Here is a 230,686-nt window from a genome sequence, read left to right as displayed (position 1 = left end):
GTTCTATGGGCTTGGCTCCGGATAACCTGACATTTTCCCCCGGATATGCTGTATATGTAATCTTTCCATCTTCATAGCCTGAATCCTCCGGTCCAAAAACCAGGGAATCATAGATATAATAAGTCCCCTCTCTAAGATATACCTTAGCACCGCCTTCCGGCAGGCTGCCTTCGGCAATCACTGCTCTAACTGCTTCTTTTGCCCTTTGTATTGTCTTAAAGGGAGCCGCTTTACTGCCAGTATTACTATCATTGCCGTTATTATCAACATAAAAACGAATAAAGGCAGCCGAAGTCGACGGCAGTGTAAGGTCACTTGCAGCATATCCGGTCAAACTCATTGATGTCACCAAAAACAATGTAAGTATGATGCCAAAAGCTTTTTTAAACTTTTTCAATTAAATCCCTCCTAAATTTTATTTATTTAATAAAGGACGTCCCATTATTAACCCTCAAATTGAAAAACTTATGGAGAATTCATTCTAATCAGTATTATTTTATTTTCTATGGATAATCAATATTTATTTGCCTGTTATCTTCTATTTTTTAGAACAATAGTACATATGACTTATATTTATTTTATATTATTTCGTGATTTTGTTTACATTTATTTCTCTTATATGTATAAAATTATATATTTTAAACAATTTTTCCACAACAATATATATTTAACTTTATAGGAGTATTTTAACCTGTTAACAGAACATAAAAGAGCAGTCCATCACCCGTTCTTATACTTTCTTTAAGACCCATTCCCAAATTTGCAGATAATACTTATATAGCTGGTCACTGCAAACCTGGCAAGTTCTTTCAGAAAGTATAGAACAGAATACAGACTGCTCTCAGTTAATTTCATCGGTTATTTCAACAATTTTGTAATTTTTTACTTTATTAAAGTAATTCTTTATACACCTTTAATACATTTTTATAGAAGATAGCTTCTATCTCAGTATAGGAAAGTCCTGCTTTTTTCAAGGCTTCTGCAAGAAGGGGCATACAGGAACCATCCCTTAGCTCGGCATGCCCCGGGATGCCATCGAAATCCGAACCCAAGCCGATACATTCGTATCCGCCTACATTTCTAATATGTAATATATGTTTTACAATAGCAGAAATTGTTCCGGCATTTTCATCCTCCCCAAGAAAAACCGGGTAAAAATTCATTCCTGTAACGCCGCCTCTGCTGGCTAACTTATAAATCATGTCATCGGTTAAATTCCTTACATGGGGACAGATGCTTCTGGCATTGGAATGGCTTGCCACAAATGGTTTTGTTGTGTGCTCAAGAACCTGATAAAAGCCTGCGTCTGACAAATGGGATACATCGATAATCATTCCCATACTTTCCATCTCCTGCACAAATTCTACTCCGAAATCTGTTAGTCCGTTTACTGTATTAGGCTTATGCCAATCAACCTTGCCGTCCTGTACAGTAATATTGGGATAACCAATACCATTCTCATGATTCCAGGTTAGTGTCAGCATTCTTACTCCCAATCGGTAGAAGTTCCTCAGATGGGCAAGGCTTCCTCTGGTTACTCCTCCCTCTTCTATGGTTAACATAGCCGACATCTTTCCATTTTTTCTGTTTTCTTCAATATCATTATAACAAAAGACCGGCGCTATCACATCTTCATTCAGTTTCATTTGTCCGTAATAGAGATCAATTAACTCCAAACAATAGAAAAGGGCATCCTCCCGCTCTTTCAGATTGACGAACATCGCAAAATTCTGCAGAAGGTAATCTCCTTTTTTCATCTTCTCTATATCAAGATGCAGTTCACTTTTTGCCAGCGTATCAGCTCTTCCTTCTTTTATTCTTGCAAATAATTCTGATATGGTATCACAATGCATATCTATTATTTTCATCCATTCCTCTTTCCGGGCAGTTATCCCTTTTATTCTTGCATATACTCTATTACACTTATTAAATCATATTATTCAACCTTTTCACATGCTTTCTTTTAAATAATAATTTCTCTCAGATACCGAAAACACTGGAGTATTTACAGAACATGATCATCTATTGATCTATAATTATGAGAATATACTTCCAACCTCTATTAACCGCATAGCAAGGTCCTCCCTGTATAAGGGGTCCTCTGCGTTAAGGCTGTTAATCACCACACCGTCACTGCCCTTTCTGGCTGTAGAGTGAATATACCTATCTTCTCCCAGATACATTGCCACATGTCCGCCAAAAAACAGTAAATCCCCAGGTTTTTTTTGATCCGGCGGTATGGGTTTGATCGGATATCCTTCTTTGATGGAGGCATCACGGTATATCGTTATTCCATTCATTTGATAAGCCATAAAGGTAAGCCCCGAACAATCTAATCCCAGTGGGCTTTTCCCGCCCCAACGATACTGACAACCCATATACGAAAGTGCTGTCTGTATGATATCATACCTCAATTTATCTTCCATTTCCAGTGAATAATCCACTTTATACCTTCCCAATAAACTAATTTTGATATATCCGATTACACCATTCACCAACCTTACCTGTACATATCCTTGCGAATCTGCCTCTCCCAGTACTGAAATTAAGGCACCTCTGCACAGGGTTATCAGAATCTCACCTCTGACGGAGGGAACAGCAACTATATCTGCAAAAGAATTCACTACAACCATTTTATAAGAATCCTCCCATTCCCTTACCTTGCATTCGTCCTGTATCAGATTGCAATTTAACGCGAACCCCTCATAGCCATAATCGGTTCTGATATAACTAAATCCATTTTTCACTTCACTAAGAATAATAACCTTTTCCCCATAGAAATCTTCGTCTGTGAGTTCACCTCTTCTGTCAGGGTCTTTTCTTAAAGGGGCAATGGCTGTATTTATAATAGCGGTATTGTTAATGGCTGTATCCACTTTATATACACTCCTATACATATCTGCTGTTTCATCATATTCCTGCAGCATCTTAATCATTCGCGAAAGTAGTTTACTGTTGAAATTAGGTCCAAACTGCAATATCAATATGGTAAAGATCTATACAGACGAACTTAACGGCTTCATCAGTGTTATACCACTGATGAGGCCGTTGAGAAATTAATTTAGCTTGAACTCAAATTAATCGTACATAAATTTAGTAGGATTCCGATATTATACTTTAACAAAATCACGAATGACCGATTTTCCGCTACTGATCTTATTTACTAAAGGAATAAGAAGTAAACATAGAAATAATAAATAGAGAACTATAACAAATGTTAATCTCCAATCTATAAGAAGAGTTAATATCTTTACTTCTCTATACAAGATTAAAAATAGGAAAGCTGACCCTATAAGAACACCTCCTATTATACCAGCGAACAGGTATAATAATATTTGAATACTAATTATTTTTTTTAATCTTCTTGTTGAAACACCTTGTATTCTTAATATACAATATTCTCTTTTCCTTGATAGAATAATACTTCTGATTGATGTAAACCATCCAAGACCAGCAACAACAACTAATGCTCCTGTTACAACTTCAAACATTGCATACCTTTGATTTATAGCCTTATTACTATTGGCAACCATCTCATTGTAGTTTGACCATACAATATTGGGGTATTTTATTTTTAAGTCCTGTAATAGATTATTTGCTATTTCTAAGTTTCCGGAAATATATATACAATTCATTCCCATCATATCCTGCAAGAAATCATTAAGCTGTATATCTACATAAGCATCTCTATAATATAATTTCTCTCTTGATACTATTGAACTTACCCCCAATTTATGTTTAGTAGGCTTCTCTAGAAAACCTAATCTAAAACCATTCTGATCATATTTATACTTACCAGGTGTTATTACATCAATATAATCCCCAACTTTTACCCCTAGTTTCTTTGCTAACTCTTTGCTTATAATTAATCTGTTTTTATCCTGAATCTTATTTTTTATAATACCTTGTCCTTCCATAGCAGCAAGATCAGCCATTAAATAGGATATTGGCTGCCCCCCTATTGTCATTTTATCACCATTAGTTAAAACAATAGAGACTTTTAAGTCTTTCCCATTCTTCATATTCTCATATATTTGCATAGTTTCTGAATAGCTTAAAAATGAACTGCTTGAAACTACAATATCTGTTAGATATTGATTTTTCAAATAATTACTATTGTTAGCTTTTATAATATTGCTTAAACTGGAACCAACGAAAGAAAGAACAATTATCATCATGATCGTTAAAATAATCGTTATATTTTCTTTCATCTTTGCAGATATCATTTTAATAGCAATATACAAATCTCTATCAATAAACTTTATAAAATGATTTAAATTTTTTCTCTTTATTTTTTGCTTTTTTGTTTTTATTTTCCCTATCTTAGCTATTTCATTTTGTTGAATCGCTACGATAGGTAATACTTTTGCACTTTTTAACATTGAGAATACCAATACAAATAATATTATGACTATAATTAGCACAGTCAGCCCTAAGGAGTATAATAAGTAGAATTTGACTTTACTATCAATAAAATCCATCTTACTAAAAACCTTGCTATAAATAGTTTTATTCATTAAATATGTAATGAAGTAACCCAAAATCCCCGCTAAAACACTTAAAAATATTGCAACATAAGCAAATATTTCAACGATTTGTTTAGGTTTACCTCCAATAGCACGTAATATTGCCATGTCATGGTGATATTTATACAGAAAGCCTCTGAATATGCTAATGAGAAATAGTGAAACAACTATTACCACTGATAAAATTAAAGCTATTATGAAAATAGTAAAAGACTCTATAGATTTTTTATAGAAAGGATCTTTTTCGACTATATTAGGCTTAAGCTCTGAATCTATTCGTAATATTTCATTTGATAATTGATTAATTTCCACTCCTTTCTTTGCTTTTATCATTAAAAAATTAGCTTGTGAACTTTCTCCAGTTAATTTAGCAAGAGTATCTAATGACATTATTGCCATGGCCACTCTAGTATTTGATAATGTGCCATTTTTTATAATTTCTTTAACCTGGATATTAACTCCTGAAATTTTAAAGCTATCACCTGCTTTACATTGTAAAATGTCTGCTAACACAGTATTTATAACTATTACATTATCATTTAATGAGATATTATAATGATATCTGCTCTTCATCATATCATTATCTTCTACACCTAAGGCATACACATTATTACTTTTAATTTTTAGTTGATCACTTGTTCTGCCTTGCGCAGTTTTATTCACTCCATTTATCGTTTTTATATCATTAACAATCTCTTGAGATATATCCTGATAATTTTCATATGTAAGCAGCATATCAAAATCACCATATTCTTTATGTAAATTTTCGGTATAGGATTTATTAATACTAACTGAAAAATTAGCCATTGATAAGATTAGTATTAAAGCAATACATATGCTAACAATACAAGAAAATGTTAGAGTTTTGCTGTTTATTATGAAACGCCTACTTATGTAACTTAAATTTCTCATATATTAATTTACCACACTTTCCAATTCTAATTATCTAGTAACAAGATTGCGAAATAAATTTATAATTTCATCAATATCTGTATCAGTATTATTCGTTTGATATTCATTTTTTAATATCCCATCATGAAAAAACAAGACTCTATCTGCATATGATGCAACCATGGGATCATGGGTAACAATAATAGTACTTTGCTTAAGTTCATTATTCATTTTAATAAATAAACTCATTATGTCTTTTGCTGTATTATAATCTAAGTTACCAGTAGGCTCATCTGCTAATAGTATTTTAGGATTAGTTATGATTGCTCTTGCAATTGCTACTCTTTGTTGTTGCCCTCCTGAAAGTTCACATGGTCTATTGTGTTCTTTTCCGATTAAATCTACCATTTCTAATTTTTCTGTTACCATTTTATGAATTAAGGAATCTTCCACGCCATCTAAAATAAGTGGCAGAGAAATGTTTTCAATAACTGTTAAATCGTTTATCAAATTGAATTGTTGAAATACAAATCCTATATATTTGCTTCGGATTTGCGTCGAATATGGTTCTTTGCAATAGTTTTTCTCATAAATATTATTCAAATATATTTTTCCTTCATCGGGAACATCCAACGCACCAAGTATATGTAATAAAGTACTTTTACCTGAACCACTACTCCCCATTATGGCTAGAATTTCACCTTTATGAAGTGTTAAACTTACATTTTTAAGAGCTTCTATTATCTCATCTCCATTGGCATATTTTTTTGATATACCCTCTACTCTCAATACTTCCGACATTAAATTCTCTCCTTTATTCAGCATTATCGGAACTCAGATAATTTCTTTTAATTCACTATTGTTTACTTGATACTTACTAGCCTGCATAGTATAGAGTGTTTTGTATAACCCATTTTTTATCATCAATTCTTTGTGAGATCCCATTTCAACTATTTTTCCAGCATCCATAACTATTATTTTGTTACAAAATTGTGTAACTCCAAGTCGATGTGATACTATTATACTAGTCTTATCTTTTGCTATATTATTAAATTGCTCGAAAATTTTCACTTCTGAGATAGGGTCAAGAGATGATGTTGGTTCATCAAAAATTATTACTTCTGCATCACTTATCATGGATCTTGCAATTGCAATCTTTTGCCATTCACCACCTGATAACTCAAATCCTCCCTTGTACTGAACGGACAAAACATCATCCAATTTAAAAGATAAATAATCAGATAATCCTGTTTCTTTTATTAACTCCTTTAGTTTAAGGTCATTATGTAATTCATTAATATTTCCAAATGCTATGTTCTCCCTAAGGCTTAAATCATATTTCATAAAATCCTGCATAATACAAGAAAACTTTTTATAATAACTATGTTTATTATATGTGTTATTTAAATCATTATTATTTACGATTATTTTACCTTCATAATTAGTATATAATCCCATTATAATATTTATTAATGTTGTTTTTCCTGATCCGTTATAACCTACTATTGCAATCTTATCTCCTTTATTTATTTCAAAAGAAATATTTTCTAATGCATATTTTTCTGCTTGCGGATATTTAAACTTAATATTTTCTAATTTAATAGAAAGGATTTCATCAATATCAATTTTGGTGTTAATAATTGGTGGTTCCTCAAAATCTTCATTTATAACTTCTAGTAAAGCATCTAAATAAATTCCCATTTCATACAGTGTTCCACTATTCTCTGATATAGAAGCTAAAGAAGATTGGAATAATGTCATTGCTGTTAATAATGATACATAATCTCCGATTGTAATACTAGAATATGAAATTAAACTTATTAAATATATCGATACTAAAGATATACATAATTGAATTACGAATTTCCCAATAAATGACATATAATTTTCTTTAATTAATATATCCATTTCCTTTTTTCTTAATTTATTTTTCTGATTACGCCATACATCTAATAAATACTTTGAAATATTAAAAATACGTATTTCTTTTATTGCATTTTTTTTAGTAAATAAGTAAGAAAGATATTGATTTTTCCTTGCATATTCTAAAATACTTGTACGAATTTTATATCTATATTTTTTAATAACAATTATTCCAATCCCACTTGGTATAGATGATAAAAGAAGTGATAACGGTAAATACCAGCTTATTGAGAATAATACCAAGAAAACTGATAATAAAGATACAATACTTGACATAATTCCTATTACTAATTTTATTATATCAAAGCTATTCATTTGTATAGCCTGACTTGCCATTAGTATTTTATTGTAAATATTATTAGATTCAAATTTTTCAATAGGATATTTCAAAATTGTATTATAAAGCTTCTCTTCCATTATACTAGATAATAAAGATTTAGAGTTTTGATATAAATACTCGGATAAACTAGTTATTATTTCTAATAATACATTTACTGCTGCCATTATTATTAAAATAATTATAGCACTTTTAAAATAATTATCTTTATATGCTGTAATATGGGATATATTATTAATTAATTTTTTATTCATAATTACATTTATTGAAGGTATTATACCAATAAATATAGATAGTAAAATCCATACATAAGTTGATACTCTATTATTATTTATCATTATTTTTAAAATATTATAACTACCTGAATTTACTTTTTTACCCCAAAAATTAATTTTCATTTTCAATCAACTCCCTGATATAACCATATGAAGCAATTCCTTTATTCTTGACAATATCTCCTTTTAATTTTAAAACTAAAGGAAATAAAGTTATTTTCAATGTTTCTTTAATTGTCTTTTCAGGTAATACATATAAATTACAGATATTATATTTTTCTTTTATTTCTTTTATTATATCGTCTGAACCATATGTAACATATTTAATATTTTCTTGTTCTAAGCCTCTATAAGTAATTTCTTTAATAACCTCTCGACAAGTTGTACATTTTGTATCAAAGAAAAATAGTATTGAATTATCATAATTAATATTATCCTTAATAATATTAGGTATACTTTGATTAATTTGAGGTCCAATAAAGTTTAAGGATTTTTTCCGACTAATATATATAACTATATAATTTGTCATAAACTGACTCAGAAAAATAAATACTAAAATACAAAACAACTCAATATTCATAGTTGCCACCTCCTATTCTACACTTTCAATAGTACTTCTAATCATTAATCCATTTATCACCATGCTTAAACTTATAAATAATATATACATAAAATTAAGGTTATTAAAGATAAAAATGTTATATTTTAATGCAGCTATAGAGCCAAAAAGTATAATTAACCAATATGAATAATGTATAAGTCCTCCTAATCCTAATTTTGACTTAATTAATTTTCCATAACAACAACATTCTTTACTTTCACCACCTTTATATGTTTTTAAATTTAGCGCAATAAAAAACAGTAAATATCCTAATATAAAACAATAGCTTATCATATTGTTATACAAAATTAAGATGATGCTTTGACTTATTTCAAACAATGGCATAAGTATTGAAATGGCAGGTGCTATTTTTTCTGGGAAAACATTAAGTTTGAAGATAGTGTTTTTTGTATATTTAAAGTACGCAATTTTAAGTCCACCTGATAAAAACAGCGAAATTGCTAGTGATAAATCAAAAATATTATTCATAAGTTATTTATATGATATATTCATTTGCATATAATCATATTTTCCTTTCTTTAATTTTTAATTTATAATATATTTGGAGATATGAGTTTTATATTTAAATCTAGACTAGTTTAAGGGGATATCTACATTGAGGGGGGGTTGATTTGTTTTTAGTTCCTAAAATTTATATTAACCTTTTATATTATTAATAGTAAAATAAATATATATATGATTCCAATATTATATAGTATAGGTAATAGACTAACTTCATGTGGCAAATTAACTATGTAACATGAACAAGTATTAGCCATTTTTTTATTGTAATTATTAATCATAGAATATAAATAAATTATTTGATTAACAATTCCTAAAATACAAATTAAAGTAATAATTTCATTAAAAAACATTCCTAAAATAATACTCATTTCTAAAGTTAATAAAAATAATGCTATTTTTTTGTGATTTTTTTCACCAAAATTTATATAATAATCTGTAATCGCTAAATAATACGGAACTATATCTCTCAGTTTTCCTCTTAAATTTTTAGCAAAAATGATTACTATAATAATTCGTAAAAAAATTTGTAGTAATATTATTAACATTCCTTTAACCCCTAAATTATTAATTATGTGGATCTATAAGCTCATAATATCCGTTTTTACCATTACTTATTATTACTGGGAGCATATTAATATTATATTCACAAATAAAATTAGGTTTATATTTTTCTGCATTTTTGTACTCCTCAACATTTATAAGTAATCCTTTTAGTTTATCATCTCCATAATATTTCAATAACTTCATAAATAGTTCAATCTCAAATTTTTGCATTTCAGATATCATAACGAAATAATTCATATCTTCTTCTAAAACAATTTGTAAATTTTCAACATTAATCATATTCTTCATAACATTAATTCTTAAAGAAAGTTTCTTATAATTATAAGTAGTAAAAATAATGCATATTGTGAATATAAATAAAACATAAATTATCATATTTTTCTCCATATATATAAAAGTACTACAGAAAGCCCTTTCTTTTTTATTTAATTAGGTTTAATAATAAACTAACAATCGCTAGATCCGTTACATCTACTTTCCATTCTACAACCCCTTGTATATGTTGTTGTACAAATATTATTAATGCAGCTTTCATCAATATCAAAAAATTTAACATATACACTTTGTAAGTAAGAGCCTGTCTTATCAAGCGTTAAATTTTCCAACCCAAATCCACAATTACCTTTTATTACATTTTTTGAATTTCCATACTTTGCTATATAAGGTGTTACAAATTTCATTATTAAAAATCCCTAACTTTCTGTAGTAACTTTTATTCAATTTAATAAAAAACTATTTCTCCATAAATATTCTGAATTTTATTCAACCATAATTCTAAAGTTATTAAAATGAAAATATTATCATTAAATGTTTGTCCAGATCTGAATTCTAATAACAACTGAATCCATTCTTCTTTAGATAATTTCACAAAGTTTAACTTCGTAATAATTCCTTCTTTTAAGATATTAAATATCTCTCCCCAATTTTCTCTAAGACCTTTTTGACTCAATTCAACATGCTGAGTCTTATTAATTTTATCCATAATTTCAGGAGGAATATCTTTTCTAAAAGCCTCTCTTAATATGTATTTAGGTGTTCCATTATGTAAACGCATATTTCCTGGTAAGTAGTACAAGTATTCTACTATTTTTCGGTTTACAAATGGATGTATACATTCAATTTGGTATCTTGGTGCCAATTCCAAATCTCCAAAATTTCTAGTTATAGATGATATAATTTGAATAATTATATCTTTACCATTAAATTTTTTTGCATTTTTTATTTTTTCATGAAATGCTTTACTTATCTTATAATCAATCTCGGGAATATATAAATTATCCATTTTAGCTTTTACAAGATATTGTTTGACTACAAACCAAAAACTTACATTTTGACTAAAAGCAAAAGTATTTATAGCTTTTATAATATTAAAACCATTTTTTAAACTTAAATTATCTAATAAATATAAGATTGTTCCAGTTAGTATATGATCTGAAAAAAAACCATCAACCATATAATTTTTTCCATCAATTAAAGCTTTTTCAAATAACTCTTCAGAAAATTTTTTGTTTAATATATTAATATGTGGCTCCGATGTATAAAAAAAGCTATTTGGAAAACCTTCTAACAATCCGCTTTGGTCACTATATACATATTTAATTTTATCATCTACTTTATACATTTCTGCTAATTTTTCTATATACTTTCTCTCATCACAACTTTTAACCTCATCAAATACTGCACTGTAAGCTACTATTTTTTTGGGGGCTAAAATGGAAAATAAAACTGATGAATCTACACCACCACTTAAAGCTAAACTTGTTTTATCTATATCCCTTATCATTGTATATGTGCTTTGGTATAACAAATTTTTAAATTCATCTAACATATTAAATTCATATTTACCTGGATTAGAATTTTCTAAATTCCAATAAATCAGTTTTTGCAAATTTTTATTTAAATAATTATATGTTATTAGTTCAGACATTCTAACCCGATAGATATTCTCATAAGGTGTTTCTTCAAAATCACATATACCATTATACTGAAGAAAATTTGATAAGTAGCGTTTACTAATTCTTGTTTCATTATAAAAATCATTTAATAGAAAAAGATTATTTGATAAAGCTATACCCTCATTATTTATATAATAAAATAATTGTTTTAAACCAAATTGATCCCTGATAAGTTTAATTTCATTTTTATTATTATCTATGATTAGAAATGAAAATCTACCATATAGATAATCTAAAAATTTATCTCCATATTTTTTGTAAAGAATTTTTAGAATTGTAGTTTCTGATTTTTCCTCGATTTGTTCTTTTTGTAGTATTTCCTCGATATTATCTAATTCAATATCACCAATTATTATTATATCTTCCTCCTCATCAATATTAATTTTCTTACTATTATTTGTTAAAAACTCTGTGTAGTAAAATTTATCATTATAATATATGTTAGTAATACCATTACTTTTTTTTTCATAATATGATTCCAGTTTGCTACTTATATCTAATTTATATTTTATATTGTTCAAAGAAAAATAACTAAAAAACCATTTCATCTTCCACTCCTTTATATTAAATTATCAGAATCGAAAATTATTGTATATCTAATAATATTTTCATTTAATTCAAAAACTGCTTTATCTCCTTGTTTCCACACTAACCAAGCATGTGAACAAAAGGGGAATTTTTGTACCCCAATAACAATTTTAACAGGTAATCTAAATTTTCTTCTTAATATCCTATACTGCAATATAGCTTTATGTAAACATTTAGCTTTGCCAGGATATATAAGACATATTCTGTCAACGATTCTAATTTCATTAACAATTTTTCTCTTAATTATTTCTAATTCAGACTTATTATATTGTCTTAATTTTAACTGTTCATATTTACAACATTCACTTTCGATAAGTTCTTTAAAACTTTTTTTTTAATTCTTTGATCAATAATACTTATTTGAATAAAGTAACTTATAGCCTTAAATGTTTTCATCTATTTCTATCAGCCTTTCTTTATTTAAGTCATTAATTAACTGGTATATGCTTTCAATTAATTCTGTTTCATTCTCATATTCATAGTTTCCTTTTACTTTTTCCACCAGTTCATTTACTGAACTACAATTATCAATATGTTCCCATATAAAATATGACGTATCTTGTAATCCATAAAATTCACCAGTAATAATATTAAACAAAACTACTTCATCATTAAGATAGCTTTCTTCTATTCCCTTTGCTTTCTTTATCATACTCCTCCATACCATCCGCTATTTTACGAATTGAATCACATATATAATATATTTCATCATCCAAAACAAATGGCGATAATGAAACTCTAATCCACCCTTTTTTATTAATTTTTTCTTCATTTTTTATTATATTTTGGCATATAATGTTCGATTCTTCTGATGATATATTTAATAAATGATGACCATATATGCTTGCACAACAACAACCTCCCCGTACTTGAATTCCATATTTCTGATCTAGTATTTTAACTCCTTCAATATATGATACATTAATAAAATTAAACGAAATTATTGGAAGTCTATTTTCTATATTACTGTCATATATTACAATATTTCTAATTTTTTTCATTTCACTTAACATCTTTTTTGTAATATCTATTTCTCTAGATACAATATTATCCACACCAATCTTTTCCTTTAGCTTGATTGCTAATCCTGCTTTAATTACTGGTAGTATTGGTGGTGTTCCTGCCTCTTCTCTTTCTTCAATGTTATCTTTATACAATATCTCCCCCCAAGGATTAATCCATTTAACAGTTCCACCTCCTACTTGTGTTGGAACCTTTAATTTATATAAATCTTTTGAGATAATTAATATACCTGGGCCTCCAACACCTCCAACAAATTTATGGGTTGAAAAAACTAATGCATCGATTCTCAATTTTTCAATGTTTAATACGTCATATGGAGCAATGGTAGTATAATCTACACAAACAATTCCACTGAATAATTTCATTAAATTACATAGGGGGAGTAAATCCACTTTAACTCCATTAACATTAGAACATGCACAAAAAAAACCAATAAGAACATTTTCATTTTTAAAATATTTCTTCAATTTAATCTCCATATCATTTAAATCAATTTGACCATTTTCCTTTAGTTTTAATATAACGCAATTTATATTGTTATTTTTCCATGTAATAAAATTAGAATTATGTTCATATGGAGTTAGAAAAATGATTATATTTTTAGAATTTTTATATTGATTTATTAATATCATTTGTAATCTGTTTATTGCAGAAGTCATCCCATGTCCACAAGCAATAACCGCATAATTATCATTTGCTCCAAAATGTATTCGTATAATATTTTTTGACTGATTATATGCTAGTTCTGTTTTATAAGATATATAATTTCCTTCTGAATGAAAATTGCTGTATAATGGTCCATAATTATCTATAATTTCCATTTCTATATCATGATATAATCTTCCACTTGCTGCCCAATCTGCATATATAATTTTTTTCCCATATTCATTAAATTGAGGTTTATAGCCGTCACCAATAATGTTCATTTTAAATTTATCAAAGTAATTTTTCATCTTTCCCCCATATTTAAGCCTATTATTGAAAACTATTATTAATATTTTTTATATTTGCTTTTTCTCACTTCCTTTTGTAATAACTCATAATTCTATTTATATTTTGGGTTTATTTACTTTATAATACAAATAATACCAAAAACTATTATATTAGTCAATGGACATATATGTCCATTGACTAATATAATAGTTCTAATACTGTTAATGGTGCATGAACAGTTTCATCTGAATCTTTTTTATCAAAGTCTCTATTTATTCTGTGACAGAAGATGTGGTTGGTTAAAGGTATACTAATCTGATAAGTAGAAGGATTCATTCTCTTGTATTAAACATTGGAGAATGAAATTTCAAATAGCCCTTCTTGGCAAATGTTACATCATAAAGCATCGTAACGATCACAAACTCAAACAAATTAATATAATAGTTACTTTCAGAAAATTTCTGATTCCATTCGTTTTGTATTGAAAAGCTGCATATGACTAATGGAATTCACAACTCAGAACAAGAAAATGAACGGCGAAAATATAATCGTTCTTTTAAAGATATTCCTAACTTAATATTATACTGTACTGTAACTTCCCTTAACATTTATATGGAAAGTCATTTGACAATTATATCCACCGGTGTTATATTCGTTAGTATATTTATACATAGATTGTACTTACCGAAAGGAGAACTTATGAGTTATATACCTACACCGGAACAAGCTTATGAAATCTTAAAAGATTACAATAAGGACGACTTTCATTTGAAGCACGGCAGGATTGTAGCCGGCGTGATGGAGTATTTCGCCAAAGAATATGACCCTGAAAACACCGCTTACTGGAAGAGTGTCGGCATGCTCCATGATCTGGATTTTGAACTTTATCCAAACGAGCATTGCATAAAATCACAGGAAATTATGAAGGAACTTACTATAGACGAGAGTATCATACATGCTACCGCAAGCCATGGATATCTGCTCACTGTAGATATAAAGCCTGAACATTATATGGAAAAGGTTCTATATGCAGTGGACGAGCTCACCGGACTTATCGGTGCCGTAGCACTTATGAGACCTTCAAGAAGTGTTTCCGACCTGGAAGTTAAGTCCGTTATGAAGAAATATAAGACTGCAAATTTTGCTGCCGGCTGCAGCCGCGAGGTAATCAACCGAGGAGCGGAAATGATGGAAATAGAGCTGACAGAATTAATTGATAAAACCATACTTGCTATGAGGAGCTTAATTCCTGAAATGGATATATAGTGCTTAGTGAAAACTAAAATATTTATCAAACCACACACTAATAAAGCAGGGAAGTCATTATCCCTAACAGCTCTCTGTTGGATAATACTTCCCTGCTTTTTGTATATCTAAATGTAATAAACTTCACTAAGGTGAAAAGGCTCTGTAAAACCGGCTCTCTTTCTCTTCACAATACTTTCTATTGAAACTGCAATGTAACCATAAAGGAGATGTCTTCTTCGTTCAGCTGGTACTTTTCAGAAAGTGCAGGTCCGCAGGAATTAGAGCCGATACCACTCATCTTATAATCCAGGCAAAGGACTGTCTCGTCTACCTTTTCAAGCTCATAATTGTGTGCCTTTACCGTAAGTTCTTCCTGTGTGTAGTTACTAGCCTGGAAGGAGAACGGCACCTTCCCTGTCACATGGATAGGTGTTCCAAGAGAAGAGTACAAGGTTAAATCCTCGCAGCCATAATGACTGGAATTCTCCTGAGGTTTAATCGTATCCACATACATATCTGAAACCTTTTGTGTGAATCTTCCGTGCCAAGTGGAGCGGCGTTTATCTACATAGCTCTCTCCCGGCCCATAACCCAAATAGTTTACCTTATCATAATGCTTCGGAAGGAATAAACGCAGACCAAAGCGAGGCAGGAAAGGAAGTTCCTTATTTCTCTTCCCATTCATCTGTACCGTTATGGTGCCATCTGCTCCTATAAACCAGGTTACTTCCAGGTCTAGGATGTGCTGAATCTGAATAGCAGTTATAGCCAGTCTGCAATAAATGGCTGTTACACCGTTCTCCTTGGATACTTTTGTTTCATACACCCTGGGAAATGCTCTGTCATAACGGGCCTCCTGCCAGGTGTTGCGTATATTCCGGTCATTGTCTGTAGGCGCTCTCCAGATATTAAATTCCAACGGCCTCTCTAATATGGACTGGTTATTTATTACCAGGCTTACAAAACTGCCATGGAGTCTGTCAAAACAATACTTAAAGGTCTCGCCTGTTATAATAATTGTAGTCAGATTCTCCTCAATGCACACAGAATCAACAGTTTTCTCTGCTATCTTATCTGATTCCCCTGCTGCTACAAAAGGGATATCCCTTTCTTTGAGGAACAGCTGGTCAAAACCAAGCTCATGTCCTGTAGCTGTAAGAAGTCTTTCAGACTGCTGAAGATACCTTAACTTAACGCTAACTCCTGACTCACTGCTCTTATGCTGTAAGTATTCTGTACTAAAGGGTACTTTTACAACAGTTTTTTCATGTGGGGCTAAATCTAACGTTCCGAGGTCACAGGTTTCGACTACTTCACCGTCTATAAGGAGCTCAGCTTCTATTTTTAAATAATCTTTTAGATTGGTAAAATCCAGTTTATTCGTAAGTTCTACTGAAAGCCAATTTTCATTAACAGCTTCTCGGCCTCCAAACTCCTCTTTGCTTACCAGTGCTGCTCGTACCGGGCGGATTACATTCTTATATTCTGCCAGCGCAGGATGTGGTATGCGGTCAGGAGATACCATACCATCCACACAGAAATTTCCGTCATGAGGATACTCTCCGGAATCTCCGCCGTAATGGAAGACTTTACGTCCGTCTGTCGTAATTCCACGGTAAATGGCGTGGTCACACCACTCCCATACGAAACCGCCTACAAAACGTTCTTCTCCATAGATACAATCAAAATAATCTTCAATATCTCCAGGTCCGTTACCCATAGCATGAACAAATTCGCAAAGCATATAGGGCTTTGGATTAGAAGCCAGGTATTCTTTTATACTGGGAATGGAGGCATACATATTACTGACGATATCTAACATGGACATGTCATTAATATGCCCGCCGGTTTGGCTGACACTTCCTTCATAATGTAATAACCTGGTTGGATCATATTCTTTTATCCAACGGCCTGTATCTTCAAAAGCTTTGCTGTAGCCGGCTTCATTTCCCATGGACCAGATAACAACACTGGCATTGTTCTTATCCCTGATAACGTTTCTCTGATTACGGTCTAAGATAGCCTTAGCAAACATCTCTCTCTGAACCAGATCACCATAAGTCTCCCAGCCACCACCATAAAAACAGGTAGCGCCATGGGCTTCCAGATCACTCTCTCCCACCACATAAAAACCATATTCACTGCAAAGCTGTGTAAACCAAGGTGCATTGGGATAATGACTGGTACGTATCGCGTTAATATTAGCCTCTTTCATGAGTCTTAAATCTTTTAACGCCTGTTCTTTACTGATGGTATAACCGGTAACAGGGTCGCTGTCATGGCGGTTCACCCCTTTAAACTTCACCTTAACACCATTAATGTGTATTACATCCTTAATTATTTCAATCGTACGGATACCTACCTTTTGGTAAATCACTTCATCGGCAGTACTGATAGTTAAGGTATATAAATAAGGTGTTTCCGCACTCCATAGCCTGGGTTCCGGTACATTTATTACAATTTTTGAACCTTCTGCCTTTTGTTCTGCTATAAGTTTACCCTCTGTATCTTTCAGGCTGCAGGTAACTGGCACTTCTTCACCGCTGAACTCAAAATTCACCTGAATTTCCGCTTTGGTATAATTTTTTGTAAGCTGGGGCTTTATGAAAAAGTCACGGATATGATTTACAGGACGGCTGATAAGATATACGTCACGGAATATACCTGTCATTCGAAATTTATCCTGGTCCTCCAAATAACTTCCATCACACCATTTTAGCACCACAACTGTAATATCATTTACTCCTGCCTTCAAATAGGAGGTGATATCAAATTCACTGGTAGAGTGGGATACCTGGCTGTAGCCTGCCAAAGTTTTATTTATATATACATAAAAGCAGGAATCTACTCCTTCAAAATTCAGATAATGCTGTAGCTTTTCCTTGCCTTGTCCAATCTCAAAAGTGCGGTGATAAACACAGGCAGGATTATCTAAAGGAACAAAGGGAGGATCATAGGGAAATGGAAAATTGATATTCGTGTATTGATGACGGTCATATCCATGCATCTGTATACAGCTTGGTACCGGAATGGAATCATAATCTTTGTAGGAATAATCCTCTTTCGTAAAATCTTCTACCACAAAAGGATTATCAAAAAAACGGAAATCCCAATCTCCATTTAATAATTGTATCCGTGAACTATTTTGAATTTCACCCGGAGCAAAGGGAATATAGTAGCTGCGATTTTCTTCACAGCCGGTATGAAGAACAGATGGGTCTTCGTAATAGGGAGGCAGTTTTAAATCTGACTTTAACATATGTATTCCTTTCATCAGCATAAAATTTATTTTCTTTTTTTGTTATACCAAAATATCATCCACATTTCCATACATAAAGTTGATATCTATATGCACAAAGTTTTCATTTTCATTTTGACAATCACTATTATGTATTATAAAATATTAGCAGGATACTTATATAGTAAAGATAGCTGTTTATGTTCATTTTTATTACAGACATTTCCCTATACCATGAAGCGTTTATTTTTTAGAAAGAGGATTCTATGCTTACAGTAGTAGGTTATTATGATTGGCAGTCCGATGAAAAATCTGTATCGGACCAGGAGTTTTTTGTTCATTGCTGTGGCAGATACCGTCTGATCCATACAGAAAAATTCCAGACAGAAAGACCTTCCGGAGCCGCCAATTACCAGCTTATTTATCTGGCAGACGGGAAGGCTCACTTTAAGATAAATGGGAAAATTCATATTTTAGAAAAGGGCAGCTGTGTACTTTTTCATCCCGGAGAGCCTCAGTTCTATTATTATTATCTGGAGGAACACCCGGATATCTACTGGGTTCATTTTTCCTGTAATAAGAGTAATCCGTTCTTATCTCAGACCGGGTGGGGAAAGGAAAATATCTATCAGGTAGGGGTTCATGGCAGCTATACCCATCTCTTCGACGGAATAATTCAGGAACTGCAGTTAAAGCAGCCTCTCTGCGAGGAACAGCTTAAGCTGATGATGCAGCAATTACTGCTAAGAATGGGCAGAAACCGCATAAAGGCAGACAAAGTCTTTGAGAATTATAACAGAGAAGTCGAAGAAGCTCTTCGTATCTTTCATCATTCTTCCGAGCAGGATTTTACCATCAAGAAGTTTACGAAAGAGCGGGGTCTTAATTATTATCGCTTTATTGACACCTTTACCAAGCAGGTAGGCATTTCTCCCCGGCAGTATATCATCAATATCAGAATGAGTACTGCCAAGGAATTATTAGCCAATCCTCTCTTTCAAGTCTCCGAGGTAGCGCAGCTTACGGGCTACGATAACCCCCTTTATTTTAGCAGGCTCTTTAAAAAAGTCTGGGGAATCTCACCTACGGAATTTCGAATGCAACACGGCAAAGGCTAGACATAATAAACCAGATTTGTATTATTTCTTATCATACCCTATTACCGTCCAGATACCGGTGCTATCCTGTCTTACAAGCTGTTTTAGATATACTTTTGATACCGGTGACTTTTTATTATCCACTTCTACAATAATAGAGCTTCCGGTATTCTTTATAATCTTAAAATCCTTATAGGGAATCGGATATTCTCCTTTAATCCCATCCGGCTGAATTAATAGGCTGGTAAATACCTGGGCTACAAAGGCAGGATCTAACTTCCAGGGCTGATGGCCCGCATCTACCTGTTTTTGTGTCTGCTCTTCTGACTTCATATCATAATCTACCTTAACCTGAGGTGTACTTAAACTTTCTTTTGAAAGGACAGCTTTTTCTCCGGTTAAGCCTTTGATAAAAACATTGATTTCATCCATAGAACCGTTTCCAATTACCTGGTATTCTCTTTTGTTCTGCTGCCAGGTGATGCTGGTAATAGTGTTTTGATCCCCAAAACTTTCTGCTGCCAGGCCATTGGTAATACCGACACTATTGCTATTTGCTTCTATATCTGTCTTTGCTGCATTGGTTAGGATTTCTGCCCTCATGGAACCAATTACACCGTTGACAGCTCCACTGTTCTTTGCAGCCAGATCAACTTCTCTTTCAATAACAGCGACCTTATTCTCCTGCCCTTCTAGTCCATAATACACCTTAATGGCCTTATCTTCTGCATTGGCTGAGATTTCTGTCAGCTTATAGGAAGTGGCTGAGACCATGGGAAGTTCCATTTCGAGGCCTGATAGTTCCTCTGCCTCTTCCATCGTGGCACATATCTGCCAATTCTCCTCTCTATTCACAACATACCCCTTTAAATCTCCATAGCTTAAATATTCAGTCGGAATGCTTTTTGTATATTCAATATCGCTATAACTTACCTCATAGGCAACACCATTTACCAAGGCAGTTTGTTTCTTAAGAGGTATACCTGTTTTTTCATTTATCCAGATAGAATAGGTATCACCTCCTTTTGGAGTAACTTTATAAAGTACTGCCTGCTGCCCGCTGATAGATGTTTTCGACTCTTCTGTTACCTTTGCAGCTGTCTTTAATTGCTGTACCTCTTTTCCGATTTCAAAGGTAAAGGTGTAATTATCCGGAAAGGCTGTATACAGGCTGATATAGTTATCCTCCGGTTTTAACTGCCATTTTTCCTGGTTGTTATTGGCAGTAATTAATCCCTCCTCTAAGCCCTGTAATTCCTTCACGTAATATCTGCCTTCCTTATCAGCCCAGACCTCTCTCACTGCCTGTATGCTACGTTCACCTTCTCCGTTTATAGAGGTAATAGTCAATACACCATGGTATGCATTAGCTTTTTCATAGGCTTGCTCCATAGCATAAACAGGATTCCCTCCGGTCAGATATGAATCTTTTAGATAAAACACTCCCAGAAATACAGCTGCTGCCGCTGCCACCCCCCAAAAGACAGGAGCAAATCTTCTTTTTTTTACGGCGATTTCTTTGCGGCCGGTTATACCAGCCATATTTTTTCCCTCTTCTCCTTTATAAGCCTTCCACATATTCTCCGATAACTGCTTTTCAAACCCTTCCTGGGGATATACCGGCTCTTTTAACTTTTTCAAAGCTCTGATTGTATTGGTCAGTTCTTTTACATTCTCATCGTCCAATCCTTCCTTGCCGGGTACCTGCTCCTGATTTAATCTATCAATATAATCTGAAATAAACTTTTCCTTTTTCATTATAACTCCTTTCACGAGTATAGACTTCCAATCAATTATTTTTATAACTCCCACGCGTATGACTTCAATATCTCAGCCAGTTTCTCCAAGGCCCGAAGCTGTATCACTCTTACATGACTTTCTTTTTTCTTAAGTATCGCAGCGGTTTCTTTTACAGAGTAGCCTTTTAATATTCTAAGTTCTACTACACGCCTTTGATCTTCCTTCAACTTCTCCAAAGCTTCCTTTAAAGTCTGTCTTTGTTCAGTAATTTTTGTAAAATCTTCTTCCCTTCCTGTTAAATCAAGTTCTTCTATATCAACACTTACCGGTCCCTTTTTCTGCTTTCTCCACTCATCTCTGATTAGATTCAAAGCAATAGCTTTAAGGTAAGCGCTGTAATTTTCAATTAACGCATATTCATTTTTTAAATATATCATTGCCTTTACATAGGTTTCCTGGGTTATATCTTCTGCTTCTTCCCTGTTACCGACCTTGTAATAGATAAACTGGTATACCTCTCGCCAGGTATCCATGCACAGCTTTTCTATCCATTTCTTCAATTCTTCCTCTGTACCAGAAAGATCCCTAACGTGCTTTGAATTTTCCATTTCATCCTCCCTGTATTACTTTTTCATAAGTATAGACGAAAAAGACATACAAAACGTTACACCTTCTTCACGTTTTGTATGTCTTTATTTTACCCCTTTCGTGAGCATCAAATCTTCGGCTTGACATTCCTGTCTTTCCAACTTGCTGCAAGATTGGGCCGAGGATTTCCCCGGTACAATCTTGTGTAGGAATTATTCTTTTCAATAATTCCTACTACTCTCCTGTTCCTTCAATGGAATCTCCAGTATCTTCATCGGTATTATGAGGTGTTATATTAGAGTTTTCTTTATTTTTTTCAAAATCTACAGCTGCCGGGTCCTTTATATTAGTAATTCGTTTCCATTCCTTGGAATCTGCAACTTTAGAGGTTTCCGAGCGGTTACGGTATAAGAACCTGACAAGCTCATAGCAATCTACCCAGATTTCATTATTCCCTTCTTTCTGGGATTCGTCAAAAATCAGCTGTAAACCAAAATGAAGGTGAGGCGTGTCGATATTATTGACATTCTCCGTAGTACTGTAGCCGGTCCTGCCGAGATAACCGATAACATCACCGGCCTGAACAATGCTTCCTGCTGCCAGCTCCTTATTATAGGGATAATTCTTTCTAAGGTGAGCGTAATAATAGTAGCGTTTACCATCAAAGCTCCTGATACCGATGCGCCAGCCGCCGTACCGGTTCCAGCCAAGGGCTTCTACATATCCGGATTCCACTGCAATAACCGGTGTTCCTACCTGCCCCATCATGTCATGTCCTAAATGCTTTCTTTTATAGCCGTAGGTTCTGGATACTCCGAAATCATCAAAATCACTATATGGAAAATACTTTGCTAGTGGCAGATAAGCCTTTAATCCATATTTCTTCACCCACGTTGTTTTCTGTGGATCATTAGGGTCCGGGACTTCCTCTTCGTATTCACCAACCATACCACCAAGAACAGCTGAATAAGCTTCCAGATAGTAAGAATAGTATTTTAAATCAGCTGTCAGGGCTGCCATGGTAGTCTCGCCGCTCTCTAATTTTTCTGCAAGGCCGGTAAGGTCTTTCTCTTTATATCTGGAGAAATCACCTCCATAACGGGTGCCAAGATAAGCTAGGAGCTCTACCCAATTTAACTTAACAGCTTGTGATTGAGATGCAACATCCAAATCGCAGGCCTTTCCCATAGCCTCAGAACAGACATCAAAGTCCACCCATTTTATGTATTTCTTTTCTGCCTCTCCCCCGGAACTTGCCGTAAGAAAACGCGGCAGAAAGGTCTCCTTCATAAATTGTTTAATACCGCCACTGTTATTGCTGCCAAACATTATAATGCAGATAGCCGCTAATACCAGCACAGCCTCTATAATTATCCCACGCCTTAATCTTTTCATAAAAAGAAAGCCCTCATCCATAAACTGTAGTAACATTTTATGTCATGAGGGAATTTCTTAGCACTGATTATCCAATTTTCTATCTTAGGTATGCATGTTTTACCCATCCGCCTTTTGCAAAGCGCAGGCCAAAACAGATTCCTCTGAACAGCCAGTCAATGGTCATAGCAACCCATACTCCCAATACCCCCATTTTAAGACCATTCACAAGGAAATAGCTGAACCCGATTCTCCACACCCACATGGAGATAATAGAGATGGTCATAGTAGTTTTCACATCATTGGCAGCCCTTAAGGCATTTGGCAGGGCAAAGGATAAAGGCCAGATGATGCAGCAACAGATGCAATGATAGATAATGAGTGTCAGCGTGGCCTTTTCAGAGGGACCGGACAGAGCGAAAATATCAACAATCGGTTTTCTTAGCAGAAAGATACCGATATTTAACACACCTAGTATTAAATAACAGAGCTGCATCAGCTTTACCGTATATTTCTTAGCCTGAGCAATGTCCTCTGCTCCGACACACCGTCCCACTACCGTAATCATTGCCAGCCCCATGGCACTGCCTGGTATTAAAGCAAAGCCTGCAATAGTACCGGCTACACCATTTGCCGCTATCGCCACTGCTCCAAGACTTGTAATCAACCCTTGCACCAGAATCTTTCCAATCTGAAAGATGCTGTTTTCCAGCCCGTTGGGTACACCGATATTTAATATCCGCTTAATCATCGTGAAATCAATCCCTGCATGCAGGATATTACTCACATGGATAGCATTCTTCTTGCTCTTAATTAGAAGATAAATAATAATTGCAGAAGCCGCTCTTGCCACCAGAGTGGGAATTGCAACCCCTTCCACCCCCATATGCAGTAAAAATACCATAATAAAAATACCGGTTACATTAATAAGATTCATCACGATGGAAACATACATGGATATTTTGGAGTTTCCCATAGCCCGAAATAAAGCTGCACAAGAATTATAAACCGCAAGAAAAGGAAAGGAAAAGGCTGTAATAATAAAGTAGGTGGTTGCGCTTCTCATAATATCTTTTCCCGGGTCTCCGTATATTGCTCTTAGGATATGTGCATTTCCAATTAAGGATATTCCCATAATGATAAGAGCAAAGAACAGGGTTGTAATAATAAGCTGTCCGCCGGCTTTACTGGCATTGTCTTCTTCCTTCTTACCCAAATACTGTGAAGAAACCACCGCTCCTCCCGTTGCTAGGGAAGAAAACAAGGTTATCAAAAGAACATTTAAGGTATCCACTAGAGATACTCCTGCTATACCCGCCTCCCCGGCTGCCCTGGATACCATCATAACATCCACCAGCCCAACGGATACTGCAAGAAACTGTTCGGCAATCAGAGGCAGAATCAGTTGAAAAAGCTGCTTTCTGGTAAATAACATAATAAATAACCCTTCCTTGGTAAATTCTATGTAAACCGAGTGTTAACAACAGTTAATCTCCATTATGAAGCTCCAAAAATAAAATTACAATATGATATCCCGCCAAAATTCATGTAGTATCTTATTCAGTTCAGCTATATGGCTGATATTAGATACTTGGGGGCGGACGATGACTTCTGAGTCCATTCAGGCATTTTCTTGTTCAGAGTTCCGTTCTCCACTAAAATGCCAGAAGTATTCCTAGAAGGTTAAATTACACCGAACTCGCTTAATTTGTATTGGATGCGTAGCACTGTGAGCTCAAACAGCGGTGTAATTTAACCTAGTCATAACTCCTGCCATTTAAGTGTCAAATGGAACTCTTCAATATAAAATGCCTGAATAGACTCAGAAATCATCTGTATTTTTGCCGTCGAATTCTACTTGTATGTATAAATCTTATAACCTTATCTAAAGGGGCTAGTGTTATGCCTTTTTAACAAAGGAAGCTTTTTGATAGCTTTTAAAAAGTACACTGTAAATTAATAATTATTTTTATAGAATATATTTTAAATATTTTTAATTTGGTTGAGTGAAAAGGTAACTTCATGATTTCCTGCACACTTTGATTTTGCAGGACTAAAATCACGTTTCACCAGTTTACGAGTTAATCAAATAGCGTTATAATGCATTTATAGAGGTCTGTTTCCATGAGTGCAAGCATGGCAAACAGGCATCTGGATTATCGTGCAAGACTAAATTCCACATACCTTTTTCGTGTAGGATTAAATTCGGCTGTGGATTCCGTCTTGTCTATATGGTTATTTTTTGAGTAATGATGGCATCAGTGAGACCTCATCAGCAGGAATTTCCTTAAGTTTGAGGAGCTTATGAAGTTTATATTCAAAAGAAGTTGAGACAGCCTGAACGGAGTGCAACCATTCAGGCTGTCTCTTGCTTCACTATTGATGTGGTTCATAAGTTTTATGGCATCTCCTTGTGTAAAAGGATCAAGACTGATACCCTTTGGAATCACATAACGTATGTATTCATGATTCTTTTCTAACATGCCCTTTTGCCATGAACTGTTGGGATTACAGTAATAAACTCCATTTCCACAACAGAGGTCTCTGGATGTTCTTTCAAATATTTCTGGAAATCTTCATAGGTGCGTCCTATGCGGAATTTTTTTGCAGCAAGGCTAATCCGTGTACCTGTTTTGCGAGGTTTGCATTTATAGCGAACTCGACGCCTTAAATCAATGTTTCTGGCTGAAAAGATTCCTTTATCAATGTAATTATAAAGCGTTCTTCTGCTGCAAGGAATTTCATGACCATGAAAAGCATAAATATGAGCCAGAGATTGCCCTTGTTTTAAAAGAGGGGAAATCAGTTCATCCAATAAAGCGATATCAACGGGATCTTGGTTGATACCAGTACGGCAGGAAACCAGAAGCTCCTGGGATGATTGATCAGCATGCTGAGCAGAATAAAAAGCCAGTTGTTTCAAACAGCGCTTCGTTTTTTGACAGTGATTACACACATAAGGAGCCTTTTGTATCTGAGGGCAGTGAGGGATCAGATAATCTGGGCATTCCAAGGTACATCTTGGGATGCGCCTCTGGACATCATAGCAGCTCTTACAAAGTTTCACACAGTCTTTTTTGTCACAGAGGAAGCGCATCTGGCATTCCTTAAAGCGGGCACACTGAAGTGGTTTCTCCTGATTTTTTTTTGGAGGAAAGTACCGATATTTTTTTACTTCCTTGGCAACAGTACTGGGATGTTTGTCGATGGTTCTAGCAATAGCGGCAAAGGACAGGCCATCATTTAAGCCCTTCTCAATTTTTATTCTTTGTGTGGTAGAAAGGTGTTTCTGGTCAAACATTTTTATATTAGACATAAGTTTGTCCTCCTATGCATTGGGAGGAATCCACTAACCAAGACTACCATACCATACTTTGTGCAAGGCTAAAATCGTCAATGATGAATTTACCCTTGCAATCAAGAATTTAACTATTCATTTTACAAAATTTTTTAAATTTCCTATTGACATTAACGCTACGTTAAGGTTTATGATGATTTCAGAGTTGTTAACAGCCCTTCGCCAGCAAAAAAGATAGAATATACAATACAGTCTTTTGTTCTTATTCAATACACCTGAAGGTCTGTTATCTTACTCACAAAGCGCGCGCAAAAACTATGAACTATATACTATGAATAGAATCAGCTTCAGGTTCCAGCTTTCTTATATTTGCCTTTAGCTGAAGGAGGACTTATGGAATACAGTATTCTAAAATTAAGCAAGACTGCCGGCGTCAGTACAAGAACTTTGCGGTATTATGACAGCATTGGACTTCTAAAGCCCTTAAGAATTAACTCGTCAGGTTACCGCATTTATGGTGAAAAGGAAGTTTCCCTTCTTCAGCAGATATTATTCTATAAAGAGCTGGGCTTTGGTCTTGAAGATATTCATACCATACTTTCACAGCCGGATTTCGATAATCTGAAGGCTTTAAGGGAGCATCGCGAAAAACTGCTGGAAGAAAGAACAAGACTGGATTTATTAATTACAACCGTTGACAAAACAATTGATAACGAATCAGGGAGGAATACCATGAGTGATAAAGAAAAATTTGAAGGTTTTAAGAAAGATCTTGTAAAAACAAATGAAGAGAAATACGGAAAAGAAATCCGTGAAAAATACGGCGATAAAGTTGTGGAAGAATCTAATAAGAGAATGCTAAATCTATCAAAGGAAGAATATGAACGCTGGGAGAATCTAAGTAAGCAGGTTTTGCTCACCTTACAAGAAGCTTTCGCTACCAAAGACCCGGGAAGTGAAAAAGCTCAGGAAGCAGCTCGCCTTCACAAAGAATGGCTTACTCTCAGCTGGGGTAACGCTGTCTCTTACACTCCGCAAGCACATGCCGGCCTGGCAGATATGTATGTGGCAGATGAACGCTTTAAAGCTTACTATGACAAGGAACAGGAAGGCCTGGCAGAATTCCTTAGAGATGCCATCCATCTCTTTACCGGAATCCAGAAGGCATAGTAAATTAATGTTCAGAAATACTTGATATACGGCTCTTGTAATACAACAAAATACTTCAGTCATAAAATACTAAGCTTACGCTTATAAAGAAGGATTCCTTTCGCCTGATTAAACTTTGGTGAAAGGAATCCTTCATCTTTGCTGCTAATCCGATAATGCCCATTCATTGGCTATCCAGGGATAAGCATAGAAAAAACAAAGGTTGCATTAATTACTTTGTAACCTTTATTGTAATATATTTTGTTAAACCATTCGCTTGTGCCTTTATTTTTACAGTACCTGTCTTCTTTGCAGTTACCACTCCTGTTTTACTTACAGTGGCTACCTTACTGTTCGCAGAAGAATAAGTAATTCTCTTAGACGCTCCAATAAGCATTTTGGGCTTTATGGTATATTTCTTACCTGTCTTTAAACTTACATTATATTTCTCAAAGGTCAGAGAAATTGATTGAACTGTCAGATTATAATATATTGATAATGCAGGATTATCCTTAGAAGTCGCTGTAATAACAGTCACACCGGGTTTAATGCCGGTTACCTTACCAGCCTGGGATACTGTGGCTACTTTGGTATTAGAAGATTTCCACAGGAACTTGTTATTTACCTGCAATTCCGGCAATACCACTGGTTTTACTGTCACAGAGGAATTCATGTACATATACTGGTGCAGGTTATCAAAATAAGTATACTGAACTTTATCCGACCCCTTATCTATCAACATGCAGTCAAAGTTATAAATACTTGGGGAACTTCCATTACCCTTAGCAACTTTAATATAATAAGTGCCTTCTTCCCAATTGAAACTAACCGGTTTCAGCAGCATATAAGGCTTATAAATCTCCTGATGATTACTGTCATAAATTACGAAAGTACCATAGGAGAAGGAACTACCTTGACTGTTGTCCCCTTTATTGTAGTTAGCAGGCATTACTACAAAAGTCTGATTTTTCCCGACTTCAACAGAATAAAAGTCTACCTCATCGTCCTCGGAAATAACCCCTGTAACTGTACCTCCGGTTAATTTCATAGCCTGCTCAAAGGTTTGATTTGGCTCTACTTCTGTATTATTCGCAGGTTGAAAGCTTGCTTTTATTGCATACTCTCCGTTAGGACTTGCTCCTGCCACCGTGTAATAGTAGGTACCGGCTTCAAAGACAGCATCCAGTTTATCATATTCACCGGAATCGAGATACTTGTAATAATCCTTACTGTAAGTAGTTTTAAAATAAACTTTAGAAAGGTCTTCCTTCATAAAGGAACATTCCACCTTATAGTTCGGTCTAACCTCAACTTTTAAGCGTCCGGCTTTAGGTAAAACAATCTTATAATAGCTGGTTGTCTGTTCCTGCGTTGCCGGAACGTTAAGCCAATCTTTGTTAAGCTCAAGGGAAATTGGAACAATGGCATTATCTGCCTTTATGGGAGTAACACTGCCGGCTGTAAAACAAATTATAAGTAAAGTAATTATAATTCTTTTAATATACTTCTGTTTTTTCATAACTTCATCTCCTATCAAAAACCAATCCATAAGGTTACCATTACCTGCAACTTCATATTATTTACAAACTGTGGCAAAGCAATGGCAAAGAAATTAGGAAATCATTAAGGCTCCTCGGCCATTAGCGCATACAGCGTCACCCACTTATTTGCTTTCCCTATCTTTCCTGCTTTAAAAGATGGATTTGTTTTCGTTTTTCCCAGTACATATCTGCCGTCTTCCAATCTCTTTGAATGAAGATATTCGTAGGCAATCTTGCAACTATTATCAGTACTCCTACCCAATATATGAATTGCGTAGAGCAGATTCTGAATTCCTGTCTTTATGGCATCTGGCGGATAATAGGTATCTTCCATTCCCTCTACCACTACTCTTTGAGGATTATCTGTCCGAAAGACCAGGTTTCGCTTTAGAAAGTAATGCACCAGCTCCTCTTCACAGGGTATTTTCATTTCTTTTAGCTTCATTTCTGCTATTAAAAGGAGGTAATTGGCGGTTATTCTGGCACAACTTTTATGAGGCAGCTTGGGATCATTTATTTTTTTATTTTTACTGATACAGCCAAATCCGCCATCTTCCTTTATTTTATCAAGGGCAGAATATATTTCAGTTTTAACCTCATCCCACTCTTCATATCCTAATTTCACAAGATTTCGCAGTAAGAGAGCCTCCCCGCACATAGGGTGAAAACCGGTGTCATCGATTAATCTTCTGACATCCTCATCAATCGCAAGCTCTTCTCTGGTCAGTCCCCACTCCGCAAAGGAAGTCAGCGCATCGTATCTTGGCCAGACTTTCTCTTCTTTTAATAAGTTCATTGCATTTTTAAAGATAGGCGCCATAAAAAGTGCAGCTTTTGCCTGCCGCACTTCCACACTCTCTTTCGGATATTTTAAGTACTCCGTCAGCGTCCTGTATCTTACTTCCGGATTCTCCTCTTCCAAAAGCCACTCTATTATTTCATCTCTAACAGCTTCTTTTTGTATTCCTTCCGTATTCATAAGTTAGCTCCTTTTCTACATAAGATTCTGAAGATATAATACACTTCTAAAGTTGACAGCCCTATGTCATATTTGCTCTACCCGTTATATTTTCATTTTCAAAGTAGAATTGGAGCAGCTATTAATCCTGCTGTTCTTGTTCTTTTTTATTGTAATAATTATTAGTGGTATTGCCGCAGTCATTTCCAAGACCAAACTTAACTGGAGATAATAAAAATCCCAGTATAATTCCGCTTAACAAACAAATTACACTGATAAAAAAAACTGTTGGTTTTCTCAAGCAAATCACCATACCTTTCTAGAAATCCATAATTAATTTACAATTCAGTTTTATTCCTTATTCTTAATGTTAATATATAAGGTACACCATAATACCTAAAGCAGCTACCTTCATATTATGAAAGTTACAAGAAAAATCCCCCTGCAAAATATCCTATTCAAGATATTTTGTCAGAGGGAATTTCCAAATCCCTACTATTAAGTTAATCTATTTCTTGTTATTTTGCAAGTATTATTCAGCCCTTGTTTAAGCGGTCTCTTCAAACTGTGAATTATAGAGACTTGCATAGAAGCCGCCCTGCTTTAAGAGCTCATCATGGCTGCCCTGTTCTACAATGTCACCATCCCTCATTACAAGAATAAGGTCAGCATCACGGATGGTTGATAATCTGTGAGCGATAACAAAGCTGGTTCTTCCCTTCATCAGGTTATCCATCGCCTTCTGAATTCTTACTTCTGTTCTGGTATCAACGGAGCTGGTAGCTTCATCAAGGATAAGAATCTTAGGATCTGCCAGAATAGCTCTTGCAATGGTTAACAACTGTTTCTGACCTTGGGATACATTGCTGGCTTCTTCATTTAATTCCATCTGATAGCCTCCGGGAAGTGTCTGAATAAAGTGATGAGCATGAGCTGCCTTAGCTGCTGCAATAACTTCTTCATCCGTAGCATCTGCTTTACCGTAACGGATGTTTTCCATAATAGAACCGTTAAAGAGCCAGGTATCTTGTAATACCATACCAAACATCTGACGAAGTTCGCCGCGGTTAAAGTCCTTGATGTTATGCCCGTCAATTAAGATTTCACCGGAATTTACATCATAGAAGCGCATTAAGAGTTTAACCATAGTAGTCTTTCCGGCTCCGGTAGGTCCGACAATGGCAATCTTTTGTCCGGGTTCTATCTTTGCGGAGAAATCATTGATAATAATCTTATCAGGGTTATAACCAAAGTGTACATGATTAAATTCAACTCTGCTGTCTACCGTCTCCGTATTTACCGGATTCACTGCGAATTGGTCTTCTTCTTCTTCGTTTAGGAATTCAAATACTCTTTCTGCAGCCGCAGCTGTCTGCTGAAGCTGGGTAGATATCTGTGCAATCTGTGCAATAGGCTGGTTAAAACTTCTTACATACTGTATAAAAGACTGGATATCACCAACCTCGATGGTCTTCTTAATTACAAGATAACCACCTAAGATAGATACTGCTACATATCCGAGGTTTCCTACAAAAGTCATAATAGGCATCATCATACCGGATAAGAACTGAGACTTCCAGGCAGAATTATAAAGAGTGCCATTAGCCTTTTCAAATTCTTCAATAACCTGGCCTTCCCCATTAAATGCCTTTACGATGTTATGACCGGAATATACTTCCTCTACCTGGCCATTTACATGACCCAGATATTCCTGTTGAGACTTAAAATACTTCTGGGATTTCTTCATCATTAGAGCAATCAATAAAGAAGAAATCGGAAGTGTCAGTATTGCAACCAGAGTCATTCTGCCGCTGATAGATATCATCATGATAGTAATACCGATAATTTGGGTTACTGCTGTAATAACCTGGGTAATACTCTGGTTTAAGCTCTGTCCTAAGGTATCGACATCATTGGTTACTCTTGATAACACTTCACCGACTGTCTTTGTTTCAAAGTAATTCATTGGCATGCGGTTTATCTTCTGAGAAATTTCTTTTCTCATTCTGTAAGTTATCTTCTGAGTAACACCGGACATGATGTACCCCTGAACAAAGGAGAAGAAAGCACTTACCACATATAGACATAGAAGTATTAGAAGTGTCCTTCCTATCTTGTCAAAATCGATACTTCCTGTTCCCTGTAATTTTCCCATCAGCCCTGAAAAGATATCTGTGGTAACATGACCCAGAATCTTTGGCCCTACAATGAAAAATATTGTACTACCGATTGCAAATAATATCGCTATGATAATGCTGATTTTATAGGAAGATATATACTTAATTAACTTTGATATGGAGCCTTTGAAATCCTTTGCTTTCTCTGTAGGTCCATGAAACCCCGGGCCACCGCCCATAGGTCCTCTGGAAGCCCTAGCAGGGCGTGCTGTCTGTACATTTTTTTCATCACTCATATGCCAATTCCTCCTTTGACAACTGTGATAATGCAATCTGGTTATAAACATCACAGTTCTTTAACAGTTCTTTATGAGTGCCTCTTCCGACAATCTTGCCTTCATCCAATACAATAATCTGATCTGCATGAAGAATCGTCGAAATTCTTTGCGCCACAATAATAATTGTCCTATTCTTTATTTCTTCATTCAGAGCTTTACGGAGTGCCACATCTGTCTTATAATCCAAAGCGGAAAAACTGTCATCAAATATATAGATTTCCGGGTCCTTTGCAATGGCTCTTGCAATGGACAGTCTTTGCTTTTGTCCACCGGATACATTACCGCCGCCCTGGGAAATCTGGGTTTGGTATTTCTCTGTCTTTTCTTCGATAAAATCGGTAGCCTGAGCAATACGGGCAGCCTTCTTTATCTCATCTTCATTTGCATTTTGCTTACCGTATTTGATATTGGATTCGATGGTTCCTGTAAAAAGTACACCCTTTTGAGGTACGAAACCAATCTTATCACGTAATTCATGCTGGGTTATATCTCTAATATCAACACCATCAACTAAAATACTTCCGCCGGTTACATCATAGAATCTCGGAATTAAATGCACCAGTGTGGATTTACCGCTTCCGGTACTTCCGATAATAGCTGTTGTCTTACCTGGTTCTGCTGTAAAGCTGATGTCATCTAATACATTATCATCTGCATTGGAATACTTAAAGTTAACAGATTTAAATTCCACATAACCTTTTTTATCCGGTGCAAATGACTTGGATACGGAAGGATCATGAATTGTTACCTTTGAATTAAGTACCTCCCATATACGTCCTGCTGCAACACTTGCTCTTGGAAGCATAATGGATATCATTGAGAACATCAGGAAGGACATGATTATCTGCATGGTATACTGTAAGAATGCCATCAGATCACCAACCTGCATCTCTCCGTTATTAACACCATGAGCACCGGTCCAGATGATGAGAACGGATACACCGTTAAATACAAGCATCATAAGGGGCATCATGAACGTCATAGCTCTATTTACGAAAAGGTTCGTCTTTGTTAAGTTAACATTTGCAACGTCAAATCTGGCTTCTTCCGGTTTTTCCTTATGAAAAGCACGAATTACAGAGAGTCCTGTCAGTATTTCTCTGGTCACGAGATTTATACGGTCGATTAATTTCTGTATAGCCTTAAATTTCGGCATCGCTACGATAAACAAGGTACCGATAATTATGATTATAATAATGACTGCCAGAGCAATAATCCAAGTCATAGATACATTGGTATTAAGTACTTTTACAATGCCTCCGATGGCAAGAATCGGTGAATAGAACACGATTCGAATCAGGAATACCAGCATTCCCTGGATCTGCTGGATATCATTCGTACTTCTTGTAATGAGTGAAGCGGTAGAAAAATGGTCAAATTCTGCATTCGAAAAGCTGACAACCTTTCTGAATACCTGGCCTCTTGCCTCACGTCCCAGTTTTGCAGCCATTCTGGAAGCAAAAAAGCCTACCAATACGGTGGATATCATGGCTATAAGAGCTAACCCAAGCATTTTTAATCCGGTTAATAGAATAAAGTTGGTCTGTATTTTGTCTGTATCCATTCCCAGCGCTTTGTACTGATATTTTACAATTGCTGCCGCACTCTGGTTCTTTAAGGAATCCTGTATACCATTTATTTTATCTGTAATAGGTTCCAGTATTTTAGCTGACTGCTCTTTGGGTAATGAAATTATCATTGCCACTAAAGGAGCACTTTGAAGTTCAGCCGGAACCATCTTAGCAACTGCATCCTTTAACTTCGCAGTAGTGTCACTTTCCATTGACAAAGAGCCGACAATTAACATGGGATCAGCCAATATCTGATTCAGACTGTCTTTTTGCTCCTTGTCTAAGTCCTTTAATACATAGATATTTTCCTTCTCAAGAGCAGGATATTTATCAAGATAGTCCTTGTAATCTTCCGCGGATACGGAATCCTTGGTAACTAAGGTATAGGAATCTAAAACTTGCTGCTGGTCCTTATCCTCAACAAAGTACAGGACTGCTTTCATATAGTTTTCCTCTATTGCCTCAGGAACTGCACTCTTTATTCCCCCTCCCTGAATACCCACATCTACAATTTCTGATGTGTAGGTTGGAAGAGTCAAATCACAGTAAGCCTGTAGTCCTAAAAGAGCAATGACTACCAGCATAATTGGCCATGAGGATTTTAACAGCTTAAATAATTTTAACATAGCTGCTCCTTTCTGATATGTTTTCTGTCGCATTCGGGATTAAGAGGCATCGTCCTCTCTTGCTTCTTTTAAGACCTGGTTCATGGCTTCATACAGCCTTCCAAGCATAAGAATCAGAGTTTTGGTGTCGTCTTCCCCCATTTTCTTTACTGTCTTATCCGTAAATTCATGTAGTTGTCTTGTAGAATCCTGGATAATATTTTTTCCGGTTTCCGTCAGAACGATATAAACAACCCTGCGGTCCCTGGTATCAGTTATTCTTTCAATATAATTTTTCTCTTCAAGACCTTTTAACATTTTAGATGTGGCAGACTTGGTAGAATGAACCATCTTACAGAGCTCGCTTACACGGATACCAGGTTCACCCTCTTTCCTTATATCCTCATTCTTCACATCCTGCCCCCCATGCTTACAGACACCGTGGTTAATGGCTCCTAACATCATAAACTCCCCCGGATAAAGTGTTCTGTTGTTATGCAGCTTCCCCATAAGCTTGCGTACATTATTAAAAGAAGTAAAAAGCTCTTGTATCATCGTTCCTTCCTGATTACTGTCGTCCCGTATATCTGCCATTATCATTCTTTCCTCCTTAAGAACTTCCATTATCAAGCTCTTATTCTGTGTCAAAAGTTATTTAGTTGAATTGCTCAACTATTGAGATGTTCAACGATTATTATAGTTCTTTTTTAGATGAAGTCAATACAGCTTTTAAAAAATAGCAGATTCCATAATTAAAATTCTTCACAACGATAATTTGCTCTCATAATGCACAAAATCCAGTTAGAGTATGCCACTAATGGATAGGAATATAACCTGACAAGGAAGGGATTACCAACAGAATATAGCTTCCTGTCTGGTAATCCCTCTATTTTTCACGAAATTAATCTTTAAACTTTGAAAGTTCTATAACTACAGACCACTCAACCAAATAAAATCATAACCCTAACGAACGTTTTATTACAGTTACTGTCTCTCCGGCGTCTTTTGCATAACCATCTGCACCGATTTCATCCGCATAGCTCTGGGTAATTACCGCTCCTCCGATGATAACTTTGGCTTTCAACCCTGCTTCCTTCTTCATGGCAATCACCTTTTTCATCTCAAGCATGGTAGTTGTCATAAGAGCAGATAAAGCAATAATATCCGCATCATGTTCCTTTGCTGTTTCAATAATTTTATCAGAAGAAACATCTTTCCCAAGATCGATTACATCAAAACCATAGTTTTTAAGCATCAGAACTACCAGGTTTTTACCAATATCATGAACATCTCCTGACACTGTTGCAATGACCACAGTTGCAAGCTTTTTCTTTTTTTCTTCCCCTTCCTGCAGCAGGGGTTCCAGATAATCAATGGCTGTTTTCATAGTCTCTGCCGAGGATATGAGCTGCGGAAGAAAATAGATCTGCTTATCAAATAGTTTTCCTACTTCATTAATAGCGGGTATTAATAGTTCATCCAAAACAAATGAAGGTCTTACACCTTCAGTTATAGCTTCCTTAACAAGACTTATAACATCCCGTTTCTTCCCCTTTATTACGGCTTCATAGACCTGCTGAAAAGCTTTTGTTTTTAGGGCTTCCGGTAAATTCTCTATATCTGACTTTTTGTTTATGGCTTCTTTCTCTAAGGTCTCTCCAGACTTTTCAGAATTACCGGTTCCCTTGACTGAATTTTCCTTTCGGGTGATTACTGCCCCAGGCCTTTCAGTTACCCTATTGATATAGCGAATATCAGCGTCTTCCTTAGCAGATAAGAGATCTGCAGCAAAAGCAGTGTTCATTAACAATTCCTGAGAGGGGTTCGCAATAGCCATGGTTAGCCCTTCCTTTATTGCCAGTGCCAGAAAGGTACTGTTAACAAACTGCCGTTCCGGTAAACCAAAAGATATATTAGAAAGGCCGATTACGGTAGCCAGACCCAGTTCCTCTCTGCAATACCGGATTGTTTCAAGAGTCTGTAAAGCTGCTGCTTTATTAGCACCTACCGTATTTACAAGACCGTCAACTACTATATCTTCTCTTTCCAGCCCGTTTTCTTCTGCTGCCTGTAATATGGTATGGATGATTTCCTTCTTTTCCTCTATATTCTTTGGAAGTCCTTTATCCGATAGGGGCAGGAGTATAAACATAGCCCCATATTTTTTAGCAATGGGCAGAAGCTTTTCAATCTTCTCTTTTTCCAGGGAGATCGAATTAATAAGTGCTCGTCCGGGATAGATACGAAGAGCTGCTTCAATTACCTTTACATGACTGGAATCTATACACAGCGGCAGATTAGAAAAGCCGGTAATTTCAAATACCGCATTTACCATGGTTTCTTTTTCATCAATCCCGTTCATGCCCATATTTACATCCAGGATATCCGCACCGTCCTCTTCCTGTTTTCTTGCGAAGTCAGTAACCAGCTTAAAATCCCCCTGGCGCAGTTCTTCCTGCAATGCTTTCTTCCCTGTAGGATTAATCCTCTCTCCGATTATCAGGAACTTGCCTCCATCCGGTATCTTTAGTGCTCGGCGTTCCGTAGTCAGTATCCGCTCTCTTTCAGGGGTATTGGAGGGTGGAGTTAGATCCCGGACAGCATTATGAAGCGTACTTAGATGAATTGGAGTAGTTCCGCAGCAGCCTCCTATAATTCCCGCACCGGCTTCTACAAGCTTGACTGTCTCTCTTGTAAATTCCTCGCTGTCCATGGTAAATACCGTCTCATCATTTATTAACTGCGGCAGTCCTGCATTGGGCTTTGCAATGACAGGTACTGTAGCATAACGTTTCATTTCCTTTACTATCTCAACCATTCCTTCCGGACCGGTAGAACAATTGACACCCACGGCATCCACCCCCATCTTCTGAAGGACTGTAATGGCTGTTATGGGGTCAGTTCCGTAAAGGGTTTTATTATTTTCATTAAAAGTCAAGGTAATCATAACCGGAAGCTCACAGGTCTCCTTTACTGCTAATAGGGCTGCTCTGCATTCTTGAAGGCTCATCATAGTTTCTATGACAAAAAGATCCACTCCTGCCAGCAGCAGGTAGGCAATCTGCTCCTTATAAACCTCTACCAATTCTTCAAACCTAAGAGTCCCAACCGGATAAAGCTGCTGCCCTGTCATAGTAAGGTCTCCCGCTATATAAACTTTTTTAGGTTCTTTCATTTCTGCCGCCGCTTCCGCAACAGCCTGTTTGGATAACTTTACAAGTTCCTGGTTCATTCTTGCTATCTTGTCAGCCAACCCATATTCTGTCAGCTTAATCCGGTTTCCGGTAAAGGTAGGTGCATAGAGGATATCCGTACCGGCTTTAATATATTCCTTTTGAAGCTTAATCAGTACTTGCGGATTCTCTAGCATCCATTCTTCCGGGCAGACTCCTGTGGGCATTCCCGCTTTCTGCATATTACTGCCGGTTGCTCCATCCAACAGGACTATTTTTTGCTTCGTAAGTTCTCTGAATTTAACCTTTGTCATAACAACCCTCCATGCTTTTTATTTTCCTACCAGCCAAAGCTTTGCTTTCTCGTAATCATTTATAAACGTATAGACAAATCCTGTCTCCTGCTCATTTAGCTGTAATTCTGTTTTAATCACATTTTTGATTTTCCGGTTTATTCCGATAAATACAACCTTTCGCAGTTTTTTTAAGTCTTTAAAGCATCTTGTTATTTCCACTGCCATATCCTTATCAATCTCAGTCTGGTTCATATTAATTCCTACAAGTCCAGTTGCAGAAGGTCTTTTTATTGCTTCCAAATCTCTGTGAAACTTCTCCATGACAAGTTCCTTTTTGTCATAGAGGGCATCCAATTGGCAGAACCATATCTCTCCTCCCATATAAGCCATGGAAAAGGATTCCCTGACAATGACATTATTCTGTGCATCCCTCATATTTCGCACCTTCCCCTCTTACTGAACTTTAATTTTTTCCATCAGGCTAACCCGGTTAAAGGGAAGCATAAAATAATAACCGTCTGCAAAACTGCTTAAATCTTTAATAATACAGCTGGCTATATCTGCCCCAACCCATTCTGCCTCTTCCTTGCTCATATCAGGACGATACTTCTCAATTACCCAATCCGGCACATGAATACCGGAGATTTCATTTTTAATAAAATTAGCATTCCGGTAACTTACTAAAGGCATAATTCCGCATAAAATTTTCGTATCTACCTTTGACCTGATTACTTCCAGCCTTCTGATATCTTCTTCTGAAAATACAGGCTGGGTCAAAAAGTACTTAGCCCCCGCTTCTATTTTTCTCTCTATCCGTTCTATTACCTTCTCTATAGGACCTCTGCCGTAGTTTAATGCTCCTCCGTAATAGATCGGTTCTCCTGAAAAATGCTCCCGGTTCATTTCCTTTACATAGTTCATAAGCTGTATAGAATTATAGTCAAAGACACCGGTTGTGGATTGTCTGTGTTCACTTGGGATAGGATCCCCTGTCACCACCAGGAGATTACGTATCCCATTAAGATAAGCGCCGAGAATCATCGAGCGCATGGCAATCATATTTTTATCCCTGCAGCAAATATGAGGCATGACAGGAAGCCCTGTTTCATTATGAAGTTTTAAGGCCATAAGAACGGAATCCACACGACTTCTTCCCATAGGGGAATCCGCCATAGTAATCATATCCGTACCGGTATCCTTTAATTTAAGTGCACAGGCTATTACTGCTTCATCGCTGGCATCAAAAGGCGGGTCAAGCTCAACTGCAACTACCTTCTTCTTTTCCTGAAAGTTCTGATAAAACTCATTCGTCCTTACTTCTATACCGGCTTCTTTTATCCCTGCCAACACCTTCCTGTCACCTCGAAAAGTATCATCCAGCAAAAGCTTTTCCGCCATATTTTCAATAAAATCCGGAGTCGTGCCACAGCACCCTCCCACTGCATCAACACCAAGATTGCATATTCTTTGAATATTATCTCTGAAATATCCTTCATTATCCATAAAGATTAAGCGGTTTCGAAATTGCTCGGGATATCCGGCATTTGGCATTGCAAAGATGAACTTCCCAACGGGCAGGGTAAGCTTTTTTAATATCTGATACATGTGACCGGAGCCTATTCCACAATTAAAGCCACCGGCTTCGATTTCCTTCGTTTCTTCAATGGTTTCCAGAATGGACCTGGCACTGATTCCCTTTGATGTAAATCCATTCTTATTAAGGCAAAAATCCGTTATGATAAAAGCTTCCGGTTTTTTCTCTTTAATATATTTCACCAAATTCTTTAGATAATAGAAATCGGAAAAGGTCTCAAAAAGAAACACTTCTCCCCCCTCTTCCAGAAAGACATCACAGATATCCTGGTATTCCGCAAGGATATCTTCCTCCGGTTTTGTCCCATTTTCCGGAATTGGGCCTATATTACAGGCCACATAGACCTGCCTGTTCCCTTTGAAAGCTTTCGTATTCCCTGGGAAAGATTCCTCTTTTAATACTTCTTCTACCGCCCTTTTCGCAAGCTGATAGGCTTTTTTTATCAAAAGTTCCTGCTCTTCTTTCGTCTGCCCTAAGGTCTGTCTGTTGGCGGCAAAGGTATTTGTACGTATTAGGGCTGCCCCTGCTTTCATGTATGCTTTATGAATGTTAACAATGGTTTCTTCTTCTGTAATATTACCGAACTCCGATACGGCATTGTCATTATTTAAAAGCCTGGAATAATAAGTACCCATGGCACCATCTGTAATTAATTTATGTTCTTTCAAATACTCTCTTAAATCCATGGCTAAACCGCTCCTCTTTTGAACCGATAATTCAGTCTGTCTATACCATACTGACGGCATATTTATTCATTTTATTTTCACCTGATTTATTTCTTCTATCATAATCAGAAATGGCAAAATTGTCTACTAGAAATATCATTATTAAAAAAAACGTATTACAGTAAAATTAATTACTGTAATACGCTCATTGCATGGCCGTATCTTTATACGATTAATCTGCATAAGGCAGATAATGCTCTGCCTTAGACTGAAATTCCTTAAGTGAGAGCACTTTACCTGAATCATCAAATTTAATAAGGGATATCCCATCAAATCCGTCTCTGGAATTTTCATAGATACATTCAAAATACCATTCTACTACCATAGTATCTTCCTGATGAATAAACTGTTTAATATCCCAGACAATAACCTCTCCCTTAAGATGCCAATCCAAAAACCATTTATTTATCTGTTCTAATCCATAATACACCGGACCATAGCATTCCGTATAAGTAATGGTGGAAGAAAACAGAGTTGTCAGACAGGAGGGATTATTATTTATCCATGCATTAAAGTATTCTTTTATCCTTATTTCACGATTTATATAAATATTTTCCATACTTTCCATTACAGCTGCCTTACAAATTCTAGGTATCTGGTCCCCTGGAATTTTAATTTTCCGCTGTCCCCTTCAGCCAGCATCCCGTAAACATCTCCCCTTATAGAAAACTCCATACGATCTCCGCTTTCTACTTCGAAGGTTGCATAGTACCAGGTACTGCTACTGCTAGTATTTATACCATCATCTATGGTATCCATATGCGTCGTTGTATCCGTTCTTTTGGCAACTACCTTAGCATCCACAGATAGCACCGGTGACTGACTATTCTTAATTCCTTGTTTAGCCATAGTTATGACTGTAAAAATAATACCTATAATTACGATAGCAAATATTAAAAAAATAAAAATACTGCCAAAGCCGAACATGAAATTATTACCATATCCGCCCCCGAAATGATAATTCGCATTCATCCGCTAATCCACCCCATTTCTGCAATATTAAAACATTCTGCTTTATTATATCAACGGAATGGTCCGAATGTCAAATTATTCTATATTTCATAATATTTATTCGATTTTTCTCACTTAAATATCCTATCAAGAAATTCTAAATGAACATCTTGCATTCATTAATATTATTCTCTTCAAATTTTAAAAGCCGTTGTCCCAGCTGTATGATATTTTCATGAGCTCCCTGATACTTACGGTTATTCTTAATAATATCAATAACTCCCATAGTACTGCCCTGTATCAACATTTCAGAAATGTGAGAAGCTGATTTATCTGTAAGTGTCTTAACATTAATCATAATATAAGCTGATACTTTCTGAAACAAGCTGATGTCCTTTTCTTCCTGTCCGTTTTCTTTTAGAAGCCTTTCTGCTTCCTTTTCGATTGCCTCATATTCTTTGTATTGAGAATTCAATACCTCTAGAAACTCCTTCTCTTTTACGATTTCCAGAAGCTGCCCTATGGTATCTGTTCCCATTTTCGCATTCTGATAAATATAGTTCAAATACTCTGCATTTGCATCCATAGTAAATCCCATGTCCTTTCCTATACCCGCCGTAAAAGCTGCAGGTACAAATCCATCTATTAAAACTTAAAATATATTTTAATATCTGTTAAATTCCATGGTTTTATTCTTATGATTAATATATAAACTACCTTACTCGATACACCTCAAGTTCGCGCCGAGGATTTCGCAGGCGCGTACTTGACTATGAATTATGCCTTCTAATAATTCATATTATCCGCTAAACGGTATCCGACTCCCATTTCCGTAAGAATATACCGGGGTTCACCGGGATTTTTCTCAATCTTTCTGCGGATATTCGCCATATTCACTCTAAGAGTACGGCTTTCATTGGCGTATGGTCCCCAGATTTCTTTTATGATATAATCATGGGTCAATACCTTTCCGGGATGCTTTAGGAGCAGTGCCATAATCTTATATTCGATGGGTGTTAGATGAACACGCTCCCCGGCCATAGAAACAATTCTTTTATCAAAATCGATTTCCAATTCTCCGACCTTAACAATTGTTTCCTGTCTTTCTTCTCCTTCTCCTCGTTGAACACCATGCCGCAGTGCAGTCCGAATCCGTGCAAGAAGCTCAGAGGTACCAAAGGGTTTTACAATATAATCGTCTGCTTCCATATCAAGTGCTTCTACTTTTTCCCGTTCATAGCCTCTGGCTGAAACCACCACCACCGGAACCTTTGACCATGTACGTATATTTTTCAGAACTTCAAGGCCATCCATATCCGGCAGTCCCAAATCCAGCAGTATCAGATCAGGAATATGTGAGGCATTCATCTGTATAGCCTCCTTGCCTCCGGTACATCTGATTACCTTATAACCGTTAGCATTTAAAACCGCAGACATGAAATTACCTATGGTCTCATCATCTTCAACTATTAAGATTAAAGGTTCCATATTCCTTCACTCCTTTCTTATCTAATCCTTATGATTGAATGCCTTCTTCAAGCGGGAGATAGAATCGGAAAGCAGCTCCTCCTTCACTGCGGTTTTCTGCTTCCATTCTGCCATTATGGGCTTTGATAATCGACATGCAGATAGAGAGCCCGATGCCCAAGCCTCTGGAAGAATCCAACGGCTTCTCACTGCCAGGTATAAAGCTCTCAAAGAGGTAAGGAATATCCTCTTTGGGAATACCCCTTCCGTTATCCAATACCTCAAACAATGCCAGTTCCTGCTGTTTTCTCAGATGTATTTCAATGAGTTCCTCTTCATTTGAATGCTTGATGGCATTTTCCAAAAGATTGATGATTACCTGAGCAATTAAGGTGCCGTCCATTGGTATCTCCAGAAGTTCATCCGGTACTTTCACCAAGATATTTCTTCCCGGATACCGTATTCGGATTCTGCTTACTGCTTCCGCAATTACTTCCTCTCCGGCTTCCAGCGTCTTCGTTACGTTCATGCTGCCTTCTTTTATGCGGGTGACAGACAGCAGGTTCTCCACCATACGAATCAGCCATTGGGAATCTTCCTTGATATTAACCACCAACTGATGGTTAACCTTTGGATTTAGAGTCCCCTCATTCTCCAATATTGCTGAACTAGCTCCTAAAATACCGGTAAGCGGTGTACGCAGGTCGTGGGATATCGCTCTTAATAGATTGCTGCGCATTTTCTCCTTCTCTGTCTCCACCAATATGTTTCTCTGCTCATCACTTAACCTCTGCCGTTCCAGTGCCATAGCAACAAGAGGTGAAATCATTCTTAGGAACAGCCTGTTGTTATGATCCAGAATTCCTCCTTTACAGGAAAGACCGATTACTGCCAGTGCATTTCCCTGAATCAGGATTGGCTGGTAAAAAGCTCCGGCTCCCATTAGAGTATCTGTTCCGGCTCCGGCTCTTTTTTTATTTAAAAATACCCAATGAGCTACCGCCTTTTCATCTTCTGAGTTCAGGAAGGAAGCGTCCTCTTCCTCTTTTGATTGTAAAAAGCTTCCCGTCATTTCTGCATTCTCATTTATTGTATACAGTATAACAGACCTGTCAAAAAGTTTCACTGCATAATCGAGGACCAGCGCTACAATATTCTCCCTTCCTCTTGTTGCCAGAAGCTTTTTATTAATTTCATACATTACTTCCGTCCGATGTTCCCTCTCAACCGCCAGCCTTGCCTGGGTCTTGATTCTTACCGTCAAAGCACTTGTAATCAATGCTACCAGCAGCATGATAGAAAAGGTCAGGGGATACCCATTGCCAATCGCATTAAAAGTAAAGTAAGGTTCTGTAAAAAAGAAATTAAAGAGCAGCACGCTTACCACTGAGGCAAGCACCCCATAAAAATATCCTTCTGTGATTCTGGAAATAATCAAAACCGATAAGATAAATACCATTATAACATTTTGCTCTCCAAAATTAAATTTCTGAAGCCCTTCACATAGTAAGAGAGCGCTTAGCAGGATTCCGGTCATTTTAAACATATCACTTTTTTTAACAATAATAGAAGGTTTTAATAAGCTTTTGCTGCTTTTTGGGTTAAATCTTTTTTTGATAGCACTGTCCGGTATAATATGAATCTCTACGTTAGGAAGAAGGGATATCAGCCGGTCCTCAAAATCCATCTCAAAAAGACTGCTGATGGTCTTTTTGTTTCTGCTCTTTCCCACTACTATGTTGGTAATGCCGGATAACCTGGCATATTCTGCAATAGTCTGTGCAATATCATGCCCTATGAGAGTATTTACCTCCGCTCCCAGTTTCTCCGCCAGTTCTACATTTTCCCTGAGTCCCTGTTTCTGCTCTTTACACGACTCCTCTTCTTCTACATATACTGCTGTCCAATGGGAATGAAAGGCTTCTGCTGCCCTGGCCGTCCAGCGAAGACACTTTGCAGAGGAAGGAGAAGCTCCTATGCAGACCAGGAACTTAGTATTTGCTGCCTTTTCTTGCATCATCCACTCATTCTGGTTCTCATTGCTGATGCGCTCCGTAGCTTTTCGAAGTGCAATTTCCCGCAGTACCCGCAGATTTTCGATGGTGAAGAAATTGTTAAGAGCAGTCTTAGCCCGTTCTTCCCGGTAGACCTTGCCTTCCTTTAAGCGGTGCAATAGCTCCTCCGGTTCTATATCAATTACCTTTACCATATCTGCCCGGTCGAATAGGTAGTCGGGCACTGTTTCCCTGACACTTACCTTCGTGACATCTTCGACCACATTGTTCAGACTTTCAAGATGCTGTACATTTACTGTTGTATATACATCAATTCCGGCATTTAATAGCTCCTCTACATCCTGATAACGCTTCCGGTTCCTGGAGCCGCCGGCATTGGTATGAGCCAGCTCATCCACCAGTATCAGCCCCGGCTTCCTTCGCAGAGCTTCATCCAGGTCGAATTCCTTTAGTTCTATTCCCTTATAGGATATGGTCCTTGGAGAAAGCACCGGCAGCCCTTCCAAAAACCGAAGTGTTTCCGGACGTTCATGGGGTTCTACATACCCAACCAGAACATCCTCCCCCAATTGAAAGCGTTCCTTTGCTTCATCCAGCATAGCATAGGTCTTTCCTACTCCTGCGGCATATCCAAAGAAGATCTTTAATTTTCCGCTTTCACTATATTCCTCATCCTTTATTTTCTCTAATAACATTTCGGGACTCGGCCGGTAATCCTGATTATCCATACCAATAACCATACCTTTCTAAAAGTTTCGTGTGAAAATCATATGATTTGGGTCGAAAGGCCAGTTTTCAAAAGGGGACGGCAAATTGTACAAAACAGAAAGACTCATGCTTCGATTCCAAGGCATAAGAAATCCTAATTCTCTGAATATTTTGTGTTTGACATATTAGCACAAAATCTTCTGAGAAAAGGATTTCTAATGCCTTTCCATAGGCGCATTCGTTCTTTTTGCTTTGTACAATTTGCCTGTGCTTCCTATTGATGCAAGGCTTTTGGCGCTCAAATAATTATAAATTTTAAACGAATCATCCTAACTGGCGATACTCTCTAAACTATTTCATTTCATTTTATTATACCACATAAAGAAAGTGGATATCTTTAAAAGAAATATTACAACCTTCAAATTTGTTGGTACTTTATTTTAGGATTTTTGCTGTTTTCTCTTGAATTTCTTACAGCAATCCATCCAATGCCAAATTCACCTTTAATACATTTACAGCTTTCTCACCAAAGATACCAAGAAAAGCACCTGTTGTATACTTATCGATTAGTTTCTTTACATCCTCAACCTTTATACCTCTCACCTGTGCAATTCTCTCTGCCTGATAATCCGCTGCTGCAGGTGATATATTAGGGTCAACACCGCTGGCAGAAGCCATTACCAGATCAGAAGGGATATCTCTTCTATTGTCCGGATCTAAGTTGTGCCACCAGTCTATTCTTTTTTCTATAATTTCCTTCTGTTCTGTACTGGTGGGTGAAAGGTTGCTGGTACCAAGAGGCCTGCCTATCAGATATTTTGCCTCTGTAAATTCCTGTGCAATAAGTGCAGAGCCGTATTCCTTCCTGCTGCCATCCTTTAAAGTAACCGTAATAATACTTCCCTCTGCTTTCGCAGGGAAGAAAATCCCCGCAATTCCGGTTACCGCTGCGGTATAAAGTACTCCGCACAGAACTGTCATCAGAAGAAGACTCACAATTGCCGGTCTTAAAACTCCTTTACTGCTTTTCATAATTATATACCTCCATTATACAAGACCAAAAGCGGTCAGTAACAAATCAATCACTTTAATTGCGATAAACGGTGCTATAATACCACCAAGACCATAGATAAAAAGATTTCTCTGCAGGAGCTTTCCTGCCGGCAGCTCTCTGTATTTAACGCCTCTTAAAGCCAGTGGTATTAAAGCTATAATAATAAGGGCATTGTAAATGATGGCAGAGAGTATGGCGCTGTATGTGCTGGTCAAACCCATAAAATTCAGTACGGATAACTGAGGGTATATTGTAAAGAACAATACGGGTATAATAGCAAAATATTTGGCAACGTCATTGGCAACAGAAAAGGTAGTAAGGGAACCTCTGGTCATTAGCAGCTGCTTTCCGATACGCACAATATCAATTAACTTGGTAGGATTGGAATCCAAATCCACCATATTTCCGGCTTCCTTCGCAGCCTGAGTGCCGGAGTTCATGGCAACTGCAACATCTGCCTGGGCAAGAGCAGGAGCATCGTTAGTACCGTCACCTGTCATGGCAACTAAGTGCCCCTTTGTCTGGTAATCACGGATTAGGGTAAGCTTAGCCTCCGGTGTGGCCTCCGCTAAAAAGTCGTCCACCCCTGCTTCCGCAGCAATTGCTGCCGCAGTCATGGGATTATCTCCGGTAATCATAATAGTCTTGATTCCCATCTTACGCAGGTCTTCGAAGCGCTCTTTCACCCCGTTCTTCACGATATCCTTTAGATAAATTACACCCAGAACTTTCCCGTTCTTTGCCACTACCAAAGGTGTTCCTCCGGCTTTTGCAATCTCTTTGACGATTCTGTCACATTCCTCTGTATAGGTACCGCCTTTTCCGGTTACATAATCCTTTACAGCTTCCGCAGCTCCTTTTCTGACTTCATTTCCCTGGTAGTCAATACCGCTCATACGGGTCTTGGCAGTAAATTCGATAAAGGTTGCCTGTAATTTAGATAAATCTCTTCCCCTTATGCCAAACTTTTCTTTCGCCAGCACCACAATGCTTCGTCCCTCTGCTGTTTCATCGGCTATGGAAGATAACTGAGCTGCATCGGCAAGTTCTTCTTCCGTTACTCCTTTTACCGGGAGAAATTCACAGGCTTGGCGGTTACCAAGGGTTATGGTACCGGTCTTATCCAGAAGTAATACGTCTACATCACCTGCAGCTTCAATTGCCCTTCCGCTCATAGCAAGTACATTTGCCTGGTTTAAACGGCTCATACCGGCAATACCGATGGAAGACAACAGCGCTCCAATTGTAGTGGGGGCAAGGCATACCAATAAGGCAATAATATTCGTAATGGATACAGGAGCACCGCTGCCCGCCTGCTTACTGGCAAAATTCGTAAAGGGCAGGAGCATGGCGGTAACCACCAGGAATATAATAGTCAAGGCTACCAGTAGAATCTGAAGGGCTATTTCATTGGGAGTCTTCTTTCTGGCGGCACCTTCCACCATGGCAATCATTTTATCCAGAAAGCTTTCTCCCGCTTCCGCAGTAACACGGATAATCAGCCAGTCAGATACCAGTGTAGTACCTCCTGTAACAGCGCTTCTGTCACCTCCGGATTCTCTGATTACCGGTGCAGATTCACCGGTTATAGCACTCTCATCTACAGAAGCGGCACCATCTATAACTTCTCCGTCCATAGGAATCTGCTCGCCAGCACTGACATAAACCAAGTCACCTTTTTTCAGACTGTTTGACAACACTTCCGTATATTTGCTGATATCTGTTTCTGATAGTAACTTCTTTGCCTTAACATCCTTTCTGGCACTTCTTAAAGACTGAGCCTGGGCACGACCTCTGCCTTCTGCAATTGCTTCTGCAAAGTTGGCAAAAAGGCAGGTAAACCATAGTATAACTGATATGGTAAAGGTGTAGCCTGCACTCTCATCCCTAATTCCTGCAAAGGAAAGGAAAAAGAGCAATGTGGTAAATACTGCTCCAATATATACAACCAACATGACCGGATTATGCACCTGAACTCTGGGGTCAAGTTTCTTAAAAGATTGAGCCAAGGCATCCAAAATAATATTTTTATCAAAACTCTTCTCTTTCATATCAATAATTCCCTCCCTTAACGCGTTGTGAAGTAATCAGCTATAGGTCCAAGAGCAAGGGCAGGCAGGAAGCTTAACGCGGTAACAATCAGTATTACTCCGATTAAAAGCCCTGCAAACATACCATTACTGGTGGAAAGCGTTCCTTCACTGGCTGCAACAGACTTCTTACCAGCCATATTACCACCGAGGAAAATTACCGCTATCAATGGGATAAACCTTCCTAGAAGCATAATAATTCCCCCTGTGATATTTGTAAAAGGTGTATTAGCGGTAAAGCCTCCAAAAGCACTTCCGTTGTTATTACCCATCGAAGAGAAAGCATAGAGAATTTCTGAAAATCCATGGGCACCTGAGTTCGTAAGCCATCCACTTACGGCGGGTATCAATACGGCTGCCCCCGTTCCTAAAAGGGATACCAGCGGAGGTACCAGAATTAGCAGGCAAACCATCTTCATATCATAAGGGGCTACTTTTTTACCCAGATATTCCGGTGTTCTGCCTACCATCAATCCGGCTATAAATACCGCCAGTAATACATAGGCTAGGATTCCATATAACCCACTGCCGATACCCCCGAATACGATTTCTCCAAGCTGCATCAGGAACAAGGGCATTAACCCGCCAAGGGGAGTAAAACTATCATGCATGGAGTTGACGGAACCATTGGAGGCCGCTGTTGTACCAACCGCCCAAAGGGAAGACATTCCCACTCCATGTATTACTTCTTTTCCCTCCATATTGCCGGAAGAACTAACACCTGCATAAGAAGGTGCGGTATACTGCTCGCTTAACCCCGTAAAGAAAAGTGCTGCCGCAAATAAAATCACCGTTACTACATATAAAGTTCTGCCTTGTTTCTTATCTTTTACTGCCTTTCCAAAACTTACAAGAAGAGCTGCCGGTATTAAAAGAATAGAAAGCAGCTGTATCAAATTAGAAAACGAAGTCGGATTCTCAAAAGGATATGCTGAGTTCATTCCAAAGAAGCCGCCTCCATTGGTTCCAAGCTGCTTAATAGCAACCTGACTGGCCGCCGGTCCCATTGGCAGAACCTGAGATACACCGTCTTGTAATGTAGTAACTTCTTTGTAGGAAGAAAAATTCTGCACCACCCCCTGGGATACCAGAAGAACTGCCACTATAAGGGAAAGGGGAAGCAGTATATATATCACGGACCTTGTAATATCAGCCCAAAAGTTTCCGATAGTTTTCTTTTCCTTATAGAGAAAGCCTCTTATCAGTGCATAAAGTACTGCCATTCCCACACTGGCAGATAAGAAATTCTGCACAGTCAGTCCTAAAAACTGTGACAGGTAGGAAAGGGAAGCCTCTCCGGAATAGGCCTGCCAATTGGTATTGGTAACAAAACTTGCTGCCGTGTTAAAGGCTAAATCCAGGCTTAATCCTTTCATTCCTTCCCTGTTTAAGGGCAGGATTCCTTGCAGCAGCAATAGGAGCATCAGAAAGAGAAATCCTGCTGCACTAAAAAGGATTACGGAAATAGCATATCTCTTAGCGCTCATCTCTTCTTCCGCTTGTACCCCCATCAGTTTATAAAACCCATTTTCAACAGGCTTTAACAATCTTGTTAAAAATACCTTTTCACCACTCATTACCTTATTCATATAAATTCCAAGAGGCAGGGAAAGCCCAATCAATAGAATCAGATACAAACCCTCCTGTATTATCATCCTACTCATAGATTCTCACCTCGAAATAAGACATAAAAAAGGTATACCAGCAAACTTAACCCGGTTATACCCGCCAGAACTATCACCGTTCCCATTCTTCTCACTCCCATCTTTTTCATAGCAAACAACTCTTATTTTGAATTGCTTTGTATTCTCCAGCCAAAATTTCCTTTGCTGTACTTAAGATAATAGCAAATATCATATTAAAGTGGTGTTCAGATACCCGACTGGGATGTTAAGAAAGTATAAAGATATGAAAGAGTTTGAACACAAAAAAAAGAGAGACTGAAAGTCTCTCCCTTCTAAAATTTATTTTCTTTGATTTTGAGGGCCGATACCCTCCCTGACTACATTGTGAGTCTGATTCTGATTTTCCGGTTTTTCCTTATGGGTGGTCTGGTTAAAGGTTTCTTTTACCTTCCGCTGCTCTTCCTGTTCTGATTCCTTTTTCATAGAGATACCTCCAAAATATAATTTTTATCAGTATCTACCGTAAAGGGCTAATTATTCATTCAGCTTGTTTTAACACCTTTGTTCACATAACTTTAAATAAACATTCAAACGGAGGACATATATGAACAGTATACTATGTATATCGCTAATATCAAGGTTCCCCACCTTGCTTACATAGAACTTTTTTCATATCAGGCCAGCCGGTAATCCGGTTGGCCTCCTCCTTTATAAAGAAACATTCCGTGTACTATGCGTATATAACAGTATTTTCTAGAAATAATCCGAGAAGTAAGGCGTCTGCTGCTCAATGGCGTCCTCTAACATATCCACTGTCTCCGGGCTGCAGGTGATGCGTCCGATTTTCTGTAGATAATCCGGTCTTTTGTAGCCTAAAAGCATGGTAGTCATACTCTGAATATCTATCTTATCAGCACTCTTCTCCGAGGTACGTACAACCACGCCTTTTCCTCCTGCCGTTATCCGCAGGGTAAAAGTCCCCTGGTTCCAGGAAAGCAGCGGATCATCCAATGTAAAGGTCCACTCCCTGTCGGCGGTATCAGGCTTAAAAGGATACTCAGCTACAAACATTTCCAAGTCCACTATCCGTGCCATAAAATAAGGAGATATAGTTTCCTTAATGTCTGCATCTTCCAGGAGAAAGGCCAGGGGTTCATCGGTATGAATATTGCCTACAACCTTTGAAATCATGGAAAAGTGTGCACTGATAAAATTCCAGAGACCGCTTCTTGCTTCTTCATTAAGAAATATCATATCCTTGATGTGAAAGACTTCATCAGAGATCCAGTAAAGGACATACCCGTCGGGCTGCCCCTCTTCATTATAATAAATAGCCGCCATCAAATCATCAGTGTCCCAAAGCCAGTACTCGTTCCAAGCCAATTCATTCCGCAGCATAGCCCCATGGGTCTGCATGGCAAAACGTTCATAGGCTGCTTTCACCTGGTCACTGTCCACCGTAACACGCTCAATCTCACCGGATACCCGCTTATTCTTAGGCAGCTGATAATCATTAATCTCAAAGGTAATCACATCCGATATGATTTCCCAGCCCTTTCTGCGGTAATAAGGTATAGAATAGGGAAATAGGTAGGATATGGACTGCTTGCGCCCCCTCATATTTTCAAGTGCCTGGCACAAAAGCTTATGCATCAGCCCTTGTGAAGAATATTCCGGGTAAGTACCTACCCCAGTAAGCCCACCCATATCGAAGGTCCGGTCAAAGATACGTACCTGAAAAGGGTATACCGCTACCTGAGATATTAATTTGTCGCCATCAAACCAGCCAAGAACATCCGCCTGTTCCAGTACGGGAGATTTCGCCCGGATAATCTCATCCTCCTCCCATCCACTCTGATGCAGCTCCCTGTCGGTTACCTGAAACACATACCGTAACAGCTGGTTATACTGTTCCAGGTGCTCCAGGCCTACTTTCTTCATTTTCAATTGCTTTCTTCTGCTCATACTTGGCTCCCATCCTCGTGTTTTATCACGCTTATGAAATCAAAGGAGTGATCTATTTATGTCTTGCCCTAATCTCATTCCCCTGACTTTGATTAGTTGATTCTTACCTGAATTTCTGTTAAAAATTCTTCTGTCTTCATCGTTTCCCGGTTATCAATAACATAAAGTTCAAAAGGTTCCCCCACAATTTCATACCCTTTTCCCACTGCATAGTGAAGGAGTTTTCGGATGCAATCTGTACTTTTAAGATATTCCCCTCTGTAGTAGCAGGAGAGATATCGTCCCTCCGGTATCAGGAAGTCGTATTGGTCTGCCGTTGGTTCCAGAATAAAAAACACATTGTGGTATCCTCCGGCAACTCCTTCTTCGATGCCCTCTATGTCTACAGTAGCCCCAATAGCCTGATTGCCGAAATCGCGTATCTTCCCTTCATGCTTTCTATGAAGCTTCTTTACAGCAAAATCCATCTCTTCATCCCGGGTTATGTGTTCATTCAATCGGACGCAGGGTCTTCCTTTTAGATTTTTAACTACGTAGATATCTGTTTTTATTTCATCCGCTTCCTTCAGGGCATTCATACGTTCCTTGATTAGCTGTTTTCGAAGTTTTAGGTGCTTAACCTGCTCTGTGATGTACTCTTCTTCTTCCTGCAGCAGGGCTAGAGTGTTATCAATACTCTGGTGCTCAAGATAATCCTTGATTTGTTTCATGGAGAAGTCCAATTTACGCAAGTCAAAGATTATATTCAGTTTATAGATATCTTTCAGGCTATAGAGCCTATAATCATTCAGATCCCTCTTAGGCTTTAGAATTCCCAGTTTCTCATAGTAGCGCAAAGAGTCCACTCCAATACCATAAAGCTTGGATATTTCATTAATTTTATAATAATCCTTCATAATCAGGACTCCTTTCAGATAGAACATGCAGATTACATCTCACCGTAAGCTGTTAAATACAGAGCTATGTACGGAATTGGTTTTTCAATAATAAGCAGGAAGCTATCTGTATAGTATACTCATTTTTCAGTAAAATTAAGTACTTGACATTGGTATTATACCAGAGTTTAAACTAAAATGGTAGAATTAGAAAGGTAAGAAAATTATGATTTTTTCAAATGACAAAACAAAATCCATAAACATTAAAAGATATGCAATTATTATTCTAGGTACAGCAATCTCCTCTTTTGGAATATATAACATTCATCGGCAGACTCATATAACAGAAGGTGGTGTATTAGGTCTGATACTTCTTCTGAACAATTGGACCGGTGTATCTCCTGCAATCTTAACACCTCTTCTGGATATCATCTGTTATGCATTTGCCTTCCGGTATTTAGGATGGGACTTTATCAAGATTTCTCTTCTCTCAACCTTGAGTCTGGCTGGATTTTTTAAACTTTGGGAGATGTTTCCCCCCGTACTTCCCAATCTTTCAGCTTATCCCCTGGCAGCTGCTTTAGCCGGAGGTCTTTTTGTAGGTATCGGAGTAGGGCTTATTATCGGACAGGGTGCCTCCAGTGGCGGAGATGATGCCTTAGCGTTAATTCTCTCTAAGCTTACCCATTGCCGTATTTCCCATGTATATCTTGCTACGGATATTACAGTATTGCTTTTATCTCTGTCCTATATTCCGCTTAACCGGATTGCCTATTCACTGGTAACAGTGACTGTCTCCTCCTTACTTATTGAACAGGTTCAAAAACTAAGTCAAAAAACCAGAGCAAAGACAAATCTGCAATTTGTTCCTGAGGAATGATTGGCTTTTGGCTATCACTCTCAGTAAAAATAAGTACCGCAAACCTCAATAAATCAGTGTTTGCGGTACTTATTTTTTTCTGCCTTCTATTACTTAGGAATTCCTGTTATCAATTTTTTTGTTTTAGCAGTAATTTATACTTCATTTTTTAATACCCACACGCTCTTAATCTGATTCTCAAGCTGACTGTAAGTCCACTCCTGATTACTGCGGTACAGGCAAAAAGGATCATTAACTTTGAAGCCTTTTTCGTTATAATCGTATATTACGATAAAATGCCCGGCTAGTGTGAAATCTCCCCGGCCCATGGAACAGATCAGAAAACCACCCTCATCAAGACTTTTCTCCATCTGTTCCTTATCTGCCGGAAGCTGTTCAGAATTGATTCCGAATTGGGCAGCTCCTTCCGTCATCAAAGACCATTTGGTTCCGGTTCCTTGCAGATAGTATCCGTTATTCATGGAGAAATCAGCTACATTATCCGGAGTTGCTTCCTTGTTATGTGTTAACCCCACTATAACCATAGAAAGTGCCGTTGGTCCGCATCCACTTACAGCCAATACACTTTTCTCTCCATACCGAAAAGCTCCCCATCGTTTATCCCACTGCAAAAAGAGAGGACATTTCTCATCTAATTCTTTCTTTGAAATATTCCCTTTCCCGGAACCTTCTAGCAAGTCTGGATAATTTGCAACAAAGGAAGCCATTTCAGGATTGTTTGCCAGATCTTTCAACAGTTCATAAGGATAATCCTCCAGTTGACTTAAAATTGTATCATACCTTTCATCCCCTGACTGAGATTCCAGTTTCTGCATTACTTCCTCTTCTGAATAATCCTCTGGGGTTTCAACGGTAATTTCTCCCTCTTTGGTATTCATCATCTTTCTGGCTATCTGTACCGGACTTTCTGCTTTCCTCTCACTGTCCCCGCTGGCCAGAACGTCTGTACTCCGGCTGGATACACTGTCTATCGTTGGCTTCATTTTCCCTGAGCCCACCATATAACCTGCAAGGTATGCAAACACAATGGCCAAAAATGTCAATATTATACGGCGGCGTTGTTTCTGCTTTCTCCGCTGCTGCCTCATTCTTTTTTCACTCGTACTTTGATTATCCATTCTATTTCAACCTGTCCCTTTTTCTGATAAGAATCTGCATTTATTGATATTTTTCATTATATTACATCAGTCAGATCTTCTCAACGAAACATTTTCTTAATTATATATTAAGAACTTTAGAATCTCTCTGTCCGGCAGGTTTATGTCATTACTACATATGGCTTATAGTTTTTTGTTCACTTCAATACTAGGCTCCCATTCTGTTATAATTTCAATTACATAATTCATAGTCACAAGAATGAAATGCTTTAAATCTAAGTAATCAAATAATCCGTTACAAGCAGATTTAACAAACTTATCAAATTCGCCACCTTTAATTTTATATATAATATTTGAAAAAAAACCACAATCGCCATTATTTTAGTACCCTTTATATCTCCTAAAAAAATCAATAATGGATAAGCTTTTTAGATTTTCGATAATCTCTTTATCCTTTTCCCACCAAGTATCTCCTATGTATTTCTCACTATCAGCATAATGCCAAGGAACAATTAATGAATATACCTCTTCTTTTTTTACTGCCATATGATATAAATATATATTCTCTGTTAAATGAACTGCAAATTCATCATCGACTGAATACATAATTTTGAATAATTCATTATCTTCACCTGATTCATGTGCTAATTGATATAATCTATATATATCTGTTTCCTCTAAATTTGAATTATTTATATCTTCGCTATATAGTCTCTTGATCACATCACTTCTATCATAATCTAATAATAACTCTTGTAATGACTTATATTCTTTTTCTTTGCATATTTCAATAAAAGCTGAATTGGCATACCCGATTGGCAATATTTTATTCCTTACAACTATTTTTTTCATGTTTAATATCTCCTCAACTTAAAGGTATTCTATAAGCATTACTCTATTTGGCTCAGTTTATAAATAATCCTGGATGATATCAACCCATCAATCATTTTCAAAGATATCAGTATATAATCCTAACGCTTCTATTTCGGGAATTATATTTTCTAAAGAACGACTACAATTAACTCCCATTAGAAAATCATAACATATAAAAATCCTTAACCGCCTTGGATAGAATACTTTTGCTCCAATGTCTTCTCTTAAAAGTAATTTAATAAATGCATCTACATCTTTGCGTTCTAGCTTTTTTATTCTCTCTGCTTTATCATACATATTAATCATTTCTGAGGAATATAAGGTCTCACGTTTTTTTATCATATCCGCAAATACTTCCTTTGAAAAACTCCTTCGTACATCATGAACATATATATAATCAAGTTCCAAATAATTCAATATTAATTTAACTGTTTTTATGTATTTATTTTCCGTCTCAATATAATCAGTAACTGTTAATATCTTATTATCAAAAGATTTTCCAATATCAGATATTGCTGTCCAATCTTCTTTTCGATAAGTCCAATTACTATCTCGAAAAATAGGATTATATTTAGAAATATTATATTTATACATTAATCAACTATCCTTTTCATATTCGTGTCAAATGTTCCTAGTCTTCAGAAATTTTAATTATCTATCATGCCTTTTGAACACTTGAATATGATTTTCCGTAAATAATTCCGTAAACTTTTCATAATCTTCCCTAACATCTTCTATAGAGAACTTCAATGGTGCCTCCAAAATCCTCTCCAACTCATCCTCTAACGCCTCTACCTCTTCGGAATTCTCCAGAACCATCCTCGTATTTATGGCTTTATTAAGAGATAACCCATGGTAAAACTTTTCTATCTCCAAATCTTCCGGAGATATGTCATAATCCGCTAATCCATCACCCATTTTTCTTCCGGTTATAAACTCACCGGACTGATAAATGCCGAAGATAAAAATATCATCATCAAAATTGCTTGTGTAAATGACCGGGTTGTTTATTTTTTTAGAAAGTTGCTTTGCTCTCTCCTCTACCATTTCGAAGGAAAGATCTCCATCATAAATTGAAAGGACATCTTTTGACTGGACAATAAGTATATTCGATGGCGAGGAAAATTTCTCCACTAGGAGCCTTTTCTCTGGGTCCTCAATTTTCTTTAAAATCTCCTCTAACATCACATTCGCGGTTTTGTTATTATTACAAAAATCCTTTAAGCTTAAAAGATTCTTATCCTGCCCACCGCCATAAACATGCATACTTGCGTATTTTTGTCCCATTTATTTGCACTCTCCTTTCATAACAATTAGATTTCACCAATAGCTTGAACTTCCCAATCAGTATATAGACAGTTTTTACTTTTCTTTCTGTTAACAATATTCGTTATAAAATAAATCAAATTATCATCTGCCAAATATGCCGACACGATAAGTCCCTCCGTTGCATATTCCCATTGAATTTTCCCTTCCGGTGTAAATATTTGAATCCATGATTTATCTTTCGGGTAATTACTTTCATAACAAACCTGCATAATCCTACCATCATTTCCTATGATAGGTGCCTGTAATTTTGTACCCTTTATTTCTACATTCCATAACTCATTTCCATCAGCATCAAGACAAGACAATAAATTTGGAGTCCTATTTAAGCATAGCTTACCATCTTTGCCCAGTGAAGGTGACACATGAATGCTGGTTCTTTCTGGCTTATAAGTCCACTTTAACTCACTATTAGGACTAATTGCGTGTAGGGCTGCACCGTAGCATATATACATTGTACCATCCTCTTTCATATTTATAAATTCTGAACCATGTGCTCCTCCGCTTGACTTCTCCCAGAGCATTTCACCATCTTTATGAAAAGCACACAAAGAACATGATACATTCAGCCCTACATATATAACTTCATTCTTAGTTATCACCGGATCACACCAATTGATTTAAAGGAATGCTCCCACTTCAATATCCCATCTTTTGACAAACATATATATATTACCGTCTTTATCTAATATTGGCCTTCTTTCTATGCTGTAGTCAATATGATATTGCCATATTATATTTCCTTCAGGACTTAAGCAAAACAACTGATGTCCCCTTGAATCCGAGGCACCTAATGTGTAAATATATATGATTCCGTCTGCTCCAATTACAGGTATGCCAAGCAGCTTATTACATGAAAATATTTCATTTATAGTCCCATTATCGCTAATTTCAAGAAGTTTACCATCTCTGGCAAATAAATCATTACTACATTCAGACACTATAATGGATTTCTTACCGGTTATTGCAAAAGACCCTCCGATACGCGTGCCTCCCAGAAATGCATTCTTTCTGCCGGTTTTCCATATTAATGCAGGCTTATCCGGTATTTTAAAACAGGACTGCCTTGTCCAATTTGAAGCTGTAGGCTGAGGTGCCTCCTCATCATATAACCCCTGTTCAAAGCCGCCAATACCTTCGCTATTCCTAAATATACGTTTTTTATTATCCATATGACCTCTCTTATTACTATTATCCTCCCTGTTATTGCTAAATATATAAATCAACGTCTGACTCAGCCTTTATTAAATGAGTAAAATCAATAACAGAAGAATTCAGAAATATTGCAAGTTTCTCACAATTTTCATCCTTGATAACTGTATCATAACGCCCTGTCTGGCTAAAATAAAGATGTTTCTAATTTTTTCCATAGAAGACAGGTACACCTCTGGGTGAACCTGCCTTTTTACAGTTATCAAAAATTAATATATGTATCAAAATCAAACGTAGCTCCTATTATAGCGGCAAAATTAATAATTTCTGAATCTAAATATATTGCTGGTACTGCATTATTTTCAATTTTTATAACTATTTCAATACAATATTTTAAATTATATTTTTCCCTTAAACTAACTAATTGATTTGATTTTTCCAGGAAAATAGATTTGATTTTCTTAATTTGAGTACTTATATCCAATGTTTCTTCATATCCAGTACTAAATATCCATTCTGTACAATCGTATTTCCTCCCAGTTTGGAGGATATCATCTCCAGACTTCCAATATCTACTAGGTTTTATTAAAAGAATATCTGTTATTTCTTGAATATTATAATTATCTCCAATAATCCTAAAATCGACTAATACATTTGTATTATCCATAATTATTTAATGAATTCTCCAGTAGGAATTCCTTCTCCTTCCCCTTCTTTTTTAATATAATTAATTCACCAGTAGGGGGTAGCCATCGTTCCCTTATACATGATTTCTCCTTCATTAGTCATATATACTCCATTAGTTCAGCCTAGGCTGTAGTACCAATTTTCTGTGTAAATATGGTTTGTGTGGGATTACTTAGGAATGCAAGTGAGATAACCAAAATAAGATGTCCAAATTTTTCATAGTTTACTAAACCTCCTATAATTTCATATAAATTATTGTTACATATATTTACAGATTAGTATATAACTTTTAACTATTTCAATAGTAATTTATTCCTATATTATTCCATTATAATATTCTAAAGTAAGAAAGATCCAATATTGTTATATAAGCATTTTTTCATAAAAAATGCAGCTGTTTTCATCAGCAAGCTCAATCTGCTTACCTGAAAACAACTGCAATATGTCTCATTTCTATATATTTACTGGCTAACTGTTATTTGGCCGAAACCCCATGCTTTAACAGAAAATCCGTCCAAATCTTATAATAAGCCGCCTTAAGATGGATATTGTCAAAGGTATATTTCGCCGGTATTCCACCGGTGTTATCCGTAATTGCTTCATTCACATCAATATAGAAGATTTTTTTACCATCAGCAAGTCCTTTCAAATGGTTGTTCCTGTCTTTGATATTCTTATTATTAAAGATAGGGTCCGTATCAGACTTTTCCTTGGTTACATTCATAATAGCTTCTACAAAGATAATGGCCTCCGGTTGCAGTTCATGTATCCGTTCAACAACCTCTTTATAAGCCTTGGTAAAGGATTTTGCTGTGCCGGTTCCCATCTCATTGATGCCAAGCATGATATAGATTTTCTGAAACCTCTTCTTTTTCAGAGCTTCCTCTATGGTCATTTTTTTACCATCAACCTCGGCTACTTTCTTATCAAATACATCATAAATGGTAAGACCAACATCTGCAAAGAAGGTAGGATTCTTCCAGCCGGAATAATCAGAGAGTCCTACTGTTCTGGAATCACCGATAAATAATGCATTATCAAAATAACTTTTTTTCACCGCAACAAACTCATAGGAAGAGTTACTGTCTGGATCTGCTGCCTTATCCGGGTCCTTATCGCCTTTTGTCTTACCGGTATCCTTTGAACCACTTCCAGATGATTGATTATCGTTCTCCTTTGTGCCATCCTGTCCGTCTTTTCCTGAACCATCTTTACCGGGATTTTGTGAGCCCTTACCAGTCCCATTCTCACCAGAGCCTTCTGAACCATCACTGGGATCCTTTGTGCCGGAATCTTGTGTGCTGCCCTCAGTATCTATACTTGTGCTGCCATTCGTACCATTGCCGGTATCTTTTGTACCACCGCCTGTATCCCCTTTACCGGTACTATCCGCACCCTTTTCATTTCCACTCTTACCAGAGTCCTTTGAACCCTCCACAGGTATACTGCCGCTTGTCTCTCCCGAATCACTCCCGGAAGGATTGCTATTTGTTCCCTCCACGGCATCTTCTGTGTTGTCCTTATCCGGAGTATTCGCAGTTGAATCCCCTTTTGAATCTCCCTCTCCTGCGGCAACATCTACCGTCTCGTTTTCTTTAGCCTTTCCCCAGGGGTAATTCCCATCCTTGATTCCTTCAAATACCACTGATAATCTGGGATGTTTAAATATATCCACCGAATAATCCGCATAAACGGAATTCTTCCCCAGATAAGCTGCCAGGGTAAGGATTACGGCACTTATAATTAACAACATCATAAAGGGATACTTCCCTAAGTTCCTAATGAATTTCATTTCCTTCTCCGTTTCTATACTTCTCTCAATCCTTAAGAGTCTGGGTAAATTATCAGATTATAACCAACTCCTGCCAGATAAATTCCTGTGAAGCAGCTCTGCCAAACAATCCATATCTTATATCTTACATCCTACAGTTACTAACAAATAAATTCTTAGCATACCCGCTTGGGTTAAAATTGAAAATATAAAAATGGATTATTAATACCATTTGCAAGCTGGTAGATACAATACCAAAAGACAAAGAATAATATGACAGTGCTGAAAAAATTGTGCTTGTGTTTTTCAAACCATCTTTGTCCATAAGGAAAGCAAAAGAAGATTCCAACTAAGAACAACCACTTATACTGTCCCAAGTATTTGACAAAGTCCCCGTTATTTACATTCACTCCGGAAACCAGGTGAAACATTCTTCCAAGATAGGTTCCCATATCCTCAAAATTATTGATAGCAAAAAGCATCCAGGTAACGGGTATCACAAAGAGCATATACAGTCTTGCCAGTACTCTCGATTTATCCAGGTAAGGCTTCATCCACAGCTTTTCCAAAAGAATGAGCAGAAACAATGATAATCCCCAAAGGATGTAATTCCAGCTGGCACCATGCCACAGGCCAGTAAATAACCATACTATCAGCAGGTTAAGAATAAGACGTCCTGTACCTTTTCTGTTACCCCCGAGAGGAATATAGATATAGTCCTTAAACCATCTTCCAAGTGTTATGTGCCATCTGCGCCAAAACTCCGTTATGGATTTTGACATGTAAGGATGTATAAAGTTAAGGGGTAATTCAAACCCAAGCATTTTTCCTATACCAATTGCCATCAGCGTATAACCATGAAAATCGAAGTAAAGCTGCAGGGTATATCCAAAGGCTCCAAGCCAGGCAAGGGGTGTTGAAATGCTTATAAATCCAATCGTCTGGATATCATTCCATAGGATTGCGATGCGGTCCGCCAGCAAAACTTTCATAGCAAGACCTATGGTAAATACCTTTAAACCTTCTTCCACCTTAAAGGAAGGAATTCTGCGGTAAGTAAGCTGTTCTCTGATTTCTTTATAAGGAGTAATCGGACCCGATACCAGCTTTGGAAACATAAAAAGGTAGATAGTAAGATGGTAAAGAGAGGGTTCCTCTTCTATCTCCCCTCGATAAACATCTACCAGATAGGATACTGCTTGAAAGGTATAGAAACTGATTCCAAGAGGAAGTCCCATTCTTAAGTTAGAAAGATGTATGTGGGGAGAAAATATATGTAAAAGACCATTGATATTTTCAATTGTAAAGTTGACGTATTTAAAGAAAAACAGCATGCCAAAATTGTAGATTAATGCTGCAATCAGCCATGCTTTTTTCTTTGATGGCACCGCCTCGTGCCTTATATTCTTTGCTGAGATATAATTGACTATAGCTGCTAATATAAGTAATATAAGATACTTATAATCACCTAAGGTATAGAAAATAACACTCCCGATAAGAAGAACGATATTCCGGAATCTTGCAGGTACCAGATAATATATGATTAAGAATATCGGTAAGAAACGAAATATAAACTCCAAACTGCTAAAAACCAATGCTTTGTCCTCCCTCACGCCATGCTAAGCTTACCTGTTACCAATATGTGAGTACGCTGCTGCTTCATGTTTTTTTCACACAACACTGCAAGTCCAAGTTCTCTGGTATCAGTATAAGCTTATTGCTGTCAAGAGAGGATTATACACTATTTTTCACAGAATACCATTAATATAGTTTTAATTAGTTTTACATTTTCATAAACAAATTTCTCTAAAATTTAATATATACATTTATCCCCAAAAATTATGGGATTTATCGGCTTTTAAGCCATATTCTCACATAGTCTCAACCTTTGACAGCTCCGTCTGCTATTCCTTTTAAAATCTGCTTTTGAAAAATAGCATAAAAAATAATTACCGGTATTGCCGCCAAAATAAGCGCGCTTAAAATTGCTGTCCAATCGCTGCTGTATTGTCCGAATAAGGTATTCGTCGATAATAAAAGACTATACTTTTTGTTGTCCGAAATATTAATCAAAGGTAATAAGAAATCATTCCAGATCCAAAGAACATTGGTAATACATATGGTTGCAGTAATAGGCTTTAGCATGGGAAATACAATATGAGAAAACGTCTTTAGATTGTTACACCCGTCAATAGCAGCCGCCTCCTCCAGATCTATGGGTATTCCTTTTACAAAACCATGATAGAGAAAGATTGCCATACTGACGCCCAGACCGGCATAAACAAAGGAAAGCCCGATAAGGGAATTCTTAATATGAAAAGCCAGAACAACCCGGTATAAAGGTATCATAATGGAACTAAAAGGTATCAGCATGGAAAAGATAAATAAGCTAAAGATAGCAGATGACAGCTTTGTCTTCGTACGGCACAGCTTCCAGCCTGCCAAAGCTGAAAACAGTATAATTAGAGTTACACTAAGAAAAGATAGGAGAACCGTATTGCCAAAGCTTCGGAGGTAATGCATCTTTTCAATGGTTCTTATGTAGTTTTTTAAATCAATTGACTTTGGTAAGGACATTACATTGGTCAGCAGTTCCCCATTGGTCTTAAAGGAATTTACCAACGCCATAATAAGCGGAAAGAGCCAGAAGAGCGCTGCTACTATCAACAGCAGATATATGATAAAATGAGAGATTTTTTTGCTTACCATATCAGAGTTCCTGTTCCTTTCCCTTCATAACCCATAACTGTATAATGGTAATCAGAAGTATAATGAGAAAAAGCACTGTTGATTTTGCCGTTGCATAACCATATCGTATATTTCCGGAGAATGCCTCTTCATAGATATTAATCGCAACAGACTGTGTCATTCTTCCAGGTCCACCGCCCGTCAGTGAGTATATAACATCAAAGACCTGAAAAGCTGTATTCAGTGTCCAGAAGATGCAAATCGTCAATGCCGGCTGAATCATGGGAAAGATAATCTTCCAAAAGCGCTGCCAGGTATTAGCGCCATCCAGGCTGGCTGACTCTTTTAAATCCTCCGGCACTCCTTGCAGACCTGCCATGTAGATAATCATCAGGTACCCTGCAGATCCCCATACGGCAACAATGATTATGGCAATGAAGGCATATTTGGGGTCCCCAATCCAGGATTTATCCAGGAACTTAATTCCCCAGTTATCTGCCAGATAGTACAGAACCTTTGTAAAAATAAAGGACCACATGTAGCCTCCGATAATCATACTAATCATATTTGGCATGTAAAAGAGCGTCCGAAAGATTCCTTTGGCCTTTGTTCTGCTCTCAATGGTAACAGCAAGCAAAAGAGCGGTAACATTGGCTGCTATCAGCATTACAACCACATATTTTGTTGTAAATAAAAGTGATTTCCAGTAATCCTCATCCTTAAGTACATCCTTGAAATTATCTATCCCTACAAAATGGTAGCTCTTATATAAACCGTTCCAATCCGTCAGAGCATAAAACATGCCTGCAATGGCCGGATACAGCTTAAAAATAATATATACAATCAAAGCCGGTGCTACAAAGAGCATTAATGTTAAGTTTTCCCGTTTCTTACTATGCATTTTGTCACTCCCTATTCTGATAAAAGAGGGGGCTGTTTACCACAGCCCCTTGCTTCCTTTATTGATTGAAACTGTTTGCCTGCTTAAAAGCTTCATCCAGTTTCTTGATAATATCTTCTTTTGTAACTGCGCCGACACAATATTCCTGCAGTAATTTTCCCTGTTCATCGGTAACGGAAGATGGAAGTACCAGATCCTGGTATGCGCGTCCTTCTTCTACATACTTGGAAGCTTCTGCAACCCAGGAAGAAGCCTCAAAGGTATGAACTGTGGCTAAAGGATTAAAGGAGCAGGCTTTAAAGAGTGCGGAAGAATCCTTATCATCCAGCACATAATTAGCAAATTCAAGGGCTACATCCAGATTCTTGCTCTTCGGGTATACCCCTAGGGTAGTTGAAGTAGAAAGATTTACAAGGGTACAATCTTTGTTATTATTTACAGGAAGAGGAAATACGCCCATCTTCATATCAGGATTCGTGGTCATAATTGTCTGAGCTGCCCAGGTTCCCTGAACATACATTGCTGCCTTTCCGTTTGCAAAATCTGCACTTCCGGCTTCGCTGCCTTCTTCCATAGGTCTTTGTGTACCATTTTTAAGAATAACATCGATTGGATCGAAGATATCCTTGATTTCTTCATAAGAAGCTTGATCCTTGTACATTCTCTCCAGCCAATCTTTTGCTTCTCCGGATACTTTTCCTCCGATGGTAAGTGCGGTCATAAGCTGGGGCACCCACTGTTCTTGGAAAGCCAGCATAAAAGGGGTATACCCTTTATCCTTTAATATCTTGCAGATATTCTTTAAGTCATCCAGTGTATCCGGAGCTTTCAGTCCGCATTTGTCAAAGATATCTTTATTGTATAATACTCCCCAAGCCTGACTTTCAATGGGTACTGCCAGTACTTTACCATCTACGCTTACGGTATTTCTTACATTCTCATAAATCTTACCGGTAAGAGGCTGGTCTGTCAGGTCTGTCAGATTACCGGCTTTGTTATATACGGCGATATTATTGCTGTGCAGTGTGTAAAGATCCGGTGCATCATCTCCTGAGATTCTAGCCTGCAATACGCTCTCATACTGATCAGAGCTTGGCATCTCAAGATTGACTTTAACTTTTATACCCTTTTCTTCCATCTTTGCCTCAAACTGCTTGCAATAAGTCTCCCACTGGTCCATATACTGCGGAAAACTCATCATTACATTTAATTCTACTTCTTTTACAGGCTCCTTTTCTTTCTCCGGAGATTTTGTTGCCTCCTGTGTTGTTTGTGCCCCGGTAGGTTCGTTCTTCGTCTCATTCTTTGCACAAGCACTCAAAGATACCACAAGACTTACTGCCATTCCCAAAGCCAAGAACTTTTTCGTTAATTTCATAAATCATCCTCCTCACTGAATAATAATATACTTTATGCTCCTTCATTATAGGGTAACGGGCAATAAATAGCATTTTACATTTCCGTTTAAGTTTATTGTATATTATTATCTTCCTTTATTTCTTTGGGAGTTTTGCCATAGAATTTCTTAAAAGTCTTATAAAAATGTGCCTGGTCCACATACCCAAGCCTTTCTCCAATCTCTTTTATGGGAATCTTATAGGTAACTAAAAGTTCTTTGGCCCGCTCCATCCGAAGCGCCGTAACATACTCTGAAAATCCCTTTCCCACAGCGGTCTTAAACACCTTGCTTAAGTACTCCTTGCTGATGAAAAAGGTTGCCGCCGCCTGTTCCAGGGTAATGCCTTCTGTATAATGTTCCTTGACATACTCTGTGATTTGCTTAATGTCAATACGGTTTCTCGCATGTATTAACTCTTGAATTCTGGTATAGGCGGTGTAATATAAGTCTGATAAAAAGCCATACATCTCATCAAAGGAACATTCTTTACTAAACACAAAGACCGTACTTTTCCCTTCGAATATTTCCGCTGCATCATACTGTCTTTCCATAATAAACTGCTGCAGGGTGCCAAGCATGGAATAATAAACACATATCATGGTTCCTTTCGGAACTGTTCCGGCTTCGTTCTTTACAATTAGTTCATAGATGTCATTCAACAAATTCCTCATAACCTGCATATCATTGGTGAGCATGGCATCTGCGAGACAATCCCTTAATTTATAATAACTGCCGGCCCAGGCAGTGTCCAAAAAACTTCCCACCAGATTCTCTTCTCTTATATCCTTTTTCTCCCGCAGAGTATGTACACATTTCCTTAGCAGCTGGTTTAATTCCTCCTGCTTTATGGGTTTTAGAAGATAATCCAGGGCACCAAGCTTTAAGGCAGTGCGGACAAATTCATAATTGTCATAGCCGCTGACAAAGATAACACAGGCTTCATTGCCTTCTTTTCGTAACGCAGCAATCAAATCCAGCCCGTTTAAAAGCGGCATATTTACATCCACCAGGATAATCTCCGGCTTCATATGATGTATCAGCTCCAGACCATATTCCCCGTCGGAGGCTTCTCCTACAATTCGTATACCGAATTCCTCCCAGTATCCCAGCTGCCTGATAACCTTTCTGGTCCAGGTCTCATCATCAATAATCACTGCTTTCGCCAATGTCATTCTTATTCTCCTTTATTGCCTTCGTCAGTACACAGACTGATGTTCCTTCTCCCGGCCGGCTTTCAATGGTTACTCCGTATTTAGCTTCTGCATATCTTAACCTTATCCGTGAATGAACATTTCCAAGTCCAATATGAGAGCTTGTTTTAAGTGCATTACCTGCGTCTTTTCCCAATATATCTTTAATTTGTCCCAACCGCTCTTTTGATAGCCCTATGCCGTTATCACTGATTTGGAGCAGCAAATCATTCTCTTTTGTCAACGTGGCCTTTAACTGAATCCTCCAAGCCCCTGCTTTATTGATAAGCCCATGTTCCAGGCTGTTCTCCAAGATCGGCTGTAGAATAAGCTTTGGAACTACATATTCCAGAAGTTCCTTTTTCACCTGTACTTCAAATTCAATCCGGTTATCAAATCTTTCATTCTGAATATTCAAATACTCCTGTAAGTAGCGGATTTCTTCCCTAAGACACACCATCTCTCTCGTAAAGTTCAGGGAATAACGCATAATATCACTTAAGGAAGTGGTCATATCATAGATTTTTGTCACATTCTTTTCCAGTGCAATTCCTCCGATAGTTTGCAGGGTATTATGCATGAAATGCGGATTAATCTGTGCCTGCAGTGCCCTTACCTGTGCCTCTCTTTTTTCTATCTTACTCTGATACTCCTGCTTAATCAGCCTTTGATTACGTTCCATCATCAGATTAAAGCTATTTTGAAGCACGCCGATTTCATCCTTTCTATCAGCTGGCATCTCTTCCGAATAGCTGTTAATCATTGCCGTCTGCATCTTCTCTGCAAGAGCAATAATGGGCTTACTGAAAATGCCTGAATATAATACGGACCCGGCTATGGAGATAATAACCGCAATGCCGGCAATAATGAGTCCTGCCATCAGCATTTGCCTCATGGCATTTGTGATAACAAAACCCGGTACCGCAAATAGAATTACCAGCTTACCCCTGTTAACGCTTCGATAGAACCAGAAATTATCTTTATAATAGAATTCCTGTTCTTTACCCGCCCGAAATCTTTTCATAATATCTGCAAAATCGAAGGTTTTTATCTTAGAATCGCTCTTGCTGTAATCAGCTTCTATCAATTCTCCTTCATCGTTAAAAAGCATAACCGATTCATCTTCTGTTGTTTTGATGTTCTCCAGAATGTCCTGAATCTCATAGGGTCTTATCTTCATGGTTATGAGCGCCACCGGTACGTTTTCATAAAAGTCGTAAACCTGATGGGCAATCACAATTTCTTTTCCATCCCGTTTAAACACGATGTTCGTTTGCAGGGATTTGTCCCTTTCTTCCCAGAATTTCAGTTTCTCTTCCGCTTCTTCCATATCCGCTTTGGAACGTTTCGCCACCAATACTTGTTTTGTCTTTAGATTATACAACTCAATAGAATTGATGTTGCTGTCCATACTTATCACGGTATTCATGGCTGAAATCAGCTGCAGTTTTGAAGTATAATCCAGATTTTTTCCGGTCTTGCACCAATCCATAATAATGCTTTTGGTTTCCTTATTGACTTCAAAGCTATAAAATTGATTCACATAGTCCTTTGTCTCAAGACCTAAACGGTCCTGGAGCCAGCCGGTACTCATCTTTCTGTTATAAATCAACTGGTTTTTTAACGTATTTCTGGAAATCTGCACTGTGATTGCTGTGGTTGAACCTACTAAAAGCAGCGAAAAGGCCAGAATTGCCAATAAAATCTTTTTACGGATAGATAAATTACGATACCTTCCCTTCATCTTAAGCCCCCTTATTACTCCGTTTACATTTAAGCAGTACCCCTCGGCAGGTACTGCCTGACTTTTCATACCTGTCATATTATATAAATTATAACATGAATTACAGCTATTTTATATTTTGCAATTTGAATATATTTAGTTTTATTTATTGTACTTTTTTAAGGTTATTGGTTTTTGCATCTCCTGCCGTCTGTTCTAACTATTTATGATTCGCTTTTCGTTAGTGCTGTTTCTCTGCTGCTTTTATGTGCTTTTATGTGCTTTTGTCTGCTTTCTCTGCTTTGTCTGCTTTCTTTGCGTTCTCTGCTTTCTTTGCGTTCTCTGCTTTTCTCTTCTTTTGCTCCGTACTTTTTCTGAAATACCGCATATGATGTAGTTAAATAGATTAATTTGTCTTTTTCCGGAAAGGAGGATTTAAAATGGATGAAGAATTTCTGCAAGGGCTTACCGGGCGCATCGTTACTACCTTCAGTCCAGCCTACAACCTAGACAGACAGGGCTATAATCATGGAGTTCAGAATTTTCCTCTTATTATTAATTACTGTTCTTCTGTTCAAGACGTCGTAAATGCAGTCCGCTGGTCCACTGCCCGACAGATACCTCTTCGTATTCGAAGCGGCGGTCATAATTATGAGGGATATTCCAATGGGAACTGTGTTCTGGTAATTGATGTAAGCGAGATGAAGAGTATCACCCTGGAAGAAGAGAGTAATACTGTCCGGGTTCAAAGCGGTGTAACCAACGGGCAGCTCTACAACTATATTTCCCCTTATGGTTATCCCTTTCCCGGCGGTACCTGTCCAACGGTGGGCTTGAGCGGTTATGCCTCAGGCGGTGGCTGGGGACTCTCTTGCCGTAATTTCGGACTTGGATGTGACAGCCTGCTTGAGATAGAGCTAGTAAATTACAAGGGAGAGCTGCTATACGCCAATCCTGTTTGTAACACAGACCTCTTCTGGGCTTGTCAGGGGGCAGGGGGCGGTAATTTCGGGATCATAACCGCAATGACCTTTAAACTTCCTGCGCCTGTAAATAATGTAACGTTAATAGAAATCGATTATCTGCATGTAAGGCCGCAAGAGCAGGAAGAATTTCTTTCAGTCTGGCAGAACTGGCTTGAAACAGCTGACAACAGGATAACACTCATAAGTCGGATATATCAATCTGAGGAAGATGGCTTTGCTATGCTGATAAGGGGAATCTTTTATGGAGAACCGGAAGAAGCAAGGACAATTTTAGCTCCATTTCTTATATTGCCCCAGGCCGCTGTCAATCTCGAATACGTTACCTTTTTGGAAGCAGTAACAATCCTTGGCAGTTCTTACCCGCCCTTTGAAAAGTTTGATGCGGTCAGCCGATTTGCCCTAAGAAAATATTCTTCCTCCGAAATAGCTTATCTGGCCAGCCTAATCAGAACTCCAGCTGAAGGTTCTGTATTTACCGGTTTATCCCTGTATGCACTGGGTGGCAAAGTATCTGAAACCGAAAGCCAGGATACCGCCTTTTTTTACCGAAATGCCAGATATATCTTATGGCTTGAAACAGTATGGGAAGAAGACAGGTATGCTTGTCCGAATATGGATTGGATTGCCTGCCGCTTTCCTGTATTCGCCTCCCTGACGACAGGTTCTTATGTTAATTTCCCTTACTGTGGCCTTCCTCAATATCTAAGAGAGTACTATGGTGACAATGCTGAACGACTTGAGGCTGTCAAAAGGGAATACGATCCATATAATATTTTTACTTTCCCTCAGGGATTACAGCAGAGTAATTCCGGTTTCGGGCCGTCACCTCATCCTGCTGTTGAATACTCAGACGATGCTTATTCTACCGCCACGGGTAATCATAGAAACTTCCGTTATGTGAATAATTAATAGAACCCCTTTTTTAGCTTTTGAAATCAGTTGTCAAGATTTTGTTCATATGGTAAAATAATAGTGCAAAACGAATGAAACATTCATGCATATAACATATTATGAACAGGTGATAATCATATGGCAAGAGTAACAATTAAAAGCATAGCACAAGACCTTGGTCTATCCAGAAATACCATATCCCTGGCCTTTAAGGGTGATCCGAAAGTATCTCCTGAGACACGCCAAAAAATCATTGAGCATGCTTCCTCCCTGGGGTATATGAAGCTGTCCCCCGAAACAGACATTCCGATAAATGAAAGCAATCATATTCGTATTCTGGTCATCCGAAGAGTCGATCAGACTGCTTATTGGGACCGCGTCATTAATGGTGTTTCGGAAGAATCCGCCAAATACAAATGCATTATTAATATATCTGTTGTCACACAGGAAAATATTGATGCAATGCAATTGCCCATTGGTTATTCAGAGGATATTGATGCTTGCCTGTTCCTTCATAAATTCGGAGATGCCTATTCCCGTAAAATCCTTGGCAATAATAAAATCGGAATCTTTCTGGACAGCAAGTATTATACCTATCTGGAACCTGTTCTTGGTGACGTTGTAAAAAGTGAGGGCAGGCGCAGCGTTATGCAATTGACCCAGTCTCTGATTAAACAGGGCATGAAAAAAATCGCTTATCTTTGTCCCTATTATATTAATTCAGAGACTTTTAATGAGCGATACGAGGGCTATTGTGCTGCTATGAACGCTGCCGGACTTCCTATTCTACCTGAGTATGTGGTAACCTCCTCTCCCTATCAGGATAAGAGCATATCCTTTCGTGCGGCATTAGATCAATTACCGGATTTACCGGAAGCAATTGTATGTGCAAATGATGAATCAGCATCAAAATTTGCTACTATTTTAATGCAGAGAGGTGTTCGGATTCCTGAGGATGTAGCAATAACCGGATACGACAACGATGAATACGATGCCTTTACTCCGTTTTTTACAACGGTGGATTGTAATGCCTATCATTTAGGCAAGCGTATGGTACAGCAATTAATCTGGCGGATGAGCCATCCTGACTCTCCTCCTGAAACCATCACCGTTTCCAGTACACCTATTTACCGCAGATCGTCACAAAAATACGTAAAATAAAATCCTCTTCTTAAGCAGTTTTTATTTACTGTTTAAGAAGAGGATTTTTTATACCTATATGCCTGCAAAGAATAGCGAATCAAGAGAAGGGGTTAGCTCCATAAACGGTCATGGGCAAAAGTGGTATCCCATTCCTTTGTTGATTCCCATATGCCGGGAATTTTATCATTGTCAATATGTTCCTTGATAACGTCGTCATCAAGCTCTTCAATTCCCAGTCCCGGATAATCGGGAACCTTAATAAAACCATTATCCACAATTGGTTTAAAAGGGCATTTTACCAGATCTTCCCACCATGGAATATCATTGGAATGGAATTCTAGCGCAAGCACATTTTCAGTTGCCGCCACGCTGTGTACAGCTGCCATGCACGCAACGGGTGTTTCCGCCATGTGTACTACCATCCCCACTCCATATTCCTGTGCCAAATCCCCAATCTTCTTATTCTCTAAGATACCGCCTGAGGTAAGCACATCCGGATGAATAAGGGAAACACCTCCGGCCTCCAAAAGGGGCTTAAAGTTTTCTTTCAGATAAATATCCTCACCGGTAGCAATAGGAACATTTACAGCTCTTCTTAAGATAGCATATTGATCTGTGTAATGCCAGGGAAGGGCATCCTCCATCCATGCGATATTATATTTTTCAAGCATTCTTCCAAGCTTAATACACTCTGTAAGTCCCACATGCCCGATATGGTCTACCGCAAGAGGAATATCGTAGCCTACCACACTTCTTGCCTCACTCACATAATTTTCCAGCCATTCCATCCCTTTTTGGGTTATCTGTATTCCAGTTCTACAGTGTTCCACACAGGTAACCTCTTTCGCAGCATGTGCTTTTAATCTGGTATCCATATCACCTGCCATATGCTCATGCTTTTCTCCTGCTGCGACAAGCTCCTCAAGAAAACCAAGGGGGCCGTTTAGCGTGCCGGGAATATCATAAAGCAAATCTATTCCGAGATCCATCTTTAAAATAGTAAAACCTTTATCCCTGCGGGCCTTAAGTGCCTCACCCATCTTTTTCCCATCCGGCTTGCCAGAAACATCCGTATCACAGTAAAGGCGAACCTTATCCCTGAATTTACCTCCTAACAATTGGTAGACAGGAACACCATATGCTTTACCTGCAAGATCCCATAAAGCAACCTCTATACCGGATACACCGCCGCCTTGTCTGGATTGCCCGCCAAACTGCTTGATTTTACGAAAGATTCTGTCAACATTGCAGGGATTTTCACCGATCAGTCGGCTCTTTAATAATGCGGCATATCTTTTATCCGCAAAGTCCCTAACTTCTCCATAGCCAACCAATCCCTGATTGGTATATACCTTTACCAGTATACACTGCATTGGTGCGCCCCATATATCCGCAAAACGTATGTCTGTAATTTTTAAATCAGAAGGGGAGGATGCGGTACGCACATTATTCAATATTTCTCTTTCATCATTCATATTTGTCACCTCTGTTTATTGTTAAATTATCGGAAACCATTTCAACGAAAGATCCTGTTTCAATCTATCCGCCTCCCATTAATAATAATTTTCCGATGTCCGCACAATAGCATGCACTTTATAGTGCATTATTCTATTTTTATGTATTTTGCAATATAAATGTATTATACTCCGTTTACACGTTTATGTCAATTAACCGATTCATTATTTTATTTTTCTTTGTGATTTTTGATATTAATGTAGTGCATTTATTGACAATAATAACTTTTTTACATTATTAATTGTATTTTATATTGATTTAATAATGCATATGCATTATTATTACTTTATATTTTAATATAAATTACTTGGAGGTAGCTATGCATTTTAATAACAAAGAAGATATCATTCAATTGACCTCTCTATGGAAAGGCGAACGCTTTTCGGATGGACGCCCAAGAGTTTCGGATGAGATGATCGAAGAACTCAAGAAGTTAACACAGGAACAGATTTGGGAACCGCTTTGGGAATTGGGTTACAAAAACCAGTTTGAATCCCATCTATATCAGATACATAATGACAACCGTAAATTGATAGGACGGGCAGTAACAGCAGCTTATATGCCGGCTAGACCTGATTTATTTGAATTAGCGGAAGAAATCGGACATTCCGAAGGAAGACGGGGCACCCATAACCTATGGGTAGTGGATAAACTGGTAGAGGGAGATGTCGCTGTCATTGATATGTATGACAAAATATATGAAGGAACCTTTATGGGAGGTAATCTTTCAACAGCAGTTGCGAATAACACGAAAACCGGCGGCGCTGTTATCTGGGGAGGTATCCGGGATATTGAGCAGATTCAGAAAATTGACAACCTTCAGATTTACTATCGTGGCAATGACCCCACTCCCATTAAGGATTTTGTCATAACAGGATATAATACACCTGTAAAAATCGGTGCGGCAGTCTGCCTTCCCGGAGATATTGTATATGGTTATAAGGGCGGTATTATGTTCGTACCCGCACATTTAGTTGCCTATATTATTGGCGAAGCAAAAAAGCCCCATGTAAAAGACATTTTTGGCTTTGATATGTTAGAAAAGAAAAAGTATACAACAGCGGATATCGACCAACCAATATGGCCAATTCACATGCTGGATGAATTAATGGATTTTATACGTACTGATTCTCGTGCAGAACACTATCGTGATTTAGACTGGTCCAATGAATATAGTAAATCCCGTGAAAAATACGAAAGCAGCAATGCAAACAGCTAAGTTTTCAGCGAAATTTCATAATATATAGCGGACAGCATAAAAATTCCGTCAGCCAATTAATTGACTGACGGAAGAAAATATATTGTTTTTCATTGTCCTATTTTGTCAGGTAGCACACCAAACCAACTGGCGCTTGAACTTAATTCATCTGTATTCCCTCGAATTCATATATTTTTTGAAGAGTCTTCAGATGCTGTGTTTTCGTATCCGAGGATTCTGCGAACATATACCATTCAATTAATCTATACCCGAACATTATAAGAATTATTTCGCGGATACAAGGATCCGTAATATGAGAAAGGTCTGCATATTCCGAAAAACCTTTATAATAAGCCGGAATACATCTATGGTAGTAGTCCACCATATGTTCAACATCGGCTTCGTCTGCAATCAGGCTAGCCAGATCCTCGCCCAGATAGCCCCAGCCGGCGGTATCCCAATCTATAATACGAATTTTATCATCTGAATAAAATATATTCGCCACCCAAAAATCTCTGTGGCAAAGTACTTTAGGCAGCTTTTCAATGCGGCTGAAGATTTCATCTGCATTCTCATCAAGGTCAATAAGCATTTTGCATAAGTGCCTCGGAATATCACAGTCATCGGAACGTATGTAATTGTAAACCACTTCCCATGACCTATAATGCAGATAATAATTTTTCGCATAATCAACAGAGCTGAGGTTATTCAAGTTCCGGAAAAAAGTTGGCTGCTCGGCATACAACCTGCCTTGAAATCGCCCTAATTCCTCCGCCGCCCGCTCATACATTTCACCGGTTAGGTCAAGACCGGATATTCCATCGATATACTCCATCCAGATCTGTATTTCCTCATCCTTGATTTCTAGAAAATAACATTCCGGCCATCGAAAGGAATCGGTAAAAACCTTACCGAGCTCTGACCTATAGAGGTCATATTCCCGGCGCCATGAATCCGGATCTCCGTAACGTTCCCATTTCTTCTGAATTTTTAGAACTACCTTATACGGCTGCTTTAAGCCATCAGCCGCTTCAGCTATGCCAGTAACAAGCCAAACCTCTCCCAAGGTTCCACCTTGCAATTGTTTGGTTTGGTAGCTGGCATCTATTATATTCTTACCTGACATTTTACTTAAGACCTGGGTCAGTGTTTCTTTCTTTAACTGTCTTTCGTTATATCTATTCATTCTTATAATCTCCTTTTTTCTTAAAATGCCGGTTATGCTCGGCTATAGATTTCTGCAATACGCGTTTCGATTTTAGAGAGGAAGCTTTCTCCTCCGTGCATTAAGCAATGACCCTTTTAAGGTTGCTGCCCCTTCCCCGAATTGGCAAATAACCTTATACAGATTTCGGTGAACCTCCATAACTCTTGCCGGAATCAACCCCATCTTATCTGCTTCAATTCTTTCCTTATATCCATAATCTTGTAAATTAATCATTCCTATCTCCTTTTTGTTTTTCCTCATTTCCTATAAAGACTGCTTCATTCATAAAAACCAAGTGTAAAATTCTTCTGAATATGGATACATCCCAAAAGGCGCAAAAAACCGCAGACAGGCAGCCTTAAAAAGCTACAAATCTGCGGTTTTGAGTGATATAAAATCACATAAAAATAACACACCTAAGGTGTGCTACAGAATTTATAGTATTCACGAAAGGTTACTTTTAGGCAGCATAAAGAACTAAGACAAGTGTATCCTATATCGATATGCCCATATTCAGTTTATAAATCAATCACCTTACATACTGCCATTTTTAGTCAACCCCTTTCGAGAGTAAAATTTATCCTATTGGATTAGGTTTAGTATAAAGGAAATTATCGTCTTTGTCAATCTTATCATAGTCATTATTGCAATAAAAATCCGCTGTTCTTAGTTGTCATCCAGATGGAACATATTGTATAATAAAGGAACAATCAGAACCTCATTCGATAGAAGGAGATTACTGTTATGGATTGGAAAAAAGAGAGTGAAGTATTTAATCAAGCCGCTGATTATTATGACAAATTCAGACCAACTTATCCCAAAGATATTATCCAATCGTTTATTGATCAGGCTAAATTAACCAGGGGAGCAAGGCTACTTGAAGTAGGCGCCGGCAGCGGAAAAGCAACAGAGTTATTTACCAATAAAGGCTTTGAAATTCTTTGTATTGATCCCGGAGCTGATTTAGTACATATCGGCAATTCAAGATTTAAAAACGAGAATTTTAAGTTTGAGACAGCTCGTTTTGAGGAATTCAATACCGTACCAAATTCTTATGATGCTATTTTCTCTGCTCAGGCATTTCACTGGATTCCTCAGCCTATCGGTTATCAAAAGTGTGCTCTTGCCCTGAAAGACAGAGGATACTTAGCATTGTTCTGGAATATGTACATTACTTATGACAATGATTTGGATAACGAACTGTTAGCCATATCTGATACCTATGGAGGTTTTGCCGATTTTCTTTCCGAGGAAGCTTGTGAAAAACGAATTGCTTCCGTTACTGCAGAAATTGAGGGGAGTGGATTGTTCTTAAAGCCAAAAGTCATACGCTCACGCTGGAAACAAAAGTATACAGCAGACGAGTATTATGGATTTGCTCTAACAGGCAATCGATTTCTTCAAAAATCAGAGAAAGAAAAGCAAATGGCTTATCATGAACTGATTAAATTGGCTGATAAACATAATGGATACATTGAGCGTCCTTATTTGTGTGTTCTTTACTTGGCAGAAAAGATGTAACCAATTATCAATGGTGCAACCAAGCACTAAATTTTTTTATTTGTAATAAATTACCTCTTTACAATAGAACATGTGTTTGCTATACTTATTTTTAGCAAACACATGTTCTATTTAATTATGTGAGGTAATGAGATGGAAAAGGTGATATTTCATATTGATGTAAATTCTGCTTTCTTGAGTTGGGAAGCGGTCTATCGCTTAAAGACTCTGGGCGGTTCAAAAGATTTGCGTGAGGTACCTTCTGCTATTGCAGGAGATAAACAGGTACGTCACGGTATTATTTTAGCCAAATCTTTACCCGCAAAAAAATTTCATATTCAAACCGGTGAAATGGTAGGAACAGCATTAAAGAAATGTCCTGACTTACTCCTTATTCCACCTCATTATGATTTATATGAACATGCTTCCCGTGCATTTATCGAAGTGTTACAGGATTTTTCTCCCTGCGTCGAGCAATATTCTGTAGACGAAGCCTTTTGTGATATGACCGGCACGGTAGAACTTTACGGCCCTCCGATGGTAACCGCTAATCTGATTAAGGATACAATTTATAAAAACCTTGGGTTCACTGTCAATGTTGGGGTTTCCAGCAATAAAATGCTGGCCAAAATGGCAGGTGATTTTAAAAAACCTAATCTTGCTCATTCCTTATTTCCGAATGAGTTGAAAGCTAAGATGTGGCACTTGCCTGTCAGTGAATTATTCTTTGTAGGCAGAGCAACTACCAAGAAGCTCTTCTCTCTTGGCATCCATACAATCGGCGAACTGGCAGCTACAGACCCGGCTATCTTAAGGTCACATCTAAAAACCCAGGGAGAGATTATATGGGCATTTGCAAATGGCTATGATTTTTCTTCGGTCGTATCCGAGGCACCACGACAAAAGGGTTATGGAAATAGTATAACCATAGCGTTTGATATTACTGACAAGGAGGTAGCTTATCAGGTATTTCTCTCACTTTCAGAAACGGTTGCCGCACGCCTTCGGGCTGACAAGTTAGAAATCTCCGTTGTGGCAATCAGCTTGGTGGATTGTGATTTCAACCGTTACTCCCACCAATGTAATCTGAACAGCACTACGAATATAACGGAAGAAATATGGAGAGCTGCGTGTAAACTTTTTAATCAGTTATGGTCAGGAGTCCCATTACGAAATTTAGGGATACACACCAGTAAAGTAACGGAGTCTATGGGATTACGGCAAATGAATCTTTTTGATCTCAATATGAACTATGAAAGAATGCATAAATTAGATGTTGCCATTGATTCCATCAGAGATTCTTATGGCGATGATGCCATATTCAGAGCTTCCTTCTTAAACAGCTCTCTATACCATATGGCAGGTGGAATCAGTAAAGAAAAGAGATTTGCAAATTATGAAGGAGTGACAATAGAATGAACATACCTGTGGATGTAGTTGCCATCTTTAATACTGTAGGAGAGATTAAGCCTACTTTTATTCGTCTGGAAAATGAAGACCATACTTTGGGTACTTACAAGATAGCAAATGTTCTGTTTTCAAAAGAAGAAAAGTATGCCGGCATCTATAATATTGTGTATATCTGCGATGTTCAGGTAGAGGAAAAATTAAAGCAGATTAAAATCGCCTACAATCTGCAGCACCACAAATGGTTCCTTTATAACCATTAGGATAAGAAATAATGGGCTGTTGCAAAATAGCTAATTTACTCTTTTGAAAGGACAGGGTGTATTATTATACTCCCTGTCCGGTTTTAGAGCTTATTATAGCTATTTTGCAACACAGCCCCTTAGATTCCAGTCATCCCATAGAAGATGTTTTTTGGGTTGTAAATCACAGGGTGCGAGATTATCTATACAATTTATACTCGATTTCTATAATCGATTCTTCGTTTACTCCAATCATTTCCACTGATATGGTATCAATGGTTGTTTCATAAATTTCCTTATCACTTCCCAAACTTTCAATAATACTATCTGTTTTTTCCCTTGATGGGGGCCTGCCAACTGTCATATGAGGCTCGTAAGGATAATCTGCTTTGTATTTTTCCAATATCCCCTGATATAGACTGTCATGAATACCTGTAATTACTTCTTTTCCCTCTGTTATATTTAAGAACAGATAATCTTCATAGACATCAGACTGCTTTGAAAATCCGCTCATTCTTAATGTAAATGGCTTTATGTCCTTTAAAGAGACCGACAGCCATTCAATAATTTCAACATTGCCAAGTTCGCTCTCAAAAGGAAATACCAAGGTTATATGGGGCAAGACCTTATCTGCCAAAGGGTCATATTTTTTTCGTATGTCGTTAATGACCCCAATATTATGAAACCTTGGAAATATCATTATCGTTCGCTTTTTTTTCATTTCCTCCACCAACTTGCTATTTTAATAATACGCTTGATTATTAACCTCTCGTTTATTCTTAAAGCTACTTCCAACCATAGGTTATCAGTAATCCCTGTATATTCAAGAATGTCTTATCCTTTTTACTTTTTAAATACTCCGCTAACTGAGACTGCATGCTAATATAATCTTCTGCCTGGGATTTGTCCATTCCTCTGTTCATAAAATGCTCAATAATATTTTCCCTCTTTTGAATATCAAAGGATTTATCCAGCCCACGAATATCAATAAAGTCCTGTACCATCTGTTCATAATCCGCTCTATCTGGATTTACAAAGAAAGCCCTGTCATTTATTCGAATATCAACATCATGGAGACCCAACTGCCGCATATAAAAGGGCAGCCTCATACCAATAGCGTAATCTCTGCCTTCACATTGCAATTCCTTCCTCCAGATCTTATGGAAATCAAACCCCGTACAAAGATATTCATAGTCCATATCTTCTATGTAGAGCCCGGTATTTTCAAACTCTCTGTTCACATCTACCGCTATGATGAGACCACCTTTTCTAACGGTATCTTTCATCTTTTTCAACACTTCCACCGGTCTGTTCATATGCCTTAATCCAGCTTGGATGATAGCAATGTCATATTTCTTTTCTGTGTCAAAGGAATAGATATCTGACACAATAAATTCTGCACTGCAACCAGAATCCTTGAATTTTAACTTTGCTTTTTCTGCGAAATACTCATTGTCAATACCGGTATAAGTGCTTCCCATTGGCAGAAGAGAAAGCAGCTGGTGCCCTAAATACCCCTCTCCGCAGCGAAACTCAATCACATCAACGGAGGTTTCCACTTTCCAGACCATCTTGATTAAAAATTCCATATAGTCGCCATTCCAGAAGTATTTTCTATTTTTATATAGAGTCTTTTCCTTGCCATTTGAAGTATCACGGTTATCCGTGCCGCTTGGTATATATTCCTGCCGATGCAAGGGCTTTAACCCCAATAATTCATCTACTGAGATATGGAAATACTCTGCTATGTCAGGCAGCAGCGTAATATCCGGCATTGTTATACCGTTCTCCCATTTGCTGACGGATTGAAAGGATACACCTAAAACCTCCGCCAATTCCTGCTGCCCTACTCCTTTTTCTCTTCTTAATTCTGCTATTCTAAGCTTTACAGCTGTCATAATATCCTCCTTGTCAACCATTTCATATCTATATGTTAACAAAAGTATACGATAAATCCTATAACGCAACCTGCGAATCAACTCACCTATTAGTTGCATAATAGGATATTTAAAGCTTGCGTGCCTTGATTATAAAGGATAAGGGAAAGTTCTTAGCTTTATATGGTGTATAGTAACCTTCCTGAAAGGGGGCAGACATTTCCATTACTTGTCGGTCAGTTTCCTCTACCAGGCGCTCAACCAGAAATCCCGCCTCGGCAAGACTGTTTATGTAGGTGGAGAGCTTACGATTCTTAATAGTTACCGGATTACCTCTCTGGGCATAAGAAAAATCTTCTTCCATGAGATAGCTCTCTTTGAACATCAGAGAATTGTCATTAGCCTCCAAGCAGTGCATCAGCGGATGATCCCAGGAAAAGATAAAAACACCATCCTTTTTAAGATATGATGCTACATTATGAAAGGTTGTCTCCAAATCCACTGTCCAGCCGATAGCATAAATAGAATATACTACATCGAAGTATTCTGCCGGGAGTCCGCAACTTACCTCCATCGGAGAATTAAAAAGCTTTGCTTCATAGTTATTATCACATAAAAACTGCCGTGCAATATCAATCTGTTTTGATGACAAATCCAGTCCCCAGAGCTCGGATGCTCCCTTGTCGCCGCACCATTTCAGGGAATGTCCACTGCCGCAGCCGATATCAAGTACCTTTTTCTCACTAAGGTCAGGAAATAGACCCAGTTCTTCTTCTGTCGGGATAAGACATCCATATTCAGGTAAAGCTGTTGACCCACTCCAACTGTCGGCCATCGTATCCCAGCTTTGTTTGTTCTGTATCAATATATTCTCATTCATAATGACTCCCATCTGTGCACCCTTAGCATTCAATTTTCATCTTTCCCTATTCCAGTACCAACGGGTAATTCCATTATCTCTGTAAATGCAAATGAACTCTTCAAAAAGGCACTGCAATAGACCTTTTCAGCATTAGAAATCATATTTGAAATTCGAGCTGCATACAAAGGGTATGTTATCATACGTTTGGCATCTTCTATACAAAACCACCCAGTTTCTATACTTTCATCACTGGTTAAAAGCTCACCGGATTCATATTTACAGCAAAAATCAATATTAACAATATCAGCTTCCATATTTTTATATAAACCAATTATTCCTGTTATTGAAACATTGATACCGCTTTCTTCTTTCACCTCACGGATCAGAGCCTCTGTCAGACTTTCCCCCGGTTCTACCATCCCACCTGGAAATTCCCAACCACGCAAGGGGCTTTTTATAAGTAATACTTCCTCTTTCTCATTTGTTACAAATCCTCCAACTGCTACAAAATGATTTTTCTCCATAATTTTTATCCTTTATGATTGATACTATATCTATGTTGACTAACTAATATGCACTTTCCATACATGGAATAAGCCATTGGTCATCGGTATTTTTGCTCCAATCCCATGCCTTTGTTATCTCCATCTCTCTCCTCCTTTATTGTTTCTTTCCTTTATATCTATTTGTCACCTTTTTAATTCTTAATCTCATAATAGATATAGAATTGCTAAGTTATAGTTGCTCTTACATATTATACCACTTTCCTTAGTGGTTTTAGAGGCTTTGTTAAAAGAAATAATTAATAACCAACCACTCCATTGATTGTATTTCAAAAACATAAAGCCCGAGAGATTCCTTTTCCATAAAAAAAGCTCCCATGGTTTTTCATGAGAGCCAGATAATAATTTCATTGCACTGTCTATATTACAATTAAATCTTTATTATTCAGCAAACTCAACTTCGATACCTGCAGGAGCTGCGTTCTTAATTTCAACATTCTTTCACTGTTCTTAAATATTACTTTTTTCAAATCGCCGTAATCTGGCTTATCAGTTACCCAACAAAAATAAATAATCATGAATTTAAGATACTATCCCAATCTATTTCACACTGAAGATTTTTATATTTGTAATCTGCACCCAATTGCTCATACTCAGGACCTACTCCAAGAGAGCGCATATTTGCTGCTTTTGCTGCTATTATTCCAGCTTTTGAGTCTTCTATGACAAGACATTGTACCGGCAGTAGACCTAATTTTTTTGCTGCAACTAGAAAAACCTCAGGATCTGGTTTTGATTTCGAAATATCTAGTCCACAGCTAATTTGATCAATATATGATTTTAGTCCGGTTTTTTCCAGAATAAGTGGTGTATTTTTACTAACGGAGCCTATTCCTATCAGCAGACCTTTTTTTCTTAGCATGATTAAGGTTTCTTTTACCCCTGCAAGTACCGCATCATCGGTTAATCGCTGTAAAAGTTCTATGTAAAAATTATTTTTTTGATCTGCAAAAGTTAACTTTTCTTCATCAGAGTATCTTTTATTACCCTTCTCTAATACTATCTCTAACGAGTCCATTCTGCTTACGCCTTTTTGTCTTGCATTATCTTCTTTCGTAAATCCCATAATGCCCAGATCCATAGCAAGCTTTTTCCATGCCTGATAATGAAGCTCGTCCGTTGAGACCAATACTCCATCCAAGTCGAAAATTATTCCCTTAATCATATTTGTCACCATTCCTGTCATCTAATCTTCTGAATAAACAAGAAGGAGGCTGTCATACACCTCCCACCTGTTAAGTCATTAGTATCGTAATATAATATCCCGAAAACAATACCTTAAATTTAATTGTTTCGCTTTACTATTTTACAATGAATCTAATTTTTATTACTGTATATCTCCTACAATCATAACAGCATAATCTGTTCACTTTGACTTAGCTTTCGCAACACCTGTTTTCTTATCAATAACAACTGATTTTTTGTATTAGTCCAAACGATAGGATCAGATTCGGATACTTTAGCACTAAATGTGAACTTACTTCCCAATTTCTTAGAATTGGGTTACTTTGTTACAGTAACAGAATTACCCTTTACAGTAATATCTGTTTTAACTTTTTTAACCTTACCATTATAAAGTTTCAAGGTTGTTGTAATAACTGTCTTACCTGCACAAACTGCTGTTATTTTACCCCTCTTATCTACAGTCGCTACTTTTTTATTGGAGGAGGAATAGGATACAGTTACTGCGCCTAAAGCACTCTGTGAGGTTTTATCTTTTAGGTCATTAACTAATTGTAATGTTAACGGTAATTCAATTTTGACACTGGTGGATTTTTTCTTACCAAGAGTTAAGTTTACCTGTAAAGGAGTTACCTTAATCTGATTTGTAAGGCTGACATACATATCCTTAGGCGCTTCTTTGGTAAGTGCTACATAATCGGAACAGTGCAGAATATCAACCGTAATGTAACCTTTTGCATCTACAGTATATTTTGAACTATAAGGTAATTCTTCCAGCTTACCCGTATTCTCATTAACATGGTAGAAATAAATCTTATTTCCCGCTTTTACACCCTCCATGTTGCCAACATAAGCTTTCACACTTGCCTGCGCAGGAAGTACCCCGCTATAAGCAAAGTTCATTACAATACCACTACCATCCGTTACATTTTTAAGCGCTGCGTTCTCATTTAATGCGCTAATATCTAGTGTTAAGTTAACATCTTTCATCTTATTCTGAGACTGTTTTAGTTGATCTTTATCAAAGCTCCAAGTATAAACTACCAAATCACTCTCATCTTTCACAGTAACAGATAAGGTCTTTCCAGCTTTCGCAGCATCAGTTAAAACCTCTGCTTCCAATATTATACTTGTATCTGCTTTACTATTCGGACGCTTTACTGCTACGTTTACTACGGAATCTTTTGATTCAGTAATCTTTTTCACAATACTGTCAGTCGGTAAAGTGTAGGAACCGTCTTTTAAGTCAGCATCCTCTAATACTATATTCTCAATGCTTCCGCTTATGTTTTCGTTCTGCGTACTTTCGCTTGGTGTACTTCCCCCTGGTGTGCTTCCCCCTGGTGTACTTCCCCCTGGTGTGCTTCCCCCTGGTGTGCTTCCCCCTGGCGTGCTTCCGCCTGGTGTACTTCCTCCCGGTGTACTTCCTCCTGGTGTACTTCCCCCTGGTGTGCTTCCTCCCGGTGTACTTCCTCCTGGTGTACTTCCTCCCGGTGTTTCCCCACCAGGTGTTACCACTACTGGCTTGATACCGGTAGCATCAAAGCCATTTGCAATGTTCCAAAGCTGACGAGCTGCCCCTTCTTCGTATGCTGCAAGACGAATCATCGTACCATTGTTGGTCAAACCATCCACTACTTCCAGAACCATATCATACTGTCTATTGCTAAGCCTATAGAAATCTCCTACCTTTTCAATCTTCCATTGCTGGGTAAGAGAATTTGGATCATTTGTCTGCTGGCAGGTAAAGTAATTCGTAGTATCTGCTACATCCAGCATATGTCCACTATAGGAACTCATAAGCTTCCAGTATCCATTTCCCTGATCTAACAGCTCCCACATCTGATTGATATTGCCTAAATAACTCCACTCATTTACAAGCGCACCGGGATCTCTGGAATAACCTGCCACATCCGCTGCCTTACCACTTGTCTTTGACTTCATTACATATACAGTACCAGATACCAGACCAGGATCCTTAAGAGAGGTCTTGGCACTGCTATACTTGTCAATTGTCAGGCTGTCAATATTTAAAAAACCGGAGTCATCAGCGTCACGCACAATTTTAATAGTATTGTCTCCTGCATTCAAATGTACATCAAAAGTTGTTTCTGCCCATTCATCCAAGTCTTTGGTTAGAGGGAATGCAATCTGATTGATTTTGTTTCCATTTACATACAAGCTCATGGTCATGTTATTTTCTTGAACACCTGAATATCTTACAGTGGCTGTATGCGTACCTGTGTATGGTACATTAACCGTAAATTCGATTCCCTCACTAACATTTTCAAAATCACCTACATATCCGGTTCCTTCATACCAAAGCTGATCATCATGTTTACCTACTTTAATGGAAGCATTATTTGCCTGATAAGCTTCATAAGCTTCATATGTGGTAACTTGTGGATCGGTGTTGTCCAGACTAATAACTCCCTGACCGCCTTCTGTGCCCAGTACGATGGTATTATTGCCTTCGTTCAATTCCCTTCTTTGTAGATGGATGTTGTCCAGGTTAATATCTCCCTGACCGGCTCCTTCTCTAACCAGTTTGATGATATTATTGCCTTCGTTCAGATCCATAGCAGCAACCTTCTCACCCCAGCTATTCCAAGAACCAGTGTCTGCAAAGGTAAGTGCTTCTTTGAACACACCATTGACGTACAGATTCATATTTCTTGTTTCGCCGATAAACCCAAGCGCGTACTTCATAGCTACATCATAGGTATCAGTTTTTAATACGTCTACACTAAATTCTATTGCTCCATCCTGCCACAGACCAGCTACAAAACCAGTACCCGTATATCCGGTATGGTCTATTGCAACACTTGCACCACCGGACAGTTTTGCCTTTTCTGCTTCATATGTGGTAACTTGTAGATGGATGTTGTCCAGGTTAATATCTCCCTGACCAACTCCTTCTCTGGCCAGTTTGATGGTATTGTTGCCTTCGCTCAGATCCATAGCAACAACCTTCTTACCCCAGCTATCCCAAGAGCCAGTGTCTGTAAAGGTAATTTTTTCTTTGAACGCACCATTGATGTACAGATTCATACTTCTTGTTTCGCCGATAAACCCAAGCGCGTACTTCAGAGCTACATCATAGGTACCAGCAGTTTCCGCGTCTACATTAAATTCTACTGCTCCATCCTGCCACAGACCACCTACAAAACCAGTACCCGTATATCCGGTATGGTCTGTTGCAACAATTGCACTACCGGTCAGGGTTGCCTGTTCAGCCTCGTAGGTGCTGGGAACTGCTACTGCTTTTTTTTCTATAATAGTAGCATTCTCTGCCTGATAGGACCACGGAATTCTCCTCTGTAGATGAATGTTGTCCAGGTTAATATCTCCTTGACCTGCTCCAACTCTAGCCAATTTTATGGTATTAATGCCTTCTTTCAGATCCATAGCAACTACCTTTTCACTCCACTTAGCCCAACTGTCAGTGCCTGTAAAGGTAACCGGTCCTTTTGATTCACCATTGATATACAGGTTCATATTTCTTGTTTCGCCGGCAAACCCTAGTGCATACTTCATTGATACATCATAAGTAGCAGCTGTTTCCACATCTACATTAAATTCTACTGCTCCATCCTGCCACAGACCGCCTACAAAACCAGTACCGGTAAATCCGGTATGGTCTGTTGCTAAACTTGCACCACCGGTCAAATTTGCCTGTTCTGCTTCATAGGTATTAGTAACTGCTTCCGTTACTGTAATATAGTCAATATTAACATTGCCCAAAGATGTATCGTCATATTTATATTCAATCGTATTTACACCCTGCTTTAGGTTTAAGTTATCGTAACGATCCTGCCAATCTGACCAACTGGTTCCATAGAAACAGTCAGCAGTCTTTACTCTTACTCCATTTACATAGATAGAAAGAGATTTATTGATCTTTTCACCGTAAAATCCGTTGCAATAACGAAGGTCAACGGAATAGTTCCCTGTATTAGGAGCCGTTACTTTAAATGCAACACCAGTTCCCTTCGTATATAGATTATCTACGTAACCAGTTCCATTATATCCTGCATGCTCTGTACTAACCTTAGTACCACCGGACAAAGTTGCATCTTCTGCCTCATAAAGTGTAGTTTTCTTAATAGTAAGAGTATCCAGAATAAGTTCGCTGGAAACTGGAGCTGTCAAGCGAATTTTATTGTTTCCTTTCTGAAGTGTTATATTATATGTTTTAAAAATGTCCAGATCTACTGTATTGTCCCCATTGGACTCAAAGCTCAGTGTTCTTTCCGGACTGTCATTTACTGTCAACTGCATGTTAGTAGCTGAGCCGACATTGTTATAGCGGAAATCCAGAGAGTACATACCAGCGCTTTCGGCTTCTACGTCAAACTCTACATATCCACCGGCTTCATTAAACTTAACATTACCGGAGCCTGAGCTTCTGGCACTGTCACTAATGATTCTCTTCTCTACACCTACGCAGGTAGCATCTTCTGCTTCCAGCACTTCACTCTTTTCTTCACCGGACGGTCTGTCGAAAACAGTTCCCGGATTAGAAGGTACACCTACATTAACAAAATCATTATCGGTCCAGCTAACCGGAGTAGCTCTTACCCAACGATTGGATCCTGTCTGTCCACCTACCGGGCCTGCATGATGAATCAGCCAATCCTCAGTTCCATCTTCGGACTTTACAAAAAGAGGTGATCCCGGTCCATACGCACTGTTCTCCGGCGACTTCTGCATCAGTGGTACAGGAAGCTTCTGCCAGGAATCCGGATTTAATAAATCAGAATTTAAGTCTGCGTAGGATACAGCTACACCATAGTTATCATTCATAAAGCTGCTTGCAGAGTATGCAAAGTACACCTTGCCATCTTTTTCTACTACCGCAGCGCCTTCATTAATATTGTCTCCATACTTTTCCCAGTCATAAGTTGGTCTAGCCAGTGTACACTCTGTTCCTTTTGACAGTTCTCCTGTTGAATCTGCTACGGTACCATTATCTAATGTCCATGGATTCAGCATTTTTACGATGGTTGGACACTCATCAAACTTGGTTCTGGTATATTCAATGGCCGATCCGCTGACTGTACCCAAATACTTATCTTCATAGTAAAAATACTTGGTATAGGTATAATAGGTCTCTCCTCCCATGGTAATAACACCACAGGGAAGTCCATAGCCTTCTGCATTCATAAGTCCGGCTTTCTCGGTAGCTTGCCCATTTTCATCCTTATTGGACCAGCTGCCCTTTAATACCCAGTTGCCTTCAAATGGATCAGGTGAGTCATTTTCCAGTACATAGGTACTTGGATGTCCATAGCCGAAGTCTGTCTCCGGACCGGATGCAAAATAGATATACCACTTGCCAGCCAAACGATAGATGTATGGTCCCCATACATACCCAAAGTTCTCAGGCTTCTTCCATACAAGTCTGCTCTTTGCAGTGGATATTCCAAGGACTGTCTCTGCTCTCTTCAAATAAATATTATTATCTGTAGCAAAGCCGCAATAATAAAAACCATCAGCATCTCTTGTGATTGTTGGATCTGCACCTCTCATAAGAGGGTTTCGATACTGACTTTCCACTTCTGCATGTGCGGTCTGTAATGGTAGTGAGGTAGTCACCATTGCTACCAACAGCATTAACAATAATAATTTTTTTCCCATAATTTACCTCCATTTTTTGTTAATGAGTGCTTGCATTCCTTATCAGAACGCAAACCTCAGTGTGAAATGTTCTTTATTTCACACTTTTTACCTTTCTCCTTTAATATATTTTGTATCCCTCATGTGTCACTACTACCCTCTTCTTTTCCCCATGCCACATAAGAGGAAACTCCAACTGTTCCCATTCTTTCGGCAAGTGTGGTTCAAGTACCACGTCCTCTTCCCACATTGCACTATTAAGTCCTGCAAAACCATATACAATTAACTGCCACAAGCCGCCACAATTTGCAATATGTATACCCTCTTCGGCTCCCCGCTTCTCAGGGGACATATCAATATCTATCACCTTATTAAGAAAGCTTTCTGCTTCTGTAATCCTTCCCATGTGCGCTGCCAGAATACCGTGAACCGCTGCGGAAAGAGAGGAATCATGAGTGGTAATCGGTTCGTAATAATCATAATTTGCTTCTAGCTGCTGCTTCGTAAATTCCTTAGGAAACAGCATCATCATTTCCAGTACATCTGCCTGCTTTAATGCCTTTGAGCGATAATTTTTTTCCTGAGAAATAAATTCTCCAAAACATCTGGAACGGTCCGTCCAGATCGCATCAAAATCCAAATCAGCATAAGAAGAAAAATCATCAGACTGCATGATAAGTTCATCTGTTTCCTTGTAGGGAAGCCTTAAGCACTCTTTTATTGCCTCCCACTCTGCAAGTTTATCCTTCTCCGCTTGATCAAACTCCCTACAATACTTAAGGGTTTTTTCCAAAGAAAACTTTACCATTCGATTGGTAAATGCATTATTCATAGTCATTGGAAGATATTCATCTGGGCCCATAACACCTAAAAGTTCATACTGTCCGTTAATCTCATCCACACGTCCGGCCCAGTACTTTGCTGTTTCCTTCATGATTTCCAGGCCGCATTCTTCTATAAAAGCCACATCGCCAGTAGCTTTTACATAATGCTCCATGGCATATATGATATCTGCGGTTACATGAATCTCGTGATCTGCATACTGCCAGCACGCACATTCCTCCGTGCCAGTCACAGAAGATTCCCAGGCATAGCGCGCACCTTCATAGCCATAGGCTTTTGCATTTTCCTTTGCTCCTGGAAGCGTTAGGTAGCGGAACTTCACCAGGTTTCTTGCTGCCTTTGGATTGCTATGGATAAAGAACGGCAGCATATTCATCTCTGTATCCCAGAAGTATCTGCCACAGTACCCTTCTCCAGCATGACCCTTGGCGCATATAGCTACTCTTGGATCATCTTCATTATCCGCTCTCATCAAATGGTAAATAGACATTCGAATGGCCAGCTGTGCTCGATTGTCCCCTATGATTTTTACATCTGCCGCTTCCCATTTCTCTGCCCATTTAAGTCTGTGTCTTTTAAGAGCCTTATCCACATTAAAGGTTCTGATATCAACATCTGCTACCTTTAGTTCCGGAATTTCTCCGTCCCGATCTGTACTGACATGGATCACTTTCGTTATGGTAAGCTGTTCCCCTTCCTGTATCACTTGTTCTCCTTCCTGATCTAAGTAGGAGCACATGGTAACGATGTTTCCACCATTGGTTTCTGTAATTACACGGGTTATACCCTCTTGTTTTTCTTTTATTACTTTTATAAAATGATTAAATCCATTGGTTCTGACACCGGTGTTAATGTCACCTGTTACATTTAGGTTGGCATTTCCTGATTCTGCTTTTATTGTTAGCATCTGCACGGCAATATGTTTATCTGCCATGGAAATGAATCGTTTAAAAGTAAGTGCCAGTTCATTTCCCTTCTTTGTCTTCCAGATAAATGACCTGGTAATTACACCATCCCGAAGATCCAGATACCTTTCATACTTCTCAATCTGACAATTTTCCATGTCCAGCACTTCTCCATCCACATTTACCCTTAAGTCAAACAAGTAAGGAAGATTGATGGTTTCTGTTTTCAAATAAGGATGGGGTCCCACTATACCGGGAATATAGGTTCCCCATTTGGATTTTTGTTTTTTATGCTTTTCTAAAGTAACATTAGCAGGCTTTCTATCATACTCTTCATCCTGCAATGCTCCCGATATTCCTTCTTCATAGCTACCCCGCACATGAAGATAACCATTCCCCTGGGTCATTAAGCCTTCATAATACTTTACCATATCCCCATTGTAGGAATTTTCATATAGACACCAATTCGTATTCATTTTAACTCCGTTCCTGTGTATATTTCTTTCAACCTTCCCGCCATGTGTCGCTTTTGCGGCATCTCAAATAATCGAGGCCATTATCCCTTCACTGATCCGGCAGCCAAGCCTGAAATTACCTGTTTTTGAAGTAATATAAATGTAATGATACTAGGTATGACAACTACTACCGTTGCTGCAAACATGGCACCGTAATCGCTGGCAAAGGCACTCTTAAAATAGTAAAGTGCAATTGGAAGCGTTCTTTTTCCGGTATCCCCTGTTAAAGTAAGAGCTAGCTGGAATTCATTCCAGCACAGTAAAAACTGAATAACACCTGCCGTAGCAAATGCCGGTCTTGTAAGCGGCAGAACAATCTGCACAAAGGTTCGGAAAAATCCGGAGCCATCAATATAAGCCGCCTCTTCCAAGGTATACGGAATGGTCTTTATGTAACTCATCATGACATAAAAGGTAGTCGGCATACCAAGGGCTGTGTATATAAGAATCAGTCCGGTTCGCGTATTGTAAAGACCTGTAGCATTCAATATGATATATAACGGCTGCAAAAGTGCTGCTCCAGGAATAATCAGTCCTATGGAAAACAGAAGCATTACCAAGCCCTTTAACTTAAAGGAGTTTCTTATTACTACATAAGCTGCCATGGAGCATACAATAAGATTCAATGCTGTTCCTACGATGGAAATAAAAATACTGTTCTTATAAAAGGTTATAAGAGGCGCCAGCTTAAAAGCTGTCACATAATTGCTAAAGTGAAAACCGGAAGGAAACAAAAGCGTTCCGGATAAAATCTCACTATTGGTTTTAAAGGAAGAAAACAACACCCACGCAAAGGGCACTATGGAGATGACCACTATGACCGTCAGCAATAGGGCTGTAAGTATTTTTCTTATTGTTCTAAACATAATGTCACCCTTTCTATTCTTTTGCGTCCATATTGAACATTTTGCGAATACTCTTAAGCACAATCATGCCTAGAATTACCAGTAAAACACCTTGCGCATTTGCCAGTCCATAATCGTTACTGGTAAATACAGTCTTATACAGATACATAGGCATATTCATGGTTCTACTTCCCGGTCCACCGTTGGTGGTCATCATGATAATGTCCAGCTTCTGCAGCATACTGGTAGATGCCAGAACGACAGAGGTTCCGATTATATTTTTCATAAGAGGTAAAATCACATATATATCTGTCTGAAAAGACGAGGCCCCATCGATCTTTGCTGCTTCATATACATCTTCCGAAACAGATGACATCTCAGCCATGACTAAAACTGTAACAAGTCCTGCGTATGGAAGCCATGTCATGGTAACTGCAAAAAATGCAGACTTTGGATCCATAAACCAGTTTTGAATAAAGCCTTCTCCCGTTATTTTCGTAATTAATGAATTAACAAGTCCATACTGGGGATTCATCACACATAAGAACAACATCCCCAGTGCTGCACTTGAAATAACATTTGGTATAAAGTAAATTGTTCTTATTGCACTGCTATACCATTTCTTTTTTGCTAAAACAATCGCTACGGTAGTTCCAATAAGTACATGAAAAGTTGCCTGAAGAAAAATCCAGACAATCGTATTTTTTAAGCCGTCCATAAATGTTTTGTCTTCTGTAAATAGATATGTAAAATTCTTTAATCCAACAAATGATATATCCTTACCAATGGACCAATCTGTAACTGATGTTCCAAATAATACTGCAATAGGCCCAAGGAATACAAAGCTGAATAATAAGATTCCCGGAAGCAGAAATAGTATTATCCATTTCTTATTTTTTGTCATCGTATACCTCCATGCAACCACTTCCTGGCTGCTCAAATCATGGAAGAACAAGTCGTTTGCATAAGTGTGCAAACATCGCGGTTCTTCCCTTGTGAATTGCTTTTTCATTCACATTATTCTAAATTCTGTAAAAATAGGCAAAAATATAGCCCAAGCATAAATATGAAGCTCTGTTAAGTTCTTATTTATGCTTGCGCAATTGGTTAAATCAATTTATTTCTTGCTCTGTTCTGCTACCTTTGTAAGTTTATCTGCAAACTCCTTAGGAGTAATTTCATCATATGCAAGTTCTGGATATCTAACAGCGGTTTCATCTACGATAGCAGTGAATGCTGTATTGTCGATATTTTGAAATGTGTACTTTGCACTACCGGATAGATTGATTAGGTCTGTAAGAATAGGATTGGCGGCTTTGTATTCATCAGACAGCTTTACGTTGTCTGTCAGAGGAAGAACACCAGCTTTCTCAAGGAATACGCTCTGGGCATACTCACCGGTCTTGAACTTAAGGAATTCAAGAGCACCCTTTTGTTCTTCTTTAGATTTTCCATTTGTACAAAGAATATATCCAACCTCAAACTGTGAAACTAATCCATCTTCTGGATAAAGCGCTACACCAACCTTATCGCCAAAACCAGGTATAGACTTGGTTTCATCTGTAAAATCAGGACACATCCAAGGTCCGTTAGCGATCATAGCTACATTACCCTGTTCGAAGTTGTTTGCTGCATTTGCATAAAGTGCACCTACTGCATCCGGAGTAGTGTACTCCTTCAGGCATGTTTGAATCATCTCAAGAGCCTTGATTACTGAACTGTTACTATAGTTTGTAGGATAGCTGGTATTCATGAAAGCATTTCCCTCTGCACCATCTGTACCAATCATTGCAGCCAACCAAAGGTTTGTGGTCCATGCATTTTCACCAGTCATCAGAGCCAGTGGTGTAAATCCAGCTTTTTTTAACTTTGCATTGTTGCTCATGAACTCATCCCAAGTCTTAGCCGGTGTGACGCCTGCTTTTTCAAACATTTCTTTGTTATAGAAATATCCGATATTCTGTCGCTGATTGGAAACAGAGTAAACGCTTCCGTCCTCTTCCATATTGTAGTTCATAGCATCTTCACCTACAAACTTCATCCACTCTGCATCTTCATCTAAAAATGGCTTAATATTTACAGCCTGTCCATTATCGATAGCCAGCTCTCTGATACCATTCTTACCAATAAGTACGTCTGGTAAGGTCTTAGAAGAAGCTAAAACCTTCATCTTATCAACGAATGCGTTATCACTTGGAAGCTCTTCAACTACTACTTTGTACTTGCCTTCATACTTCTTATTGAAAGCACTGATTACTTCTGCTTCAGCAGCTGCAGAGGTATGAGCACCAACCATAAAAGTTGCATAAGAAATTTCTACCGGTTCAGAGCTTGTTTCCTCTGTCTTACCCCCTGCATTACTGGTACTTGTATCTTTGTCTGCCTTGTTACCACATGCTGTCAATGACATGACCATGGTAAGGGCCAACAGTAAAACAATTGCTTTTGATAAACTTTTTTTCATAAGCACCCTCCTAAATAAATGATTTATTGTTTAACACATGATCATAATACCGTATCTGCCATTGATTCAAAATAGACTCCTTTTTCTTCCTGTTATAGAAAATTGACCACTTCTTGTAGTAACTATTTATTTTTTATTTTACTTGTGTGTTTTTTACCTTTATATAAATATTTTGATATATTATAAGGGCTTTCACTAAATTTATTGGAAGTTAATGGATTGATTCTCCATAACTGATTTTATATCCCTTATTGTCCCTGCCTGAAATCAGTTGGACTCTTTCCTGTATATTTCATAAAAATATTAGTAAAATAAGGCGCATCCTTGAACCCTACTGCCTGTGCTATCTCATAAATCTTCATACTAGTCCCTGACAGGAGTTCTTTTGCCTTACCCACTCGATACATAGCAATCTTTTCTGTAACCGTATAGCCAGTTAATTTTCTATAAGCACGGCTTACATAGCTGTTGTTCAAATATAATTCATTGCAAATATACTGAAGATTAAGTTCCTCCCTGTAATGTTTTCTTATACATTCTTCCACCTTATTTACCAACTCATTTTTAAAATTCTGTTTACCAATGCACAGTGCTCTGACTCTTTCAATGGTATCCTTTCCTATATGGATTAACCGAAAGATAGTTTTTGCATTCTGAATCTTTTCATAAACTTCCTTTTCCATCTCATTAAAGTCCTGATCTACATCCAGATGATACCTAACTGCCTTATGTATTATGGAGCTACAGATCATCAGCATATACAGCTGACACTGTTCAACGGTACAACCGGTATCAGCCAGCATTTCAAACCCTTCCTTAAGCTTACCTGGTGCCTCCTGGTTTTCCTCATCAAAGGTAAGCTCTAACAGTATATTGGTGTATCTGTCCACATCAAAGGCTGTGATAGCACCCGGTAGAGGCTGCGAAGTGTACACTTTAATTGCAGTTCCCCTAGTTGTTATCTTAGCCAACGCCTGTCTTGCTTCTTCATATGCATTTTTAAGCTGCTTTACATCTTTTACTTCTGAGCTGATTCCAAGTTTAATATCAATCCTCATGAATTCTTCTATCATGATAATTATATTGTTAAAATAATCTACGATGGTATTTAGACCGATAGTGCTATTCTTTTTGTAACTTACAGGAATAATCAAATAGGAATCGGAAACGGGTATAATGTTGTAACTACAGTCTTTTAAAGAGATTCGAAGAATGTTATTAAGAAGTTCAGGCATATCTTGATTTCCCTCTTTCTTATCAAAATAGGTAATATCGCAAGCACAAAGAACATAATTATTCTCATCAAGTTTACCTTCCAATATCTCCTTATCTGAAATCTGCCCTGTCATAATAAGACGCTGAAACACTTTAACATAATCAAAGCTACCGAGCCCCTCTGCTCTGCCTGATTCTCTCGTGTCTCGTTCCTTTACAAGCATGTCTATGGTTTTATTGATTGCTAAGGGCAGTTCTTCTATAAATTCATTTTTTACAATGAAGTCAGACACATTATACTTAATTGCTTGCTTCGCCAGTGCAAAATCAGAATATGCTGTTAAGATAATTACCTTAGCTGGATACTTCTCGCTTATTTTTTTACTCAACTCAATTCCATCCATATTAGGCATTTTAATATCAGTCACAACGATATCCACTGTATTACTTTCCATATACGCAAGTGCAGTACTCCCGCTGCTGCAGGAGTGTACCACTTCGCACCCCAGTTCTCTCCAATTAATTAAATGAATAATACCTTCTCTGATATTACGTTCATCATCAACTATCATTACTTTTATCATACTCTGTCTCCACAATCTTCTTCGGTATATGTATTTCTATATCTGTTCCTTCCTTTTCCTTGCTATGAATGATCAGACCATATTGTTCACCATAAATCAACTTCAATCTTTGATTGGTATTGTTAAGCCCCATTTTATCACGGCGGATACTTCCGTCGTTTTCCAATCCTACCTTTTCAGAAACCACCTGAGCTGCATTAAAACCGGCTCCATTATCTATGACATGAATCAATATTTCTTCTTTCTCCTTTGAAACAACATAATCCAGGGTCACACGGACCATGGCTCCTTCTGACATATTCTCGATACCATGTACAATAGCATTCTCCACCATTGATTCAATAATCAGCCTGGGAACTTCGCAACCCAGTATAGAATCATCCGATACATCAATGCTATAATTAAGGCGATCATCAAATCGTTCCTTTTGAAGCCAGAGATAATACTCTACATACTTAAGTTCCTCCTTAATTGACACGATGGCACGGGCATCTTTATAGATACCTGCCCGTAACAATCCAGATAACGATGAAATCATCTTATAAATCTTTTCATCTCCGGACATTTTTGCCTTTATCTGTATGGTTAGTAAAATATTAAACAGAAAGTGAGGATTCATTTGATGTTGTAAAAACTTAATTTCCATCTCATCCAGCAATATTTTGGACTCATAGGAACTCTTGACCAAACGTTTAACCCCATTGGTTAAAAGAACAAAAATTACCACGATAAAGGCTGCAAAAAGTACAGATATTGCAAGGAAGGATTTCATTCCCAAAAATGTATGCATTACTAACTCCTGCTTTGGATAAAGATAGATAAAGTTGTATTCTTTGTTTATTGCTCGTTTTGTTACAATATAGCTGGTTCTATTCATCACAAGCTCTCTTTTTTCTTTGGAATTAGACAAACCGAGTAACTCCTTTGGCACTTTTTTGCCCATCCATTCTCTATCATTCGCAGAATAAATCATACCCTTTTTGTCTGTCATAAATACCAATGAACCATCATAGGTGGCCAGGCTACTCAATCTGTCACCAAAACACCTTTCATTGGTAGCCCCTATAATGTATAGCTCATTCTCACTTTTAAAATCTGATTTGATACGAAGTGTGGTATAGATTGTATTATCTTCTTTCGTGGGAGGAATCTCTACCGTATAATCCTCTTTATCCCTAATCTGCTTGTATATCTTCCCGGAAGAGGTAATAATCTGCTTGGTGCTAAAAGGCTTTGTATAAGTAAAAGCAATCAATTTATCATTTTCATAAATAACAAAGTAATCAAAGAGATCAAAGTTCCATACATTATTGTCTGTAAGAATCTTCTGCATTTCCTGGTTCAGGTTCTCTATATTCAGGTAACCCTTCTTGCCTCCCCTTGAGAAAAAAGTCTCATCATTTCGCCAGCCTTCTATTGAATTACTGCCTGACAGTGAAAAAGTCGTTCCTCTGATCAGCTCATGGGTCTGTTTAAGACTGTCAATGTTCACGTCAACCATAATATCGATATATTCATTGTTATCCTTTAAAATATTTCTATAGGTCCCGTAACTCACATACATTCCATATAGCAGAAACGCTACCATCAATATCATGCTGAACTTAATAATCAGACTATTTTCTTTCATCCTTTATCCCTTTCGCCTCTTCGATTCTAGACGCAACATCCTTTATTTCTTTTTGATCCATAAGATATCCCAACGTAATCCAGGAATCCATATATTCGTGAGGCTTCAGATACATCAGTTCTCCATCAATAGCCTTCTGTTTGATTGAATTTGGTCTGGTCTTACATGGTTCAATGGCATACATCGGCTTTCCTATGGCTCTTTTGGCTATCAAGGTTCTTGGAAATACATCCAAAGGTCTTACAAGAACAGCTGCCATAGTGTATCCATCATCCACCAGCATCTCTGCTGTTATATGATGGGTATTTGGTAGAGGAAGCATCGCAAGGCCGCTTACTTCTTCCGGTACATATTGATAACATCTGATTGGATCCAGTGACATGCTGTAGTCGTTTATTTTCTTTGGATCTTCCTCGAACGGAGCCGAATCACGCAGAAGCATATGTTCTGTTTTTACAGGAAGCACATATCTACCGCCTTTTGATACAAAAGCTCCTGCCGGTTGTATATGAAAACCATCATCAATGTGCTGCCTGTCATCTGTAAGGTTGATCGTTCTTTCATAACGAGTCAAAAAAGTGGAATTCCGCTTTGTTACGATACGGATTTCCTTTCTATACACTGGTTTTTTTTCATATCCCCGAATTGTCACATTACCCAAAACCTCTATTTCTTCTATCGATTCATTCACATAAATAGTGCTTGGATCTGCCGCAGAGTAAGCCCCGGTTCCATGGACGGTTCTAACCTCATCCGGTGTTCCAAATAGCTCTGGTCCAATGGTAGCAACACTGGCCACAAATCCTTTATCCCAGGCTCCCTGTTCTTTTAAATCAACGCTATCGGGATGAAGCAGTTCCCCCTCCGGAGTCTCCCAGGATACCTTCTCTCCATTTATGTAAATATCACCAATATCCATGCCTCTCTCCGGGAGTACTGTAAAAGACATACAACCATTATCAATGGTCAATACGTGAAGCTTTCTGCCATACTTATCTGTTAATTCATTCATATTTTACCTCCATAATTTCGCCCTGCTATCTCTTTTATCCTCCTACTCATAGATAGGATATCTGAAACGCAATATGCATGAAATAGGTGGCATTTCCTTTGTCATGTAAAATATTGACCTTACATGTCTCCGCATTAAATATATCTGTTATAGCTTATAGAATTTTGACTTTTGTTGTAAGATTTTATCCTTTGAACAAATCAGAAAATAAGAGGACTCTCGTCCTCTTCTCTATCAATCACTTAAACTTATCAATCTTTATACCCATACTTATCTCATAAATATAGCACCATTATATAACATTTGTTCCAAAAATCAAACTTTAGATCTTTCAGATTTGTGTTAAGTGCCAATTTGAAAAATCCCATTGTTCCCATAAAGAAAAGGCATCCCGAAGGATGGCTTGTGGCTTGTACAAGTCTTGCAGACAAAAAAAAGAGGACTTCCCAAACCGTACTACGACTTGAGAAGCCCTCTAAAATTAAGCATTTTATTAGAATTTACCTGCATCAGCAGCTTCCTGGATGGCAACTGCTACTGCTACTGTGGCTCCAACCATAGGGTTGTTACCCATTCCGATTAAGCCCATCATTTCTACGTGAGCAGGAACGGAAGATGAACCTGCGAACTGAGCGTCAGAGTGCATTCTTCCCATAGTATCTGTCATACCGTAGGAAGCAGGACCTGCTGCCATGTTATCAGGATGAAGAGTTCTTCCTGTACCGCCGCCGGAAGCTACGGAGAAGTACTTCTTGCCCTGTTCAACACATTCCTTCTTGTAAGTACCTGCTACAGGATGCTGGAATCTGGTAGGATTGGTGGAGTTACCTGTGATGGAAACGTCTACGCCTTCTTTGTGCATAATAGCAACACCTTCTGTTACGTCGTTAGCTCCATAGCAGTTAACCTTTGCTCTGTCTCCGTTAGAGTAGGATTTGCGGTATACTTCCTTTACTTCTCCGGTATAGTAATCCATCTGTGTCTCAACGAATGTAAATCCGTTAATTCTGGAGATGATCTGTGCTGCATCTTTTCCAAGACCGTTTAAGATAACTCTTAAAGGCTGTTTTCTTACTTTGTTAGCGGAGAGTGCGATTCCGATAGCACCTTCAGCTGCTGCGAAAGACTCATGACCTGCAAGGAAGGCGAAACATTCTGTGCCTTCTTCTAATAACATCTTTCCTAAATTACCATGTCCTAAACCAACTTTTCTCTGGTCAGCAACAGAACCAGGGATACAGAAAGCCTGAAGTCCTTCACCGATTGCAGCGGCAGCATCTGCTGCTTTTCTGCAGTCTTTTTTAATAGCAATTGCAGCGCCTACAATATAAGCCCAGCAGGCATTTTCAAAACAAATATTCTGAATACCTTTTACCTGGCTGTATACATCAAGACCGGCTGCTTTTGTAATCTGCTCTGCTTCTTCGATAGAAGCTATTCCATAGCTGTTTAATACAGCGTTTATTTTATCTATTCTTCTTTCATATGATTCAAATAAAGCCATTTTATGTATCCTCCTTCGGTTATTATTCTTTTCTGGGATCGATGATCTTCACTGCATCCGCAACACGTCCATACTGTCCTTTGGACTTCTCATAAGCGGTAGTCGGGTCTTCACCCTTTTTAATGAAGTCAGTCATTTTGCCCAGGTTTACGAACTGATAACCGATAATCTGGTCTTCTTCATCAAGAGCAATTCCGGTAACATAACCTTCTGCCATTTCAAGGTAACGGGGACCTTTCTTTAAGGTTCCGTACATTGTACCAACCTGGCTTCTTAAGCCTTTACCTAAGTCTTCAAGTCCTGCTCCGATAGGAAGTCCCTCTTCAGAGAAAGCACTCTGGGTTCTACCGTAAGCGATCTGTAAGAAAAGCTCTCTCATAGCAGTATTGATAGCATCACATACAAGGTCTGTGTTCAGTGCTTCCAGAACAGTTCTTCCGGGAAGGATTTCTGCTGCCATAGCTGCGGAGTGAGTCATACCGGAACATCCGATTGTCTCAACTAATGCCTCCTGGATAATACCGTCCTTTACGTTTAAGGTTAACTTACAGGCTCCCTGCTGAGGTGCACACCAGCCAACACCGTGTGTTAAGCCGGAAATATCTTTTACTTCCTTGGCTTGTACCCATTTTGCTTCTTCCGGGATAGGTGCTGCCCCGTGGTTAACGCCTTGCGCAACCGGACACATCATTTCTACTTCATGTGAATAAATCATGTCAAGACTCCTTTCAATGTACATCAATAATTGCATTATAAATCGTTATTATTTTAACACCGCACTTATTTTCTCATAAAAAGTCAAATTAGTCCATAGTTTTTGATAAAAAATTATTAACTTGGGTTCTTCACTTTTACTGATACATAGGGATTGTCTTTTATTGTAAAACGCCAGAGATACTCCTTTGCTTCACCGGCATAATCTATATTAATCCGTTTTGAAGCTTCTATTACAATATCTGTCTTTTGCTCCGGTTCTTCCACATATAAAATATCCTCACACAAGTCTGTTCCATAGCTGTCTTTTCCGATTGCCATTGCCTGACAGAGCTTACCGGGCCCGCTAAGAAGAGCCTTCCGTTTATCCGTATTTCTTCTTCGTTCCATAAGGGAAATTCCGTCCAGAGGTTCCAGGGCACGAAGAAGAACCACCTCCGGTACGTTTTCTTCATTTGCTACAATATTCATACAGTAATACATGCCATAAATCATATAGATATAAGCATAGCCGCCTTCCTTATACTGAATATTACATCTGCCGTCTTTCTTTCCCTTATAGGAATGGGCCGCTGCATCAACTACTCCCATATAGCTTTCTGTCTCTACAATAATCCCCTTGGTAACACCCTCCGGTGTCTGGTGAACCAGTACCTTACCCAGAAGAGCCTTTGCCAGGGATAAACCATCCTGCCGGTAAAATTCTCTTGGTAATTTCATCTTAAACCTCCATGTATATGTCAATATCTGATACTGCTAAAATATTAGTTTTATAATAAACCTACAAATAAGTTATTGTTATTAAGTATAGGAGATGCTAGGATAATTTTCAATATACATAATAAGCTGCACCTCCATAAGCTCTCTTCACAACAATTAGGATGAAGAGGCAGCTTATGGAACTGCAGCTAAGTTTAGCATAACCGAAAACGTTTTTATTATTACTAGGATAATAGAAGTTCCCTTAATTCTTCAATCTGTCGAACAGGTTTTTGGCATTTTTTATTCTCGCAGAGATAATATGCATCACTTTCTTCCAGCGGATAATCCTCTATAAAAGGTATCAATTCAGCTAACATCTTCGCATTGTCCTTATTCTTTACAATTACTGTCAAATCAGGTGTGTAAATTTCCCGAAGAAAACACTGAAGTTCTTTTGTATCCTTACCAGCAGAAACATATACAAGCTCTTTAGAGGGATTAATTTCTGAAAGCATCACGGACAAAGCAGCACAGTGAGAAAGAGGATACTGGATAACTCCTGAAAGGTAATTTAACTGCAGTTGATAGGCTTTCATTAAAGATGCATCTCCGGTAAGCAGTGCAAGTTTTTGTAATACCCATGCTGCTATTGAATTACCGGAGGGCATGGCATTATCTTCTGCCGTCTTTGGACGAAACAACAGACTCTCGGCATCCTTTGCATACAGGTAAAAGCCTCCTTCCACCCAGTCAAAAAACAACTCCAGCAGCACGTTTGTATAGCATACAGCCTCCTTTAGATACTCAGCTCTAAAACTTCCTTCGTAAAGCGAAATCAAAGCCATGCAGTAAAATGCATAATCCTCCAAGTGCCCTTCTCCCTTACTGGAACCATCCCTGTATAATACTTTGAGCCTTCCCTTCTCCGTCAAATATTTCTGTATAAATTCTACTCCCTTTACTGCCTCCTCCAAATACTCCTCTTTTCCTATTACCCTATAGGCATTAGCATAAGCAGCAATCATTAGGCTGCTCCAGGAAGTCAGTATTTTATCATCCTTATGAAGTTTCATTCTTGATAAACGATACTCATACATTTGCTGTCCCAATCTGTCAATTCGTTCATCCTTGATACTTTGAAACTCATCAAAGTTTATTGCTTTTATGCGATTTGGAATATTGGCACCTTCAAAGTTTCCTTTTGAAGTAATGTCAAAATATTCATTAAAATACTTTCCATCCTCTTCACCAAGTACTTTGATTGCTTCGTGGTGTTCGAACACATAGTATTTACCCTCTTCTCCTTCACTGTCTGCATCCTGTGCACAGTAGAAGCCTCCTTCTCTGTCAGTAAGCTCCCTCTTCACATATTCCATTATCCGCTCAGCAATATCCCTGTAAGGCTCTATCCTTGTATATTGATAGCATTCCAGATAGGCACTGGTCAACAGGGCATTGTCATAGAGCATCTTCTCAAAATGTGGTACCAGATAAATAGCATCTGTGGAATATCTTGAAAAACCAAACCCGATGTGATCAAATATTCCTCCCCGGTAAAGTGCCAGAAGCGTCTTCTCTGCTATCTCGAGGGTTTCCTTATCCTTAAAATAGTAAGAGTATTTTAATAAAAAAGTCAGATTATGGGGTGTCGGAAACTTAGGTGCTCTGCCAAAACCGGCATTTTCCTTATCAAAATATCTTTTTAAATAAGAACCTCCTGTTTGCACCAGCTCCTGCAAGCCGATTGCTCCTTTCCGATTCTCATTTTCCTTTAATGCCCTTGTAATATCCTCAGAAGATTTTATCAGTTCGTCCCTGGAACCTTCCCACGCTGCTTTTATGGCGTGAAGCAAATCCAATAATCCCGGCCTCTGATAGAGGGAATGCTTTGGAAAATAGGTTCCGGCATAAAAGGGTTTCTGATCCGGTGACATGAAAATACTAAGTGGCCAGCCTCCGTCACCTGTCATATTTACGCACACAGACATATACACGCTGTCAATATCCGGACGTTCTTCTCTGTCCACTTTGATAGAAACAAAGTTCGCATTTAAATATTCCGCGACCTCATTATCCTCAAAGGACTCATGTGCCATTACATGGCACCAGTGACAAGTAGAGTAGCCGATACTTAAGAAAATCGGCTTATTTTCCGCTTTCGCTTTCGTAAATGCCTCATCACCCCATGGATACCATTTGACAGGATTATAGACGTGTTGTAACAGATAGGGGGATTTTTCATCAATTAATTTATTTGGAATTCTGGTAGTACCTTGACCTTTATTCGTTACATGTTCGGTTGTATTCATATGGACGCTCCTTATTGCATATTCGTTCGTTATAACAAGATAAACTTATTTAATTATTATGCCAATAAAGAGTGGAATTTATAAGATGTGATATACAATAACGTTGAAATTGTAAAATGTAATAGACTACCCTAAAAATTTCTGTTTTACCAATTGATCTTCTTTATTTAAATGGTTTTCACTTATATAAGCTAATAAGATCCTTCACAAGTATTTCTTCATTTGTAAATTGAATTTTATTATTACTTAAAAATCCATCCAATGATTGAATTGTTTTTTCCATAATAGAAATTTTCCATTTTCTGCTTAAATCTTTTTTAAAACTAATATAAATTTCATTTTTTAATGGTTCATATACGATTGTACACCGAGTATCCTCCCGACTCGTTTTACTTAAAACTTCAAAGGCTTCATTTATTCCAAAGCTATGAATATTATTATGAATATATTCATGAGCACAAATATATCTATCAGCACCTATACCATTTACTTTATTATAATCTGCTTCCTTAAAATCCCCATTCGGAAAATTAGTCATAATAATAAAATCATTATGAATAGGACTTACTATATTTGTATCATTTCCTTCTTCCAGTATAAATGCATCACCACTTTTATCAGCGATAATAGTATGTAGCCCTAAGTCTGGGAACAATGGATTTCTAGGATACGAAATTACTCTTTTACTTATTTCAAAAAATTCAGATGTTTTTCTTGTTTTCTTTAGCACCTCATCAAAAATATCAAAAGCAAACCAATCATTTTCGTTACAACTTGATTTAAAACCTGAACTATATTCTACTGCTTGAGTACAGATAAAAAGACCGTCACTATTAACACCAGCGATATCAATGTATTTATTTTCCATTAAGCCTGAAAAATGAAAAATATTTTTATCATTATAACTATTGATTTTCAGTTTTAAATCAATATCTTCAGCATCGAAATTCATACCATAAATAGCCTTTTCTTGACTGTATACTGCAAAACTAGTACACATTTTGAAACCTCCTTTTAATATATAATTTCGCTATAATATGTTAGAGAATTTTTGAGATCATTAACTCATTTACCATTGGCTTCACCACTTTCTTAAACTTCCATCCATATGATATCACCAGACATATCGATGGTTCAACCTCAACATTTTTCATAATCAAAAATGCGCCACTCGTTTTACAAAATTTTAAATTTAAATTAACTTAAGTATTGACTCTCTCGTTACGTAATGGTTTAGGCTTGAATAAAAAGGAGGAAAAATGAAAACGGTTAAAGAAATGTCTGAAATCACAGGAGTTAGTATAAGAACATTGCGGTATTATGATGAAATCGGATTATTAAAACCAACACAATTAACAGAAGCTGGTTATCGACTCTATGATAACAAATCCTTAGAGAAACTGCAGCAAATCATGTTCTTTAGAGAATTAGAGATACCATTAACCGATATTAGTAAAATTATGGATAATCCTGATTATGATAAAGAACAAGCCTTATTAACACAAAAGTCTCTTCTAGAAAGTAAAAGAAATCGCTTAAACGGAATTATTGAGCTGATAACAGATGTAATGAAAGGAGTAAATACAATGAGTTTTGAAGCCTTTAGCGATAATGATGTACAGAAAATGTTAGACCATACACTGGAAAATATGTCAGAAGAAATCCTTGCAGAACAAGTAAAAAAATATGGAAGTTTAGAAAAGTACCGTGAATATCTGACTCTTGGTTTTCAAAATGAACATGCAGTAGCAGATGTATTAAAATGGTATGGGAGTAAAGAAAAAGCTGTAGAAGCTGTCCTTCAATCAATTCCAAATAAAGAAGAACAAACACAACAACAGGCAAAAAATGTAGAAAACTACAAGCAACTTATGCAGGCTAAAGAAACAGGAAATGTTGCTTTAGAAAAAGAAGCCATTGCAAATTTATCAGAACTTTACAAGAATATGTTTAATTTGGATAACGCAAGAGCTATACTATTGGATTTGGCAAAAGAATATACCGAATATGATAAACTTGCAGAAGCAACTGATAATCAGTTTGGAGAAGGATGTGCCGAATATACAGCCCAAGCAATCTACCGGTATTATGGTAAACTCTAAATGAAGTATTTCTGTCATAATGTTTATGAAGAGAAACATGTAATAGCCTCTCATATCTCTCCTGTAAATTGCTTTATTGGCAGTATACAGGGGAGAGCTTCTTGTATTATCTAGTGCACTGTTTTGTCTGCCTCATCTAATTTAAGTTCGATATCATCCTTCAACTGGTCATACTTTTCAAGGCTCATAACTCCCATAGTACAATAACCTTTTTTACTAATTTGTTATACCCAGATTTTAAATAAAAGAAACCTCACAAAACAAAGTGAGGTTCAGAATTCAGAACTTATTATTTTCAAGGTATAATTAGCCCTCATAAGGTTTCGAATTTGAATCAATCCACTCAATAATAAAATTGAATCTTTCTTTCGTCAGTCCATGACCGCCCTGATATCTCTTGTGGTACAGATTATGTAAGGCATTAAGCTCTGAATAAGCTGAGCTTGCTTTTTCAACTATATAGGAGGCATCTAAAGAATATTTATCATCATCTGCGGAAACTATAAGCAGTCGTCTAGGTGCAATACAAGACACCAAATCAAATATATCATATTTGCTATAAAAGTTTGGTATTACACTCGCCATTTCAATCCCCACATCGTTCATCATACGTTTTTTATAAGTACAGGCACTGCCGCTCGCACAACTAAAAGCTATACGTTCATCTAAAGCAGAAAGAAATAAAACCGTATTCCCACCATATGAATGTCCAAGTGTGCCAATCCTTTTGTTGTCAACATAAGTAAGATTAGTAAGTAATGTTATCCCATTCATAGCATCATCTAGTACTTTTTTCATCAAATAATCGCCTTTTATTATTCGATAGCACATTTCATTATAATACTGCCAAAAATCACCATCATCTGAAAGAGGTTCTATTCCATGAGTATTTTTACGTCTTTCTTCAAAGCATATTGAGTCAGGAGCCAACACCACAAATCCTCTTTTTGCCAACTCAGGTCCAAAAGCTTGAAAAGGATTTCCAGTTAACCCGCAAACCTCACTCTTTCCCAAATGATATTCCCTGTTGTGCTGGTGATTGATGAGAATAGCAGGATTATTATCAAGTGTATTCGGAAGCAATAGAAAAGCAATAACTTTGTCTCCGTAAGAATCATACTCAATTAATTGTCTTGTATATCCCTCCTCCTTCGTAGAATCCAGTAGTCTATACTCACTATGAGATATGGTCTTAGGATTTATAATTCCAATTGCTTCAGCTATCTCATTTCTTAAATTTACTAAATTTTCCATGTTACTCACCTCACTTGATAGAAATACTTTTCACATATTATACCATTTAGCACAATAATCTCAAGAATATATCTTTTTGTGTGTAGAATTTGATTAACGCTTGCTTAGCACCAGCGTCAGGTGCGTCTACTGTACAATCTTTATTAATGCTATTAAGACCACCATTTAGCATTAAATTTACACCAATCTATAAACAAAACAGCAAGCCTTTTACGTTTTCCTTAATTTTCATATCTTTCACTTGAGTTTTCCGTTTATTCAAATTATAATATACGGGTCTAATCTGCAACACCTATGACTTATGCCTCTCAACAGTTTATACTATACTACTACGAAAGAAAAATGGAGGTTTACAAATGAAAAAAAATAAGACCCAGAAACTGATGCTAAAAGATAAACTTCTTAAAAATGTACGGGGGATATTAATTTGCACTATAATAGCCTTATCTTTGCTTGCAGGAATTGCTTTGCAGATATCTTATGATAGCAGCGCTTTTGAAAAAAGGCAAAACTTTGACACCGAAATAAAAACCGCGGTGGACAGTCTCATCAGTGCTCTTACTGTTAATTACCAACGGTATGAGAACGGAGAGATTACAAAGGAAGAAGCACTGGCCTCTTCAGAAGAAATTGTCCGAAACACTCGCTACAACAATGGTAACGGATACTTTTGGGCAGATACGGCTGATGGTTTATGTGTTGTACATATGAATCCGGATTATGAAGGCACCAATCGTCTGGATGCTGTAGATAAAAAAGGTACCTACTATATAAGAAATGTAATTAAAGCCGCCGACAATGGTACGAATTTTTCGGAGTTCTACTTTACGAAGCCAAATGTCAACGGAATATTTAAGAAAAGGGCTTATACCGCCAAGTTTGAGCCTTACGGCTGGTATATCAGTACCGGAAATTACTACGATGATATTAATAAAGCCATCCTTACCTTACGTTTCAAGCAGTCTATCTCCGATATTATCCTGATACTGGTCAGCATATTAAGCGTGTTGATAGGCACCAAGCAACTTAATAAAGTTATTTCAAAAATCACTGAACCCCTTACAACCGTAACAAAGCGCTTACATATGCTCTCACAGGGTGATGTCTATTCTCCTGGTTCCGAAAATATCACAGAAACCGATGAAACTGGTATTCTTGCAAATGCTGAAAATAATCTTATTAAACAGCTTCAGATAATTGTGGAAGATATTACAGTAAACCTCAGCAAAATCTCCTCCGGAGATTTAAGAATCAGTACAGACAAAGCTTACACCGGTGATTTCATCCCCATCCAAAAATCCATAAAAGATATTACCAGCTACTTAAATGAAGTCCTTCTGTCCATCAATCAGGCTTCTAATCAAGTAAGGGGAGGCGCCAGTCAGGTATCCGATATGTCTCGAACATTGGCAGACGGTGCCACAGAGCAGGCAGGTGTTATAGAGGAACTGTCAGCCTCTCTTGATGAAGTCTCCTATCATGTTGAGAAAAACACGGTAAGTGTAGATAAAGCCTCTGATTATATTCGACAGATTAACGATAAATCCAGAGAAGGCAATGAGAAAATGCAAAGCTTATTAGCTGCCATGGAGAATATCGAACGTACCTCCAAGGAAATAGGAAGTATTAACAGAACCATAGGAGCAATTGCAGCAAGAACCAATCTATTGGCTTTAAATGCCTCCATTGAGTCCGCACGTTTAGGAAACGAAGGTAAAGGTTTCGCAGTAGTGGCTGAAGAAATGCGCCAATTGGCCGGACAGTCTGCAGCTGCTGTAAATGATACCGAGACTCTCATTGAGACTGCTCTTGCTGCAGTTGCCAATGGCTCGCAAAATACTGCTGATACCGCAGAACAATTAGTGAAAATAACCGATATGATCAACGAATTCAAGGATATTATGAGGGAGATAGACTCCGAGAGCAGGCAGCAAAATAATGAGTTAAAAGAGATTACCCAGGGTATCGGCCAGATATCCGGTATAATTCAAAACAATGTAGCTGCTGCGGAAGAGTGTTCTGCCTTCAGCGAAGATCTTAATACCCAGGCAGTTTTACTATTTGAAAACATTGATAAATTTACTTTAATTGAAAATATGTAATCTTTGAAAAGCTCCTATTTTCACTTCATACATTCTCTGTGGCAAAAGTCCAAATAGCGGTGTAAGTAAAATAGGAGCTTTATTAATTATTTCTTAGATAATTTCTGCAATCGTTTTGATAACCTCAGTGTCACCTGCAAGTGACTGGACTGTAGCTGAAATCTCCTGGGTAGCAGAAGCCTGGGCTAAAGATATATTTGATATCTCCTGGGTCTTATTTAACAGCACCTTTATCTTTTCTTGTATAGAAGACAGAATCTGTTTTGTGTCAACCACTGCCTTGGCACTATTCTCTGCCATTTTTCTGATTTCATTGGCAACCACGGCGAAGCCTTTGCCATTTTCTCCTGCCCTTGCTGCTTCTATGGAAGCATTTAATCCAAGAATTCGGGAGGTATTAGCGGTCTGGTTAATAAATCCTAAAATCGTATTCGTCTTCTCAATCAGCTCTGTTATATCTGTTGTCTGTTTAACGATATCTGAAATATTCTCCGACAATACACTGGATGAAGCAGCAATCTCTTCTGAGGTGGCAGATAATTCCTCTGTGGATGAGGAAAGTTCTTCCATTACTTCCTTAAGAGCATTTTGGGAATCCATACTTAGGGCAACTGTGAGTGTTCCGATAATATTTCCTGTTGTATTTCTAATTGGAACACTGGATGATTTGAATTCAACTCCATATATTTCCTTTGGTATTCTTCCGATACTCTGTTCTCCCGTCCTTAATACCAAAGGGATATTCCCCTTATCTGAAAATGGTTTTCCTTCCAGACCTGTTACCATATCGCTAATGCCAATGGAATAGTGAGTAAATTTTTCCCTGTCTGTTAATGCTACACTGTTTTGAACGAATAAAGCCTGATGAAAAAGAGAGGCAAATTCCCCAAATAAGTTAATATACTGCTCGTCACTTAAAACTACTTTTTCTGTTGTACTGTCATAAGTCATATAGTTATCTCCCGTTAATTATCAAATTTTTAAACTTAGGAGTATAATACTATAAATGAAATAAATTATCAATAACAAAAATAATAATTATTATTGTTATTGAATTTTCTATTCTTCCATTAGCATCTTCTTGCATTCCTGCAACTCTTTCTCTGCCTCTCTTGAGAGTTCCGGATATTGCGGATCAATTTCTTTCAGAATCTTTACTAAAACCTCTGAAATGAGAGTTCTGGCAAACCACTTCTTATCAGAAGGAATCACATACCATGGGCAATTCTCTGTTGCTGTTGCATTTATTGCTTTTTCATAAGCCTCCTGATACTCCTCCCAGTATCCACGTTCCAGTATGTCACCTTTTGAGAATTTCCAATTCTTTGATTTGTCTTCTATTCGATCCATAAACCGCTTTTTTTGTTCCTCACCAGAGATATGCAAAAAGAATTTGATAACTGTAATACCGTTTTCCCACAGATATTCTTCAAAATCTGCAATCTGCCGGTATCTCCTTTCTATAATATCCTCATATTTACATCTGTCCGGCAGGCTCTGAACCTGATACAATTTATGCACTTTGGCTATTAAAACATCTTCATAATATGAACGGTTAAAGATAGCTATTTTCCCTTTCTGCGGCACAACCTTATGAGCCCTCCAGAGATAATCGTGCATCAGCTCTTCTGTCGAGGGCTGTTTAAAGTTATACACATCAACTCCTTGGGGATTTAAACCAGAAAATATATGTTTGACTGCTCCATCTTTACCGGCAGCATCCATTGCCTGAAATATAATTAATATACCGTTTTTCCCTTCAGCATATAACTTATCCTGATATTCTTCCATTAATTCCAGGTTTTTTTCGATTACTTCAAGTGCATCCTCTTTCCCTGAGAAATCTCCCTTATCGGAAGTGTCAAAGCTTCTAATATCAAAATTCTTTTCACCTGTAAATTTGTACTTTTTAACGTTCATCGTCTTTTCTCCTTCCTTTACTGTGGCTGCCGTATATGAATTATCTGCTTTTCCTGTTATGATATCATTCTATCAATTACTTTTTATTATACATATCTCATACTGAGAGTACTATAATCTAATAAAAAGAAGCCGCCATAAGGACACTGATATTTTACCCGGTCCCTGGCAGCTTTCGTTAATTCTTTCGATATATAATTCTTTTAATACTGTCATAAGAAAGATGAAATTCTTCCATCAGCTCACTGATAGGGGTACCTTCCATTTTTCGCTGCCTGATTTTTGCATTCCGCTGCTCTAATTCTTCTTTTGTGGCAGTTCTGCTGCCCCATTTACAGCGTTCTTCCTTTGGCTGGGGAATATAGATCAAACCGCCGCCAAAGTATTTTTGTATCTCTTCCAGAATATTCTCCGGTAATATCTCTTTCCCATTTACATATGACATGCCTTTCACTCCTTCTGATAAATTCCACCAGAGTGCAGCACATTTCATATTGATGCGATTCAATAATCGCTCTATGCAAGGAATCGCAACTACATGTTCTGCGCTGCATAGAGCTTTTTGGGTGATTGATTGGATTTCTTAATCAGTAACAAAAAGTTTAACATATCTGCCTCGTTTCTAAAACAAATGTAAATATCAGCTTATATTCTCCCAACTCGCCCTCATGTTTGGGCTGAGGATTTCGCAGGCACAAACATGTCTGTGAATTATTGTCTTTTAATAATTCACATCAGCACTGGCCGGGATTGTCTATGGAACAATAATTGGCTGCATGAACAAAGTCACCTTTTTTCTGGGGTAGTTCTGCAAAATCGCTGATATCAAAGGTCTTTTTGCCATTCTCTAACACAAAGAAAGGAATTCCGATACCGCCTCTTTCTTTCACTTCCAAGAACATTTCTTCCTTATCACGAAAGCTGAGAAATTCTTTTAAGGTAGCCGTATCTGCGGTTATATTCTTATATACAAGTTCAATATCCTTACAATCTGCCAGATCCTTCTTTGCCTGAACACAGTCCGAGCAGATTTCCGTTCCATACATCGTTATCTTCATATCCATTCCTCCTTGTCAATCTAGATATCCCTATTGTAAACCTTATTCCCGGATCATGTCAATCTGTCCTTTCTCAGGACCCGGACGAAAGCCTATACTTTCATAAAGATGAATGGCATAAGTATTGCATTCATCTGCTGTAAGAAAAGCTCTGGTGGCACCAAAGGCTTTACAATATCCCAAGGCTTTTCCGATAAGTCTTCTAGCAATTCCCTGATTCTGATATTCCGGTATAACCGTCACTTCTCTTATCCAGGCAATTGGTCCTTTCTTACTCTGAAGGCCATATATACCGGTACACACAAGGCCTGCAATCTTGTTCTTTCCCCTCCGCTCTACCAGCACCGCTTTATTTACCGGTTCCTCATTTGAGGTATTATTAAGCCATTCCTTTATCCATTCCTCTGTCTGTCCGGTAAAACCACGGCTTTGTCCTTTGCAGGCAAGTGTGGTATCGGAAGCTTCCTTACTTTCATTTTCCTTTAAGAATTCTTCTTCAAGCTCACAAGCCTCTATAACAGGAATATCTATCAGTGAATCCAGAAAGTAATCCTTCCAGACATCTCGTACTATAAAACCTTCTTCCTCAAAAGAATTCACCCACTCATCCGGTATGAATTCAATTAAGCCCCGGCTGTCTTTCCCTAAAGTATCAAGTACCTGCTTTGCTTCATTGGCTGCCCAATGGTAATGGATACAATCAGCTTCCCGGTGAAAGCCGCTAATTAAGATTATATTGTCCGATTCTTTCTTAATTTCATACCCCGCAATATCCTCATAATCTGTATATTCCAAAGAATTGTATGTAAATCCTGCTACCTTATCCTTTATTCTTAAAAAATCTGCCTCTGTCATATGGATACTACCTCTCTTTAATCCAGTTATATTTTCCAATATTATAACAGAATAGCTTCACTCTAAAAATAGCAAGTATATTTATAATTGTTTTTTGACAGTATCCCCTATAGCCCTAAGAAGGCTCTTGTCATCTTCTTTTGTGTCCTGAGATAATTCCCAGATCATAATACCTCCTGCATGCTCCAATGCCCATTTCGTCTTTTCCCTTATAGTAGGTATGCCATTATAATAATCTTCAACCTCACCATTCCGGAAAACATCTTTATTATAGCCGTCAGAGTCCCGGCTTAGTATGTCACTGTACGCAGACCAGGAAGGCCTTGCATAGAAGGGTACGCCAAGCACTACTTTCTCCTTTGGCATCTTTCTGGTGTCTATCCAGTACTTCGCACTGTTCACTGCAAATTCATAGGAAGAATGACGAATTCCGTCTCCCCCGTCATATGCCATAACATGAACCCAATCCAGAATACCTAATACGGTATCCGTCTGTGCAAAAGTATCTGGTATAGCTTCCCCTTCTGCTGTAACACCGCTTAATACGGCTGCTGTTAAGAGCAGCTGATTCTTATCAACCTCACCTTTTAGATACAGCATCAGTTCCTCATACTGTTTTCTACTGCTGCCTTCCATCCTTGGATGCTCCCAATCAATGTCAACTCCGTCAAAACCGTACTGTTTTGCCATATCAATGATAGCGTTTCCAAGCTTCGTAACTTTTTCATGGGTATCGGTGGCTTCCATAAAAGTGGCTTCAAGGGGGATATCCTGATAGGACCAGCCTCCGACCACCAATAACACCTTTACTCCTTCTTTATGTGCCTGTTTAATAATCTTCTCAGCCGTATCAGGATTGTTAAGCGGTAACAGCGATCCGTTAACCGTCGGTATAGCAAAGGAATAGTTAATATGGGTAAGATTATCATACTGTATCCTGTCTGTTTTCTCCGGTTCCCAGCTTGGATAATATCCTGCTACCTTAAAGTTTGTTCCCGACTTTTCTGCTTTTATATTCATTTTTGGCTCCCATCTGCGTGCTTTAGCACGCGTACAAAATCAGGGGGAGTGAAAGATTTATCTTTCACTCTTCCCCTCCATGCAGCTAAAATATTATAATTTTCAATCAAATACCCTTTCTACTTTCCATGTTTTGAGTGTATTTGTAAAGCTTCCATCTTGGTATTTTTTGTTATAACTGGTACACTTACCTACCGTTTCTGTCCCCGGTACTCTCCGGGTGTACAACCGCATTGCAGCTTAAACATTCGATTAAAATAGCAGATATTATTAAAACCGGACTCATAGGCTGCTTGATTCACAGTCACGGCATCATTTTTCAGTAAATACTTTGCTTTCTGCAGTCTTGCCTGAACCAGCTCCTTCTTAGGCGTGCTGTGAAAAAAGTCCTCATAATATTTATATAGCTGGCTTTTCCCAATATTAAGTATACGGCACATCTGCTCCACACTCCAGGGCTGCTCGCAGTTTCCCAGTACCTGCTGCCTAAGGCTTAGAAGTTCGGGGTAGATACCTTTTCTTTGCTCATCAGGTATTACTTCCCTTAGCCGACCTCTATGCAGCAGTACAAAAAGTTCCCGCACATACAAATCCAGCATATCTTCTGATTTTGACAAGCCATTAATAAATTCCTGATATATCTTCTTTAACAGCCAGTTAAGATCCTCCGTATTATCCGGATAGAAAATATGATTCTTTTTGATTTCATATCCCCTGATATCTTCCGGCTTACAATAGAAATGCACATAACTGTTAAAAAACTCATTCTCTGCTTGATAATGCTGGTATTTTCCCGGTGAATACAAGATACAGGCTCCGGGCTTTACTTTTACCGGATTATGATTTTGAAAATAAAATGTCATAGGTGACAGAATAAGCAGAAACAGGTAGCTTTCTGAGCCGTAGGGACGCAAAATTGTATCCCGGTCAGGATTATGGGTATGATATCCGCAGTACTCCACTGTTATCATTTTGTTTACCTCACTCAATTTGTTCACATAATAAATTAATATAACTTAAGCTTATTCATAACCGGAAGAAAAGTCAATACTATAAGAAGATAATTAATATGAATTCTTTTTGAAAATGTTATACTTTAAGCATCTTAATGAAAAAATTCATTATCAGGAGGAACGTAATAAGAGATGAAAAAGTCAACTATAAGCATTGATAAGCATTTTGTGGTAGGGGATGTTGATAAACGTATCTATGGTTCATTTATCGAACATCTTGGACGTGCTGTATATGAAGGTATTTATCAACCGGGAAGCCCTTTCGCCGATGAACAGGATCTGCGTAAGGATGTAGTTAAACTCATTAAGGAGTTAAATGTTCCCGTTGTACGCTATCCTGGCGGAAACTTTGTATCCGGTTATCACTGGGAAGATGGGGTTGGGCCTAAGGCTGAACGCCCTGAGAAGATAGATCTTGCCTGGAATGTGATTGAGACCAACCAGTTCGGCTTAAATGAATTCATGGACTGGACCAAAAAGGCTGATACTACTGCCATGATGGCTGTCAATCTTGGAACCCGCGGCGCAGAAGATGCAAAAAACATTGTGGAATACTGTAATTTAGACTGCGGAAGTTATTACAGCAATTTAAGAAAGAAACACGGATACGAAAAACCTCACGATATCAAACTGTGGTGCTTAGGCAATGAAATGGATGGTCCCTGGCAGATGGGACATAAAACTGCTTCCGAATATGGCCGTACTGCTGCTGAAGCCGGACGAATCATGAAAATGGTGGATCCTTCCATCGAATTAGTTGCCTGCGGCAGTTCTTCTCTAACTATGGATACCTTTGGTACCTGGGAAGATACGGTGCTATCCGAATGCTATGACCAGGTAGATTATCTTTCTCTTCATCAATATTATGGCAACCAGGCTAATAATACTCCTGATTTTCTTGCTAATACCGTTGCTATGGATAAGTTTATCAGTTCGGTAATCTCTATCTGCGATGCAGTAAAAGCGAAAAAACGCAAGAACAAATCCATTCACCTTTCTTTTGATGAATGGAATGTATGGTATCATTCTCATGAACAGGATCAGAAACTGGAGCGTTGGGTAAAAGCCCCTCATCAGTTGGAAGATATTTATAATTTTGAAGATGCCCTTTTAGTTGCAGGTATGATGATTACAATGCTTCGTCATGCTGACCGTGTAAAGGTTGCGTGTCTTGCCCAGCTTGTAAATGTTATCGCACCAATTATGACTTCGGACACCGGAGCTTGGAAGCAGACTATTTATCATCCATTTGCACTTATCAGTAACTACGGCCGAGGTACTGTTCTGAACACGATTGTAGATACCCCTATCTATGAGAGTACCCACGGTGATGCACCCTATCTGGACTGCGTATGCCTTATGAATGAGGAGGAGGACACTGTAACTTTATTTGCTGTAAATAAAGATTTAGAATCACCTATGGAAATCACCTGCGACCTTCGCCAGTTCTCAGGTTATCGTGTGAAAGACCATGTAATGTTAACCCATTCCGACTTAAAGGCTATCAATACGGAAGAACATCCTGAGAATGTAGCTCCTGTAAAGGCTGATGGCGCTAAGATTGAAAATGGTGTTCTTACTGCAGTATTATGCGATAAGAGCTTCCATGTAATTACCCTTGGAAAATAATACATTTCTCCCTATTTAAACAAAAGGGACTGTTGCCGATGAGCAGCAGTCCCTTTTGTTTTCATACTATAATTACACTTATGTCCTTAACTTCTGTAATTTATATTTTCTCAAATACCAGCGGGCAGCCGGGAAGGGATTCGTAATATAATTTTTCACCCTTACTTACTATGGTTTCGTTCCCATTCTTCCATTTACCTCTTGGTATATAAACTTCTCTTCCAGCACAACCTTTTTGATAAATCGGAGCTACTAAAAGTCTGTCTCCAATCATAAATTGATCTATTACTTTTTCAACCGATTCCTCCGGATATTCATAGCTCATATATCTTATTACAGGTTCTCCTGTCACTGCAGCCAAATCAGTAAAGTGACATATTATATCAAGGTACTGCTTTCTATATTCAAGACTCTTTAAGATTCGTTTAAAATTCTCTTCGCTTAGAACTCTAAAAGGAGCCGCTGAGAACTGTATCGCCGGCATGAGACATGCTATCTCACAATGTCTGATGAATAGTTCCTGGTCCAGATTATTTTTTGCAGCCTCCTGGAAATTCACATATTCTCCTCCGCCGATCATATCAGGGCAGCCAAAGGGATGTCCTGTAAGCCCCTGCAATAATATATCCGGAATCAAGGAAGCAATTCCATTATCCCCCCAGGAATGGTCCTTATCACAAAGTCTCTGCAATAATCCGTAACCTCCTGCACCAAAAGAAACACGAAATTCGTTGAATTCAAACTGTTCGCCATATCTTGCCCACAGATTAGAATGTTCATCCGGACTCAGCTTTTCATATGTCACGTTATCTTCTCTATAATAAAGGCTGTCCCCTCCGTCAAATTTGAAACCATTCACTCCAATTTCCTGTAATTCGTGTAACTGCTCACTTAACCAATCCTGTGCCATCGGATTTGACATATCAAGAACTGCCGAATATCCATTCCACCATTTTGCTATGTAAGCTTCTCCGTCCGGTCTCTTTATCAGAATATCCCTTTTCACCGCTTCACGGTATGCAACGGTGTCCGGGGTTATGTACGGGCACATCCAAACCATAACTTCAAACCCCATTTCATGCAGGCTATCTATCATTTCTTTGGCATCCGGAAATTTACCACTATGAAATTTCCAGTCCCCATAATACTCTGCCCAGCCGTCGTCAATCATCAGCACCCCTGCCGGCATGCCGGAATCCAGAATACTTTTTGCATACTCCAAAATATCTTTTTGATTTTGATAGAAGGTAAACTCTATCCAGGTGTTATAAATAACCTTGTTAAAAAGGGCTTTTGATGGCGTTATCTGATGAAACGGAAAATACTCTTTCATAGCAGAAAGGTATGCAGATTTCAAGTTACCAAAACCAGCTTTTAAAATTACATCGTCTGGAAATTCCATCTCACCTTTCTGAAAAGTAATTTGAAATCCGGACTTTCTCCAAAGAAACCGCCCTTTGCTGGATACCAAAAATGGCATGGCCTGATTAGGTGTTTCATTGCTTCTGAAATCTAAGACACATTCACTTTCCGCATCAAATGGCATTTTTAAGCCATATTTTACACAAGTTCCATACCAGTATTCATTCTCTAATATTCTTTCTTTCATACATTCCTCCTTAGCATAAGTCGGCACTAATGCTATATGGTTCTACAATATTGGGTCTTTTATATGTTAAATACTTCTATGGAAGCATTTAAACTCAAAGCATGACTATTTAGTTCATCAAATGCCGAATGCATATCCTCGGCATGGACCAATTGTTTTTCCGTTACACGGTTCACCACCTCCGAGGATGCGGCAATTTCCTGCATAATTGCAGACATACTCTCCAGAGCGTTTAAAACAATCTGCTTGCTGGATTCAATAATACTAATCTTATTTTGTATCGTATTGACTTTATTGATGAACGCATATAAGTCTTTGTTCATTCTCTGTAAGCAATCTAATGCATTGTTTACAGCTGCTTCCTGATGCTCTACTATCTCCTTTGCAGTAAATGAACTCTCTACGACTTTATTTATGCGGTATTGTACATCACCGATCATCTTTTCAATCTCCTTTGAAGCTTCCATGGATTGATTAGAAAGATTGTGTATCTCATCCGCTACAACTGTAAAACCTCTGCCTGCCACTCCTGCCCTTGCGGCCTCAATAGACGCATTGAAGGAGAGGAGATTCGTCTGTTCTGCTATGTAATTTAAAACTTCCAGAACTTTTCTTATGGCTGCTGTTGTCTTATCAAGTTCTTCTACCTCACCAATTACTTTGTTAGTAATTTGATTTGTATCCCTTGCTTTATCTTTTAGTTCACCGAACTTTAGAATATTTTGGTCTATATTATTATTTGTATCTATTATCAGTCCATTGACTTCTTTTGTTATAATATATATCTGTCCAATCTCATCCGACAGGTCATCCATCTGCTTTAAACATTCGGAGGATTCTCCGGCCTGTTGCTGCATCGCCTGTTTAATCTCCGAAATTGATTTTGCTATACTGTCGGTTTCTTTCATAAAATGCTTGGTGGTATCTTCGACTCTATTTGAAGTATTTTCTACTTTTCTGCCGATATTTCTTATATTTTCGATGAGCTTTCTATTATTTTCTATCATATCTGACATACTGTGCACCAAATCCTGAAATTCATCACGCCTGTCAGTCGTAATTGTTACTGTCAGATCACCTTTTGCCGCTTTGCCCAACTTATTTATGATTGCGGAAATGGTACCGCCAATCCCCTTAGAAATAATAATGGTAATAAACACTGCAATGACAGATGCGATTACTACAACGAGAAAAGTAATAAGTCTGATGCTCATAACTTGCTTTAATATTTCACTTTTTGGTATGAGTGCCGTCACAATAGCTCCCGTTGTTCCGATTCTTGCACTGCAAAACAAATACTCATTTCCTTTAAAAGCTGTAAAATAGCAGCCTTCAAGATTTTTATCCACTTCGGCTTTCATGAAATTATTGATTGCATTGTCCTTGTCGCCGGAAGTCGGATATATCTGATTTTTTCCATCTGCTGTTATAAAGCCATAAAAGCTGTCTTTCCCAAACTTTAACTTACCTAAGGTATCCTCCATAGCACTGGAGCTTATATCTATTACAATCAATCCGTCAAAATCCACAAAGGCTCTCATATAGCGCAGAGAATACTCAGATGATTTAAGAGCCAATGAATCATCCAGCTCTTTCAGACTGCTTAACCAAATTTCAGTTTTGGGGTTAGCTTTGATTAGAGAACCTTCCCTGGTGTCCATTAATTTCTCGTATAAATCACCCTGTTCTCTCCCATTCGTTTTTTCAGCTGTGCTGATACTTTGCGCATTAGGCGTTATTAAGTGGATATTCTCTATAAAACTGTCTGCCATCCTCTTTGATAATAATTCTGTTTTAAAATTCTTATATACCTCTAAATAATCCGGGGAGTTCTTTTTATACCTGCCTCTTAAATACTTCGCCAGTTCATTATCAGACAAATACTGAACAGATAGGTCTCTTGATGATTGCAGTCCAAAATCGATGTAATCACTTGTCATTCCCAACATCTGGCTTACATTTGTTTTATAGTTATTAATCATGTTATTCGATGCAACTTTATACGATATTACTCCAAGGATTATGACAAATGATATTGGAAGCATAAATGCTACGATTAGTTTATATCGGATTTTATTAAAGATACTGCCGGTTTTATTCTTTTCTTTGTGTTTCATCCCGCCCTGTATCAGTTCTTTGCCTCCCTTTTTTATTGTGAAACCCTTAGCCGGTTTTCCAATCAACATATCACCCCTTTACCCTCTTATCCTATGGTTAATTACCGGCACAGTAAATAAACCATGCTATAAGAAGACCACCTAATATAAAACAGTAAATCTGATTTTGTTTTACATTTAGGTGGTCAGTTATAAACATATCAACTATTACTTACTCATCCTATACCTATTAATACTCAGCTCATACCTTTTAATTATAACTTACTCAGCTTATACCTATTAATTATAATTTACTCAGCTCATATCAATAAATCATTGCTTACTCATCTTATACTTATTAATCAATCAAAACTGACATATTCTGCAGCTCTTTCATTAAGCCGGGTTATTTATTTTTATTTGCAATGAACTCATCAAATTGCTTTTGAACCTCTGCAATATATTTATCAATTCCTGCAGCCTTTAATTTCTTAATGGCGGCATCATAATTTGAATCAAAGTCCACAAATCCGTTTCTGATAGGAGCCAGGTCCTTCTGGCATACTTCATATACGGCAGTTTCAATCTCTTTTACATTTTCATTATTAAATACAAAGCCAATGGCATTGGATAACTTAGCGTCATCATCCCAATGCTGATATTGGTCAATGTACTCCTGGTCAGCATCCGGTGTGAAAACCGTATAATTCTTATTACGGAACATCCACTCATAGAAGAAGTCATTGGTTACCAATCTGTTAATTCTTCCGTCTACCATTTCATAATCTTTTCCTTCAACTCCGTATAATGCAAATAAGTAATTAGCCTGAGAGGAATAGATCCAATTAATAAACTTCATAGCACCTTCCGGGTTAGGAGCTGTATTGGGAATGCAAAGAACTTCTCCGCCGGTTGCTGTGATGTAACGTGGCTTATCATCTGCTAACAAGTAATTCTTTAATTTTGCATCCGGTGCATTTGCTTTTACAGCGCTGGAGATTTCAGTGTCTTTTCCGAAAGAACCTTCGGTCCAGATGTATAAACCTGTCTGCATACGATTTGTTCTTTCATTGTAATTGGTTGATAATTCATCTGAATAGAGTCCTGCGTTATACATACTTCTGTTGAATTTAGCAACATCCTTAAAGGCATCTGTTTCATAATAGCTGTAGACTTTTCCGGTATCCTCACCATACACAGCAGTTTCTTCTTTTGCCACAAAGGTATACTGTTCAGGCTGGAAATATCTTGTAAGAGGCTTAAAGATGATGTCTCCAGGTCCTTTTAATTCCGGATGCTTTTCCTTCACTTTCGTTGCATAGCTAACTAAATCATCGGGGGTATTCAGATCTGTCATTCCTACTTCGTCCATTAAATCCTGGCGAACAGTTACAAATTGATACATACCGGAGGAGGATGCATAAGAGGAGGGAATACCATATATCTGTCCGTTTACTTTTGCTCCCTGAATATGGGTTTCCGGAATTACTTTCTGAATATCCTGACCATATTTCGTAATCAAATCGTCAAGAGGCATTGCCTGCTTTTCATTAACTATCTGTGAGAGATTGGGAAGTCCATCCCAATATAAGTCAATCGGTTCATTGGCAGCAAGCATGATATCCTTTTGTTCCCAGTAGGAATCCCAGGGAACATATATCATCTTAACCTTCAAATTCAGATCGGCTAACATTTTATCAGCAAATTCATTTTCCAAAAATGAAGTCATACGGTCAGCTTCATCTCCAGGATATAGAATTGTTAAAGTACTCGGTTTTCCCGAGGAACTATCTTTTGAACCTTTATCTTCACTGCTTGTCTTGTTTGCCCCATTGCTTGTTTGTGCGCTGTTTTTGCCGCATGCTCCCAATACCCCCATAATCAGAGTGAGCACTAAAACAATCGCTAATAATTTTTGTTTCCTCATAAAATCCTCCTTAAAATAATTTTTATGTTAAGCGAAAATGCTTCCCATCTAAACATGCATTGCCTATTCTTTCACCGCTCCTGTCATAATACCGTTAATGAAGAACTTCTGTACAAACGGGTATAAAAATATAATAGGTCCGATAGTGATGATAGTAACCGCCATTTTAACGGTTTCTGCCGGCAGCGTGATATTGGCGGCTGCGCCGGAAGGAACAACTCCTGAACTGATTGCATTTACATTGGATAAAATATTGTATAAATAATATTGTAAAGGAAAGAGTTTCTTATCATTGATAAACATCAGGGAATTCCACCAGTCATTCCAATACTGCAGAGCATACATTAAGCCCACTGTTAATATTCCCGTCTTACTTAAAGGCAGTGCAATCTTGTAATAAATCTTAAAATAATTGGCTCCGTCTATTTTGGCTGCCTCATAGAGAGACGGCGGGATGTAAGAAAAGTAAGTTCGCAGTAAAAACATATTCCAAACACTAAAGATAGAAGGCAGAATCAATGCCAGAATACTGTTTCTTAGATGATAGTAATTAACGCATACAATGTACCATGGAATTAGCCCTGCGGAAAAAATAATCGTAAAATTACAGAGAAAAGCTATGATATTCCTGTATTTCAGCTTCTTTATGGAGATGGCAAAGGATATCATCGTGGTTATCAACAAAGCTCCTATAGTACCAACAGCCGTTACAAAAATCGTAATCCCATAGGATTTCAGAATTTTACTGCCGCTGTGAGCAAAGATATAAAGATATGTATTGAAAGTAAAGCCCTGGGGAAAAATCGAATACCCATGTATTGCCACATCATTTTCCGAGGAAAATGAAACACTTAAAGTAAGGATTAATGGATAAAGGCAGATTACTGCAAATAGACCCATAAAAAGATAAGCTGAAATTGTTAATAATCTGTCGCTAAATGATTTTTGTATCTTCATGTCAGAACAATCCCTCTCCATCATTTATTTTTTTGGCGAATTTATTTGCTAAAGTAACAAGTATTAATCCCATAACTGACTGGTACAGACCAATCGCTGTAGAATAGGAGAAACCTAAGGTCTTCATGGAGGAATATACATAGGTATCAATAACCGTAACCGCATCCGCCAAGCTTGCATTATTACCTACGATACCGTAGATCATTCCAAAGTCACCGTAAAAAATACGTCCGACACTCAATAAAATCAGTACAACTGCAGTTGGTTTCAACATTGGCAGCGTAAGGTAGAGAATTCTTTGGAATTTATTTGCCCCATCAATTTCAGCTGCTTCAAATAAAGATGCATCAAAGCCTGCCATAGCTGCCATATAGATAATAGAATTATATCCGCTCCATTTCCATACGTTTGCAAAGATAATAATTGGTTTCCAATATTTTGGAGTCGCATACCAGCTTATTGCATCGAACCCCAGGGCCTCGCGCACTTTGTTTACCATTCCGACATCCCTGGCAAAGAACCCGTATACAATTGCACCAACCACTACCCATGACAGGAAATACGGGAAAAACATAGCACTCTGTGTAACCTTCTTAAATAACTTTCCCTTTACTTCATTAAAAAAGACAGCAATACTGATCGGTACGACCAGCCCAAACAGGATACAGAAGATATTAATAATTAATGTGTTATAGGTAACTCTCCTTGCCATGCTGTTTCCAATAAAGAAATATTTAAAATTATGAAGCCCCACAAACTTACTTCCAAATATACCGTCAACAACGTTGTAATCAGTAAAGGCCATCCAAATACCGGCAAAGGGAATATAACAAAAGAGCAATAACACCAATAATGCAGGTAAACACATTAAATATAAGATCCTATTCTCTTTCATTTCCCTGAAAAAACCATTTTTCTTTTTAACCTCGTTGTCTTTTACTCGCATTCTAATCACCACTCTTCTTTTTTAATTTCCTCTTTTAGCTTGTTAATAACTGTGTACTTCTTAACCTTTATCCCTTCCGCAACATATGGATCTTCTGCAGATACCCCCCCCGTTGTCTTGATCCCTTTACTGCTAATCCCATTTTTTGTCCTTTCTGATTTAGTCGGTATAGTTATGGTTCGTTTTATTATTATATCATCAAACGGAATAATATCTCCTTTCCATTTTTGTACAACATATTAACTGTTTACCAAATAATAATAGCACAGTGAAATCATCATTCATACGAATTATTGTTAGGCAAATAAGACATTTTGTTGTATTATTTCACAGTATATCTTTTATTAAAAAATGTAAATATGTGCAATTTAATAATTGTCTGCAGATTGCTGCAGTGAAATGGCATAATTCTCATACAACAAATAGACATATCATTATTGAAATATTTGTTTTGTCCAGTTATAATAATAAATAACCTGTACATTAACCACCAAAGAAAGGTCTTGTCTATGAAAGCGAAACATTGTCAGATACTATCGGATGACGGCACAATCATTAGTAAATACGACTCTTATTTAAAGGCAGTATATACAGATGACACCATGAAGGAATATCATTTTTATGACAATACCAACTCCCCTGAGTTATATGTGTACTACTGCGGTATCTCTTCCTGTCATCCGGGCCATACCTGGGGACCTGCAATACGTGAACATTTTGTTATTCACTATATTTTATCCGGTGAAGGTACCTTAAAGCTGAAGGATAAAACCTACACCTTAAAGGAGAATGAAGGCTTTTTAATAAGCCCTAATGATGTGTCCACCTATTCAGCAAGTTATGATAATCCCTGGGAATATGTCTGGGTTGGATTTCATGGCTTGAATGCTTATAATTACCTGCAGCTTGCAGAACTCTCCTCGGACAAACCTACTTTTAAGTTCACCAGAGGTGACCAGCTTAAAAATTGTCTGCTGGAAATGGTTAAGGTTAACAACGAATATACTCACAGCACTGTACTGCGTATACAATCTCTGCTATATTCTCTTTTTGCAGAGTTAGTGGAAAATTCACAGCAAAATAATCCGGTAAGCTTACATACCACGAAAAACCAGTACATTCGTAAAGCAATTGATTATATACAGACAAATTATATGGATCATATAACCGTAGCCGACCTTGCGGGTTATGTGGGCTTAGACCGCAGTTATTTTACAACAATCTTTAAGGAATGCTTAAATATTCCTCCTCAGACTTATCTGACTCAGTTTAAAATAAATAAGGCTTGTAACCTATTAAAAGATGAATCCTTTTCTGTTTCAGAAATTGCTGTTATGTCAGGTTATAATGATCCGGTGGTATTTCAAAAAGCGTTTAAAAACACCATCGGAATTTCACCTTCGAAATATAGAAAGCAAAACTCTTAAACTACCGCACAAAGAAAAGCTCTATGGAGTTTGAATTAACACATTTGCCCATTGGCTGTCATGTTATGCATGGCTAACAGTGCATTGTGTAATTCATATTCCATAGAGCTTTATTTAACAGCCTTACTAAGGCAGCTTCCAAAAATCCCCCCTTGCGTTGCAGGGATATCTCTTATTTTAACGTATAGCTTGAAAGTGCTCCGGAAGCCGGAAGCTTGCTTACCGTACTCCAACTGCTGTTTACATCCTTAAAACCTATACTGAAGGTATTGCTTAGATTGCTGATGGCAGACTTGGCAATCCTTACTTCATATACAGAAGAATTACTTGAAATAGTTACATTGGCGGTGCCAAGGTCGTTCCAACTCCAGGTACTGCTGTTATCGGGATGACTATATAATTTTCCTAATTCAAACAGGTAATCACAGCCGGAACTGCTCCATGCACTGTCCTGATAACCGGTGGAGGAATTGTTGTCACTGTTAATATAGAACTGGCTATTTGTGCCAAGACCGCTTCCTTGTGCGCAAATATAGATATAATTTGAATCATTCGTCACTTTAAGGCTGGTTGCTGACTGTCCTGTAGCTGTTGAAAGACTTGATATATTACTCCAGTCCGAGGCATTTCCATCAACTGTGATAGAGCCTGGTACAGGTGTCGGCGTCGGTGTAGGTGTTGATGTTCCACCCACCGTAAAGCTTCCAAGATCCAACCATCCGTCCGTATTTTGTCCGGCATTGGCAAAGCCAAGCTTATTCCCATTGGACAGAGGATTTACAACTTTTATACACATATTATAGGTACCGTTTGATAAACCGGGGGCTGATACCGTATATTCAAAGGTTTTTGCAGACTTGTCTGCCGGTATGGTATTCAGATCCCAAGTCGTTGTCCAGCTCTTAACAAGGCTTCCGTTTTGCTTTATGCCAACCTGCACCGGCCACATAGTATGGTCATAATAAAATGGAGCGATTCCGATATTCTTGATGTTGACTCCCAGATAGAGCGGAGCGGAGGCTGCTAAATTATCATAGTATGCCGTCGTTACCTGCAAGTCATAACCAAGTTGCTTTGCAGCTGTTTTCGCGTTTGTTAAGGTTGTTCCGGTATAATTTTTCATCTGTTCACATATCAGCCAGGTAGGATGTGCTTCACTAATACAAGCTGCCCAGGTTTGATTTGTTGAACCCTGCCAGGTAGTACCGGAAAAGAAGGAGCCCTGGTCCGGAGGATATATTTCACCGCCGATAGAATTCGTCATCCATTTATTCTGCTGATTCAAATTAATTAATTTCTGATCAAAACTCCAGGTCTGCCCTCCATTTGCAGCGGATAACGTTGCATTTCCAAAAGAATCATCATGGTATCCAATATTTGCGCTGGCATTGGGCACGCCTGACTTTGGTTCTCTCACACAGAGCTGAGTTTTATTAAAGTAGGAATCAAAGGTAGTCAGAACCTCCGTATATACGGTGCTGGAAATATTCCAGTTGGGCTTACCGTCAGAAGTATCCTCATCATAAGGCCAGTTATGCCATTCCCCCCAAAAACCTAAGAGTCCTAATGTAATATATCCGATACGCGAATCTCCGTCATATTTTGTACCGAAAGCTTTAATAAAGTTCTGCATTGAGGTCCTAAAGGTCTGATTTTCATAATCAGGGCAATAACCTGCGCCGCCTAAATTCGAAGGCTCATCATAGTAGCGCATGGTAAGACCGCCATCAATCAAAAACTGAGGAACACCGGTAGATAATCCCGGATAGTCATAGTAGAAACGGAATACAGCCTGATGGCCGCGTCCTGCAATGGCATTCAGTCTGCTCTCCAGCGCCGACCAGTTAAAAGTATTCATCCCGGTCTGAACATCTCTTACCGGAATATAGAACCACTCCATGCTATGGGGAAATGTTGTTGTGCTGAAATCAAAGGGTAAAAACCCCCTCAGAGGATTGTTATCAAAGGATGTTCCCGGGCTTATAGTATGTGCGGTATGTCCTGTCGTACTGGCTGAAACGGTATTAGCAGAATTATTCATCATGCAAGCTCCTACTATTAGTGTTGCTGTTAATACAAATGCTATTATTTTTTTTGTAATCATCATAGACCCCCTTCATTATACTTGATTTTTTGCGATGAATCTCGGAAATTCAACTTTCAGACAGAAATACTCTCCTTAGAAAGCGCTTCTGCTTTACCCCAACCTCCAATCCTACTATATTAAATACCACTGTTGAAACCAGCGTTGAATGGTATTATATTCCACATTATATACTTTTACTTTTTATATAAAAGGCTGCAATGTTGTTTGTTTCTGTTCATTTGTTTAATTCCTTCCAATTCTCTCAATCTATAATATCTATTTCCTGATTGCAGAAAATGTGGTACAACAAAGAGACCCAGTGGTTTCCCACCGAGTCTCTATCATCCCTTTATGAACCTTTAGAGGCACAGCTTATTGTTACCAGCCTACCCTTATAATAAGTCCCTTCGGGTCACCTACTTCCAGGTAAGACGCCTGCCCGTTCACATCGTCATAGCAGAAGCCATAAGCTAAACCATCGATACTATGATTGTGCCAGAATTTTGCATAGTAGTTGGCAGGTGCCGCCTGATAATATTTGCTTACATTGTTCCAATCAGAGGTATTTCCGTACACATGTCTGTTAAGTGCGGCACAAACAGAGGCATCACTGGCTCCTCCGATACCCAGTAAAATATCTCTGGTCGATATGCTGGAATAACCGGAGAAATAATTGGCGTAAGTTCCCCCAGTATTAAACGGGCCGCTGATAGGGCAAACAATACGATAAGGTGCTTGAAGTGTAGCCAAGGACTTAAATTCTGTCGGAACTTCATTTTGGAACTTCGTAAATAAACCGGCACGGGTTTCGGATTCCAGCTCTCCTACTGTCCTGTCATAGTTTCCGGCTTTATTAACCAGTCTGTGCTGAACCGGGAAACCAAACTGATCTACTCTTGTAGTATTCCCATGGTATCCGGCGGCATCTACTGTGAATTCAACAAAGTCAAAATATACATCTTTGTTGGGATCTGTAGGATTATTTATATCCGGGCCTGCAAAACCATCATTGTAGGTCTTGATGTAGCAAGGTGAACCTACACTTAAGAACATTCTCCCTGAAGTTATCTTCGGCAGATTCACCCAGGAAGTTTCGCTTACTTTATGATAGATGTTTGCATAATTAATACCGTTTTTGGTCAAATGTCCGGCTGCATCGTTAAGACTTGTGGAAATTGCTATAAGATTACCGGACAGGTCCAAATAGCTCCATGCACCGTTAGCAGGATTAATATCGATAACGCCCCAGTAAATATTACTGTCAGCATAAGCACCATTTGTTCCATTCATAACCTTAACACTAACGCCTCCATTTCCAGGAGTCGGTATAGATGAGGCTGCTATAGAATAAATAGAACCCTGGGTTGATCCGCCGGAGGTGTTTGCAATTGTAAAGGACCACTTCTGAGCATCCGTTCCGTTATCCGTATACTGTTGAACCACCGCACCATCGTTTGTCTGAGAGCTGCGTACATCCATAGCCAGTCCGCTGACCTTTGAGATTACCTTATAGTAGCCGCCTCCAACGTCAACGATACTCCATCTCTGAGCACTGCTGCCATTATCCGTCCACTGCTGTAATTGAACGCTATTACTTAAGGAACTGTTAGGCACATCCAGAACCAGCCCGCTGTGCATAGCAGTGATCTTATAATAGCCATCCGACTGTTTCTCAACCTTAAACTGTTGGTTGGTGGTATCATAATTCGTCCATTGCTCTAATTTGGCTCCGGCTGCTGTAGACTTATCGGTAATGTCCAGCACTTTACCGCTTACCTTACTAGTTATCTTATAAACGCTTCCGCTGTTGATACCGCCAGCCTGTCCCGTGTATGTAAAAGTAGATGTGTCATAGGCCGGGGTGCCATTGTTATAAGTGAAGGAGTATACAATTACTGCATTTGCGGCAGAATCAACTGTTTGTTCGTATCTTGCATTTGCCGAATTATAGGTCATTCTTAAGTTTTGCTGTGGACCGGAATTAACGCTGTAATGGACATCCACCCAAGTAGTGCTCACTGTAGATTTGAACCATATGACGGCATTATTACCCGAAACATTTACTCCCTGTGTATAGTCTGCAGCTAAGACTTTAGCAGGAAGCAGCATTGACAGTATTAATAATAAAACCAAACTACACCTTAATAATTTCTTACTCATAGCTATCCCTCCTTGTCAATTATTTAAACTTCTAGCAACATCAACTGTACTATTTTGGGTTTTGTTTACTTTGAATCTTTTTCATTCCTCCCTTCACCTTCTTTTGTAAATTTCCTACAAAACCTGTCCCCTACAATTACACTTTCTCTTCTTTTACATATTTTGTAAATATGTAATTCTTGTGATTTCTTGTATATTCTTGGCATGTTGTTAAAATAAAAAAACTTCACTACAATTTCCTGTATCGTTCAAACAGAGTGAAGTTCAAAGGATACTTTTAAGAAAATGCAATGAAGTTCTTTTATTGATTAAGACTCTCTTTAGCCGGCCCGGCGCAGAGATTTTAACAAAGCCTTGAGGATTACAATTACCACAAAGCAAACTACTCCGGTCAATACAATTGTACCGCCGGGTTTCAGTTTCCAATAGTAGGATAATGTCAGTCCGCAAACCGTAAAGAATACGGCAAAAATCATAGAGGAGGCAAGGGTCATCTTATAACTTCTTCCTATCTGCATACCACAGGCTACCGGGATTACCAATAAAGAGGATACAACCAAAGCTCCTACTGTTCTGGAGGCAATGGATATGGTAAGCGCTGTCAGCATGGTAAAGATAAAGTTCACCAATCTTACCGGTACTCCTGCTATCCTGGCTGCCCTTTCATCAAATCCAATATAGAAAAGTTCTTTATAGAGAAGAAGAAAAGCAGCTAAGACACACACACTTATGATGACAACCATCCGCAGTTCCATATCGCTTATAGCAACAATACTACCGAACAAAAAGCTGTTAAAATTCCCGCTGCTTTTGGTAAAGCCAGAAAGCACACCAGCCAGACCAATTCCTGTTGACATAATAATCGCAATTGCCATTTCCGAATATCTTGGTATTTTCCTTTGAATAAATTCTATACTCAGGGCAGCTGCTATACAGGTACCGGTTGCTCCCAGAATCGGATTGATTCCAAGCAGAATACCAATTGCTACACCTGCCAGAGAAGTATGGGATAGAGCATCCCCTATCATTGATTTTCTCTGCAATACAATAGTCATACCGATACAGGGTGCTATCACTGCTAAGAGAATTCCTACAAGAAATGCCCTTTGCATAAAAGGATACTGTAAAATACTCATAGCTTCACCCCATTTCCAACGACTTCACCTATCTTCCCATCTTCCAGCTGCAGAATTCTGTTTATTCCTGCACATTCCTCCAAATGTCCGTGGGTAACCATAAGTATCGTCAGTTTTTCGCTCTTATGCAGTTCACCCAGAATCTCATAGAGCTGCCTGACGGACTTCATGTCAATCCCGGTTGTTGGTTCATCTAATATCAGGAGTTCAGGTTTTATTACCAGTGCTCTGGCGAGCATAACCCGCTGCTGCTGACCTCCTGAAAGCTCTCCGATCAAGGTTTTCGCATATTCCGACATCTTAAGCTTTTCCAAAGCTTCGTAAACCTGGTGTTTATGACTTTTCGAAGGGAAACGAAACAAACCAATCTGCTTATATAGATTTGCCGTCACGATTTCTTCCACCGTAGCCGGAAAATTCTGATTGGCATAAGTACCGTTCTGGGCAACATAACCCACTTTTCCGCTTCGGATAACCTTATCATTATCTTCTCCCAACAGTCTGATTCTGCCGCGAAGCGGTTTTAATTCTGCTAAAAGCAGCCTTAAAAGAGTGCTCTTACCCGTTCCGTTTTCACCGGTAAGGGCGATAAAATCCCCACCTTCTATTACAGCGGAAGCTTCTTTTAAGATAAGTTCTTTTCCGTATGCAAAGTCCACATTCTGTATTTCTATTGCCTGCATTCCAACCTCTTTCGTGAGTATCTTTCAGGCTTTTTAAAGCGTCTGAAAAATATTCCTGAATCTATATTTAATGTGAATGAAATATCCCAATAATTCAAAACCCAAAATACTGCAAATCCTCAAAAAGAAGGTGCTGCTGCAACTGAAACGAAATAATACGTTTCTGCAAACAACCCCTTCCTGCGGTTTCTATTTTAAAGCTTCTGCCAGACTTGTAAGATTCGTTTCCATCACTGAGAAATAATCTCCGCCAGCTTTTATATCATCCTCGGACAATCCTTCCAGAGGGTTTAAGACGTCTGTTTTTACTCCTACTTCTTTCGCAATGGTCTCAGCTACCTTCGGGCTGACCAATTCTTCAAAAAAGATAACCTTGACCTTATTGTCCTTTGCAAATTGAATGGTTTCTTCCATCTTAGACGGGTCCGGTTCCGAATCCGGGGACAGGCCTTCAATCCCTACCTGATTCAGTCCATAAGCATTGCATAAATAACCAAAGGCCTCATGTGCTACTATGATATCTTTATTTTCAAGGGCTGTCAAGGTTTCCTTATATTTTTTGTCAAGGGCGTCTAATTTAGCAGCGTAGGTCTCATAATTCTCACTGTAATTAGCTTCATTATTCGGATCAGCCTTAATAAAAGCTTCCTTGATATTGTTCATCTCTGATTTTGCATTTTCCGGATTCAGCCATACATGGGGGTCATAAGTACCTTCTTCTTCACTATGACCTTTCTGCAAGGTAATACCGGAAGAAGCTTCGGTTATCACCAGTTCTTTGTTGCTAAGACTGTCTAACACCGTATCTACCCAATGTTCCATCCCTGCACCGTTATAAATAAATACCTGTGCTTTCTCCAGATTCGTAATATCCGAAGCTGCCGGTTCCCAGTCGTGAGGCTCAATTCCTGCCGGTACCATATTAATAACGCTTACTTTGTCGCCGCCAATCTTTTCAGCAAAGTCATACATGGCGTAGAAACTTGTGACAACCTTCAGCTTATCTCCTGTATCTGAGTTCTTAGCATCACCGGATGCCTCTCCTCCCGTTTCAGCGGAAGATACCTGGGGTTCCTTGTTATTTTCATTCTTATTGCCACAGCCGGCAGTTAAAACCGCGATAAGCATAATGGCTGTAAACAGGCAGATAATTCTCTTCATAATAATAACCATTTCCTTTCCATAACCCGCTGTTAGCTGGCAGGTTCAAACACCTATGTGAAATACCAGTTCCTTTATCTTATAGTTTAACCATATTATGTAAATTCATTTCGTTATTTGGTTTCTTTGTGAAGCGTATATTTTTTCAAACGAGGACAATATTTCATAACTTCTATACGTTCGGGATGCTTCTGCTTATTCTTCGTGGTTACATAATTACGGTCATGGCACTCTGTGCATTCCAGTACTATTTTCACTCTCATGTCGGTTTCCTTTCCAAAAGCAAATCATTTGCATTTGCATTTACTGAACCTATCATACCACAATAATTGTATTTGTCAATCCCCAAATATTTTTAATAATAGCTGTAATAAACATACTCTTCTTTCGGTGCCTTTGTTTTGGTAATAACCACATCCTTTAACATGGGGACAATATTACCCTTGTATTTATATTCACCAATTGTTCCGGTAACCGTAATCCATTGATTTTCTTTTAATTTACCGCTTAGGCCGGTCTCCGTAATCAATCCGTATCCTATCAAATCCAGGGCACAGCAGGTCATAATATATCTTCCGGCCAGCAGTTGATTGTCTTTTAAATCTTCCATGGTAAGTACTTGTGCGGTGAATTGATAGCGCTTCCCCTTAAAATCCTTCAGGAAATCAAAAAGTTCAAAATACCAGCAGCCAAACTCATCATCGCTGATTAGAATTGCACCGTCTTCTGTCTTCTTCTTATATTTGAGAGACCTGTCCTTCTCCGCTGCATCCTCTACTTCCTCATATGAAGAATTACCATCAGATGTCAGGTCACCGGCAGAATCTAAAACGCTCCCTGCAGAATCCTCGGAGCTGTTACCGGAGGTATCCCAGGAATTATTGGATTTTTCATTCCTTCCTGCTGGCTCATCTCCTTCTATGGCACCGCCTGCCTGATTTTCGTTCAAATTACTTTCTTGTGCTTTACTGCTTTGTGCAATTGCAATATTGCCATTCCCTCCTTCCATAGCTGGAAACAGCAGTGCAAATACAACGGGCAGCAAGTAAAGAAAATAAGGCTTTATATCGGGATTATGCCTTCCTTTTTGAAGTTCTCCTACTGTAGTAAGTGCAAATACCAAAAGAGCTGCTACTGCAAACCAAATGCCGTACAGGTATCTGGGATGCACGTAATAATAGACTTTGCCGGAAAGCAGCTCATATAGTAAAAGCGTAGCCAGGGCAATAAATACTATTAGTTTCATATATATTTCCAGATTCTTATTTCCTCTCATATGAATAACCATATCCTTTCCAATACGATTCCTGTCTGTGCTAATACTTTTCCACTAAATAATTCATTTCGGTGTTTTACAAAAGAAGAAACATCAGCAGGGTATAGGTTAAAAAACCAACCACTGCCGTTAACAGGCACAGCTGAAACAGAAACTTTTTCGTAAGTACCTCAGAGAGAATAATGATGTTCTTAAAGTCCAGCATTGGTCCAAGTACCATAAAAGAAAGTACGGCGGGTAATGCAAACTGTCCGTAAAAACTTCTTCCGATAAAGGCATTGGAGGTAGAACAGGTGGACATAAAGACAGCTGCCCCAAGCATAATGAAAAACTGCAGCAGTGCACTGGAACTAATAAACATCTTGATCGTCTGGGGCAAAAAGGTCAGACATAGGGACGAAATAAATGCGCCAAAGATAACATAACGAAACACACGGAAGAATTCTTCCCGCGCTCCCTTTATAACTGATAAGAACTTTCCTCTCTTACTGCTTTCATAAACCATATCAACGCTCATTTTAGTCAGCCCTGCATCCGGCCGTATAACATCCTTCGTGGGTATTCGTAAGAGCAGCAGGATAACTCCCACGGTTATACCAATAATGACTCCTGCAAAAATTCTCGCAAGAACTATCCTCCTATTATCCGGAAAGGCATAACACACAGATAGGATTACGACCGGATTAACAGAGGCTGAAGCCAGCCAAAAGGCAATTACCTGAGGCAGCGGCAGATTCTTCTTTAATAAACCTGATACGAAAGGTGCCAGGCCGCAGTCACATACCGGAAAGAAAAAACCTGCCAATCCTGCTGCCAGAAAGGATTTCCAGTTATTTTTACCAAGTTGTCTGCTTAGGAATCCTACCGGTACAAGCAATTGTAAGTAGGAGGATAAAAATGCGCCTAGCAGCAGAAAAGGTATCGCTTGAATTAAAATACTGAGAAAAGAAACAGAAATCTTATTTGTGTAATCATAGGCATAAGAAAGATATTTAGTTGGCAGAAAACATAATCCAACCAATACCGCCAACAGTATAATCATCCCCGGAGTTACTGTTTTTTTGAAATCCTCATAGGGTGTAAAGATTCGCAGAAACCTTTTATCCTCAGCAGGGCTGTTTAAAAATACTGTTTTAATTTTTTTATTTAACGCTTTTATCTTATTTTTTATTTCTTTTTTCTCATTTTCTATTTGATTTTCATAGCGGTTAACAACCACATAATCACTATTCTCTATCTGTGGCCTTAAAAGTCCTCCCATATTGCTGTAATAAGTATGAAAAGTAGCTGCTTCACTGACAAATACGATATTTCTTATACGGCAATCACCTTTTAATTTATTCCCCAGAATATACTGCATATCCCATGTTCCGTTGTATTCTATCAATATGTAATCCGAAGTACCGCCTTCGCAAATCTTCGCAAGGTATTCACCGGTAAGTATCTGCCGGTCTTCCACCGGTATAAGGGTAACATTATACTTCTCCAGGATTTCTTTCTCGTATTCTTCCACTCCCTCCTCACAAAGAAGCAGAATCATTCTTTCGTAGTCTTTTGTCACACCGCTCTTTATCATTTGCTTGATAAACGTAGTTTTTCCGCTTTCTAAAAACCCAGTTACTACATCAATATCGATTGCCATAACCACTCCTTATCCTAAATTTCAAATAACTGCTTTAAACGGTCCTCATTAACCTTACTGCCAATAATACAGATTCTTCCGATATAATCCGGCACCCATTCTCTTATAGTGATTTCTCCAGGAACATAGTCAAATTGCAGCCATTGATGATTATCGGCTTCCAGGATACCCTTGCCACGAAGGATTTGCATGTCCTCTGCCTCCAGCTTATGAAGAATATCTTTTAGTTTCTCTCGGCTGAATACTCTGGAAGTTTCAACTCCCCACACCGAAAATACCTCTTCCGCACAGGTGCTTCTTCCCACTTTCTCAATGCAGGTGCCGGTTACCTTGGCAGGATTTAACCTGATAGTCCTCTTTTCCCTCTGAAGGTCCTCCTCCAGGCTGCTTCTATGTTCTTCCCTTGCAATCTTAAGAATTGCCATACCAGAAAGGCTCTCCCAGTCTGTCGTGATAATAGCAGCTTCCCTATTGTAGTGCCTGATATCTTCCAGAATACCATCTAGTTTCTCTCGGTTTCCTATTGCTGTCCGGCTTAGTATGATTGTTTTTGCGAATTTCAGCTGGTCCTTATAGAACTCAGGAAAATTCTTAAGATACATCTTATACTTACCTGCATCTACCACGGTGATGCATAAATCAAGTTCTACAATCCCCTCTCTAAAAAAAGGGCTACAGCCTTTTATGACATCGGACAGTTTACTGACACCTGAAGGCTCAATCAGGATTCGGTCCGGCTTATATTGCTTTAATACCTCCTTTAGTCCCTGTGTAAAATCTCCTGCTATACTACAGCAGATGCAGCCTGCATTCAGCTCGGTAATCTGCAGATCGTAACTCTTCATAATCTTTCCGTCAATACCGACCGTTCCAAATTCATTCTCAATTAAAGCTATTTTCTCACCCTTAAAGGCCTCTTCCAAAAACTTTTTTATCAGAGTTGTCTTCCCTGCACCTAGAAATCCAGAAAATATATCTATCTTAACAGCCATAAACTTCAATGCCTCCTGGTTGTACTACAAGATTGCAAGAGGATTTCTTAGCTGCAAGCTTGTTTACAGTATATTTTTTAAAATTACGCATAATTGCAAATGCAACACATTTGCTTTTAATATACCTCTATTCTATTACCTTGTCAACGAATTAATACCTGATTATCCTCTGCTTATCGTAGATTTCCCTAGATTGATTCCTGCATATCCTGTACTATTCTTTATTGTGCTTGACATTTCATGACAGGTAAACTATGATTTTATTTAGTAAATCAGTAAAAACTTGAATTGATAAAAGGGAGAGGTGCATTGTGAACAACAATATACTAAAATCTGCCGATTTAAAACAGACAAAAAAAAGGAATTTGATTCTTTCTGTGTTGGAAGCTGCTCCAACCGCTCTTACGGTGGAGGAGATTGCAGAGATAGCGTCAAAAGATATAAAGATGAACTTATCTACCATCTACCGCGCTTTAAATGCACTGGTCGATAAGAATATTGTTATTAAGACTTTGTATCAGGATGGGAAGACTTACTTTGAAATCAACAATCACAAACACAGGCATTCCCTTATCTGTTCCATGTGCAATAAGAAAGTAAATATTGATATCTGCCCTCTTGAGCCCATTGAAGAGAATCTGGCTGAGAAAACCGGTTATACCATTACCGGTCATAACTTAGAGATCTATGGAATATGCCCGGATTGTATCAAACATTTACCTTCAGATGAGGATGAAAAGTAACAAAAACACTTAATACGGGAGGAGTACCAAAATGTTCTCTTCGAAACACAGGCTGTCTGTCCGCTGTATACTGGTATTTTTATTTTGTACAGCCCTTTTATTGATAGAATTGAATAACCCTGGTATCGACTCCGATTCTGCTTATGGACCAGTAACTTCTGCAGGTTCATTTTCCAACAATCTTTCCCGCAGCAAAAAGGCAGATGCAATAAATGAAGCAGCCGAGCCGTCGGGAGGAATCTCAGCTCAGGTTTCTGATGTCCTTACATCCTCTTCTTTGTACTTTAGGGTATTACCCTTAAAATATATCTTTTTAAAGACCGTCCTCTTATATATACCCCTTATACTATGGACTTTATTAACTGTCCTGTTACAAGGGGGCTATACTGCCAGGACGTATCTGATAGAATTCATACATAATTCGGATGGTGCGAAAGGAGAACCAGCAAGCATTTAAATGGCCTATTGAAAATTGAATAAGAAAAGGGGATAAACCTATGAAGCCAGGAAAGAAAATGCTTGCTGCTATCTTTATCACTATAGCAGTTTTTATTTATATTGCAGTTTTTGGAATCGGAAGCGCTGTCAAAGGTGTTTTTGACATGCGTTACGGTATTGATATCCGCGGAGGTGTGGAAGCTGTTTTTGAACCTCAGGGACTTAACCGGAAGCCTACCGCAAAGGAACTGGAGTCTGCCAGAGAGGTCATTGAAACCAGGCTGGACAACCAGAATATATCAGACCGTGAAGTAACGGTGGATAAAACTGCAGGTTATATTATTGTACAGTTTCCCTGGAAATCCGGGGAGACCAGCTTTAAACCCGAGGATGCCATTGCAGAACTGGGGGAAATGGCAGAACTCACCTTTCAGGATCCTAATGGAAAAGTACTGATTCAAGGAAAGGATGTGGAAAGTGCGACGCCGGAGACGAATGTTTCAGGTGTCACAAGAGAATTCTTAGTATCCTTAAAATTCAATTCCAAGGGAGCGAAGGAATTCGAGGATGCTACCGGTAAACTTATCGGACAGAGGATGAGCATTTACATGGATAAGAATCTTATCTCCAGCCCCACCGTAGAAACAAAGATATCAGGCGGCCAGGCTGTTATTACAAACCTTGCAAGTTATGATGAAGCAAAGGAGCTGGCCGCTAAGATTAATGCGGGAGCACTTCCCTTCTCACTGGAAACCACCAACTTTTTGACCATAAGTCCGACGCTTGGCAGCAATGCGTTGAATATTATGGTAGCTGCCGGAATTATTGCATTCTTTGTTGTATGCACCTTTATGATAATCATGTACAAATTACCCGGTATTGCTGCCTGTATTATATTGGTATTACAGATGTTACTGCAGATGCTTGCTATCTCTATTCCTCAGTACACACTGACACTGCCGGGCATTGCCGGAATTATACTTACCCTTGGTATGGCGGTGGATGCCAATATTATCATTTCGGAACGTATTTCGGATGAATTAAGAAAAGGAATGCCTGTCAGAGGAGCCATTGTATACGGCTATAAACATGCTTTCTCCTCTGTTTTGGATGGAAATGTTACAACCGCTATTGTTGCCGTCATCCTGATGATCTTTGGATCCGGTTCCATGTTAAGCTTTGGCTATACCCTCCTGATCGGCATGATTGTAAATATCTTAGTGGGCGTGACTCTGTCAAAGCACCTCCTGTTGTCCCTGGTCGAATATGACAAGTGGCGTGACCGGAAATGGTTCCGTATCAGAAAAGAGAAAAAGACAATTCCCTTTTACCAGAAAAAATATATATTTGCCATTATTTCAGGTGTAATTATACTCTCCGGTATCATTGGCTGCTTCGCAAAGGGTGTAAAATTAGATACTCAGTTTACCGGAGGTGCTGTTTTGACCTATTCCGTATCAGGAAGTGCCGATACCGGTAAAATCCAGGAGTCCATTCAAAAAGAAACCAACAGACCGGTTACGGTACAGATTAAGGAAGAAAATCTCACCGGCCTTAAGCGGTTATCCGTAACTCTTGCAGGAAACGCCGGAATGTCCCCGGATGACCAGAAAGCTATCACAAACGCCATTAATGGTACCTCCGATAAGCTTAATGCAAAACTGTCCCAAACTTTTGTTGTGGAACCCTATATAGGAGCAAAAGCACTTAAGAATGCAGGTCTTGCTATTGTTCTCTCCTCTGCCTTTATCTTGGTTTATGTATGGATAAGATTCTCCGCACTATCGGGTCTGCCTGCCGGAGTAACAGCATTGATTGCTTTAATACATGACGCCTTTGTGGTCTTTTTTGCCTTTGTACTATTTGGAATTCCACTAAATGATGCCTTTGTGGCAGTAGTTCTGACAGTAATCGGATATTCCATGAACGATACCATCGTAATTTATGACAGAATCCGTGAGAACCGTAAAAAATCTGTTAAAACATCAGTAGTGGAATTGGTTAATGAAAGCACGACACAGACCCTTGGCAGGTCTATCAATACCTCCTCTACTACCGGTATTTGTGTCCTTATCATATTGATTGCCTCATTGGTATTCCATATTGACTCAATCATGGAGTTCTCACTGCCTATGTTTTTTGGTATCGTTACCGGCTGCTACTCTTCCATCTGTGTAGCAGGCACTCTTTGGGCAATGTGGGAGAAACGAAAAGAAAAAGAAACAGATAACATCTCTGCTCCTTCGTTAGCCAAAAACAGGAAATAATTCGTATTAAACCATAATGATATGCTCTCTCTTAATAAACAAATTTTATCATTTGTTTAAGAGGGGGCATATCATTTTTAAGAACAATTTTTTCAATGCTTCTGCCGCTTTTATGGAATTAAGCGGATAAATTGGGGAAGACAATCTTAATATACCGCTCACTTCCATAAGCGGATTATATATTTTATGGAGTGAAATCGAAAGCAGTTATAATTGACAGAGAAATTTCACAAGCTTATAATACAAAGATGTGTAAAAACCTTAAAGGAGATTAAATAATGTCATTTTCTACCATTCTCTACCACGAAATCAGAAAAGTTTCAGATTTCGACCCTTCCCGCCCTTCTCCCATTGAGGTGGAACAGGACTATAACGATGCCCTTCCCTCTGTATTATTTGTAACCTTCGAGAGCTTTAAGGAGCAGATGAAATATCTTAAAGAGCAGGAATTTCATACCCTATCCTTAAAGGAAGTCAGGGATTATTATTACGAAGGTAAATCTCTTCCCGAAAAAAGTATCCTTATCACCTTTGACGACTGTTACCAGGCTTTAAAGTATTATGCTTACCCTATTCTTAAGGAATATGGTTTCCACGCTGCTGTCTTTACCGTAACGGGCTGGTTGAAGAAGGAACCGGAAGTATTTCAGACTGACAAGTCCCTTTGCCTTGCGGCAAAGGAACTGACTGCAATGGAGGATGTCTTTGAGTATGCAAACCACACCCACCATTTCCATACCAGAAGTGACCTTAAGACGAGCCGAATCATGACTGAGTCAGACGAGGCTTTTGCCGCTGACCTGGCAGTTTGCAGCAGTTACACATATATCTCTGCAAAGGATGCTTTTGCTTATCCATTTGGATTATTCGAAGAAAGGAATGTAAGCTTGCTTTACAGGGAAGACTTTAAGTTAGCCTTTACCTGCATTAACGGAAAGAATGATAAAACTACTCCTCCCCTTCTGCTAAAGCGCAACGTCATTCCCTATTCTGCCGATTTGGAGGCCTTTAAAGCTATAGCAGTAAACTAGATAAGGTAATAAACGATATAAACACTTCTACAAAACAAAAGTAAAATAAGAAACAGAAAGAGGTTCCTATGAAAATATTTAGAAGACAAGCTCTATTAACCATGCTCCTGTCAATACTTCTGACATCATCCCTATTACTGACCGCCTGCCAGAGTACCAAAAACGGGGATGAAAGCAAAAACGCAGCTCCTTCCGGTACCAATACCGATTCCACCGATACTAAAGCCACCGAAAAACCTTCAGAGAACACTGCGACTCCAACCCCTGAAGCTCTGGGTTCTCTGACCTTTGGTATCCTGCCGGCAGAATCTGCTATTCCGATAATTTTAGCAAAAGAAAAAGGGTTTTTTGAAGCAGAAGGTCTTTCTGTGACAATTCAATCCTTCTCTGCTCCTACTGACCGTAACGTAGCCGTTCAGGCAAAGGAATTAGATGGGGTTATCGGTGATGTTATGACAGAGGCTGCTTTTTATGAGAATGGCCTGAAGCTTAAGATTACTTCCGATATCAATGAGGACTTTAAGATTCTTTCCTCACCTGGTTCCGGTATTACTGATATGAAAGGTTTAAAAGGCAAAAAAGTCAGCCTTGTAAAAAACTTTATTCTGGAATATATTATGGATAAATTTGCAGAAGAAAATGATTTTACTTATGATATCGTTGAAATTCCTTCCTTCTCCGGCCGTTCCGAAGCACTTATGTCAAATCAGATAGACGGTGTGGTATTTACCGAACCCCAGGCAAGTATGCTGGTAGCACAGGGAGCTCATCTTCTTGGAAGTTCCAAGGAAGCCGGTATTAAAGGCGGTACTCTCTTATTTACAGAAGAAGCTATCTCTGAAAAACCTGATAGCATCAGAGCTTTCTATAGGGCTTACAACAAAGCAGTGGAATATATGAATACTACAAAATCTTCAGAATTTGTTTCCATCCTAACTAATTATCAGTTTCCGGAGGCAATCGGCACCTATCTCGATAATTTAAAGAAAGCCTATCAACCGGCAGGAGTCATTAAGCAGGAACAATTTGATGATATTATTAAATGGTCAAAAAATAAAGGACAGATTACAAAAGAATATACCTATGAGGATTTAACTGATTTTTCATTCCTTCCTCAATAACTCTGTTTATCAGACCAGGGTACAAAGGTTTTCTCCAGAAAGTCCAATAAGATAAAAAGCAGAATTCCAAGAAGTCCAAGTGCTAAGATTCCACAGAACATTTCTTTGTAATTCATCTTCGTCCAGGCACTAAGGATAAAGTAACCTATTCCATACTTTGTAGCATAGTTTTCTGCAAAGAATAAGGAAGCTAGGGATATACCAAGGCTAATACGAAGGCTTGAAAAGATATAAGGCAATATGGCAGGCATTATCAGATAACGCAGGGTATCAGAAAGCGTTGCCTGATAGCCTGCCATTGCTTTGTAATAAAGCTTTGGTATCTGATCAGCACCGTCTCTGATTGAAAGTATAATCTGAAACACAATAATCCATATAACAAGCAGAATCTTTGATAAATTCCCAAGACCGAACAGCAGCATAAATACCGGTAAAAATGCTACCTTTGGGATTGGGTAGATAAAATATACAAAAGGGGAAAATAGCTTTCTTAACCGGCTAGAAGTACTTAAGGCAATGCCTGCCGGTATCCCTAAACATAAAGATATCAGAATTGCAGCACCTACCCTTAACAGACTTCCGGCCAAATGATAACCAAGTTTTCCCCATACTTTAGGCAGGTATAAAAAAGTCAGATAAGGTGAGGGAATTGTATGGTTCTTTAAGGTAAGGTACAAAATTTCCCAGAGCAGTAAGAAACTAAGCAGTCCCCATAATAATTCCATGACTCTGCTTTTTCGTTGTTTTGACTTTTCTTTTTGCTGTTTTGATTTTTCTTTTTGCTGTTTTGACTTTTCTTGTCGTCGTTTATTACTGTTCTCATTTTTATTTTCGGACATTTTGTCTGCGGATTCTCTCATCATTACTGTATCCTCAATTCTTACCATCTCCAACTTATTTTATCGTAAGCTCTGGCATCTATCTCATAGTTTAAGATTCTAATTTCTATCTTCTTACTCCTGTCATCCAGTGTTAGTCTTCTAACTTCGTTTCTGTCCTTGGCATCAAAATACGCTGCTGCTTCATCTATCCCTTTTCCTCTAAGAGTTCTTTAAACCGGATACACTGTTCATAAAAGGCAAGACTCTTCCGGCCTTCCTTCCGATAGTAACAGGGATTATCAAGTTCATACAGGGAGCCTCCATTTTGTAATATTAGAATCTTTTCTCCTAACAGCAGAGCTTCCTCCATGTCATGAGTAACAAATAGAAGGGTGGCTCCCAGCTTTTCCTGTTGCTTTCGGATAAGCTCCTGGATACTTTCCTTGGTTATAGAATCAAGTGAAGAGGTAGGTTCATCCATTAATAACAGATCCGGCTGACCGATTAACCCTCTGGCAAGTGCTGTTCTTTGCCTTTCCCCGCCGCTTAATTGATCCGGATATTTATCTTTCAATTCCAGAAGTCCAAGCTCAGCTAACAGGCTGTCTACTTTTTCCGGTATATTAGGCTTCTTCGTAATGTCATTTTTGTTCGATAGCTTTAGAGCCATGGAAACTGCCTGTCCCACTGTCTGCCAGGGGAATAGGGCAAGTTCCTGAAACATGAATGATGTTTCTTTTCTGGTACCGATTATTTTCTTAGAATTTATCTGGATACTGCCTTCCCTTGGTTTCATGAACCCTGCAATCAGATTCAAAAGCGTACTTTTACCGGTTCCTGATTTTCCGATAAGGCTGTAGGAAGCCCCTTTATATAACAAAAGGTTAAGATTTTTAATTATCTGCTTTCCCTCATAATCAAAAGATACGTTTTTGACATCTACCAGAACTTTTTTACTATCCTCCATGATAAATCCTTTCCTTCACTTCTATGTTATAAAAAAAGTGTTCTATACTCATATACTGGACAGATAAATTCCGCCCTTTTTAATGGTAGCACCTTTTGCCCCTTGTATCATACAATAAAAAGACCCGAACATTTTCAGCAGAAGGAAGGTTAAACATGTCCGCATTCATTGTTTTTATGTTAAGTATACTGCATATCGCAGTACTCAATATTATCTTAAGCTTTGATAATATCAGCGTAATCGCCTATATTGCCGGCGGCCTTAATGAACATAACCGAAAGAAAGCCTATCTGTCAGGTTTCACCTTATCCCTTGTGTTCTCTATTCTCTTTACTTCCATTATCAGCATTATTATGGAAATCAAATGGCTTCCGATCCAACCCTTAGGCGGTTTGCTATTAATGAAAATCACATATGATATGCTAAAGACTCACCCCGGTGAACCGGAGCAGGAAGGAGGAGAATATAATGTAAATAATAGCATGAAGCTGTCACGAGCTATTGTAAAACTTACCGTTATCAGTCTCTCCCTAAGCTTTGATAACATACTGGCAATTGCCGGTGCCGCAGATGGAAATATTAAAGTTATTACATTGGGACTTCTTCTTAGTTTACCATTTCTATTAATCAGCTGCCGTTTCTTTATGAAACTAATGAAACGTTACCTTATTATCCTTTATCTCTGCGGTGCTGTATTAGTTCATACCTCTCTTGAAATGATATTTTCCTATCCGCCGCTTCTAAGTCTCCTTCCGGCACATCTTCATACCATCATTTCTTCCCTGGCAGCCATAGCTTTATTAATATTTGGCTTTTATCGATTAAAAAAAAATAAAAATAATGCCGTAGAAGATATCGTATAAAAAGTTTGAGAAGCTGCAAATACTAAACCTGTAACTTGTATATTTAATACAACTGACAGTTTTTTAACTACTGATTATCGAATATCCAATCTAAATTTGAATATTCAGGAAAGAGGTTGATATGGAAAAAAACTATACTGATGGTCCTGAAATTCCTTTAGGGCTTGGTATGGCTCTGGCGCAGAATATTAATGCCATGAATTATTTTGCTGCCCTGGATGATACCGGCAAACGACAGGTTATTGACGGTACCCACAGTGTCCGTTCCAAATCGGAAATGAAGCAATATGTATCCAATCTGGCAGAGGATAATAGTTTTCGCTAAGAAACTTCTATCAGTTGAAACTCAGAGTAAATTGGGATATACTTTTAAAGGATATCCCAATTTTACTGATATAGACTTCTGTATTTTTGAAAGATATCTTTTGATCATAGCGGATTATTATACGGTATTTTTTAAATATCAACCAATGATTTTTATTTACGAAAGGAGTTAACATGGTAGAAGTATCAAACCTATATCCGGAGGATAAAAAAGAACTCTATACTTTATTAAATTCACAACTAAAAGCGCTCCTGGACAACGAGCCTGATGTCATTCCCGGTCTTGCCAATGCCTCGGCTCTTTTGATGGGTGCCTTAAAGGATATTAACTGGTCCGGTTTTTATCTTATGAAACACGGTGAACTCTTACTGGGCCCTTTCCAGGGCAGGACGGCCTGTGTACATATTGCTGTTGGCAGAGGCGTCTGCGGAACAGCTGTTTTAAAGGATGAAGTCCAACTGGTTCCTGATGTTCATGAATTCCCCGGGCACATTGCCTGCGACAGTGCCTCTCGTTCTGAAATCGTAATTCCCATCCATGACGGCAAAGACATTGCCGGTGTACTGGATATTGACAGTCCTCTTCCCGATCGCTTTGATGAAACCGATAAAGAAGGACTTACGGAGTTTGTCACAATTTTGGAAGAATACCTGGAGTGGTAAAATATAATTCATGAAGTAAGCAAATCATTTCAATTTAAATGGAACAAATATTTATGTTGTATATATTTGTTCCATTTAAATATTGTTTTAAGTTTGTTTTAAATAAGGCTTTGAATAAATCAACTTCTTAATCTATCTTAACGATTTCTCCCTGTTTCTTATAGATGCACCCTGCAGGTACAAATCCTCTTACCATGGACAAAGGATATACATGGGCTCCTTTCCCGATGACAGTACCGGGATTTAATACACTGTTACAGCCTACTTCCACATTATCTCCTAACATAGCTCCCATTTTCTTTAAGCCAGTTGCAATTTTCCCCCCCTGATACCCTATTGTAACCAGAGTTTTATCGGATTTCACATTAGAGGTTATAGAACCTGCCCCCATATGTGCTTTGTAGCCTAATACTGAATCGCCCACATAATTGTAGTGAGGTACTTGAACTTTATTAAACAGAACGACATTTTTAAGTTCTGTTGAATTGCCGACTACCGCTCCTTCTCCTACGATGGCGCTTCCTCTGATAAAGGCACAATGCCTGATTTCCGCATCTTTCCCTATAATAGCCGGCCCTCCTATGAAAGCGGTGGGTGCTACTTTAGCGGATTTGGCAACCCAGATATCTTCTCCCCTTTTTTCATATTCCTCTTTATCCAGCTGCTCACCAAAGGAGCGAATAAAATCTCCGATGTTATGAAGCACTTCCCATGGATACTTAACCCCCTCAAACAGTTTAGCAGCTATGGTCTGGCTTAAATCAAAGTTATCTTTTATTCCAAGTTCCTCGTACATCTTGCTCTCCTTTCCAATCCTTATTCATTATAATAACTAATAGCTATTTTTTCTTATAAAAAGCTGAAATGCTGTCAAAATACTGTTTTAGATTATATTGGTTCTCCAATCCCTTTACTCCGTTTGTCATACGGCCCACAAAGCCTTCCAGTTTCCCCATATATTCCTCTTCCGTAATCTGACCTTCCGAAACCATCGTAAGTCCTTTTTCCCAGCTGGCAGTGAGTTCTGCATTCAACAGGGATTTAATCGATGAATTGACTACATCATATATCATTTCCCCTAAGATGCTTGGCGTTATTATCTGCGTTTTTTTATTTAACATCAGGTAATCAATCTTTACAAGTTTATTCAGAATTTCCGCCCTGGTAGCACTGGTTCCAATGCCACTGCCCTTAATCTGTGCTCTTAATTCTTCATCTTCTATCAACTGACCTGCATTTTCCATGGCAAGAATCATAGAACCGGAATTATACCTCTTTGGAGGAGCGGTTTCACCTTCCTTAATAGACATGGCCTTTACAGGAAGAAGCATACCTTTCTTTAAGTTCTTAACTACCTCTAAAAAGCTGCTGTCAACGCTCTCTTCTTCCTCCTCTTTGCCCTCTTTGTTCTGACTATTTGCTTCAATGGAAGCCTCTTTTCTCTTATCAAAGGAATTGGTAACGACCTTTAGATAACCTTCATCTAAGAGAACCCTAAAAGAAGTAAAGAAGCTTTCTGTTTTCTGCTTTGTAGTCAGGCTGATTTTCTGATAAACTGCAGGAGGGTAAAAAATACTTAAGAACCTTCTGGCAATTATCTCATAAACCTTAACGGCGGTAGGTGAAAGTGAACCAAGAGCTTGAAACCCTTGTCCTGTAGGGATAATCGCATAGTGATCCGTTATCTGCTTGTCATTTACATACCTGGTTTTTGCAATATTCTGATAACTCTTTTTGTCCATGACCTCTGAGGCATAGTCTCTAACTGTAACAAAATTCCTTAAGCCTCCGATATTCTTATGGATTTCCTTGGCTACTGCCGTGGATAACACTCTGGCATCGGTTCTAGGGTAAGTGACCAGTTTCTTTTCATAAAGCTCCTGGGTAATCTTAAGGGTTTCATCAGGGCTTATCTTAAAGATTCTGGAGCATTCGTTCTGGAGCTCTGCGAGATTAAATAATAAGGGGGGATTCTTATTTTCTTTTTTCTTTTCCAGATTTGTAATCTCTGCGAAAAGATTCTCCTCCGCCTTCATCATATCGCTGTATGAATTCTTTCCATTTTCCTGCTTTTCGATAAATACAGGTTCTCTGTCGATTAGTTCTTCAATCAGCTTCTCAGCACTAATTCGTTCACTGAAACCATTCTCCTTATATAATAAGGGAGAATTATAATATTTAGAACCTTCCACCGCCCTGAATTCCCCGTCAAAGGTTCTGCCGGAGGCTTCCAGGGTATTCAATACTCTATAAAAGGGAGTTTTCACAAAGTCCCTGATTTCTCTCTCTCTGCGTACTACCATTCCAAGAACGCAAGTCATAACCCTGCCCACGGAGATAGCAGCTCGTTTCTCTCCCTTAAGATAATTTGTGACACTCTGTCCATATTTTAAGGTAAGCACTCTGGAAAAATTAATTCCCATTAGATAATCTTCCTTTGCCCTTAAGTACGCAGCAGAAGCCAGATTATCATAGGCAGTTAAAGGCTTGGCCTCTCTGATGCCGCGAAGAATCTCTTCCTCGGTCTGAGAATCGATCCAGACCCTTCTTCTTGCTTTATTTCCCGGTACCTTTGCCATCTGGTCCACCAAACGGTATATGTATTCTCCTTCTCTTCCGGAGTCAGTGCAGACATAGATACAGCCCACATCCTCCCTATTAAGCAAGCCTTTTACTACTGCAAATTGCTTACTGACAGAAGGAATAACCTCATAACGGTATTCTTTTGGCATAAAGGGGATAGTTTCCAGGCTCCAGCGTTTGAGGGCTGCATCATAGGTTTCAGGATAGCTCATCGTTACAAGATGACCAACGCACCAGGTAACATAGGAGTTCTCTGACTCCATGTAGCCGTCTCTTTTCTTAAAGTCTTCCTTCAAGGCCTTGGCAAATTCCTGGGCAACACTGGGCTTTTCTGATATATATAAATTCTTAGACATGTATATTCCAACTTTCTATCGGGTTCAAACTCACCTACTTATCATAGCATATTTTTTACTTTATGAAAAGAAGGTCTTGCAACCCATGAATTTGTTGCACAGTAAGCAGTAAACCAATGGCTCTTCCGATAAATATAAACAAAAAAAGACTGCTACAAAATGAGGTGTTGAACTAAGGCCTTTACCGGCAGATTAACCGACAGCCTTAAACTACATTTTGTAACAGCCTTTTTATTAACTGGTAACCCTTTTATTTATTACTTAATGCATAGGCAGCGGCATCTTCTCCTCCTAAACGGCCCGAAGTAAAGGAATAGCCAATACCCACACCATTTCCCACATAAGTATCATTAAAGAGTACTCCCTCTGACTCCAGTCCAACCGCATAAAGGCCTTTGATTGGTGCTCTGTCGTCATTTAAAACTTTAAATTGAGTATTAACCAGAAGACCTCCCACAGAACCCAGATTGTTGACCTGGGCTACAATTGCATAAAAAGGTCCTTCTTCGCCCATGGGCAACAGGTATTTTTTTGCTTTGCCAAATTCCGTGTCCACACCTGTCTTGGTGGCTTTCGTATAATTCTCAAAAGCTTCCTTAAAGGTTTCAGCATCCATTCCTGCATTCTTAGCCAGCTCTTCAATGGTGTTACCTTTGTATCCGTCACCGTTGGCAACCATGGAGTCCATAACCTTTTCTACATCTTTCCAGGGATTATCAAGTGTGAACTGCTTCGCAAAATCCGCATAAAATTCCGGTGGCATTCCCGGCAGCGCAGGTGCATTGACTCCACTCATACCCTTCTTCGCCAGCAGTTCCAGCTGAGACTTCGAAACAATTACCATATGATAAGCTCCGTTGAAGGCACTGGTATTGGCAGCAGCCACTGCTGTCAGAGTAGCAGCTTCATCTCTGAATCTGGCTCCTGAAGGTCCTACATTCATAAAGTTCGGCAGATACGCTAACATAAGGGGATAACTTGCTTCAAAAGAAGAGTATTCCTTCTTTAAGTTCGCTGTTGCTTTTGCTAACGTCTGATGGAGCATCTGTCCGCCGATATTGTCCGGCACCTTTGCCCCCACAGCCCAGGCCATTTTAAGGCCCTCGCCCACATTCTGCCCAAGACCGCCGTTAATCCCTTCAAATCCAAACAGTTCTTTTACCATTTCTTTGTTTCCTGCATATCCTCCGGTCGCCATAACAACGCTTCTTGCAGTGATGTTTACCACAGTTCCATCAGCCTTTTGGGCACTAACGCCAATCACATCCCCTGAAGCATTGGTTAAGAGTTTTTTGCCTGTGGTTTCCGTAAGTACCTGACCGCCGCCCTTTACTACAGAAGCCTCCAGCATACTGCGCAGAATCTTCTGGCGTGTATCATAAGCAGGCAGCATATGAAGCTGTTCACCGCCAAAATTAATAAAGGTGGTTTGATAGCCTTTCTTAGCCAGCCAGTCATAGGTTTCTCCGGATTTTGTCACATACTGCCTAATAGCAGCGGCATCCACTCTCCAGTGGTTATTAACAATCCAGTCAGCGATTTCCTTCTCTACCTCAACCTTCAAACCGGAATCAAGGGCAGCGGAGGAATTATAGAATTTTCCTGCCCAGGATAAATTACTGGCACCACCGATTACGGCAGTTTTTTCTATAATAATAACCTTTGCGCCTTTGTCTGCTGCCGACACCGCCGCAGAAACACCGGAAGCTCCTGCTCCTATTACCACAACATCTGCGGTAAGCTCTTCTTTCTTACCCTCACCTTCTTTTGCTATTTCCTTATCCTTTAGCAATTCTACATTTCCTCCGGCCTGCTTTACCGCATCTTCAATTGCAGCCAGCACTCCATTACTGGATTCAGTAGCACCGGAGACAGCATCCACATCCAGACTCTGTCCCTTCAGCACCTTATCCTTAATACTGTTAATCGCCTCATCCCCCAGACCTTCTGTTTCTGTTTGATTTATAACCTTAATGTCTGTGATTTCTGTATCGTTAAAGGTTACCTCCACTTCAATCTGGCCGTCTTTCCCTTCCGCTTTCCCGGTATAGGTTCCTGTTTTATAGGAAACACCTTCAGAAGGTTTAACAGCTTCTGTTACTTTTGTATTATCTGTTTTATCCTTACCTTCATTCTTCTTGTCACTCTGGTCTTTTTTATTGCATCCGCTAAAAAGCAATAGCAATATGCAAACCATGAATAAAATAACATATTTCCTTTTTTTCATACTTTCTCTCCTTCATTTATGATATAGCGCCTTATTATGCACTCCTATCATAAACTCTGGTGTAACACCAATGTCAATAGTTTGTTATTTAACAAACTATTGAATATGTGATTTACACTGGTATGTTTACTTCCAGATAAGTATTCCGTTCTGCCACAGAGTTTTCCGACAAAACAATTTTACCAAATATATCACCTTTTATTTCATAGCCTGCAGCTTTCACATAGTCAAACATAAAGCTGATAGAATCACTGGTTATGTAATCACTGGAGCTTACAATGAGAGAAGATATACAGCTGACAGGCGGAAGGTATTCCATCCTCTCCAGGTTTTTTAACTTCAACTCTTTCGCCTCTTCTTCATATACTGCAAGTCCCCAGTTATAATTAAAATGTCTATTACCGCTTATTATTTCTCCTTTGGGAATCTGAAAGGAAAAGAAAACAAAGGGGAGAAACTTCATCCATTCCTCTACAATTACGGCAAGTGAAGCATCTTTTACAAGGCTGTTCTTTTCCGTTTGACTGATACGAAATACACCAGGAAGATTTCTAAGCCTGCATTGCTTCACTCTTTTGTCCAACTCACTATATTCTGTTGTTATATCAGTAAGTTTCTCAAGGAGCAGCATCTTCCTTCTTATCTCCTCATCAAGCTCTGCTCTTTTCCTTTGAACCTTACTAATTATATCTTCGGGTTCTGCCCTGCTGGTTAAATAAGCCGCTTCCTGCATTGAAAATTCAAGACTCCGATACCATCGGCTCATTAACATGTCTCTGGCATCAAAATCATCAAAGCACCGGTAACCGTTTCTCTTGTCTTTTGCCGGGTTTATGATTCCATACTTTTCATACAAGCGTAAGGTGTCAACAGTTACTCCTAACAATTCAGCAAATTCTCTTATGGAATATTTCATAAAAATCCCTCTTCTTCAAATCTTAAATAATCTTTATAAGTATACCTGCAACCTGCCTCCTTGTCCACTGCTGCAGATGCATTTAATATTTCAAATACATAATAAACAGTATTCCTGTCCAAAAAACTGCCTGGGAAGCACCATGTACCCTCCCAGGCAGTTTTATGATTTTATTTGTTTGTGCTCATAACTTTTCTTCCGTATTTAAGCAGTCTCAGAGAATCATTCCAACGACCCTGGCTGGAAGAATTCATAATAACAGACAATACCAAGCCTTTATCAGTCTGTGCTGCCGATATCAAGCACCTTCCGGCAAGACTGGTGGTACCGGTCTTTAAACCGATAACATGGGATTCATACCAGACACTGTCCTTGTTGATAAGAGCATTGGTATTCCATAAAGGCAATGTCCTTCCGTTAGCCATCTTGATCGTAGTTGTTCTTTCCTTTACTATCTTAGTAATCGTTTTGCTCTTTAGTGCCTGCAAACCAATACGCCCCATATCATAGGCTGTGGAGTACTGCCCGATTGCATCATAGCCGTCAGGAGATATAAAACAGGAGTTCTCAGCACCTAAATCTCTGGCTTTATCATTCATCAGACGGGTAAATTCTCTGATAGCTGACATTGCATCCGCTTTATTATCCTTTAGCTCTTTTCTTCCTACATGAACCGCCAGTGCGTAAGCCGCATCATTACCGGAGGGTAACAGCATAGCTTCGAGAAGATTATAGACTTTTAACTTATCCCCTGCTCTTAACCCTGCCCTGGAAGAATCATACGGGATTAAATTAACCTCGTTTCCTATCTTCACCACCTCGCTGGTCTTACACCAGTCCAGTACAACCAGCGCTGTAAGAATCTTTGCTGTACTGGCCGGAAAGATAGGCTCCAGTGCATTCTTATGATACAAAACCTTTCCGGTCTTTGCATCAATCAGAAGAGCCGCTTTGGCATCAACGGAAATTTCCGGGTTTCTTACGGACAGGGCTTTTTCTACCTGTCTGCTGCATTTCATCTCCGGAATATAAGACATATAATCTACAGAACTGCCGTCTGAAATTAAAGGCAGTGTATCATCCGCTTTTGCATAGACAGCTTGGACACCGTAAAGATTCTGGCTTATCAGCGGTACTGCATAGAAAAGGTTATGAACAAAAACAGTAATACATAATAAGGATATAATAAGGTTAATATTTTTTTTCATTACAAGCTCCTGTTAGCAGCTTATGCCCATTTTTTTGTGACCAATATTAATATTAACCAAAATATCTTAAATTATTAATTATCTAAAATTTTGAAGACTTAATTTAAGTTTAGAAGTCATTTGCATAAATCAATGTTTACATTTGACACATGTAATAAAATGTTATATGATTATATTAAAAGAAAGAGGAGGTTTTTATGAAGCATAAAGCGACCGTTCAAGATATAGCAGATGCTTTAAATATTTCCCGTAATACAGTCTCAAAAGCTATTAACGGAACTGGGACTGTTTCCAATGACACGAAACTAAAAATTTTTAATAAGGCAGCTGAACTTGGTTACAAGCAGTTTTCAATGTTGAATCAAAACCTTACTGATAATATAATACCCGGGCCAAACTATGAAATCGCCTTATTCAGCCATTCCGTATTAAGCACTTCTCATTTTAGTTCACCATTATTGCACACATTTCAAGAACATATAAGCGGACTGGGATATCGATTATCCATGTACACTATCCGGGATGACTTTATGTTTCAATGTGAGCTTCCTGCTAATTTTAATTATGAGTCTACAAAGGGCATTATTGTAATTGAAATGTTTAATGAAAAATATACGGAATTTTTATGTAATTTGGAGATTCCTACTTTATTTATCGATACCTATGCAAACACAAAGGGTGAATTATTAAAATCTGATATCATGTATATGGAAAACTGTAACTGCTCTTATCAGATGACACTTTCCCTCGTTGCAGATGGCTTTCAAAAAATAGGATTTGTAGGTGATTACCTCCACTGTCATTCCTTTTATGAGCGCTGGCAAGGTTACCGCCGTGCCATGCAGGATTCATCCTTAGACAACTATAAGAATTATTGCATATTAGAGAATGACAATCTGCCCTATTACAATCTAGAGTTATTAGCATCCAAAATAAAAGCACTGCCATGCTTGCCGGAAGCCTTTGTCTGTGCAAATGACTACATTGCAATAGATGTTATAAGAGCCTTAAAATCCATGAATCTTACCATTCCTGATGATATCAGAATATGCGGTTTTGACAACTCTACAGAATCGAGAATTATAGAACCTCCTCTTACCACAGCTAATATCCCCGGTGATTCCATGGGGCATTTTGCGGCAGAAATTCTATTATCAAGAATACAGCATCCGGAACTATCCTATAGGACAGTCTATGTTCAGACACAGATCATTAACAGGCTTTCCACACAGAAATAAGCAGATACAATAGGCTGAAATTTATTAACATTAGTATAACTAAAAATATCCTTGAATTTATTAACATTAATATAACTAAAAATATCCTTGAATTTCAATTCTTTATCCTTCCGGAAATGGGATTAAAATTCAAGGAGATATAGGAGATACTTTTATTAATCTATCTCTTTATTGAGCTGTTAGATTCATGGGAAGAGCTCTTACTGATCAGAGTTTGAATTTCATCTTCCGAGGGCATTACAGACAGTGCACCCTTTCTGGTCGTAATAATTGATGCCCCTGCATTGGCAAAGGTCAGCATTTTTTTTAGCTTATCTTCTGTTAAGTCCCTAAGTCCCCATTGTAATATATGATGCAGAATACATCCGCCAAAAGTATCGCCGGCACCAGTTGTTTCAATTGTTCTATCCTGGATAATTGCCTTTTCTTCAACCCTGAATTCCTTATAATATGCTCTGCTTCCATCCCTTCCCATAGTCAGAAGTATCAAGGGAATTTCATATTTTCTTCGTAATATCTCTATACCTTTATCATAGTCTTTTTCATCTGTAAGCCATTGTATCTCATTGTCCGAAATTTTTAGGATATCACATTGCTCTAAACCGTATTCTGTCTGCTTTTTTGCAATGTCCATGTTTTCCCAAAGAGGAGGCCGTAAATTTGGATCAAAAGATATCAGGCAATTACTTTCTTTTGCTATTCTTAATGCTTTTTTTGTGGCTTTCCGGTTCTCCTCATGAGTCATGGAAAGCGTACCAAAATGAAAAATTCTTGCGCCTTTTATGGTATCTTCCGGTATTTCTTCTTCCGTCAGCATCATATCCGCACCTGGATTCCGGTAAAAGGTGAAATCTCTGTCACCATCAGATAAGGTGTGGACAAAAGCCAAAGTAGTTGGTACTTCTTTGTCTTCATAAAGCCAAGTAGTATTTATACCCAAACCGGAAACTCTGTCAATTAACATTTTACCGAATCTATCGTTTCCCACTTTTCCTATAAAGGCAGTTTTATTTCCTAGTTTTGTTAGCTGCGCCAATAAATTACAAGGTGCTCCTCCGGGATTTGCTTCCAAGATGGGATTCCCCTGGGCGCTGTCTCCACATTCCGTAAAATCAATTAATAACTCTCCTAAGGCTGCAATATCAATATATTTGCTCATCTTTCTTCATCCTTACTATTGTCTGAAATTATTTGTATACTTTAATATCCTTAAGTGTCACATTTGAATTATCACTGAAAAAACCCCACTGTTCATTATTAGCAGAATACATCCTTGCAGTTAATGCAATTTCATTATTTAAATATATTGCAGCAACTGTATTATCGATTAAGATTGTAAACCCAACCTCATCGCCATCTTTGAAATCATATCTGACTTTTGACTGAGGCTCCTCCCCTGAAAGGATATCTGTAGGTTTATTAAAAAATCCTACATAACCCTCTTGCTTATTCAATACGAAATTTAATGTACCAATATTATTTAGACCTAAGTTAAAGGCAAATCCAAAGATGTTTGTCTTGTCATTTAATTTTAAAATTCCTGTTATCTTAGTACTTTTATCTATTTTAGGAAAGGAGGCGTATTCATGACCTAAACCTGAAAAGTGAAGTTCCCTGTTTTCTTTTTTAACAGAATCCGATATGTACGAGGCTATCACATTCCTATCATGGTTCATTGCCTTCGTAACGCTTTGAACCGGAATTATATTTAGTAAACCATTTTTCTGCTGCACTACCTGGTGAGTTACCAGATTTCCTGCCCAATTATAATTATTTTGATCTTGATGACCATCCTTGGTGGCATTCCAGCCTATTAAATACATTTTATCCTCTGCTTTTTCCAGCCTTCCCGCATAAAATCCGCTGCCGTCAAAAGAATCCCTTTCCGGTTTCTCAAAGGGACCCTCAGGTGATTTCGCAATTCTGTAATGAACGATTCTGTCCGGCCATTGATCTGAAAATGTCAGATACCAGTAACCCTTCCATTCCATTAACGTAGGACATTCCATATTAGCATCTGAGCCCATATCATTTTCAAAAAGTACCTTTTCATTACTCCAATGGATTAAATCGACAGATTTATAAAGTACTATCACACCCATATTGTTTTTTCTTGTTGTAACCAGCATCCAATATTTTTGTTCTTCTTTGTTAAAAAAAACATAAGGATCCCGAAAGTCATCGGAGGAATACTCTTTATCTGCATAAAAAGTATCTTTTTCATGCTTGTCCCAGTTTTGCAGATCTGTGCTGGTAGCATGCATAATTGCTTCCTTCGGGGAGTATGTATCATTGTGCCCCGTATAGAAGGCATGATACAATCCCTGTTTATCCTTCACTACAGAGCCTGTTCCCAAAGCAATATCCTGCTTTGTAATATCTTCCCCATAGGGTATGACATCACCCAAAAACTCATATTTACAAAAATCAGTTGTAATATAACGAGCCCATGGATGATATCCCTGGCTTCCGGTCCTTTGATCATCGAGGAAAAATATATTCATTTTTTCCCCATCATAATAAGGCATAGGATCCCCCACAAATCCATTATCTGGTAACGGAAATATGGACACCTCTTCTATCTGTTCTTCCTTACCTTCAGGAGAATTCACCTTATTATCAGCCACAATCCTATCTGCATTCATCTTTGTGCACCCTGCTGCTATAAAAGCTAAACCAATTATCAATAAAATGCCTGCCTTTTTCATCAGCCCTCTCCCTCATACAGCATAATTACTGCACTATAATATCATATTTCTCAATATTCAATTGCACTTTTCCATCTGTTATAAAATCAATACCATCAAAATCTAAATTGGTATAAATCAGAGAACTCATGGTATATTTTCCCTCGTCAATAAACATTTCAACGGTGTACTTATCCATTAATATCCTTATTTCCATTTCATCGTGGAAGGAATCAATTTTCATTTTTCTGATACATACCACATCTTTATGAAGCCCTGAATAGGTCCTGTCAAAGGTTATAGTATCTTCCATAGGTTCATAAGTCACATTTGTATACTTTCCTTCTCCGCAGGCAAGTTTCATTTCAAAGTAACTGCACTCTGCTTTTTCAAGCTTTAATATTAAATCAATTTGTCTTCCCTTTATCAGCTGTATGTAAGAATTTCCTGCTTCCACCGTAAGAGTTTTCGTAAATTGATTCTGCCTGTAGGCTTCTACTTCCCTTACAGGATATTGATACAACCTGTCATTTCTTAAACTTAGTACCCGGGGAATACTCATAATACCTGACCATTCGAACCCTTCCGGCGTAATATAATTATCCCAGGACTGCATCCAGCCAATCATAATTCTTCTGCCGTCAGCAGCTTTCAGAGTTTGAGGTGCATAAAAATCTAAACCGTAATCTATGGTATGAATTCTTTTTCTGATTAATCTGCTATTTGCATCCACTGTTCCGATGACACATATAGTACCGTTACCATTATGAAATTCCAGCTCTTCTGCTTCCATAAACTGAGGAGATGTAATAAGTATATCTTGCCCATCCAATTCAAATAAATCAGGGCATTCCCACATTGCTCCGTAACGCTTATTTGATTGATCAAGACTGTTTACATATTCCCATTTTTTTAGATCCTTTGATTTGAAAATAACAACCTGACCATCATTCTCTTGATTTTTACTTCCTATAACGGCATAATATATACCGTCTTTCATCCAAAGCTTTGGATCTCTGAAATCATGTGAGCTGCAGCCTTCCGGCAACATCTGTCCGGTGATAACAGGGTTTTGTTCTAATTTTGTATAATTTACGCCGTCTCCAATTGCTATACATTGTACTTGGCAATCCTCATATACTCCTGTGTACATAAGGATATGTTCTCCTTTATTTTCAATGGCGCTGCCGGAGAAGCATCCATTTTTGTCATAACTCATATCCGGTGCCAGAGCGACAGGCATTCTCTCCCACTTAATAAAATCCTTCGTTTTCATATGTCCCCAGTGCATAGTACCACACTGAGTACTATATGGATGATATTGAAAAAAAAGATGATACTCTTCCCGATAAAGTGACCAGCCATTAGGATCATTCATCCAGCCAACCGGTGAACTGGCATGAAACTCCGGCCTATGTATGTCTTGAACCTTATCTGCCCTCTCTTCTTGATATATTTGTGCTTTTTTTAATAAATCACTCATTCACATTCCCCTTTAATTTGTTAGATACTTCTGTTTACTTTCTATAAATGGGCTGTTACAAAATAAAGCCCTGCGGAGTATGACTTTATTTTGCAACAGCCCATTTAAATCATTTCAGATTTTTTATCTCTCTTTATTTGCTTAAGTATGCATCTAAATATTTCTGTTTTATTTCAAGATACTTTTTTAAACCGAGCTGGTCTAATTTTTGTAGATAGCTATCCCATTCTTTTTCAACTCCGCCATTTAAGATCCATTCTGCTTTCTTTTGTTCCGCATATTGCTTAATTCCGGTTTCACACTGTGCTAAAGTTTCAGAATCTTCCTGTGACATAAATACATTGGGATAAACCATATCGTATTTCATATCTTTCACATAGCTCTTTACAAAATCCATTCTTTCTAAGGCATCCGGCGGGCAGGTTGTATATTTACCATAATAACTGTTTAATACAGCCAAAGGTCCGCCAACCATCTGAGCACATCTGGCTTCCCAAGGTGATACTTTCAAACTGTCAAGAGGTGTATGGGATAATGTTCCGTCATCTTTTAGAACAAAGATGTTATCTTTTCCATCTTCACTATAAGTTCCCCAGTTGTTTTGTATGGATTGGAGAGGCTCATACATAAGGTCAATCCATTTTGCAGCTAACTCCAGGTTTTTGCAATCGCTTGTAATGACAGCTCTTCCGGCCTGAAAACCGCCTTCGGCAGTACCGCTCTGTCTGGGTGCATTCGCTTCTCCGTTTGGTCCTTTCAAGGCCGGCATGGGAACATAGGAGGCAGCGGTTCCCGGAACACCAAGATTATCCCATCCGAAATATACACCGTATCTGTCCTCTTTTCCTTTTGCTACTAAGGTCGCCCAATCTTGTGTATAGGCTTCAGGGTCAATTAATCCTTTTTCCTGTAAGGTATGAAGCCATGTAATACCTTCCTTATACCCTTCATCCGCTACTGAATAAAGAACTTTATTATTTTGATCTACCATGATATGGTCCGGATTATCTCCGTAACCGAAAGCCCCTAAAATAAATCCCAAATCTTCGTTGCCGCCATTGATTCGAAAGGACATAGGGATAGAATTCGGTATCTTATTTTTGAATTCAGTAAGTACATTAACAAATTCTTCTGTTGTGGTCGGCATTTTAAGTCCTAATTGATCCAGCCAGGCTTTGTTGATGAACGGCATACCACCTATTGCCTGAATAGCTTCTTTTCCTGTTCCCAACTGCTCAATCCACGGGAAAGAATAGATATGTCCGTCCGGTGCGGTAATTAATTTACGATAGCTTGGATTGTCATCCAGCACCTTTTTCAAATTCGGCATATATTTATCAATTAAATCTTCAACAGGCACAATTAATCCTTGTGAACCATACTTCAGCAGATCTAATGTGCCCATGTCTGCATTTAATATGATGTCCGGCAGATTACTGCCCTTAGCAAGAACTAAATTTCTCTTATCAACAAATTGATCCTTAACATAACACGTCCAATCTACATTTACGTTCGTTTCCTTCTTAATTCTCTGATAGATGACTTTCTCCTCCGGATTCTGGGTAGAAGTAGCTTCTGCACTTGTTAGAATCGATAAGGTTTCTGGCTGAGCTAACGGGAATTCAATATTCTTTGACTCCTGAACCGGTTGAGCAGCCTCCTTATTTTCAGCCGCATTCTTTCCGCATGCCCCCAATGATGTAACCATTGCAAATACAGCTGCAAGTGCTACAAATTTTTGAAATCTTTTTCCCATAATTTTTCCTCCTTTAAGAATAAACTGTTCTACTGCTGTTAATCTTTCTTCCTTATAACCTTTTATGTCAAAATGATTAACCTTTGATAGAGCCTACCATAACTCCACTGTCAAAATATTTTTGAAAGAATGGATACATTATTAATAAGGGTAAGCTTGATACTACAATTGTTGAGTATTTTAATAATTCAGCCAGTTTTGACATTTCCGCTGCACTTTGGATATCAGCGACCATCCCAGGATCCGGTGTATTTTGAATTAATATTGACCTTAATACTAATTGCAGAGGCTGAAGCCAGGAATCCTCCAAATAAATCATGGCATCAAAGTAACTGTTCCACATTCCAACGAACTGCCACAAGATCAGTACAGCAATAATAGGCTTGCATACAGGCATTAATATACGATAGAAATGAAGAACATCGGAGGCACCATCTACAGAAGATGCTTCTCTTAACTCTCCGGGAACGGATTGAAAATACGTTCTTGCCAAGATGATATTCCACACATTCACTGCATTAGGTACAATGATTGCCCAAATGGTATTTACCATATGCAGCTTATTAATTAACAAATACGTAGGCATTAAGCCTCCGCCAAAAAACATGGTAATAACGAAAAATGTATTGAAAAACCTCCTGCCTGCCAGATCCAATTTAGATAGAGGATATGCTGCAAACAATGTCACACCAACTGATAGCATCGAAAAACTGACAGAATAGAGGATGGAATTAAGAAAACCTTTTCCGATCATTTTATTTTCAAGTACCCTGTGATACCCATCCAAAGACCAGTGTGCTACATTAAAGCTAATACCTTTGCTGTTTAAAACATTCGGATCCATAAAAGAAGCAATAATTACAAAGATAAGCGGAACGATAATAGCAAGCGCAAATAACCCCATCAGTAAATATCCCAACCCCAATATAATCTGATCTTTTTTCGATAGTTTCGAAAACTTTTTATTCATATTAACCCCTTCCGTGAATATCCAAATTTAAATTGAATATTCCTGAATCCATAGTTGAAAAAAATTTCGCAGGTACAATCTTACGTCCTTCTATAATCCTTCACCTTCATTAAATTGTTTTACAATTCCATTGACCATTAATAGCAATATTACATTGATAACAGAATTAAACAATCCGACTGCTGTTGAAAAACTATAATCTCCTAACTGCAGACCCAATTTGTACACATATGTTGGAATAATTTCTGAAGCAGGTATATTCATAGAAGTCTGCAACGCATACGCTTTCTCAAAGCCAAGACTCATAATGTTACCAGCCTGTAAGATAAATTGAATTACGATTATCGATTTAATAGCAGGTATGTCCACATGTCTTATTTGCCGCAGGACATCAGCACCGTCTATGATTGCGGCTTCCGTAAGTTCCTGACTTGCATTTGAAAGTGCAGCAGTATACATGATGGATGCCCATCCTGCTCCCTGCCAAATCCCGCTTGCTATATAAATTGAACGAAAAGCCTCAGGCATTGTCATAAAATTAATGCTTGTACCCAATATCTTATTAACCGGCCCGATAGGTGATAAAAATATGAATACCATTCCGCAAAGTACAATAACCGATATGAAATTAGGTGCGTATAAAACAAGCTGTATATTCTTTTTTACCTTTTTACTGTTAATACGGTTTAGTAATAGAGCTAAAATAACCGGTACCGGAAACCCCCAGAGTAATCCGTATATACTCAGCTTTAAGGTATTCAGCAGATACCCCGCAAAATCAGGTGAACTTATAAATCTGCTGAAATTTTTCACACCCACCCAATTACTTCCCCATATACCTAGTCTTGGATTATAAGCTTTAAAAGCCATTAATATTCCGCCGATTGGCAGATATTTAAATACCAATGTTAGTAAAAATGCCGGCATCATGAACACCACATATAATTGCCAGTTTTTCTTTATGTACATAAGGCTGGAACTATTTTTGCTTCTCTTTTTTCTTTTTTCCATTGCAGCTCCTTATAAATCTTTAATCTTATCACATCAGCTTTATCATGATGCAATAGTAACATTAATAGCTTCATTTGTCAACTACTAATTTTACATTATATACAATTAGTTATTTACAATGTTTGCATTTGCACACTTATTTTTGTTTTTTTTACTGAATTTAATATAATTTTGTGGATTTTTTATATAGAATTATTTCTCGACTTAACATAATATTAAAAGCATGATTACAAATGTAACACTAACTACTTTAAAGAAAGGATTTGCAATTTTTTGAGTTTTAATGTAAGAAATAATTGCAATGATAATCATATGAAAAAAAGAATTACTATTCTTGATATTGCCAATGAATTAGAAATATCAAGAAATACTGTATCAAAGGTCATAAACGGAACCGGTTCTGTTTCTGAGCAAACAAGAGAAAAGGTCATACAAAAAGCTGCTGAAATTGGATACAGACAATTTTTTGCCCCATCATCGGAACAAGAGAATACTACGACAACTCCCCTGTGTAATAAGGAAATTGCTTTGCTAACACATTCTCTAATTGGCAATTCTCATTTTTGTTCAAGCCTTTTAAACTCATTTGAAAAAAAAATCAGCAGTAAAGGATACCGCCTGTCCATTTATACAATCGGAGATACAGAAATTGATTCCTTTCTCCTGCCGGCTAATTTTAATTATGAAAATACGGACGGAATTATCTGTATTGAACTTTTTTCCCGTACATACAGCGAATTTTTATGTAAGCAGGGTATTCCGACTATTTTTGTGGACACAGCCGCTAATATTTCTGATTTGAATCTGGATTCAGATATTCTTTACATGGAAAGTCACGGAAGTGTTTATGTCATGCTGAAAGAATTAATTGAAAAAGGATACCGCAGCATATCATTTGTGGGAGACCGTTATAATTGCAATTCTTTTTATGAACGTTGGAAAGGATATTGTGACGTGCTTAACGACTATCATATTGCTGTTAATCCATCCAATTGCATTTTGGACAATGATTCAAGCCCTTATATGGATGCAGAATGGTTGAGTAAACGAATCACTGCCCTGCCACAGCTTCCGCAGGTTTTCTTTTGTGCCAATGATTTCTTAGCAATATCAACATTAAAGGCCTTAAGAAAACTAAATTATTCCGTACCGGAAGATATTTTACTTTGTGGATTTGATAATTCGATTGAGTCGCAAATTACAGAACCTGCACTCTCTACAGTAAATATTCCCAGCAAATCTATGGGATATATCGCCGCTGATATGATTTTTTCAAGAATTGAATTTCCAGATATGCCATATAGGATTACTTATATCAAAACAAATGTTATATACCGTGAATCAACCAGGTATGCAGATTCAACTTAAACAATATTAAAGAAATTTTCAAAAAAATTAGCTGTGTACTCATTATATCAATGCTGTCTCCATAAAAAATAAAAGTCGTTAGGCAACCTCCGTTAGTTGACGTTCTTACCGTTGATACATTCTCTAACGCCTTGTTGAATGTCTTATCAGGCATCAGTATCATGTCATCTTTTTGTCACCCGTCTTGGCTGATGCAATAGATGCCCTTGCGGAGGCTTTCGCAGAAACCGGCATATACAGGGAATTCTCTATGCTTGACTTTTCAATTCTACTTGCTGACAAATTATCGAAACATCATTTGGCCCATCTTAAATTTTGAATATATAATACTCATCACTCTCAGGAATAGATGGACTATCTGAAATGGTACCATCTGTCTTATTATCCAAATGTTAATATTGACCTGTCCATGCCTCCATCAGAAACAACCATTACTGCCAAAACTACCAAGCTCCACTGGAACAGAAATGGATGAAAAAAAGGCCACATCAGCCGAAACTACGTGACCTTTTATAAAGGTTATCTATTTAAATTTTTCAAAATATTCTTTAGCCGTGTTTCAGATAGTCGTGTATATCTCTTAACTGTATCAATATCCATTCCATCATTAAGCATCGCGGTGACAACTGCAATTTCTCCTCTTATCTCTCCTACTGGAATTGCTGACTTTGCCCCTTCATCTCTCCCTTCCATTCTTTCATTTGAAACACCATATTCTTTTTGTAAGTTTAACTCTAAATACCATTTCATTTCATTGGGAAGTGTTGAATCATATCTCACTATTCCTTCCCATTCTTATTCATCTTGATAGCCAATAACTATATCTCCTTCTTTAATCGTAAAATATTCAATATCAAATGTTGATAAAGCTGGCTTTTCAAAACCTAGATAGTTAAAATTACTATCTATGGATATTTTATCCATTATTTTTTGATTATCCACTATAACCTCCTTGTTAACTTCCAATTATTTTGATGGGTTTTGCTTAATGTTAAATGTGCTCTGTAAGTTCACTGCTTCCATGTCAGTTAATGCTTGTCCTCCATGGGTAATAATTGATACATGGTTTGGATTGTTAGATGTTAGTGATGGCACAACATCATAACCCTTATGTCATATATTTATCTAACTGTAGAATATTAATTTTTTCTAGTAATAAATAAGACCACAACAGCCTTAACTGTGACCTTGTATAAAATTTATTAATTTAAATTATTCTGCAGTTGGGTCAGCTGCAAACCATGTATATATCTTTTCCTTTTCAATGTTATCCATTGTTATCCATGCAATATTAATGTCAAGTTTCATTATCGAAGCATATTTTGTTAATCTTATACGTAACCTATCATTTAAATAATCATACAATATACTTGGTATATCGCCTTGTACCCCTATACTAAGTTTCATATTGTCAATCATAAAACTTAGTAACGCTAAGTCCTCACCTGGTTCGATATTTATCTTTAGAGGCAATGTGTCTTGATTTTGTAATATGCATTCTATGACAGTTTCATCATTAACCGCAATATTATCTACTACAACTTTATAACGTCCATCAACTTTATATTGTTTTCCTACATTAGGTAGTTTAATTGGTTCATAATCGAAGCTCTGTCCATTGATTAAAATGTCGACATTTCCAATATTAGTTTTTATCATATGCTCTCCTTGTAATTATTTTAAATATCTGCCTGGATTTACTGGATGTCCGTGTATATTTCCATCACTATCAACAGAAACTCTTACTCAGTTTCACCATTTTGTCCAACTACTTTACCTGTATCCCTTACTCTAGTCTCATCCGGTAACTCCGTACCATTTTGCCAAGTCTCTTGTGTTTCGTCAACACCATTTTCGCCTGTTATCCATTGAGATTTACTTGCCATATCATTTTGATGCCTTGGACATGCTTTCCTTGCTTACCTGCGTTAACTGGTGGAGTTTCTTCCATTATTTGGTAAATTACTCTTATCCGCTCCCTTGGCATTAACAACTAAATTTTATAACCTTTAAATATTCTTCTTTATTAAAACACTTAGATTGCCGGTGTTCTGTGTCGTTACATTTCCAAATCTTTCTTAAAGTATATCGCATTGCTTTCTCTTTGGGTAGTTCTGGCATACGGTATTAGGTATGATTTTTCAACATACCATATACGATATTCTCGGGCAATTTTATCTGTTTGCTCATTTTGTTTTTGATTATCACGCGGAGCATTACCTTTTTGTTTTCCAATATTGAAAAGGGCCACAACAGCCGAAGCTATGTGGCCAATATGGTTCAAATTTCCCATGTCATAAACGTGAGCGAAGAAAAGTAGATTAATTATAATATATATTTCGAAAAAAGAATAAATTATTAGTTCGTATCGCTAACTTTTCTTAAAACTTCGTATTCTATTTGCATATTCTTTCCTCTAATATATATTTCCCTGTATACCATACCACCGCTATAATTATATAGTCTAACAAGAATAACTTCATTGCCATTAATACTTCCCACCTCGACAGAAGTTATTTCTGAATCTAAGTAATCCCTATCTTCATGACAAATATAATCAATTCCTGTCAATCTTACTTCAATCTCAACTTGATCGTCAGTATTAACATCTTTAATACTACAATAATCAATGTTCAGTTCACTTAACAATTGCACTACTATTATCCTAAGTATTCCCTTTGTGTCATAATAAACTTGAGAAATATAACTGTCATGAAAAGAATTTTTTTCAAAATACTCATATATTCTCATTTGATTCTATTCCTCCATTCTTAATTCGGATATAAATGTGAAGGTTTTGAACCATCACGTACTGGATTCCCATTTTTATCAAGGTATCTGTCGTTTGGTCCTGTTGAGTCTGGATTATACCTATGATAGTGCCCTTCGCCATCCCCTTTTCCATCATACCTTACCTTTTCACCTGTCTCTGGATTCTCATATGTTTTATTCCCTGATTTATCTCTAGGGTCGGTCACATCCTTCCATCCTTGCTCAACTAATTCACTTGGGTCTTTAGGATAATCACCATCTCCATACGTTTTGTCTCCGCTCTTACCCACTTCCTCAGCATTCTGATCAGTCTTTTTCGCCTCAGCTAACAATTCATCTTCGCCTACATTAACTTTTTGAGCCGGCCATAAGAACGTAAAAACTCCTGTCAGGATGGCAGTAGCTGCTACATACGGATTAGATACTGCTACTTTTGCCACTTGTTCTTCAACAAACATTCCTCCTGTTACCGCTATCACGCCACTCGGATTAAATACAAATGAACTTTCCTGCTGCGTTTTAGGTTTGTTATTTGATCCATCAGTATTCCCCGTTCCTTTATCATCAACGGATTTCTTCGGAGGTGTTGACGTTGATTTTGTTGTATCTGTTGTTGTTTTAGTCTGGATTTTTACCGTTTCCAGTTTTTTATCTTCTGCCGTTACTTTACCCGAAAACTTCGCAACGTCCTTATCCGAATCAGCACGTATGTCTTTTCCCGGTGTTACCTTAACTTCGGTTCCATTTGCATTCGTTTTCCCTAGCGTTGCTGAGGTTATTACTATCTTATTGTCTTTTACCTCAGTCTGCACCGAACCTCCGTTGGTTGACGTTCTTACAGTCGACACATTCTCTAAGGCCTTGTTAACTGCCTTCTCAGGCATCAGTATCGTGCCATCCTTTATATCACCTGTCTTGGCAGTTGCAATAGAATCCCTTGCGGAGTCTTTTGCATAATCTGGCATATACGGGTTCTTCTCTATACTTGACAAGGTCTTAAGTGCCGTTAGTGACTGATTTCCAATGATTCCGTCTGCTTTCAGACCATAATCCTTCTGGAATTTGATGATGGCTGCTTCTGTTTTGGCACCAAAGACTCCATCCGGACTCTTGGTCCCTATATTATATCCAAGGTCCTTCAGCATTTCCTGTACCGCTACTACTCCGTCACCCTTTGCACCTTTCTTTAATACCGCATGCCCGGTCGGGTCTAAATACTGTATAGGGTCATTGTGGGCATAGGTGTATCGGTTCAGGCTCAGCGGATTATCATCTTCACCCCAGTAGCTGTCTTCCGACAGGAATCTTCCGATATAAGGGTCATAATATCTTGCCCTCAGGTAATACAGACCGGTCTCGGAATCATAGAATTCTCCCGCATACCTGATGGCGCATTCTGCTGTCTCAACCACTAATGTAGGATTTCCCCAGATATCATAGTCATAGTTATTCTGCACTTCTCCTGTTTTATCTACGGTCTGTACCACATCCCCATGTCCGTTGAACAGGAAGTAGGACGTTATGTCTCCTGCACTGATACTTGCTATGTAGTTGATGCCTTTTACATATCTTGTTCTTACCTTGTTGTTTGCATCTGTCTCAAGTATGACATTCTGTCTGTCATACAGGTAATTGGTTACTTCCTCCTTATATCCACCGGTTGATTTTTTTACGGTTTTACTTACTCTTAGATTATCACCATTATACAAGAATGCTGTTTCGGATCTTGCCCCTGTGGATATGTGTTCTGTATTTACAAGTCTGTCAAAGCCGTCAAAGGTGTTGTTTGTTCGGTCTATCAACAGGTCAGTCCCGTTCTCACTGTTCTCGTCATACACAGACCCTTTCGTCGACTGTCTCAGCTTGATATTATGGGGATGCGTCCAGCTTGCCGTATTACTCAGTTCGTTACCGTTGCCATCATAATAGTAATTGACCGTCTTACGCAGCACTTCTTTATTCGAATCATCATACATCCTCTCCACCAGCTTTTGCAGCTTACCTGCATTGGAATAGGTGTAATCCGTCTTCTTTAAGATATATTGTACATCTTTTCCCGATATGTCGTCAACAAAATCGGAAGGCTGCAGGGACTTGTAGGTTTCGTTTACTGCTATACGGTTTCCGGCGCCATCATAAGCATAAATATCAATCTTACCCGGACCGTCGACCTTTAGTATCCTACCTGCCTTGTCATAGGTATAGTTTGTAATTCCATAGTTATCGGTCTTTGTTGTCTGCCTGCCTGCCCCATCATAGGTATAGCGATAGCGTGATATTTCATCTCCGCCCGCTTTCTTATTAACTAGGGTTATGACCTTGTTGTCCTTATTGTATTCGTATACTTCTTTCACACCGCCGTCATAGGTAAGGGAGCTTCGGTTACCGTTCTCATCATATTGGTAGGTGAGCTTCCCTCCTTCAAAAGTCACGGTTTCCATACGGCTTGCTTTGTCATAGGTGTAAGCGGTGACATTTCCTGCTGCATCAATAACCTTTACTATATTTCCAATCTGATCATAGGTATAGCTTATCTGCGTTTGCCCCTTCTTCTTTATCACAGTCAGTCTGTTATTTGCATCATAGGTATAGACAGTATCCCCGCTTTCATCCGACATACCTGTTCTGTTACCTGCTGCATCATAGCTATAAGAGATACTGTCAGCCGTTTCCTCTACATTTTTCTTAAGAAGTAGCTTCCGGCTGTCATAGATGTAGTCTGTGTGGTATCCATTCCTGTCAGTCATTTGGACTACATTGCCTTCAAGGTCATACTGATACAGTGTGACTCCGCCATCTGCATCTTTCACGGATCTTAATTTGCCTAAGGCTCCATAAGTATAAGTGGTTGTCTTGCCGCGGCCATCCGTCATATAGAGCTTATTGCCTGCCAGATCATAAGTATAAGCGGTTTTTATTCCATTGGCATCTGTGACCCTGATAAGTCTTCCCGCACCGTCATACTCATATGAGGTAGGATTGCCAAGACCGTCCGTGACCTTGACTTTCTCTCCGTAATGGTTGTACTCATACCTTGTTTCATTTCCCTCACGGCTGGTTATCTTCACAAGTCTCCCAGCCAGATCATAGCTGTAAAGCTCAGGATTACCTTTTGCATCATACTCCTTTACCAAGTTTCCATTTACATCATAATCCCTGGTGCTTATAACAATGCCGAAGGGGTCCGTGGTAGTTTTGAGTCTGTTCAGCTTGTCATAGCTGTAAGTTATTGTACTGTTTTTTGCATTGGTGTCACTGATTTTATTACCGGCAAGGTCATAGTTATAGGTGAAGGTATAACCGGTGGCATCCGTAACTGTTTTTAATCGGTTTACGACATCATAAGTGTAACCTTTTTCAAACCCACGCTCATTAATTTCGCCTGTTTTGTTCCCTTCCGCATCATACTTGTAACTTATTTTTGTAAGATTGCTGTTTACTAATCTGGATACCGTCTGCACCCTATTCATAAAATCGTAAGTATAAGTAGTTATATTTCCTGATGGGCTGGTTTCCTTCGTCTTATTTCCTAATAAATCGTACTCATATTCAGTTATTAGTCTAACTCTGCCCTCATACCTGCTATCTGTAAGTGACCCGGAACCAGGCAGGCTCTCAAATTCGTATATATCCTGCTTGTCCGCCAGTTTTATGCTCTTTATAAGGCGATTACTATCATCATATACAGATTCTTGTATATGATAGATGGCATTACCTTCCGTATCTTTTGATCTCAGTCTTTCAAGCTTTATGAGATTTCCGTTCAGGTCATAGCTGTTTATGGATTTTGCTCCACTGTCATCCGTTGTAGTATAGGGAAGATTATTATCATAATAAGTATAGTTTGTGGTCCGCGTCGAGGTCTTGTCCTTTGTTCCTGTCCGTATAAGTGATTTGAGATTGCCCACCTCATCAAAGTAATATTTTTCTCTTGCATAAATTACGCTGCCGCTGCCATCTTTATCCAATGGCAGTCTTTTCTCGATTACTCTATTACTGGCATCATAGAGGTAAGTGGTCATACTGCCGTTCTTATCCTTTTGCGTGACCATGTTACCGTTCAGGTCGTATTTATACTCTACCTTGTTTTCGTAGGGATCCTTCACATATCTGAGACTTCCAAAGGCGTTATAGGCATAGGTAGTTACAAATCCCCGTTGATCCTTTGCTTCAATCTTTCTACCCAACAGGTCATAGAGATACTCTATGACTCCGCCATCGGCATAGCTTACCTTCAACAGTGTTTCATCCGTATTATATTCATATTGTGTGGTATTTCCCCTCTTATTTGTCTGTTTTATGAGGTTACCTCGTACATCATACTGATAGAGTGATTGGTTCCCAAGCGGGTCTTCCTGTGCAGTTACATGTCCCAGGGCATCATAGGTATATACTGTTCCTTTGGAGGAGTCAATATCGCCGTTATAGCGTAAGCCATCCACCATCTTATCAGGGTTACCGTTTTTGTCGTATCGGAGTACCTGAAGTACTTTACCTTCCGGAGAGATAGAAGACAGTCTCCGGTTCATACTGTCATAAGTGTAGGAAATTCCCTTCATGGTCGCAGCCTGCTCATCTGTATCTTTTTCGGCCTGATAATTATTCGGGGCAATTTCTTTGATAAGGTTTCCCATATTGTCGTAAATATAGCGTGTAATTGCGACGCCTTCACCTGCTGCAGGAGCTTTTTTACGAATAAGCCTATTTAAGCTGTCATATTCATAAAAGGTAGAAATCCCTCTTGCATTCTTTTCTTCTATCAGATTTCCGTTAAGGTCATAGGTATATAAGGTGGTATTTCCCAGGGCGTCTGTTTTTTTAACTAATCTTCCATCAAGATCATATCCATATTCCGTCAGGTTACCGTTTGCATCTAAAGTGCTCTTAATTTTACCGGTGCTGTCATATTCATTTTGGGTTTGCGCCTTTATTCTTGAAGCGTATTTCCCTTCTCCGGGCTTGGCATCACCAATAAGGTTCATATCCAGATCAGCGGTTTCTACCATTACAGCAGTATTGGTAACCCTTGACTGTATATCATAAGTGAATTCCGTAGCATTATAATCTCCTTCTGAAACCTTTTGTTCCCTTAAAACCAAGTTTCCTATCCGGTCATAGGTGTTAAGAGTTTCCCGCCCGTTTGGACCGGATGTACATATCAGTCTTCCCAGCTTATCATAAACATAGCTTACCTGGTCTCCTACAGATGTCCTGATACTCTGACCGCCTGCAGCAGGTACCTTTAGCTCCCATGTTTCACTTGATAGTAAACTGTTTGATTTGTCATAGCTGTTAGTAGTCTGCTTATAGTACCTAAAATTGTCCGCAGAACGTATAAAATCTTTTTCCGAAATAAGATTTCCGGATGGATCGTACTCAAAGTACTTTGAATTACCTGCTTTATCGGTACTTTGAATCTTCTGTCCCTTCTCATCATAGTTGAAAATTTCGGTCGTTCCGTCCGGATAATCTATTCTGTAAGGACTTCCGAATACATTATTATATATGGCTGTCTTAAAGCCTGCTCTGTCTGTTTTGAAAATCTCTGCATTACCGGTAAGATCATACTCATACTTCTCACCAATACCATCCTGAGAAACCTTACTTTTTAAAATACCATTTAAATAATATTCATAGGTTGTGGTTCCGCCCATCCCATCTTTTTCTGAGAGAGCCCTCCCGGAGCCGTCATAGGTATATTCCTTTACAGCCCGCTGTGCGGAAATAAACTTTATAACGCGGTTTGATGCATCATATTCATACAAACTGCCAATGGATGCTGATGGGTTTGATGCATTATATCCTTCTCCGTTAACACTCTTAATTATATTTCCTCTGCCGTCATATTCATTATAGGCAATAACTGTTCTGCCTGTGCCGTCAAAGACAGTGGTCTGTACCAGCCGGTTCAAGGCATCATACTCATATTCTGTTCCCGGAGCCGTATCAGTAGGTTGATTGTAGTAGCGGGAATCAATTTTCTTTATGCAGTTATTGTTCGCGTCATAGATATATCTTGTGGTATAACCGTATGGGTCTGATTCACCTGTGAGATTTCCGAGACCGTCATAGGTATATATTGTTGAGCAGTTCTGTTCGCTGCCGTTTACTGTGCGGGTTACTGTTTGTTTCACAAGGTTACCCTTTTTATCATACTGGTAGGAGCTGGTCTTTGTCATACCATCAGAAGTATACGGTTCCGACTTCGTCAACACTCTATTTCGGTAGTCATAGGTATATATAACCGTATCCTGAGTATCTCCGTTATAGGTTGTTTCGCTCAGAATATTCCCTTCATAATCAAGAATGTATGCCCTTTTGTAATGTCCTTGCTCCGCGGTAACTTTTAATCCGGCATATCCGACCATGGATTTCTCTTCTTCCACAACTTTATCATGAAAATCATATTTGTATGACTCTCTGATATATTTGGTTCCGGCTGTATCTATGAATTCCATGACCTCCTGCTTATTACCGTTATTATCATAGGTATAACGGATATGCCCGCTTCTATTGGTGTCTATATGCTTATACTCGTTAGTAATGCGATTCATTGAATTATATTCATAATCGCTTAGAGAAGATCTGCTGTCTTTTCCATTTGATACCTTTCCCTGCAAAAGCTTGGTAATGTTGTTCGCGTTATCATAAGAATACTTCGTATAATCGTAATCTGACGAGCCCTTTAGGGACACTCTTTCCTCTGTAATTCTTCCTGCAGCATCATATATGCTTTGTGTAGTTCTGTTTCCCGGCTCTTCTGTAGTTAACACCTTACCGGTATTGCTATATGTGAGCAGTGACTTGTTGTTTAATGCATCTGTCTTCTCAATGATTCTTCCAAGTCCGTCATATACAAACTGTGTTTTATAACCTTTTGCATCTGTGACGCTGGTTTGATTTCCCTCATAATCATAAGTGTAGATAGTTGCATCTATCACGGTGTTGTCTTTTACAGGAGATATCTCTTCTTTTATAAGCCTGTTCAGAATATCATAACTATACTTTTTTTGATACCCTTCTTCATCGGTAATTGCCACTGTTTGCCACAAACCAGCATCTGAAGCATACTCGTAGCTTACGGATAGACTTTCCTTGCGTGTTACATCGTTTTCATAATATTCCTTTTTTACTAGCCGGTCTGCGCTGTCATATGTAAATCTTGTACTTTGCCCATTAGAATCGATAGTCTTTCGTTTATTCCCTCTATAGTCGTACTCCGTTTTCTCCAGATTAACCCATTTGTTTTTATCATATATGCTGTAGGCTACAAGATTTCCTAAAACATCATATTCATATAGGAATTTATTTCCTTTCGGATCAGTGTATTCAATCGTGCTATTTTTACCTACAGAGTCCGTATAGGAATATTGTTTGGTGGTTCCATCGGCAAATGTTTCTCTGATAAGCCTTTCAAGAGAATCATACCCATACTCGGTTCTATTTCCGTTACCATCCACTTCCGCTTTCTTATTTCCGGTATTGAAATAATACGAATATGACTGGGAAACCTCGGCACCATCTACCACCGCATACTGTTTGGTAAGAAAAACGCCTTTCTGGTCCACTCCATCGGCATCTTTGCCATACTCATAACTGGTAACATAGTCCTTTTCAGGGGAATGAACCGTCTTACGAATCATATTCCCGTAGCTGTCGTATTCATACTCAGTCAGTGCACTGTCACCGTTTCCACTTGCATTTATATGCTCTTCCCTTATAATATTGCCTTTATCATCCGGTGTAAACTTAATCTGACTAAGGGTTTTTTCATTCTGATGCCAGGTCTTTAAAATAAGAACATGATACCGCTGGTAATCATAAGAATAGGTAACCGTATGAGGATCATTTTCCTTTACTGTCCCATCAGAATTCCTTACGGCCTCCGGTCCCGTATAGTTTGTAAGGTTTCCATATTCGTCATATCTAAAATTTTCATATTTTATAGCAGGTTTACTCTGTACAGCTCCGTTTATATTATAAAAGGTCTGCATGGTCATGACAGGGAGCTTCATTTCATCATGCTTTGTTACTGTGACGATTTTATGATCGCTTCCTGTTTCTTCTGTAAGAACTGCTTCCTGCAGACCATTATACGTATATTGGGTCGTTACAAGCCCTGTTTCGCTGTCATCACTATATTCAACCTTCTTGGTATAATATTTATAGGTATCCTTAAGGTATGTATTATCCTCACTATATTTCGGGATACCAAATCCATCCGCCTCATTGGTATAGGTATACGTCAGGTGATTTTTAGCATCACAGATAAATTTATTCAGGAAATCGGTTTTAGAGTCATCAAAGCCTTTCTTTTCCAGCTCTTTTACATCCACAATCTTACGGTATTGCATACTGCCCGAATTTCCGTTAAGCTTTTTGGTATACATGCTATATTCATATCTTTTTATCTTGTTGCTCTTGCAATAATCCACCTGTACAAGATTCTCATATTTGTTATAGGCACTATAGGTCTTGCCATTCATATAGGTGAAACCAAGTTCCGGCTGTTCATACCAGAAATGATATTTGACTTTTCCATCGATGTCATATACCCTTTGGAGCCTGGTTCTGATTACGCTGTTTTGACTGCTGATAAGTGCAGCCGTTTTATCATATACTATTTTTTTACCATCGGGAAGATTAACTACAACTTGAAACTTCCCTTCCAAATCTCCTGTATTTGAACTATTCGGATTCTGGGATGCTTTGTAGCTGTCGTCAGCCGAATAGCTTCCATTCTTTATAGCTCCCGGCTTATAAGAGTAATCCTCATTATAATCAATGGTTACGACTCTGCCGACTGTATCTGTTATCCGCGAAATCAGTTCTTTGGTTCTGTTTGTTCCGTCAATGGTATAGTTTTGTGTGACATATTCGAATTTTATTGTATTACCATACCTGTCAACGATTCCAAGCACCCTGCCATCTTCCGAAAAGTAAGTTTTCTTCCCATCCTTACCTGACATTACGTATTTGGAGGTACCATCCTTCTGTCCGTTTGTATATCCGGTACTTTCCTGAACTGTTACATCCTTTACAGTCTGTCCGTCAGGCAGGTAAATTGTCTTGTCTTCCTGCAGGTAAGCTCTTAGCCTATATACATCTCCGCTTTCCGTATGCAGGAACATATAGCTTGAGTTGTCGGAATTTTTTCTTACCTCTATTGCCGGAAAGGAAAATCTCATTCCTATACCAATATCATACCTGTCTTCATAAAAAGATGTGGTATTGGCATCGGAATAAACGGTGTCTACCCAGGCACCATTTGAGTATTCAGTCTTCATATCTTTCACATTAGAAGCACCGCTCTTATAGATTCTTTTTATTTCCAGATTAAGACCATTACGGCCTGGCAGTGTATAATCTGTTTGTTGAAGTGTCAATTCACCGCTTTGCGGGCTTATGGACTCCTCTTCTGCATTATTTTTCAAATACACCGGTGACAGTTTCGTGTTGTACTGACCTGTTGGTCCAGCCAGATTATTTAGATTATCCTCTAAAGTTTCTGCAAATACGGCTTTTGCCGGTATAAGCAGCATGACCGTTAATATCAAGAATATCGTAATGACATGCTTTTTCATCCGTTTAACCCCGTTCCAAAAATTTAGTAGTATTTCTGGGTGTAATATTTATCTAATAATTCTTCTTCCTTTGTCCCCTCTTTTAGTTCCTTCATTACGGTATCAGCTTTCTGCCCTAACTTCTTAGCAATAACATAGCCTTTAACCACAAGGTCCCTGTCCATTCCAGTATTGACGTATTTATCGATTTGTTCAGGAGATACAGATACCCGCAAAAGAGTCTCGTCACCATTCACAATATCGAGTCCTGCATTGATATCCTTCCAGGACTTTCCTTCCATTCGCTTTTCCATTACTTCCTGATATGTTCTCCCCGTTTTTTGTGATACCCTGTCAGCTATCATGATATCATCTGCCGTAATTCCCGGAACCTTCAATAATTCTTCAAGATAACCATCATCGAAGGATCTTGGTACGAATTCCGGATTCTTTTTGTTATATCCTATGAATATATCTGCCCAGTCTTTCCCCGATTCCTTTTTTTGAACCAGGGTTTCAATTTCCTGGAGCTTTCCATATTTATCATTAAGAAAGGAATACGCTGTGAGGATATCGGAAAGGTTATGGCCTTCTCCCAATAACCTGTCCATTTCATTTTTGTATTTTTCGTGTACATTAAGCGATTCCAGTAATTCCGTATAATTGTCAGTATTTGCTTCAGATTTTACGCTACCTGATAACCTGATTACCTCCTTTGTTTCGCCAGGTAAAGCAGTACTCTTTGGTTCCTTATCTGTTAAACCAGAAACAACTTTCGTATCTGCCTCTATCTTTGTATTTTTCTCTGCTTCTTCATTTTTCACTGCTTCCTTACCTGAAAGGGTTGCCAATAAGTTCTTACTTTGTCCGGTCGCAGCTGAATATACTGCCACCCCAGCTGATAAAAGCAGCAGTGTCACTATAAAAATTGAGCTTAATAATTTCAAAAGCTTTTTCATTTTTCTTCTCCTCACTACTATTTTAAGGGATTAATTTGCTGTATCTCTTCCAGAATATCTTCACCTGGATCTCTCGGAGTTACATCCGTTACCTCCGGAAGGGGTGATTTCGGCTTGTCATCCGCTTTCCATCCCAAATTATCAGAAGGCTTGCTACCGGAATCTGTAACTTCCTTGGTGTCATTATTCACATTACTTTGCTGTATCGTTTTCAGCATTTCATTTTCGATATCAGACATTGTAATGATCTTTTTGTTTCCGGCTTCGAGATTTTTATCATTTTTCTTTTTCTGATAAGCCTGACGGTCTGTAAGGTAATCTTCTAAATTAATATCCACTTGCAGCGAATATAGATATTCATCCATAACCTGTTCCATACTACCAAAGGCAGCTTTCAATTTTAGCATTAAAGTTATGGCATTTTTAATATTAAGTTTTTCTTCCAGTTCCTTATAAACAGCTGTACTATCACCATTCTCACTCGTAACTTCACCGGTCTCCGGCATTTCTTTTACAGCAGATATCGTTTCATTACCATTACTGCTTGTTATTTCCTGTAATTGGAATTGGATTCTCTCTGCAATCAATGTAGCTTGTTGTATTTCCTCCTTGGTAAAGCCCGCACCCAGTAGCATTTTTACATCTTTTTCTCCTAGCGCCTCTTCGGTTAAGAGCTTATCCATTTGATTTCTATCTTCCGTGCTTCCACCCTTGCCTTTTAGCTCTTCCAGAATTTCATTCCAAGACTTCCCGTCCTTTCTAAGGGTAAGAATTTTATCAACATCTACTCCGGTAGAACTTGAGATATCAGCTGCCATTTTTCGCTCGTTCGAATTGGCAGCTAAGATCGGCAGACGACTGGGATACCCTACAAACATTGGGACCATGGTAATCATTACACATACAGCCAGAACAACAGCTATACCTTTTTTATGTCTTAATATAAAGATTTTCATTTGCTCCCCCTTATTCTACTGTCAGATCAAGTTTGGAATTGCCTGTAAATTTAGCCTTAAAAGCTAAACAGGTAATCTCTCCTGACCATGATGTACCTGGCGTAATACTTTCATTTACTTTAATTTCTATCCGTCCCGCGGAGTATTTTACAATCAAATTGGTCCCTGGTATATTTCCGTCAGTCATTGTATCCGTTGAAGGAGTTCCTTTATACAAATCTGTTATTTCAAGTTCACTTGGATCATACAATACAACGAAGGTCATACTGCCAAAGTCCTGTACGTTATCGGCAAGTATGGAAAACTCAATCTCTTTGCCTTTCACACATTTTGCAACATAGGTCGGGCTGGTGGTACTTACTGTTATTGATGGGCTCCACGCCGTTACACCTGTTGTATTTTTGGCACGTACTCTATAGGTATGCGTGGTTCCGGATTTCAAGTCAATATGGTTATATACTGTGTCTGTCAGGTTCTCTACCGTTTCTCCATCAATCTCCAGGTCATAACCTTCCGTTCCTTCTACTCTGGTCCATTCTAGTTCAATGGAGTTGTTCCCTGGATAGGCTTTTATATTCACCGGAGCATCAGGAAGCGGAGGCATAGTGGATAGCGAAAGAGTAGCACACCACTGTTCCAAGCCGCTTCTGTCCCTGACTCTGATTCTGTAAGTATGGTAACTATCCGGCTTAAGTCCGGTGTGATTGTAAATAGTATTCAATCCGTTGTCATAAATCTTTCCGTCAACTTCAATATCGTACTTTCCTTCATAGGCTTTTGCGTCCCATGAAAGCATTATGCTGTTGGTTGTAACTACTGCGACAATATTGGTGAGAGATACTGCTGCATTATCTGCCGGTATGGACGAAACAGTTATTTCCCTGCTCCAGTCGCTATATCCGCTGATGTTTTTTGCACGAACCCTGTATGTATGGTTTGTCCCGGCACTTAAACCTTCATGCACAAAAGCCTCGTCTGTAACACTCTGTATGGATGAGCCGTCAAGTTCCACCTCATAACTCGCTGCATATGGCACCTTATACCACGAAAGTGATATTGATGCTTTTCCTGAGGTAGCAAGGATATTGGTAGGTGTTGATGGTTCCTCCGGCCAGGTAGTTACATCTATTTTTTCACTCCATTCACTTTCTCCGCCCCTGTTAACCGCTTTTATCTGATAGGTATGTCCTGATAGAGGCATTAAATTTTCATGTGTAAAGGTTGTATTTTTTCCATTATCTATTTTTATTCCATCAACCATGATCCAATAAGCTTCCGCTCTCTCCACTGAGTCCCATGTCAGTTTTATTTTATATTTAGAAGCTTCTGTAGTAATGCTTTCCGGCGTGCAGGGAGGGTCAGGTAAGGTTGTTATCTTAAGAGGTTCTGTCCATGAACTTTCTCCTCCTACATTATAAGCACGTAACCGGAAGCTATAGGATGTATCTGGTGTTACAGTGGATAGCTCATACTGTGTTGCGGTACCGTCTGTTATATTGACTATCCTAGACCCATTGATCTCGATTTGATAGCCAAAAGCATTTGTGGCCCAGTCCCAGCCCAGTGTAATAAGCTTGTTTGTGACATTTCCAGCCGCAAAGTTTACAGGAGTTGCCGGTGGATCTATAATCGTATATTGAGTGTAGGATTTACTCCATAGACCTGCTCCTGCTGAGTTAATGGTTCTAACCCTGTATGTATGCTGTGTTCCAGGCTGAAGACCTTCGTGCTTATAGGATGTAGTCGTACCTGTTGAAATTACGCTTCCCCCGTCAAGCTCCACTTCATATCTGGAAGCTCCTGTGACTGCGCTCCAGGAAATATTCATAGCATTACGCTCCGCCTTTACTACCACATCCGAAGGCGGTGTTGAAAATGTTTTGCAGCTTATCTGATTACTGAGAGCAGTTTCAATATTTTCTGCATTTTTTGCTTTCACATTAAAGGTATATTGAATCCCTGACTGTAAACCACTCAGATGCAATACTTTTCCAGAAGCGGTCTGCCACTGCGCTGACGGTATCTGAGGTGAGACAACCTGATACAGAGTAGCAGACGGATTATTATCTGTTAATGCAATGTCGATGGCATTTTCTGCTGTATTCTTCACGGTAATGGTTGGAGTCTGAGCCTTTGTATAAATATTTCCTGGAACTACGGCGATATTTCCTACCTTATCCTGTGCTTCGAATTTTACCGGATAAAGGGTATTGGGAATTAATGAAGAAAAAACCGCAGATGTATTCGTCCCCCAGGAGGTAGAGGAACTGCCAGCTGTAAAGCGGTAAGGAGTTATATCTAATCCGGATAATGAATCACCGGCACTTCCTGAAACCACTATGCTACTATCCGTTGATGAAAAAGACGCATTGGATGTCACCGGCGCAGTTTTATCAACTTTTATGCTCATACTTCCCTGTACGGTATCCCTGGCATCAGAAACAGTAAATCTCAAGGTATGGTTTCCTTCCCCCAGGGCAGATACATTAAATGTATTAAAGCTGACGATCTGCGGAGTTTTTGTATTCGTAATAGTTCTTGTTTCTCTCTGAGTTCCCTCAGAATCAACGAACAGCTTACATGTCAGTGCATCTCCATCCGCATCCGATACGGACAAGGTAGGAATAAACGTATTTTTTGTTCCGCCAAAAAAGCTATCTGACGGTGGAGACATAATATCAAACTTTGGTATTGCTTGTATCTGTTTAAAAATACTTGTCAGATTTGTTCCAAAACCACTGTATAAATCCAGATATAGCCCGCCTGTGGCACTGGATAAAGACTGAAACTGACTCTTAATGTAATCTATGCCCACTGTTGTGAGGGTGATATCAAAATTATTCAAAAGATTTTGTGTTCCCTCAATGGTATTTCCTCTTATACTTGTAACTACTTCGTCTCCAATAAGAACAAAGTATTTGATAGCATCAACTTGAAAGACCGAATTCTGGACTGCATCTTCTATTGCATCTAGGCCCTCCTCGTTAACACCATCGACATAAACCCCATCAAGCCACTGTCTGAATACATTAACATCTGATGTAAAGCCATAATTAGTTGGATAGGTTTCATATGTCACAAGGCCAAGTCGATAACTAATGCCTTGATTTTGTAATGCAGCTGTAAAATTCCCTATTTCATTTCTGACATTACTGATACTAGACCCCATACTCCCTGATCTGTCTATAAGAAATATGATATCAATCTTGTTTCCGGCATAAACCGATGATGATTGCGTCCATGAGAGCAAAAGCATACAAGCTATAAAACAAATGATTTTTAATTTTTTCATCCCAACCTCCAAACCTTCTTCATTTTCCTTCCGTTTATGTGGAGAATCTCAAAGGCATAAACGGAAGGGAAAAATATATTTTTTACTAATCAATACTATATGTTACACCGGAAGGTGTATTGGTTTTTGATATAAACTTTATTACATTTGTTTGAGTTTCGTCTGTATCAAGAAACCGGAAAACAATCCTGCCCTTTTTAAACTCATCAATTACAATTCTTTTTCCGTCCACCTTTCCGGTCGTTATATCTGATTTTTGTGTAGCTCCACATAAATCTAATACTTCAAGTTCATCTGCATTATAATTTACTGTAACCGTAATTTCACCGGAGGTTTCTTTCGCAGGAGCAACTACGACAAAATTAAACATCGTATCTGCCGGAATATTTATTACAAGCTCAGGAATTGTATTATCGGTGATAATCTCACTCCATTCACCCACACCCTCTTTACCTCTGGCCCTTACGCGATAAGAGTGCATTGTATTTGGTTGAAGGGCATCATGTATGTACTTATTATTTTCAATATTTTTAAATACCTCTCCGTCTGCTTCCACATCATAACCTGTAGCTCCTTCCACAGGATCCCACATAATTACCATCTTTGTTGTTTGAGGTTCGGTTCCTAGATTTAATGGTATTCCCAATGAAGTCTCTGCTTGGATAAAATCACTCCATTCCCCTACTGTTTTTAGGTTTTTTGCCCTAACCCTATAAACATGTGAACTTAATGATAACAATCCCTCATGTAAATACATTGTTTCGTTTCCATTATTCATTAAGTGCCCGTCCACCTCTATATCATAGCCTGTTGCCCCTTTGACTTCATCCCATACTAAAGTAATACTTCTGCTCGCTGCTATCGCTTTTATGTTCCCTGGAATCCCCAGATTGCTTGGGGTTATGATCGCACCGCTCCATGCACTCAGCTCCTGGCCCCACTCTCCTGAAATCCCACTACTTTTAGCCCGCACTATATAAATATGGGTAGAACCGGGTTCCAAACCTGTGTGGGTATAGGAAGTACTCGTGCCGTTATCTATGATTACTCCGTCTACCATAACATCATAACCATCGGCTCCTTGTACTTTATCCCACATAATTGTTATGGATGTCGCTGATGTGGTTGTTGACCGTAGATTAGACGGTGTACCAAGTGAAGTTGATTTTGTAACAATTTCACTCCATTGTGACGCTCCTGCAGCATTCTTTGCTCTTACCCTGTATTTATGGACAGATCCAGGCAGCAAACCTTTATGATTATAAAATGTATTCATTCCGGTATTGATGATTGTGCCATCTGCTTCAAGTTCGTAGCCTTGGGCCCCGACTACCGGATCCCAGGTTAATGTAATCTCTGAACTGGTTGCATTTGCTGATAAATTCGCCGGAACACCCGTATAAGTTTTCCTTGTTATTTCTTCGCTCCATGCGCTGACAGCAGTTCCATTTTTGGCTCTTACTCTATAGAAATGTTCTGTATTTGGCAAAAACCCTTCATGGGTATAGGAAGTTAAGTTTTTATTGTTTATCATCACACCATCGACTTCAATATCATATCCGTCAGCATTTTCTACAGCATCCCATGTTACGATAATTCCATCCGGAGTAACTCTTGCTCCCAGATTGGATGGTATCTGCAATAAGGTCGATGCATATATTATTTCACTCCAGTTACTCACTCCGCCGGTATTTTTTGATCTAACTCTGTAAAAGTGCCCTGTATAAGGAGATAAGCCTGTATGCATATAGTAAGCTGCGGAAGTTGAAATTATCGACTCACCGTCAACCTCCACATCATAACCATCAGCTCCGGCCGCTGAATCCCAAGTGAGCCTGATTCCATTATCAGACGATGTATATTTTATATTTGATGGTACGGAAGAAAGCGTTGATTTTGCAATAATACCGCTCCATTTTCCAGCTCCGCTTGAATTTTTCGCCCTGACTCTATAGGTCTGCTGTAAATTGGAATCAAGGCCCGTCTGTATATAGGTTGTATTTAAACCATTATCAACAGGAGCTCCTTGTACTTCCACATCATATCCGTTTGCACCTATAACCGAATCCCATGAAAGGCTTATAGAATTGCCCATACCGGAAGCTGATATGTTTTGTGGTATATCGGGCAGGGTCCAAACCTCGATAGGATCAGTCCAGTCTCCGTTCATAATTGGGTTAACCGCTCTTACTCTATATGTATGCAACGTCCCGGGAGTTAGATTTTCTTGAACATAGGAAGTACTCATCCCTTGATTCAAAATCGTCCCATCAACCTCTACCTGAAAACCTTTCGCTCCTTCAACAGGATCCCAGGATAAATTAATTTCCTTCTCTGTTGCAATGGATCTTATATTCTGAGGCACCCCAAACAAAAGACCTTCACCCCAGACCAGTTTTCCTTTTATATATACACCTATCTTCGTCCACTCGGTGTAATCACTTGCACCGGCATTAAAAGAATAATCATTGGATTGCGTATAATTGCTCCAGTCATTTTTTGCAAATCTTGTTTGTATCTCTTCAAAGTCTCCTGCAATTAAGGAACCACTCCCAGGCTTGAAACCCAGTTCATAATAATAATCAAGACCGTTTGCTATAAAGGGAATTTTTACGAATGTGCCCGTCACATTATCACTTCCAGCACTTGACCAGTCACACCAAAAATTTTGATCCTTTTCCCCATCAATGGTGTAATAGTATCTTATTTTTACATCTTCCAGGTCAAAGGGCAGTGTTCCGGTATTATATAGCTTAAACCATGGATATATGGTAGTTGACGAATCATTTCTCCCATTATTAAACATCTTAACACCAGCTGAAGTAATCTGCGGCATCAGTATGCTAGGTTCTTCACCCCAAACTACTTTTCCACCGGCATAAACCACTGCTTTACTCCAATCCTGGTAATTTGTAGAAGTACTGTTGAAGGAGTAATCATCTGACTGCTTGTAATTATTCCAGTCGGTTCGTGCAAACCTTGTTTTAATCTCAACATTGGAGCCAGCCCCCAAACTCCCGCTGCCGTCTATAAATCCTATTTCCACATAGGTATCGGCCCCCTGATAAAGAGGGTCATTTCTTATAATAGTCCCTTTCACATTTGAAGTGCCTGCACTGGACCAATCGCACCAGAAATTCTGGGATATCTCACCACCCAGCATGTAATAATATCTAATTTTTAAATCAGAAAGACTTACCGATTCATCTCCATTATTAATAATTCTGAAATTTGCATAGATTGTATTGCTGGTTTCGCTTCTGTCAACATTATACATCTGCAGCTGTATAGCAGCAGGTGTAACTGCCTGAACCATTGCTGATGGTTCTATGTCCAGTGAACCTGTAATCTCTTCTTCCTGTCCGCTTTCCTCGGAATAACCCGTTCCCTCTGCAAAAACATAATTATATATATCAAGCACTTGTAATAACATAATGATGCAAATGAAAATTGACAGTTTTTTAATATGCTGTTTCACTTTCCCCACCTCCATATATTTATCTTTTATATACTAACTTATTGGTTTATACAGCCACAATTAGGACTCTGCATGCATGTATATGTAGATAGTTATACTATTCCCTCATTTATTAATCTCCTTTCTTGATTGTTATTTATGAACAGTAATGATGATATTTCAAATAGACTTCATTACTATTAATTTACAGTATTTCTAAATCTCATTTAGGGGTTAAAAGAATTCTTTTTATGATTGTTTCCAGACCTAAGCTTATCCCGAACATCTTTGTTTGATTACTTTAATATGTGATAAACATCATTGGATTGGCTTTATACATCTTACATCCGAGTGGACCGGCGACTTCACCCATTAGAATGTGTGCCCTCAAGACACAATATAAAAAAGCCTGATCGCAAAAAACGATACAGGCATACTATTACCTAGTAGTAATGGTAATCTTCGGTAACCTGGCTACCGTACCCTTCAGGGGTTAGGCCCATGGCTTTGCGTCCGCAGCTTTCGCTGCGTTTGCCTTTATCGGTAAAACAATTGTATATGATTAGTAAAACTTACCATATTACTCATATTACCAATTTTGTCTTATTATGTCAAAACAATAATTCCCAGATTTCGCCCATCAATATAGGTAATTATTCCCATGCTCTACAGTAACATTTATTTTTACCACTATACTTTTAGTCTCAGATTCGATATAATATTCCTATTAACACAATGAAGGAGAAACTCATGGACGACTATCAGATATTCAGCGATTCTTCCTGCGATACACCAAAGGAATTGCTGGATCTACATCATATCATTCTGGTACCCTTTTATATTACATTCGACCTGGAACATTATTACAAAGAAAATATAGAGATAAGTAACGAAGAATTCTATCATAAACTGGCAACAGAAAAGATATTCCCGAAGACCTCCCTTCCCTCCATTATGGATTATTTTCATGCCTTTGAACAGGAGATAACAAAAGGGAAAGATATTCTCTGTCTGTGTCTTACGGGGAAGTTCAGCGGTTCTTACCAGGCAGCCATAAATGCCAGAGAACTCCTGATAGAAAAATACCCCGATAGTAAGATACATATCATAGACTCTATACAGGCCACTGCCGGTCAGGGAATTCTGTTACTTCAGGCCGCATACTTACAAGAAGCCGGTTATAGTTTAGACGATACCGTAAGCCGGCTGGAAGAGATCAAAAAAACAGCCAGAATTATGTTTACCGTTGACACCTTGGAATATCTGGCAAAAGGCGGACGTATCGGAAAGGTAGCATCTCTTGCCGGTACAATGCTTAATATCAGACCTATGATACAGTTAAAAGATGCGGAATTAGTTCCTTATTCGAATATTCGTGGACGAAAGAAATCTCTGGATAAGATACTTGCTATGACGGAAGAGTATTTTACTGAGAATAACGAACGTTACGAGGATTATGACTTCTGTCTCGCAAATGCTACGACCATAGAGGATACAAGAGCTGTTCAGTCACAGCTTGAAGGCTTAATCGGAAGACCTGTTACTTATCCCGTATTCCAGATTGGTGTAACGATTGGTACCTATACAGGTCCCGGTGCTGTTGGTGTCTGTTTTATCAAAAAGTTTGACAGATAAGGCTATGAACCTGAACAACATTTAATACTGTATTAAATATAAAAATCCTGAGCTGTTTACTGACATTCAAAACAACTCAGGATTTCTTTTAAGTTTGAGATTTCTTTTTAAGTTTGAGATTTATTTTTAGCCTCTAAATACCACTTTCACTAAGGCCAGGGTTCGTTTGAAAACTTTCTTCCCTGCACAAACAAATTTCAAATGCCCACGCTAAATTGTCTGGATTGCTTTAAAAATTCATTAACTAACGGATGAGGCTGTTCATAAGTTGAGCTCAATTGAGGTTGAAACAAGGATACAATAAAGAAACTGTTACTTTCCACCATCATTAACCTAGCCTCTTCATTTTCATCGGTACCAATAACCTTAAAACCATTCTTATGTAATAAGTCTTGAAAGCTCTTATTTAACCCAAAGCTGCAGTTATACTTTTCTGTGATTTCATATGCACCAAATATCCGGGTGATAGGTATATTCTTATCCAGATTAATACGTCTGGTCTGACCGACCAAAGAACAGGCCAGAGCGCTGATATAAGAATTCTCTGCATAAGGATTAAAGTTATAATCTTTCAATATGTTGATACCCAGTACATTCCTGCCGAATTCTATTACAGCATGTTGGAATCCACCACAGGTCCCTAAAAAGGGAATTCTATTAACTCTGGCATACTCGATTGCAGTAATGGCACCGTTCATACTTTTATAAGGACTACCGGGAGCACACCAAAGCCCGTCAAAACCAATTAGCTTTTCTTTCTCTTCCATAATGGAATCCGTAGACAGCCATTGAAACTCCACCTGTATTTCCAATTCTGCAGCACTGTGCTTTAGAGCCTCCTCCGTTGCCAGATGAGAGGGACGGCCGTCGTAATCTCCAATAATACCAATCCTGACATTTGATTTCACTATCGTTCCCTTGTATTCCGCGGACTCTGCAGAATCCTTTCATATATATTTAATAAAAACCTTTCTTTTCTTTAAAGCTCTCATACTTATTGTAAGCTGCCCTGAGGCACAACCCCGGTAGTTGAAGGTTATAACAATATAAAATGCCTTGCTTTTATTAATAAATGAAAGCAAGGCATTCTGTTATTTTTTATTTGTAAAGCGGGTACTTTTCGGTCAAAGATTTCACCAGTTCCATCGCTGCCGCTTTATTTTTATCCACATCTGCAATTAATAAGCTGATAGCTTCCGCAATTACATCCATATCTTCTGTCTTCATGCCTCTGGTTGTAACCGCCGGTGTACCAAGGCGGATACCGCTGGTCACGAAAGGAGAAGCAGGATCATTAGGGATGGTATTCTTATTACAGGTAATATTAGCGGCGTCCAGAAGCTTTTCTGTCTCCTTGCCGGTAACTCCTTTATTCTGTAAATCAACCAGCATCAGATGATTATCTGTTCCGCCAGATACAATGTTAAAGCCTCTTGTTATAAGACCTTTTGCAAGCGCCTGTGCATTCTCGATAATATTTCCGGCATATATCTTAAAGGAAGGGTCAAGTGCTTCTTTAAAGCAAACAGCCTTTGCTGCGATTACATGCATTAAAGGACCGCCTTGAATTCCAGGAAATACTGCCTTGTTCAGCTTATGTTCTTCCGCAAATTCCTCGCTGGATAAGATCATACCGCCTCTTGGTCCTCTTAAGGTCTTATGAGTAGTAGTTGTGGTTACATGGGCATAAGGGATAGGACTTTCATGATAGCCTGCTGCCACCAGCCCTGCAATATGAGCCATGTCCACCATCAGGTAGGCACCTATCTGATCTGCAATTTCCCGGAAGCGTTTGAAATCTATCTTTCTGGCATAAGCACTTGCTCCAGCCACAATTAATTTCGGCTTCACGCTAAGAGCTATTTTCTCAAGTTCTTCGTAATCAATAAAGCCTTCGTCATTTACGCCGTAAGGTACAATATTAAAGTAACTGCCGGACATATTCACCGGACTTCCATGTGTTAAATGTCCGCCATGGGCAAGATTCATTCCCATAACCGTATCACCGGGCTTTAACAGAGCGAAAAATACTGCCATATTGGCCTGGGCACCGGAATGAGGCTGAACATTGGCATAGGTACAGCCAAATAATTTCTTGGCACGATCGATGGCAAGATTCTCTGCAATATCAACATATTCGCAGCCGCCGTAATATCTCTTTCCGGGATACCCTTCTGCATATTTATTCGTAAGTGGGCTTCCCATGGCCGCCATCACCGCTTTGCTTACAAAATTCTCAGAGGCAATCAGCTCAATATGGTCTTCCTGTCTGCCGATTTCCTTGCTGATAGCCTGGGCTAGCTCCGGATCAAATCCCACAACTTCATCAAATGAATACATTTTCCTACCTCCATTGGCTTTTAGCAGTATTATAACACAAGCATTGTCCTATTAAAAGCAATATTTCTTTCACTAAGCAGATAAGCTGGGCTAATGAAAGTCCAAAATCCATTTAGACCAGGCCGAATATTTATACATTCCATTCATCTCCTATATTTTCTCCTATAGCCTTAGGATTTTCCTATTGATTAGGAGACATATAATTTATATAATACCTTCCTTTCAGCTCATTTGCTAAGCTTTTATTGCAAGCAGCATCAGCCTTACCGCTTCTTCCAGCATTTCATCACAATATCCATGTTCCTCAATGTAATGCTCCCGTCTTGGGATGATTCTCTGTGCAATGCCGAATATAGCGTTTACCAGTACATCCGCTTCAAACTCCGGATTCTCTACCTTCTTTACGCTGCCGTCTGCAATTCCTTCCAGAAACATCTGATAGATTCCCATATCCTTATTCTTATTAAACTGAGTATACTCACTGGCCTCTTCGGACTCCGGATAGCTGTCGGTAAAAAACTGGTCGAACTCATCCAGAAAGCGTATCTCATCTCTGCTTTCTAATAATTTCCCCGCAAATAATATCATACCACTGGCAAGTTTCTCATATCCGCTTTTCAAATTCTTATGTTGCGAGAGTTTATCCTCCGAATAATTCTTTAGCTCTGTCAAGATATCTTTCGCGATATAAAAAGCAATCAATTCCTTTCCTGCAAAATGCCGGTACAGGGTACTTCTTCCTATTTCCGCCTTTTTTGCTATGTCCTTCATTTCTGTTTCACGTATACCCTTAGACATAAAAAGCTCCTTGGACACTTTAAGAATCTTTCTATCCATCTCATCCAATACCCTTGCCATTAACTTGTCTCCATCTCTAAAGCATTCTGTATTTCCGCATAATCCAAATTATTTCCTTCATTATAGATGTCTGCACTTCCTTTTGTCAACTTGAAGCATCTAATTCAGTAACCCGTTTTTCTAGCTTATCTTGTATACATATACATGACAGCGAATAGATGTTATAATAAACAGAGAATTATTCAGCAGATTTCTACAGAAAGGAAAAACATCATGGAATACGTTACACTGGGAACAACAGATATTACCGTCAATAAGAATGGCTTCGGAGCCCTGCCCATTCAAAGAATCTCAAAGGAAGAAGCAGCACGACTCCTTAAAAGAGCCTATGAAAAAGGAATCCGCTTTTTTGATACTGCCCGCTTTTATACCGACAGTGAGGAGAAGATAGGCTATGCTCTAAAAGATGTGAGAGAGCATATTTATATTGCTTCCAAAACTATGTGCACTAAAACAGAAGACTTTTGGAACCATTTACATACAAGCTTAAAGGAATTACAGACAGATTACCTGGATTTGTATCAATTCCATAATCCGGCTGTCTGTCCGAAGCCAAATGATGGCAGCGGTCTCTACGAGGCTATGTTAGAAGCTAAAGAAAAAGGGCTTATTCACCATATAGGTATCACAAATCATAGGCTTGCCGTAGCAAAGGAAGCTATCGAGTCCGGCCTTTATGAAACTTTACAATTTCCTTTCAGTTATTTATCCACAAATAAAGAACTGGAACTGGTAAAGTTATGTAAAGAACATAACATGGGCTTTATTGCGATGAAGGCATTATCCGGTGGTTTAATTACCAATTCTGCGGCAGCTTATGCTTATCTGGCCCAGTTTGATAATGTACTTCCTATCTGGGGTGTCCAAAAGGAAAGTGAATTAGAAGAATTCTTATCCTATATTGATACACCTCCCATCTTGGATGAGGAATTAACAGCAATTATTGTGAAAGACCAAAGCGAGCTTGGCGGTGATTTCTGCCGCGGCTGTGGTTATTGCTTGCCCTGTCCAAAAGGTATTGACATTCCTACCTGTGCCAGAATGTCTCTTTTAATCCGAAGAGCTCCCCTATCTGTCTATCTGAATGACGAACATCAAGGTAAAATGGCTAAGATAAAGGAATGCATCCATTGTGACCATTGCAAAAAGCATTGCCCCTATGGTCTTAATACTCCCTCTCTCTTAATCGCTAACCTGACGGATTATGAAACTTTTATTAATTAGATAGCATCTACTTGACTTCTTTTGTACAAAATGCTATATTCAGATTATAGCAGGACACGTGTCCCGCAACAATATCAGGTATTACCCATACCTGACTACATTAAAGTAAAGGAGATTACTTATGGATGTTGAAAAGTTATTATCTGAAATGACCTTGGAGGAAAAGGCCTCTTTGTGTTCCGGAGCTGACTTCTGGCATACCCAGAACATTAATCGGCTTAACCTGCCGGGTGTAATGGTATCAGATGGTCCTCACGGACTCAGAAAGCAAGCGGAGGATGCTGACCATCTGGGATTGTCTGACAGTGTTGCGGCAGTTTGTTTTCCAGCTGCTTCCGCTCTTGCCTGCTCCTTTGATACGGACCTTGCAAATACTATCGGAGAAGCTCTCGGGGATGAATGCCAGGCAGAATCTGTGTCCACTTTGTTAGGACCCGGTGTTAACATGAAGCGTTCTCCTCTTTGCGGCCGTAACTTTGAATATTTCTCAGAAGACCCTTATCTTGCAGGCAAAATGGCGGCTTCCCTTGTAAGAGGTATTCAAAGTAAAGGAATTGGTACCAGTGTAAAACACTTTGCCGTTAACAATCAGGAATACCGCAGAATGAGTATCAGCGCCGAGGCTGATGAAAGAACCTTAAGGGAGATTTATCTTTCTGCCTTTGAAACCATTGTAAAAGAAGCAAAACCTACCACTTTAATGTGCTCTTATAACCGTATTAACGGTGTTTATTCCTGTGAGAATGACTGGCTTCTCAATAAGGTTCTTCGTGATGAATGGGGATTCGAAGGACTGGTCATGACTGACTGGGGCGCAATGAATGACAGAGTAAGTGCCTTAAAAGCCGGACTTGATCTGGAAATGCCGGGCAGTAACGGAATCCGCGATAAGGAAATTGTAGAAGCCGTTAAAAATGGTGAATTGTCAGAAGAAGTATTAAATACTGCCGTAAGACGAGTACTTCATCTAGTAAAGCATTATTATGAACATAAAATAGAAAATGCCTCTTATGATAAAGAAGCACATCATGCATTGGCAAGAAATGCTGCTGCGGAAAGTGCCGTATTATTGAAGAATGATTCTATTCTACCCTTAAAGCCAGAGACCAAAGCAGCCTTTATCGGTAAATTTGCCCAGGTTCCGCGCTACCAGGGCGGCGGTTCCAGCCATATTAACAGCTTCAAGATTACAAGCGCTTTGGATGCTGTTAAAGAAATTGCCGAAGTAACCTATGCACAGGGATATGATACCAAGGAGGATAAGGTAGATGAGGAACTGTTAAAGGAAGCAGTAAATGCAGCAGCAAATGCAGAGGTAGCAGTTATCTTTGCAGGGCTTCCCGATTCATTTGAAAGTGAAGGTTATGACAGGACCCATCTGGAACTTCCTCAGTGCCAGAATCACCTTATTCAGGAAATTGCCAAGGTGCAGAAGAATATCGTTGTTATCCTTCATAACGGTTCTCCCGTAAGAATGCCCTGGCTTAATGACATCAAGGGACTTCTTTCTGTTTATCTGGGAGGCCAGGCAGTAGGCGGTGCATGTGTAGATTTACTGTATGGAAAAGTAAATCCAAGCGGTAAGCTTGCTGAAACTTATCCTCTCTCCTTAAAGCATAATCCTTCCTATTTGAATTTCCCCAGTACAGAGAAGGAAGTTGTATACAGTGAAGGTGTCTTCATTGGTTACCGTTATTACGATACCAAGGAATTAGAGGTCCTTTATCCTTTCGGATACGGCTTAAGCTATACGGAATTCCAATACAGTGATCTGAAAGTCTCTCCTGAAGCTGATCTAAAGGATACCGATACCATTACGGTAACACTAAAAGTTAAGAATACCGGTAAAATAGCCGGCAAAGAGGTAGCTCAGCTCTATGTTCACGACAAAGAAGCTTATGTAAGCCGCCCTGAAAAAGAATTAAAGGGCTTTGTAAAGGTTTCACTTGCTCCCGGAGAAGAGAAAGAAATATCCTTTACTCTTGATAAACGCTCCTTTGCTTACTATAGTAAAGAATTAAAAGACTGGTACGTAGAGACTGGTGACTTTACCATTATGATTGGTAAATCTTCCCGTGATATCGTTCTTGTAAAAGATATTTTTATCACAAGTACAACGGCCTTTCCCTTTGTAGCGGATAACACCACGACCGTAGGTGATATTATGAAATATGTGAAAAATGCCAATGAATTAATTCAAAAATTTGGCGGTGATTTGATGCCTGCAATTCCTGTTGACGATGCAGAAGGTCTGGGTGAAGGTACAGCAGAAATGATGCGTGAAATGATGGCCGGTCTTCCTCTTCACTCCATCCTTTCCTTTGGCGGGCAATTCACATCAAAAGATATCCAAAATATTATTGATATGCTGAACAACCAGGATTAACAGAGCTATGTAGCCCTCAGCTTTACCTTGGATTTATTCTAGCCTGATTGCACAAAAGAACCGTGTATGGAAGTAATCTTCTTCCATACACGGTTCTTCTAATTTTATTTGCTATTACATTGTCTTTCCTGCTTCTTTTTTAGCCGCTTCCATTAGGCCTAACATATAACCGGTAGCAAGAAGATTTCCATTAATTCCATAACCGGGAATTTCCACACTGTCATCTGCCATGGTGGGCACATGATCGGGTCTAGCAACTCCCTCAAACCCTACTTCATAATAGCATTTCATTGCCTCATACATATCCGTCTTTCCGGCATGATGAAAGGCTTCATAGAATTGATTCTTATCCCCGACGACATCTCTAAAATGAACGAAAAACAATTTCTTTTCCTTCCCGAAACGGCGTATTGCTGCCGGAATATCCTCACCCATTACAGCAAAGGTTCCCTGGCAAAGAGTAATTCCATTTATTTCACTGTCTACCAGTCTGGTTGCCTGGTACATCGCATCCGAACTGGTTAATATCCTGTCTATTCCTCCAATAGAAGAAACCGGAGGATCATCCGGATGAATGGCTAGTTGTATCCCGAATTTTTCAGCTACCGGTACCACCTTTTTCAGAAAATATTCCAGGTTCGTCCAAAGTGCATCTGCCTTTAGCCTGCCAAAGTCCGTCACCGGGCAATCCTCTATGTCTTTTATATCAAATCCGGTGGACACAGCTCCCCCTTCAAGGATCACAGAATCTCTCGTACGAAACCATTCCCAGATAGGCATCCAGTTAAAGCAAAGGGTTGGAATCTTCAGCTTATTCATATTCTCCAGCAGGGTACAGAACTTTGCTATGGCTTCATCTTTATCAGGCAGCCCTAACTTCGCACTGTCAATAAAATTAACTCCTTCATAGACAGAAAAATCAATTCCATAGGCTTCAAATTCCTTCTTCTTGCGCAGTAAGGGCATATAATCCCAAGGATGGACATAGGCAGAACATCCCCTGGAGCCGGCTGACGTATTCGTAACCGCATGTTTCACCCCAAGCTGCCTTGCAAATTCTTTCAGTACATTGTGATTATCACTAAAATACGCGTATCCTATCTCCATAAACTCCTCCATATATCATTTCATACTGTATGCTGTTTAACCCATGTGATTATATCATTGGTCACTTCTTCCCTGTTAATTTCATTCAGCAATTCATGTCTGGCTTCGGGATATAGTTTTAAAGTTATATCCTTTACTCCTGTATTTTTATATATTTCATACAGGTTCCTGACACCCTTTCCGAACTTTCCTACCGGATCTCTGTCACCGGATAGAATAAGTATTGGAAGGTCCTTTGGTACTTTTCTCCTGTTACTTTTCTTCTCAATCACCATAAGGCCATTTATAAAGTCATGGTAAAAACCACTGGTAAATACAGCCCCGCAATAGGGATCACGGATGTATTTATCCACTTCCTCGTCATCCCTGCTAAGCCAGTCAAACTCAGTACGGCTAGGATGAAACCGCTTATTAAAACTACCAAAGAGAAGTTGGTTCATCTTTTCGCTTCGGGCTTTTCTTCCAAGCTTCTTAACTTCCCTGGCAGCTATGATATTTCCTGCCTTTAGCATAATCCCCTGGTTTCCATTGGAACCCGACAGAATCAATCCTGTAAGCTCTTTTCCATGTTCCATGGCGTATCTTTGTGCGGCAAAAGAGCCCATACTATGCCCCAAAAGGAATAAGGGTAAAGCCGGATGTTCTTCCCGAATAATGTCCGTCAGATTATGCATATCCCTTACCAGCCACTCAAACCCTTCCTTGTCCGCCAAATAACCTACATTCTCAAGATCTCCCGCTGTCTTTCCATGTCCTCTGTGATCATGGGCATAGACCAAATATCCTTCTGCTGCAAGAGAACGAGCGAATCTTTCGTATCTCTCTGCTGTTTCTGCCATACCATGTGCAAGCTGAACAATCCCCTTTAGCTCTTTTCCCTCCTCAGGACTTATCAAATAACCATAGACGGTAGTTCCGTCCATCGATTGGAATGTAAAGTTCTCTCTTAAAATAGTAATACCTCCTCCCGTTATTTTTCTTTATTCTATATTTAACATTTTCAACCATAGAAACCTTTATGTCAATAAGTTCTATTAACACTTGAAGAATATTATATGAAATAAATCACTGAAAACGGTTAAACTAATAACAAAATCAGAAGCGGAAAGTGAGGTGACCATAGATGAAATATCTGGAATACGATCTTTGGATGGATACCAACAGTGATGAAGAGAATACACGCCTGACAGCCCTTAAAAAATGGGAAGAGAATGCCGCATGTTATGTAGGCGAATATATACAAACCAAGAAATATTTATCCAAGGCTTTCATAAAAACATACGAAGATAATTTTGGCTACCGCGGCTGCTTTCTGACTGATATCCTTCTATCCTCTAATAGCAAAAATAAAAGCGATACAGAATGGAGAAATCTGCCTATCTGCAAAATCTTACTGTCCGATCTCATCGATATATGGCAGCTTACTTACTATGGGCTGGAGCTTCTGGAGTATCATCCTGCTACCGGAAAGAAAAGCTCTCTGGCTTTGACCAATGGATATTTGTCATTGGAGTTCAGTGAATTGCTGCAGATAAAAGAAGATAAATTCTCACATGAGCTGCTTTTTTCAAATGGTTCCAGCCTTTTAATCCATTTTACCAAGATTTCAGCAAAGAAAATCCACCAGCCATAGATCAGGTATTCCCTCCCCCAACAGGTACCGGTTTAGATTGACATAACTTTTCGCCTCTTCCAATATAGCAAAGTCTGCCGTCACTACGTATTCCAGGCTCTTAAGGACATGGTCTACCTCATTAATACAATATACTTCTGTGAGAAAAGAATATTTTCTCAATTCTTCTTTTATCAACAGGCTTAACCTCCCCGAATTGGATACCGGTGCATCCAAATAGAACACAACCCTAGCGGCTTTTTTGTTCTCAAAAAATGCTCCTATCAGATTAATTGCTTTTACAGTCTTATCGATTGGATGATAAGTCCCCCGAAGTCCTGCCAGATCTCTAAGACATCCGTCCCGGCACAGTATAACCGGAGCTGCTGAGAGTGCAACCTCCAGTGTAATTATGGTATTAAATCCATCTATATGAAAGGTCCTGCCTTTACAAATCTCCGTTATTATTTCTTTTGCTTTTCTTCTATTTATTGCTTCATCGGAAGCTCCAAAACGTATAAGAGCAATACGCTGGCGTTGGGATAGCATGTAATGATTGCAGACAAAAGTGACGGCTCCTTCTATACGGTAGCCCTGATTCAGCAGATAACAGATATCCTTACCAGCCTTCGCAAGTACGGTAAGGGCTTCTTCCCCGAATTCTTTATCATCTTCCGGTACATATCCTCTTCTTGGCTGCTTTTGCATAGGATTGCCTTTCCTTTCGATTCAGATAATTTAAAAAAATAATTTCCTGGAGATTATTATATCATTTTTGTTTGATATTATGAATTATACTTTCTTTCTGTTAATAGCTGTCTGTTTTCTACAAAGAATCAGAAGGATTCGCGCGACTCGGCAACTTTATTGATGATTGTCAAATATATTTACAAGCCGCATCAAGCCGGAAACATTAGGAAGTACTAATGGATTCCTTGATTTTAAAGTTTTTTATTAAAGTAAATGGAGCGGCAAATTTATTACGAATTTGCCGCCCCATTTATTTTATTTAGAAATATCTCATATAGTTATTTATTTCAACCACACATAATCCTTATAGATACTAAAGATATTTGGATGTTAAAGGTCTTCCTACAGATTACTATACCCCATTAAATGTTCATCCACTTCCTGGGCAACTTCTCTGCCTTCTCTGATAGCCCATACCACCAAACTCTGACCTCTGTGCATATCTCCGGTTACAAAAACTTTTTCTGTACTGGTCTGATAGTTTCCTTCCTTTGTAGCTACATTGGTTCTGGCATTCAGTTCTACATTAAAGGCTTTTGCGATATATTCCTCCGTTCCTAAGAAGCCTGCGGCTATAAAGACATAGTCTGCCTCCACCACATATTCACTTCCAGGTACTTCCTCCATTACAAACCGCTTAGCTTCAGCATTGTATTTACTGCAAAGTTTTACAATCTTAACTTTTGTAAGGTTACCGTCCTTGTCAGCAATAAATTCCTTTACTGTGGATTCATATACTCTTGGGTCATGACCAAATACTGCGATAGCTTCTTCCTGACCGTAATCTGTTTTTAAAACTTTGGGCCACTCCGGCCAGGGATTGTCTTCCGTTCTGTTTTCCAGTGGCTTTGGCATCATTTCTATTTGAAGTACTGACTTTGCACCCTGTCTGATGCTGGTACCAACACAGTCATTTCCGGTATCACCGCCGCCGATAACTACCACGTTCTTGCCCTTTGTATTAACACAGGCATTATCATTAAAGTCTGAATCAAGAAGACTCTTTGTAACTCCTTTTAAGAAATCCACTGCAAAGTAGATTCCCTTAGCCTCTCTTCCGGGAGCCTTGATATCTCTTGGGTTAGAAGCTCCGCAAGCCAGAATGACGCTATCAAATTCCTTCTTTATGTCAGAAGCCTTATAGTTTTTACCTACATCAGCTCCTGTAATGAAGGTCACACCTTCTTCTTTCATTATTTCAACTCTGCGCTCAATGATATCCTTCTCTAATTTCATATTAGGAATACCATACATCAATAAACCGCCAATACGGTCGGAACGCTCAAATACGGTAACTTGATGACCTCTTTTATTTAACTGGTCTGCTGCTGCAAGACCGGAAGGTCCAGAACCAATGACTGCAACCTTCTTCCCGGTTCTCACCTTAGGCGGCTGAGGGGTTACAAAGCCTGATTTATAGCCATTCTCTATAATACTTAATTCATTTTCCTTAATGCTTACCGGACTTGTCGCAACATTGCAGGTACAGGCCGGCTCACAGGGAGCCGGGCATACCCTTCCGGTAAATTCGGGAAAATTATTCGTTTTAAACAGACGCTTTAGAGCCTGATTCATATTTCCGTTATATAACAGGTCATTCCATTCCGGTACCAGATTATTTAAAGGACATCCCGATGTCATACCATTTAAGATAACGCCTGACTGACAGAAGGGGACACCACAATCCATACACCTTGCCCCTTGGATTTTCTGTTCTTCCTTTGAAAGGGGGATGTGGAATTCATTAAAGTTCTTTATACGTTCAAGAGGAGCCAGCCCTTTGCTGAGTTTTCTGTCATACTCCATAAATCCTGTTGGTTTTCCCATCGCTTCTTACCTCCTAGTCTTCCTGCTGCAGGCGCTGTATTCTCCGCGCCAACACAAATTTGCATATGAAAAATTCAATGTATTTTCATACTAACAGCCATGCCCTTTCCAGCACCCCAAGATTGTGCCGAGGATTTCGCTGTCACAACCTTGTGAATAAATTATTTTTTATCTAATTTATACTGTTCTGGTATTGGCAAAGAATGCTTCAATCTGTGCCTGCTCACTGCTTAAGCCCTTCTCTTCCATCTGAACAATAGTCATAAGCATACGGCTGTAATCATATGGAATGATTTTCTTAAATTTCGGAAGATAATCCATAAAGTTATCCAGAATATCCTTACCCTTTGCAGAACCAGTAGCTTCCACATGCTCTGTTATCATACGCTTTAACTCCAGCACATCATACTTTTCTGAAACAGATTCCATGGATATCATTTCTTTGTTCAATTTTTTATAGAGATTGCTGCCTTCATCCAGGACATATGCAATACCGCCGCTCATACCTGCTGCAAAGTTCTTTCCGGTAGTTCCAAGTACAACAACTCTTCCGCCGGTCATATATTCGCAGCCGTGGTCACCTACTCCTTCTACAACAGCGCTGGCACCGGAATTACGTACACAGAAACGTTCTCCCGCAACACCATTAATGAATACTTTACCGCTGGTAGCACCATAAAGGGCAACATTACCGATGATAATATTCTTATCCGCTTCGAATTTCGTCCCCTTTGGAGGATATACAACTAACTTACCACCGGAGAGACCTTTACCGAAATAGTCGTTGCTGTCACCTGATAGGGTTAGTGTAAGACCTTTAGGAATAAAGGCTCCAAAGCTTTGCCCTCCGCTTCCCTGACATTTGATAACATAAGTATCATCCTCCAAAGAAGTACCATGAGCTTTCGTTATTTCCGAACCTAAGATGGTACCAAAGGTACGGTCGATATTAGTGACATCAACTTCAATCGTTTTAGATTGACCGGAAGCAATCGCTCCTTTTAGTTTTTTTAACAGTACCTTTTCATCAATGGTATTTTCCAGTTCAAAATTATATATTTTCTTGGGGTCAAAATGTGCTTCTTCTGTATTTCCGTCAAAAGGATTGTTAAGAATCTTTGAAAGATCAATTCTTGCTGCTCTTCCTGTCATTGCAGAATCTTTAACTTTTAGCAGCTCACTTCTTCCGACCAATTCCTCCAGCTTCCTGACACCAAGTCTTGCCATATATTCTCTGACTTCTTCAGCGATAAAACGCATGAAGTTAACAACATATTCAGGTTTTCCCTTAAAGTTCTTACGAAGCTCCGGATTCTGGGTAGCAACACCAACAGGACAAGTATCCAGATTACATACACGCATCATAACACAGCCTAAGGTTACCAAGGGAGCTGTTGCAAAACCAAATTCCTCTGCTCCAAGAAGCGCTGCAATAACTACATCTCTACCGCTCATTAATTTTCCGTCGGTCTCCACCCGAACTCTGGAGCGCAGACCATTCATAATCAAGGTTTGATGAGTCTCGGCAAGCCCTAATTCCCAGGGAAGTCCGGCATTGTGAATGGAATTTCTGGGTGCCGCACCGGTTCCGCCGTCAAAACCGGATATGAGAATAACTTGAGCGCCTGCCTTCGCAACACCGGCAGCAACCGTACCAACTCCGGCTTCTGAAACAAGCTTTACAGAGATTCTGGCATCCTTATTGGAATTTTTAAGGTCATAGATCAACTGAGCCAAATCCTCAATGGAATAAATATCATGATGAGGAGGCGGGGAGATTAACCCTACACCGGGAGTTGAATGCCTTGTTTTAGCTACCCAGGGATATACTTTTCCTGCCGGCAGCTGTCCGCCTTCACCAGGCTTTGCTCCCTGAGCCATCTTTATCTGAATTTCTTTTGCACTGACAAGATACTGGCTGGTAACCCCGAATCGACCGGAAGCTACCTGCTTAATAGCGGAACATCTGTCAAAACCATCCTTACCTATGGTAAGACGCTCAAGACTTTCACCGCCTTCACCGCTGTTGGACTTACCACCTAGCATATTCATAGCGATAGCCAGAGTTTCATGAGCCTCCTGGGAGATGGAACCATAGGACATAGCTCCGGTTTTAAAGCGTTTTACCAAGGAGTCCACACTTTCTACTTCCTCAAGGGGGATACCAGCTTCCGGTAAGTTAAGGTCTAAAAGTCCTCTTAAGTTAATGCCTTCCTCTTCTTTTTCGATTAGCCTTGTATACTCTTTAAAGGCACTATAGTCTCCTGTTCTCGTGGCTTTCTGAAGAAGATGGATGGTCTGGGGATTATAAAGATGTTCTTCCTTACCGCTTCTTAACTTGTGATTACCGCTATTCTCAAGTGACAGGTCTGTATTCAGGCCAAGGGGATCGAATGCTTTGGTATGCAGTTCATCCACCTGTTTTTCAATATCTTTTATGGTAACACCGCCGATTCTGCTTACAGTATCGGTAAAGTACTTATCAATCACTTGATTATTTATGCCGATAGCTTCAAATATCTTAGAGCCCTGATAAGATTGAATCGTTGAGATACCCATCTTGGAAGCAATCTTAACGATACCCTTTAAAATTGCTTTATTATAGTCATTTACTGCGGCATAATAGTCTTTATCCAGCATATTGCTGGCGATCAGCTGCTTAATGGATTCCTGGGCAAGATAAGGATTTACCGCACAGGCACCATAGCCTAACAGCGTTGCAAAATGATGCACTTCTCTTGGTTCCGCACTCTCTAGTATCATCGCTACCGCTGTTCTCTTCTTGGTTCTAACCAGATGCTGCTGCATGGCTGATACGGCAAGAAGGGAAGGAATTGCTACATGATTCTCATCCACACCTCTGTCGGAAAGAATCAGGATATTTGCACCTTCCTTGTAAGCGCGGTCAGCCTCCACAAATATATGGTCGATTGCTCTTTCTAAGGATGTATTCTTATAATAAATAATTGAAATAGTTTCTACTTTAAAGCCCGGTATCTTCATGGATTTAATCTTCAATAAATCGGTACTGGTAAGAATAGGGTTATGAATCTTAAGTACCTTACAGTTCTCAGCACATTCTTCCAAAAGATTACCGTCTTCACCGATATAAACATCCGTAGAAGTTACGATTTCTTCTCTGATAGCATCAATGGGCGGATTGGTTACCTGGGCAAAGAGCTGTCTGAAATAGCTGAATAAGGGAGGATTGCTCTTTGAAAGAATAGGAAGAGGACTATCAGCCCCCATTGCTGCTACCGGTTCTCCTCCGGTTCTTGCCATAGGGAGAATTGTAGTTCTGTAATCCTCGTAGGTATAACCAAAGGCCTTTTGAAGCCTGGCTCTTTCCTCGTCGTCATATTCCCACACCTTCTTATTCGGAATATGAAGGTCTTTTAATTTTACAAGATTGCTGTCCAGCCATTCTCCATAAGGGCTGTGTACAGCATAGCTGTTCTTTAAGTCTTCGTCATCAATGACACAGCCTTTTACTGTATCTACTAACAGCATCTTACCGGGACGAAGTCTTTCCTTCTTCACGATTCTTTCCGGTGCAATGTCCAATACACCTACTTCAGAGGAAAGAATTACATGGTCATCGTCTGTTATATAATAACGGGAGGGCCGTAGTCCGTTACGGTCAAGCACCGCACCCATAATATCGCCGTCACTGAACAGGATGGAAGCCGGGCCGTCCCAGGGTTCCATCATAGTAGCATAATACTGATAGAAATCCTTCTTCTCCTGGCTCATATTCTGGTCATTGCTCCAAGGTTCCGGTATGGTTATCATAACTGCAAGGGGCAGATCCATACCACTCATAATCAGGAATTCCAAAGCATTATCAAGCATTGCGGAATCAGAGCCTTCCGTGTTAATAACCGGAAGAATCTTATGAAGTTCCTTGTTCAGATACTTGGACTGCATCGTCTCTTCTCTGGCAAGCATCTTATCCACATTGCCTCTGATAGTATTAATTTCACCATTGTGTACGATAAGTCTGTTAGGATGTGCTCTCTGCCAGCTAGGATTGGTATTGGTACTGAAACGGGAATGAACTATTGCTATAGCGGATTCATAGGCTTCGTCCTGTAAATCCATGAAGAATCTGCGAAGCTGTTTTACAAGAAACATACCTTTATATACAATGGTACGGCTGGATAAGGATACTACGTAGGTGTTATCATTGCTCTGCTCGAATACTCTTCTGGCAATATAGAGCTTACGGTCGAATTCCAGACCTTTCTTCACACCATGAGGTCTCTTTACAAAGCCTTGCATAATGTAGGGCATGCATTCCACCGCTTTGTGCCCTAAAATATCAGGAATAATAGGCACCTCTCTCCAGCCAAGGAACTCCATTCCTTCCTTTTCCACTATTATCTCGAACATCTTCTTTGCCTGGTTTCTGGATAGCTCCTCCTGTGGGAAGAAAAACATACCGATACCATAGTCTCTTTCACCGCCAAGATTAATATTAAGACTTTCCGTTTCCTTTACAAAAAACTTATGAGATATTTGAAGCAGGATGCCGACACCATCTCCGGTCTTTCCTTCCGCATCCTTTCCGGCACGATGTTCCAGGTTCTCTACGATTTTTAATGCATCCGCTACTGTTTCATGGGTCTTTACACCTTTGATATTAACTACTGCACCAATACCGCAATTATCATGTTCAAATCTGGGATCATAAAGTCCTGCCCCCGTACGTTTTGTCTCTTCTACGCCATATCTGTCCATTCGCACGCCTCTTTTCTTCTAAATTTACCTGATTTGTATCGAGAAACCGGATTAAAAATATCCTCCGGCTTATCCGGTATGCCTTTTGGGTCATTTTATATTACTCTAAGCCATATTGGCTTTCTTAATTTTCCATACAAAAAAGGCATCCTTGAAATCATGTTTTCTTCAAGAACGCCTTTGTTCTGAAACCGATTATAATATATGCCGCAGAAAAATGCAATCTTTTTTTGAGATATTATTTATTTTATAAGGTTTTTAACGGCTTATACATTATTTTATTAAGTCTCCTTTTGTAAAATGTCATTTTTTCCGATATATATCATAGGCTCTGCTTCACTTAACAAGAACATTCGTACCTAAAAGGAGGTTACTATGATAAATAACGCTATTTCCGGGTCTATTCCATCAGGGACCTCTAGTGCCCAGGTCACCTCCCAGACTACCGGTAATGTATCAAATACTTCTACCGGTACCTATTCCGGTTCTACTGCCTATGGATTGGAAAAAGGGCAGGTTATAAAAGGAGAGATTGTTGATCTTAAAAATAATGAAGTAAGTATACGTTTGAGTGACGGACAGATCTTAAAGGGAAAGCTGACAGCAGATGTTAATAATCTCTCCATTGGTAGCCGGGTATCCTTTCGGGTAGAGAATGCCTCTTCCCAGAATCTTACCTTGAAGATTCTGCCGGAGAGTTCCTCCTCTTATATGGAGTCAACGATTGATGCTGCTCTGGATGCCGCTTCCTTAAGCAAACTTCCTAAAAACAGGAACCTGGTGGCAGAACTTCTTTCCTCCCGTATGTCTATTGATAAGAATAATCTTATCTTTTTTGCCAAACAAATGACTCAGTTTCCGGAAGCTTCTATTAAAAGCCTTATTTTCTTGAATCAAAATAATCTTCCGGTTAATAAAATCAGCATCGAACTGGCGGAAGGTTTTCTAAGTTCCAATGGTAAGATGATGGATAACCTGGCAGTGCTCGCTGATACGATATCAAAACTTCCATGGGCTGAGACCGGTCAGGACAACAATCAAGCTTTACTTCATCTGCTGTTAGAAGACAAATCAGCTCTTAAAAATACATTAGCACCGGAAAATACATTAGCACCAGAGGTTCAGATTAATTCTTCGGATTCAGTTTCCGTAAATACTGCTAATATCCAAAATCCATTGCAAATGCAGCCTTTTAATTATTCCCAGGAGCTTCCGATTGGGAACTTACTCTCCGCTGAGGAAAGGACTCTTTTGGCTGACAGCTTGAATGCCCTTTCCCCTGCCGCCCTTGAAAACTCTCAACTTGAGGAGCTGTTAACCGGAACCCTTTCAGCCGCTTCGTTATCAGAAGCTGCAAAACTATTAAAAGAATATACCATGAATCCTGCTGTCTGGAACCTGGCTGACAAAATTATAAATGCTGCCGATATACAGGAAAGTAGTACCTCTGAATTAAAGGAATTACTTCCCCCTGAGAGCAGAGATACTCTGCTTAAGTTAGTTCAAGCCTTACCGGAAAACTTTCCCATTTCCTTTACCGATGCGATTGTGAAGGGAAATATATCTGTCTCAGATTTTCTGGGGCAGATCAGTACACAATTATCTCCCGCTGCCGGCACTTCGGAAGAACACACTGCTGCCCTCCAGAAACTCACTTCCTCCAAGGAATTTCAGAGCCTCTTAAATTCCAAGCTTTTGTCGGATTGGAGTATGACTCCCGAGGATCTTGCTAAGCCTGATGCCGTAAAAAACCACTATGAGAATCTGCTAAGACAGTTAACTGATATAAAAAACCTTGCCGAATCAGCTACCTTTACCGGCGCACAAGCTCTTCAAGCCCAGTTAGCTCATGTTACAGATTCCGTTCAGTATATGAATATGTTTCAACATATGTTTTCCTATCTGCAGCTTCCTGTTAAACTTAAGAACCAATATGCAGAAAGCGAACTCCATGTCTACTCCAACAAGAAATCAAACCTGGATATTGAAGAGGGTATAAGGGTTGTCCTTCACTTAAAAATGGATAATCTGGGGCCAGTGGATATCGCTATCGATCTTACACACAGCCAGTTAAAAAACACCTTTTACCTGGAAAATAAGGAAGCCTTGGAGTTACTTTCCTCTCATATGGGAACTTTAGAAGAAAAGCTTACAGGTAAAGGCTATCAGGTAAGTACTGAGTTTGTTAATAAGGGAAAAAACAGCGAACCCGCAGGGAAAGTCCTCCCTGATAGTTCCTTGCACACAGAAGAAAACGCTCCTGCTCCTTCTTCCAGAGGTAAACGTTATCATTTTGACATTCGTGCATGATTAATATTTATAGTAGCATTTCATAAGCAAAAACTGCCGCCTAAACTTTAGAGATTATCTGAAAGTTTAGACGGCAATTTTCATCTTAAAAAACTTCTAATGATTAAATTTTAAAATTTATATATCCCTCTATATAAGGTTCATAACTTTACAGATCAGGTAGAGTATAAATAAATGAACCGGATAGAAAGCATAGAATACATACTTTAATCTTAATCCTCTCTCACCGTTATATAATCCTATGGGAATCAGCGCAAATGCTGCCGTCAGTTCGGATAAGGACATTATATTTAATGTAATATAGCCACCGATACCTGCCGATAAATGCTGCCTTCTTAAAGCATACATCACAGCGATGGTCAGGACTCCAAATGCAGAATAATCCGTAACCAGGAGATTAGCAAGAACCATACCGACTGCGAGCACTGCACAATCTGCAAGAAAAATCCCTATTCTCTCACCATTACTTCTAAACATAAGATACAGCACCAGGAAAATGACTGCAACGATGGCGATTACACCAATCATGACCTTATCATCCATACTCGTGAAGATCAGCGGAAGCCCTGTGCCATTAAATCCTGTAACAATGCTGTTTATGGTGTACATAGAATTCTGTAATACCTGAAAAGCAATCCATCCTGCGCCTATTACACCTATTATTGAGATTACAGGGAACCATCTTTTTTCCTTAAGCCGCTCTGCAAAGAATTGAAATCCCCACATTACCAGGAAACCTATGAAAAGTGTGAAAAACACATTTTGATATCCAAAATAAAAAATCTTCCCTTGAAAAGCCAGGTCAAAGGGTATCTCTGAAATAAGCGCAAACAATGCCAGTCTGATAGCATACTTGCCCTTATTCCTGGTATGTACAAAACCTTCTACCAGCAAAAAGCAAAAGAGGGGAAATCCAAGTCTGCCAATCATTCGCATAACAAAATAGATAAAATATAATCTTATGTTTGACGTATCCGTTGATGCTACCGTATTGTAATTAAAATATCCATTAGAAATAAGCGTTTGTTCCAATATAGTTGCTGCAACGTGGTCGATCAGCATTACAAAAATTGCTATTAACTTTAAAGTACTTCCTGGTATACCCCTTTTCTTGATGGTATCTTCAGTATATGCTGGCACAGCCGTAATATCTTCCATAAATCCTCCTAATAAAATATTATGCGGTATCCTATATCTATACGCTTGTTAAATTATACCATCCCACACACAGGATAGCAAATACTTATCGTGATAAGAAAAAGCCGCAAGCAGTGTATCTGTCATTGGGCTGATCAGTTTACACTATTACGACTTTTTACTTATCTGCTGCATTCATAATACCAAATCACATTTATCAAAGGGCGTTTATGCCAGCAATTCCTTTAGAATCTTATTAATCATACCTGGATCTGCTTTTCCCTTCATCTCTTTCATCGTCTGACCAACAAGGAAGCCAAGGGCTTTCTCCTTACCGCTTCGATAATCACTTACAGAAGCCGGGTTCTCAGATATTATCCTCTCAATCGTAGCTTTTAAGGCACCTTCATCATTGACCATGGAAAGCCCTTTTTCCTCAACATACTTTTCAGGGTCCACATCCTCTTTGAAGATTTTTTCAAAGACCTCTTTGGCAACTGTACGGTTAATCTTATTGTCCCCTATGAGCTTAATAAGGCTTGCAAGGTGGTCCGCATGAAAAGAGATATCCTCCGGCTCTTTTTCTTCTTCCTTCAAAAGGCGCATTGTCTCTACCATCAGCCAGTTGGATACTTCCTTTGGTTTACCGCAGAGTGCAACTGTCTCCTCAAACAAATCTGCCAGGTGCTTGGAACCGGTTATGATTCCGGCATCATAAACAGGAATGTCATATTCCTTCTCATAACGTAACATCTTCTCATCACGAAGCTCCGGCTGACGGTTCTTAATTTCCTTCAGCCACTCGTCACTAATGTCAATAGGTACCAGGTCCGGCTCCGGAAAATAACGGTAATCCTGGGCATCTTCTTTGGAACGCATGGCGAAGCTGGTATCTTTATTATCATCCCAGCGTCTGGTTTCCTGGGTAACTACTTTTCCGTATTCCAGTACATCAATCTGACGTTTTCTCTCACCTTCAATAGCTCTTGCTATGGCTTTAAAGGAGTTCATATTCTTCATTTCTGTTCTGGTACCGAATTCTTTCGCTCCTACCTCTCTGATAGAAAGATTAATATCAGCTCTTAAAGAACCTTCCTGCATCTTGCAGTCAGAGACACCAAGATATTGCAGAATAAGCTTCAGCTTTTCAAGGTATGCTATAACCTCTTCCGCACTTCTCATATCAGGCTCGCTTACAATCTCAATTAAAGGAACACCGCAGCGGTTATAATCAACCAGGGTACAATCTTCCCAAGGATCATGTATTAGTTTTCCGGCATCTTCTTCCATATGAATTTCATGTATACCAATGGTTTTCTTGCCGGCAGCGGTTTCAATCTCAATTCCTCCATCGTGACAAATGGGTAGATATAGCTGAGATACCTGGTAAGCTTTGGGTAGATCCGGATAAAAATAATTCTTTCGGTCAAATTTACAGTTCTGATTTATCTGACAGTTAGTCGCAAGGCCAGCTGCTATGGCAAATTCTACTACCTTCTTATTTAATACCGGAAGAGTACCAGGCATACCGGTACATACCGGACAGCAGTGAGTATTAGGTTCTCCGCCGAACTGAGTGGTGCAGCTACAGAAGATTTTCGTCTTTGTTGCAAGCTCTACATGGACTTCAAGTCCGATGACGGTTTCATAGGATTTCATAGCACCACTTCCTTTCTCGTTTGTTCAAAGCGATATGCTGCTTTTAAAATATCTTTTTCACCGAAATGTTTTCCGATTAACTGAAGCCCTATGGGAAGACCCTGATTTCCAATTCCGCTGGGAAGGCTGATAGCCGGAAGTCCTGCCAGATTAATGGATACGGTATAGATATCTCCTAAATACATCTGTAAGGGATCGGATAAACTTTCACCGATTCTTGGAGCCGTCGAAGGCGTCGTAGGTCCAAGTATAATATCGTATTTATCAAAAGCCCTGTCAAAACCTTCTTTAATAAGGGCTTTTACTTTTAAAGCTTTGTTATAGTAAGCATCATAATAACCGGAGCTAAGTACAAAGGCACCAATCATCATTCTGCGCTTTACTTCATTGCCAAAGCCCTCACTTCTGGTCTTCTTATAGACTTCCTGAAGCCCTTCGAAGTCCTCTGTACGATACCCGTATTTGATACCGTCATAACGTGAAAGGTTGGAGCTGGCTTCTGCGGAGGCAATAACATAATAAGCAGGAATTGCATGTTCCACAGCTTCCAAGTCAAATTCTTCTATAATAGCACCTTGCTTTTCCAGTTCCTTTGCAGCTTCTAGAACACTTACTTTGATTTCTTCTGTCAGTCCGTTTCCTAAATAGCCTTTGGGAATTCCAATCTTCATTCCCTTTATATCTTCTCCCAGTACTTTGGAATACCCATAATGTTCTGTGGGAACACTGGTGGAGTCTTTCTTATCATGACCGGAAATAATGTCAAGTGCTGCTGCACAATCTGCTACATTCTTTCCGATTGGTCCAATCTGATCCAAGGAAGAAGCATAGGCTACCAACCCATAGCGAGAGACTGTACCATAAGTAGGTTTTATACCGGTTACACCGCAGAAGGCACTTGGCTGTCTGATAGAACCACCGGTATCCGAACCTAAGGCATAGAAAGCTTCATCTGCTGCTACTGCCGCTGCAGAACCGCCGCTGGAGCCTCCCGGCACATACTCTGTATTTCTGGGATTTTTCGTTATTCCAAAATAGGAAGTTTCAGTGGTACTGCCCATTGCGAACTCATCCATATTGGTTTTCCCGATTATAATAGCCCCCTGTGCTTTTAACTTTTCCACTACGGTGGCATTATAAGGCGGAAGGAAGTTATTTAATATCTTAGACCCACAGGTAGTCTTTATTCCCTTGGTGCAGATGTTATCCTTTACGGCAACAGGTACTCCCGCCAGAGGTGCATCTGCTAATTCTCCGCTGTCAATTTTTCTTTGTACTTCTTTTGCTTCCAAGAAAGCATTTTCTTCTAAAACGGATATATAGCAGCTGTTAACAGAATCTGTTTCCTTTATCTTATCTATCTGAATACTGACTGCTTCCGCTACCGATATCTCTTTCTCCTGAATCTTCTTCCCCAATTCCAGGGCTGATAGTTTGGTTATGTCCATGCTGACCTCTTTTCTATTGACATCATCTATTGATTTGGTATGATCTTTTTCATTACAATGACTCTTCCTTACTCAACAGTCTTGGGAACCATAAAACAGCCGTCTTTTTTTGCCGGTGCATTTGCAAGGAGGGCATCTCTGTCAGGACTGTTCTCCACCACATCTTCACGAAATACATTTTTAATAGGGAAGACATGGGACATAGGGGTTATCCCTTCGGTGTCCAGTTCATTCATGGTTGTAATATAACCTAATATACTTCCAAGGTCAGTCTTTGCTTTTTCTTTTTCCTCTTCTGTCAGCTCCAGCTTAGCAAGGGCCGCCACATAGTCTATCGTTTTATCTGTTATCTCCATTATTCCTCAATTCCGCTGCTTGAAGCAGCTTAAATTCTTATGAAAGAAGCTTTGTTCATTCAAAGATTTTGTTCATTCAAAGCTTCTGTCCGTTCAAATCTTCTGTTCGTTCATTTCAATGGATTTGTTCCAATTATTGAATTATCTATTCGCAATTCTAAGGTTCCAGTCTTGTTACATCTCTCGGGAACAGGGTAGTTTCTCTTACATTCTGCTCATCCAGTATCTTCATGGTAAGACGCTCCAGGCCGATTCCAAGTCCGCCGTGAGGAGGCATTCCATGCTTGAAGATCATAAGGTAATCGTTAAATTCCGCAGGGTCCATTCCCCTTTTTAGCATCTTCTCTACCTGTGCTTCATAGCTGTGAATTCTCTGTCCCCCGGTGGTAATCTCCATCCCTTTAAATAACAGGTCAAAGCTTAACGTAAATTTATTATCCGCCGGGTCATCCATAGCGTAGAAAGGTCTTTTCTTAGAAGGATAATGTGTTACAAATACCAAATCACTGCCATATTCCTCTTTAAAATACTTCCCAATGAGAATTTCCTCTTCCGGTTCCAAATCATAGGGATTTTTTATTTTACGGTCATACTTCTCAGCAACCAATTGTTTCGCTTCATCAAATCTAACTGCAGGGATCTTATCGGTGGAGGGTAATTCTACATTCAGGATTTTCAATTCCTTCTCGTAGTCTTTCTTTAATAAATCAAAGGTATACGTAAGAAGCGCGGCTTCCATATCCATAATATCCTCAAAGCCATCGATATATCCCATCTCAAAGTCAAGACTGGTGTATTCATTCAGATGCCTTGTGGTATTATGCTTCTCTGCACGAAATACCGGTGCTGCTTCAAATACCCTGTCATATACGCCTACCATTGTCTGCTTATATACCTGGGGGCTTTGTGCTAAGAAGGCTTTCTTTCCAAAGTACTCTAATTTAAATACATTGGCACCACCCTCTGCATTTCCTGCCACAATCTTAGGTGTCCTGATCTCTGTAAAATGATTCTCATAGAGGAAATTACGAAAACCTCTTACAATTCCCTCCTGAATCTTAAAGATTGCCCGTTCCCTTATATTTCTTAGTGCGATAGGACGAAGGGAAAGCTTTGTCTCAAGAGAAGTTCCCATCTTCCATTTGCTGATAGGTAGAGGCATTATGGAATCCTTTGCCGGTTCTGATAATACCCGGACTTCTGAGACCTTTAATTCAAATCCTCCCGGTGCTCTCTCTTCTCTGGAAGCAATTCCTGTCACTTCAAGGGTCATTCCTTCTCTAATACAACTTGCTTCTGCTCCCGTAACCTTGCCTGCTTCGAAAACACACTGTACCAGACCTTCATATTTACGAAGAACAACAAATGAGAATTCTCCCATATCTCTTACCGCATGTACAGCACCTCTTACTATTACTTGCTTTTGGAATAAGTCACCGGTAAGTATATCACTGATTTCTACTATTTCTTTTTCTTTTATTCCTTTTACAAATTCCATCGTGTTCCTCCTTTAATCTATCCATTGATCTGGCAGTTGCTTTTTCTCCAGGCATATCTAACAGACAATCACTTTTAGTTTTCGTCTGAATACAAAAAGTCCCGGATATTTATGTGAAAAAACACATAAATATCCGGGACGGGAATCCAACAGCAACTGCAAAAGGCAATCGTCTTACGTTAAGAGAATAACCCGCGGTACCACCCGCGTTGAAAGCAAAAGCTTTCCTCTCAAGCACATAACGCGTGCCGCGTATAAACCTACTATAAGTCGTATGATAGATGGGAGTAATAATATCCTCCATTACAGATCATAGAACTTCTTCGGCTTATAAGCTCCAGAGTGTTCCTTCCAATAGCTATCACCATAGGCATGCTCTCAGTCGGTGGCTTGCCATTCCTGTCTATAGATGAAATCCCTAAAGGTTAGTCTCTTTCTCAGCCTTTATAAATATTCAAATACTTTTAAGCTATATTATCACAGAAAATATTATCTGACAAGAGGTAATTTTAAATGATTTATTTAAACGATTTGATTTCCTTTATAAATTCCTCTTTTGTTTTTCCGGCTGCAAAATCTTTTAACATAGTATTCGCATCTGAAGCCGCATTATTCTCAGCCTTATTATTCATCCCTTTATTATTAAAAGCCAGGTCATCACCAGTTAAACTTCCGGATATGGTATCATCCTCATTCATATTATAAATCCCCTGATAGCCGCCCACACATGCATAAGTATAATCATTGTTTGCATATTCCTTAGCGTCATACTTTGTTAAGAATAGTATCTTTCTTGAGCCTTCTTCTAGAACCGGGTCTTCAATAAGGTATTTTGTTTGAATAATATTAATAGTATCATTTTTACTTAGTCCATCCCCTTTTAAAATATCATCAACTTTAGCTTCGGTAAAGGTAAAATAAGATTCTGGGCCAAACTCAATCTCACCAACGTTATTTTTAATCGTTGCTTCAATAATTATAGGTGATTGGTCATATACCTCCTCCAGCGAATCTGCATAAAAAGCCATTTTAGCATGGAAGAATTTTGAATTATCCAAGGTTTCCTTCGTTACATCAGATGATTTTAAAAATTAGGCACACAGATATATAATAAGCTGCAAACTACTCCAATTATAATAACTAATAATATTTTTTTCACCATACCATCCTATCCATTGCTATGACCAAGCTCATGGGCTACAAGTTCTGTTGTATTAGCAGCAAATTATGAATAATAATAATAATTTATTTGTGTATATTTAGATGCGGTAAATGTATCACTTATACGCAACACTATTTCAGTAGTCATAAATATATTGGACCATATTCTTACCTTTGTCAATAATAAAAATTATTACATGAGTAAGCCTATATCATGAAAAGAATAGAAATCTAAAAAAGAAAGAGTGCAGATATCCAAGGTATCTGCACTCTTTCTTAACGGAATTCCATTCGAAGAATTCCTTTGCCGTCTTTGCATACGAAGCTTCCCATGCTTCCATTGACAACGGTAATCGTAGGGGCTTTATGGCCGATATCGGTATCCATAATAATGGGAACATCTTTTAATACGGAAGTTAATACTTCCTCATAAGGGATACCGTGATTCTCCTGGTAAAAGGCAGGTCTCCCAAAGAGGAAGCCTTTTGCATGCTGGAACCAGCCAGCTTCCTTAAGCTGCCATAACCCTCTGGTTAAGGCGTCGCTGCTAAGAGCAAAGCTTTCCAGGTACCAAAGGATTCCATCCTCCTTATATTTTTCAATAAAGGCCAGCGTATTGTCATAGCGAGTTCCCAGGATATTTAAGAGGACATCAAGACACCCACCGAGAAGTCTGCCTTCTACCGGCTTACCTTCTTCGCCTGCTATCTGTTTTAGTACCACCGGTTCTGTTAATACATATTCTTCCAGCCCCGTAACTCTGTCATAATAGCCATCCTCATAAAGATCAAAGCTCTCCTGAAGGAATCCGCCTTCCATCAAGCCTTCGCCGGTCATTATCTTTAGATTATCCTCCAAAGAAGAATGCCAGTTATCCATACCAAAAGCAGTGAAATTACTGCCATAAACAGTTGCGATATCACAGCAGGTAGTTATGGAATGTGTAAGTCCTGTATTATCGGAAAAACCTTGAAACCATACGGGATTTGCTTTTATGGCTTCATAGTCAAAGTAGGGCAGCATTTCCACCAGGAAATCCCCTCCTCCTGAACTAATCAGCCATTTGATATCTTTATTCTTTAGAAAAGTGTTAATTTCCTCGCCTCTGGCTTTTCCGTCTCCGCTCCGGCCTTTTACGCTCGTTCTTACCAGAGGGCCTTCTATTACCTGATATCCTTTATTATTAAAATGCAGCACTGCATTATCCAGTCGGTTATAATCTGTTTGATTACCGTTACCATCAGAAGGAGCAGGTACGGCTATCATATCGTCTTTTTTTAAAAATTCCGGGTATATCATAATTTCTTAATCCTCTCAATGGCTTCTACGGTATTTTCATAGGTTCCAAAAGCCGTCAGTCTAAAATATCCTTCACCGCTGGGACCAAAACCTGAACCGGGAGTACCCACAACATTCGCTTCTTTTAACAGATAATCAAAGTACTGCCAGGAGGTCATCTTATCCGGTGTTTTTAACCAGATATATGGTGCATTCACGCCACCAGATACCGTATAACCGGAGCTCTCAAGACCTTCTTTGATTACACGGGCATTGTTCATATAATAGGCAATCTGTTCTCTGGTCTGTTTCTTACCTTCCTCCGTATAAACAGCTGCTCCGGCTGCCTGTATTACGTAAGGTGCACCATTGAATTTCGTACCGTGACGTCTTGCCCACAGACTGTTAAGGGATACCTCCCCTGCCTTTAAATCCTTGGGTATTACAGTAAATCCCAGTCTTGTACCGGTAAAACCTGCATTCTTGGAGAAACTTCTAAGCTCAATAGCACAGGTCTTTGCACCTTCACATTCATAGATAGTGTGAGGAACGTCTTCTTCAGAAATATATGCTTCATAAGCGGCATCATAGATAATAACTGCACCGATTTTGTTGGCGTAATCTACCCATTCCTGTAATTTTGCTTTGTTTATGGTAGAACCGGTAGGGTTATTGGGAAAGCACAGATAAATCATATCCGGCTCTTTCGTTGGAAATTCCGGTGCAAAATTCGTATCCGCGGTACAGGGCATATAGATAACTTCGCTCCATTTACCTGTTTCACTGCTGTATATTCCCGTTCTGCCTGCCATAACATTCGAATCCACATAAACAGGGTATACCGGGTCACAAACAGCAATCTTATTATCTGCTCCGAAGATTTCCTGAATATTAGCGGAATCACTCTTCGCTCCGTCACTGACAAAGATCTCATCCAAAGCGATGTCCACACCTCTTGACTTATAGTCATGTTCAGCAATCAGGCTTCTTAAGAATTCATAGCCAAGGTCAGGGGAATAGCCTTTAAAGGTATCCTTAACAGCCATTTCATCCGTTGCTTTATGGAGGGCAGAAATTACAGCCGGTGCAAGGGGAAGTGTTACGTCTCCAATACCTAAACGAATGACTTTCTTATCCGGATTCGCTTCTCCAAAGGCTTTCACTTTTTTAGCAATATCGGAAAACAGATAGCTTCCCGGCAGTTTCAGATAATTTTCATTAATTTTAAACATAGTTGCTCTCCTTCTATTTTTTTCTGCAGAATGTAAACTATTCTCTTCCGGGATAGCCTGCATCCGGCTGGTTTGTTTTTTATAATAACTCACCGTCAAATACGGTTATGGCAGGACCGGTCATAAAGATTGAGTCTTTTACCCTGTCATAGCGTACGGTAAGCTCTCCTCCAAGAAGTTTCACTTTTACCTCATCCTCTGTATAGCCGTTTAAGATGCAGGCATAAACACTGGCACAAGCTCCTGTGCCGCAAGCTAAAGTCTCTCCGGAACCTCTTTCCCATACCCTCATGTCTATATTCTTTCTGTCTATTACATGGATAAATTCTGTATTGGTTCTTTTGGGAAACCATTCATGATGTTCAAAGAGGGGACCAACCTTTTCTATCTGGACCTTCTTAGTATCCTCCACAAAAACTACCGCATGAGGATTGCCCATAGAAACACAAGTTACCTTGTATTCCTCCTCTCCTACCTGAATCGGTTTGCCAATAATTCTATCCTCATCCCCTTTAACAGGTACCAACGCAGGTTCTGTAATCGGCTGACCCATATCGACAGTTACTTCTCTAACTTTTCCGTCCTCTACCGTAAGGAATAGATGCTTAATGCCTGCTCCCGTTTCAATGGTGATCTCTCTCTCCTGTATCAATCCGTAATCAAATACGTATTTTGCAACACAACGTATTCCATTTCCGCACATTGCAGAAGAAGAGCCATCCGCATTATACATATCCATCATAAAATCAGCTTTATCGGAAGCTTTAATTAAAATCAGACCATCAGAACCTATTCCAAAGTGCCTGTCACTGACTGCAATAGCAAGTTCGGAGGGATTCACAACCTTTTCTCTTAAACAATTTACATATACATAATCATTTCCGCAGCCCTGCATTTTTGTAAACTTCATACTAACCTCCATTTGCACCCAGCAAACCACAAACAGCCTGCTGTATGCTCCAATTTCATACTAATTTTCGCTTAAATTCTAATTTGTGACCAGTCATTAGGAAATCCAACAATGGCACCTTTATAACCCATCTAATACTTATTGGTACTTCCATATTAGGGTGTGAATTCTGTTTTATAATAATTCACGATACCCTTATTGTAAATGACATTATTAAGCGAAAATACTTCAAAAATGCTTTATGTATTGCATATAGTGCTATGCACCGTTGAGTACTCACAAAAGAGCCCTGGTACATGAACTTTCGTGTAAAATTTACCACCTGTTCATTTTACCATAGCTCTTAATCTTCTTGCAAGCCTGCTTGCAGTTTTGCTGACTCTTAAGTTACATTTAAGCATTTCTTATAAATACTCCTAAGTTTATAGTATCCTTGGTGTTTCAGAGGTTTAACTAACAATAACGGATGGTGTCTGATACTATTAATTGCTTTTTAATTCAGGGGTTCTTATGACCTGGAATGGCAGCACTTGCGACCAGGTCTATAACACCAGTGTCTAAGCTCAAAGTTTTACAGAACAGTAAACTTGAAGTGAGTTTGGTGTAACTTGACCTTCCGGAAACAAGTGCTGCCATTTTAGCGGAATCAGATGTCTGAACAAGAAAGCATTACATCAGGCTTAATATCATTTCCGCCATTTCTACCATATTCGTACCGCTGTCCATACTGTTCTTTTGAATATAACGGTGTGCTTCTTCTTCTGTCATATTGTTACGTTCCATGAGAACCAGCTTTGCTTTGCTGATAATTGCTTTCTCTTCTTCTGATCTGGGCTTCGGCTTTTCTCTTTCCTTTTTCCTGCGTCTTGCGATATTTAAATACATCATCTGCAGGGTGCTGATTAAATCTGCCATCTTAATTGGCATACTAAGACATACAATGTTATTGTAAGTACATTCTTCCAGCTTATTCGCCGAAGCAATTAAAAGCATCTCAAATCCTTTGGGTAGGTAACCGTTTAATTGGCTGTAATGCATATCGGAAAAACGGTATCCGCATATTATGATTCCGTCGTCCAATTCATTTGCAATGGTTACAACCTGTGCCCCTGTGGTGCAGGTTGCATTTACTTCGTATCCATTTCTCACCAGAACATTCTTTATGTTCATTGCATCTTCAATTTTAGGAAAAGCTATTATAATACTGGGCACATTCGATCACCTCCACACTCATCTGGCATACCACTTCTTCATGCTGCCACTAAACGCATATTATATACGGTGTAAGTATTGATCAATTTCCCATTTAGATACCTGAATAGCATATTGATTCCATTCCTGGTATTTGGCTTCAAGATACTTCTTGGTTGTATGTTCTCCAAGAACCGATTGAATCAGTTCATCCTGCTGTAAGGCTTCCAGTGCTTCTTTCAAAGTTGATGGCAGACTCTTAATATCCATTGCCTTCTTATCAGCCTCGCTCATCTCAAATATATTCTGATCTACACTTTCCGGAGGAGTTAATTTATTCTTGATGCCATCCAGACCCGCTGCCAAACATACGGCCAGAGCCAGATAGGGGTTAGCTGCTGAATCAGGACATCTAAGCTCAACTCTTGCGCTGGTACCTCTGGCTGCCGGTATCCTGATTAAAGGACTTCTGTTTGTAGCACTCCATGCAATATAAACCGGTGCTTCATAACCCGGAGTAAGTCTTTTATAAGAATTCACGAGTGGATTGGTGATAGCCGCCATTCCTTCCATGTGCTTCATAATTCCTGCAATAAAATAATAAGCTTCCTGACTAAGACCAAGCTTGCCGTCTGCATCATCAAATATATTTCTGCCATCTTTGGATAAGGACATATTAATATGCATACCGGAGCCATTTACACCAAACTTTGGTTTTGGCATAAAGGTAGCATGGAGTCCATGGCGTTTGGCAACGGTTCTGACTACCAATTTAAAGGTCATAATATTATCGGCAGTCTTTACTGCGTGGTCATATTTAAAATCAATTTCATGCTGGGCAGGAGCAACCTCATGATGGGATGCTTCCACAGTAAATCCCATGTCTTCCAGGGTCAGAACCATCTCACGTCTTGCATTTTCACCATTATCCAGGGGGCCAACATCAAAATAACCACCCTTTTCCTGCGTATCTACACTTGGTTCCCCATTGTCTAATGTATTAAATAAAAAGAATTCACATTCAGGGCCAACATGGAAGGTGTAGCCCATCTGTTTTGCATCTTCTGCCACCTTTTTTAAAATAAATCTCGGGTCTCCTTCAAAAGGTGTGCCGTCAGGTCTGTATACATCACAGATGAATCTGGCAACTTTCCCCTGCTGAGGTCTCCAAGGAAATATCTCAAAGGTATCAAGATCGGGATAAAGGTACATATCTGATTCTTCAATACGCACAAATCCTTCAATAGAGGAGCCGTCAAACATACATTTATTATCCAATACCTTATCCAATTGGCTGGTGGTTACCGCTACATTCTTTAAACTGCCAAAAATATCTGTAAATTGAAGTCTGATAAACTCAACATCTTCCTCCTTCACCATCCTGATAATGTCCTGCTTTGTAAAATGATTCATAATAACTCCTTTCCTGAACAACCCTTTATTCTAATATGAAAAATAAGCGAAAACGTCCTATAAAGAACATCTTCGCCTTTTGCTTCTATCATGATATCAGTCCTATAATTGTTTGTCAATATTATAAAATTAATACTACAAACATTAAAGTACATTATATGCTTATTTAAATAACAAGTTTGGTAATACACAGGTTTAAATAGTTAGTGTCATTTTTTAAATCAATTGTTTCTTTTGTTTCAACAAGTCTTATTAAAGGCCTTAACACACAATCCTGGTAATTTTTTACTACAATCGCTTTCGCGCCGTTATTTAACTCAATACAAGAACCTATGGGATAAACCGTTACACATTTTATGAATGCATCTATTACACGATTATCATACAGTTGATTCCCGTTACCCATTAAGTATTCAACTGCTTCACTGGGAGCAAATGCTTCTCTGTAGGCCCTGTCGGAGGTCATTGCGTCATAAGTATCTGCCACGGCAAGTATTCTGCCATATAGGGTTATCTCATTTCCTTTTAAACCTCTTGGATATCCGGTACCATCATATCTTTCATGGTGCTGGAGTACACCGGCTCTGGTTACGCTGCTTAATTCCTGAGAGGAGGTCAGCATCTCATAACCATATTCCGGATGTTTTTTAAGGATTGCGAATTCCTCTTCCGTAAGCTTACCTGTTTTGTCTAACAGTTCAGCCGGTATCTTATTCTTGCCAATATCGTGAAGTATACCGGCTGCTCCCAGATAAATCAATTCATCGGGATGTAAGTTTAATTTGATTCCCACACTGACCGCCAATATTGCTACATTAACACAGTGCAGATATGTGTATTCATGATGTCCCCATAGATTTCTCATGGTAAGCTCAACATCTTTATTACTGATAATGCTGCTTACGATGTCTTTAATCATTGGGAGCATCTCAGCGATATTCCCATTATTACCAACGATTTCTTCCAATCTTGTTGCTGTACGCAGTTTCAAGCCTTCATCCACTACATCTTCAATATATATCCCCTCTGAAATTTCATCTTCGATATATAGTCCTGTATAACCCATTGCTTTCAGCCTTGACAGAATATTCTCCGTCAAAACAACATTTTCCCTTAATAAAATGACCCCCTGATTGCCATAAAGCGGTTTTGCGAGTACAGCGCCAGGTTCAACCCTATTTATGGAAAGAAATCTCATACTCCATATCCTCCGATTACATAACTAAACATGGACAACTTTATCTAGTAATAGTGTTATCCCAAATAAACTACTAAGATATAATTATAACATATATTGTCGAATATGAGTACATATAATTTTTTATTTACTTTTAAGAATTTCTTACATTTTATGGCTTTTATATTTCCATAATTTATATTTTCTGGCTTTTATATTTTCTAAGATAAGAGCATCCTGTCGTTGGCAAACTCGCCTCCGCTTACACTTTCAAATTTATCCAGTAAGTCTCTGACATGAAGATTTTTCTTTTCTTCACCGGAAACGTCATAGATGATTTTTCCTTCATGCATCATAATCAAACGATTACCATATTGAATTGCATGTTTCATATTATGTGTTATCATAAGTGCAGTCAGAGAATTTTCCGCCACAATCTTTTCTGTCAGCTCCAGAACCTTTTGGGCAGTCTTTGGATCCAAGGCAGCCGTATGCTCATCCAACAGAAGCAGTCTAGGATTCTTTAACGCTGACATTAATAATGTAAGAGCCTGCCTTTGTCCTCCGGATAGAAGACCCACTTTTGTTGTCAAACGGTTCTCAAGACCCAGATCCAATTTCAGCAGCTGTTCCACATACAGTTCTTTTTCCGCTTTTGATATTCCCCAGCCAAATCCTCTTCTTTTACCTCTGCGGTATGCAAGAGCCAGGTTTTCCTGTATTTCCATACCGGCAGCAGTTCCCATCATAGGATCCTGGAATACCCTTCCAAGATAACTTGCTCTTTTATATTCCGGCATCCTGGTAATATCCCGTCCGTCAAGCATAATACTGCCGCTGTCCGGGTAATGAACTCCTGCAATCATATTGAGCATGGTGGATTTTCCCGCACCATTGCCTCCGATAACCGTAACAAAATCCGATTCATTTAAAGTTAAATTCAACCCTTTTAGTACTCTCTTTTCATTTATGGTAAAGGGGTTAAAGGTCTTATATAATTCTCCTATTTCTAACATTCGTTTTCCTCCCTTACAATCTTTACTTTATCCTTCTTAAAGACAGGGATGGATAAAGCTGCGGCTACCATAACTGCGGTTAATAATTTCAGGTTATTGGAATTAAAGCCAATATACAGAACAGAGGCTATTATAATTCGATAAATAATGGAGCCTATAACGATAGAAATCAGCCTGCTGGCAAAGGATATCACACGACGGAAAATCACTTCTCCAATTACAATTGAAGCTAATCCGATGACAATGGCACCAACCCCCATGGATACATCCGCAAAGCCCTGGGTTTGGGCTACAAGACCCCCTGAAAGCGCAATCAGTCCATTTCCAACCATAAGTCCGATTATTTTCATTGCATCAGTATTAGAACCTTGAGCACGTACCATTGCTTCATTATTACCGGTAGCTCTGATAGCACAACCAACTTCTGTACCAAGAAACCAATATAGCAGGACAATAACCAGAACTGTAAAGATTATACTAAGTCCCATTGAAATTAAATTCTGCAGAAGATTATCTTTAATCCCAAGGGCTGCTGCAGAGGGAAATAGATTCTTAGCCATAGAAAGTATTGTCTTCTGAGCTAAAAGAGGGGTATTAGACTTGCCCATAATACCCAGGTTTACGGAATATAGAGCTATCATTGTAAGTATCCCAGCCAGAATAGGAGGTATTCTAAGCTTTGTATGCAAAAAGCCTGTCACTGCACCTGCTGCCATACCTGCCAGAGTTGATATTAAAAGACAGAGTACCGGGTTAATCCCAAGACCTGATATACAAAAAGCACTGATACTTCCTCCTAATGCGAAACTTCCTTCGCTTGTCATATCCGGAAAATCCAGAATACGAAAAGATACATAAACACCAATTGCTAATATAGCCCAGGCAAATCCCTGTGAGGTAGCTCCCAATATCGATAATAAATAACGTATTAATTCATCCATTAATTTTCTAACCTTCCCTATGTATAAATTGTATAAATGTATCTAAAACAAAAGCCTGCCCCATAATCTGCAATAACAACAGGTATGGGACAGGGTTTATATCCATCATTCTCAAATCAACCGAACTGTTTATTGAAAGAAAGATGGCCAATAAATATAGCCAAATTACTTACTCTGCTTTAAATCATCCGGGATTGTTATTCCTAATTCCTTCGCCACATCTTCGTTTATCTTAAGTGTACATTTCTCATCTGCCAGGTATTCAATAGGCATATCTGCAGTTTTCGCAGTTCCTTTCAGAATTTTAACTGCTTGTTCTCCCGTTAATTTACCAAGCTCATAATAATCAATACCATATGTCGCAAGTCCGCCGTTATCTACCATACCGCCTTCACCGCATATAACAGGAAGTTTGCTTGCATTTGCAACCTGTGCAACAGTAGGCATGGACTGTGCTATCATATTATCTGTTGGTGCATAGATTGCATCTACTTTATCCACCAGGGACTGTACTACCTGCTGAATTTCATTTGTATTCGATACTGTTGCATCCACACTTTCCATTCCTGCATCTTTGATTGCTGCTTTGGCAATGTCTGCCTGAATAACTGAATTGCTTTCTGCTGAGGAATAAAGGATTGCAACTTTTTTAGCACCAGGGATCAATTGCTTTAATAATTCAATCTGTTTCTTAACAGGAGTAAGATCAGAGGTACCGGATACATTACCCCCCGGCGCGTCATTGGAAGCAACTAACTGGGAGCCTGCGGGGTCGGTAACAGCAGTAACCAGAACAGGAATTTCCTTTGTAGCATTAACAACTGCCTGAGCTGATGGTGTAGCGATAGCAAGTATCAGATCCGGTGCATCATTCACTAATTTTGTAGCAATGGTCTGAGCTGTTGACATATCTCCCTGTGCTACCTGATAATCCAACTTAAGATTCTTTCCATCCACATAGCCTGCAGCCGCAAGTGCATCTACGAAGCCCTTATAGGAAGCATCTAATGCGGCATGTTCCACATACTGATTAATTCCTATATGATAAACCTTTCCATCCGTATCACCGGAACTACCTGATGTACTTGCATCTTTGGTTCCGCAGCCGGTAAGTGACATCACAACCAGCGAAGCTGTTAATATTCCCGCTAATAGTCTTTTTTTCATAAATATTCTCCATTCTATTCTTAGTTTCTCTTTCACTTTAAAGTTATGTAGTTTAACACTTTCATCTGTTAAAGTGTACAACGAAAAAGCTTTTTTGTCAATATTATTTTCAATAATACAAAAACTCCCGGTATCCTTATTGCCTGATATTCCGGGAGTTTCTAATGTATTTTCTATTTATTTCCTGTTTCTGTATTGTCCGAAGAATTATTGTTAAATAATATAGTAATACTGATTCTTCTATTCTTTTCTCTTCCCGCTTCCGTGTTGTTGGATGCAATCGGGTCATTTTCACCATAACCGCTTGCTACAAGCCTTTTGGGATCAATATCATACTGAGCTGACATATACTCTACCACATTAGCTGCTCTAAGTGCCGAAAGCTGCCAGTTTGAAGTAAATACCCCTCTGTTTATAGGAACATTATCCGTATGTCCGCCAATCTGTATCTTATTGTCCACCTGCTTTAACAGCTTCGCAATAACATCAAGATTCTTCTTCATATCCTCTTTGATCGTTGCCTGACCGCTGTCAAAGAGTACGTCATTGGATAAGGTAATGACAATACCGCTCTCTTGTATACTGATGTCCAGATTATCTTTAAATGCACCGTTACCGATAGCATCATATAACCAGCCTTTTAGCTGCTGGAACTCATCTTTGCTGACCTCTTTTATGTCTTTTATATCTTTTCCGTTGTCTTTCCCGGTCCCGGTACTGTCTCCCGGTCCTGAAGCATTGCCGCTTCCCTGATAATTTCCTTGATTTAAGGCATCTTTCCCGCTGTTAAGTACTCCGCTGCCTTTTGGGATAATAGATCCTCCCTGTGTATTGTTACCTGCTCCGAAGGCGCTGCTTAGAGATGCTGCCAATTCATCATATTTTTGCTGATTCACATTACTGATTGAGTATAGCATAATAAAGAAAATCATTAACAGAGTTATCATGTCAGAATATGTAAAGAGCCATCTTTCACTGTTCCCTGATTTCTTCTCCTTTTTTTTCATCATCCAAGTATCCCTTAAGCCTTTCTACGATTAATGCCGGATTTCCGCCTTCCTGTATCATCAGAATACCATCCATCATCATGTTTTTGGTTACAAGTTCATCTGTATCCAATTCTTTTAGTTTATTAGCAATGGGAAGCCATAGTAAATTCGCGGTTCCGATACCGTAAAGCGTTGCAATAAACGCTACAGCAATAGACCCTGCAAGAGCTGACGTATCACCGCCGCCTAAATTACCAAGTACATGTACCAGGCCCATAACAGTTCCGATGATACCAAGAGTAGGAGCATAACCGCCGGCAGCTTCAAATACTGCAATTCCCTTGGAATGGCGATACTCCATATTATCAAGTTTCGTTTCCAGAATCTTTTTTATAATTTCAGGGTCTGTTCCATCCATAACAAGCTGAAGTCCATCCTTAATAAAGGGGTCATATTCATTACTCTGTAATTCGTTCTCCAGAGATAACAATCCATTGGTCCTGGCAAGGTTTGCTGTTTTATAAAAGACCTGTATAATTTCTTGCCTGTCCTCCTTATGCTTACGAAACGCTATAGCCAACACCTTCGGTACTTTCTTAAGTACTGACAGAGGAAAAGATACACCTACAACACCAATGGTACCTCCAATAACAATCATGGCGGCAGTAGGTTCAAGTAAAGCCCCAACATGTCCCTTATCCAAAACAAATGCCATTATTAACATAACAAATGAAAAAATCAAACTGATTATCATGCTTAAATCCATAATTTAACTCCTTCTCACCCTTTATGATAAAATTTCAATCCTGATTATGACCTTTTCTCCTCCCATCATTCTAACTGACCCTATAGAAACATCATCAAGAACGATTTGATATTCTCAAGGTAATTGTATCACCTTTTTTATACAAAATATACTGTAAATCGAGCCTCTTTGTCAAGTCAATTTTCTTAGTGAAAACCTTGTGTTATCAGTATTTTCCTTGATTTCTGCGGTATTGCAAAATCCAATTAGGATTAATTGACTATATATTACCAGCAGAATTTTCGCCATTTGTCAAAGCAGTTTTTAGATTACATAAAATTAGCAAATTTTCACTTGAATATTACAATCAAAAGGTATATGCTAATGAAGATTTTCTACATAATGCTACAAGTTATGTTTAGTCAATCACCAAATTCATAATGCAGTTAATATAATAAATCCTATATCTTCTTTTATTATATGAATTGACATAATATTAACTTTTGAAAAGGTGAAGGTAATGTATGATAATTTAAAAAGGGTGCTGATTGGCAAGCCCCTTAAGAACGAAGAATCAGACGGCCAAAAATATGGTATTTTATGGGGGCTTCCCATTTTAGCCAGCGACGCAATCTCTTCTGTCGCTTATGCCGGTCAGGAAATGCTGATTGTAATGCTGCCGGTTGTAGGTGCTCTGGCTTATGGAAAACTATCCTTAATCTCCGGCGCAATCATTCTACTTTTGATGATTTTAACACTATCCTATCGTCAGACCATTGAACATTATCCAAACGGAGGCGGTGCCTATATTGTCGCCAAGGATAATTTGGGAACCAAAGCGGGGGTAACAGCCGGTGCCGCACTCTGCATTGACTATATCCTGACAGTCGCAGTTAGCGTCTCTTCCGGAGTTGAGCAGATAACCTCTGCCTTCATCTCCCTGAAGCCTTATACCGTTATTATCTGTATCGTTATGGTTGGATTACTTATGGTCGGTAATCTCAGAGGTATCCGGGAAGCTTCCAAGATATTCGGACTTCCGGCTTATGCATTCATGCTGGCTCTCTTGATGCTGCTTATTTTTGGTTTCGCAAAGATAAAAGGAGGATATATTCCTCCGGAACCTACTATTAAATCCTTAGGTGAACCGATTACACTTATTTTGCTTCTCCGTGCCTTCTCCAGCGGCTGTACCGCTCTGACCGGTGTGGAAGCGGTAAGCAATGCGGTCCCTAATTTTAAAACACCCTCGGTGAAATATGCCAAAACGGTACTATTACTGTTATCTTTGATTATTCTTGTACTATTTGGCGGCACCTCCATTCTTGCCAATATATATCACGTTGTTCCGGGGGACAGAGCTATGCTGGTACTTATTGCGGAACAGGTATTCGGCCATGGCTTTATGTATTATTATATAACAATAACTACCTTTGTTATATTAATCATGGCAGCTAACACCGCTTATTCCGGTTTCCCTCTGCTGCTTGCCGTAATGGCAAAGGAAGGTTTTGTTCCAAGACAGCTTAGCATGAAAGGTGACAGATTAAGTTATTCCAACGGAATTCTGCTCCTCTCTTCTGTGGCTGCCGTACTAATTATTCTGTTTAAAGCCGATGTAACTTCCCTTATCGGACTTTATGCAATCGGTGTATTTATATCCTTTACCCTCTCACAGGCAGGAATGTTCAGAAAATGGCTTATAATCAAGGGGAAGAACTGGGTCCCTAAGGCATTTATCAATGGTCTTGGTGCATTGGTTACCACCGTCGCCGTTCTCATAATTGCTTTCACGAAATTCCACCAGGGAGCTTGGATTGTAATTGTTCTGATACCAATACTGATTTTATTGATGTTCAAAGTAAAAAAACATTATGAGAATATCCGTAAACAGTTAAAGATAACCCCTAAACTTTTAGAGCGTGCTGACATTAATAATAAAAAATACACCAACCATGTTATCGTTCCTCTATCCAGTGTCAACAAGTCCAGTGTACGTGCATTAAAATACGGCACCACCATTTCAGACAATGTAACAGCATTCTGTGTTGCAACCGATGAAGAGAGTGCCGCCAAGATACAGGAAAAATATAACGAACTTGGTACCGATATCCCCTTAATTATCAAGTATAACCCTTATCGTAAGGTGGTTGAACCTCTGCTTGATTTTATTGAGTCGGCTGAATATGAGTACAAGAAGGGAGACATTATTACCGTTATCCTCCCTCAATTCGTGGTGAAACGTTGGTGGCAAAGGCTGCTTCACAACCAGACAGGAAGATTCATCGAACGTAAATTATTAAAGCATAAGCATATTGTTGTAGCAGTAATGCCCCTGCAATTAAACGATTAATGAACAGTAAGTATTACAGCTAAGAAAAGCGGCAGTACCAGAGAACATAGGGTACCGCCGCTTTTTTAAATTCTCATTACCTGCCATACTATCTTTAACAAGCAATAACTAATAACCAATTAATTTTATAGTCTTGTATCCCATCTTCCGACAAAAGGATCAACCGGACTGATTCCCTTGAATTCAGAGCGCCCTAACAGTTTATCAATTACTGCCTGAAGAGTTGATTCTTTTAATTTATATGCATTGATAAAAGTGCGGATTCTTGGTGCATCTAATAAATGATAAGGATTCGCAAAGGAAATAAACATAGTAGGTATGGCAGCCTGGTAATTCGGGCAATTAGCACCCATAGGCTGAGCCCATTCTATACGTACGGTGGTCTGATTGCTTTTGGTAATCAGATTGGCGACATAAATCAGTAAATCATATTTATTCAGCATCTCATTATACGAAGCAGAGAAGCCCTCCTGAAAACTTGCCGCCGGCTGGTAAATACTTACCTCAAAGCCTTCTTTTTCAAAAGCTTCCTTTATCTTGTCAATATCTTCGTTGCCGCCTCCCATATAAGCATTATCTCCGGTAAACATCGGGTAGAGAAGAATTCTTCTATATTTCTTAACCTCCATCGGTACGATATCCTGTAAGTTTTTAACCAAAGTTGCGGAATAATCAGCAACTTGAAGGTCAATCTCCTTGTGCTCCTTGCAGCCTACAATCTTTCTGGCTTTATCAATATCAGGCAGCAAGCTTCCGTCCTCCTTCTTCTCAGGGAGTTTAAGGGCCGCTTTTGTAGCAAGAATCCTCATAACTGCTTCATCTAACCTCTCAGGAGTTATCGTACCGTTTTTAACGCCTTCTGTCATAAACTGATAATCCTCATCCAGATTCTTGGTGAATAAGAACATATCACATCCTGCTGCAATGGTATAGGGGACTGCTTTATCACGAGCCATTGGAATACACATACCTGCCATGGTGGTAGCATCTGTTATAATTAAGCCGTTAAATCCCAATTTCTCTCTTAACAGCCCATTTAACAATTCCGGTGCCAGAGTTGCCGGCATAATATCTTCATCTTTTATGCCCGGAACTAATTTTCTAGAATAAGCCGGCTGCATAATATGTCCTACCATAACCGTAAGGGCACCTGCATCAATACAAGCCTGATAGGCTGCCCCAAAAGAATCGTCCCATTCTTCACAAGAGAGTGAGTTAATGCTGGTTACCAGATGCTGGTCTCTTTCGTCCACACCATCTCCTGGAAAATGTTTTATAGATACAGCCATCCCCTGTTCCTGAACAGCTTTGGTATAAGCGACACCGCAATCTCGAACCAGCTTCGGATCAGAGCCGTATAATCTGGTCGCCATAATAGGGTTACGGAAATTGTAATCGATATCAATAACCGGTGCAAAGGCATAATTAGCCCCCACCGCAAGTCCTTCTCTCGCACAGACATAGCCCTGCTTTCCTGCAAATTCCGAATTGCCTGTAGCTCCTATCTGCATATTAGGCCCGATATTGGTTCCCTCCGTAATCATACCATCGCCGCCGGCTTCAAAGTTGGCGGAAATCAGCATGGGTATTTTGGATTCCTTCTGTAAATATGTAATCGCTTTACAGCATTCTTCCAAAGGCATGGGCCGTCCCATAATTCCGCCTATCTTATATTTATGAACCAATTCACTTAAATATCCTTCCTCGCTGCTGTACATAATCAGGTGGAACAACTGTCCGATTTTTTCTTCTACTGTCAGTTCCTCCAAGGTGCTCTTTACCCAATCAATTTGCTTATCCCCCAGATTAAAGGGATTCTTTTTTAACACATCATAATTAATCATATTAACTCCTTTCCTGCGTATCCATTCTTTCATGGGTCATTCGTCAATCAACTGCTCTTATAACATCTGCAAATTCCGTGCGCTGTCACTCTTTTATATGTATTTGTAATTTATTTATAATATCTTTTATGGTAATGCCTTTCAGCCCCGGCAATATAATCTCGGCTTTCGGTAAATTCTCGGCTGTGCCAATACCTACTGCATACATTCCAGCGGCATGTGCCCCCTCGATACCTGCCGCCGCATCCTCAAATACAATGCAGCTTTCAGCCGGCAGCTCCAGAAGCTTTGCTCCTTTGATAAATATTTCCGGGTCCGGTTTTGCTTGTGATATAATGGTTCCGTCAGCAATTACATCAAATAAATCTGTTATCTCTAACTTCTCCAGAATAAGCTTTGCATTTCTGCTGCCTGAGCCTAAAGCAATCTTATATCCCTTTTCTCTGGCATCGGATAAGAATTTCCTTACTCCCGGAAGAATTTCATCGGATTTTAACTGATAGATATATTCCAGATAGAGATTATTTTTTTCTGTACAACATTTTTCTTTTTCTTCCTCTGACATCGTTAGTCCACCGATTTCCAGGATGATTTCAAAAGAACGCAGCCTGCTGACTCCTTTTAATCTT

General features: G+C 38.7%; 177 protein-coding genes and 1 riboswitch (2 of these 178 running past the window's edge). Of the genes, 30 read left to right on the top strand and 147 right to left on the bottom strand.

Annotated elements, in window-relative coordinates; all coding sequences use genetic code 11:
* The 14 genes from bsdcttw_RS07125 to bsdcttw_RS07060 form a co-directional block, all read right to left on the bottom strand.
* Positions 1 to 397, bottom strand: partial view of a right-handed parallel beta-helix repeat-containing protein gene (locus bsdcttw_RS07125; RefSeq protein ID WP_185258687.1) — the 5' portion only. The gene continues 2,330 nt to the left of window position 1, outside the view; the window shows 397 of its 2,727 coding nt (coding positions 1-397); the start codon lies at positions 395 to 397; the stop codon falls past the left edge of the window.
* 493 nt (positions 398 to 890) lie between these two features.
* Positions 891 to 1,868 (bottom strand): dipeptidase, encoded by a 978-nt coding sequence (locus tag bsdcttw_RS07120; RefSeq protein ID WP_185258686.1) that lies wholly within the window; start codon positions 1,866 to 1,868, stop codon positions 891 to 893.
* Positions 1,869 to 2,036: 168 nt separating this feature from the next.
* Positions 2,037 to 2,927, bottom strand: coding sequence for a C40 family peptidase (locus tag bsdcttw_RS07115; protein WP_207726507.1), 891 nt, complete (start codon positions 2,925 to 2,927; stop codon positions 2,037 to 2,039).
* Positions 2,928 to 3,110: 183 nt separating this feature from the next.
* Entirely contained in the window at positions 3,111 to 5,438 is a 2,328-nt protein-coding gene (locus tag bsdcttw_RS07110; protein WP_207726506.1) for an ABC transporter permease, read from the bottom strand.
* Positions 5,439 to 5,468: 30 nt separating this feature from the next.
* Complete coding sequence (locus bsdcttw_RS07105; protein ID WP_185258683.1) at positions 5,469 to 6,218, bottom strand: ABC transporter ATP-binding protein; 750 nt, start codon at positions 6,216 to 6,218, stop codon at positions 5,469 to 5,471.
* Positions 6,219 to 6,251: 33 nt separating this feature from the next.
* A complete protein-coding gene (locus bsdcttw_RS07100; protein WP_185258682.1) occupies positions 6,252 to 8,075 on the bottom strand; it encodes an ABC transporter ATP-binding protein in 1,824 nt (607 codons plus the stop codon).
* The gene (locus bsdcttw_RS07095) at positions 8,065 to 8,532 is read right to left on the bottom strand and encodes a hypothetical protein (protein WP_185258681.1); all 468 of its coding nucleotides are present in this window, start codon (positions 8,530 to 8,532) and stop codon (positions 8,065 to 8,067) included. The genes bsdcttw_RS07100 and bsdcttw_RS07095 overlap by 11 nt, the downstream gene beginning before the upstream one ends.
* Positions 8,533 to 8,544: 12 nt before the next feature.
* Positions 8,545 to 9,042 carry a MauE/DoxX family redox-associated membrane protein gene (locus bsdcttw_RS07090; protein ID WP_185258680.1) on the bottom strand — a complete coding sequence of 166 codons (498 nt, stop codon included), beginning with the start codon at positions 9,040 to 9,042 and terminating at the stop codon, positions 8,545 to 8,547.
* A 176-nt stretch (positions 9,043 to 9,218) separates the two neighbouring features.
* Positions 9,219 to 9,623, bottom strand: a complete 405-nt coding sequence (locus bsdcttw_RS07085) for a hypothetical protein (protein WP_185258679.1) — start codon at positions 9,621 to 9,623, stop codon at positions 9,219 to 9,221.
* A gap of 19 nt (positions 9,624 to 9,642) precedes the next feature.
* Positions 9,643 to 10,017 carry a hypothetical protein gene (locus bsdcttw_RS07080; RefSeq protein WP_207726505.1) on the bottom strand — a complete coding sequence of 125 codons (375 nt, stop codon included), beginning with the start codon at positions 10,015 to 10,017 and terminating at the stop codon, positions 9,643 to 9,645.
* Positions 10,018 to 10,363: 346 nt separating this feature from the next.
* Positions 10,364 to 12,145 (bottom strand): asparagine synthase-related protein, encoded by a 1,782-nt coding sequence (locus tag bsdcttw_RS07075; RefSeq protein ID WP_185258677.1) that lies wholly within the window; start codon positions 12,143 to 12,145, stop codon positions 10,364 to 10,366.
* 11 nt (positions 12,146 to 12,156) lie between these two features.
* Positions 12,157 to 12,417, bottom strand: a complete 261-nt coding sequence (locus bsdcttw_RS25470) for a lasso peptide biosynthesis B2 protein (protein WP_408626505.1) — start codon at positions 12,415 to 12,417, stop codon at positions 12,157 to 12,159.
* A gap of 150 nt (positions 12,418 to 12,567) precedes the next feature.
* Positions 12,568 to 12,837: a PqqD family protein gene (locus tag bsdcttw_RS07065; protein WP_185258676.1), complete on the bottom strand. Its 270-nt coding sequence runs from the start codon at positions 12,835 to 12,837 to the stop codon at positions 12,568 to 12,570.
* Entirely contained in the window at positions 12,797 to 14,161 is a 1,365-nt protein-coding gene (locus tag bsdcttw_RS07060; protein ID WP_185258675.1) for an aminotransferase class V-fold PLP-dependent enzyme, read from the bottom strand. The genes bsdcttw_RS07065 and bsdcttw_RS07060 overlap by 41 nt, the downstream gene beginning before the upstream one ends.
* A gap of 679 nt (positions 14,162 to 14,840) precedes the next feature.
* Between bsdcttw_RS07060 and bsdcttw_RS07055 the strand changes: the two genes are divergently transcribed.
* Positions 14,841 to 15,407: a hydrolase gene (locus bsdcttw_RS07055; protein ID WP_185258674.1), complete on the top strand. Its 567-nt coding sequence runs from the start codon at positions 14,841 to 14,843 to the stop codon at positions 15,405 to 15,407.
* A 178-nt stretch (positions 15,408 to 15,585) separates the two neighbouring features.
* Here bsdcttw_RS07055 and bsdcttw_RS07050 read toward each other — a convergent pair whose 3' ends face one another.
* Entirely contained in the window at positions 15,586 to 18,648 is a 3,063-nt protein-coding gene (locus tag bsdcttw_RS07050; protein WP_185258673.1) for a glycoside hydrolase family 2 TIM barrel-domain containing protein, read from the bottom strand.
* Positions 18,649 to 18,893: 245 nt separating this feature from the next.
* On the opposite strand from bsdcttw_RS07050, the gene bsdcttw_RS07045 reads away from it, so the two are divergent.
* A complete protein-coding gene (locus bsdcttw_RS07045; RefSeq protein ID WP_185258672.1) occupies positions 18,894 to 19,745 on the top strand; it encodes an AraC family transcriptional regulator in 852 nt (283 codons plus the stop codon).
* Between the two features lie 21 nt (positions 19,746 to 19,766).
* Here the strand turns inward: bsdcttw_RS07045 and bsdcttw_RS07040 are convergent, their stop codons facing one another.
* The 5 genes from bsdcttw_RS07040 to bsdcttw_RS07020 all read right to left on the bottom strand — a co-directional run bounded on the left by bsdcttw_RS07040 (position 19,767) and on the right by bsdcttw_RS07020 (position 26,742).
* Positions 19,767 to 21,482 carry a hypothetical protein gene (locus bsdcttw_RS07040; RefSeq protein ID WP_185258671.1) on the bottom strand — a complete coding sequence of 572 codons (1,716 nt, stop codon included), beginning with the start codon at positions 21,480 to 21,482 and terminating at the stop codon, positions 19,767 to 19,769.
* Positions 21,483 to 21,523: 41 nt separating this feature from the next.
* Entirely contained in the window at positions 21,524 to 22,072 is a 549-nt protein-coding gene (locus bsdcttw_RS07035) for an RNA polymerase sigma factor (RefSeq protein WP_185258670.1), read from the bottom strand.
* Positions 22,073 to 22,286: 214 nt separating this feature from the next.
* Complete coding sequence (locus tag bsdcttw_RS07030) at positions 22,287 to 23,447, bottom strand: M23 family metallopeptidase (protein WP_185258669.1); 1,161 nt, start codon at positions 23,445 to 23,447, stop codon at positions 22,287 to 22,289.
* A 79-nt stretch (positions 23,448 to 23,526) separates the two neighbouring features.
* Positions 23,527 to 24,861, bottom strand: coding sequence for an MATE family efflux transporter (locus tag bsdcttw_RS07025; protein WP_185258668.1), 1,335 nt, complete (start codon positions 24,859 to 24,861; stop codon positions 23,527 to 23,529).
* 1,041 nt (positions 24,862 to 25,902) lie between these two features.
* Entirely contained in the window at positions 25,903 to 26,742 is an 840-nt protein-coding gene (locus bsdcttw_RS07020; protein ID WP_225903812.1) for a helix-turn-helix domain-containing protein, read from the bottom strand.
* 375 nt (positions 26,743 to 27,117) lie between these two features.
* On the opposite strand from bsdcttw_RS07020, the gene bsdcttw_RS07015 reads away from it, so the two are divergent.
* A complete protein-coding gene (locus tag bsdcttw_RS07015) occupies positions 27,118 to 27,894 on the top strand; it encodes a MerR family transcriptional regulator (RefSeq protein ID WP_185258667.1) in 777 nt (258 codons plus the stop codon).
* Between the two features lie 211 nt (positions 27,895 to 28,105).
* Here the strand turns inward: bsdcttw_RS07015 and bsdcttw_RS07010 are convergent, their stop codons facing one another.
* The 21 genes from bsdcttw_RS07010 to bsdcttw_RS06910 all read right to left on the bottom strand — a co-directional run bounded on the left by bsdcttw_RS07010 (position 28,106) and on the right by bsdcttw_RS06910 (position 53,562).
* Positions 28,106 to 29,392: an Ig-like domain-containing protein gene (locus bsdcttw_RS07010; RefSeq protein ID WP_185258666.1), complete on the bottom strand. Its 1,287-nt coding sequence runs from the start codon at positions 29,390 to 29,392 to the stop codon at positions 28,106 to 28,108.
* Between the two features lie 104 nt (positions 29,393 to 29,496).
* Entirely contained in the window at positions 29,497 to 30,393 is an 897-nt protein-coding gene (locus bsdcttw_RS07005; protein WP_185258665.1) for a hypothetical protein, read from the bottom strand.
* Positions 30,394 to 30,514: 121 nt separating this feature from the next.
* Positions 30,515 to 30,673 carry a hypothetical protein gene (locus bsdcttw_RS07000; RefSeq protein ID WP_185258664.1) on the bottom strand — a complete coding sequence of 53 codons (159 nt, stop codon included), beginning with the start codon at positions 30,671 to 30,673 and terminating at the stop codon, positions 30,515 to 30,517.
* 246 nt (positions 30,674 to 30,919) lie between these two features.
* Complete coding sequence (locus tag bsdcttw_RS06995; RefSeq protein WP_185258663.1) at positions 30,920 to 32,785, bottom strand: ABC transporter ATP-binding protein; 1,866 nt, start codon at positions 32,783 to 32,785, stop codon at positions 30,920 to 30,922.
* On the bottom strand, positions 32,778 to 35,024 hold the full coding sequence (locus tag bsdcttw_RS06990; RefSeq protein WP_185259740.1) for an ABC transporter ATP-binding protein: 2,247 nt from the start codon (positions 35,022 to 35,024) through the stop codon (positions 32,778 to 32,780). The genes bsdcttw_RS06995 and bsdcttw_RS06990 overlap by 8 nt, the downstream gene beginning before the upstream one ends.
* A gap of 39 nt (positions 35,025 to 35,063) precedes the next feature.
* Positions 35,064 to 35,603, bottom strand: coding sequence for a MarR family winged helix-turn-helix transcriptional regulator (locus bsdcttw_RS06985; RefSeq protein WP_185258662.1), 540 nt, complete (start codon positions 35,601 to 35,603; stop codon positions 35,064 to 35,066).
* 355 nt (positions 35,604 to 35,958) lie between these two features.
* On the bottom strand, positions 35,959 to 38,490 hold the full coding sequence (locus tag bsdcttw_RS06980; protein WP_185258661.1) for a homocysteine S-methyltransferase family protein: 2,532 nt from the start codon (positions 38,488 to 38,490) through the stop codon (positions 35,959 to 35,961).
* 18 nt (positions 38,491 to 38,508) lie between these two features.
* Positions 38,509 to 38,907 (bottom strand): hypothetical protein, encoded by a 399-nt coding sequence (locus tag bsdcttw_RS06975; protein WP_185258660.1) that lies wholly within the window; start codon positions 38,905 to 38,907, stop codon positions 38,509 to 38,511.
* An 18-nt stretch (positions 38,908 to 38,925) separates the two neighbouring features.
* The gene (locus bsdcttw_RS06970) at positions 38,926 to 40,752 is read right to left on the bottom strand and encodes a bifunctional homocysteine S-methyltransferase/methylenetetrahydrofolate reductase (RefSeq protein WP_207726504.1); all 1,827 of its coding nucleotides are present in this window, start codon (positions 40,750 to 40,752) and stop codon (positions 38,926 to 38,928) included.
* A gap of 211 nt (positions 40,753 to 40,963) precedes the next feature.
* Entirely contained in the window at positions 40,964 to 41,359 is a 396-nt protein-coding gene (locus bsdcttw_RS06965) for a nuclear transport factor 2 family protein (protein ID WP_225903811.1), read from the bottom strand.
* Positions 41,359 to 41,763, bottom strand: coding sequence for a DUF2500 domain-containing protein (locus bsdcttw_RS06960; protein ID WP_225903810.1), 405 nt, complete (start codon positions 41,761 to 41,763; stop codon positions 41,359 to 41,361). The genes bsdcttw_RS06965 and bsdcttw_RS06960 overlap by 1 nt, the downstream gene beginning before the upstream one ends.
* A 136-nt stretch (positions 41,764 to 41,899) precedes the next feature.
* Entirely contained in the window at positions 41,900 to 42,340 is a 441-nt protein-coding gene (locus bsdcttw_RS06955; RefSeq protein ID WP_225903809.1) for a hypothetical protein, read from the bottom strand.
* A gap of 188 nt (positions 42,341 to 42,528) precedes the next feature.
* Positions 42,529 to 43,230, bottom strand: coding sequence for a response regulator (locus tag bsdcttw_RS06950; protein WP_185258658.1), 702 nt, complete (start codon positions 43,228 to 43,230; stop codon positions 42,529 to 42,531).
* A 28-nt stretch (positions 43,231 to 43,258) separates the two neighbouring features.
* A complete protein-coding gene (locus bsdcttw_RS06945; RefSeq protein ID WP_185258657.1) occupies positions 43,259 to 45,952 on the bottom strand; it encodes a sensor histidine kinase in 2,694 nt (897 codons plus the stop codon).
* A 451-nt stretch (positions 45,953 to 46,403) separates the two neighbouring features.
* Positions 46,404 to 46,964 (bottom strand): K(+)-transporting ATPase subunit C, encoded by a 561-nt coding sequence (kdpC, locus tag bsdcttw_RS06940; protein WP_185258656.1) that lies wholly within the window; start codon positions 46,962 to 46,964, stop codon positions 46,404 to 46,406.
* Between the two features lie 15 nt (positions 46,965 to 46,979).
* Positions 46,980 to 49,037 (bottom strand): potassium-transporting ATPase subunit KdpB, encoded by a 2,058-nt coding sequence (gene kdpB, locus bsdcttw_RS06935; RefSeq protein WP_185258655.1) that lies wholly within the window; start codon positions 49,035 to 49,037, stop codon positions 46,980 to 46,982.
* 17 nt (positions 49,038 to 49,054) lie between these two features.
* Complete coding sequence (kdpA, locus tag bsdcttw_RS06930) at positions 49,055 to 50,740, bottom strand: potassium-transporting ATPase subunit KdpA (RefSeq protein WP_185258654.1); 1,686 nt, start codon at positions 50,738 to 50,740, stop codon at positions 49,055 to 49,057.
* Positions 50,737 to 50,850, bottom strand: a complete 114-nt coding sequence (locus tag bsdcttw_RS06925; RefSeq protein ID WP_197979831.1) for a potassium-transporting ATPase subunit F — start codon at positions 50,848 to 50,850, stop codon at positions 50,737 to 50,739. The genes kdpA and bsdcttw_RS06925 overlap by 4 nt, the downstream gene beginning before the upstream one ends.
* 190 nt (positions 50,851 to 51,040) lie before the next feature.
* Positions 51,041 to 51,184, bottom strand: coding sequence for a hypothetical protein (locus bsdcttw_RS06920; RefSeq protein WP_185258653.1), 144 nt, complete (start codon positions 51,182 to 51,184; stop codon positions 51,041 to 51,043).
* 270 nt (positions 51,185 to 51,454) lie between these two features.
* On the bottom strand, positions 51,455 to 52,666 hold the full coding sequence (locus bsdcttw_RS06915; protein WP_185258652.1) for a GNAT family N-acetyltransferase: 1,212 nt from the start codon (positions 52,664 to 52,666) through the stop codon (positions 51,455 to 51,457).
* Between the two features lie 92 nt (positions 52,667 to 52,758).
* A complete protein-coding gene (locus bsdcttw_RS06910; RefSeq protein WP_185258651.1) occupies positions 52,759 to 53,562 on the bottom strand; it encodes a MerR family transcriptional regulator in 804 nt (267 codons plus the stop codon).
* 205 nt (positions 53,563 to 53,767) lie between these two features.
* Here bsdcttw_RS06910 and bsdcttw_RS06905 point away from each other — a divergent pair, with 205 nt between their 5' ends.
* Positions 53,768 to 54,421 (top strand): YitT family protein, encoded by a 654-nt coding sequence (locus bsdcttw_RS06905; RefSeq protein ID WP_185258650.1) that lies wholly within the window; start codon positions 53,768 to 53,770, stop codon positions 54,419 to 54,421.
* 134 nt (positions 54,422 to 54,555) lie between these two features.
* On the opposite strand, the gene bsdcttw_RS06900 is transcribed toward bsdcttw_RS06905, so the two are convergent.
* The 14 genes from bsdcttw_RS06900 to bsdcttw_RS06835 all read right to left on the bottom strand — a co-directional run bounded on the left by bsdcttw_RS06900 (position 54,556) and on the right by bsdcttw_RS06835 (position 69,249).
* Complete coding sequence (locus tag bsdcttw_RS06900; protein WP_185258649.1) at positions 54,556 to 55,539, bottom strand: C39 family peptidase; 984 nt, start codon at positions 55,537 to 55,539, stop codon at positions 54,556 to 54,558.
* Between the two features lie 360 nt (positions 55,540 to 55,899).
* Entirely contained in the window at positions 55,900 to 56,370 is a 471-nt protein-coding gene (locus tag bsdcttw_RS06895) for a hypothetical protein (protein WP_185258648.1), read from the bottom strand.
* 87 nt (positions 56,371 to 56,457) lie between these two features.
* Positions 56,458 to 56,985: a hypothetical protein gene (locus tag bsdcttw_RS06890; RefSeq protein WP_185258647.1), complete on the bottom strand. Its 528-nt coding sequence runs from the start codon at positions 56,983 to 56,985 to the stop codon at positions 56,458 to 56,460.
* A 57-nt stretch (positions 56,986 to 57,042) separates the two neighbouring features.
* The gene (locus tag bsdcttw_RS06885; protein ID WP_185258646.1) at positions 57,043 to 57,678 is read right to left on the bottom strand and encodes a hypothetical protein; all 636 of its coding nucleotides are present in this window, start codon (positions 57,676 to 57,678) and stop codon (positions 57,043 to 57,045) included.
* A 26-nt stretch (positions 57,679 to 57,704) separates the two neighbouring features.
* A complete protein-coding gene (locus bsdcttw_RS06880; protein ID WP_207726503.1) occupies positions 57,705 to 58,319 on the bottom strand; it encodes an outer membrane protein assembly factor BamB family protein in 615 nt (204 codons plus the stop codon).
* A gap of 18 nt (positions 58,320 to 58,337) precedes the next feature.
* The gene (locus tag bsdcttw_RS06875; protein WP_185258644.1) at positions 58,338 to 58,889 is read right to left on the bottom strand and encodes a PQQ-like beta-propeller repeat protein; all 552 of its coding nucleotides are present in this window, start codon (positions 58,887 to 58,889) and stop codon (positions 58,338 to 58,340) included.
* Between the two features lie 242 nt (positions 58,890 to 59,131).
* On the bottom strand, positions 59,132 to 59,536 hold the full coding sequence (locus tag bsdcttw_RS06870; protein ID WP_185258643.1) for a DUF4279 domain-containing protein: 405 nt from the start codon (positions 59,534 to 59,536) through the stop codon (positions 59,132 to 59,134).
* Positions 59,537 to 60,031: 495 nt separating this feature from the next.
* The gene (locus bsdcttw_RS06865) at positions 60,032 to 61,312 is read right to left on the bottom strand and encodes a GDSL-type esterase/lipase family protein (RefSeq protein ID WP_185258642.1); all 1,281 of its coding nucleotides are present in this window, start codon (positions 61,310 to 61,312) and stop codon (positions 60,032 to 60,034) included.
* A 209-nt stretch (positions 61,313 to 61,521) separates the two neighbouring features.
* A complete protein-coding gene (locus bsdcttw_RS06860; RefSeq protein ID WP_185258641.1) occupies positions 61,522 to 62,922 on the bottom strand; it encodes an MBOAT family O-acyltransferase in 1,401 nt (466 codons plus the stop codon).
* A 286-nt stretch (positions 62,923 to 63,208) separates the two neighbouring features.
* Entirely contained in the window at positions 63,209 to 64,036 is an 828-nt protein-coding gene (locus bsdcttw_RS06855; protein ID WP_185258640.1) for a carbohydrate ABC transporter permease, read from the bottom strand.
* Position 64,037: 1 nt separating this feature from the next.
* A complete protein-coding gene (locus bsdcttw_RS06850; RefSeq protein WP_185258639.1) occupies positions 64,038 to 64,916 on the bottom strand; it encodes a carbohydrate ABC transporter permease in 879 nt (292 codons plus the stop codon).
* Positions 64,917 to 64,974: 58 nt separating this feature from the next.
* On the bottom strand, positions 64,975 to 66,294 hold the full coding sequence (locus tag bsdcttw_RS06845) for an ABC transporter substrate-binding protein (RefSeq protein WP_185258638.1): 1,320 nt from the start codon (positions 66,292 to 66,294) through the stop codon (positions 64,975 to 64,977).
* 92 nt (positions 66,295 to 66,386) lie between these two features.
* Positions 66,387 to 67,487, bottom strand: coding sequence for a response regulator transcription factor (locus bsdcttw_RS06840; protein WP_185258637.1), 1,101 nt, complete (start codon positions 67,485 to 67,487; stop codon positions 66,387 to 66,389).
* Positions 67,459 to 69,249: a sensor histidine kinase gene (locus tag bsdcttw_RS06835; protein ID WP_207726502.1), complete on the bottom strand. Its 1,791-nt coding sequence runs from the start codon at positions 69,247 to 69,249 to the stop codon at positions 67,459 to 67,461. The genes bsdcttw_RS06840 and bsdcttw_RS06835 overlap by 29 nt, the downstream gene beginning before the upstream one ends.
* A 419-nt stretch (positions 69,250 to 69,668) precedes the next feature.
* Here bsdcttw_RS06835 and bsdcttw_RS06830 point away from each other — a divergent pair, with 419 nt between their 5' ends.
* Together bsdcttw_RS06830 and bsdcttw_RS06825 are read left to right on the top strand one after the other, a co-directional pair.
* A complete protein-coding gene (locus bsdcttw_RS06830) occupies positions 69,669 to 71,123 on the top strand; it encodes an FAD-binding oxidoreductase (protein ID WP_185258635.1) in 1,455 nt (484 codons plus the stop codon).
* A gap of 120 nt (positions 71,124 to 71,243) precedes the next feature.
* Complete coding sequence (locus tag bsdcttw_RS06825; protein ID WP_185258634.1) at positions 71,244 to 72,266, top strand: LacI family DNA-binding transcriptional regulator; 1,023 nt, start codon at positions 71,244 to 71,246, stop codon at positions 72,264 to 72,266.
* 92 nt (positions 72,267 to 72,358) lie between these two features.
* Here the strand turns inward: bsdcttw_RS06825 and bsdcttw_RS06820 are convergent, their stop codons facing one another.
* On the bottom strand, positions 72,359 to 73,723 hold the full coding sequence (locus bsdcttw_RS06820; RefSeq protein WP_185258633.1) for a mandelate racemase/muconate lactonizing enzyme family protein: 1,365 nt from the start codon (positions 73,721 to 73,723) through the stop codon (positions 72,359 to 72,361).
* Positions 73,724 to 74,082: 359 nt separating this feature from the next.
* Here bsdcttw_RS06820 and bsdcttw_RS06815 point away from each other — a divergent pair, with 359 nt between their 5' ends.
* Positions 74,083 to 74,982 carry an RraA family protein gene (locus bsdcttw_RS06815; RefSeq protein WP_185258632.1) on the top strand — a complete coding sequence of 300 codons (900 nt, stop codon included), beginning with the start codon at positions 74,083 to 74,085 and terminating at the stop codon, positions 74,980 to 74,982.
* Between the two features lie 139 nt (positions 74,983 to 75,121).
* Here the strand turns inward: bsdcttw_RS06815 and bsdcttw_RS06810 are convergent, their stop codons facing one another.
* Both bsdcttw_RS06810 and bsdcttw_RS06805 read right to left on the bottom strand, forming a co-directional pair.
* Complete coding sequence (locus bsdcttw_RS06810; protein WP_185258631.1) at positions 75,122 to 76,147, bottom strand: aminoglycoside phosphotransferase family protein; 1,026 nt, start codon at positions 76,145 to 76,147, stop codon at positions 75,122 to 75,124.
* A gap of 72 nt (positions 76,148 to 76,219) precedes the next feature.
* Complete coding sequence (locus bsdcttw_RS06805) at positions 76,220 to 76,402, bottom strand: hypothetical protein (RefSeq protein WP_185258630.1); 183 nt, start codon at positions 76,400 to 76,402, stop codon at positions 76,220 to 76,222.
* A 510-nt stretch (positions 76,403 to 76,912) separates the two neighbouring features.
* Here bsdcttw_RS06805 and bsdcttw_RS06800 point away from each other — a divergent pair.
* From bsdcttw_RS06800 to bsdcttw_RS06790, 3 genes are all read left to right on the top strand, one after another.
* Positions 76,913 to 77,689 (top strand): class I SAM-dependent methyltransferase, encoded by a 777-nt coding sequence (locus bsdcttw_RS06800; RefSeq protein WP_185258629.1) that lies wholly within the window; start codon positions 76,913 to 76,915, stop codon positions 77,687 to 77,689.
* A gap of 132 nt (positions 77,690 to 77,821) precedes the next feature.
* Positions 77,822 to 79,087: a Y-family DNA polymerase gene (locus bsdcttw_RS06795; protein WP_185258628.1), complete on the top strand. Its 1,266-nt coding sequence runs from the start codon at positions 77,822 to 77,824 to the stop codon at positions 79,085 to 79,087.
* Positions 79,084 to 79,338 (top strand): hypothetical protein, encoded by a 255-nt coding sequence (locus bsdcttw_RS06790; protein WP_185258627.1) that lies wholly within the window; start codon positions 79,084 to 79,086, stop codon positions 79,336 to 79,338. Before bsdcttw_RS06795 ends, bsdcttw_RS06790 begins: the two co-directional genes overlap by 4 nt.
* A 178-nt stretch (positions 79,339 to 79,516) precedes the next feature.
* Here the strand turns inward: bsdcttw_RS06790 and bsdcttw_RS06785 are convergent, their stop codons facing one another.
* The 18 genes from bsdcttw_RS06785 to bsdcttw_RS06700 form a co-directional block, all read right to left on the bottom strand.
* Entirely contained in the window at positions 79,517 to 80,038 is a 522-nt protein-coding gene (locus bsdcttw_RS06785; protein ID WP_185258626.1) for a 2'-5' RNA ligase family protein, read from the bottom strand.
* A gap of 64 nt (positions 80,039 to 80,102) precedes the next feature.
* Complete coding sequence (locus tag bsdcttw_RS06780; RefSeq protein ID WP_185258625.1) at positions 80,103 to 81,215, bottom strand: helix-turn-helix domain-containing protein; 1,113 nt, start codon at positions 81,213 to 81,215, stop codon at positions 80,103 to 80,105.
* 109 nt (positions 81,216 to 81,324) lie between these two features.
* A complete protein-coding gene (locus tag bsdcttw_RS06775) occupies positions 81,325 to 82,074 on the bottom strand; it encodes a class I SAM-dependent methyltransferase (protein ID WP_185258624.1) in 750 nt (249 codons plus the stop codon).
* Positions 82,075 to 82,103: 29 nt separating this feature from the next.
* Complete coding sequence (locus tag bsdcttw_RS06770) at positions 82,104 to 82,580, bottom strand: NUDIX hydrolase (RefSeq protein WP_185258623.1); 477 nt, start codon at positions 82,578 to 82,580, stop codon at positions 82,104 to 82,106.
* Positions 82,581 to 83,133: 553 nt separating this feature from the next.
* The gene (gene pgmB / locus bsdcttw_RS06765; RefSeq protein ID WP_225903808.1) at positions 83,134 to 83,805 is read right to left on the bottom strand and encodes a beta-phosphoglucomutase; all 672 of its coding nucleotides are present in this window, start codon (positions 83,803 to 83,805) and stop codon (positions 83,134 to 83,136) included.
* A gap of 317 nt (positions 83,806 to 84,122) precedes the next feature.
* Positions 84,123 to 89,441, bottom strand: a complete 5,319-nt coding sequence (locus tag bsdcttw_RS06760) for a CBM35 domain-containing protein (protein ID WP_185258622.1) — start codon at positions 89,439 to 89,441, stop codon at positions 84,123 to 84,125.
* Between the two features lie 100 nt (positions 89,442 to 89,541).
* On the bottom strand, positions 89,542 to 91,644 hold the full coding sequence (locus bsdcttw_RS06755) for a glycoside hydrolase family 65 protein (protein ID WP_185258621.1): 2,103 nt from the start codon (positions 91,642 to 91,644) through the stop codon (positions 89,542 to 89,544).
* An 80-nt stretch (positions 91,645 to 91,724) separates the two neighbouring features.
* A complete protein-coding gene (locus bsdcttw_RS06750) occupies positions 91,725 to 92,549 on the bottom strand; it encodes a carbohydrate ABC transporter permease (protein WP_185258620.1) in 825 nt (274 codons plus the stop codon).
* A 13-nt stretch (positions 92,550 to 92,562) separates the two neighbouring features.
* Positions 92,563 to 93,432: a carbohydrate ABC transporter permease gene (locus bsdcttw_RS06745; protein ID WP_185258619.1), complete on the bottom strand. Its 870-nt coding sequence runs from the start codon at positions 93,430 to 93,432 to the stop codon at positions 92,563 to 92,565.
* 213 nt (positions 93,433 to 93,645) lie between these two features.
* Entirely contained in the window at positions 93,646 to 94,992 is a 1,347-nt protein-coding gene (locus bsdcttw_RS06740; RefSeq protein WP_185258618.1) for an ABC transporter substrate-binding protein, read from the bottom strand.
* A gap of 248 nt (positions 94,993 to 95,240) precedes the next feature.
* Entirely contained in the window at positions 95,241 to 96,791 is a 1,551-nt protein-coding gene (locus bsdcttw_RS06735) for a response regulator (protein WP_185258617.1), read from the bottom strand.
* Positions 96,769 to 98,421: a sensor histidine kinase gene (locus bsdcttw_RS06730; RefSeq protein ID WP_185258616.1), complete on the bottom strand. Its 1,653-nt coding sequence runs from the start codon at positions 98,419 to 98,421 to the stop codon at positions 96,769 to 96,771. The genes bsdcttw_RS06735 and bsdcttw_RS06730 overlap by 23 nt, the downstream gene beginning before the upstream one ends.
* Complete coding sequence (locus bsdcttw_RS06725) at positions 98,408 to 99,433, bottom strand: DUF4432 family protein (protein ID WP_185258615.1); 1,026 nt, start codon at positions 99,431 to 99,433, stop codon at positions 98,408 to 98,410. The genes bsdcttw_RS06730 and bsdcttw_RS06725 overlap by 14 nt, the downstream gene beginning before the upstream one ends.
* Before the next feature lie 493 nt (positions 99,434 to 99,926).
* Entirely contained in the window at positions 99,927 to 100,937 is a 1,011-nt protein-coding gene (locus bsdcttw_RS06720) for a GGGtGRT protein (protein WP_185258614.1), read from the bottom strand.
* A 22-nt stretch (positions 100,938 to 100,959) separates the two neighbouring features.
* On the bottom strand, positions 100,960 to 101,652 hold the full coding sequence (locus tag bsdcttw_RS06715; protein ID WP_185258613.1) for an iron-sulfur cluster assembly scaffold protein: 693 nt from the start codon (positions 101,650 to 101,652) through the stop codon (positions 100,960 to 100,962).
* Between the two features lie 116 nt (positions 101,653 to 101,768).
* Positions 101,769 to 102,371, bottom strand: a complete 603-nt coding sequence (locus bsdcttw_RS06710; RefSeq protein ID WP_185258612.1) for a DNA-3-methyladenine glycosylase — start codon at positions 102,369 to 102,371, stop codon at positions 101,769 to 101,771.
* Positions 102,372 to 102,595: 224 nt separating this feature from the next.
* Entirely contained in the window at positions 102,596 to 104,662 is a 2,067-nt protein-coding gene (locus bsdcttw_RS06705) for a thioredoxin domain-containing protein (protein WP_185258611.1), read from the bottom strand.
* Between the two features lie 178 nt (positions 104,663 to 104,840).
* Positions 104,841 to 105,662: an Ntn hydrolase family protein gene (locus bsdcttw_RS06700; RefSeq protein WP_185258610.1), complete on the bottom strand. Its 822-nt coding sequence runs from the start codon at positions 105,660 to 105,662 to the stop codon at positions 104,841 to 104,843.
* 259 nt (positions 105,663 to 105,921) lie between these two features.
* Here bsdcttw_RS06700 and bsdcttw_RS06695 point away from each other — a divergent pair, with 259 nt between their 5' ends.
* A complete protein-coding gene (locus bsdcttw_RS06695; RefSeq protein WP_185258609.1) occupies positions 105,922 to 106,764 on the top strand; it encodes a MerR family transcriptional regulator in 843 nt (280 codons plus the stop codon).
* Between the two features lie 306 nt (positions 106,765 to 107,070).
* On the opposite strand, the gene bsdcttw_RS06690 is transcribed toward bsdcttw_RS06695, so the two are convergent.
* The gene (locus bsdcttw_RS06690) at positions 107,071 to 108,018 is read right to left on the bottom strand and encodes a prolyl oligopeptidase family serine peptidase (RefSeq protein WP_185258608.1); all 948 of its coding nucleotides are present in this window, start codon (positions 108,016 to 108,018) and stop codon (positions 107,071 to 107,073) included.
* Positions 108,019 to 108,374: 356 nt separating this feature from the next.
* Here bsdcttw_RS06690 and bsdcttw_RS06685 point away from each other — a divergent pair, with 356 nt between their 5' ends.
* Positions 108,375 to 110,120 (top strand): methyl-accepting chemotaxis protein, encoded by a 1,746-nt coding sequence (locus bsdcttw_RS06685; protein ID WP_185258607.1) that lies wholly within the window; start codon positions 108,375 to 108,377, stop codon positions 110,118 to 110,120.
* A gap of 93 nt (positions 110,121 to 110,213) precedes the next feature.
* Here bsdcttw_RS06685 and bsdcttw_RS06680 read toward each other — a convergent pair whose 3' ends face one another.
* From bsdcttw_RS06680 to bsdcttw_RS06650, 7 genes are all read right to left on the bottom strand, one after another.
* Positions 110,214 to 111,071, bottom strand: a complete 858-nt coding sequence (locus bsdcttw_RS06680) for a methyl-accepting chemotaxis protein (protein WP_185258606.1) — start codon at positions 111,069 to 111,071, stop codon at positions 110,214 to 110,216.
* Positions 111,072 to 111,179: 108 nt separating this feature from the next.
* Complete coding sequence (locus tag bsdcttw_RS06675; RefSeq protein WP_185258605.1) at positions 111,180 to 112,040, bottom strand: polyphosphate kinase 2 family protein; 861 nt, start codon at positions 112,038 to 112,040, stop codon at positions 111,180 to 111,182.
* A gap of 178 nt (positions 112,041 to 112,218) precedes the next feature.
* Positions 112,219 to 112,485 (bottom strand): CD3324 family protein, encoded by a 267-nt coding sequence (locus tag bsdcttw_RS06670; protein WP_185258604.1) that lies wholly within the window; start codon positions 112,483 to 112,485, stop codon positions 112,219 to 112,221.
* A 289-nt stretch (positions 112,486 to 112,774) separates the two neighbouring features.
* Positions 112,775 to 113,098, bottom strand: a complete 324-nt coding sequence (locus bsdcttw_RS06665) for a glutaredoxin (RefSeq protein WP_185258603.1) — start codon at positions 113,096 to 113,098, stop codon at positions 112,775 to 112,777.
* A gap of 42 nt (positions 113,099 to 113,140) precedes the next feature.
* Positions 113,141 to 113,953 (bottom strand): GNAT family N-acetyltransferase, encoded by an 813-nt coding sequence (locus tag bsdcttw_RS06660; RefSeq protein WP_185258602.1) that lies wholly within the window; start codon positions 113,951 to 113,953, stop codon positions 113,141 to 113,143.
* Positions 113,954 to 114,034: 81 nt separating this feature from the next.
* On the bottom strand, positions 114,035 to 114,973 hold the full coding sequence (locus tag bsdcttw_RS06655; RefSeq protein WP_185258601.1) for a glycosyl hydrolase family 18 protein: 939 nt from the start codon (positions 114,971 to 114,973) through the stop codon (positions 114,035 to 114,037).
* A 191-nt stretch (positions 114,974 to 115,164) separates the two neighbouring features.
* On the bottom strand, positions 115,165 to 115,944 hold the full coding sequence (locus bsdcttw_RS06650; RefSeq protein WP_185258600.1) for a helix-turn-helix domain-containing protein: 780 nt from the start codon (positions 115,942 to 115,944) through the stop codon (positions 115,165 to 115,167).
* A gap of 174 nt (positions 115,945 to 116,118) precedes the next feature.
* Here bsdcttw_RS06650 and arfA point away from each other — a divergent pair, with 174 nt between their 5' ends.
* Positions 116,119 to 117,615 (top strand): arabinosylfuranosidase ArfA, encoded by a 1,497-nt coding sequence (gene arfA / locus bsdcttw_RS06645; protein WP_185258599.1) that lies wholly within the window; start codon positions 116,119 to 116,121, stop codon positions 117,613 to 117,615.
* Positions 117,616 to 117,715: 100 nt separating this feature from the next.
* Here arfA and bsdcttw_RS06640 read toward each other — a convergent pair whose 3' ends face one another.
* From bsdcttw_RS06640 to bsdcttw_RS06620, 5 genes are all read right to left on the bottom strand, one after another.
* Positions 117,716 to 119,224, bottom strand: coding sequence for a glycoside hydrolase family 31 protein (locus tag bsdcttw_RS06640; RefSeq protein WP_185258598.1), 1,509 nt, complete (start codon positions 119,222 to 119,224; stop codon positions 117,716 to 117,718).
* A 59-nt stretch (positions 119,225 to 119,283) separates the two neighbouring features.
* Complete coding sequence (locus tag bsdcttw_RS06635) at positions 119,284 to 121,410, bottom strand: methyl-accepting chemotaxis protein (RefSeq protein WP_185258597.1); 2,127 nt, start codon at positions 121,408 to 121,410, stop codon at positions 119,284 to 119,286.
* Between the two features lie 316 nt (positions 121,411 to 121,726).
* Positions 121,727 to 123,247, bottom strand: a complete 1,521-nt coding sequence (locus bsdcttw_RS06630) for an extracellular solute-binding protein (RefSeq protein WP_197979830.1) — start codon at positions 123,245 to 123,247, stop codon at positions 121,727 to 121,729.
* Positions 123,248 to 123,310: 63 nt separating this feature from the next.
* Positions 123,311 to 124,204, bottom strand: a complete 894-nt coding sequence (locus tag bsdcttw_RS06625; RefSeq protein WP_185258596.1) for a carbohydrate ABC transporter permease — start codon at positions 124,202 to 124,204, stop codon at positions 123,311 to 123,313.
* Position 124,205: 1 nt separating this feature from the next.
* On the bottom strand, positions 124,206 to 125,150 hold the full coding sequence (locus bsdcttw_RS06620; protein WP_185258595.1) for an ABC transporter permease: 945 nt from the start codon (positions 125,148 to 125,150) through the stop codon (positions 124,206 to 124,208).
* A gap of 509 nt (positions 125,151 to 125,659) precedes the next feature.
* On the opposite strand from bsdcttw_RS06620, the gene bsdcttw_RS06615 reads away from it, so the two are divergent.
* Entirely contained in the window at positions 125,660 to 126,577 is a 918-nt protein-coding gene (locus bsdcttw_RS06615) for an AraC family transcriptional regulator (protein ID WP_185258594.1), read from the top strand.
* 172 nt (positions 126,578 to 126,749) lie between these two features.
* Here the strand turns inward: bsdcttw_RS06615 and bsdcttw_RS06610 are convergent, their stop codons facing one another.
* From bsdcttw_RS06610 to bsdcttw_RS06565, 9 genes are all read right to left on the bottom strand, one after another.
* Entirely contained in the window at positions 126,750 to 128,681 is a 1,932-nt protein-coding gene (locus tag bsdcttw_RS06610; RefSeq protein WP_185258593.1) for a hypothetical protein, read from the bottom strand.
* 360 nt (positions 128,682 to 129,041) lie between these two features.
* Positions 129,042 to 130,823 (bottom strand): beta-1,3-glucanase family protein, encoded by a 1,782-nt coding sequence (locus bsdcttw_RS06605; protein ID WP_197979829.1) that lies wholly within the window; start codon positions 130,821 to 130,823, stop codon positions 129,042 to 129,044.
* A 320-nt stretch (positions 130,824 to 131,143) separates the two neighbouring features.
* Positions 131,144 to 131,959 carry a metal ABC transporter permease gene (locus bsdcttw_RS06595; protein WP_185258591.1) on the bottom strand — a complete coding sequence of 272 codons (816 nt, stop codon included), beginning with the start codon at positions 131,957 to 131,959 and terminating at the stop codon, positions 131,144 to 131,146.
* Positions 131,956 to 132,642, bottom strand: coding sequence for a metal ABC transporter ATP-binding protein (locus tag bsdcttw_RS06590; protein ID WP_185258590.1), 687 nt, complete (start codon positions 132,640 to 132,642; stop codon positions 131,956 to 131,958). The genes bsdcttw_RS06595 and bsdcttw_RS06590 overlap by 4 nt, the downstream gene beginning before the upstream one ends.
* A 189-nt stretch (positions 132,643 to 132,831) precedes the next feature.
* Positions 132,832 to 133,815, bottom strand: a complete 984-nt coding sequence (locus bsdcttw_RS06585; protein WP_185258589.1) for a metal ABC transporter substrate-binding protein — start codon at positions 133,813 to 133,815, stop codon at positions 132,832 to 132,834.
* A 101-nt stretch (positions 133,816 to 133,916) separates the two neighbouring features.
* Complete coding sequence (rpmG, locus tag bsdcttw_RS06580) at positions 133,917 to 134,066, bottom strand: 50S ribosomal protein L33 (protein ID WP_185258588.1); 150 nt, start codon at positions 134,064 to 134,066, stop codon at positions 133,917 to 133,919.
* 92 nt (positions 134,067 to 134,158) lie between these two features.
* Positions 134,159 to 135,049: a TIGR03943 family putative permease subunit gene (locus bsdcttw_RS06575; protein ID WP_207726501.1), complete on the bottom strand. Its 891-nt coding sequence runs from the start codon at positions 135,047 to 135,049 to the stop codon at positions 134,159 to 134,161.
* Positions 135,050 to 135,155: 106 nt separating this feature from the next.
* Entirely contained in the window at positions 135,156 to 136,721 is a 1,566-nt protein-coding gene (locus bsdcttw_RS06570) for a permease (RefSeq protein WP_185258586.1), read from the bottom strand.
* Positions 136,722 to 136,735: 14 nt separating this feature from the next.
* A complete protein-coding gene (locus bsdcttw_RS06565; protein WP_185258585.1) occupies positions 136,736 to 137,713 on the bottom strand; it encodes a CobW family GTP-binding protein in 978 nt (325 codons plus the stop codon).
* Between the two features lie 311 nt (positions 137,714 to 138,024).
* Between bsdcttw_RS06565 and bsdcttw_RS06560 the strand changes: the two genes are divergently transcribed.
* The 5 genes from bsdcttw_RS06560 (at position 138,025) to bsdcttw_RS06540 (ending at position 143,313) form a co-directional block, all read left to right on the top strand.
* Positions 138,025 to 138,456, top strand: coding sequence for a Fur family transcriptional regulator (locus bsdcttw_RS06560; RefSeq protein WP_185258584.1), 432 nt, complete (start codon positions 138,025 to 138,027; stop codon positions 138,454 to 138,456).
* Between the two features lie 31 nt (positions 138,457 to 138,487).
* Positions 138,488 to 138,913, top strand: coding sequence for a hypothetical protein (locus tag bsdcttw_RS06555; protein ID WP_185258583.1), 426 nt, complete (start codon positions 138,488 to 138,490; stop codon positions 138,911 to 138,913).
* A 40-nt stretch (positions 138,914 to 138,953) separates the two neighbouring features.
* A complete protein-coding gene (gene secF / locus bsdcttw_RS06550; RefSeq protein ID WP_185258582.1) occupies positions 138,954 to 141,161 on the top strand; it encodes a protein translocase subunit SecF in 2,208 nt (735 codons plus the stop codon).
* Between the two features lie 278 nt (positions 141,162 to 141,439).
* Complete coding sequence (locus tag bsdcttw_RS06545) at positions 141,440 to 142,192, top strand: polysaccharide deacetylase family protein (protein WP_185258581.1); 753 nt, start codon at positions 141,440 to 141,442, stop codon at positions 142,190 to 142,192.
* A gap of 68 nt (positions 142,193 to 142,260) precedes the next feature.
* On the top strand, positions 142,261 to 143,313 hold the full coding sequence (locus bsdcttw_RS06540; RefSeq protein WP_225903806.1) for an ABC transporter substrate-binding protein: 1,053 nt from the start codon (positions 142,261 to 142,263) through the stop codon (positions 143,311 to 143,313).
* On the opposite strand, the gene bsdcttw_RS06535 is transcribed toward bsdcttw_RS06540, so the two are convergent.
* Together bsdcttw_RS06535 and bsdcttw_RS06530 are read right to left on the bottom strand one after the other, a co-directional pair.
* Positions 143,307 to 144,176, bottom strand: a complete 870-nt coding sequence (locus tag bsdcttw_RS06535; protein ID WP_225903805.1) for an ABC transporter permease — start codon at positions 144,174 to 144,176, stop codon at positions 143,307 to 143,309. The genes bsdcttw_RS06540 and bsdcttw_RS06535 overlap by 7 nt on opposite strands.
* A gap of 163 nt (positions 144,177 to 144,339) precedes the next feature.
* Positions 144,340 to 145,101, bottom strand: coding sequence for an ABC transporter ATP-binding protein (locus tag bsdcttw_RS06530; RefSeq protein ID WP_185258580.1), 762 nt, complete (start codon positions 145,099 to 145,101; stop codon positions 144,340 to 144,342).
* 155 nt (positions 145,102 to 145,256) lie between these two features.
* On the opposite strand from bsdcttw_RS06530, the gene bsdcttw_RS06525 reads away from it, so the two are divergent.
* The 3 genes from bsdcttw_RS06525 (at position 145,257) to bsdcttw_RS06515 (ending at position 146,951) form a co-directional block, all read left to right on the top strand.
* The gene (locus bsdcttw_RS06525) at positions 145,257 to 145,964 is read left to right on the top strand and encodes a TerC family protein (protein WP_207726500.1); all 708 of its coding nucleotides are present in this window, start codon (positions 145,257 to 145,259) and stop codon (positions 145,962 to 145,964) included.
* A gap of 121 nt (positions 145,965 to 146,085) precedes the next feature.
* Positions 146,086 to 146,289, top strand: a complete 204-nt coding sequence (locus tag bsdcttw_RS06520; protein WP_185258578.1) for a hypothetical protein — start codon at positions 146,086 to 146,088, stop codon at positions 146,287 to 146,289.
* A 173-nt stretch (positions 146,290 to 146,462) separates the two neighbouring features.
* Complete coding sequence (locus tag bsdcttw_RS06515) at positions 146,463 to 146,951, top strand: GAF domain-containing protein (protein ID WP_185258577.1); 489 nt, start codon at positions 146,463 to 146,465, stop codon at positions 146,949 to 146,951.
* Positions 146,952 to 147,078: 127 nt separating this feature from the next.
* On the opposite strand, the gene bsdcttw_RS06510 is transcribed toward bsdcttw_RS06515, so the two are convergent.
* The 5 genes from bsdcttw_RS06510 to bsdcttw_RS06490 form a co-directional block, all read right to left on the bottom strand.
* Entirely contained in the window at positions 147,079 to 147,747 is a 669-nt protein-coding gene (locus bsdcttw_RS06510; protein WP_185258576.1) for an acyltransferase, read from the bottom strand.
* A 43-nt stretch (positions 147,748 to 147,790) separates the two neighbouring features.
* On the bottom strand, positions 147,791 to 149,890 hold the full coding sequence (locus tag bsdcttw_RS06505; protein ID WP_185258575.1) for a DNA topoisomerase: 2,100 nt from the start codon (positions 149,888 to 149,890) through the stop codon (positions 147,791 to 147,793).
* Positions 149,891 to 150,140: 250 nt separating this feature from the next.
* Positions 150,141 to 152,117: an FAD-dependent oxidoreductase gene (locus tag bsdcttw_RS06500; RefSeq protein ID WP_185258574.1), complete on the bottom strand. Its 1,977-nt coding sequence runs from the start codon at positions 152,115 to 152,117 to the stop codon at positions 150,141 to 150,143.
* 112 nt (positions 152,118 to 152,229) lie between these two features.
* The gene (locus tag bsdcttw_RS06495) at positions 152,230 to 153,033 is read right to left on the bottom strand and encodes a MerR family transcriptional regulator (protein ID WP_185258573.1); all 804 of its coding nucleotides are present in this window, start codon (positions 153,031 to 153,033) and stop codon (positions 152,230 to 152,232) included.
* A gap of 170 nt (positions 153,034 to 153,203) precedes the next feature.
* Positions 153,204 to 154,241, bottom strand: coding sequence for a D-alanyl-D-alanine carboxypeptidase family protein (locus bsdcttw_RS06490; protein WP_185258572.1), 1,038 nt, complete (start codon positions 154,239 to 154,241; stop codon positions 153,204 to 153,206).
* Between the two features lie 197 nt (positions 154,242 to 154,438).
* On the opposite strand from bsdcttw_RS06490, the gene bsdcttw_RS06485 reads away from it, so the two are divergent.
* Positions 154,439 to 155,479, top strand: coding sequence for a LacI family DNA-binding transcriptional regulator (locus tag bsdcttw_RS06485; RefSeq protein ID WP_185258571.1), 1,041 nt, complete (start codon positions 154,439 to 154,441; stop codon positions 155,477 to 155,479).
* A 160-nt stretch (positions 155,480 to 155,639) separates the two neighbouring features.
* Here the strand turns inward: bsdcttw_RS06485 and bsdcttw_RS06480 are convergent, their stop codons facing one another.
* The 6 genes from bsdcttw_RS06480 to bsdcttw_RS06455 all read right to left on the bottom strand — a co-directional run bounded on the left by bsdcttw_RS06480 (position 155,640) and on the right by bsdcttw_RS06455 (position 163,386).
* Complete coding sequence (locus bsdcttw_RS06480) at positions 155,640 to 156,638, bottom strand: carbohydrate kinase family protein (RefSeq protein WP_185258570.1); 999 nt, start codon at positions 156,636 to 156,638, stop codon at positions 155,640 to 155,642.
* A gap of 28 nt (positions 156,639 to 156,666) precedes the next feature.
* Positions 156,667 to 158,187, bottom strand: coding sequence for a glycoside hydrolase family 32 protein (locus bsdcttw_RS06475; RefSeq protein ID WP_185258569.1), 1,521 nt, complete (start codon positions 158,185 to 158,187; stop codon positions 156,667 to 156,669).
* Positions 158,188 to 158,212: 25 nt separating this feature from the next.
* The gene (locus tag bsdcttw_RS06470; RefSeq protein WP_185258568.1) at positions 158,213 to 159,649 is read right to left on the bottom strand and encodes a glycoside hydrolase family 32 protein; all 1,437 of its coding nucleotides are present in this window, start codon (positions 159,647 to 159,649) and stop codon (positions 158,213 to 158,215) included.
* Between the two features lie 133 nt (positions 159,650 to 159,782).
* Positions 159,783 to 161,405 (bottom strand): extracellular solute-binding protein, encoded by a 1,623-nt coding sequence (locus bsdcttw_RS06465; protein WP_185258567.1) that lies wholly within the window; start codon positions 161,403 to 161,405, stop codon positions 159,783 to 159,785.
* A gap of 76 nt (positions 161,406 to 161,481) precedes the next feature.
* Entirely contained in the window at positions 161,482 to 162,375 is an 894-nt protein-coding gene (locus tag bsdcttw_RS06460; protein WP_185258566.1) for a carbohydrate ABC transporter permease, read from the bottom strand.
* A gap of 90 nt (positions 162,376 to 162,465) precedes the next feature.
* Positions 162,466 to 163,386, bottom strand: a complete 921-nt coding sequence (locus tag bsdcttw_RS06455) for an ABC transporter permease (RefSeq protein ID WP_185258565.1) — start codon at positions 163,384 to 163,386, stop codon at positions 162,466 to 162,468.
* Positions 163,387 to 163,698: 312 nt separating this feature from the next.
* Between bsdcttw_RS06455 and bsdcttw_RS06450 the strand changes: the two genes are divergently transcribed.
* Entirely contained in the window at positions 163,699 to 164,754 is a 1,056-nt protein-coding gene (locus bsdcttw_RS06450) for a LacI family DNA-binding transcriptional regulator (RefSeq protein WP_185258564.1), read from the top strand.
* 519 nt (positions 164,755 to 165,273) lie between these two features.
* Here the strand turns inward: bsdcttw_RS06450 and bsdcttw_RS06445 are convergent.
* The 9 genes from bsdcttw_RS06445 to bsdcttw_RS06400 form a co-directional block, all read right to left on the bottom strand.
* Positions 165,274 to 165,534: a hypothetical protein gene (locus bsdcttw_RS06445; protein ID WP_207726499.1), complete on the bottom strand. Its 261-nt coding sequence runs from the start codon at positions 165,532 to 165,534 to the stop codon at positions 165,274 to 165,276.
* Positions 165,535 to 165,549: 15 nt separating this feature from the next.
* Positions 165,550 to 165,696 (bottom strand): hypothetical protein, encoded by a 147-nt coding sequence (locus tag bsdcttw_RS06440; RefSeq protein WP_185258562.1) that lies wholly within the window; start codon positions 165,694 to 165,696, stop codon positions 165,550 to 165,552.
* Positions 165,697 to 165,966: 270 nt separating this feature from the next.
* Positions 165,967 to 166,413 (bottom strand): hypothetical protein, encoded by a 447-nt coding sequence (locus bsdcttw_RS06435; RefSeq protein ID WP_185258561.1) that lies wholly within the window; start codon positions 166,411 to 166,413, stop codon positions 165,967 to 165,969.
* A 699-nt stretch (positions 166,414 to 167,112) separates the two neighbouring features.
* Complete coding sequence (locus bsdcttw_RS06425; RefSeq protein ID WP_185258559.1) at positions 167,113 to 167,505, bottom strand: hypothetical protein; 393 nt, start codon at positions 167,503 to 167,505, stop codon at positions 167,113 to 167,115.
* Positions 167,506 to 167,525: 20 nt separating this feature from the next.
* The gene (locus bsdcttw_RS06420; RefSeq protein WP_185258558.1) at positions 167,526 to 177,110 is read right to left on the bottom strand and encodes an RHS repeat-associated core domain-containing protein; all 9,585 of its coding nucleotides are present in this window, start codon (positions 177,108 to 177,110) and stop codon (positions 167,526 to 167,528) included.
* Between the two features lie 23 nt (positions 177,111 to 177,133).
* A complete protein-coding gene (locus bsdcttw_RS06415; RefSeq protein ID WP_185258557.1) occupies positions 177,134 to 178,048 on the bottom strand; it encodes a hypothetical protein in 915 nt (304 codons plus the stop codon).
* 17 nt (positions 178,049 to 178,065) lie between these two features.
* On the bottom strand, positions 178,066 to 179,004 hold the full coding sequence (locus tag bsdcttw_RS06410; RefSeq protein WP_185258556.1) for a hypothetical protein: 939 nt from the start codon (positions 179,002 to 179,004) through the stop codon (positions 178,066 to 178,068).
* Between the two features lie 10 nt (positions 179,005 to 179,014).
* Positions 179,015 to 182,296, bottom strand: a complete 3,282-nt coding sequence (locus tag bsdcttw_RS06405) for a fibronectin type III domain-containing protein (RefSeq protein WP_185258555.1) — start codon at positions 182,294 to 182,296, stop codon at positions 179,015 to 179,017.
* 85 nt (positions 182,297 to 182,381) lie between these two features.
* Positions 182,382 to 185,774, bottom strand: a complete 3,393-nt coding sequence (locus bsdcttw_RS06400; RefSeq protein WP_185258554.1) for a fibronectin type III domain-containing protein — start codon at positions 185,772 to 185,774, stop codon at positions 182,382 to 182,384.
* Between the two features lie 440 nt (positions 185,775 to 186,214).
* Positions 186,215 to 186,299: riboswitch (cyclic di-GMP riboswitch) on the bottom strand.
* A gap of 204 nt (positions 186,300 to 186,503) precedes the next feature.
* Here bsdcttw_RS06400 and bsdcttw_RS06395 point away from each other — a divergent pair.
* Complete coding sequence (locus bsdcttw_RS06395; RefSeq protein WP_185258553.1) at positions 186,504 to 187,388, top strand: DegV family protein; 885 nt, start codon at positions 186,504 to 186,506, stop codon at positions 187,386 to 187,388.
* 197 nt (positions 187,389 to 187,585) lie between these two features.
* Here the strand turns inward: bsdcttw_RS06395 and bsdcttw_RS06390 are convergent, their stop codons facing one another.
* The 3 genes from bsdcttw_RS06390 to bsdcttw_RS06380 all read right to left on the bottom strand — a co-directional run bounded on the left by bsdcttw_RS06390 (position 187,586) and on the right by bsdcttw_RS06380 (position 190,586).
* Positions 187,586 to 188,296: a CTP synthase C-terminal region-related (seleno)protein gene (locus tag bsdcttw_RS06390; protein ID WP_185258552.1), complete on the bottom strand. Its 711-nt coding sequence runs from the start codon at positions 188,294 to 188,296 to the stop codon at positions 187,586 to 187,588.
* Positions 188,297 to 188,486: 190 nt separating this feature from the next.
* Complete coding sequence (gene glyA / locus bsdcttw_RS06385) at positions 188,487 to 189,728, bottom strand: serine hydroxymethyltransferase (RefSeq protein WP_185258551.1); 1,242 nt, start codon at positions 189,726 to 189,728, stop codon at positions 188,487 to 188,489.
* 234 nt (positions 189,729 to 189,962) lie between these two features.
* Complete coding sequence (locus tag bsdcttw_RS06380; RefSeq protein WP_185258550.1) at positions 189,963 to 190,586, bottom strand: TetR/AcrR family transcriptional regulator; 624 nt, start codon at positions 190,584 to 190,586, stop codon at positions 189,963 to 189,965.
* A 213-nt stretch (positions 190,587 to 190,799) separates the two neighbouring features.
* On the opposite strand from bsdcttw_RS06380, the gene bsdcttw_RS06375 reads away from it, so the two are divergent.
* Both bsdcttw_RS06375 and bsdcttw_RS06370 read left to right on the top strand, forming a co-directional pair.
* Complete coding sequence (locus bsdcttw_RS06375) at positions 190,800 to 191,810, top strand: aldo/keto reductase (RefSeq protein WP_185258549.1); 1,011 nt, start codon at positions 190,800 to 190,802, stop codon at positions 191,808 to 191,810.
* A 121-nt stretch (positions 191,811 to 191,931) separates the two neighbouring features.
* Entirely contained in the window at positions 191,932 to 194,196 is a 2,265-nt protein-coding gene (locus bsdcttw_RS06370) for a glycoside hydrolase family 3 C-terminal domain-containing protein (protein ID WP_185258548.1), read from the top strand.
* A 114-nt stretch (positions 194,197 to 194,310) separates the two neighbouring features.
* On the opposite strand, the gene bsdcttw_RS06365 is transcribed toward bsdcttw_RS06370, so the two are convergent.
* Entirely contained in the window at positions 194,311 to 195,303 is a 993-nt protein-coding gene (locus tag bsdcttw_RS06365; protein WP_185258547.1) for a mannonate dehydratase, read from the bottom strand.
* Between the two features lie 20 nt (positions 195,304 to 195,323).
* Positions 195,324 to 196,226, bottom strand: a complete 903-nt coding sequence (locus tag bsdcttw_RS06360; protein ID WP_185258546.1) for an alpha/beta hydrolase — start codon at positions 196,224 to 196,226, stop codon at positions 195,324 to 195,326.
* Positions 196,227 to 196,426: 200 nt separating this feature from the next.
* Here bsdcttw_RS06360 and bsdcttw_RS06355 point away from each other — a divergent pair, with 200 nt between their 5' ends.
* A complete protein-coding gene (locus tag bsdcttw_RS06355; RefSeq protein WP_185258545.1) occupies positions 196,427 to 196,936 on the top strand; it encodes a hypothetical protein in 510 nt (169 codons plus the stop codon).
* Here the strand turns inward: bsdcttw_RS06355 and bsdcttw_RS06350 are convergent.
* The 3 genes from bsdcttw_RS06350 to gltB form a co-directional block, all read right to left on the bottom strand.
* Positions 196,910 to 197,623, bottom strand: a complete 714-nt coding sequence (locus bsdcttw_RS06350; protein WP_185258544.1) for a DUF434 domain-containing protein — start codon at positions 197,621 to 197,623, stop codon at positions 196,910 to 196,912. The two genes, bsdcttw_RS06355 and bsdcttw_RS06350, sit on opposite strands and share 27 nt — an antisense overlap.
* Before the next feature lie 384 nt (positions 197,624 to 198,007).
* Positions 198,008 to 199,492 (bottom strand): glutamate synthase subunit beta, encoded by a 1,485-nt coding sequence (locus bsdcttw_RS06345; RefSeq protein WP_185258543.1) that lies wholly within the window; start codon positions 199,490 to 199,492, stop codon positions 198,008 to 198,010.
* A gap of 177 nt (positions 199,493 to 199,669) precedes the next feature.
* Entirely contained in the window at positions 199,670 to 204,232 is a 4,563-nt protein-coding gene (gene gltB, locus bsdcttw_RS06340; RefSeq protein WP_185258542.1) for a glutamate synthase large subunit, read from the bottom strand.
* Between the two features lie 375 nt (positions 204,233 to 204,607).
* On the opposite strand from gltB, the gene fliK reads away from it, so the two are divergent.
* The gene (fliK, locus tag bsdcttw_RS06335; protein ID WP_185258541.1) at positions 204,608 to 206,542 is read left to right on the top strand and encodes a flagellar hook-length control protein FliK; all 1,935 of its coding nucleotides are present in this window, start codon (positions 204,608 to 204,610) and stop codon (positions 206,540 to 206,542) included.
* 129 nt (positions 206,543 to 206,671) lie between these two features.
* On the opposite strand, the gene bsdcttw_RS06330 is transcribed toward fliK, so the two are convergent.
* From bsdcttw_RS06330 to bsdcttw_RS06250, 17 genes are all read right to left on the bottom strand, one after another.
* A complete protein-coding gene (locus bsdcttw_RS06330) occupies positions 206,672 to 207,700 on the bottom strand; it encodes a TraX family protein (protein WP_185258540.1) in 1,029 nt (342 codons plus the stop codon).
* 207 nt (positions 207,701 to 207,907) lie between these two features.
* A complete protein-coding gene (gene gatB / locus bsdcttw_RS06325) occupies positions 207,908 to 209,338 on the bottom strand; it encodes an Asp-tRNA(Asn)/Glu-tRNA(Gln) amidotransferase subunit GatB (protein ID WP_185258539.1) in 1,431 nt (476 codons plus the stop codon).
* On the bottom strand, positions 209,335 to 210,786 hold the full coding sequence (gatA, locus tag bsdcttw_RS06320) for an Asp-tRNA(Asn)/Glu-tRNA(Gln) amidotransferase subunit GatA (protein WP_185258538.1): 1,452 nt from the start codon (positions 210,784 to 210,786) through the stop codon (positions 209,335 to 209,337). The genes gatB and gatA overlap by 4 nt, the downstream gene beginning before the upstream one ends.
* A 68-nt stretch (positions 210,787 to 210,854) precedes the next feature.
* Positions 210,855 to 211,142, bottom strand: coding sequence for an Asp-tRNA(Asn)/Glu-tRNA(Gln) amidotransferase subunit GatC (gene gatC, locus bsdcttw_RS06315; protein WP_185258537.1), 288 nt, complete (start codon positions 211,140 to 211,142; stop codon positions 210,855 to 210,857).
* Between the two features lie 157 nt (positions 211,143 to 211,299).
* Positions 211,300 to 212,640, bottom strand: a complete 1,341-nt coding sequence (gene aspS / locus bsdcttw_RS06310; RefSeq protein ID WP_185258536.1) for an aspartate--tRNA(Asn) ligase — start codon at positions 212,638 to 212,640, stop codon at positions 211,300 to 211,302.
* A 518-nt stretch (positions 212,641 to 213,158) separates the two neighbouring features.
* Entirely contained in the window at positions 213,159 to 213,698 is a 540-nt protein-coding gene (locus bsdcttw_RS06305) for a hypothetical protein (protein WP_207726498.1), read from the bottom strand.
* A gap of 379 nt (positions 213,699 to 214,077) precedes the next feature.
* Positions 214,078 to 215,100: a S66 family peptidase gene (locus bsdcttw_RS06300; RefSeq protein ID WP_185258534.1), complete on the bottom strand. Its 1,023-nt coding sequence runs from the start codon at positions 215,098 to 215,100 to the stop codon at positions 214,078 to 214,080.
* Positions 215,097 to 216,311, bottom strand: a complete 1,215-nt coding sequence (locus bsdcttw_RS06295) for an LL-diaminopimelate aminotransferase (RefSeq protein WP_185258533.1) — start codon at positions 216,309 to 216,311, stop codon at positions 215,097 to 215,099. The genes bsdcttw_RS06300 and bsdcttw_RS06295 overlap by 4 nt, the downstream gene beginning before the upstream one ends.
* Positions 216,312 to 216,390: 79 nt before the next feature.
* A complete protein-coding gene (gene dapF, locus bsdcttw_RS06290; protein WP_185258532.1) occupies positions 216,391 to 217,221 on the bottom strand; it encodes a diaminopimelate epimerase in 831 nt (276 codons plus the stop codon).
* 669 nt (positions 217,222 to 217,890) lie between these two features.
* Entirely contained in the window at positions 217,891 to 218,433 is a 543-nt protein-coding gene (locus tag bsdcttw_RS06285) for an ANTAR domain-containing response regulator (protein ID WP_185258531.1), read from the bottom strand.
* A gap of 60 nt (positions 218,434 to 218,493) precedes the next feature.
* A complete protein-coding gene (glnA, locus tag bsdcttw_RS06280; RefSeq protein WP_185258530.1) occupies positions 218,494 to 219,825 on the bottom strand; it encodes a type I glutamate--ammonia ligase in 1,332 nt (443 codons plus the stop codon).
* 166 nt (positions 219,826 to 219,991) lie between these two features.
* Entirely contained in the window at positions 219,992 to 221,023 is a 1,032-nt protein-coding gene (locus tag bsdcttw_RS06275; RefSeq protein WP_185258529.1) for an HD-GYP domain-containing protein, read from the bottom strand.
* A 200-nt stretch (positions 221,024 to 221,223) separates the two neighbouring features.
* Positions 221,224 to 222,018: an ABC transporter ATP-binding protein gene (locus tag bsdcttw_RS06270; RefSeq protein ID WP_185258528.1), complete on the bottom strand. Its 795-nt coding sequence runs from the start codon at positions 222,016 to 222,018 to the stop codon at positions 221,224 to 221,226.
* Positions 222,012 to 222,959, bottom strand: coding sequence for an ABC transporter permease (locus bsdcttw_RS06265; protein WP_185258527.1), 948 nt, complete (start codon positions 222,957 to 222,959; stop codon positions 222,012 to 222,014). Before bsdcttw_RS06265 ends, bsdcttw_RS06270 begins: the two co-directional genes overlap by 7 nt.
* Before the next feature lie 165 nt (positions 222,960 to 223,124).
* Positions 223,125 to 224,126, bottom strand: a complete 1,002-nt coding sequence (locus bsdcttw_RS06260) for an ABC transporter substrate-binding protein (protein ID WP_185258526.1) — start codon at positions 224,124 to 224,126, stop codon at positions 223,125 to 223,127.
* Positions 224,127 to 224,299: 173 nt separating this feature from the next.
* A complete protein-coding gene (locus bsdcttw_RS06255) occupies positions 224,300 to 225,136 on the bottom strand; it encodes an OmpA family protein (RefSeq protein ID WP_185258525.1) in 837 nt (278 codons plus the stop codon).
* Entirely contained in the window at positions 225,099 to 225,881 is a 783-nt protein-coding gene (locus bsdcttw_RS06250; RefSeq protein ID WP_185258524.1) for a flagellar motor protein, read from the bottom strand. Before bsdcttw_RS06250 ends, bsdcttw_RS06255 begins: the two co-directional genes overlap by 38 nt.
* 499 nt (positions 225,882 to 226,380) lie before the next feature.
* On the opposite strand from bsdcttw_RS06250, the gene bsdcttw_RS06245 reads away from it, so the two are divergent.
* The gene (locus bsdcttw_RS06245) at positions 226,381 to 228,213 is read left to right on the top strand and encodes an amino acid permease (RefSeq protein ID WP_185258523.1); all 1,833 of its coding nucleotides are present in this window, start codon (positions 226,381 to 226,383) and stop codon (positions 228,211 to 228,213) included.
* Positions 228,214 to 228,338: 125 nt separating this feature from the next.
* Here bsdcttw_RS06245 and bsdcttw_RS06240 read toward each other — a convergent pair whose 3' ends face one another.
* Both bsdcttw_RS06240 and pgmB (bsdcttw_RS06235) read right to left on the bottom strand, forming a co-directional pair.
* Entirely contained in the window at positions 228,339 to 230,057 is a 1,719-nt protein-coding gene (locus tag bsdcttw_RS06240; RefSeq protein ID WP_185258522.1) for a glycoside hydrolase family 3 protein, read from the bottom strand.
* Between the two features lie 85 nt (positions 230,058 to 230,142).
* On the bottom strand, positions 230,143 to 230,686 hold the 3' portion of the coding sequence (pgmB, locus tag bsdcttw_RS06235) for a beta-phosphoglucomutase (protein ID WP_185258521.1). 128 nt of this gene lie beyond the right edge of the window; 544 of the gene's 672 nt are visible here — the last part of the coding sequence; the start codon falls outside the window, past its right edge; its stop codon occupies positions 230,143 to 230,145.

The sequence above is a fragment of the Anaerocolumna chitinilytica genome, assembly GCF_014218355.1.
In the GTDB taxonomy this organism is placed as follows: domain Bacteria; phylum Bacillota; class Clostridia; order Lachnospirales; family Lachnospiraceae; genus Anaerocolumna; species Anaerocolumna chitinilytica.
The sequence above is the reverse complement of the archived record's forward strand: the minus strand, read 5'-3'. Positions and strand labels throughout refer to the sequence as shown.

Excerpts from the sequence above, each read along its gene's own strand:
- bsdcttw_RS06735 (WP_185258617.1), bottom strand. The coding sequence starts at position 96,791 with ATGATAAAAGTAATGATAGTTGATGATGAACGTAATATCAGAGAAGGT.
- bsdcttw_RS06420 (WP_185258558.1), bottom strand. The coding sequence starts at position 177,110 with ATGAAAAAGCATGTCATTACGATATTCTTGATATTAACGGTCATGCTG.
- bsdcttw_RS06890 (WP_185258647.1), bottom strand. The coding sequence starts at position 56,985 with ATGTATAAATATAATATTTCTAAATATAATCCTATTTTTCGAGATAGT.
- bsdcttw_RS06590 (WP_185258590.1), bottom strand. The coding sequence starts at position 132,642 with ATGCAGGCAATAGAAATACAGAATGTGGACTTTGCATACGGAAAAGAA.
- bsdcttw_RS06330 (WP_185258540.1), bottom strand. The coding sequence starts at position 207,700 with ATGGAAGATATTACGGCTGTGCCAGCATATACTGAAGATACCATCAAG.
- bsdcttw_RS06790 (WP_185258627.1), top strand. The coding sequence starts at position 79,084 with ATGAACATACCTGTGGATGTAGTTGCCATCTTTAATACTGTAGGAGAG.
- bsdcttw_RS06435 (WP_185258561.1), bottom strand. The coding sequence starts at position 166,413 with ATGATAAAAACTAATATTGGAAATGTCGACATTTTAATCAATGGACAG.
- bsdcttw_RS06515 (WP_185258577.1), top strand. The coding sequence starts at position 146,463 with ATGGTAGAAGTATCAAACCTATATCCGGAGGATAAAAAAGAACTCTAT.
- bsdcttw_RS06925 (WP_197979831.1), bottom strand. The coding sequence starts at position 50,850 with ATGAAAAAGATGGGAGTGAGAAGAATGGGAACGGTGATAGTTCTGGCG.
- bsdcttw_RS06965 (WP_225903811.1), bottom strand. The coding sequence starts at position 41,359 with ATGGAAAGTATGGAAAATATTTATATAAATCGTGAAATAAGGATAAAA.
- bsdcttw_RS06275 (WP_185258529.1), bottom strand. The coding sequence starts at position 221,023 with ATGAGATTTCTTTCCATAAATAGGGTTGAACCTGGCGCTGTACTCGCA.
- bsdcttw_RS06615 (WP_185258594.1), top strand. The coding sequence starts at position 125,660 with ATGAAAGCGAAACATTGTCAGATACTATCGGATGACGGCACAATCATT.
- bsdcttw_RS06775 (WP_185258624.1), bottom strand. The coding sequence starts at position 82,074 with ATGAATGAGAATATATTGATACAGAACAAACAAAGCTGGGATACGATG.
- bsdcttw_RS06670 (WP_185258604.1), bottom strand. The coding sequence starts at position 112,485 with ATGTCATATGTAAATGGGAAAGAGATATTACCGGAGAATATTCTGGAA.
- bsdcttw_RS06240 (WP_185258522.1), bottom strand. The coding sequence starts at position 230,057 with ATGATTAATTATGATGTGTTAAAAAAGAATCCCTTTAATCTGGGGGAT.
- bsdcttw_RS06945 (WP_185258657.1), bottom strand. The coding sequence starts at position 45,952 with ATGGATAATCAGGATTACCGGCCGAGTCCCGAAATGTTATTAGAGAAA.
- bsdcttw_RS06995 (WP_185258663.1), bottom strand. The coding sequence starts at position 32,785 with ATGAGTGATGAAAAAAATGTACAGACAGCACGCCCTGCTAGGGCTTCC.
- bsdcttw_RS06540 (WP_225903806.1), top strand. The coding sequence starts at position 142,261 with ATGAAAATATTTAGAAGACAAGCTCTATTAACCATGCTCCTGTCAATA.
- bsdcttw_RS06370 (WP_185258548.1), top strand. The coding sequence starts at position 191,932 with ATGGATGTTGAAAAGTTATTATCTGAAATGACCTTGGAGGAAAAGGCC.
- bsdcttw_RS06555 (WP_185258583.1), top strand. The coding sequence starts at position 138,488 with ATGTTCTCTTCGAAACACAGGCTGTCTGTCCGCTGTATACTGGTATTT.
- bsdcttw_RS06410 (WP_185258556.1), bottom strand. The coding sequence starts at position 179,004 with ATGAAAATCTTTATATTAAGACATAAAAAAGGTATAGCTGTTGTTCTG.
- bsdcttw_RS06455 (WP_185258565.1), bottom strand. The coding sequence starts at position 163,386 with ATGGAAAAAAGAAAAAAGAGAAGCAAAAATAGTTCCAGCCTTATGTAC.
- bsdcttw_RS06740 (WP_185258618.1), bottom strand. The coding sequence starts at position 94,992 with ATGAAAAAAAGTTTATCAAAAGCAATTGTTTTACTGTTGGCCCTTACC.
- bsdcttw_RS07050 (WP_185258673.1), bottom strand. The coding sequence starts at position 18,648 with ATGTTAAAGTCAGATTTAAAACTGCCTCCCTATTACGAAGACCCATCT.
- bsdcttw_RS06470 (WP_185258568.1), bottom strand. The coding sequence starts at position 159,649 with ATGAGTGATTTATTAAAAAAAGCACAAATATATCAAGAAGAGAGGGCA.
- bsdcttw_RS06975 (WP_185258660.1), bottom strand. The coding sequence starts at position 38,907 with ATGAGGGATGCACAGAATAATGTCATTGTCAGGGAATCCTTTTCCATG.
- bsdcttw_RS06820 (WP_185258633.1), bottom strand. The coding sequence starts at position 73,723 with ATGAATGATGAAAGAGAAATATTGAATAATGTGCGTACCGCATCCTCC.
- bsdcttw_RS06980 (WP_185258661.1), bottom strand. The coding sequence starts at position 38,490 with ATGACAAAGGTTAAATTCAGAGAACTTACGAAGCAAAAAATAGTCCTG.
- bsdcttw_RS07045 (WP_185258672.1), top strand. The coding sequence starts at position 18,894 with ATGCTTACAGTAGTAGGTTATTATGATTGGCAGTCCGATGAAAAATCT.
- pgmB (WP_225903808.1), bottom strand. The coding sequence starts at position 83,805 with ATGACAGGAATGGTGACAAATATGATTAAGGGAATAATTTTCGACTTG.
- secF (WP_185258582.1), top strand. The coding sequence starts at position 138,954 with ATGAAGCCAGGAAAGAAAATGCTTGCTGCTATCTTTATCACTATAGCA.
- bsdcttw_RS06715 (WP_185258613.1), bottom strand. The coding sequence starts at position 101,652 with ATGATTTATTCACATGAAGTAGAAATGATGTGTCCGGTTGCGCAAGGC.
- bsdcttw_RS06585 (WP_185258589.1), bottom strand. The coding sequence starts at position 133,815 with ATGGTTATTATTATGAAGAGAATTATCTGCCTGTTTACAGCCATTATG.
- bsdcttw_RS06955 (WP_225903809.1), bottom strand. The coding sequence starts at position 42,340 with ATGGGATTTACTATGGATGCAAATGCAGAGTATTTGAACTATATTTAT.
- gatC (WP_185258537.1), bottom strand. The coding sequence starts at position 211,142 with ATGGAGATAACAGATAAAACGATAGACTATGTGGCGGCCCTTGCTAAG.
- bsdcttw_RS06365 (WP_185258547.1), bottom strand. The coding sequence starts at position 195,303 with ATGGAGATAGGATACGCGTATTTTAGTGATAATCACAATGTACTGAAA.
- bsdcttw_RS07100 (WP_185258682.1), bottom strand. The coding sequence starts at position 8,075 with ATGAAAATTAATTTTTGGGGTAAAAAAGTAAATTCAGGTAGTTATAAT.
- bsdcttw_RS06345 (WP_185258543.1), bottom strand. The coding sequence starts at position 199,492 with ATGGGAAAACCAACAGGATTTATGGAGTATGACAGAAAACTCAGCAAA.
- bsdcttw_RS07005 (WP_185258665.1), bottom strand. The coding sequence starts at position 30,393 with ATGAATACGGAAGGAATACAAAAAGAAGCTGTTAGAGATGAAATAATA.
- bsdcttw_RS06795 (WP_185258628.1), top strand. The coding sequence starts at position 77,822 with ATGGAAAAGGTGATATTTCATATTGATGTAAATTCTGCTTTCTTGAGT.
- bsdcttw_RS06760 (WP_185258622.1), bottom strand. The coding sequence starts at position 89,441 with ATGGGAAAAAAATTATTATTGTTAATGCTGTTGGTAGCAATGGTGACT.
- bsdcttw_RS06570 (WP_185258586.1), bottom strand. The coding sequence starts at position 136,721 with ATGGCAATCGATATTGATGTAGTAACTGGGTTTTTAGAAAGCGGAAAA.
- bsdcttw_RS06755 (WP_185258621.1), bottom strand. The coding sequence starts at position 91,644 with ATGAATACGAATTGGTGTCTATATGAAAATTCCTACAATGGGGATATG.
- bsdcttw_RS07055 (WP_185258674.1), top strand. The coding sequence starts at position 14,841 with ATGAGTTATATACCTACACCGGAACAAGCTTATGAAATCTTAAAAGAT.
- gatB (WP_185258539.1), bottom strand. The coding sequence starts at position 209,338 with ATGAAATCCTATGAAACCGTCATCGGACTTGAAGTCCATGTAGAGCTT.
- bsdcttw_RS07040 (WP_185258671.1), bottom strand. The coding sequence starts at position 21,482 with ATGAAAAAGGAAAAGTTTATTTCAGATTATATTGATAGATTAAATCAG.
- bsdcttw_RS06490 (WP_185258572.1), bottom strand. The coding sequence starts at position 154,241 with ATGAAAAAAAATATTAACCTTATTATATCCTTATTATGTATTACTGTT.
- bsdcttw_RS06360 (WP_185258546.1), bottom strand. The coding sequence starts at position 196,226 with ATGGACGGAACTACCGTCTATGGTTATTTGATAAGTCCTGAGGAGGGA.
- bsdcttw_RS06270 (WP_185258528.1), bottom strand. The coding sequence starts at position 222,018 with ATGTTAGAAATAGGAGAATTATATAAGACCTTTAACCCCTTTACCATA.
- bsdcttw_RS06780 (WP_185258625.1), bottom strand. The coding sequence starts at position 81,215 with ATGACAGCTGTAAAGCTTAGAATAGCAGAATTAAGAAGAGAAAAAGGA.
- bsdcttw_RS06535 (WP_225903805.1), bottom strand. The coding sequence starts at position 144,176 with ATGATGAGAGAATCCGCAGACAAAATGTCCGAAAATAAAAATGAGAAC.
- bsdcttw_RS06905 (WP_185258650.1), top strand. The coding sequence starts at position 53,768 with ATGATTTTTTCAAATGACAAAACAAAATCCATAAACATTAAAAGATAT.
- bsdcttw_RS06395 (WP_185258553.1), top strand. The coding sequence starts at position 186,504 with ATGGACGACTATCAGATATTCAGCGATTCTTCCTGCGATACACCAAAG.
- bsdcttw_RS07075 (WP_185258677.1), bottom strand. The coding sequence starts at position 12,145 with ATGAAATGGTTTTTTAGTTATTTTTCTTTGAACAATATAAAATATAAA.
- bsdcttw_RS06610 (WP_185258593.1), bottom strand. The coding sequence starts at position 128,681 with ATGATTACAAAAAAAATAATAGCATTTGTATTAACAGCAACACTAATA.
- bsdcttw_RS06255 (WP_185258525.1), bottom strand. The coding sequence starts at position 225,136 with ATGATGAAAAAAAAGGAGAAGAAATCAGGGAACAGTGAAAGATGGCTC.
- arfA (WP_185258599.1), top strand. The coding sequence starts at position 116,119 with ATGAAAAAGTCAACTATAAGCATTGATAAGCATTTTGTGGTAGGGGAT.
- bsdcttw_RS06870 (WP_185258643.1), bottom strand. The coding sequence starts at position 59,536 with ATGGATAATACAAATGTATTAGTCGATTTTAGGATTATTGGAGATAAT.
- bsdcttw_RS06685 (WP_185258607.1), top strand. The coding sequence starts at position 108,375 with ATGAAAAAAAATAAGACCCAGAAACTGATGCTAAAAGATAAACTTCTT.
- bsdcttw_RS06545 (WP_185258581.1), top strand. The coding sequence starts at position 141,440 with ATGTCATTTTCTACCATTCTCTACCACGAAATCAGAAAAGTTTCAGAT.
- bsdcttw_RS06700 (WP_185258610.1), bottom strand. The coding sequence starts at position 105,662 with ATGTGTACTAGTTTTGCAGTATACAGTCAAGAAAAGGCTATTTATGGT.
- bsdcttw_RS07095 (WP_185258681.1), bottom strand. The coding sequence starts at position 8,532 with ATGAATATTGAGTTGTTTTGTATTTTAGTATTTATTTTTCTGAGTCAG.
- bsdcttw_RS06875 (WP_185258644.1), bottom strand. The coding sequence starts at position 58,889 with ATGGATAATAAAAAACGTATATTTAGGAATAGCGAAGGTATTGGCGGC.
- bsdcttw_RS06465 (WP_185258567.1), bottom strand. The coding sequence starts at position 161,405 with ATGGGAAAAAGATTTCAAAAATTTGTAGCACTTGCAGCTGTATTTGCA.
- bsdcttw_RS06665 (WP_185258603.1), bottom strand. The coding sequence starts at position 113,098 with ATGAAGATAACGATGTATGGAACGGAAATCTGCTCGGACTGTGTTCAG.
- bsdcttw_RS06475 (WP_185258569.1), bottom strand. The coding sequence starts at position 158,187 with ATGAAAAAGGCAGGCATTTTATTGATAATTGGTTTAGCTTTTATAGCA.
- bsdcttw_RS06295 (WP_185258533.1), bottom strand. The coding sequence starts at position 216,311 with ATGTTTAAAATTAATGAAAATTATCTGAAACTGCCGGGAAGCTATCTG.
- glyA (WP_185258551.1), bottom strand. The coding sequence starts at position 189,728 with ATGTATTCATTTGATGAAGTTGTGGGATTTGATCCGGAGCTAGCCCAG.
- bsdcttw_RS06785 (WP_185258626.1), bottom strand. The coding sequence starts at position 80,038 with ATGAAAAAAAAGCGAACGATAATGATATTTCCAAGGTTTCATAATATT.
- glnA (WP_185258530.1), bottom strand. The coding sequence starts at position 219,825 with ATGAATCATTTTACAAAGCAGGACATTATCAGGATGGTGAAGGAGGAA.
- bsdcttw_RS06900 (WP_185258649.1), bottom strand. The coding sequence starts at position 55,539 with ATGGATAATCAAAGTACGAGTGAAAAAAGAATGAGGCAGCAGCGGAGA.
- bsdcttw_RS07115 (WP_207726507.1), bottom strand. The coding sequence starts at position 2,927 with ATGCTGCAGGAATATGATGAAACAGCAGATATGTATAGGAGTGTATAT.
- bsdcttw_RS06680 (WP_185258606.1), bottom strand. The coding sequence starts at position 111,071 with ATGACTTATGACAGTACAACAGAAAAAGTAGTTTTAAGTGACGAGCAG.
- bsdcttw_RS06525 (WP_207726500.1), top strand. The coding sequence starts at position 145,257 with ATGTCCGCATTCATTGTTTTTATGTTAAGTATACTGCATATCGCAGTA.
- kdpB (WP_185258655.1), bottom strand. The coding sequence starts at position 49,037 with ATGAAAGAGAAGAGTTTTGATAAAAATATTATTTTGGATGCCTTGGCT.
- bsdcttw_RS06840 (WP_185258637.1), bottom strand. The coding sequence starts at position 67,487 with ATGACATTGGCGAAAGCAGTGATTATTGATGATGAGACCTGGACCAGA.
- bsdcttw_RS06460 (WP_185258566.1), bottom strand. The coding sequence starts at position 162,375 with ATGAATAAAAAGTTTTCGAAACTATCGAAAAAAGATCAGATTATATTG.
- bsdcttw_RS06950 (WP_185258658.1), bottom strand. The coding sequence starts at position 43,230 with ATGGAACCTTTAATCTTAATAGTTGAAGATGATGAGACCATAGGTAAT.
- gatA (WP_185258538.1), bottom strand. The coding sequence starts at position 210,786 with ATGGACATAACCAAACTATCAGCCCTGGAATTGGGGAAGAAGATTCAG.
- bsdcttw_RS06720 (WP_185258614.1), bottom strand. The coding sequence starts at position 100,937 with ATGGCTTTATTTGAATCATATGAAAGAAGAATAGATAAAATAAACGCT.
- bsdcttw_RS06595 (WP_185258591.1), bottom strand. The coding sequence starts at position 131,959 with ATGAGTATTTTACAGTATCCTTTTATGCAAAGGGCATTTCTTGTAGGA.
- bsdcttw_RS07065 (WP_185258676.1), bottom strand. The coding sequence starts at position 12,837 with ATGATAAAGAAAGCAAAGGGAATAGAAGAAAGCTATCTTAATGATGAA.
- bsdcttw_RS06990 (WP_185259740.1), bottom strand. The coding sequence starts at position 35,024 with ATGTTAAAATTATTTAAGCTGTTAAAATCCTCATGGCCAATTATGCTG.
- bsdcttw_RS06725 (WP_185258615.1), bottom strand. The coding sequence starts at position 99,433 with ATGAATGAATTAACAGATAAGTATGGCAGAAAGCTTCACGTATTGACC.
- aspS (WP_185258536.1), bottom strand. The coding sequence starts at position 212,640 with ATGGAATTTGTAAAAGGAATAAAAGAAAAAGAAATAGTAGAAATCAGT.
- bsdcttw_RS06830 (WP_185258635.1), top strand. The coding sequence starts at position 69,669 with ATGGATGAAGAATTTCTGCAAGGGCTTACCGGGCGCATCGTTACTACC.
- bsdcttw_RS06530 (WP_185258580.1), bottom strand. The coding sequence starts at position 145,101 with ATGGAGGATAGTAAAAAAGTTCTGGTAGATGTCAAAAACGTATCTTTT.
- bsdcttw_RS07105 (WP_185258683.1), bottom strand. The coding sequence starts at position 6,218 with ATGTCGGAAGTATTGAGAGTAGAGGGTATATCAAAAAAATATGCCAAT.
- bsdcttw_RS06510 (WP_185258576.1), bottom strand. The coding sequence starts at position 147,747 with ATGTACGAGGAACTTGGAATAAAAGATAACTTTGATTTAAGCCAGACC.
- bsdcttw_RS06805 (WP_185258630.1), bottom strand. The coding sequence starts at position 76,402 with ATGATTAATTTACAAGATTATGGATATAAGGAAAGAATTGAAGCAGAT.
- bsdcttw_RS06770 (WP_185258623.1), bottom strand. The coding sequence starts at position 82,580 with ATGGAGAAAAATCATTTTGTAGCAGTTGGAGGATTTGTAACAAATGAG.
- bsdcttw_RS07085 (WP_185258679.1), bottom strand. The coding sequence starts at position 9,623 with ATGTTAATAATATTACTACAAATTTTTTTACGAATTATTATAGTAATC.
- bsdcttw_RS06915 (WP_185258652.1), bottom strand. The coding sequence starts at position 52,666 with ATGAGCAGAAGAAAGCAATTGAAAATGAAGAAAGTAGGCCTGGAGCAC.
- fliK (WP_185258541.1), top strand. The coding sequence starts at position 204,608 with ATGATAAATAACGCTATTTCCGGGTCTATTCCATCAGGGACCTCTAGT.
- bsdcttw_RS06495 (WP_185258573.1), bottom strand. The coding sequence starts at position 153,033 with ATGAAATATTCCATAAGAGAATTTGCTGAATTGTTAGGAGTAACTGTT.
- bsdcttw_RS07080 (WP_207726505.1), bottom strand. The coding sequence starts at position 10,017 with ATGATAATTTATGTTTTATTTATATTCACAATATGCATTATTTTTACT.
- bsdcttw_RS06605 (WP_197979829.1), bottom strand. The coding sequence starts at position 130,823 with ATGAGTAAGAAATTATTAAGGTGTAGTTTGGTTTTATTATTAATACTG.
- bsdcttw_RS07030 (WP_185258669.1), bottom strand. The coding sequence starts at position 23,447 with ATGAAAAGATTAAGGCGTGGGATAATTATAGAGGCTGTGCTGGTATTA.
- bsdcttw_RS06730 (WP_185258616.1), bottom strand. The coding sequence starts at position 98,421 with ATGAAAGAAAATAGTCTGATTATTAAGTTCAGCATGATATTGATGGTA.
- bsdcttw_RS06845 (WP_185258638.1), bottom strand. The coding sequence starts at position 66,294 with ATGAAATTAACGAAAAAGTTCTTGGCTTTGGGAATGGCAGTAAGTCTT.
- bsdcttw_RS06565 (WP_185258585.1), bottom strand. The coding sequence starts at position 137,713 with ATGGCTGTTAAGATAGATATATTTTCTGGATTTCTAGGTGCAGGGAAG.
- bsdcttw_RS06855 (WP_185258640.1), bottom strand. The coding sequence starts at position 64,036 with ATGGTAAGCAAAAAAATCTCTCATTTTATCATATATCTGCTGTTGATA.
- bsdcttw_RS06835 (WP_207726502.1), bottom strand. The coding sequence starts at position 69,249 with ATGAAGGGAAGGTATCGTAATTTATCTATCCGTAAAAAGATTTTATTG.
- bsdcttw_RS06850 (WP_185258639.1), bottom strand. The coding sequence starts at position 64,916 with ATGCATAGTAAGAAACGGGAAAACTTAACATTAATGCTCTTTGTAGCA.
- bsdcttw_RS06500 (WP_185258574.1), bottom strand. The coding sequence starts at position 152,117 with ATGAAAAAAAGGAAATATGTTATTTTATTCATGGTTTGCATATTGCTA.
- bsdcttw_RS06690 (WP_185258608.1), bottom strand. The coding sequence starts at position 108,018 with ATGGAAAATTTAGTAAATTTAAGAAATGAGATAGCTGAAGCAATTGGA.
- bsdcttw_RS06985 (WP_185258662.1), bottom strand. The coding sequence starts at position 35,603 with ATGATAATGGCAGATATACGGGACGACAGTAATCAGGAAGGAACGATG.
- bsdcttw_RS06380 (WP_185258550.1), bottom strand. The coding sequence starts at position 190,586 with ATGGCAAGGGTATTGGATGAGATGGATAGAAAGATTCTTAAAGTGTCC.
- bsdcttw_RS06265 (WP_185258527.1), bottom strand. The coding sequence starts at position 222,959 with ATGGATGAATTAATACGTTATTTATTATCGATATTGGGAGCTACCTCA.
- bsdcttw_RS07090 (WP_185258680.1), bottom strand. The coding sequence starts at position 9,042 with ATGAATAATATTTTTGATTTATCACTAGCAATTTCGCTGTTTTTATCA.
- bsdcttw_RS06865 (WP_185258642.1), bottom strand. The coding sequence starts at position 61,312 with ATGATGTTGTTAATTATAAGTGCCGTAATCCTTACCCTGGCAGCTTAT.
- bsdcttw_RS06960 (WP_225903810.1), bottom strand. The coding sequence starts at position 41,763 with ATGAATGCGAATTATCATTTCGGGGGCGGATATGGTAATAATTTCATG.
- bsdcttw_RS06245 (WP_185258523.1), top strand. The coding sequence starts at position 226,381 with ATGTATGATAATTTAAAAAGGGTGCTGATTGGCAAGCCCCTTAAGAAC.
- bsdcttw_RS06635 (WP_185258597.1), bottom strand. The coding sequence starts at position 121,410 with ATGTTGATTGGAAAACCGGCTAAGGGTTTCACAATAAAAAAGGGAGGC.
- bsdcttw_RS06910 (WP_185258651.1), bottom strand. The coding sequence starts at position 53,562 with ATGAAGGATTATTATAAAATTAATGAAATATCCAAGCTTTATGGTATT.
- bsdcttw_RS07010 (WP_185258666.1), bottom strand. The coding sequence starts at position 29,392 with ATGAAAAAACAGAAGTATATTAAAAGAATTATAATTACTTTACTTATA.
- bsdcttw_RS06750 (WP_185258620.1), bottom strand. The coding sequence starts at position 92,549 with ATGTTTAGAACAATAAGAAAAATACTTACAGCCCTATTGCTGACGGTC.
- bsdcttw_RS06505 (WP_185258575.1), bottom strand. The coding sequence starts at position 149,890 with ATGTCTAAGAATTTATATATATCAGAAAAGCCCAGTGTTGCCCAGGAA.
- bsdcttw_RS06350 (WP_185258544.1), bottom strand. The coding sequence starts at position 197,623 with ATGCAAAAGCAGCCAAGAAGAGGATATGTACCGGAAGATGATAAAGAA.
- bsdcttw_RS06355 (WP_185258545.1), top strand. The coding sequence starts at position 196,427 with ATGAAATATCTGGAATACGATCTTTGGATGGATACCAACAGTGATGAA.
- bsdcttw_RS06650 (WP_185258600.1), bottom strand. The coding sequence starts at position 115,944 with ATGATAACAGTGGAGTACTGCGGATATCATACCCATAATCCTGACCGG.
- bsdcttw_RS06485 (WP_185258571.1), top strand. The coding sequence starts at position 154,439 with ATGAAGCATAAAGCGACCGTTCAAGATATAGCAGATGCTTTAAATATT.
- bsdcttw_RS06675 (WP_185258605.1), bottom strand. The coding sequence starts at position 112,040 with ATGAACGTTAAAAAGTACAAATTTACAGGTGAAAAGAATTTTGATATT.
- bsdcttw_RS07020 (WP_225903812.1), bottom strand. The coding sequence starts at position 26,742 with ATGTCTAATATAAAAATGTTTGACCAGAAACACCTTTCTACCACACAA.
- bsdcttw_RS07110 (WP_207726506.1), bottom strand. The coding sequence starts at position 5,438 with ATGAGAAATTTAAGTTACATAAGTAGGCGTTTCATAATAAACAGCAAA.
- bsdcttw_RS06895 (WP_185258648.1), bottom strand. The coding sequence starts at position 56,370 with ATGAAAAAAATAGTTGTAAGGAATAAAATATTGCCAATCGGGTATGCC.
- bsdcttw_RS06625 (WP_185258596.1), bottom strand. The coding sequence starts at position 124,204 with ATGAAGATACAAAAATCATTTAGCGACAGATTATTAACAATTTCAGCT.
- bsdcttw_RS06415 (WP_185258557.1), bottom strand. The coding sequence starts at position 178,048 with ATGAAAAAGCTTTTGAAATTATTAAGCTCAATTTTTATAGTGACACTG.
- bsdcttw_RS06250 (WP_185258524.1), bottom strand. The coding sequence starts at position 225,881 with ATGGATTTAAGCATGATAATCAGTTTGATTTTTTCATTTGTTATGTTA.
- bsdcttw_RS06480 (WP_185258570.1), bottom strand. The coding sequence starts at position 156,638 with ATGAGCAAATATATTGATATTGCAGCCTTAGGAGAGTTATTAATTGAT.
- bsdcttw_RS06705 (WP_185258611.1), bottom strand. The coding sequence starts at position 104,662 with ATGAATACAACCGAACATGTAACGAATAAAGGTCAAGGTACTACCAGA.
- bsdcttw_RS06710 (WP_185258612.1), bottom strand. The coding sequence starts at position 102,371 with ATGAAATTACCAAGAGAATTTTACCGGCAGGATGGTTTATCCCTGGCA.
- bsdcttw_RS06425 (WP_185258559.1), bottom strand. The coding sequence starts at position 167,505 with ATGAGAATATATGAGTATTTTGAAAAAAATTCTTTTCATGACAGTTAT.
- bsdcttw_RS06620 (WP_185258595.1), bottom strand. The coding sequence starts at position 125,150 with ATGCGAGTAAAAGACAACGAGGTTAAAAAGAAAAATGGTTTTTTCAGG.
- bsdcttw_RS06655 (WP_185258601.1), bottom strand. The coding sequence starts at position 114,973 with ATGAATATAAAAGCAGAAAAGTCGGGAACAAACTTTAAGGTAGCAGGA.
- bsdcttw_RS06885 (WP_185258646.1), bottom strand. The coding sequence starts at position 57,678 with ATGGGACAAAAATACGCAAGTATGCATGTTTATGGCGGTGGGCAGGAT.
- bsdcttw_RS07015 (WP_185258667.1), top strand. The coding sequence starts at position 27,118 with ATGGAATACAGTATTCTAAAATTAAGCAAGACTGCCGGCGTCAGTACA.
- bsdcttw_RS06695 (WP_185258609.1), top strand. The coding sequence starts at position 105,922 with ATGAAAACGGTTAAAGAAATGTCTGAAATCACAGGAGTTAGTATAAGA.
- bsdcttw_RS06640 (WP_185258598.1), bottom strand. The coding sequence starts at position 119,224 with ATGAAAGAAAGAATATTAGAGAATGAATACTGGTATGGAACTTGTGTA.
- bsdcttw_RS06920 (WP_185258653.1), bottom strand. The coding sequence starts at position 51,184 with ATGAAAAAGGAATCAGAACAGGAAGAGCAGCGGAAGGTAAAAGAAACC.
- bsdcttw_RS06575 (WP_207726501.1), bottom strand. The coding sequence starts at position 135,049 with ATGAAACTAATAGTATTTATTGCCCTGGCTACGCTTTTACTATATGAG.
- bsdcttw_RS06745 (WP_185258619.1), bottom strand. The coding sequence starts at position 93,432 with ATGACAAAAAATAAGAAATGGATAATACTATTTCTGCTTCCGGGAATC.
- bsdcttw_RS06800 (WP_185258629.1), top strand. The coding sequence starts at position 76,913 with ATGGATTGGAAAAAAGAGAGTGAAGTATTTAATCAAGCCGCTGATTAT.
- bsdcttw_RS06630 (WP_197979830.1), bottom strand. The coding sequence starts at position 123,247 with ATGAGGAAACAAAAATTATTAGCGATTGTTTTAGTGCTCACTCTGATT.
- bsdcttw_RS06815 (WP_185258632.1), top strand. The coding sequence starts at position 74,083 with ATGCATTTTAATAACAAAGAAGATATCATTCAATTGACCTCTCTATGG.
- kdpC (WP_185258656.1), bottom strand. The coding sequence starts at position 46,964 with ATGAAAAGCAGTAAAGGAGTTTTAAGACCGGCAATTGTGAGTCTTCTT.
- bsdcttw_RS07035 (WP_185258670.1), bottom strand. The coding sequence starts at position 22,072 with ATGGAAAATTCAAAGCACGTTAGGGATCTTTCTGGTACAGAGGAAGAA.
- bsdcttw_RS07120 (WP_185258686.1), bottom strand. The coding sequence starts at position 1,868 with ATGAAAATAATAGATATGCATTGTGATACCATATCAGAATTATTTGCA.
- bsdcttw_RS06375 (WP_185258549.1), top strand. The coding sequence starts at position 190,800 with ATGGAATACGTTACACTGGGAACAACAGATATTACCGTCAATAAGAAT.
- bsdcttw_RS07060 (WP_185258675.1), bottom strand. The coding sequence starts at position 14,161 with ATGAAAAATTACTTTGATAAATTTAAAATGAACATTATTGGTGACGGC.
- bsdcttw_RS06825 (WP_185258634.1), top strand. The coding sequence starts at position 71,244 with ATGGCAAGAGTAACAATTAAAAGCATAGCACAAGACCTTGGTCTATCC.
- kdpA (WP_185258654.1), bottom strand. The coding sequence starts at position 50,740 with ATGAGTAGGATGATAATACAGGAGGGTTTGTATCTGATTCTATTGATT.
- bsdcttw_RS06810 (WP_185258631.1), bottom strand. The coding sequence starts at position 76,147 with ATGAATAGATATAACGAAAGACAGTTAAAGAAAGAAACACTGACCCAG.
- bsdcttw_RS07025 (WP_185258668.1), bottom strand. The coding sequence starts at position 24,861 with ATGTTATTTACCAGAAAGCAGCTTTTTCAACTGATTCTGCCTCTGATT.
- bsdcttw_RS06450 (WP_185258564.1), top strand. The coding sequence starts at position 163,699 with ATGAAAAAAAGAATTACTATTCTTGATATTGCCAATGAATTAGAAATA.
- gltB (WP_185258542.1), bottom strand. The coding sequence starts at position 204,232 with ATGGACAGATATGGCGTAGAAGAGACAAAACGTACGGGGGCAGGACTT.
- rpmG (WP_185258588.1), bottom strand. The coding sequence starts at position 134,066 with ATGAGAGTGAAAATAGTACTGGAATGCACAGAGTGCCATGACCGTAAT.
- dapF (WP_185258532.1), bottom strand. The coding sequence starts at position 217,221 with ATGAAGTTTACAAAAATGCAGGGCTGCGGAAATGATTATGTATATGTA.
- bsdcttw_RS06970 (WP_207726504.1), bottom strand. The coding sequence starts at position 40,752 with ATGGATTTAAGAGAGTATTTGAAAGAACATAAATTAATTACAGATGGT.
- bsdcttw_RS06405 (WP_185258555.1), bottom strand. The coding sequence starts at position 182,296 with ATGAAAAAATTAAAAATCATTTGTTTTATAGCTTGTATGCTTTTGCTC.
- bsdcttw_RS06300 (WP_185258534.1), bottom strand. The coding sequence starts at position 215,100 with ATGATATACCCGGAATTTTTAAAAAAAGACGATATGATAGCCGTACCT.
- bsdcttw_RS06260 (WP_185258526.1), bottom strand. The coding sequence starts at position 224,126 with ATGAAAAAAAGACTATTAGCGGGAATATTAACAGCTTCGCTGGTTGTG.
- bsdcttw_RS06520 (WP_185258578.1), top strand. The coding sequence starts at position 146,086 with ATGGAAAAAAACTATACTGATGGTCCTGAAATTCCTTTAGGGCTTGGT.
- bsdcttw_RS06660 (WP_185258602.1), bottom strand. The coding sequence starts at position 113,953 with ATGACAGAGGCAGATTTTTTAAGAATAAAGGATAAGGTAGCAGGATTT.